Raw genomic sequence first — 222,877 nt, 5'->3', positions numbered from 1 at the left:
GCCGTAGCGGGCGGCCTTGTGGCGGTCGACGTCGATCCGCACCGTCGGCTGGCCGAGGGATTCGAACACCGACAGGTCGGTGACGCCCGGGACGGTGGCGAGCGCGGCCTTGACGGCGTTGGCGGTCTTGGTGAGCTGCGCGAGGTCGTTGCCGTAGATCTTGACCGAGTTCTCGCCCTTCACGCCCGACGCGGCCTCCTGGACGTTGTCCTCGATATACTGTGAGAAGTTGAACTCGATACCGGGGAATTCTGCCTCCAGCTTCTTGCTGAGGTCCTGGATCAGGGTCTCCTTGTCGAGGCCCTTGCGCCACTGGTCGATCGGCTTGAGCGGCGCCAGGATCTCGACGTTGAAGAAGCCGGTGGCGTCGGTGCCGTCGTTCGGGCGGCCCTGGTGCGACAGGACGGTGGTGACCTCCGGAACCTCCTGGAAGATCTTGCGCATGCGCTGGACGTAGCCGTTGCCGGCCTCCAGCGAGATCGAGGACGGCATCGTGCCGCGCACGTAGAGGTTGCCCTCCTCGAGACGCGGCAGGAACTCGAGGCCGAGATTGCGGGCCGTGAGGCCCGAGACCAGCAGCACCGCCAGCATCACGGCGACCGCCAGGATCCGGTTGCGCAGGCCGAAGCGCAGGGCCGCCTCGTGGCCGACGCGCAGCACCCGCACGATCAGGGTGTCGCGCTCCTCGAGCTTCTTCGGCAGCATCAGGGCCGAGAGCGCGGGCGAGACGGTGAAGGTCGCGAGCAGGCCGCCGAGCAGCGCGTACGCGTAGGTCTTGGCCATCGGGCCGAAGATGTGGCCCTCGACGCCGGTCATCGTGAACAGCGGCAGGAAGCCGACGATGATGATCGTCGCCGAGAAGAAGATCGCCCGGTTCACCTCGCGCCCGGCGATCGCGATCGTGCCGAGCCGCCCGGTGAGGCCGTCGGGCGGATCCTCGCCCTTCACGTGATCGGGCTCGGCGATGTGGCGGAAGACGTTCTCCACCATGATCACGGTCGCGTCGACGATCAGGCCGAAATCGATCGCGCCGAGCGACAGCAGGTTGGCCGAGTCGCCGCGCACCACCAGGATCAGGATCGCGAAGCCGAGCGCGAACGGGATCGTGGCCGCCACGATGATCGCGCTCGTGAGCGAGCCGAGGAACAGCCACTGCACCACGAACACCAGCACCACGCCGAAGACGAGGTTGTGCATCACCGTGTGGGTGGTGGTGTGGATCAGGCCCGAGCGGTCGTAGATCCGCTCGATCTTCACGTCGGGCGGCAGGATCGTGGAGCTGTTGATCTTGTCGATCTCGGCCTCGACCCGCTCCAGCGTCGGCAGGCTCTTGCCGCCGCGGGTCATGAGCACGATGCCCTCGACGATGTCGGGCTGGTTGTCGTGCCCGACGATGCCGAGGCGCGGGGCGTTCGATACGCGCACCTCCGCCACGTCCCGCACGAGCACCGGGGTGCCGTTGACGAGGCTGATCATCGTGTCGCGAATGTCGTCCATGTCGCGGATCAGGCCGATGCCGCGCACCACCGCCGATTGCTGCCCGACGTTCAGCGTCTGGCCGCCGACGTTGATCGAGGCGTTGTTCAGCGCGTTGGTCAGCTGCACCAGGGTCAGGCCCTGGGCCTGGAGGCGGTTCAGGTCGACCGCGACCTCGTACTCCTTGGCCTTGCCGCCGAAGGCCGTGACGTCGACGACGCCGGGGATCGCCTTGAACCGGCGCTGCAGCACCCAGTCCTGCAGGGTCTTCATGTCCATCGGCGAGTAGCCCGCCGGGCCGACGAGCTTGTAGCGCATGATCTCGCCCACAGGGCTCGTCGGCGAGATCTGCGGCGTGGCGCCGTTGGGCAGGGTCGGCGCCTGCGACAGGCGGTTGAGCACCCGCTGCAGCGCCTGCTCGTACGTGTACTCGTAGTTAAACTGGACCTTCACGTCCGAGAGGCCGAACAGCGAGATCGTCCGGACCACCTGGGCGTTCGGGATGCCGGCGAGCGCCACCTCCAGGGGGATGGTGATGTAGCGCTCGATCTCGTCGGCCGACTGGCCCGGATTCTGGGTGATCACGTCGACGAGCGGCGGGACCGGATCGGGGTAGGCCTCGATGTTGAGCTGCGTGTAGGCGCCGTAGCCGACGCCGAGCATCACGACGAACAGCAGCACCACCAGCACGCGCTGGCGCAGCGAGAAGGCGATCAGGGCGTTCATCGGATCCCCGCTCAGGACGCCTTGTCGCCGGTGGCCGCCCGGTCGATGAACAGGGCCCCGCGGGTGACGACCTGCTCGCCCGCGCTCAGGCCCTGGACGACCTGGGCGTTGTCGCCGTTGATCAGGCCGAGCTTGATGTCGCGCGCCTCCACGGCGCCGTCGGGCCGCGCCACCCAGACGTGGGTGCGGTCGCCCTCGTACACGATGGCGGCCACCGGCACGCTCGGGCTCGGCTCACCCTTGCCGGTGATGATCGTGTAGGTGGCGAACATCTCCGGGCGCAGTACGCGGTCCGGGTTGTCGACCTCGCTGCGCACCGCGAGGCGCCGCGTCGCGGGGTCGAGGCTGGAGGCCATGTAGTTCACCCGGGCCTTGAACACCCGCGCGCCGAAGCCCGCCACCTTCGCCTCGACCTCCTGGCCGATGCGGATCTTGGGGATCTCGCTCTCGCGGACGTTGGCCACGAGCCAGACCGTCGACAGGTCGCCGATCACGAAGACCGGGTCGCTGGAGGCCGAGAGGTACTGCCCGATGCCGACCTTGCGCTGGACGATCGTGCCGGCGATCGGCGCCCGGATCTGCGTCTCGGCGCTCATCGTGCCGTTCTTCTCGAAGGCGGCGATCTCGGCGTCCGTCTTGCCGAGCAGGCGCAGGCGGCTCCGCACCGCGTCGAGGGCGCCCTCGGCGGTCTTCAGGTCGCTCTGGGCGGCGATGACGTCGTTCTGGGCCGACTGGTAGTCCTTCAGCGCCGTCGCGCGGGCCTGGAACAGCTCCTGCTGGCGCTGCGCGATGGTCTGGTCGAGCTTCAGGAGCGCCTGCTGCTTCTGGAGGTTGTTCACGGCCGCCTGATAGTCGTTCTGCGCCTGGACCATGTCGGTGGCCTCGAGCGTCAGCAGCACGTCGCCGGCCTTCACGTCGTCGCCGGCGCGGACCAGGACCTTCGTCACCCGGCCGGCATAGGGCGAGACCACCGGGACGTTGTCGTCCTCGTTGAGGGCGATCCGTCCCTCGGCCGAGCCCTCGGGCCGGAACACGAGGTTGGCGACCGGCAGGATCTCGAAGGCGGCCCGCTGCTCCTTGGAGGGCCGGAACACCCGCTCCACCGGGCCGGCCTTATCCACATCGATGCCCGGGTCGGGGTTGCCCGGGGCGAACAGCCCGGTCACGGCCGCGACGAGGTGCGCGGCGGCCTCGCGGGTCCGGTCGGGAAACGCGATGGTGGCGCCCAGGGCGGCCGCGAGCAGGACGGCGGCGATCAGCAGGCCGGGCCACCGGCGCCCGCGCGCGGGGACGGCGACGGCCTCGTCCTGGTCCAGCGGATTTCGGGCGTCCATGCGGATGATCTTCTAGGTCCGGGCCGAGAGTCCGGGCTGGGTGACGAGAGTACGATACGTGCCCGGACGACGCCTACATCAATGCGGTCGCTGGTGCTTTTCTATGGCGCGCCGCGGGAAGATTCGGGCGGTACGGCGTGCCTAGAGCAAAGCTTGTCCGACAGGCAATCGATCCGGCGCCCCGGTCGCGAAACCGTGTGGCCCCGTCTTCCTTTGACGGGATTTGTTACAATATGACAACGCTCGCGGGTCCAGGCCCGCGCGATCCCGCACCCGTCACCGAAGAAGCCGTCATGTCCGATACGAGCAACGCTTCCGCCCCGGCCGCTCCCGGTTCCGCCGCCGGCAAGATCCCGGTCACCGTGCTCACCGGCTACCTCGGCGCGGGCAAGACCACGCTCCTCAACCGGATCCTCACCGAGAACCACGGCAAGCGCTACGCCGTGATCGTCAACGAGTTCGGCGAGATCGGCATCGACAACGACCTCGTCGTCGGCGCGGACGAGGAGGTGTTCGAGATGAACAACGGCTGCGTCTGCTGCACGGTGCGCGGCGACCTGATCCGGATCATGGACGGGCTGGTGAAGCGCCGGGGCAAGTTCGACGCGATCATCGTCGAGACGACCGGCCTCGCCGACCCGGCCCCCGTGGCACAGACCTTCTTCGTCGACCAGGATGTCGGCGAGGCCGCCCGCCTCGACGCCGTGGTGACGGTGGCCGACGCCAAGTGGCTGTCCGACCGCCTGAAGGACGCGCCGGAGGCGAAGAACCAGATCGCCTTCGCGGACGTGATCCTGCTCAACAAGAGCGACCTCGTCTCCCCGGCCGACCTCGACCGCGTCGAGGCCGAGATCCGCACGATCAACCCGCTGGCCAAGCTCCACCGCACGCAGAACTGCGCCGTGCCCCTCGACGCGGTCCTCGAGCGCAACGCCTTCGACCTCGACCGCATCCTCGACGTCGAGCCCGACTTCCTCGAGGCGGGGCACCACCACCATCACGATTCCGACATCCGCTCGATCTCGGCCAAGATCGAGGGCGCGGTCGACCCGGACAAGTTCATGCCGTGGATCTCGAACCTCACCCAGTCGCAGGGTCCGGACATCCTGCGGTGCAAGGGAATCGTGGCCTTCCCCGACGAGCCGAAGCGCTTCGTCTTCCAGGGCGTGCACATGATCCTCGACGGCGACGTGCAGGGCGACTGGGGCAAGGACGAGGAGCGGGTCTCGCGGGTGGTGTTCATCGGCCGCAACCTCGATCCGGCGGCGATCAAGGAGGGCTTCGAGGCCTGCCGCGCCTGAATGGGCGCCGCCTCCCCGGCGCCCCGCGCCGGGAAGGCGATTCTCAACGTTTCCGTGGCATCACGGACGGCGCGGGCCCGCGTAACCGGCCCGCGGAGCCCGCGTATCCATGGCCCACACCGCAGCGCCCGCAGGCCCGGTCCCGTCCGGGTCGGCGGGCGGAATCCCGCTCATCGCGGCCGTCGAGGGGCTGGGCAAGGCGCTGTTCGCGGCGTTCGTCTTCTTCGCCTGCTTCGCCTTCTCGGAGACCTCGCCCTACGACGCGGTCGCGATCCCCACGATCCTGCTCTGGCTCTGCCTCGGCGTCCGGCTGCACCGCGGGGCGGTGCCCCTGGTGGCGCTCCTGCTCCTCTACCTCGCGGGCATCGTCACCGCGCTGCTGCCCTACCTGAACGAGGAGTTCCCGGTCACCTGGACGGTGCAGCTGGTCTATCTCTCGATCACCTGCATCTTCTTCGCCATGTTCTTCGCGGACGACACGCACGCCCGGATGGAGCTGGCGCTCAAGGCCTACACGGCGAGCTGCGTGTTCTCGGCGGCGCTGGGCATCGTCGGCTACCTGCAATGGCTCGGGATCGAGGACCTGTTCTACAAGTACGACCGGGCCTCGGGCACGTTCCAGGACCCGAACGTCTTCGGCTCGTTCCTGACGCTCGGCGCGCTCTACCTGATGCACGGCCTGCTCACCGGCGGTACGCGCCGGCCGCTCGTGTCCCTCGCCGGCCTATTGATCATCGTGGCCGGGATCTTCCTGTCGTTCTCGCGCGGGTCCTGGGGCGGAAGTGCCGTCGCGGTGCTGCTGATGGTGGGATCGGTCTACGCCGGCAGCGACTCCCCGCGCCTGCGCCGCCGCATCGTGCTCCTGACCCTGGCGACCGTCGTCCTCGGCACCGTCGCGGTGATCGGGCTGCTCTCGGTCGACCACGTCCACAAGATGTTCGAGACCCGGGCGGCCCTGACCCAGGATTACGACCAGGGCGAGACCGGCCGCTTCGGCAACCAGATCCGCGGCTTCGCCATGCTGCTGGAGCGGCCGTTCGGGATGGGGCCGATGCACTGGCGGCTGATCTTCGGGCTCGAACCGCACAATTCCTACATCGGCTCCTTCGCCAACGGCGGCTGGCTCGGCGGGGCCGTGTTCATCGGCCTCGTGGTGGCGACCGGCCTCGTCGGCTTCCGGCTCCTGGCGCGGCCGTCGCCGGTCCGGGCCCACGCCCAGATCGTCTGGCCGGCGCTGCTGATGTTCTTCCTGCAGGCCGTCCAGATCGACATCGAGAAGTGGCGCCACGTCTACATGATGCTGGGCATGGTCTGGGCGCTGGAGGCCGCGCGGTTGCGCATGGGCACGCGGCCGCAGGCGGGCGCGCTTGAAACGCGGCGCTAGGCGCGGCATCGCTCGGTCGCGGCCGATCGGCACCCGGAGACGGTACGTGAGCACACAGCCGGACAACGAGCGCGACCGGCTCGCGGCCCTCGAGGCCCTGGCGATCCTCGGGACACCGCCGGAACCGCATTTCGAGGCCGTCTGTCGGACCGCCCGGCGCCTGTTCGGCGTGCGCAGCGCGTTCGTGGCCTTCCTGGGCGACACGCACCAGTGGCTGAAGACGCCCTGTGCCGGGGTGCCGACCACGATGCGGCGGGACGAGAGCTTCTGCCAGCACACGATCCGCAGCGACGCCCTCGTGGTCGTCCCCGACGCGCGGCTCGACGCGCGCTTCCGCGACCTGCCCGTGGCCGCCGCGCCGGATGGGATCCGGTTCTACGCGGGCATCGCCCTGAGCCTCCAGCCGGGCCTGCCGGTCGGAACACTCTGCCTCGCCGATCCCGAGCCCCGCTCCGACTTCTCGCCCGAGGACGCGGCCGCCTTCCGCGACCTCGCCGAAATCGTCGTGGCGCATCTGCGCCTCACGGAGGCCAACGCGCGGCGCGACCGGGAGATCGCGCAGGCGGCGATCCGCGAGGCGCTGATCCGCGAGCAGCACCGGGAGATCAATGCCCGGGCCCGCGCCCAGGAGGCGGCGAACCACCAGCTCACGATGGCCGAGCAGCTCGCCAGCGTCGGGAACTGGCGCGTGGAGCTCGCGGACGGGCAGCCGGTCTGGTCGGCGAGCCTCTACGCCATCGCGGGCCGCGACCCGGCGACGCCGCCGCCGCATCTCGACGCCTTCGCGCAGATCTACCACCCCGACGACCGCGCCCGGCTCGAGGCGATCGTCGCCGACGCGATCGCCCGCGGGGTCCGGTTCGATTTCGAGGCCCGGCTGCTGCGGCCGGACGGCGCGCTGCGCGACGTGGTCGTGCGCGGCATGGCCCGGGGGGAGGGGGCGGGCGCCGGCCTGTTCGGCGTCCTGATCGACGTGACCGAGCGCCGGCGCGCCGAGGACGAGGTTCGCCGCAGCGAGCTGCGCTACCGGGGCCTCGCCGAGGCGCTGCCGCTCCTGGTCTGGACCATGCGGGTCGGGGACGGTCAGGCGACCTACGCCAACGCGCAGTTCCAGTCCTATTACGGGCCGATCGGGCCCGAGCGCGCGGAGCGCCTCGTCCGGAACCACCCCGAGGATGCCGCCGCCATGGAGGCGGCCTGGATCCGGGCGGTCGAGACCGGCACGGGCTACAGCGGCCAGTGGCGGATCCGGCGCCAGGACGGCGTCTACCGGTGGCACAAGCTCTCGCTGATCCCGATCCGCCTCGACCCGGCAGACGGCGCGGTGGCGGAGTGGCTCGGGACCGCCCTCGACGTCGACGACATCGTCACGGCGCGGCTCGCCGTCGAGGAGGCGAGCGGCCTGCTCGACATCGCCCTCGACGCCGCGGAGGCCGGCACCTGGGACTGGGACATGCGCACGGGGCTCGCCGTCCTCAGCCCGGAGAGCGCGCGGATGCACGGCCTGCCGGAGACCGGCGGCGCCCACACGATCTCGGCCTCAGCGTGGACGGCGCTGATCGATCCGGACGACGTCTCCGATGTCTGGAACGAGATCCGGCGGGCGGTCGAGTCCGGCACCCCCTACGCGGCCGAGTTCCGGGTCGGCGCGCGCTGGCTCTACGCGCGGGGCCGGACGCTCGGCGGCGCCGACGGGCAGCCCCAGCGGATTGTCGGCCTCCACCTCGACATCACCGAGCGCAAGGCGGTCGAGGCGGCCCTGCGCACCGCCACGCGCGACGCCGAGGCGGCCCGCACCGAGGCGGAGCGCGCGAGCGCGGCCAAGAGCGAGTTCCTGGCCGCCATGAGCCACGAGATCCGCACCCCGCTGAACGGCATCCTGGGCTATGCCGAGCTGCTCCTCGACGGCGACGCGATCCAGAACGAGGACCGGCGGCGCCTCGAGCTGATCCAGAGTTCCGGCGCGGCCCTGCTCACGGTCGTCAACGACATCCTCGACTTCTCGAAGATCGAGGCCGGCGAGCTGACCCTCGACCCGGTCACCTTTCCGCTGGCGTCGACCGTCGACAGCACGGTCTCGATCGTGCGGGGCAGCGCGCTCCGCAGCGGACTCGCCATCGAGGCCCGGATCGACCCGGCCCTGCCGACTTTCGTGGTCGGCGATGCCGGGCGCCTGCGGCAGGTGCTGCTCAATCTGCTGAACAACGCCGTGAAGTTCACGCCCGAGGGCTCGGTGACGGTGACCGTCGAGCGAGAGGGCGACGGCGTCGCCCCCGACGGCCACCCCGGCGACGCGGTCCGGTTCTCCGTGGTCGATACCGGCATCGGCATCGCGCCGGCGCAGCAGGATCGGCTGTTCAAGCGGTTCAGCCAGGTCGACGGCTCGATCAGCCGGCGCTTCGGCGGCACCGGCCTCGGGCTGGCGATCTCCCGGCACCTCGTGTCGCTGATGGGCGGCGAGATCGGGGTCGAGAGCCGCGAGGGGGCGGGCTCGACCTTCTGGTTCCGGCTGGTGCTGCCCCGCGGCGAGCGGGACACCGCGGCCCCGGGCGCCGCGGCCGACGCGGGTGGGCCGTCGCGGCCGCCCCCGGCCGCGGCTCCGGCGGCCGGCGAGGTCCCGGGCGCGCCGCTGCGGCTGCTCCTCGTCGAGGACGTGCCGCTCAACCAGGAACTCGCCTGCGCGGTGCTCGAATCCCAGGGCTACGCGGTGGACGTGGCCGGGGACGGCGCCGAGGCGATCACGGCGGTCGGGTCGTCCGTCGCGGCCGGCCGGGCCTACGATCTCGTGCTGATGGACGTCCAGATGCCCCGCGTCGACGGGCTCACGGCCACGCGCCGCATCCGCGCCCTCGCGCCGCCCGCCTGCGACATCCCGATCGTCGCCATGACCGCCAACGTCCTGCCGTCGCAGATCGAGGAGCTGCGCGAGGCCGGGATGGACGACCATGTGGGCAAGCCGTTCCGGCGGGCCGACCTCTTCGCCACGATCAGCCGCTGGACGGCGCCGGGCGCGCGGCGGCCGGCGCGGGCCGAGGTGCCGCGCCGCCTGCCGCAGGTCGATTCGGCCGTGCTCGACGCGGCGGTCCTGACCGAGATGGAGGCGAGCTTCGGCACCGATCGCGTCGGGGCGCTGCTCGATCTCCTGGCGAACGAGCTGTCCGAGCGGTTCCGGCCGAGCGAGACCGACCGCCTGCAGATCGCCCACGACGCGCACGCCCTGGTGGCGGCGGCCGGGCTGCTGGGCTTCGTCGGCCTGTCGAGCCTGTGCCGGGAGGTCGAGGCCGCCGCCCACGCGGGCGCCGACCTGATGCCGCTGATCCGGCGCCTGGAGATCCAGCGGGCGACCGCGCTCCGCGCCATCCGGCAGCTGCGCGCGGCGTGAGTCCGCGCGCGGTATCGAGGACCCTTCCCGTCATCGCGGGCGGAGCGAAGTGACCCAGGGTCGGCGCGCCGCCGGTGAGCGCCGCGCTGCCCTGGATCGCCTACTCCGCTCGCAGAGACGGCGGCCCCGGAGCCGTCAGTCGGGAAGAGAGTCCCCCGGCTCCTCCGGCAGCGGGTCGCCGGTCCAGGTCGTCGCGAAGGCGGCGAGCTCCCGCGCGTCGGCGAAGGCCGCCACGGTGACCTCGCGCGCGGCCGGCTCCGCCCCCGGATAGGGGGCGAGCAGGACGCGCACCCGGGCGAGCCGGCCGCTCGGCGCCTTCTCGGCGATCCAGGCCTGCGCCTCCGGCGTGAACCGCTCCGGACCGTCCAGGGCCCGGGCGTCGGTCCGCAGCACGACCACGTAGGTGCCGAGGCTCGGATCGGCCTCCTGCACCGCCTTGACGATGTCGATCACGGGTTTTCCGCGAAGTCGTTGATCTGCACCTGGGCCTGCGCCGCGGTGAAGTTCGGGATGTCGGCGAAGATCTCCTCGCCGTGGGCGGCGACGGCCTTCTTGAAGGCGTCGACCGACTCGAAGGTCAGGAGGGCCATCACCTGGAACGGGGCGGCGCCGCCGTCCGGCGTGCCGGCGCCCTTGACGACCTTCGCGTCGTGGAGGCCGAGGGACGACCAGCGCTCGCGCACCAGCGGCATGTGGTGGCCGAGGTAGTAGCCCATGTCGAAGCTCGGGCCGGCCGGGTACATCACGCTTACCAGGATCATGGCGGTTCCTTCCTGTGTCGCGCCCGGTCGATCCGGGCGCCCGTCCTCGGGTCGTACGGCGACGGTCAGTGCAGCTTCACCCGCGGCTCGGTGCGCCGGGTCAGCGCGCGGGCCAGGGTGTCGAGGGCGGTCTTGGCCGTGCCGTGCAGCGCCCGCTCGTGCATCTTGTAGAGCGAGCGGTACATCATCCGGGCGAACAGACCGGCGATGAGCATGTTCTTGCCGCGCACGAACCCCATCAGGCTGCCCACGGTCGAGTACTCGCCCAGCGAGACCAGCGAGCCGAAATCCTTGTACCGGAACGGCTTCAGCGGCTTGCCGTCGATCTTGGCCGGGATCTGGGCGATCAGGTGGCTCGCCTGCTGGTGGGCCGCCTGCGCGCGCGGCGGCACCGGCGTGTCGGAGCCGGCCTCGACCAGGTAGGCGCAGTCGCCGATGGCGAAGATGTCGGGGTCGCGGGTGGTCTGCAGCGTCGGCGTCACCACCAGCTGGTTGGTCCGCGTCGTCTCCAGGCCGCCGATGCCCTGCAGGAAGGGCGGCGCCTTCACGCCCGCCGCCCAGACGACCAGCTCGGACGGGATGAAGGTGCCGTCGGCGAGCTGCACGCCGTCGGCGCGGACCTCGGTGACCCGCGCCTTCACGCGCACGTCGACGCCGATCTTGCTGAGGAGCTGCATCACCTCCGCCGAGAGGCGCTGCGGCACTGCCGGCAGGATCCGGTCGGCGGCCTCGACCAGGGTGATGCGGATGTCCTTGCCCGGGTCGATCTTGTCGAGCCCGGTCGAGACGACGTGGCGCAGGGTCCGGTGGAGCTCGGCGGCGAGTTCCGTCCCGGTCGCGCCCGCGCCGATCACCGTGACGTGGAGCTGGCCGGGCCGGACCGGGCCGGCCTGCGTGTGCGCCCGCAGCGAGGCGTTCACGAGGCGCTGGTGGAAGCGCACCGCCTGGTCCTGGGTGTCGAGGGCGATGGCGTGCTCGGCGACGCCCGGCGTGCCGAAATCGTTGGTGGTGGAGCCCACCGCCATCACCAGCGTGTCGTAGGGGACGGCGCGCTCGGGCGTGACCTCGCGCCCTTCCGCGTCGTAGCTCGCGGCGAGCTGGATCGTGCGCGCCTCCCGGTCGAGCCCGGTCATCCGCCCGATCCGGTAGCGGAAGCCGTGCATGTGGGCGTGGTGCAGGTAATCCACCGCGTGGTGGCCGACGTCGAGGCTGCCGGCCGCCACCTCGTGGAGCAGCGGCTTCCAGATATGCGTCCGGGCGCGGTCCACGAGGGTGACGTGCGCGCGCTTGCCGCGCCCGAGCTTGTCGCCGAGCTTCGTGACCAGCTGCAGTCCGGCGGCGCCGCCGCCGACCACCACGACGCGATGAAGGCCCGACTCGTTCTCGACGGATGCCATCGACACTCTTTCTCCTCCCGGACCGGGATCAGTCGCCGGCCTCCTTACACGGCCTGGGTTGCCGAATACCACATCGCCGGCCGCGACCCCCGGTCACGAGTGCGACGTCGCGCACCGGACGGGCGGCGCGCGGGGCCCGGTCACGCCGGCGGGGCGCCTGGCTGGCGCAGCGGGTGTGCCTCCGCGACCGCCGGCAGGGCGAGGCAGGCCTCGGCGATTCGCGCGACCGTCGGGTAGGCCGCCGTGTCGATGCCGAAGATGCCCGTCCCGACCCAGAGGCTGACGAGGCAGAGGTCGGCGTGGCTCACCGAATCGCCCTGGCAGAACCGGCCCGTCCCCGGCTCGGTGGCGAGGCGCGTCTCCAGGGTCCGGAGGCCGGTCTCGAAGGCGTTGCGCAGGAAATCCAGCATGCGCTCCCGGGGCAGGCCGTAATGCTCCATCAGGAAGGTGCGCACCCGGGGCACGTAGAGCGGGTGGGTGTCGCACGCGACCACCTGCGCCAGCGAGCGGGCCCTGGCCCGCGCCCGGGGCTCCTCGGGCAGCAGGCGGACGCCGCCGCGCGTCTCCTCCAGGTAGTCGAGGATCGCCAGCGACTGGGTGAGCGGCGGCCCGTCGCCGTCGAACAGCGCCGGCACCGCGCCCTGCGGGTTGATCTTCCGGAACGCCGGCTCGTGCTGGTCGCCCGCGTCGAGGTCGATGAAGGTCTCCTCGTAGGCGATGCCCTTCAGCTTCAGGGCGATCCGCACCCGGAAGGCCGCGGCCGAGCGCCAGTTGCCGTACATGTGCATGGGTCAGCGGTCTCCGACGGGGTCGAGCGAGCACAGCCGACTTCGCTGCGGCCCGCAAGAGGCGCGGCGGCCCCGGGGGCGACAAGCGGTCCCGTCGGGCCCATATCGGTCTCCCGCCCCGGAGAGCCCGCACGATGGCCGATCAGACCGACGCCCGCCGCTTCATCCCCCTGAACATCGCGGTCCTGACCGTCTCCGACACCCGCCGCCCAGAGGACGACCGCTCCGGCGACACCCTGACCCAGCGCCTCACCGAGGCGGGGCATGTCCTGGCGGCCCGGTCGATCGTCCCGGACGAGGTCCCGGCGATCCGCGCGCGGGTGGAGGCGTGGCTGCGCGACCCCGGCGTCGACGTGGTGATCACCACCGGCGGGACCGGCTTCACCGGCCGCGACGTCACCCCCGAGGCGCTGGAGCCGCTGTTCGAGAAGCGCATGGACGGCTTCTCGGCCGTGTTCCACCGGATCTCGTACGACAAGATCGGCACCTCGACCCTGCAGTCCCGCGCCACCGCGGGGGTCGCGCGGGCGACCTACGTGTTCGTGCTGCCGGGCTCGCCCGGCGCCTGCCGCGACGCCTGGGACGGAATCCTGGCCCAGCAGCTCGACTACCGGCACCGGCCCTGCAACTTCGTGGAGATCATGCCGCGCCTCGACGAGCACCTGCGGCGCGGCGCGAGCCTCACGGTGTGAGGCCGCGCGCTACGCGAGGTTCCCCTCCTTGCGGCGCAGGACCGAGTGCTTGCGGCCGTAGAAGAAGTACACGACGAGGCCGATCGCCATCCAGATCACCAGCCGGAGCCACGTGTCGAGGGGCAGGCCGATCATCAGGAGCAGGCAGGACAGGATGCCGAGGATCGGCACGACCGGCACGGCGGGCGCCCGGAACGGCCGCTTCATGGTGCGCTCGGCCCGCCGCAGGTAGAGCACCGAGCCGCAGACGAGGATGAAGGCGGCCAGCGTGCCGATGCTCACCATCTCGCCGAGGATGTGGATCGGCACCAGGGCCGCCACCACGGCGACCGCGGCCCCGATCATCGCCTGGCTGCGATACGGCGTCTGGTAGGTCGGGTGGACGTGGGAGAACATCTTCGGCAGCAGGCCGTCCTGCGCCATGGTGAAGAAGATCCGGCTCTGGCCGTAGAGCAGGACGAGGATCACCGTCGTCAGCCCGGTCAGCGCCCCGAGCTTGATCAGGAGCGCGAACCAGCCGATGCCGATCACGTCGACGCCCTTGGCGATCGGATCCGGGACGTTCAGGTCCTTGTAGGGCACGAGCCCGGTCAGCACGGCGGCGACGAGCACGTACAGGATCGTGCAGACCGCGAGCGAGCCCAGGATGCCGATGGGCATGTCCTTCTGGGGTCTGCGCGCCTCCTGGGCGGCGGTCGAGACCGCGTCGAAGCCGATGAAGGCGAAGAACACCACGCCCGCGCCGCGCAGGACGCCGCTGTAGCCGAAATGGCCGAAGGTCCCGTCGTTGTCCGGGATGAGCGGGCTCCAGTTCGCGGCGTTCACGTGGCCCCAGCCCAGGGCGATGAAGGCGACCACGACGGTGAGCTTCACCGCGACCATGATGTTGTTGAAGAGCGCCGATTCCTTCGTGCCCCGCATCAGCAGGATCGTGATCAGCGCCACGATCAGGACCGCCGGCAGGTTGAGCAGCGCGGTCCCGCCGCCCTCGATCGGCGTGCCCGGCGCGTTGGCGAAGTGCGCCGGGATCACGATGCCGACGCTCTTCAGGATGCTGGTCACGTAGCCCGACCAGCCGACCGCCACGGTGGCGGCGCCCATGGCGTATTCGAGGATCAGGTCCCAGCCGATCAGCCACGCGAAGAACTCGCCGAGCGTCGCGTAGGTGTAGGTGTAGCTCGATCCGGCGACCGGGATCAGCGCGGCCATCTCCGAGTAGCAGAGGCCGACGAAGGCGCAGGCGATGCCGCCGAGCACGAAGGACAGCATGATCCCCGGCCCGGCATACTGGGCCGCGGCCGTGCCGGTCAGGACGAAGATGCCGGCGCCGATGATCGCCCCGATGCCCATCGCGGTGATCGAGAGGGCGCCCAGCGACTTCGAGAGCTGCTGCTCGCCCTCGCCGCTCTCGACGATGTCCTCGACCGACTTGCGCCCCATCAGGCCCGACGAATCCATTGCACCATCCTTCCAGATCGGGGTGGCTCAGCGCGCGTCATCATGTCCGGAGACGGCGACGATCCTGCCGCGCTTTCAGAGTTGTAGAGGCGGATCGACCGACAACAACGTGTGCGGGCGCAAGATTCTTCCGAGCAAGATTCTCCCGAGCAAGATCTTTCCGGTCAGGCGCGCTCGATCCGAGCGATCAGCGGCCTGACCTTGAGGCGACCCGTGAACGCGCCCTCGGCACGCAGGGCCTCGCGCCGGACGACGTCGCCGGCCCGGGCCTGCCGGGCGCCGACGACGGTCTCCGCCCGTCTGACGAGCCGGCCGAGCCAGCGCCCGGCCGGGCGGTGCAGGCGGCCGAGCGCCGTCTCCGGCCGCGCGGTCCCGACGAAGCGGTCGAGGGTGCGGATCCAGCCCTCGGCCGGGACGTCGCCGGCCTCCAGGCACAGGATCCAGTCCCGCCGGGCCGCGGCGGCGCCCGCCGCGTAGGGATTGCCGCCCCGGTGCAGCACGAGGGTCGCGCCCGTGGCCTCCGCGACGGCCGCCACGGCCTCGCTCTCGCGGCCCGCGACGATCACCGCGTCGCCGACGAGGCCGCCGGCCACGCCGGAGACGAGCACGCTGAGCGTGTCGGCCAGGCGATCGATCGCGTCCGGATCGGCCGGTTCGGCCAGATAGGTCACGGCGGAGAGCATGAGCGCGCGCATAGACGATTCTGCGGCGCCGTAAACTGCCCCGCGGCCCGCACGCCGACGCGCCGCCGTTCGGACGGGCTGCAGAACCGCATTTGCCTGAAAAAAAGGCGCCCGTCGCCGTCTCGTTCGCTCTATGTTCTTATATGGATACGTGAGGGAGGCGAGTCGTCATGGGGGACACGCGCGACGGGACCGCATCCGGGGCCGCGCCGCGACTCGGGCCGAGCGTCGCGGAACCGGCCGCCCGGCGCGGGCGCGGCGCGACGGCCAACCCGACGGGCCGATACGAATCCGCCCGGCGCGAGGCGTTCCACGACGAGACCTGGACGGCGGACGCTCCGGCACCCCTGCGCACGCAGGTCACGCCGGAGCGGTCCGCCCGGATCATCGCGCGCAACAGCTCGCCCGACATCCCGTTCGACCGGTCGATCAACCCGTACCGGGGCTGCGAGCACGGCTGCATCTACTGCTACGCGCGCCCGACCCATGCCTGGCTCGGCCTGTCGCCAGGGCTCGACTTCGAGTCGCGGATCTTCACCAAGCCGGACGCCGCCCGGCTCCTCGCCCGCGAGATCGCCGCGCCGGGCTACAGGCCCGACACGATCGCCCTCGGCACCGCCACGGATCCCTACCAGCCGGTCGAGCGGGAGCACCGGCTCACCCGCGCGGTTCTGGAGGTGCTGCGGGAGGCCCGCCACCCCGTCAGCATCACCACCAAGTCGGACCTCGTGCTGCGCGACCTCGACCTCCTGGCCGAGATGGCGGCGGAGAACCTCGTGCTGGCGGCGATCTCGCTGCCGACGCTGGATCCGGACCTCGCCCGCCGCCTCGACCCGCGGGCGCCGCGGCCGGGCAAGCGGCTCGCGGCGATGCGGGGCCTGAGCGCGGCGGGCGTGCCCGTCATGGTCAACGTCTCGCCGATCATCCCCGGCCTGACGGACCACGAGATCGAATCGATCCTGGCCGAGGCGCGCGCGCACGGGGCGAGCCGGATCGGCCACGCGCTGCTGCGCCTCCCGCGCGAAGTCGCGGACCTCGTGGCGGACTGGTTCACCGAGCACTATCCCGAACGCAGGGCGCGGGCCTTCGCACTCCTGCGGGAAGCCCGGGGCGGGCGCGAGAACGACCCGCGCTTCGGCCACCGCTTCCGCGGGGAAGGCGCCTACGCGGCGATGATCGGCCAGCGGGTCCGGCTCGCCGGCACGCGTCTCGGTTTCGCCTTCGGGCGCATCGCGCTGAATCGCGACGCCTTCCGGAAGCCCGGCGCGCAGCTGGCGCTGTTCTGACACGCGACCGACGCGGCGGCGCGCGCGAGGCGGCGGACTTGTCCCACAGTACGGTTCAGCGAAAATTCCAGTCATTTTGGCCGGAAGCGGCGAAAAAATACATTTTCAAAGATAGAAAACGACTCAAATGTTGCTTCCAAAGTTGATTTTTAGATTTCTAAAGTGTGGGGAAAATCGCAGAACGTAAGATTGACATCTGTGTCATTGTGGTTCAAATGCCTGAGATCGCGAGGTTTACTGCGAGATTTTGACCAATTTTGATTGAGTTATCGAATTTCAGTTCTACATTGAGGGTCGTTCTGTGCGTAAGAGCGCGATTTTGTCCGGCGTCCGTGTCCGCAGATCCCGCCAATGGACGCTGTGCGCCTTGATCCGGTCGCGGGCGAGCCGCGCGCCGCGGCCCTGCTCGGTTCTGCCAGTCGCGACTGCCGTCCTTCCTTGAGACGGTAGCGTGTCGGGGTTTCGACCTCCGATGCCGACCGGGCGAACTCCCGGTCCGATGATCGGACCGGGAGTTCGCCGGTGAGCCCCCGGACTCGCCGCGCCCTCGCCGCGCCCTTCGAGCGAACCGGGCCGGCGCCGCGTCGGGGTGCCTGTCGCGTCGCTCAGCCTTTCCGTCGACCGAGGCCGACCGGCCGCCCTGCTCGAACCGGGCAGCCCGGCGGCGGGCCGCACGCCTCGACGCACCGCGAAGAGAGATCCCGACCCTCATGCTGCGTCTTCCGCGTCCGTCCATCGGCACGATCCTGTGCGCGATCCTGTTCTCACTCAGCGCCATGCTGCTGGCCGCGGGCGCCCGGACGGCGCTGGAGGCCGGGGCGCAGGAGCGGGAGAGCCGCCGCGTCGTCGCGCTCACGGAAGGCAGCCGGATCCTCCTCGAGATCCTGCTCGCCGTGCGCCTCGAGCGGGGGCGGACCCTGCAGGCGCTGATCGCCGCGGGCAGGATCCCGCCCGCCGACGCGGCCCTGATCGCCCGACAGCGCGCGACCCGGATCGATCGTCTGGAAGCGCTCCTGAGGCTGGTGCGCGCGGTCGACACCGCCGCGGTGGCGAAGACGGTCGATCCGCTCCGACGGGCGCACGAGGCCGTCACCGGCCTGACGTCGCGGATCGACGCGGCCCTCGCGGTCCCGGTCGCGGAGCGCGACGCCGCGACCGAGGGGGTCGCCGCGACCGCCTTCCGGGATCTGCTCGACGCGCTGACGGCGACCAGCGGGGCCGTCGACGTCACGATCCCGCGCCGGGACGCGGCGCTGGCCCGCGCCCTGGACATCAAGCGCGCCGCCTGGATCACGCGGGTCGCGATCGGCGGCAACATGGCGCGGGCCGAGACCGCCGTGACGCGGGGCACGGGCTGGTCCGAGGAGGAGCGCCTCGCCGAGGCCGAGGAGCGCGGCCGCGTCGCGGCGAGCTGGGCGAATCTCGTCGATCACATGGACGACACGCTGCCGCGGGCGGTCCAGGACGCCTTCGTGAGGGCGGGCGCCAGCAACTTCGAGGGCGAGGTCGCGGCGCGGCGGCAGGCCTTGCGGGCGGCCCTGAGCCGGGGCCAGCCGCCGGGCGTCGCGATCCAGGACCTGCGCGACCGCAACACGCGGGAGGTCAACACCATCGCCGACCTCGCCGAGGCGGCGCTGAACGCGATGGTCGCCCGCGCGCAGGCACTCTTCGCTGAGGCGGGGGCGACGCTGCTGCACACCGGCCTGTTCCTGGCCGCATCGGTGCTGCTCGCCGGTGCCGGCGCCGTCGTCGTCGTCCGCCGCGTGCTCGGGCCGCTCCTGGCCATGATCCAGGCGATGCGGGCGCTCGCCTCCGGCGACGTCGCCGTGGAGATCCCGGCCCGCGGGCGGCGGGACGAGATCGGCGCGATGGCGGCGGCCGTGGAGGTCTTCCGGGACAACCTCGTCCGCACCCGCGCCCTGGAGGCAGAGGCGGACGAGGCGGCGCGCGCCGCGGAGGCGCAGCGCCGGACCATGACGCACACGATGGCGCAGACCTTCGAGGCGGCGGTGGCCGGCATCGTCAGGCAGGTCTCCGCCGCCGCGGCCGAACTGCAGACCACGGCCTGGGAGATGACCACCACAGCCCAGGAGACGGCCAGCCAGTCCGATACCGTGGCCGCGGCCGCCGAGGAGGCGTCCGCCGGGGTCAGGACGGTGGCCGCCGCGGTGGAGGAACTCGGCACCTCCGTCCAGGAGATCGGGCGGCAGGTCCAGGGCTCGTCCGAGCTGGCCCGGAGCGCGGTCGGCGAGGCCGACCAGACGGCCGCCCTGGTGGCGGCGCTGAACGCGTCCGTCGCCCGGGTCGACGCCGTCGTCGAGCTGATCGCCCGCATCGCCGCGCAGACGAACCTGCTGGCGCTCAACGCCACGATCGAGGCGGCGCGGGCCGGCGAGGCCGGGCGCGGCTTCGCGGTCGTCGCAACCGAGGTCAAGGAACTGGCCGCCCAGACCGGTCGGGCCACCGACGAGGTCGGCCGGCAGATCGGCGAGATCCGGACCGTGACCGGTCAGGCGGTGCGGGCGATCGGGACGATCACCGGCCGGATCGGGGAGATCGACGCCGTGGCCGCCGCCATCGCGGCCGCGGTGGAGCAGCAGGGGGCGGCGACGCAGGAGATCGTCCGCAACGTCGCCCAGGCCAATGCCGGCACGCAGGAGGTCACCGGCAACATCGCCGGCGTGGCGCAGGCGGCCGACCGGACCGGCCGCGCGGCCGACCACGTGCTGACGGCCGCCACCGCGCTCACGCGTCAGTCGGAGGAGCTCGCCGCGGAGGTCGAGCGCTTCCTCACGGGCGTCCGGGCCGCGTGACCCGTCGCCCGGCTCAGTCGAAGCCGCGGGTGAAGCTGAGCCGGTGGTGGGGGCTGCGCCCGAGCTGCGTCAGGCCGGCGCGGTGGACGGCCGTCCCGTAGCCGACGTTGCGCTCCCAGCCGTAGCCGGGATGGCGCCGAGCGAGCCGCCGCATCAGCTGGTCCCGGAGCACCTTGGCGACGATCGACGCGGCGGCGATCTGGGGCACCAAGTGGTCGCCGCCGACGACGGCGCGGCCGGGCAAGCCCGGCAGGGCGTCGCGCCCGTCGACCAGCACGGGCGCGGCGAGGCCGAGCCGCGCCACCGCCCGCGCCATGGCGTCGAGGGTCGCGCCGCGGATGTTGATCCGGTCGATCAGGGCGCGCGACCCCGCCGCCACCGCGACCCGCGCGTGGGCGCGGATCAGGGGGGCCAGCCGGTCGCGCACGGGCTCGGGGACGCGCTTGCTGTCGTCGAGGGCCGCGAGCAGGTCGGCCGGGATCGCCGCCGGATCGAACCAGACCGCGGCCACCACCACGGGTCCGCAGAGCGCGCCGCGCCCGACCTCGTCGCAGCCGATCGCCGCCGGATACGCGGCGGCCCGGGCGGGGTCGAACGGTCCGGCGACCGGGGGGCGGGCTCTGACGGACCCGGTCGGTCGGGCGGGCGATCCGGCTGGCGGCTTGGCTGGCGGCTTGGCTGGCGGCTTGGCTGGCGGCTTGGCGGGCGGCATCGCGCCCTCCTGCCATTCCGCGCGGACGCCGTCACGCGTCAGGCGGCGTCGCGGGTGCTCCGGGCGCCGCCATGCGCCTCGACGATGTTGCCGAAGAACTGCCGCGCGCTCACGTCCCAGCCGCGGCGCAGGGCCTCGGCCCGGCACTCGGCGCGCGACAGGCGCAGGGCCGCCAGCGCGGCGACCCGCAGATCCGGGTCGAGCACGCCGACCCGCGTGCCGCCGACGACGTCGTTCGGACCCGGCACCGGGAAGGCCGCCACCGGGAGGCCGCTGGCCAGGGCCTCCAGGAGCACGATGCCGAACGTGTCGGTGAGGCTCGGGAAGACGAAGACGTCGCAGGCCGCGTAGACCGCCGAGAGGTCCGCGCCGGTGCGGGTGCCGAGGAAGTGCGCCGCCGGGGCGAGCGCCTGCAGCCGCGCGCGGTCCGGGCCGTCGCCGACCACCACCTTGGTGCCGGGCAGGTCGAGGGCGAGGAAGGCCGCGACGTTCTTCTCCACCGCCAGCCGCCCGACGTAGAGGAACAGCGGCCCCGGCAGGCCGGCGAGTTCCGCCGGCACGGGCGTCCCGGGCTCGGCCGGCCGGAACCGCTCCGTGTCCACGCCCCGGGTCCAGCGCATCAGCCTGCCGAAGCCCCGCGCCGCGAGCTCGCCCTGGAGCGAGGCGGTGCTGACCATCGTCCCGCGGGCGGCGCCGTGGAATCGGCGCAGGTACGCGTAGGACCACGCCTCCGGCACCGGGGCGCGGGCGGCGAGGTATTCCGGGAAGCGCGTGTGGTAGCTCGTCGTGAAGGGCAGGTCGTGGGCGAGGCAGTGCCGGCGCGCCGCGAGGCCCACCGGCCCCTCCGTGGCGATGTGCACGTGGCTCGGCCGCTCGGCCCGCCAGCGCGCCGCCACCCGCTCGCGCCCGGCATAGGCGAGGCGGATCTCCGGGTAGCCCGGCAGCGGCAGCGAGCGGAAATCCGCGACGGACAGCAGCGTCGTGGCGAAGCCGTGCTCCGGCGCGCGCCGGACCATCTGCTCGAGGGAGCGCACGACGCCGTTCACCTGGGGGTGCCACGCGTCGCTGGCGATCAGGAGCTTCACGGCGCCGCCCTCACGCCACCGCGCGCCGGCCCGGCAGGGGCTGCGGCACGACCTCGGCCTCCCGCGCCCGCAGGAGGCTCGGGTAGTGCAGCACCTCGATGCGGCCGTCGTAGTGCTCCACGAGCCCGGTGCAGGATTCCACCCAGTCGCCGGTGTTGAGGTAGCGCAGGTCGCCGATCGGCCGGTCCGCGGCGTGGTGGATGTGGCCGCAGATCACCCCGTCGGCGCCCTGGCGGCGGGCCTCCTCGGCCAGGATCGTCTCGAAGCGGCCGATGAAGCTCACCGCGTTCTTCACGCGCAGCTTCGCCCAGGCCGACAGCGACCAGTAGGACAGGCCGAGCCGCCGGCGCACCTTGTTGATCAGCGTGTTGAGGGAGAGCGCCAGCGTGTAGGCGCCGTCGCCCAGATGGGCGAGCCACGGCGAGTGGCGCACGACCATGTCGAACTGGTCGCCGTGGATGACGAGGTAGCGCTTGCCGTCGGCCGCCTCGTGGATCGCGGTCTCGGCGAGCTCGATGCCGCCGAAGCTCGTGCCCACGTAGTCGCGCAGGAACTCGTCGTGGTTGCCGGGCAGGTAGACGATCCGCGCGCCCTTGCGGACCTTGCGCAGGAGCTTCTGCACCACGTCGTTGTGCTCCTGCGGCCAGTACCAGCCCGAGCGCAGCTGCCAGCCGTCCACGATGTCGCCGACGAGGTAGATCGTGTCGGCGTCGTAGTCCTTCAGGAACGACAGCAGCAGGCCGGCCTGGCAGCCGCGCGTGCCGAGATGCAGGTCGGACAGGAACAGCGTCCGCACGCGGACCGGCATCTCCTCAACCTCGGCCACGGCATCCTCTCCCGGCGGCTGAACGGTGCCGGGATCCAGAGCGCGATCCGATCTCAGTTTGATGACGCGGGTTCCGACGAGGCGGAAAGACTTCGGTGTGCGGTGCCGCGAAGCCTCTCAACCGGAGTGCGGCTTCGTTGCGTCGCACAAAAAATTTTTTTGGCAAGTTCCGGAAGTTTTTCCGGTTTTCCTTTCCAGCTTCACCGCCTCATAATACCAAGAACCGGCCGCTCGGCACGAGCACGGCCGGACCTTGACAGGAAGGCGGCGAGGACGGCCCTGGAGCCGTTGGACGGGACGGCAATTCGGAGGCGACCGGCGCGCGGGGGCGCGCCGCGACGCGAGCGGCGTGAGGCCGCCTGCCGCTCCGCGGAGACCCCCCGATCACGGCAGAGGATGGCGTTCGAGGGGGTGCGGCGCGAGCCGCTCTCGACGGCGCCGGACCGACTCCCTGAGGACGCTTGGACAACCCGGCGCGGGTTCACGCCCGCGCGCAATGGACTTTTCGGAGGAAACATCATGGCCGCAACCCGGCGCCCCGGTCGCAACCACCTCTTCATCCCGGGCCCCACCAACATCCCGGAGCGCGTCCTGCGCGCCATGCACGTGCCGTCGGAGGATCACCGCTCGCCGAGCTTCCCCGAGCTGGTGAAGCCGCTCCTGCAGGACTCCAAGATGGTGTTCGGCTCGACCGCCGGGACGGTCATCCTGTTCCCGTCCTCGGGCACCGGCATCTGGGAATCGGCCCTGTCCAACACCCTCTGCCGCGGCGACACGGTGCTGACCTCGCGCTACGGCCAGTTCAGCCACCTCTGGGTCGACATGGCCCAGCGCCTCGGCCTCGACGTGGTCGTCCAGGAGGAGGAGTGGGGCACCGGCGCCGATCCGCAGAAGATCGAGGAGGCCCTGCGCGCCGACAAGGACCATAAGATCAAGGCCGTGATGGTCGTCCACAACGAGACCGCCACGGGCGTCACCAGCGACATCGGCGCGGTGCGCAAGGCGATCGACGCCGCCGGCCACCCGGCCCTGCTGTTCGTGGACGGCATCTCGTCGATCGGCTCTCTGCCGTTCGAGATGGACGCGTGGAAGGTCGACTGCGCCATCGCGGGCTCGCAGAAGGGCTTCATGCTGCCGGCCGGCCTCGGCCTGATTTGCATCAGCCCGAAGGCGCTCAAGATCGCCGAGAGCGGCACCGGCCGCAACGACCGGCTCGGCCACGCCTACTTCGCCTGGAAGGATCAGCTGGCCGCCAACGCCACCGGCTACTTCCCCTACACCCCCGTCCTGCCGCTGCTCTACGGCCTGCGCGAGGCCCTGGCGGTCGTGAAGGAAGAGGGGCTGGAGAACGTCTACCACCGCCACCACGTCCTCGCCGAGGCGACCCGCCAGGCGGTCGCGGCCTGGGGCCTCAAGCCCTGCGCCAAGGAGCCGAAGTGGAACTCCGACACGGTCACGGCGATCGTGGTGCCGGAGGGCGCCGACGCCGCCAAGGTGATCACCCACGCCTACGAGCGCTACAACCTCTCGCTCGGTGCCGGCCTGTCGAAAGTCGCCGGCAAGGTGTTCCGCATCGGCCACCTGGGCGACCTGAACGAGCTGTCGCTGCTGGGTGCCATCGCGGGCGCCGAGATGGCCATGCTCGATTGCGGCATCAAGGTCACGCCGGGCTCGGGCGTCGCCGCCGCTTCCAGCTACCTGCGCGAGAATCCGCTGCATAAGGCGTGATCTGCGCCCGCGATCGGGGCGGGACCGGGTTGCCGGGCCCGCCCCGACGCGCAAGTAAGAACAAGACTATCGAGGAAACCGCCCGTCGTACGAGAGGGGTCCTATGACCAAGAAGATCGTGTTCCTGGATCGTGAATCCCTCGATGCCAGGGTCCGACCGTTCAATTTCCCCCACGAATACGTCGAGCACGAGTCGACCTGGACGCCGGAAGAGATCGTCTCCCGCCTCCAGGGCGCGGAGATCGCGCTGATCAACAAGGTCCCGATGCGGGCCGAGACGCTGAAGCAGCTCCCCGACCTGAAGCTGATCGCGGTCGCCGCCACCGGCACCGACGTGGTCGACAAGGCCCAGGCCAAGGCCCAGGGGGTCACGGTCGTCAACATCCGCAACTACGCGTTCAACACCGTGCCGGAGCACGTGGTCGGGCTGATGTTCGCCCTGCGCCGGGCGATCGTGCCCTACGCCAACTCGGTGCGGCGCGGCGACTGGGCGAAGTCCAAGCAGTTCTGCTACTTCGACTATCCGATCTACGACATCGCCGGCTCGACGCTCGGCATCGTCGGCTACGGGGCGCTGGGCAAGTCGATCGCCAAGCGCGCCGAGGCGCTGGGCATGAAGGTCATCGCCTACGACGTGTTCCCGCAGGACGGGCTGGTCGATTTCGAGACGATCCTGACGCAGTCCGACGTGATCACGCTGCACGTGCCGCTGACCCCCGACACCAAGGGGATGATCGGCGCCGCCGAGCTCAAGAAGATGAAGAAGAGTGCCATCCTCATCAACACGGCCCGCGGCGGCCTCGTGGACGAGGCGGCCCTTCTCGAGGCGCTCAAGGACGGCACCATCGCGGGCGCCGGGTTCGACGTGGTGGCGCAGGAGCCGCCCAAGGACGGCAACATCCTGTGCGACGCCGACCTGCCGAACCTGATCGTCACGCCGCACGTCGCCTGGGCGAGCAAGGAGGCGATGCAGATTCTGGCCGACCAGCTCGTCGACAACGTCGAGGCCTTCGTGGCGGGCAAGCCGCAGAACGTGGTGGAAGCCTAAGCTCAAAATCAGCGACGGGCGTTTCCCTCCCCCTTGGGGGGAGGGGCCAGGGGTGGGGGTGGTGCAGGAGGCACCGCTCCGCGCGATTCAGCACCACCCCCACCTCCGGCTCCTCCCGCAAGGGGAGGAGAGGGGCTGCGTCCACGCACCGACCCAACCAACATCAGCGCCGGCGCCCCACGGGCGCGACGGAAAGGTCCCAAGGAAATGACGAAGAAGCTGCTGTTCCTGTTCGACACCGATGCCGTGCCGAACGTGTTCGACACGGTCGTCGGCTACGACGGCGGCGCCGACCACATCACCGGCTACGGCGGCGTGAATCCCGACAATGTCGGCGCCCTGGTCGACGGCACGATCTACACCCGCGGCGGCTCCGAGAAGAAGTCGACGGCGATCTTCGTCGGCGGCGGCAGCATGGCGGCGGGCGAGGCGCTGTTCACCGCCGTCAAGAAGCGCTTCTTCGGCCCGTTCCGGGTCTCTGTGATGCTCGATTCCAACGGCTCCAACACCACGGCCGCCGCGGGCGTCGCGCTGGTGGCCAAGGCCGCGGGCTCGCTCCAGGGCAAGAAGGCCGTCGTGCTGGCGGGCACCGGCCCGGTCGGCATGCGCTCGGCCGCTCTGCTCGCCGGCGAGGGCGCCGAGGTCACCATCGCGGGCCGCGCCCTCGACAAGACCCAGGCCGCCGCGGACCAGATCAACACGCGCTTCAAGGTCAACGTGAAGGCCGCCGCGACCCCCGACGAGGCCTCCCGCGTCGCTCTGGTGAAGGGCACGAACCTCGTGTTCACGGCCGGCGCCATCGGCGTCGAGCTGCTGCCGGAAGCCGCCTGGGCGCAGGAATCGTCGATCGAGTTCGTCGCCGACTACAACGCCCAGCCCCCGACGGGCATCGGAGGCATCGACGTGATGGACAAGGGCAAGGAGCGCAACGGCAAGCAGGCCTTCGGGGCGCTGGGCATCGGCGGCCTGAAGCTCAAGCTGCATCGGGCCTGCGTCGGCCAGCTCTTCGAGAGCACCGACAAGGTGCTCGACGCCGAGGAGATCTACGCCCTCGCCAAGACGATGGCCTGAGGAGGCGCCGGTGACCGAGACGCATCGCCCCGAGACCGACAGCATCGAGAAATTCCTGACGGAGCTGGCGAGCGCTGCCCCCACCCCCGGGGGCGGCGGCGCGGCGGCGATCTCCGGCGCCATGGGCGCGGCCCTGGTGTCGATGGTCTGCAACCTCACCATCGGCAAGAAGAAGTACGTCGAGGTCGAGGCCGAGCTGAAGGAGGTCCTGGCCAAGTCCGAGGGCCTGCGGGTCGTGCTCACCGGCATGATCGGCGAGGACGTCCAGGCCTTCGACGCCGTCATGGGCGCCTACGGCCTGCCCAAGAACACCGACGACGAGAAGGCGGCCCGCGCCGAGAAGATCCAGGCGGCGCTCAAGACCGCCTGCGACGTGCCGCTCGCCTGCTGCCGGGCCTGCCGCGCGGTGATCGACCTCGCGGCCATCACCGCCGACAAGGGCAACCTCAACGTCGTGTCGGATGCCGGCGTGGCGGTGCTCTCCGCCTATGCCGGCCTGCGCAGCGCGGCGCTGAACGTCTACGTGAACGCCAAGGGTCTCGAGGACCGCGCGTTCGCCGAGGAGCGGCTGAAGGAGCTGGAGGATCTGCTCGGCGAGGCCGGCGCACTCACCGAGAAAGTCTACGCGGTCGTCAAGGACAAGGTGAACTGAACCGGCGACTTGGGTCAGCACCGCGCGTCACAGCGTGCCCGGTCGGCCCCGTCGACGCCGCCGTCTCTGCGAGCGCAGCGAAGCAATCCAGTCGGCGCCACGATCTCAGAGGTCGCGCTGCCCTGGGTCACGTCGCTGCGCTCGCGATGACGGACAGAGCGTCCTGAACGAAGCGTTCCGGCGTACTTTGTAGCGATTCAACAGTCGAGGCCGGGTGCATCGTGCTCCCGGCCTCGCTGTTTTCCTGTATGCTGCATCGCAATATGAAATACGATCTGTGTTGCGACCGCGAAAAAGTCGCGGTCAATCAGGAGCTTAAAAAATTTGACGGGCGTAATCTTTCGACTCAACTAAAGTAGAGGGCGTCAACGGCGGCAACGAACCGCGGAGGAGGCGCCGAATGGACGTCCACGAGTATCAGGCCAAGGAGCTGCTCGCGAGCTTCGGCGTGGCCGTCCCGAAAGGCGCGATCGCCTTCAGCCCGGACCAGGCGGTCTACGCGGCCACCGAGCTCGGCGGCTCGTTCTGGGCCGTGAAGGCGCAGATCCACGCCGGCGCCCGCGGCAAGGCCGGCGGCATCAAGCTGTGCCGGACCTACAACGAGGTCCGCGACGCCGCGAAGGATCTCCTCGGCAAGCGCCTCGTCACGCACCAGACCGGCCCCGAGGGCAAGCCGGTGCAGCGGGTCTACGTCGAGACCGCCGACCCGTTCGAGCGCGAGCTCTACCTCGGCTACGTGCTGGACCGGAAGGCCGAGCGCGTGCGGGTCATCGCCAGCCAGCGCGGCGGCATGGACATCGAGGAGATCGCCGCCAAGGAGCCCGACTCGCTCATCCAGGTGGTGGTCGAGCCGGCGGTCGGCCTGCAGCAGTTCCAGGCGCGGGAGATCGCCTTCCAGCTCGGGCTCAACATCAAGCAGGTCTCGGCCGCGGTGAAGACGATCATGAACGCCTACCGGGCGTTCCGCGACTGCGACGGCACCATGCTGGAGATCAACCCGCTCGTCGTCACCAAGGACGACCGGGTGCTGGCGCTCGACGCCAAGATGAGCTTCGACGACAACGCGATGTTCCGCCGGCCGGGCATCGCCGACATGCACGACCCGTCCCAGGGCGATCCCCGCGAGGCGCAGGCCGCCGAGCACAACCTCAGCTACATCGGCCTCGAGGGCGAGATCGGCTGCATCGTCAACGGCGCGGGCCTCGCCATGGCCACCATGGACATGATCAAGCACGCGGGCGGCGAGCCGGCGAACTTTCTGGACGTCGGCGGCGGCGCGTCTCCTGAGCGGGTCGCCACGGCCTTCCGGCTCGTGCTCTCGGACCGCAACGTGAAGGCGATCCTGGTCAACATCTTCGCCGGCATCAACCGCTGCGACTGGGTCGCCGAGGGCGTCGTCCAGGCCGCCCGCGAGGTGAAGATCGACGTGCCGCTCGTGGTCCGGCTCGCCGGCACGAACGTCGAGGCCGGCAAGAAGATCCTGGCCGAGAGCGGCCTCGACCTCATCACCGCCGACACGCTGGCTGAGGCGGCCAAGAAGGCGGTCGACGCCTGCTCCGCCGCCAAGACGCAGCACTGAGAGGGGAGACCGCGCCATGAGCATCCTCATCGACGAGACCACCCCGATCATCGTCCAGGGCATCACGGGCGACAAGGGCACCTTCCACGCCAAGGAGATGCTGGATTACGGCACGAACGTCGTCGGCGGCGTCACCCCGGGCAAGGGCGGGCGCACCCATCTCGGCCTGCCGGTGTTCAACACCGTCAAGGAGGCGGTGGCGGCGACCGGCGCCACCACGTCGATCACCTTCGTGGCGCCCCCCTTCGCGGCGGACGCCATCATGGAGGCGGCCGATGCCGGCCTGCGGCTGGTCTGCTCGATCACCGACGGCATCCCGGCCCAGGACATGATGCGGGTGAAGCGCTACCTGTACCGCTACCCCAAAGAGAAGCGGACTATGGTGGTCGGCCCGAACTGCGCCGGCATCATCTCGCCCGGCAAGGCGATGCTCGGCATCATGCCCGGCCACATCTACCTTCCGGGCAATGTCGGGGTGATCTCCCGCTCCGGGACGCTGGGCTACGAGGCCGCCTCGCAACTCAAGGAACTCGGGCTCGGGATCTCGACCTCGGTGGGCATCGGCGGCGACCCGATCAACGGCTCGTCCTTCCTCGACCACCTCGCCCTGTTCGAGACCGACCCGGACACCGACGCGGTCCTGATGATCGGCGAGATCGGCGGCCCGCAGGAGGCCGAGGCCTCGGCCTGGATCCGCGAGAACATGTCGAAGCCGGTGATCGGCTTCGTGGCCGGGCTGACCGCCCCGAAGGGTCGCCGCATGGGCCATGCGGGCGCGATCATATCGGCGGCCGGCGACAGCGCCGCCGAGAAGGCCGAGATCATGCGCTCCTACGGGCTGACGGTGGCGCCGGATCCGGGCTCCTTCGGGCAGACGGTGGCCGACGTGCTGGCCCGGGCCGCGTAGCGCGGCCGGCCCGCCTTACGTCCCGGAACGCGGCGCGGGTCCTCTCTCCCGAGCGGGAGAGGGCGCGCGTCGCGCTGGGCACCGGCCGATGCGCGCCTCCCTCCCGGAGGTGACGGCGCATCGCGCTGAACATCCTCGAGAAAGACCGTGCGCCACGAGGTGGCTCCATGACCCGCACCCTTCACGCAACCCCCGGTCTCGTCGATGCCACGGCCTTCGCGCCGCCGGTGATCGTCGGCACGTCGTCGGAACAGGCGCTGGACATCCTGTTCCAGGCGCTGCTCGACGTCGCCCGCCGGCACGACCCCGACCTCGAGGCGGTCCTGCACGGGACGGCCGACATCTCGCGCTTCTCGCCGCAGATGCTGGCGCGCGCGCTGCAGGTGCAGGGCATCTGGTTCCAGCTGATCTCCATCGCCGAGCAGAACGCCGCGATGCGCCGCCGCCGGCACGTGGAGCGCACGGAGGGGCGGGCCGCGCTCGGCGGCTCCTTCGCCAAGGTTTTTTCCGACGCGCGCAAGCAGGGCGTGCCCCCTGAAAAAATCCAGGCGCTGCTGAGCGACCTGCGCATCCGCCCGACGCTCACCGCCCACCCGACCGAGGGCAAGCGGGTGACGGTGCTGGAGAAGTTCCGCCGGATCTACCTCGTCCTGCGCGAGCTGGAGATGCCGCGCTGGACCGACCGTGAGCGCAACGGGCTCATGAACGAACTGCGCGACCAGATCGAGCTGGTCTGGATGACCGGCGAGCTGCACCTGGAGAAGGCCACCGTCGAGCGCGAGGTGGCCTGGGGTCTGCACTTCTTCGACGAGACCCTGTTCGAGATGCTGCCCGAGACCCTGGAGACCCTCCACGAGGCGCTGGCCGAGACCTATCCGGGCACGGAGTTCAGGGTGCCGCCGTTCTTCCAGTTCGGCTCCTGGATCGGCGGCGACCGGGACGGCAACCCCTACGTCACGGCGGCGGTCACCCGGCAGACCCTGCACCGCAACGCGCTCGCCTCGCTCACGCGCTACCGCGACGGCGTCCGCGAGCTGGGGCGGACCCTCTCGCTCACCGAGCGCTCGCTGCCGCTGCCCGAGAGCTTCCGCGCGGAGCTCGACCGGAATCTCGCCGAGAGCGGCCAGGCCCGCGCCATCACCCGGCGCAACCCGGGCGAGCCCTATCGCCAGTACCTCTCCTGCGTCCTGCGCAAGATCGAGGCGACGATCGCCCGCAACGAGGGCGAGCACCCGTCCGGCCCCGACTACGCGAGCGCGGACGGGCTGATCGAGGACCTGCGCACCCTGGAGCGCGGCCTGACCGAGGCCAAGTGCGGGGCACTGGCGCGGGACCTCGTGCGTCCGGTCCGGCGCATGGTCGAGATCTTCCGCTTCTCGACGGTCCGCCTCGACCTGCGCGAGAACACCACCCGGACCACCGACACGCTCCACGCCCTCTGGCGCCAGCGCCACGGCGACGGCGAGCCGCCGGCCCTCGGCTCGGCCGCGTGGCGCCAGTGGCTCGACACGGAGCTCGCCCGGCCGCGCGATCCCGAGCGGTCCTTCGAGGACCTGCCCGACGCGGCCCGCGAGACGCTGGCCACCTTCGCCCTCGTCGCCGAGATGCGCGAGGCCCTCGACCGCGAGGCGTTCGGCGCCTTCGTGCTGTCGATGACCCGCTCGGTGGAGGACGTGCTCGGCGCGTACCTGCTGGCCAAGGAGGCGGGGGTGTTCCTCGACGCCGCCGGCACGGAGATCTGCCCGCTGCCGATCGTGCCCCTGTTCGAGACCATCGACGACCTGCGCGCCGCCCCGGCGATCATGCGGGCGCTGCTCAACGTGCCGGTGGTCCGCCGCTCCACCCGCTGGCAGGGCGGCGTGCAGGAGGTGATGATCGGCTACTCCGACTCCAACAAGGACGGCGGCTTCGTCGCCGCCAACTGGGAACTCTACAAGGCGCAGAGCAAGCTGACCCGGCTCGGCGAGGAGCTCGGCGTCGGGATCGCCTTCTTCCACGGGCGCGGCGGCTCGGTGAGCCGCGGCGGCGTGCCGACCCAGAAGGGCATCATGGCCCAGCCGCCGGGCTCGATCCGCGGCCGGTTCCGGACCACCGAGCAGGGCGAGGTCGTCTCGTTCAAGTACGCCAACCGCGGCACGGCCGCCTACCAGATGGAGCTGCTGGCGGCCTCGGTGTTCGAGCACGCGCTCGCCGGCGACGGCGAGCGGGCGGGCCCCGGCCACGACGACGCCCTCGAGGCGCTCGCCGGGGCCTCGCGGGCGGCCTACGTCCAGCTGCTCCAGACCGACGGCCTGGTCGATTACTTCCAGGCGGCGAGCCCGCTGGACGAGATCTCCCTTCTCAACATCGGCTCGCGTCCGGCCCGCCGCTTCGGCGCGCGCTCGCTCTCGGACCTCCGCGCGATCCCCTGGGTGTTCGCGTGGTCGCAGAACCGGCACGTGATCACCGGCTGGTACGGCGTCGGCTCGGGGCTGGCGAGCTTCATCGACGTGCGCGGCCGCGACGGCGAGGCGACCCTCAAGCGGCTGTTCAACGAGTCCCGCATCCTCCGCCTCGTCCTCGACGAGGTCGAGAAGACGCTGATGATGGTCGATCTCGACATCGCCCGCGCCTACGCGGGCCTCGTCCAGGACGCGGGCGTGCGGGACCGGATCTTCTCGATGATCGAGGCCGAGTACGCGCTCACCCGCGAGATGGTGCTGCGGGTGAGCGGCGGCACGGAGCTGGCCGAGCGCTTCCCCCTGTTCCGGGACCGCCTGAAGGGCCGGCTCCCGACGATCAACCAGGTCAGCCGCGAGCAGGTCGAGCTGCTCGCCCGCTACCGCGCGGAGACCGACGAGGACCGGCGCGAGGCGGTGAAGTCGGCCCTGCTCCTGTCCATCAACTGCATCGCGGTCGGCTTCGGGGCGACCGGATAGGGGAGGGTCCAGCGGGCTCCCTCTCCCGCGCGGGAGACGGGACCCCTGCCGCGATCCCGTACCGGGGACCCGGTCCATTCGTGCAGCCGCGCCCTGTCAGCGATCCACGCGCGCGCCATTTGCCGCCGATGAACGGGACCGCATCCCGCAACGGCATCAGAACCGTCACCAGGAGAGAGAACCCAAGATGAGCTTCACCCTGATCCAGCAGGCCAAGCCGCGCCTGCACCGCTCCGAACTCGCCGTGCCCGGCTCCAACCCGACCTTCATGGAGAAGTCGGCCTCCTCGGCGGCGGACGTGATCTTCCTCGATCTCGAGGACGCGGTCGCCCCGGACGACAAGGAGAAGGCCCGCACCAACATTATCCAGGCGCTGAACGACCTGGATTGGGGCAACAAGACCATGATGATCCGCATCAACGGTCTCGACACCCACTACATGTACCGCGACGTGGTCGACATCGTCGAAGCCTGCCCGCGGCTCGACATGGTGCTGATCCCCAAGGTCGGCGTGCCGGCCGACGTCTACGCCATCGACGTGCTGGTCACCCAGATCGAGCAGGCCAAGAAGCGCGAGAAGCAGATCGGCTTCGAGGTGCTGATCGAGACGGCCCTCGGCATGGCCAACGTCGAGGCGATCGCCCAGTCGTCGAAGCGGCTGGAGGCGATGTCCTTCGGCGTCGCCGACTACGCCGCCTCGACCCGCGCCCGATCCACCGTCATCGGCGGCGTGAACCCCGACTTCTCGGTGCTGACCGACAAGGACGAGTCCGGCAGCCGCCAGACCCACTGGCAGGACCCGTGGCTGTTCGCCCAGAACCGCATGCTGGTCGCCTGCCGCGCCTACGGCCTGCGCCCGATCGACGGACCGTTCGGCGACTTCTCGGATCCGGACGGCTACCGCTCGGCGGCCCGCCGCTGCGCGGCCCTCGGCTTCGAGGGCAAGTGGGCGATCCACCCGAGCCAGATCGAGCTCGCCAACGAGGTGTTCACGCCCTCCGAGGCCGAGGTCACCAAGGCCCGGCGCATCCTCGAGGCCATGGAAGAGGCCGCCAAGGCCGGCCGCGGCGCCGTGTCCCTGGACGGCCGCCTCATCGACATCGCCTCGATCCGCATGGCCGAGGCGCTGATCGAGAAGGCGAACGCCATGAAGGGCTGAAGACGGCTCTGACGCGGGCGGATCCCGGCCCCCTGGCCGGGATCCGCCCTCCGCACGGCGAGGAACGTCTCGTCCTTGCGAGCGCAGCGAAGCAATCGAGGGTCGCGGCTACGGCGACATGCGTGTCGCTGCCGGGTTGCCTCGCTGCGCTCGCGAGGACGGCGGCGAGGACGGCGGCGCCGCGTGGCCCGAAGTCCCGTCAGAACGGCCGATCGTCGGGCAGCCGCGCCGCTTCCATCTCGTCCGGCGTCGGGTCCCGGTGAACCACGATCCCGGTGGAGCGGTCCGCCGCGATCAGCCCGAGCCGGGCGAACCCGTCGAGCCAGCCGTCCATCGGCCAGATCCCGTGCCGGTCGTGGAAGCGCGCCGCGTTGGCGACGATGTCGCGGAAATGCTGCAGCGGCGGGTCGTAGCCCGGATGATGCTGATGGTAGGCCCGGGGGCCGCCGAGGAACAGGATCGGCACGCCGGCCCGCTCGGCCCGGAAGGCGAGGTCGGTGTCCTCCGCGCCGTAGCCCGAGAAGGTCTCGTCGAAGCCGCCGAGGCGGTCATAGGTCGCGGCCCGCACCGCGAAGGCGAGGGACCAGAACAGGCCGGGCTGCGGCGCCGGCGCCACCGTGCCGGCGGGCGGGAAGACCCGCACCGGGTGCGGCGCGCCGAGACGCGCCAGATCCGTCTCGCGCCACCCGTCCGCGACCGCGCCGGCCGGCAGGTAGCCGATCTCGCAGCAGATCAGGCCGTCCCGCTCGGCCACCGCCCGCGACAGGCCCGCGACGAGCCCCGCCGAGGGGATGCAGTCCACGTCGAGGAAGATCAGCGTGTCGGCACCGGCGGCCCGGCGCCCGGCATTGCGCGCCGCGGCGAGCGGCAGGCCGGCACGCGGGAACGGCACGCGCTCCACCGGGAAGGGCAGGGCCGGGTAGGGCGCCGCGTCGTCGCCGATCTCGACGACGACGCAGCGGTCGGGCGGGTCGCCGCGGCCGAGGCCTTCGAGCAGACGGGTCAGGTGCGCGCGCCGGCCCTTGTTGAGGGTGATGACCGCGACGCTCACGGGGCGGTTCCGGCGCGCAGGACGTCGATGCGGTACTTGTCCGTCCGCGCCTGACTCAGGACCTGTGCGAAGGGCGCCGACAGCCGGATGAAGCCCTCGGCGGCGCCGTCACCCGAGAGCGGGTAGTCGGTCTCGCCCAGCCAGTGCACCAGCACGATGTCGCCGCCGGGCGCGATCGTCGCGCCGGCCCGGCACACGAGCGCGGCGAAATCCTCCGGGGCCAGGAAGTACAGGAACTCGGAGAGGACGATCAGGTCGAAGCGCTCCTCGGGCCAGTCCGCCGGCATCGTGCCCTGCCGGATCTCGACGTGGGGGCGATCCGCGCAGCGCGCCCGGGCGTCCTCCAGGGCGGCCGGAACCAGATCCGTGGCGAGCAGACGCTCGCAGCGCTCGGACAGGGCGTGGGTGAAGACGCCGATCGAGCAGGCCGGCTCGAACGCGGCCCGGTAGCGCGCCTGCGGCAGGGCCGCCAGCGTCGCCGCGTACTTGTCGCGCTCGTAGGACGACGAGGTGAAGCGCCAGGGATCCGGGTCGCTGGCGTACATGCCGAGGAAGTAGTCTTCCGGCAGGGTCTGCGTCCGGCGGCTCATGCGGGGACCGCGACGAAGCGCTCGTAGGGGCCGCAGAGCCGGTCGATCATGGCGGGCTCGAGCCGGAAGCCCTGGGGATCGTCCGCGATCAGGTCGGTGGTCTGCGATTCGTGGGCGGCGACGGCGCGCGCCTTGGTCTCGCGATAGGCGGAGACGTCGAGGCGCAGGCCGGCGGGGCTCGGCCCGACCTCGGTCTCGGGCGGCAGGGTCCAGCCCCAGACGGGGTACTCGTAGACGCGGACCCCCGGCATCTGCGGCCGCGCGAGGGCGACGATCGCCGCGGCCGCCTTGTGGTCGCAGTGGGGATCGTGGCGCCACGTGACGAAGACCGCGCCGGCCCCGATCGCCGCGGCCGCGCGGGCGACCGCGGACGCGGCGGCCTCGGCCTCGGGGCCGTCGCTCGGGACGTGCGCGTCCGGGAGGCGCAGGAAGGTGACGGCCTCGGGCCCGAGGCCGAGGACCGCCACGGCCCGCCGGGTCTCCGCCTCGCGGAGGGCGCGCAGTTTCTCGGGCGGGTAGAGACGGGAATGCGTGTGCGACCCGCAGCCGTCGCTGACCACGACGAGATGCACGGGCCGTCCCGACGCCCGGGCGGCGGCGATCAGCCCGCCGCATCCAAGGCTCTCGTCGTCGGGATGGGGCGCGACCACCACGAGCCCCCGGCTCCCCAGGAGGGCGTCGAGGCTCGCCACGGGCAGCGCGTCGGCGGCGGCGAGGAAGGCGTCGGCGCGCATCAGCGGCCTCCGATCCGGTCGGAGGCCGACAAGACGAAGGCCAAGGGAAAGCGCCGGTCGCACCGCGACGGGCTGCTGACGGGATCGATCACGGGACGCTCCACGGACGGTGCGCGGGTTGTGGCGTCCCGGGTTGTCAGGCGCGGCGCATGAACGCGCCATGAGCGGCGCGTTCGGGCCGGCCGGCGAGTGTCAGCGATCGTTCTCGGTGGTGAGCGCGTCGGCGCGGGTGCCCTCGTCGACGCCCCGGCCCGCCGCGAGGTGGACGCCGGGCGTCGGCGCGTCGCGGAAGACCGCACCGGCGGCGCTGAGGGCGCTGCGCAGGGCCTCGACTTGGCCACTGGGCGCGTCGCTGTAGCCGCCCTCGAAATCCCGCACGAATCGCTCGTCCAGGCCGACCTTGCCGGCGAGATCGGCCTCCGACCAGCCGAGCAGCCCGCGGGCCGCCCGCGACTGCGCCGGGGTCATGGCGAGCGCCCGGGTCCCGCTCTGCGCGCCCTCGTCCGATCCTGCCAAGGTGATCCTCCTGCTTCGCATCGATTAACAACGATCGCGGTCCCGGATCGTTTCCGGGCGGTCTTCGGCCGAGCGCGACCATAATTGTGCTGAAATCCTGTCGCATCCGGCAAGGCGCAAGGATTCGGAGCGGCCCCCGCGAGGGGCCGGACCGCGCGGCCCGCGCGGCGCTTCCGGACCGGGATGACCTGCGCGCGGCGCGCGCGACATGGGGACTGGACGATGAGAGGGGTGCTGATCGCGAGCTTGGCCTGTGCCGTGCTGGCCATGGACCTGACCGCGGCGACGCAGGCGCAGGCGCAGATGGGCGGCTCGCCCACGGGCTTCGGCCGGGGCAACCGCCGGCCGGGCGGCGAGGAGGAGAAGAAGCCCCAGTACGTGCCGGGGACCAAGGCCAGCGAGAAGATGTTCCCGCTGGACTCGACCTGGACCGCCGTGAGCCTGAACGGCAAGCCGTTCACGGGCGGCGACCGGCCGAGCTTCATCATCGACAAGCAGTACCGCGCCCGCGGCTACGGCGGCTGCAACACCTTCGCGGCGACCGCCTTCCCGCTCAAGGAGCAGCACATCGCCGTCGGCCCGCTCGCGCTCACCAAGAAGAGCTGCGACAAGGGCCTCGCAGCCGCCGAGCAGGCGTTCTTCATCGCCCTGCGCACCTCGGCGGCGTGGGACATGGTCGGCTCGCAGCTCGTTCTGAAGAGCCCGAACGGCGAGCTGAAGTTCGACCGGGCCCTTTAAGGGCCGGTTCACCACGCCGAACGACGACGGCCGCCGATTCAGACGCTCTTGAGGGACGTCGGCGCTCACTCCTCCGGTATCGAGGAGGGCGCGGATGCCAGTCGGGATCGGGATCGGACGCGGGGATCCCCTGCGTCCCGCGGTGACGCGGACCGCGCGCTTCTCGGGGCCCGAGGGCTTCCATCCGGGCGCCCTCTGGCTCGCCGCGGCGGCGCCGCTCCTGGCGACCCTCCTCCTCCTCGTCCGGCTCGCGGCCTGAGGGGAAGCCTGCGCCGACCGGTCCTAGCCTCAGCGGGTGCCGGTCGCGTCCGGCGCCCGCGAGGTCTCGGAGGCGCGGTGCGTCTCGGGCGCGGCCTCCGAGCGCAGCATCACGGGCGGGAACAGGGCCGCCAGACCCGCGGCCACGCCGTACAGGACGGGGTCGGCGTTCGCTCCCGCTTCGGGCGGACGGAGATCGCTGGTCAGCTTCGTGCGCCGGCGGGCATCGCGCGCGTTCGCGAGCATCTGTCCGCGTCTCCGTTGTTCGCTTGTTCGAAACGGTCAATGCCGCGTTCCGCGTTTCGTTGCCGCGGACGTCCGATATTTCTCCCGGCCCTCGATCGCGGCCGATTCTCAGCCGCGGCGCCGGAGGATCGGCACGGACCGACCGTCCGGCAGCGGGCAGGCGGCCGGGACGACCTCGACGATCGACGCGCTCGGACAGCGCGCCCGGCAGCCCTCGGCCGCCGCGATCTGATCGCCGCCGCAGGCGTCGGCGAAGCAGAAGGTCCCGAGATCCTCGCACGTCGCCCGGAACCGGCCCAGCGCCGCCGGCCCCCGCAGGTCCGCGGCCCCGGCCCCCTGCGTCAGCAGGAGAAGCGTCAGACCGATCAGGGCCGGGAGGCGTGCCATCTCTGTCTCCGATCCGGGTCGCGACCGCTTGCGGAGCCAGCCTAGCATTGGCAGCCTGGACGCGCCGTACCATTCCCGCGACACGTGCCGCGCGTCATCTGTCGCGATCCCGGCCGCGCCGCGCGGCCGATACCACCGCTCTTCCGTGAAAGGCCGCCATGCCGCTCTACGCCCTCGACGAGCACGTCCCCGACCTCGCCGACCCGGCCCGGGTCTGGATCGCGCCCGACGCGCAGGTGATCGGCCGGGTGCATCTCGGCCTCGATGTCGGCATCTGGTTCGGCGCGGCCCTGCGCGGCGACAACGAGCCGATCCGCATCGGCGACCGCACCAACGTCCAGGAAGGCGTGATCATGCACGTCGATCCCGGCTTCCCCCTCGTGATCGGGACCGACGTCACGATCGGGCACGGCGCGATCGTGCACGGCTGCACCATCGGGGACGGCAGCCTCGTCGGCATGGGGGCGACGGTTCTGAACGGGGCCCGGATCGGCCGCGGCTGCCTCGTCGGCGCCAACGCGCTGGTCACCGAGGGCAAGGAGTTCCCGGATCACAGCCTGATCGTCGGGGCGCCGGCCAAGGCCGTGCGCACCCTCGACGAGGCCGCGATCGAGGGTCTGCGGCAGGCCGCCCTGCGCTACGTGGAGAATGCCCGGCGCTACCGGGCCGGGCTGCGCCGCATCGACGGCTGACGGCCCGGGCCGCTCCCGGGCGGGAGCGGCCGGTCAGCCCTTACTTCTTGGCCTTGCCGCGCTCGATCGCTTCCTCGATCAGCCGGTGGGCCTCCTCCTTGTCGCCCCAGCGGACGAACTTGACCCACTTGCCGGGCTCGAGATCCTTGTAGTGCTCGAAGAAGTGCTGGATCTGCTGGATCGTGATGTCGGGCAGGTCGGTGTAGTTCTCGACCCGGTCGTAGCGCTTGGTCAGGTGGCGCGAGGGCACCGCGATGATCTTCTCGTCCTCGCCGCCCTCGTCCTGCATCACCATCACGCCCACGGGACGCGCGCTGATGATCGCGCCCGGCAGCACGGCGCGGGTGTTGGCCACCAGCACGTCGCAGGGATCGCCGTCGCCCGACAGCGTGTGGGGGATGAAGCCGTAATTGCCCGGGTAGAACATCGGCGTGTACAGGAACCGGTCGACGACCAGCGCGCCGGATTCCTTGTCCATCTCGTACTTGATCGGCTCGCCGCCGAGCGGCACCTCGACGATCACGTTGACGTCGTGCGGCGGCTTCTTGCCGAGCGGGATGGCGTCGATCTTCATGGCGTGTCGCTTCCGGAATGCGGTCTCGTCCGCTTCCCGGATCTCTTAGAGGCGCCGCCTGGCAAAGCAAATCAGTCGATGGTACGGCCCGGCAACGAGCGCTGGAAAACGTTAGCCGAAGAGAAACCCGACCTTCGGGAGCGGGAGGCCCGCCACGCGGTCCAGCACCCGCGGGCCGGCGACGCCGCCGAGCCCCTCGTAGAAGGCGCTGGCGCGGGCGTTGTCCTCCAGGCTCCACACGCCGAGCCGCGCGAGGCCGTGATCCGCGAGGTCGTTGCGCACCGCCCGGAACAGGCGCCGGCCCAGGCCGACGCCCTGGTACTCCGGAAGCAGGTAGAGTTCGTCGATCTCGGCCTCGGTCCCGAGGGACCGGCTGCGCGTCCGCCCGTAGGCCGCGTAGCCGACGACGAGCTCGCCCGTCTCGACCACCGCGATCGGCCGGCCGCGGCGCAGGGCGCCCCGCCACCACGCCCGGTCCCGGGTCGAGATCAGCCGCTCCAGGGCGACGCCCGGGATGATGCCGCGATAGGCCTCGCGCCACGACGCGTCGAACACCTTGGACAAGCCGCCGAGGTCGGCCTCGCGGGCCCGGCGGATGCTCGTGGTGCGCGTGCTCATGGGCCTCGGGCCTCCCATCGTCCGACCGGCGGATAACTCGCGCGGTCCGCGCAGGTTCGATGCCGATCCGGGCGGAGTGAAGGCAAGAACGGCGCCGGATCGCGTCGGTGTGTGGTCGACCGTGTGCCGGTCGGGGGCTGGGCCCGCGAATTGCCGGGCCGCCGGGTGGCTGGTAGAGCCCGGGCTCGTTCCCTCGGCAGCCCGGCCTTGTTCAACCGCTTCCTCAAGCCCGAGACGCGCTACGCGCGCCGCATGGCCCGGATCGCCCGCTTCGAGCGGCCGATCGCCGGCCCCGGCGACCGGCTGATGGCCTGGGCCAGCATGCTGCTGATGGACCACGGCGTGTTCCGCCTCGCCTACCTCAACCGGCACCGGGTCGGCACCGGCGCCGTCTGGCGCTCGGCCCAGCCCGGTCCCCACCAACTCGCCCGCTTCCGGGCCGAGGGCGTGCGGACGATCATCTCCCTGCGCGGCGGGCGCGAGCACGGGTCCTGGCCGCTGCAGCGCGAGGCCTGCGAGCGCCACGGCCTCAAGCTCGTCGAGTTCGTGCTCCGCTCGCGGGAGGCGCCGGACCGCGCCACCATCCTCGGCGCCAAGGCGTTCTTCGCCGGCATCGAGTACCCGGCCGTGATGCACTGCAAGTCCGGCGCCGACCGGGCCGGCCTCGCCTCGGCCCTGTACCTGATCCTGCACGAGGGCCGCCCGGTGGCCGAGGCCGCCCGGCAGCTCTCCGCCCGCTACGGCCATCTCCGCTTCGCCAAGACCGGGATCCTCGACGCGTTCTTCGCCCGCTACCGCGTCGAGGGCGAGGCGAAGGGCCTCGACTTCCTGACCTGGGTCGAGACCGTCTACGATCCCGAGGCGCTCAAGCGGGATTTCCGGCCGGGCTTCTGGTCGGATCTGGCCGCCGACCGTATCCTGCGGCGGGAGTGAGGATCACTCCGCGGGCGGCCGCGCCGCCTCGCGGAACGGGTGGGCCGGGTAGGTCCCGATCACCCGCAACTCGCGCGAGAAGAAGCCGAGCTCGTCCAGCGCGCGGCGGAGGCCCGTATCCTCCGGATGGCCGTCGACCTCGGCGTAGAACTGCGTGGCGGTGAACTCGCCGTCGACCATGTAGCTCTCGAGCTTCGACATGTTGACGCCGTTGGTCGCGAAGCCGCCGAGCGCCTTGTAGAGGGCGGCCGGGATGTTGCGGACGCGGAACACGAAGCTCGTCACGCAGGGCTCGGCGCCCTGGGCGACTGGCTCGGGCTCGGGGGAGAACACCACGAACCGGGTGGTGTTGTGCGCCTCGTCCTCGACGTCGCGCTCGAGGATGTCCAGGCCGTAGACCTCGGCGGCGAGAGCGGGCGCCAGGGCCGCCCGGCTCGGATCGCCGATCTCGGCGATCTCGCGGGCTGCCCCGGCGGTGTCGCCGGCGACCACGGCCTTCAGGCCCAGCCGGCGGATGATGCGGCGGCACTGGCCCAGCGCGTGGACGTGGCTGTGGACGCTCCTCAGCGCCTCGAGCTTCGTGCCCGGCAGGACCATCAGCTGGAAGTGGATCGGCAGGAAGTGCTCGGCCACGATGTGCAGCGGCGAGATCGGGATCAGGTGGTGGATGTCGGCGACGCGGCCCGCGATCGAGTTCTCGATCGGGATCATCGCCCGCTGCGCGCGCCCCTCCGTCACCGCCGCGAAGGCGTCCTCGAAGGTCGGGCAGGGCAGCGGCGTCCAGTCCGGGTAGGCTTCCGCGCAGATGATGTGCGAGTTGGCCCCGGGCTCACCCTGGTAGGCGATGGTGCGGTCGGTCATGGCGGCGCGGATTCGTTCGTCGGGTCAGTTCAGTCGCCGGCCCTGCAGCAGGGCGCGGGCCCGTTCCAGGTCGGCGGGGGTGTCGACGCCCAGCGGCAGGTCGTCGACGATGGCGGCGTCGATGCGCATGCCGGCCTCGAGGGCCCGCAGCTGCTCCAGCTTCTCCCGCACCTCCAGCTCGCCGGGCGGCAGGGCCACGAACCGGCTGAGCGCCGTGCGCCGGTAGGCGTACAGGCCGATATGGTGCCAGAGGGGCCCGTCGCCCCAGGGCGCGCGGGCGCGGGTGAAGTAGAGGGCGCGCAGGCGCCCGGGACCGACCGCGTGGCCGACGAGCTTGACCACGTTGGGGTTGTCGGCCTCGTGCGGATCGGTGATCGGCGCGCAGAGGGTGACGATGTCGACGGTGCGGTCGGCGAGCGGCGCGACGGAGGCGCCGATGATCGCCGGGTCGATGGTCGGCAGGTCGCCCTGCACGTTGACGACCACGTCGTGGCGGCCCTCCGGATCGACGATCTCCAGGGCCTCGGCGAGGCGGTCGGAGCCCGACGGGTGGTCGGCCCGGGTCATCACCGCGAGGCCGCCCGCGGCCTCGACCGTGCGGGCGATCTCCGCCGTGTCGGTGGCGACCACCACCGGGCCGATCCCGGCCTCGACGGCGCGGCGCCAAACGTGGACGATCATGGCCTCGCCGGCGATGTCGGCCAGCGGCTTGTTCGGCAGGCGGGTCGCGGCGAGGCGCGCCGGGATCAGGACCAGGGGATCGGACATCGAGATTCGGATCCGGATGCGCGGATCGAGCGGCCGCGACGGGAGGCGGCCGGCTGCTTAACAGGCCGGCCTCCGGTTGTCGTCCCCCGGGAACGGGCCTGCGGAAACGGGCCGGGCCGCGGTGGAGAAAAGGTGCCACCCGGTGACAAGCTGGACAATTCGGTGGAACAATCCTGCGCCGGAGCGACGCGGAACGCCCCTGCGGCATTGTCAGGAGCGGCCCGGAACCGCTAAGGCAACCTCGAAATCTTCCAATGTCCGGTGTCCGAGCCCGCTCGCCCGTGTCAGGCGCGCGTTCGGCACGGCCGAGTTGCGAGAAGAGCATGAACTCGTTCGAGGTGAACAAGGTCCTGGGTGCGGTCCTCGGCGCCCTTCTGTTCGCGGCCGGATCGGGTTTCGTCGCCGAATTGATCTACCACCCGAAGCCGGCGGGCAATGCCGGCTACGACCTGCCCGAGCCGCAGCCCGAGGCCGCCGCGGCGGCGCCCGAGGCCAAGGTCGAGCCGATCGCCGTCCGCCTCGCCAGCGCCAATGCCGAGAAGGGCGAGGCCGGCACCAAGGCCTGTCACGCCTGCCACAGCTTCGAGAAGGGCGGCCCGAACAAGGTCGGCCCCGACCTGTACGGCATCGTCGAGCGGCCGAAGGGCGCGCATGCGGGCTTCGACTACTCGGCGGCCATGAAGGAGAAGGGCGGCACCTGGACCTACGCCGACCTCGACGAGTTCCTGACGAACCCGAAGGCCTACGTGAAGGGCACCAAGATGGCCTACGCGGGCATCGCGGCGCCGCAGGAGCGGGCCAACGTCATCGCCTACCTGCGGACGCTAGCCGAATCGCCGAAGCCGCTGCCGGCCGTCGAGAAGACCGACGCCGCGCCGGCGGCCGCGCCCGCCGCGGCCAAGCCCGAGGACAAGCCCGCCGCCGACAAGCCGTCCGCCGACAAGCCCGCCGCCAACAAGGCGTCCGAGGGTAAGGACAGCCCGGCCAAGCCCGCCGATACCGGCACCGCCAAGCCGGTCGAGGCGAAGTCGCCCGGCAGCCCGCGCACGACCGGCGAGTCGAGCGACCGCAACGCGCCGGCTCCCCCGGCCAGCGCCCACGACAGCGACCAGCAGGGGCAGCCCTCGAGCCTGATCCCCGCCGAGCCGACCGCGCCGACGGCGCCGGCCGCCAAGGAGCCGGCCGCGAAGGCCAATCCCGAGGCGGTCGAGCGGGCGAAGGATCTGGAGGTCGGCGGCCCGACCAAGGATCTGAACGCTCCGCTGCCGACCCCGCAGCCGCTGCCGAAGGAGTAGACGGCACGGCCGGGTGCGGGGCCGGGCACGGTCCCGCCCCTCGCGTGCCTGGCGCGTTCCGCCGGCATGGCTCCGGGCGTGGCCCTTGCTCTAAGGCGGCTGCGCCCCGGCATCCGGCCGGATCGAGAACCGCGTAGGGCCCCTTGACTGATCGAAGTCCCGCCGTGCCGGAGCGCCGGGCCCCCCTGCCGCTCCTCGTCGCCGTGACCATGACCGGGACGGTGGCGCTGCACATCTTCGTGCCGGCGCTGGCGGCGGCGGCCGTCGACCTCGGCACCAACGCCGCCGGCGCGCAGCTGACGATCACCGTCTACCTGATCGGGCTCGCGGGCGGTCAGCTCCTCTACGGGCCGCTCTCGGACCGGTACGGGCGGCGCCCGATCCTGATCGGGGGACTCGGCCTCTACCTCGCCGGCCTGCTGCTCGCGATCCCCGCGCCGAATATCGGGATCCTGCTCGTCGCCCGCGTCCTGCAGTCCCTCGGCGCCTGCGGCTCGCTGGTGATCGGCCGGGCGATGGTCCGCGACGTCTCGACCCGCGAGGACGCCGCCCGGAAGCTCGCGATCCTCACCACCGCGATGACGCTCACGCCCGCGCTGGCCCCGGCGATCGGCGGCGTGGTGAACGAGGCCTTCGGCTGGCGCGCGGTGTTCGTGGTGCTGGCCGGCCTCGTCGCCGTGCTGGGCGCGCTCGTGGTCTTCACCCTGCCCGAGACCAACCGCCACAAGGTGGCGTTGCCGGGCTTCGTCGCCGTCCTGTCCGGCTACCTGCGGCTGGTGCGGGTCCCGGTGTTCCGGGCCTACTTGGTGGCGGGGGCCTGCGGCGGCACCAGCCTGTACGCGTTCCTGGCGGTGGCGCCGTTCCTCCTCGTGGACCGGCTCGGGCGCTCCTCGCAGGAGGTGGGCTTCGACTGCCTGATCGTCGTGTTCGGCATGGTCGGCGGCGCCGTCCTGGCGAGCCGGCTCGCCGCCCGGGTGCCGATCCGCAAGGCGGCGCGGAGCGGCAACCTCCTCTGCATCGGGGCGGCGCTGTCGCTGCTGGTCGTGGACCGCACCGGCATGCTCGGCGTGGTCAGCCTGATCGTGCCGCTCTTCGTCTACGCGGTGGGCGTCGGTCTGCTCAGCCCCAACGCGGTGGCGGGGCTGATGAACGTCGACCCGCACGCCGCCGGGTCGGCCTCCAGCCTCTACGGCTTTACCCAGATGACGTTCGGGGCGCTGTTCACGGCCGCCGCCTCCGCGTGGCCGGCGACCTCGGCGACGCCGGTGGCGCTGGCGCTGCTCGCGGCCGGGCTGATCGCCGCGCTGGCGCTCCGGCGGGCCTGAACCGGGTTTCGAACGGTCGAGCGCCGGCCCTGGAGGCGCTCGCTGCTCGGCGGAGCCGTCGGCCCTCTCCGTCATCGCGAGCGCAGCGAAGCGACCCAGGGTCAGCGCGCCCTCCGTAAGTGTGGCGCTACTGGATTGCTTCGCTTCGCTCGCAATGACGGCGGCTGCGTGTGGGTTGCGCTGAGCCATTCACGCGCATGCAGAAGACCAGCCCGGTGCGGATCGAAATCACCGTCGGAGAGCTGAGGCACGCCCGTCGGGCCCCGTTTCAGGTCCTGACCGCCTCGATCGGGCCCGTCACGCCCGCACGGAACTCCTCGGCCAGTTCCAGCCACAGCAGGCGCGCCGGGTCGACCGGCCCCGGCAGGCTCAGGCGCCCGGGCGGAACCGGCGTGAACCCGAAGCGGGCGTAGTAGGGCGCGTCGCCGACGAGGATCACCAGACCGTCGCCCGCCCGCCGCGCCCCCTCGATCGCCGCGCGGGTCAGGGTGCCGCCGATGCCGCGGCCCTCGAAGCTCGGATCGACCGCCAGGGGGCCGAGCATCACGAAGGGCGTCGCCCCGGTCCGCACCGGTCCCATTCGGACCGAGCCGACGAGGAAGCTGCCGACCGAGGCGGTGATGCCGAGATCGATCCGCTCGGCCGCGCCCTCGCGGAGGCGGTACGCGGTGCGGGCGAAGCGGCCGGGGCCGAAGGCCCGGGCATGGAGGCGCTCGATGGCGGGGGCATCCTCCGGCCGCTCCGGCCGGATGACGAGGGACAGATCGGTCACGGGGTACTCGCGGGTCGGACGGGCGCCGCGTAGCAGCGCCGGGCCGGACCCGCAAACCGTCGCGCTACTCGGCGGCGGCCAGGGCGGGCCGCGCGCCGCCCTGCGTCAGCCTCAGGAAGCCCAGGGCCGCGAGCCAGATCACCGCGCCGCAGGCGGAGGCGGCGCCGAGGACCAGCGCGAAGCCGCCGCGGTCGTGCAGGAGGGCGATCGCCGGCACCACGAAGCCGCTCGCCGTGAAGCCGACGAAGTAGCGCACGCTGTAGGCGCGGGCCCGGTAGGCGGGCGGCACGTAGCGGGCGATCATCGCGTCGTTGATCACCACCTGCCCGTAGATCGCCGTCATGGCGAGGACGAGCCCGGCGAGCAGCGGCAGGCCGGTGGAGACGGCCGCGATCCCGAGCCCGAGCGGCTGCAGCACCGACAGGGCCACGAACAGGGACGGCAGGCTGTAGCGGTCGATCAGCCGGCCCATGGCGAGCTGCATCAGGGCGCCGAACAGGAAGACGCCGGTGGTGATCGAGCCGGTCAGCGCCAGGGGCAGCGCCTGCCCGACGCCCTCGTCGATCACCTTGGGCAGGCTGATCGTCGTCAGGTTGAAGGTCAGGCCGCCCGCGAAGATCGACAGGGCGAACATCGCCATGAGCGCCCACGGCCGGGTCACCGGGATCACGGCCGCGCCGCCGGCCTTCCGGCCCGCGGCGTCGCCGTCCCCCGGGACCAGGGCCACGAAGGCGGCCCCGCAGGCGAGGCAGACGAGGCCGGGAACGATGAAGGCCGCGCGCCAGCTGACCGCGGCGGCGAGCAGCGCGGTCAGGCCGGAGGCCGAGGCCGCGCCGAGATTGCCCCAGACGCCGTTGATGCCGAGATCGTGCCCGAGCCGGCGCGCATGGGTCACCAGCATGGCCGAGCCGACCGGGTGGTAGATCGCCGAGGCGAGCCCGAGGACGCAGAGCCAGAGGGCGAAGCCCAGCGGCGTCGAGGCGCTCGCGACACCCAGGCAGGACAGGCCGTAGCCGAAGAAGAACACCGCCAGCATGTTGCGCCGCCCGAACCGGTCGGCCAGCGAGCCCATCGGCAGCGAGCACAGGCCGAAGGCCACGAAGGCGCCGGTGGCGAGCCCGATCAGCTCGCCGTAGCCGAGCCCGGTCTGGGCCGCGATGGCGATGACCGCGGTCGGGTAGATCAGCAGCACGAAATGGTCGAGGGCGTGCGCGACGTTGACGAAGCGCAGGGTGCGGCGGGACAGCGTGTCCGAATCCATCGCGGCGTATCCTCCGGGACGGCATGCTGATAGCCTGACCCGATGGCGGTGTTGGGCCGGATATGTACGCGAACGGGCCAATCTCGACGGAGGCGCGCGGCGCCGCGGGGCGGTCGACCGAGGCGGCCGACTATCAGGACGTGCCCCGCCCGGTCGCGGTGATGCCCAAGACCTACGCGGCCGGGATGCACCTCGCACGGCACTTCCATCCCCGCGCGCAGCTGCTCTACGCCACGTCCGGGCTGATGATGGCGTTCGCGGAGGACGGCACCTGGGTGGTTCCCGAGGGGCACGCCCTCTGGATCCCGCCGCTTCTGCCGCACGCGGTCGCGACCCACGGGGCTGTCGCGATGTGCTCCGCCTATCTCGATCCCGCCGCGGTCCGGTCCTTCCCGGCGAGTTGCCGGGTGATCGCGGTGTCGCGGCTCCTCGCCGCCGCGCTCACCGCCCTGGCGGAGGAGCCGGTGCTCTACGCGGAGGCGGGTCGCGGCGGCCACCTCGCCGCCCTCGTGCTCGACGAGATCGGCCGGGCCCCCGCGACGCCGCTCGCTCTGCCGCTCCCCCGCGACCCGCGCCTGCGCCGCGTCTGCCTCGCGCTGATCGAGGATCCGGCCTCGGAGGCCGATCTCGACGCCTGGGCCGACCGTGCCGGCGCGAGTCGGCGCACGCTCACGCGCGGGTTCCGCGCGGAGACCGGTCTCAGCTTCGGCGACTGGCGGGCGAGAGCCCGCGTGATCCGGGCGCTGGCGCTGGCGGCCGAGGGGCGGCCGCCGCGGGCGGTCGCGGCGGCCGTGGGCTACCGGAGCGCGCAGGCGCTGCGCACGACCGTGGCGCGGGTGCTCGGCGCCGCGCGTCCGCTCCGCGGCGGGTCGGCGTGAGCGCCGCTTAGGCTGCCTGCCGGGGCTCCTCGAAGAGCTCGTCGGCCGGGCCGAAGAACTCGAACTTCACCCGCTCGGCCGGGACGCCGCGGCGCAGCAGGCCGGTGGCGAGATCCCGCAGGAACGGCTTGGGACCGCACAGGTAGTAGGTCGCGCGGTCGTGCGGCGTGTGCTCCGCGAGCCAGTCCGCCGTGATCAGGCCCTGGACGTCGTAGTGCTCACCCGGCCGGTCCGCGGCTTCGGGCTCCGCGTAGAACGTCACGAGCGTCGCGGCGCGGGCCCGCGCCGCGAGCGCCCGGGCGTGGTCGCGCAGGGCGTGGACGCGGCCGAACAGGGCGCCGTGGACGTACCAGGTCGGCCGGTCCGGGCTGTCCGCCGCGATGGTCTCGAGCATGCTGATCATCGGGGTCAGCCCGACGCCGCCGCTGACCAGCACCACGGGCGCGTCACTTTCGGTGTCGAGGCTGAAGTCGCCCGCCGGTGCGGCGACCTTCAGCACGGTGCCGGGCCGCGCGTGGTCGTGCAGCCAGTTCGAGGCGATCCCGGCCGGACGGCCCGGCGCCGCCTCGCGCTTGACGGTGATGCGGTAGGCCCGGTCGCTCGGCGCGCAGGACACCGAGTAGTTCCGCTTCAGCACACCGCGGCCCGGCAGGTCCAGGAGGAAGCCGAGATACTGGCCCGGCCGATGCCGCAGCACCGGGCCACCGTCGGCCGGCACGAGGACGAAGGAGCGGATCGTCTCGCTCTCTTGGGTCACGCTGTCGACCACGAAGTCGCGCCAGCCGTTCCAGCCGCCCGGCTTGGAGGCATGGTCGCGGTAGATCGCGGCCTCCCGGCCGATCAGCAGTTCCGCCAGGAACCAGTAGGCCTCCCCCCAGGCCGTGGCGATCTCCGGCGTGGCGGCCTCGCCGAGGACATCCCCGATCGCGCCGAGGAGGGCGTCGGCCACGTGCGGGTAGTGCTCCGGCAGGATGTTCAGGGCGACGTGCTTCTGCGCGATGCGCTCGACCGCGCCCGCCAGGACGCCGAGATTGTCGATGTTGCGGGCGTAGGCGAGCACGGCCTGGGCCAGGGCCTTCGGCTGAGAGCCGGTCTCGCCGTGATGGGACTGGTTGAAGAGGTCGCGGATCTCGGCGTTCTCGAAGAGGCGCTCGTACATGCGCTTCGTGATGGTGAGGCCGTGGGCCTCCAGGGCCGGCACGGTGGCCTTGATGAGAGCGACGGTGGCGGGGGAGAGGGGCGCGGGCATGGCACAGCTCAAAAGGTGCATACGACATGCTTCTTTTAGCGCCCCCTCGAAAAGATGCAAGTGAAATACATCTTATAGGGACGATGCCTGTTCGCCTGCCAGCGGTGGCGCCGGTCCGCAGCTGCGCGTACGGACTCGAACCGCGGCGGACATCGCATCGCCCCACGGCAGGGATCGTCTTCTGGAGTTGAGATGCGCCTGACCCGCTACACGGATTACGCGTTGCGCACGCTGATCTACGTCGGGCTCCACGAGCCCGAGCAGAGTTCGATCGCCGGGATCGCGCGCGCCTACGGCATCTCGGAGAACCACCTGACCAAGGTGGTCCACCAGCTGGGTCGGCTCGGCCTGATCCGGACGACCCGCGGCCGGGGCGGCGGCCTTCGGCTGGCGAAGCCGCCGGAGGAGATCGTCGTCGGTGCGGTGGTGCGCCAGACCGAGGACGACCTGGCGCTGGTCGAGTGTTTCGGCGGCGGCGCCTGCGCCATCACGGCCCCGTGCCGGCTCCGGCGGGTGCTGGGCGAGGCCCTGGCGGCGTTCCTCGCCGTCCTCGACCGCTACACCCTGGCGGACCTCCTCGGCGCGCCGGACGGCGACGCCATCGCGGCGCTGCTGGGCCTGGCCGGCCCCCCGCGCGACGAGCCGCCGGTGCCGGCCGGCGCCGCGAGCCTCCCGGAGGCCTGAGGATCCGCGCGCCGCGCGGTCAGGTCGCCCGCGCCGAGAAATCGATCCGCGGGTCGATCCAGACGTAGATCAGGTCGGACAGCAGGTTCACCGCGAGCCCGAGCAGCGAGAAGATGTAGAGCGTTGCGAATACCACCGGATAGTCGCGCCCGACGATCGCCCGGAACGACAGCTCGCCCAGGCCGTCGAGGGAGAAGATCGTCTCGATGAGCAGCGAGCCGGTGAAGAAGGCCGAGATGAAGGCGCCCGGAAAGCCCGCGATCACGATCAGCATCGCGTTGCGGAACACGTGCCCGTAGAGCACGCGCCGCTCGGAGAGCCCCTTCATCCGCGCGGTCAGCACGTACTGCTTGCGGATCTCGTCGAGGAACGAGTTCTTGGTCAGCAGGGTCGAGGTGGCGAAGGCGCCTATCACCAGGGCGGTCAGCGGCAGCACCATGTGCCACGCGTAATCGGTCACCTTGTGCCAGGGCGAGAAGCTCTCCCAACCCTCGCTGGTCAGGCCGCGCAGCGGGAACCACTGGTAGAACGAGCCGCCGGCGAACAGGATGATGAGCATCAGCCCGAACATGAAGCCCGGGATCGCGTAGCCGATGATCACCACGAAGGAGGTCGCGCGGTCGAAGCGCGTGCCGTCCGCCACGGCCTTGCGGATGCCGAGCGGGATCGAGATCGCGTAGGACAGCAGCGTCATCCACAGGCCCAGCGAGATCGAGACCGGCAGCCGCTCCTTGATCAGCTGGATGACCGTGACGTCGCGGAAGTAGCTGCGGCCGAAATCGAACCGGACGTAGTCCCAGAGCATCTTGGCGAAGCGCTCGGGCGCCGGCTTGTCGAAGCCGAACTGCTTCTCGAGCTTGGCGATGAATTCCGGGCTCAACCCCTGGGCGCCGCGGTAGCGGGAGCTGGCGTCGCCGCCGCCGCCCGACGGCCGGCTGGCGCCGCCGAGGTCGCCCGAGCCGCCGGTGACGCGGGACATGGCCCCGTCGCGCTGGCCCTGGAGCTGCGACAGCACCCGCTCCACCGGTCCGCCGGGGGCGAATTGCACGATGGTGAAGGTGATCAGCATGATCCCGAACAGGGTCGGGATCATCAGGCCGATGCGGCGCAGGATGTAGGCGAGCATGGCGTCAGTCCCGCCCGATCCGCTTGGCCTTGTCGGCGTCGAACCACCACGTCCCGGGGGCGCCTAGGTCGTATTTCGGCGGGGTCGCCGGGCGGCCGTACACGTCCCAGAGGGCGAGGCGATGGGTCGAGGCGTACCACATCGGCACCCAGTAGCGCCCGGCCCGCAGGACCCGGTCCAGCGCCCGGCAGGCGGTGGTCAGGTCCGCCCGCAACGTCGCGTCGGCGACGGCGGTGAGCAGCGCGTCGATCGCCGGGCTCGCGATCCCCGACAGGTTGTTGGAGCCCGCGGTCCCGGCGGAGCGGGACCCGTAGGTCTCGCGCAGCTCCGCGCCGGGGGTGAGCCCGCTGCTGTAGCGGCGCGGTGTGACGTCGAAGTCGAAATCCTTCAGCCGCGCCTGGTACTGAGAAGGGTCGACCGTGCGCAGGCTCGCCTTGATGCCGAGCAGCCCCAGGTTGCGGATGAAGGGCTGCGTGACCGCCTGGAAGACCGGATCCTCGTCGAGGAACTCGAGGGTCAGGGGCTGGCCGCCGGGCAGCAGCAGGTTGCCGCCCTGGCGGGTGCAGCCGGCCTCCCGCAGGAGCGCGTCGGCGCGCTTCAGCAGCGCCCGGTCCTGGCCGGACCCGTCGGAGACCGGCGGCGCCCAGGCCTCGCCGAACACCTCGGGCGGCAAGTCCTTGAGCGGCTCCAGCAGGGCGAGCTCCTCGGCCGAGGGCTTGCCGGTCGCCTTGAGGTCGGAATTCTCGAAGAACGAGGCCGTGCGCGCGTAGGCGCCGTACATCAGGTTGCGGTTCGACCACTCGAAATCGAAGCACAGGCCGATCGCCTCGCGCACCCGCGGGTCGCGGAACGCCGCGCGCCGGGTGTTGATCCACCAGCCCTGCGTGCCGCTCGGCCGCGCGTCCGGCACCGTCTCGCGGACGACGCGGCCCTCGGTCATCGCCGGGAAGTCGTAGCCGGTCGCCCAGACCCGGGCGGTGAACTCCTCGCGGAACGTGAAGGCACCGCTCTTGAACGCCTCGAAGGCCACGGTGCGGTCGCGGAAATACTCGTAGCGGATCGCGTCGAAGTTGTTCTGGCCGACATTCACCGGCAGCTCGGCGGCCCAGTAATCCGGGACGCGCTCCAGGCCGATGGACCGGCCCGGATCGACGGTGCCGACCCGGTAGGGACCGGAGCCGAGCGGCGCCTCCAAGGTCGAGGCCTCGAAGTCCCGGCCGGCGTAGTAGGCGGCGGAGAAGAGCGGCAGCTGCGCGACGAACAGCGGCAGGTCCCGGGCGCGGCCCGGCTCGAAGGTCACCACGAGCCGCCCGTCGCCCTCGGCCCGGGCGTCGGTCATGGGCCGGATCACCTCGGCGATCTCGGGGTGGCCCTTGTCGCGCAGGAGCTTGAGGCTGAAGGCCGCGTCCCGCGCGGTCAGCGGCGAGCCGTCGTGGAACCGCGCCTGCGGGCGCAGCGCGAAGGTGTAGGTCAGGCCGTCCGGGCTGACCGTGACGGCGCGCGCCGCCAGCCCGTAGAGGGCGTCCGGCTCGTCGAGGGCGCGGACCATCAGGCTGTCGAAGGTCAGAGGCATGCCGGCGGCCCCGTCGCCGCGCAGCACGTAGATGTTGAGCGTGTTGAAGGTGTTGAGCGACTGATTGCCGGTCGTCGCGGCGAGCTGCGCCGAGAAGCGCCCGCCGCGGGGCGCCATCGGGTTCACGTAGTCGAAATGCGCGAAGTCCGGGCCGTATTTGAGCTCGCCGAAGCTGGACAGGCCGTGGCGCTCCTGCGCGTCGGCCGCCCGGGCGGGGCGCCACGGCGGCATCGCCGCGAGCGCGCCGGCCCCGAGGACCAGCCCGCGCCGGGTCGGCATCCCGGGCGCCCCCGTCAACGGGGCGCCCCGGTCTTGGCCGCGAGCGTCTCGTCGTACCACCACGTCGTCGGGAAGCCGGAGCTGGCGTAGAGCGGCAGGATCGCCGGGTGGCCGAACCGGTTCCAGCGCAGTGTCCGCTGCTGGTCGGAGGACCATTGCGGGACGACGTAGTCGTGGGCGAGGAGCACCCGGTCCAGGGCCCGGGTCGCCGCGATCACGGTGTGCCGGTCCTTGGCGAAGATCACCGTCTCGATCAGGGCGTCGATGCCGGGATCCTTGATCCCGATCAGGTTGCGCGAGCCGGGCTTGTCGGCCGCGGCCGAGCCCCAGTACTCGCGCTGCTCGTTGCCGGGCGAGAGCGACTCGCCCCACGACGCCGTAGTGACGTCGAAGTCGAAGTTGCGGATGCGGTTCTGATACTGCGCCTGGTCGATGACCCGCAGGGTGGCGTCGATGCCGATCAGCTTCAGCTGCGCCGAGAACGGCAGGATGACCCGCTCGAAGGTGTTCTGGAACTCCACGAACTCGACGGTCAGCGGCTCGCCGGTCGCCTTGCTGACCATCTTGCCGCCGCGCAGCTCGTAGCCGGCCTCGCGCAGCAGGCCGACGGCCTCGCGGAGGTTCCTGCGCACCGCCTCGGGGCCGTCGTTGACCGGGTTGGCGTAGGGGGTGGTGAAGACCGAGGCCGGGACCTTGTCCCTGACGCTCTCGAGGATCGCCTTCTCCTCGCCCTCCGGCAGGCCCGATGACGCCAGCTCCGAGCCGAAGAAGTAGGAGTTGATTCGCTTGTACAGGCCGTAGAACAGCGCCTTGTTCATCTCCTCGTAGTTCATCGCGAGGTTGAACGCCCGGCGGACGCGCGGGTCCCTGAACTTGTCCCGGCGCGTGTTGAAGGCGAAGGCCTGCATGATGCCCATGCCGCGCTCGGGGAACGCCTCCTTGATCAGCCGGCCCTCCTTCACGGCCGGGAAATCCTCGTAGGCGGTCGCCCAATTGCGGGCGATGTTCTCGACGCGGAAATCGTAGAGGTCGCCCTTCAGCGCCTCGACCAGCACGGTGCCGTCGCGGAAATACTCGTAGCGCTCGGTGTCGAAGTTATAGCGACCGGCATTCACCGGCAGGTCCTTGCCCCAGTAATCGGGCACGCGGGTGTAGGTGGTGGTGCGGCCCGGCTCGAACTTCGCGAGGCGGTAGGGGCCCGAGCCCAGCGGCGGCTCCAGGGTCGTCTCGGTGACGCTGCGCGCCTTGCCGTTGGAATCCGTGGCGGTCCACCAGTGCTTGGGCAGGACGCGGAGCTGCCCGATCACCTGCGGCAGCTCGCGGTTGCCGGTCTCGGTGAAGGTGAAGGTCACCTCGCGCGGCCCGGTCACCTCGGCCTTGGCCACGGTCTGGTAGTAGGCGGCGTAGAACGGGCTGTTGGCCTTCAGCACGTCGAAGGACCAGACCACATCCTCGGGCGTGATCGGCTTGCCGTCGTGCCAGCGGGCGTTCTCGCGCAGCCGGTACGAGACCGAGCCGAGATCGGGGGCGATCCGCACCGCCTCGGCGAGCAGGCCGTAGGAGGTGAACGGCTCGTCCGACGACTCGGTCATCAGCGGATCGTAGATCTGCTGGATGCCGTTCTCGAGGTCGCCCTTCAGGCCGGCGACGACGATGTTGAAATTGTCGAACCCGCCCTGGGCCCCGAACCGGACCATGCCGCCCTTGGGGGCTGCCGGGTCGGCGTAGTCGAAATGCTTGAAGTCCGGGCCGTATTTCGGCTGGCCCATCAGCGTGATCGCGTGGGTCCACTGGCCGTTGGCGGCCGGCAGGGTGGCCGGCACGGCAGGCGGCGTCGACGGCATCGCGGCCGGTTCCTGCGCACGGGCCGGGGCGAGCTGGAGGCAGGCGACGAGGAGTGTCGCGGCGAGGAGGCGTCCAGTCACGGTCTGCGCTGTCACGGGCAGGCTGTCTCCGTTGGTTCGAGCCCGCGCCGGACGCGGACTCTCTCGACATGTAAGGGGTCATAGGACGCGGACCGCCGCCCGTCGACCATGCGGGAGCGCACAGGGCCGCACGGGTCCGAAGGCGCGCCCAGCCGCAAGTCCGCGTCAAACCGCCCGCCCCCGCCGACCCTCGACCAGCCACATGGCGAGCAGGGCGGCCGCCAGCGCTGCGAGCGCCGCGAGGCCGAGCGCCAGCGGGTAGACCTCGACGCCGCGGATGTTGGCGCTGTCGCTCGGCCGGAAGCCGATCCAGTCGCTGCCGGCGAGGCGGCCGCCGCGCACCAGCGCGAGGCGCGGCACCTGGATGCCGCCCGACTCGGCGACCCGGCGGACCGAGCCGCCCGACCCGTCGGCCGCGGCCTTCAGGCGCTCGGTGTCGCTAAACACGTCGGCGAGCTCGCGCGGGTTGGCCGGCCCGACGCTGACGAAGGCAACGAGGTTGCCCGACCGCAGGGTGTGCAGGCCCAGGGTCTCCGCGTCGAAGGTCGCGGTGAACAGGCCGGGCTCCTGGGACTTGAGCGTCAGCGTCGTCACCTTGCCGGTCGGGCCCGTGACGGTGACCGGCTCGGCCTGGTCCGCCATCGTCTGGCGCTCGACCCGCACCTCGCGGCCGCGCCCGGTGGTCTGGGCGCGCAGCGCCTCCTCCTCCAGGGCCGGCTCCTTCATCAGCCAGTGGCCGAGGCGGCGCAGCAGGTCGAGATAGGGGCCGCCCTCCTGGTAGCCCCGCGCCCAGAGCCAGGCGTGGTCGGACAGGAGCAGGGCGACGCGGCCCTTGTCCTCGCGCGACAGCGCGAGCAGCGGCAGACCCTCGGCCCCCGACAGGATCGGCTGGATCCCCGGCCGGGTGCGGGCCTCGACGATGCGCAGCCAGTCGCCCCAGGCGGGCGGGTTCGCGTCCGAGCCCGGCAGGGCGCGGGTCACCGGGTGGCGCTGGCCGACCTGCGTCGGCGTCGCCTTGTAGGGCTTCTCGACGACCCGGCCGTCGGGGTCGCCGGGCAGGATGCCGGCGAGCCGCGTGCGGGCGAGGCTGGCCGGTCCGGCGAATTCGGGGCCGGCGGCGATCAGCAGGGCGCCGCCCTCGCGGACGTAGCGGACGATGTTGTCGAAATAGGCCTGCGGCAGCACGCTCTGATTGGCGTAGCGGTCGAAGATGATCAGGTCGAAGTCCTTGATCTTCTGGACGAACAGCTCGCGCGTCGGGAAGGCGATCAGGGAGAGTTCCGAGATCGGCGTGCCGTCCTGCTTCTCCGGCGGCCGCAGGATGGTGAAGTGGACGAGGTCGACGTTGGCGTCCGACTTCAGGAGGTTGCGCCAGGTGCGCTCGCCCTGGTGCGGCTCGCCGGAGACGAGCAGCACCCGGAGCTTCTCGCGGATGCCCTCGATCGGCAGGACTGCCCGGTTGTTGACCGTGGTGAGCTCGCCCGGCAGCGGCTCGACCTCGATCTCCACCACGTTCGGGCCGCCGTGCTCGATGCGCAGGTTCAGGGAGAACGGCTTGTCGGTGGCGACGTCCCGCCGGCCGATCTCCTCACCGTCGCGGCGCACGGTGACGACCGCGTGGCCGGTCCCGCCGCGCTCCATGACCTCGGCGCGGATCGTCAGGTCCTTGCCGACGATGCCGAAGCGCGGCGCCTCCAGGAGCTTGATCTGCCGGTCGCGCTCGTCCGGGTGACCGGTGACGAGGACGTGGAGCGGCGCCTTGATGCCGAGCTGGGCCAGCGAGGACGGGATGTCGTGCACCACGCCGTCGGTGAGCATCACGATCCCGGCGAGGCGCTCCGGCGGGACGTCGGCCAGCGCCTGGCTCAGGGCCGTGAACAGCTTGGTGCCGTCGTCGCCGTCCTTGGAATCCGGCACGTCGATGAAGCGCGGCTCGATGTCGGTGAGCGCGCCGAACCGGCGCTGGAGCTCGGCGCGGACCGCGTCGGTCATCTGCGGCCGATCGCCGAGCTGCTGGGACCCGGACCGGTCGACCACGATGGCGGCCACGTCCTTCACGGGCTCCCGGTCCTCGCGCACCAGCGCCGGGTTGGTGAGCGCCGCCAGAACCAGGGCGAGGACGAGGACGCGCAGCAGCGCGGTGCGGCCCCGGGCCAGGACGGCGAACACCGCCAGGACGGCGACGATCGCGCCGAGGACGGCGATGGCCGGCCAGGGCAGGAGGGGCGTGAAGCTGAGGCTCAGCATGGGGCGGAGCGCTCCGAATCCGTGAGGCTGCGCCGCGCTTCGTTCCGGGCACCGCCACGCTCACGCGGCGGCGCGGGCAGGCGCGACGGGCTCCCTCTCCCGCGCGGGAGAGGGCTGGGGTAAGGGTCGGGAAGGTTCAGGCTCGAGCACGCCGTCGATGTGCCGGCAGGGAGCGCCGCGTCCGGGGAGATCTGACCCCTCACCGTGTCCCTCTCCCGCACGGGAGAGGGGACCCGCGCCCCGTCCTGCCGACGCGGCGCCGCGCGCGCGCTTCGAATCTGCAGGCATGCAGAGGAGGGAGGGAAGGCGGCCGCGCGCCGTGTGTCCGAACCCATCACTGCCCCAGCCGCTCCAGCAGCGCGGGCACGTGGACCTGGTCCGCCTTGTAGTTCCCGGTGAGCGTGTACATCACGATGTTCACGCCGCCCCGGAACGCCATCTCGCGCTGGCGCTGGTCGCCGCCCACGACCGGGTAGAGCGGCTCGCCCCGGCGCCCCACCGCCCAGGCGGCGGCGAGGTCGTTGCCGGTGATGATGATCGGGCTCACGCCGTCGCCGGCGCGGGCCGGGCGGCGCTCGGCGCCCTCGGCGGCGGGCGGCAGCGCCTCCACCCAGGTCTGGCCCGTGGCGTAGCGGCCGGGGAAGCTGTCCACGAGGTAGAAGGCCTTGGTCAGCACGTGGTCGAGGGGCACCGGCTCCAGTTCCGGCACCTCGAGCGTCGCCAGCATCTTCCGGAGATAGGCTCCTTCCGGGGTGGGCGGCCCGCCCGGCCGCGCGGTGAGCGCGTCGCGGGTGTCGAACAGGACCGTGCCACCGTTGCGCATGAACGCGTCGATCTTGCGGATCGCGACGTCCGAGGGCTGTGGCCGGTTCGGGGCGATCGGCCAGTAGATCAGCGGGTAGAAGGCCAGTTCGTCCTTCGCCGGATCGATCCCGGCCGGCTCGCCCGGCTCCAGCGCGGTGCGCGCGGCCAGCATCTGGGTCAGGCCGGTGAGGCCGGTGCGGCTCGCCTCGTCGACGGCGGCGTCGCCCGTGATCACGTAGGCGAGGCGCGTGACCAGCGCCGACTCGATGCCGTTCGGCCGGTTGGCCGGCGGCTCCTCCGCGCGGACCGGGCGCGCCGGCAGGGCGGCGAGCAGGACGAGGCCGGCGAGGGCCAGCACGGCCGGCCGGCCGCGCAGGCGGGCCGCCAGACCGCCGCGGCGCAGGAAGCCGCCGAGCCACAGCCCCGCCAGGGTGTCGAGCGCCAGCAGCAGCAGCGCCAGGGTGAACAGGCTCGGCCGCAGGTCCAGGGTCTCGGCGCCGGCGAGGGACCCGAACCGGGCGCCCTCGAGCGCGGCGGTGTCGAGGGGCTTCAGCCGGTCATCCGGTTTCAGGGCGTTCACGCTGATGCCTCCGTCCGGCGGGCCGTAGAAGCCCGGCGGATGTTCGAGGTTCGCCCGGTCGGCGTAGTCGGCCGACACCGCGGTGGCCGAGGCCGGCGGCGATCCCAGCGCGCCGAAGCCATCGAGGGTCACCCGCGGCGCGAGCACCGGGGCGGCGGCCCGCGTCGCGTCCCCCTGGACCGGCGCCGCGGCGCCGGCCAGCGCCACGACGCGCCGGAGCATGTCGATGAACAGGCCGGAGAGCGGCAGGTTCGACCACGTCGTGTCGGCGGTCACGTGGAACAGCACGATCGTGCCCTGGCCGCGCTTCTGCGCGGTGACGATCGGCGTGCCGTCCTGGAGCGACGCCCAGGTCCGGTTCGGCAGGTCGCCGTCCGGCTCGGCCAGGATCTGGCGGCGCACGCCGATATCGGCCGGCGGCGTCAGGCCCGTGAAGGGGCTCTCGGGCGGGAACGGGGCCAGGGTCTTGGGGCTGTCCCAGGAGAGCGTGCCGCCGAGCGTCCGGCCGCCCCGCCGCAGCCGCACGGGCACGAGCGGATCGTTGCCGGCGGCGAGCCGCGGGCCGGCGAAGCGCAGCAGCATCCCGCCGTCCTTCACGAAGCTCTCGATCCGCGCGGTGGTCTTCTCGTCGAGCGCGCCGACATCGGCCAGCACGAGGACCGAGACCTGATTGTCGAGGAGCTGGTTGATCGAGTCCGCCGTGCCCTTGGCGCCCCGGGGCTCCTGCACGTCCGCGAAGGGCTGGAGCGCCCGCGACAGGTAGTAGGTCGGCGCCAGGAGCGGCTGCGCCTGGTCGAGGGTGCCGCCGAACACGAGCCCGACCCGGCGGCGCTTGCCGCGCTCGTCCTGCAGCACCACGGCGCCGGCCGAGCGCTCGCCCGCGATCTCCAGCCGGCTGATGCTGTTGCGCAGCTCCACCGGCATCTCGAAGGTCGCGTCCGCCTCGGTGGCGTCGGCCCCGAAGGCGAAGTCGCGCTCGGCGAGCGGCAGGCCCTTCTGGTCGAGCGCCCGGATCACGCCCGCGTCGCGCCCGTTCGGCGCCGCCCGCAGGACGTGGGTCACGAGCTTGCCGGCGTTCTCGGTGGCGGTCAGGGCGAGGGCCGGCGGCCTGTCGGCCCGCAGCACCGTCAGGGCCGCGCCCCTGTCGCCCGCGAGGTCGGCGAGCCCCTTGGCGAAGCGCGTGTCGCCCGCGCCGGCGACGCCGTCGCTGATCCAGACGAGGCCGGCGCCCCGGTTCTTGTCGAGGAAGGTCTCGATCGTCGCGAGATGCGCGTCGCGGGCGGGGAGGATTGGGCGCGGCGCGAGGGCGCGCAGGCGCTCCAGGGCGGCGGCCGGCGTCTTCGCCTCGAAGGCCGCGGGGGCGTCGGCGAGGCCGATCACCGCGACGGGCCGTCCGTCCCGGGCGGCGCCCTCCACCGCGTCGGTGGCGACGCGCAGGCGGTCGCGCCAGTCGTGGGCGGCGGGAAAGCCGTTGTCGAGGAGCACAAGGAGCGCGCTGCGGCCGCCCCCGGCTCCGACGCCCCCGGCGTTCCAGACCGGGCCGGCGACCGCGAGGATCAGGGCGGCGGCGATCAGGAGCCGGAGGATCAGCAACCAGGGCGGCGTGCGCGCCGGGGTCTGCCGCTGCGGGATCAGGTCGGCGACGAGCTTCAGCGGCGGGAAGTTGATCCGCCGCGGGCGCGGCGGGGTCACCCGCAGCAGGAACCACAGGGCCGGCAGGCCGATCAGGGCGGCGAGCGCCAGCGGCGCCGCGAAGGTCAGACCCAGCATGGCGGCCTCACTCGGTGCCGCGGGCGGCGATCAGCGTGGCGAGCCGCAGGGCCGCCTCGCTCGCCGGCCGGTCGGTGCGGTGGATCGTCAGCGTCCAACCCTGTCCGCGGGCGATGGACGCCAGCGCGGCCCGGTGCTCGGCGATCCGGGCCCGGTAGCGCGCGCCCCAGGCGTCGGCGTCGCCGATATCGAGACTGAGGCCGCCCTCGAGATCGTGCAGGACGGCCTGGCCGGTGAACGGGAAGGTCTCCTCGATCGGGTCCGCCACCATGAGGAGGTGGCCGCGGCTGCCGCGGCCGGCGAGGCTCTGCACGGAGGCCGCGATCCGGTCGGGCTCGGTCAGGAAGTCGCCGATCAGCACCACCTCGTCGAAGCGGGCGGGGCTGGCCCGGGGCGGCAGGTCCTGGGTGAGGCCGGCCGTGTCGGCCACGAGCGCCTGGGCCAGGCGCTCGACGATCCCGCGGGAGGCGCTCGCGCGGGTCAGGCCGAGCAGGCCCACCCGCTCGCCGCCCTCCACGAAAACGTCGGCCAGGGCGAGGCCCAGGATCAGCGCGCGCTCGATCTTCGGGGCCGAGGCGAGGTCCGACACGAAGCCCATCGAGGCCGAGCGGTCGATCCACAGCCAGATATTGTGGGCCGCCTCCCATTCGCGCTCTCGGACGTAGAGCCGGTCGTCCCGGGCCGAGCGGCGCCAGTCGACGCGGGCCGCGGCCTCGCCGGTGACGAAGGGGCGGAACTGCCAGAAGCTCTCGCCCGGCCCGGCGCGGCGGCGGCCGTGGAGGCCGTGGGCCAGCAGGCTCGACACGCGGCGCGCCTCCAGGACGAGGCGGGGCATCTTGTCGGAGAGGGCGGTCGCGCCCTCGCTCTCGCGCCGGCCGGGGGTGCGCCTGCCGGCGTCGAGGGCGTTCGTCGCGACCAAAGTCAGAGCTTCTCCGCGAGCTTGGCGATCAGGCCCTCGATGGTCTCGCCGTCGGCGCGGGCGGTGTAGCTCAGCGCCATCCGGTGCTTGAGCACCGGCTCGGCGAGCGCCTTCACGTCGGCCACCGACGGCGCGACCCGGCCCTCGATCAGCGCCCGGGCGCGGGCGGCGAGCGTCAGCGCCTGGCTGGCGCGGGGGCCGGGCCCCCAGAGGAGCTTGTCCTTCACGATGGCGTCGCCGCTGTCCGGCCGGGCGGCGCGCACGAGGTCGAGGATCGCCTCGACCACGGCCTCGCCCACCGGCAGCCGGCGCACGAGGCGCTGGGCGGTGAGCAGCTGCTCGGTGGACATCACGGCCCGCGGGCGCGCCTCGTCCACGCCGGTGGTCTCGATCAGGATCCGCCGCTCGGCGGCGCGGTCGGGGTAGCCGACGTCGATCTCCAGGAGGAAGCGGTCGAGCTGCGCCTCGGGCAGGGGATAGGTGCCCTCCTGCTCGATCGGATTCTGGGTCGCCAGCACGTGGAACGGCCGGGGCAGGTCGTGGCGGGCGCCCGCCACCGAGACGTGGCCCTCCTGCATGGCCTGCAGCAGCGCCGACTGCGTGCGCGGGCTCGCCCGGTTGATCTCGTCGGCCATCAGGAGCTGGGTGAAGACCGGCCCCTGCACGAACCGGAAGGCCCGGCGGCGCTCGGCGTCCTCCTCCAGGATCTCGGTGCCGAGGATGTCGGAGGGCATCAGGTCGGGCGTGAACTGCACGCGCCGCGCGTCGAGGCCCAGCACCGTGCCCAGCGTCTCGACCAGCTTGGTCTTGGCGAGGCCCGGCAGGCCGACCAGCAGGCCGTGGCCGCCGGCCAGGATGGTCACGAGTGCGAGATCGACCACTTTCTCCTGGCCGAAGATCACCCCGTGGATCGCCTCCCGCGCCGCGCCGACGTCGGCGAGGCAGCTCTCCGCCGTCGCCACGATGCCGTCGTCCAGGGTGGTGGCCGGGCTGATCCCCTGCGTCATGCCGATATCCATCTCCTGCCCGGGCCCCGCGGGACCCGCCGGCCAATCCCGCAAGTGTGGGGCTTCAGGTGCCGGGCTGGCAAGGTCGGGATCGCCGCACGCCCGTTCGCGGCCGCGTTGGCGGCGTCCGGCGCCCTCGCCGAGACCGGAGCCGCCCGCGATGGGTCGGACGCCGATCCCGCCCCGCTCTTGGCGTGGGCGACCCGGACCTTTAGGAAGGCGCCCAAGCCGGGGCGATCCTCACCCGCGACCGCCGGACCGGCCGAACCCTCTGATGTCTCTCGCGGATCGCGGCGTGGGCAGCTTTGCGGGCTTCCCGCGTATCCGGACCTGACCATGCGCCTTCGAGATGTGTTCGTCGTCGGATCGTCGGAGAAGGCCGGCCTCGCAGGCGCGGCGCAGTCCCTCGCGCGCCCGCTGACCCGGCGCCTCAAGGGCCGCCGCCGCACCGAACCCCGCCAGGCGGACCTCGTCCGCGCGGTCAAGGAATCCGGCCTGTTCGACCCGGCCTGGTACGCGAGGCGCTACCCCGACGTGGTCGGCGAGGGGATCGATCCGGCGGTGCACTACGCGGTCCACGGCGGGCGCGAGGGGCGCTGGCCGCACCCGCTCTTCCACGGCGACCTCTACCTCGACTCCGTCCCGGGCCTCCGGGCCGAGGGCACCAACCCGCTGCTCCACTACCTCGACCGCGGCGCCGCGGCAGGCATCCGCCCCAACCCGCTGTTCGACCCGGACTGGTACGCGACGCGCTACCTCGGCGGCGCGGAGCACCGCGCCCGGGCGTTCTCCGACTTCCTGTCGCGGGGCGACACCGACCCGTCGCCTCAGTTCGACACCGCCTGGTACCTGTCCCGCTACCCGGATGCCCGCGCGGCCGGCGGCAACGCCCTCAGCCACTTCTTCGAGACCGGCCGGAAGCAGGGCTACCTGCGCAACCCGGAGGAGTTCGCCGGCCTGTCGCGGCACGTCGACCTGATCCGGCGGTCGGGGCTCTTCGACGCCGCGTTCTACCGCGAGCGCTGCCCCGAGGCCGAGACCAGCGGGCTCGAGCCCCTGGAGCACTACGTGATGGCCGGCGGCTACCGCCGCTACGCGCCCCACCCGCTGTTCGATCCCGACTGGTACGCGGCCCAGTCCGCCGCGGTGCGGGCCGACAGCCTCAACCCGCTGGTCCATTACCTAGAGCACGGCGCCGCCGAGGGCCTCGACCCGGGGCCCTGGTTCGCCACGCGCTGGTACACCGAGACCTACCTTGAAGACGACGCGGCCGGGCAGAACCCGCTGGCGCATTTCCTCGCCGACGGCGGGCGCACGACGAGCCCGTCGCCGCGCTTCGACGCGCCCTGGTACCGCGCCCGCTACCCGAAGGTCGCAGCGCTGGGCCTCAACCCGCTGATCGACTACGTCACCACCGGCCTGGAGGCGGGCCGCCTGACCCGCCGCGTCCCCGGGGCCGCGGTGCCGGAAGCCTCCGACGCGCGCCTCTCCTGCCTGAAGCGCGAGCCCCGGCGGCACGGCCGCACGGCCCTGTTCATCACCCACTGCCCCGAGGGGCGGATCCGCGGCCACGTCGAGCCCTACCTCAAGGCCTTCGCGGAGAACGGGACCGACCTCGTCCTGATCATCGCCGCCGACCAGCACAAGAACGCCGTGCCGCAGGCGATCCTGGATCTCTGCGCCTCGGTCTACCTGCGCGAGAACAGCGGCTTCGACTTCGCCGCCTGGGCGCATGTCCTCCTGGAGGACACCGACCTCCTCGATTCCGAGACGCTCTACCTCGCCAATGACAGCCTCGTCGGGCCCCTCGACCGCGACGACTTCGCCGGCCTGCTCGCGAAGATCGACGCCTTCCCGGAGGCGGTGATCGGGCTGGCCGACAATTTCTACTACAGCCACCACCTCCAGAGCTTCTTCCTGGCCCTGAAGCGGCGCTGCCTGTCCTCGTACGCGTTCAACCACTTCCTCCTGTCGGTGGCGAACTGGCCGGACAAGAACGCGGTCATCACCGAGTACGAGCTGACCTTCTCGCAGCGGATGCGGGCGGCCGGGCTCGGCATGCGCAGCCTGTTCTCGGCCCAGAACAAGCACATGTCGCTGGTCAACGACCCGCGCAACAATCGCACCCTGTTCGACTGGGAGAACATGCTCAGCCAGGGCTTCCCGTTCGTGAAGCGCTCGCTGCTGGGCGAGCACGCCGCGATCGGCGGGGCGGCGGTGCGGGAGGCGATCGCCGAGCGCGGCTTCGACCTCGACCGGCTCGACGTGACCTACACGTATCCGGGGGCCAGGATCTGGGCTGACCTGCGCCGGCCCCGGGCGCCGGAGCGGCCGCAGCGCGTCGCCTACGTCTCGCCGATGAACTACGCCAACGGCCTCGGCGTCGCGGCCCGCAGCTACGCCCGCGCTCTGCATCGGACCCCCTTCGCGCTGAACGTCCACCCGATGGAGCGGCCGTTCCACGTCCACGCCCGGGTGGCGCCGGCGTGGCAGGCCCGGACCGTCTCGGGCCCCGCCGACGTCGCGCTGGTCCATTTCAACGGCGACAGCTGGCACTCGCTGATGAGCGACCGGCAGCGGGCGATCGCCGCCGAGGCGCGGCTGAAGATCGGGCTGTTCGTCTGGGAGACCTCGCACGTGCCCGGGGGCTGGCTGCCGACCGTCGACGGCCTCGACGCGATCTGGGCGCCCACGGAGTTCTGCGCGGCGATCTTCCGGCAGATCACCGACATCCCGGTCGACGTCGTGCCCTACGTGGTCGAGAACGAAGCCGGCGAGCTGGTGAGCGCCGCCGCCAAGGCGAACCTGCGCAAGGCCTTCGCGATCGACCCGTCCAGGCGGGTGATCCTCTACGCCTTTGACGGCTCCAGCTACCTCGCCCGCAAGAATCCGCACGCGCTGATCCGGGCCTTCCGGGCGGCGGGTCTCGGGCAGGCCGGCTGGCAGCTCGTGCTCAAGACCAAGCACGTGTTCGACCTGCCCGAGGAGGGCAAGAAGCTCCTCGACCTCGTGGGCACGTCCGGCGACGTCGTGGTGATCGACCAGCCGCTCTCTCAGAACGAGCTCGGCGCGCTGTTCGATCTCTGCGCGGTCTACGCGTCGTCGCACTCCTCGGAGGGCTTCGGCCTGACGATCGCCGAGGCGATGGAGATGGGCAAGGTCGTGGTCGCCACCGATTACGGCGGCTGCCGCGACTTCCTCGACGCCACCTGCGGCTTCCCCGTGAAGGCCGAGGTCACGGCCCTCGACCAGACCTACGGCCCGTACCTGCGCGGCGCCGAGTGGGGCCAGGTGGACGAGGCGGACCTCACCCGGGCCCTCAACGACGCGGCCCGGGCGGTGACCGGCGGCGACGCGGCCCGGATCGGCGCCGCCGCCCGGGCCCGCATCCGCGAGCGGCTATCCATCGGCGCGGTGGCGCGGGCCATGGAGGCGAGCCTGACCCGCCTCCTGGCCGCCGAACGGTCCTGAATCCCCGGAGACGCGACCCGTGTTGAAGAAGAAGCCGGTCCCGGCCCCGTCGGCCTCGTGGGGCACGCTCCCGTGGCCGGACGCGATCCTGCCGCTGCCCCTCGACCCGCAGCTCCGTCCCCTCGACGAGCGCCGGCTCGCCCAGGTCGCGGCCGGCCAGTTCCCCGCCTGCCGGGCGATCTTCGTCGCGCCCGCGGCCTCCGAGCTGCGCCCCGACCTCGCGGCGCACCTGACGCGCGCGCTGGCGGAGCGGCCCGATATCGGCATCTTCTACGGCGACGACGCCGTGGTGGACGGCGCCGGTCAGGTCCGCAGTGTCCACTGCAAGCCGGCCTTCAACCCGGCCCTCCTGATGGCCGACGACTATATCGGCTTCCCGCTGCTGATCCGCGTCTCGGCCCTGGCCGGCCTGAGCCCCGATTTCGGCCTGCGCCACGGCAGCGCCGCGTGGTTCCGCTTCCTGCTCGGCGCGATCTCCGCGGGGATCGGCATCGACCGGATCCCCCAGACCCTGATCGCCTCGCCGCTGGAGCGCCCGAAGGCGACGCGCACGGCGCGCGCCCACGCCCTCGATCGCTGGTTCGAGGCCTCCGGCATGCCGCTGCGCACCGCCCCGGGGCTGACCCCGGACACGCTGGAGATCCGCCGGAGCTTCGACGCGCGGCCGGCCGTGACCCTGGTCGTGCCGACCAACCAGAGCCGCCCGAAGGACGATCAGGGCCGCGCCGTCGAGGGCGCCAAGCCCCACGTGATCAACCTGCTCGACAGTCTCGGCCGCAGCACCTACCCGGCCGACCGGATCCGCGTGCTGATCGGCGACGACGTGGCCGACGACGCGATCTACCGCGGCCGCTCCGACCGCTTCACCGTGACCCGCCTGCTGACGACCCGGGCTCCGGGCGAGCGGTTCAACTACGCGGCCAAGATGAACACGCTCTGGCGCGCGGCCGAGACCGACCTCGTCATCCTGATGAACGACGACCTCGTCGTGCGCCGGCCCGGCTGGATCGAGGCGCTCCTGACCTTCGCGCTGGACCGCGGCGTCGGCGGCGCCGGCGGCCGGCTGCTGTTCCCCACGGGCAAGATCCAGCATGCCGGCATGACCGGCGGCATCTTCGACGTGTTCGCCCACCCCTGGTACAACCGGGACGCGGCGGAGCCGACCTACGGCGACTGGGCGCTGACGCAGCGCGACTGCTCGGCGGTGACCGGGGCGCTCTTCGCCACCCGCAAGGCGGTGCTCGAGGCGGTCAACGGCTTCGACGAGGGCTTCGCCCTCGACTTCAACGACGTCGACCTGTGCCTGAAAATGCGGCAGCTCGGCTACCGCATCGTCTACACGCCCTTCGCCGAGATGGCGCACCACGAGAGCGCCTCGCGGCAGACCAGCTTCGCGCCGGGCTCGCAGATCGCCCGCTTCCTGCGCCGCTGGGGCGACGTGATCGCGGAGGATCCGGCCTACAGCCCGCAGCTGCGCATCGACACCGACGTGGTCGCCCCGCGGGCCGACGCGACGCGCTGGATCGCGGAGCGCCGGGCGGACGCCGCCTGATCGGCCGGCGCGCCCGGGTTAAGCTAAACGCGCGAAGTTCGGCGCGGCGGCCTGGAACGGGGCAGTCCGAGCCTCTACCCATCGTGGCGGATGCGCGGACGGAACTGTCCGCGCCGGGGTGGGGAGCCCAACGTGAAGAAGCCGCTCACCGCCGCCGCCCTCCTCGTCGGCCTCGCCCTGGTCGGCCTCGCGGCGGAGATCCGGCTGCACGAGCGGGGTCGTCCCGTCGCCAGCACGGCGGTCCGGTCCGGCGGCGCCGCCTTCGCCCCGGCGCCGATCCCGGCGGACTGGGTCGTCTCCGGCGACCCCGTCACCGAGGTCGCGGAGGTCTCGCAGACCCATGACGGCAGCGCGCAGGTCTACCTGTGGCGCACCACGGCCAGCACGTTCCGCTGGACCCACCACGCTGACGAGATCATCACCATCCTCGACGGCGAGGTCTTCGTCACCGACGCCGACGGCAGCCGCCACCACCTGACGCCGGGCGACGTGGCGCATTTCCCGGTCGGGTCCGTCCAGCTCTGGGAGGTGCCGAGGACGCTGCTGAAATCGGCGATCCTCAAGCACCGCAGCCCGACCCTGGTCGAGGCGTCCCTGCGGTGGCTGCGCCGGGCGCGGGCGCTCGTCGCCGGCTGAGGCGCGGGCGCCGGCGGCGTCCGCCGCGGCGAGCCGACGAGGCGTAATCTAGGTTGAATCCCGCGATCCGGTGACACGGCTTGCTAAGGCTCGGCGCGGCATCATCGGCGCTCCGACGCCGCGAACCGACCCGATGCCCCCACCCCGCAACCTGCAGCTCGACGCCGCGCGCGGTCTCGCCGTGCTGCTGGTCCTCTCCGGCCACCTGCTGCAGCCCGTCTTCTACGGCCCGTCGGGGCCCGAGCCGGGGCCGGCCCTCGCGGTCTGGCGGGTCATATACGCCTTCCACATGCCGTTCTTCTTCCTGCTCTGCGGGATGGTCGACCGGATCAAGGGCGAGGCGAGTCTCGGCGAAGCCTGCCGCTCCGCGCTGCGGCTCGTGGCGGTGGCGCTGGCGTTCGGCACCCTCGCGCTGGTCCCCCAGGCCCTCGCCGGCACCCTGTCGCCCGGTGACGCGCTGCGCGCCGCGCTCTACGGCCGCGACTTCGGCCTGGGCGTGCTCTGGTTCCTGGTCGCCCTGGGGCTGGTGCGGGTGATCGACGCCGCGGCGCGCGCGGCGACCTTCCCGGGCGGCTACTGGATCGTTCTGGGCGGCGCCCTCGCCCTGTCGTGGACCTGCAGCGCGCGGGCGTTCCCGTACTGGCAGGTCCACGCGCTCGTGGGCGCCCTGCCGTTCTACGTCGCGGGCCTGCGGCTCGGGCCACGGGCGTTCGACGTGTCGGCGCTGCTCGGCGCCTGCGGCCTCGCGGTGCTCCTGCTCTGCGCGCCGCGGAACTTCGTCCACGTCGCGACCGGGCATTACGGCGACCCGGCGCTGTTCGTCGTGACGGCGGCGGCAGGCTCGGCGTTCGCGCTGGCGGTCGCCGGCCGGCTGCGCGGGCCGCCGCGCGCCGCGGCCGGCCTGCTGGGGCGGGCGAGCTTCGAGCTCTACATCGTCAGCGGCGTCTTCCTCCTCCTGGCGCCGCACTGGCCCGCCTGGGACCGGTGGGACGGCCTGGTGCTGCTCGCCGCAATCGGCCTGCCCCTGCACCTGATCGCGGCCCGCGGGCTGCGCGGGCCGATCCGGGCCGTCCGCGCGGCCGCCGACAGTGTTGTCGACAGCGCGGTCGACGGGCTCGCCGGCCGCCAGCGTCGCGCGCGGCCGGGCTTGTCCGGGGCGGATCCTTAAGACTTGTGCGGGACGATCCGCCAGCATTCCGGCCGCAAGACCTTCGATGACAGCGCCACACGCCAGGGGCCCCGATGTTCGCTGAGCGCCCGCGCGGCGGCGTCGGCGCGTGGCCCCTCATCGCCGCCACGCTGGTCGCCACGATCGTCTGGTTGGCGGTCGCCGGGCTGCACTTCGCCTGGGACAGCGCCCTCGTCACCCTCGCGGCCTGCGGCGGACTCGAGGCCCTTGCGCGGGTCTACCGCACGCGCCGCCCCGAGCCGCGCATCGCCGCGACGCTGAGCGCGCTGGCGCAGGTCATCGCCTTCAGCGCCTGCGCGGCCGCGCTGTCGTACACGGTCGCGAGCACCGGCGGCCCACTCTGGGATTCGACCTTCGACGCCTGGGACCGGCGGCTCGGACTGGACTGGCGCGCCTACCTGGCCTTTGTGGACGGCCATCCGCGGCTCGGGCTGGCGCTCTCGCTGGCCTACCGGAGCCTGATCCTGCAGACCATGCTGGCGGTCATCCTGCTGGGCTTCAGCGGTCGGCTGCGGGCCCTGCGGGACTTCGTCCTGGCCTTCGCCCTCGCCGGCACGGTGACGGTCCTGATCTCCGCGCTGACGCCGGCCCTGGCCAACTTCGTCTTCCTGGGCCTGTCCCCGGCGGACTTCCCCAACCTGCACCCGGCCGCGTCCTACGTCCACGTTGCGGACCTGACCGGCCTGCGCGACGGCACGCTCCGGACGATCTCCCTCGACCACGTCGAGGGCATCATCACGTTCCCGAGCTTCCACGCGGCGCTGGGGGCCCTCTACATCTGGGCCTTCTGGCACCTGCGCGCGGCCCGGATCCCGGCCTTCCTCGTCAACGTCCTCCTCATCGCCGCCACGCCGATCGACGGCGGCCACTACTTCGTCGACGTGATCGCCGGGCTGGTCATCGCCGTCCTGGCGATCTGCGCCGCGCGGGCGCTCGGGCGGCGGCGGGCCGCGGACGCGCTCCGCCCCGGAGCGCGCGAGGGCGGACCCGCGCCCGGGCGGGCCTGACGCGCGCGGCCCGCGGGCGCCTCAGAGCGCCTCAGAGCGCCTCGCCCCGCATCAGCCGGGGCCGCGAGTCGCGCGCGGCCGCGGCCTCGCCGATGAAGAAGCGCTTGAGCCCCGGCAGCCTGTCCACGATCCCGAGGCCGAGGTCGCGGGCGAGCCGCAGCGGCAGGGCGTCGTTCGAGAACAGCCGGTTCAGCCCGTCGGTCGCCGCCGCCATGGCGAAGCTGTCGAAGCGCCGGGCGCGCTCGTAGGCGCGCAGCACGTCGGGGCTGCCGGGGTCGAGGCCGAGGCGCAGCGCGCCGGTCACGGATTCGGCCAGCGCCGCGGCGTCCGCGAGCCCGAGGTTGAGGCCCTGGCCGGCGATCGGGTGGATCACGTGCGCCGCGTCGCCCAGCAGGGCGAGGCGCTCGGCGCGGAAGGCGCGGGCGATGCCGAAGGCGAGGGGGTGACGGCTGGGGCCGTGCTCCAGCGCGAGCGCGCCGAGATCCAGGGTGAACCGGCGCTCGATCTCGGCGAGCACCTCGTCGGGGCCGCCGGAGAGCAGGGCCTCGGCGTCGTCCGACCGCTCGGTCCAGACGATGGAGGAGCGGTGCCCTAGGGGGCCGCCGTCCCGCAGCGGCAGGATCGCGAACGGGCCCGCGGGCAGGAAGTGCTCGAAGGCGCGGCCTTCGTGCGGCCGGGCGTGGCCGATCGTCGCCACGATCCCGACCTGCGGGTAGGACCAGCCGACCCAGCCGATCCGCGCCGCCTCGCGCAGCCGCGAGCGCGCGCCGTCGGCGGCCACCAGCAGGTCGCCCCGCAGGGTCTCGCCGGTGGTGAGCGCCGCGCGGATCGCGGCCCCCTCCGGCACCGCGCGCACGACCCCGGCGGCGACGATCGCGACCCCCGCCGCCCGGCAGGCCTCCGCGAGGGCCGCGGCGAGCGGCTCGGCCTCGATCATGTGGGCGAAGGGCTCGCCGTCGTCGCGCTCCGCGTCCGCCTCGCTGCCGAAGGTCAGGAAGACCGGCCGCACCGGGTCGGCGAGGCGGCTGTCGCTGATCACCATCTCGCCGATCGGCTCGGCCGCTTCGGCGACCCGGGCCCACAGGCCGAGGCGCTCCAGCATCCGCCGCCCGCCCGCCGCGAGGGCGTAGGCGCGGCCGCGATGCCGGGCGGGGTCGGCGGCGCCCGGATCGATCACCGTCACGGCCAGCGCCGGACCGTGGGCCTGCTTCAGGGCGAGGGCCAGGGCGAGGCTGGGCAGGCCGCCGCCGGCGATCAGGAGGCTGCGGCTGCCGGGGCGAGGCGTCTCGGCCGTCATCGGGGCGGATCTCCTAGGGGTCCCGCGCGGGACGCGTGGATTGGTTCGTCCGAAAAGCCTATGTCGCACGCGGGCAACGAACGGAAACCCCGCGGGTCATGACCGACGCCAACACCGACGCGATGACGGACGCCGTCGCCGAGCTGATCGCCATCCTCGACCTGGAGCGCCTGGAGGTCGACCTGTTCCGCGGCCAGAACCCTAAGACAGGCTGGCGGCGCGTCTTCGGCGGGCAGGTGGTGGCGCAGGCCCTGGTCGCCGCGACCCGGACGGTGCCCGACGACCGTCCCGCCCACTCCCTCCACGCCTACTTCATGCTGCCCGGCGACCCGCGCACGCCCATCGTCTACGAGGTCGAGCGGATCCGGGACGGGCGGAGCTTCACGACCCGCCGGGTCAAGGCGATCCAGCACGGGCGCGCGATCTTCGCCACGACGATCTCCTACCAGGTCGTCGAGGAGGGGCTCACGCACCAGCCGGCGATGCCGGCGGTGGCCGGGCCCGAGGGGCTCCTCGACGGCAAGGCCCTGGCGGCGGCCGGCGGCACCGGGATGCCGGAGGCGATCGCCGCCTATTTCGGCCGCGAGCGGCCGATCGCGCTGCGGCCGGTCGACCTGAACCGCTACCTGCCCGCCGGCGCGGGCGGCCGGGCGCCGGACCCGATCTTCAATGTCTGGCTGCGCGCGGCCTCGGCGCTGCCGGACGATCCGGCACTCCACCGGGCCGTGCTGGCCTACGCGTCCGACATGACCCTCCTCGACGTCTCGCTGATCCCGCACGCGCGCTCGGTGTTCGACCCGACGATCCAGGCCGCGAGCCTCGACCACGCGCTCTGGTTCCACCGGCCCGTGAAGATCGACGACTGGCTGCTCTACGCCCAGGACAGCCCCGTCGCGGGCGGCGCCCGCGGCTTCGCCCGGGGCCAGATCTTCGACCGGGCCGGCAACCTCGTGGCGTCGGTGGCCCAGGAGGGTCTGATCCGCCCGTCGCGGGATTAAAACGCGTTGCCGCGCGTGTGTTGCCGGCACGCAACGGGGCGAGATGCACGGAATTGGGCAGATTGCCTCGTCTTTGTGCGGCGGCGCGACCGGACCTGCCCGCGATCTGGCCGCGTCGGGCTAATCGATGGGCAAAATGGCGACCGGCGAAAATGTTCCCGGCCAAGCTTGTCTGGCATAGTCCTTGAATAGCGGCCTTCGACCGCGGGTCATCCCGAGCCTGCGGACGGTCCGGGTCGGCTCGTCCCGCAGGTCGGGTGACGGCAACGGTTCCCGAGGACTTCGAAGGGGGCGTCGCCCATGAAAATCGTGATGGCCATCATCAAGCCGTTCAAGCTCGAGGAGGTGCGCGACGCGCTCACCGGAATCGGCGTGCACGGCCTGACGGTGACGGAGGTGAAGGGTTATGGCCGCCAGAAGGGCCACACCGAGATCTACCGCGGCGCGGAGTACGCCGTCAGCTTCCTGCCGAAGCTGAAGATCGAGGTCGCCGTCGCCTCGGACCTGACGTCCAGCGTGATCGACGCCATCGCGGGGGCCGCGCGGACCGGCCAGATCGGCGACGGCAAGATCTTCGTGATGCCGCTGGAGAAGGCGGTGCGCATCCGGACCGGCGAGACCGACGCCGACGCCCTCTGATCCGCGGCCCGGTGCGCCCGGGCCCGCCGATCCCCAGACCTCCTGAAACACTACGGACTTGAGACCGGGAGCCACGTGCCCATGAAACTTCGTCATGCCCTCATGCTCGGCTTGGGAGGGGCGGCGATCGCCGCCCTCCTGATCGAGCCGTCCCTCGCGCAGACCCCGACACCGGAAGCCGCCTCGCCGCCGCCCTCGCCGATCCCCAACAAGGGCGACACGGCCTGGATGCTGATCTCGTCGGCCCTGGTGCTGATGATGAGCATCCCGGGCCTCGCGCTGTTCTACGGCGGCCTCGTGCGCACCAAGAACATGCTGTCGGTGCTGACCCAGGTGTTCGCGATCGTGTCGATCGTCGGCCTGCTCTGGGTGTTCTACGGCTACAGCCTCGCCTTCACCAGCGGCGGCGGCCTCAACGACTTCGTCGGCGGCCTCTCGAAGGCCTTCCTGAAGGGCGTCGACGCGAACTCGACGGTCGCGACCTTCTCGAACGGCGTCGTGATCCCGGAATACGCCTATCTGTGCTTCCAGATGACGTTCGCCATGATCACGCCCGCGCTGATCGTCGGCGCCTTCGCCGAGCGGATGAAGTTCTCCGCACTGGTGGTGTTCACGATCCTCTGGGTCACGATCATCTACTTCCCGATGGCCCACATGGTCTGGTACTGGGCCGGCCCGGACGCCGTCGGCAACGCCGCGAAGGCGCTGGCCGCCGCCACCGACGACGCCTCGAAGGCGACCGCCCAGGCGGCCCTCGACGCGGTCAACAAGGATGCCGGCTTCCTCTTCCAGAAGGGCGCCCTCGACTTCGCCGGCGGCACGGTCGTGCACATCAACGCGGGCATCGCCGGCTTCGTCGGCTGCCTGATCATGGGCAAGCGCATCGGCTACGGCCGCGACCTGCTCGCCCCGCACTCCCTGACCATGACGATGATCGGCGCCTCGCTGCTGTGGGTCGGCTGGTTCGGCTTCAATGCCGGCTCGAACCTCGAGTCCAACGGCACCGCCGCCCTCGCCATGCTCAACACCTTCGTGGCGACCTGCGGCGCCGCGGTGGCGTGGCTGTTCGCCGAGTGGGCCCTCAAGGGCAAGCCGTCCCTGCTCGGCATGCTGTCGGGCGCGGTCGCCGGCCTCGTCGCGGTCACCCCGGCCTCCGGCTTCGCCGGCCCGATGGGCTCGATCGTGCTCGGCCTCGTCGCCGGCGTGGTCTGCTTCGTGATGTGCTCCACCGTCAAGAACGCGCTCGGCTACGACGACTCGCTGGACGTCTTCGGCGTCCACTGCGTCGGCGGCATCCTGGGCGCGCTGGCGACCGGCATCCTGGTCGACCCGAACCTCGGCGGCGTCGGCATCCCCGACTACACCTCGAAGCCGGGCGAGCTCGCCGTCGGTGCCTACGACATGATGAGCCAGCTCATCGTCCAGGCGGAGGCGGTCGGCCTGACCCTGCTGTGGTCGGGCATCGGCTCGGCGATCCTCTACAAGCTCGTCGACGTGACGATCGGCCTGCGCGTCACGCAGGAGGAGGAGCGCGAGGGTCTCGACATCGCCGATCACGGCGAGCGCGCCTACAACTACTGAGACGGACGGCGCGGCCCCGCGGGGCCGCGTCTCCCGAACGAGAAAACCCCGGCTCCGCGAGGACCGGGGTTTTCTGTCGCGTCAGGCCGTCATCGCGAGCGCAGCGAAGCGGCCCAGGGCAACGCTGCGGCTGGACGTGGTGCGCTGCCCTGGATTGCTCCGCTCCGCTCGCAAGGACGATGTGGGGCGGCGATCGGGCATCGACCCCGAAGCATCTACGCCGCCCGCGTCAGCGCCGCCTTCTCCTCCGCGAAGGCCCAGTCGAGCCAGGGCGTCAGCGCTTCCAGATCCGAGGTCTCCACGGTGGCACCGCACCAGATCCGCAGGCCCGCCGGGGCGTCGCGGTAGGCGCCGATGTCGAGGGCGACGCCCTCGCGGTCGAGGCGCTCGACGATCCCCGCCGCGAAGGCCGAGACCGCCGCGTCGCCGCGGGCGAGCACGTCCGGATCGGCGATCACGAGGCAGACGCCCGTGTTCGAGTAGGTCGCGGGATCGGCGGCCAGCGGCGCGATCCAGGGCGTGCGCGCGACCCAGTCGTAAACGACCTTCGCGTTGGCGTCGGCCCGCGCGTGCAGCGCCTTCAGGCCGCCGATCCGCTCGGCCCAGTCCAGGGTGTCGAGGTAGTCCTCCACGGCCAGCATCGAGGGCGTGTTGATCGTGTCGCCCTTGAAGATGCCCTCGATCAGCTTCCCGTCCTTGGTGAGGCGGAAGATCTTCGGCAGGGGCCAGGACGGCGTGTGGCTCTCCAGCCGCGCCACGGCGCGGGGCGAGAGGATCAGCATGCCGTGCGCTGCCTCGCCGCCCATCACCTTCTGCCAGGAGAAGGTCACGACATCGAGCCTGTCCCAGGGCAGGGGTTGGGCGAAGGCCGCCGAGGTCGCGTCGCAGATCGTCAGGCCCTCGCGGTCGGCCGCGATCCAGTCGCCGTCCGGCACCTTCACGCCGGCCGCGGTGCCGTTCCAGGTGAAGACCACGTCGCTGTTCTTCGTGTCGATCGCCGCGAGGTCCGGCAGGATCCCGTAGGGCGTCTGGTGAATGCGCGGCGCGATCTTGAGCTGCTTCAGCGCGTCCGTGACCCACTCCTTGCCGAACGCCTCCCAGGCGGCGACCTCGACGGGCTTCGGCCCGAGCATCGTCCACATCGCCATCTCGACGGCGCCGGTGTCGGAGGCCGGCACGATGCCGATCCGGTAGTCGGACGGCACCTGCAGGACCGTGCGGGTCAGGTCGATCGCCCGGCCGAGCTTGGCCTTGCCGAGGGGGGAGCGGTGCGACCGGCCGAGGGCGGCGTCGGCCAGCGCGGCCGGGGTCCAGCCGGGGCGCTTGGCGCAGGGGCCGGAGGAGAAGTGGGGCACGCGCGGGCGCTGCGTGGGGTGGCTGGTCATGGCGGATCCATCCTTGCAGAGGGCCGCGCTCCCGGGGGAGGCGCGTCCCGGCTCGCGCATGCGCCGAAACCGGCCGGCTTGCAAGCGCCTGTCCCGGCGGCAGTCTTCGCGGCGCTGCCCCCGGTCGGGACAGGGCCTCGGGCGGCGGGGAACAGTCGATTAATCCCGGCCCGTTAGCCTTAATGAGGTGCCGCGTAGCGTTTGAGGTGCGCCGATGAATTTCCACAGCGCCGCGATATTGGCGGTCTGGTCCGTTCTACTCTTGGTTATTGGGGCCTTAATTCCCCGCCTCCTGCAGGCGAGCCGGACACCGCGGCTGGTGCCGCAGCCGCTGCGGCTCGACCCGCCGGATTACGACCGCGACGGCCCGGTGATCGACCTCGAGCCGGCCTGACCGGGGCCGTCCCCGGGGCGCAGGTCCGGGCGCCGCTCGGCGGTGATCCGCTCGGCCTCCGCCCGCCGCCAGCGGGCGATGGCGGCGTGGTTGCCGCCGGAGAGGACGTCCGGGATCGCGCGGCCCTCCCAATCGCGGGGGCGCGTGTAGTGCGGGTACTCGAGGAGCCCGCCCTCGAAGCTCTCCTCGACGCCGGATTCCACCTTGCCCATCACGCCGGGCAGGAGGCGCACGCAGGCGTCCAGAACCACCAGCGCGGCGATCTCGCCGCCGGACAGCACGTAGTCGCCGATCGAGACCTCCTCCAGGCCGCGCCCGGCGATCACGCGCTCGTCGACGCCCTCGAAGCGGCCGCAGACGATCAGCGCGCCCGGACCCGCCGCGAGGTCGCGCACCCGGGCCTGGGTGAGTGGCCGGCCGCGGGGCGACATCAGCAGGCGCGGGCGCGGGTCGTCGGCCCCGGTCGCGGCGTCGAGGGTCGCGGCGTCGATGGCGGCGCCGAGCACGTCGCAGCGCAGGACCATCCCGGCCCCGCCGCCGGCCGGCGTGTCGTCCACCGAGCGGTGGCGGCCGAGGCCGTGCGCGCGGATGTTGCGGGCCTCCAGGGTCCAGTCGCCCCGCGCCAGGGCGTCGCCCGACAGGGACACGCCCAGCGGGCCCGGGAACATCTCCGGGTAGAGGGTGAGGATCGTGGCCCGCCAGGGCGTGTCCGCGCGCGTCATGGCGCTTGATGGCGCGCGGGGTGCGGCACGGTCAACGGGCCCGGCACCGCCGGCGCGCCCCGCGGGTTGTCGGCCATGATCCGCGCCCTCACCCTTCTCGCCACCGCCGCCCTCGCCGGCCCGGCCCGCGCCGCCGAGCCGCTGGCGCCCGCGGGCGCGCCCGCCGCCGCCTTCCCCAGGCCCGACCGGCCCGTGGCCGAGATCGTCGCGCCGCGCTGGTCCTCGGAGGCCGAGCGCGACCGGGCCGGCGAGTTCGAGCAGGTGGCCGAGGGGATGGGCATCGCGCCCGGCGAGACGGTGGCGGATATCGGCGCCGGCAGCGGCTACTACGCGGTGCGGTTGAGCCCCCGGGTCGGGCCGCGGGGCCGCGTGCTCGCCGAGGACGTGACGCCGTCCTACCTGGCGGTCTTAGAGAAGCGGGTGAAGGCGCTCGGGAACGTCACGGTCGTGCGCGGCGAGCCGCACGACCCGCGCCTGCCCGCGGGCTCGGTGGACGCGGCGATCCTCGTCCACATGTACCACGAGATCACCCAGCCCTTCGGCCTGCTCCACAACCTCGCCGCCGCGATGCGCCCGGGCGCCCGGGTCGGGATCGTCGACGCCGACGCGATCCCGTCGCGGCACGGCACGCCGCCGGCGCTCCTGCGCTGCGAGCTCGCCGCCGCGGGCTACCGGGAGACCGGCTTCCGGCCGCTCGCGGACGGGGCCTACCTGGCAATCTTCGCGGCGCCCGCGCCGGAGGCGCGCCCGAGGCCGGAGACGATCCGGCCCTGCCGCGACGACGCGACGGCGCGGTAGAAGTGGCTCAGGATCGCCAGCGCAGCTCGCGGCGCTCCAGCGGGTTGACGAACGGGCGCCCGTCGCGGGCCGATTCCAGGGCCTCGCGCTTCAGCCGGAAATACCACTGCGAGGGCAGGTCGCCCTGGCCGAACAGCACCATGGTGGGCTTGCGGTCGAGCCCGTCCTGCGCGTGCTGGAGCACCTGCTGGTCCTGGGTCAGGAACTGCCGCATCAGCGGGCGCGCGACCGGCTTGAGCAGGTTCAGGGCCGGCATGCTCCAGTAGAGGGCGTTGGTGAGCAGCGTCCGGTCCGGCGTCAGCGGCGTCGCGAAGGTGTAGTTCGCCACCCGCTTCGCCCCCGCGCGGATGCGCTCCAGGCGCACGCCGGGCAGGCGGAACTCGATCTCGACCTCGGGGATGCCGCCGAGCAGGCGGTAGACCGGCGAACTCGTCGTGGTGGCGTGGCTCGTCATCACGAAGCCGTGCGGCACCGGCTGGAAGGTCTTCACCTTCTCGCGGAGCTGCTTCGACGGCCGGAACCACCACGAATCGTGGACGAAGGCGACGTGCCCGGGATCGACGAGGCTCAGCGTCGTCAAGTCGAAGGAGGCCTCGACCTCCAGCTCGACCACGAGGGAGCCGGCCGGCTCGAACTCCAGCGCCGGCACCTCCGGCACCGCGCCCGCGGCCGGGCCGAGATGCGGGTTGACCCAGAGGAAGCCGGCGCTCTCCCGCACGGGGAAGCGCTGCACCTGGATGCGCGAGAAGTCGGCGGCGTCGTGCTCCGACAGGGTCGGGACGTCGCGGCAGCGCCCGTCGGTGCCGAAGCGCCAGCCGTGGAACGGGCACATCAGGGTGTCGCCGTCGAAGCGGCCCTTCGACAGGGCCATGCCGCGGTGGGGGCAGCGGTCGCGCAGCGCGAAGGGCGCGCCGTCGGGGGCGCGGCCCAGGACGATCTGCTCGCCGTTCAGCGCCACGGCCCGCAGGGCCGACCGGCCGCCCGCCCTGCCGAGGCTCCGGGACTGCCCGACGCAGTACCACGCGTTGCCGAGCGGCTGGCGCATCGCGTCGGGATCGAGCGCGGCCTCGTCGGCAGGGCGCGGCGGGTTGGCGAAGGGCGCGTTCAAGGCGGTTCGGGCAGACCTCGGGGCGCCCGTCATACGCCCGGCTGCCGGGACGGGGAAGCGCCGGGCTGGGGAGGACAAACGGGCGCAGGCGCGGGGCTTCACAAGCCGGGCGCGGCCACCTACCTTCGCCTCACCCGCAACCAACGAAAGGAGGTGATCCAGTGTCTCATTGTCATCAGCCGTGTGTCTCGGCTCATCGGACCTGGACCGTCGCCTCCGGCGCGTCGCTCTAAGACGCGTCAGAGACCCGATCTCGGGACAGTTCCGCCGGACAACACGGTTCGGCAATGGAAGGGCCACCCTCTCGGGTGGCCCTTCGGCGTTTCAGGGTCCGGACATGCGGTCGGCGCCGCACAGCGCCGCTCAGCGCCGCTGGGACTGGAACAGCGGCTGGGCCAGCGCCTCGGTCCGGGCGCGCCACAGGTCGCGCTCCTCGCGCAGGGCGTCGCGCTCGCCGGCCAGGGTCAGCCGCTCGGCCCGCAGGGCGTCCCGCTCGGCGATCGCCCGGTCGCGCTCGGCGCGCAGCTCCTCGCGCTCGGCCCGGAAGCGCTCCCGCTCGCCGCGGAACTCCTCGCGCTCGACGCGGACGTCCTCCTGCTCGGCCCGGAGATCCTCCAGGGAGCCGATCTCGTCGCGGATATGCTCGCGGAGCGTCCGGATCTCGTCGGCCAGGATGGCCTGCAGCTCGTCCTGGCGCTCGGCCTCGACGCGGAGCCGGGCCTTCAGCATCAGGTTCTCGGCCATCAGCTCGGCGATGTCGGGATCCTCGGCCGCGGCCCGCGGCGCCTCGGGGGCGGGGACGACGCGGGGCGACCACGCCGTCTCCCCGCCGCGCGGCCGCTTCGCCTCGGGCAGGGTCTCCTCGGGCCGGGTATCGCCGCGGGCCTCGGCCGGCGCCTGGGCCTTCATCGCCGTCAGCCAGTCGCGGAGCGGACCGGTCGCGGGAAAGCTGCCGGACTCGGTCGGCGAGTGAGAGCGGGCGGGTTCCGACATCGGCGGGCGTCCTGATCGAATATGGCCCGAAGACAATCCCAACATGCTTAACGATCGGTAAAAGTTAACACCGATCGGCGGCCCGTTTCGGCACCGCCGCGGCGCCGGCCGGGCCGAAAAATTGACTTTCCGGCCGGCTGCCGCTACGCCCCGGCCTCCCGATCCGTAGCAGATCGACCGATGCCAAGCCGACCGGTCCCGCGAGGCCGGAGGTCAACGCCCGACAGCGCGTCCGCGCCCTCGGGCGCGATGGGCGTTGGCCGATATGCGAGGACGGGATCCGCCGGCCGAGGCACCCGCATGACGCGAGATCAAGAAGCGTTGAAGATCGAGGACGCGATCAACGAGACCTGCCCGTGGTCGGGCAAGCCGATCTCGGCGGACTCGCTGACGCTCTACAACGGCGCCGTGGTGGGCTTCTGCAACCCGGACTGCCGGGACAAGTTCGCCAAGGCCGTGCGCGGCTTCGAGGCCGCCCTCCAGGCGCGCCGCGTCGAGCGCGCCGGGCTCGAGCAGTAACGGCGGGGCGTCAGGAACATGTTCGAAGGCCTGTCCGACCGCCTCTCCGGCATCCTCTCGGGGCTCACCCGTCGCGGTGCCCTGACCGAGGCCGACGTCACCGCCGCCATGCGCGAGGTGCGTCGCGCCCTGCTGGAGGCCGACGTCGCCCTCGAGGTGGTCCGCGGCTTCACCGACCGGGTGAAGGAGAAGGCCGTCGGCGCCGTCGTGCTCAAGTCGGTGACGCCCGGCCAGATGGTCGTGAAGATCGTCAACGACGAGCTCGTGGCGATGCTCGGCACCGACGCCGAGACCGTTGATCTCAACGCCCCCGCCCCGGTGCCGATCCTGATGGTCGGCCTGCAGGGCTCGGGCAAGACCACGACCACCGCCAAGATCGCCCGGCGCCTCTCCGACCGCGAGAAGCGCAAGGTCCTGCTCGCCTCGCTCGACACCCGCCGCCCGGCCGCCATGGAGCAGCTCGCGGTGCTGGCCAAGCAGGTCGGCGTGGAGAGCCTGCCGATCATCGCCGGCCAGTCGGCGGTGCAGATCGCCAAGCGCGCCATGGACGCGGCCCGCCTCGGCGGCTTCGACGTGGTGATGCTCGACACCGCCGGCCGCACCACGGTGGACGAGGGCCTGATGGCCGAGGCCGCCGAGGTGAAGGCCGCGACGAGGCCCCACGAGGTGCTGCTCGTCGCCGACGCGCTCACCGGCCAGGACGCGGTCAACACCGCCCGCGCCTTCGACCAGCGGCTCGGCGTCACCGGCATCGTGCTGACGCGTATGGACGGCGATTCCCGCGGCGGCGCGGCGCTGTCGATGCGCGCCGTCACCGGCAAGCCGATCAAGCTCGTCGGCGTCGGCGAGAAGGTCGACGCGCTGGAGGAGTTCCACCCGGCCCGCGTCGCCAACCGCATCCTCGGCATGGGCGACATCGTCTCGCTCGTCGAGAAGGCCGCCGAGACCATCGACCACGAGCAGGCGCTCCGCACCGCGGAGAAGATGCGCAAGGGCAAGTTCGACCTCGAAGACTTGTCCATGCAGCTCGCCCAGATGGAGAAGATGGGCGGCATCGGCGGCCTGATGGGCATGCTGCCCGGGATGGGCCAGATCAAGAAGCAGGTCGAGGGCGCCAACCTCGACGAGAAGATGTTCAAGCGCCAGCGGGCGATCATCTCGTCGATGACCCCGCAGGAGCGGAAGAATCCCGACCTCCTCAAGAACAGCCGCAAGAAGCGCATCGCGGCGGGCTCGGGGGTCGACGTCTCGGAGATCAACAAGCTCCTGAAGATGCACCGGACCATGGCCGACATGATGAAGGCGATGGGCCAGGGCAAGCGCGGGATCGGGCAGGCGCTCGGCTCGATGTTCGGCCTCGGTGGCGGGATGGGCGGTGGAATGCCCGGTCTCCCGCCCGGCATGCCGGAGCCGACGCCGGAGCAGATCGCGCAGCTCGAGAAGCAGTTCGGCGGCAAGCTGCCGCCGATGCCGCCGGGACTGGGCGGGGGCGGGATGCCCAAGCTTCCCGGACTTCCGGGCCTCGGCGGCCCGAAACTGCCGGGTCTCGGTGGGTTCATGCCGGGGAAGAAGAAATGAGCGTGCTCGCGGCCCAGGCCGTCGATCCCGAACTCGCGCGCCTGCGGGACAGCATCGACAATTTCGATGCGGCGCTGATCCACCTCCTCGCCGAGCGTTTCCGCTGCACGCAGCGGGTCGGCGAGCTCAAGGCCCGAAAGGGGATCCCCCCTTCCGATCCGGACCGGGAGGCCCGTCAGGTCGCCCGGCTCCGCAAGCTCGCGGTCGAGGCCAAGCTCGACCCCGACTTCGCCGAGAAGTTTCTGGCCTTCGTGGTCAAGGAAGTCATTCGGCACCACCAGTCGATCAAGGCGGACCACGAGTCCCAGATCGAGCAACAGCGAAAGTAGTCAGACCATGGCCCTCAAGATCCGTCTCACCCGCGGCGGCGCCAAGAAGCGCCCCTACTACCGCATCGTCGTCGCCGACGCCCGCGCCCCGCGCGACGGCCGCTTCATCGACAAGGTCGGCGCCTACGACCCGATGAAGGCCAAGGACGATCCGGCCCGCATCGTGCTCGACAACGAGAAGATCCAGAGCTGGCTCGCCAAGGGCGCGCAGCCGACCGACCGCGTCCTGCGCTTCCTCGACCAGGCCGGCCTCGCCAAGCGCCCGACCCGCAACAACCCGCAGAAGGCCGAGCCGGGCGAGAAGGCCAAGGAGCGCGCCGCCAAGCGCGCCGAGAAGGCCGCCGCTCCCGCCGAGGACGCCGCCGCGTAAGGCGCACCGGTCATGGCGCGCCGCCCCGCAGGTCCCACCTCCCGCGACGGCGGCCGCCGAGGCCGCACGAGCTCGGCGATCGGCAAGATCGCGCCCGACGCGGCGACCTCGCCCAAGGCGCCGGCCCCCAAGCCGGCGCCCCGGCCCGCGCCGCCCGATCCGAACCTCGTCCTGCTGGGCGAGTTCGGGCGGGCGCACGGCCTCACCGGCGAGGTCCGGCTCAAATCCTACACCGGCGATCCGCAGGCGATCGCCGGCTACGGAACGCTCCAGACGGCCGACGGCCGGATGCTGACCCTCGCCGATGTGCGTCCCGCCCCCGGCCCGTCGCCCGACATGCTGATCGCCCGGGTCAAGGGCGTCTCGGGCCGCAGCGCCGCGGAGGCGCTCAACCGCGTCGCCCTGTACGTTCCCCGCGACCGTCTGGCCGCGCCCGAGGACGACGACGAGGTCTACGCCGCCGACCTGATCGGCGCCGCGGCGGTGGACGAGGCCGGGACCCTCGTCGGGACGATCGTGGCCGTGCCGAATTACGGCGGCGGCGACCTCCTGGAACTGCGCCCGCCGAACGGCGGCGCCACCGCGCTCCTGCCCTTCACGAAGGCCTTCGTGCCGGTCCTCGACGTGGCGCAGCGCCGCGTCACCGTGGTCGCGCCGGAGGACCTGTTCGCGGCGCCGGGTGAGAAGCCCGCCGACGATCCGGGCTAGGGACGGCGGTCGGTCCGCGCGCCGGCGGCGCGTCCGGAGTCCGGACGGCGCCCTGGCCGCGACCGCCCTCAATGCCCCCCGGCCGGCGCCCCGCCGCCGAGCTTGACGCTCTTCAGGCTCAGGGCCAGCGGGACCGCGCAGGCCGCGACGAGGCCGAGCACCCAGAACACGTCGATATAGGCCCAGTAGGCCACCTGCGTGCTGAGGACGCTCCCGATCCACGCCGTCGCCTGGTTCTGGGCCTCGATCCCGGCGTAGCCGTGCTCGGAGAAGTACTGCGTCGCCTGCCGCATGGTCTCCTGATAGGCCGGTGAGGCCGGGTTGACGCTCTCCACGAGGCGGCTCTGATGGAACTGGCTCCGGTAGGCCAGGATGTTCTGCGCCAGCGAGACGCCCATCGAGCCGCCGACGTTGCGGGCGACGTTGATCAGCGCCGAGGCCTGATCGGTCTGGTCCTTGCGGATCCCCTCGTACGAGGCCGAGGTGATCGACAGGAACACCATCGGCAGGCCGATGCCGATATAGACCCGCGACCACGCGAAGAACGCGAAGGTCGTGCTGCCGTCGATCCGCGTCAGGTCGTACATCCCCAGCGCCACGATGGTCATGCCGGTGGCGATCAGCCATTTCGGCTGGACGAAGGACGAGATCCGGCCGGTGAGGAACATCATCACCACCGTGACGATGCCGCCCGGGCCGAGGACGAGGCCCGACAGGGTGGCGGTGTAGCCGTAATATTCCTGCGTGATCTGCGGGATGAACTGCGTGGTGGCGATCAGGATCGCCCCGGTGAACATCATCACCAGGAAGCACGAGCCGAACTGCCGGTTGCCGATGAGGCGGAGGTCGACGGCCGGGTTCTCGCGGGTCAGCAGCCACGGGATCATGGCGATGAACGAGACGACCATCAGCACGCCGGACACGTTCATCAGCGTCGAGGTGCCGAACCAGTCCTTCCGCTGGCCCTCGTCGAGGATCACCTCCAGCGAGCCGAGGAACAGGGCGACCAGCACGAAGCCGACGATGTCGAAGCGGATGCCCTTGCGCACCAGGGCGCGGCGCTCCTTCTTGGCCGCGTCGCTGTCCTCGATCAGCCAGTACATCAGCCCGAGGGCGATCACGCCCACCGGCCCGTTGATCAGGAAGCACCAGTGCCAGGAGGCGTTGTCGGAGAGCCAGCCGCCCAGCGTCGGGCCGATCACCGGCGCCACCACGATGGCGACCCCGTAGAGCGCGAAGGCCTGGCCGCGCTTCGCCGGCGGGAAGGAATCGGCCAGGATCGACTGCGCGAGCGGCGCCATGCCGCCGCCGCCGAGCCCCTGCATCACCCGGAACAGCAGCAGCGATTCCAGGCTCCAGGCGAAGCCGCACAGGATCGACGAGACGGTGAACAGCGCCACCGACCACATGAAGAACGCCTTGCGGCCGTAGCGCTTGGCCAGGAAGCTCGACGCCGTGAGCGTGATCGCGTTGGCGACGAGGTAGCTCGTCACCACCCAGGCCGCCTCGTCCGGACCGACCGCGAGGCCGCCCGAGATGTAGCGCAGGGCCACGTTGGCGATGGTGGTATCGAGCACCTCCATGAAGGTCGCCAGCGCGACCACGCCGGCGATCAGCCACGGATTGTGGCCGCCCGGCGCCTTCCCGGACGCGGCCCTGCCGCCTGCCGCCTTGCCGCCTGCCGCCTTGCCCGCACCCGGCCTGCGCCCCGGCGCGGCCGCGCTCCCCCGGCCGGCCACGGCGCTCACCGCACCGTGACGGTCGGGACGATCGACATGCCCGGGCCGATCGACACGTCCGTCGGCCAGGTCTTGACCACGATCTTCACCGGGATGCGCTGGGTCACCTTCACGTAGTTGCCGGTGGCGTTCTGCGCCGGCAGCAGGCTGAAGGCCGTGCCCGAGCCCGGCTGCACCGAGGCCACCGTGCCCTGGATCTTGCGGCCGGGATACGCGTCGATCTCGATGTCGACCGGCTGGCCCGGCCGCATGTCGGTGATCTGCGTCTCCTTGAAGTTCGCCGTCACCCAGATGTCGTCGGGCACGAACATCGCCAGGGTCTGGCCGGCCTGGGCGAGCTGGCCGACGCCGCCGGTGAGCCGCACGACGCGGCCGGCCTGCACGGCGCGGACCGTCGTGTAGCCGAGGTTCAACTCGGCCTGCTCGACCTGCGCCCGGTCGCGGCCGAGCTGCGCCTGGGTCGAGGCCTTCTGGGCCTGGAGCGAGCCGACCTGCTTCTGCGCGGCGACCACGCTGGCATTGGCGCTCTGGACCGCCGCCTGCCGCTGCTGCAGCGTCGAGGTCGCCGACTGCGACTGCTGGACCGAGCCGGAGCCGCGCTCGGCGAGGTCCTTGTAGCGGGCCGCGTCCTCCTGGGCGAACTTCAGCGCCGCCTCGGCGGTGGCGACCTGCGCCTTGGACACCTCGATGTTGGCGTACTGCGCCTGGATCTGAGCGTCGATGTTCTTGATGCCGGCCTCGTCGGCGGCGACCTGCGCCTTCGCCTGATCGAGGGCGATGGCGTAGTCGCGCTGGAAGACCTGGAACAGGATCTGGCCGGCCTCGACGTGCTGGTTGTCGGTGACCGGCACGTCCACGAGGTAGCCGCCGACCTTCGGCTGGATCGAGATGCTGCGCGCGTCGACGAAGGCGTCGTCGGTGCTCTCGTAGGGGTGCATGTAGAGCAGCCAGTAGAAGAACACGCCGACGCAGAGCGCGACGACCGCAAGCCCGCCGAGCAGGAACGCGAGCGGGTGGCGCCGCAGGATGCTCGGGCGCCGCGCCTCGTCCCCGTCGTCGTCGGAATCCGCCGCGTCGTCGTCGGCCTGCCCGTCCTGCGCCTCGGGCGCGCCGTCGGCCTCGTCCGCGCCGGGCTTGCGCGCGGTCTCGCGCTCGGTCTCGAGGTCCGCGGCCGGCCCGGCGCGGTTGAGATCGAGCACGTCGCGCTCGCGCGCGACGGCCCGGCCGTCGGCCGGCCGCGGGCGCGCCTCGTCCTCGGAGAGGTGCCGCTGATCGTCGAACATGGAAAGTCGTCGCCCGATGGGCCGGCCACCCGGGGGTGACCGGGCTTGTCGCATCGCCCGCCTCAGGCAGCAAAAGCCGGCCGCAGGCCCAAGGTTCCACGCGCGGATCAGTCCGCCTAGGAACGCATGCCGCACTGCGGCGTTCTGCGCCCGGAACCTTTGCCGTTCCCGGCCTCAAGGCCCAGGAGTTCGCCATGATCAGCAGCCCATCCCCGACGCCGAACCGCCCCGGTTCCGGCCCCGCGACCACCCCCTCCGGCATCCCGCTCGTCGGCGCGGCGCGCCTCGACGCCATGAGTGCGGCCCTGGCGCGGAACTGGTGGCTCGTCGCCCTGCGCGGCGTCATCGCGGTCCTGTTCGGGGCGGTCGCGTTCATCGCGCCGGGCGCCTTCGTGCTGTCCCTGGTCCTGTTCTTCGCCGCCTACATGCTCGTCGACGGCGTCGTCGCCGTCGTCGGCGCGGTCCGGGCCGCGCAGCGCCACGAGCGCTGGGGCTTCATGCTGGTCGAGGGCCTCGTCGACATCGTGGTGGGCGTCGCCGCGGTCCTGGTGCCGGCCGCCGCCGTCTGGGCGTTCGTGCTGCTGCTCGCCGCGTGGGCGCTGATCACCGGCGGCCTGATGATCGCCGCCGCCTTCCGCCTGCACCTCCATTACGGGCGCTGGTGGCTGGGCCTCGGCGGCGCCGTGTCGATCCTCTTCGGCCTCGCGCTGCTCATCAACCCGGGCATGTCGGCCCTGGTGCTGACCTGGTGGATCGGCTCCTACACCTTCGCCTTCGGCATCCTCCTGCTGATCCTGGCCTTCAAGCTGCGCGCCCAGCACGGCGCCGTCGGTCCGGGAGCGTCGCTCGGCCGGTGAGCCGGCCGGGACCGGATCGGACCCCGTGGCCCGATCCACACGGTGGCGGCGCGATCGACGCGCCACCCGTCCCGCGACCCCGCGGCTGCGGGACACCGCGACGGATGCGGCTTAGAAGGCTCGGTCGGCCGGATCGGCCGGTCCCGGAACACGCACCACGATGACGCCCGACGCGCCGGAACGCGCCCCGGCCGACGGGCCGAAACCGCCGAAGCCGGACCCCGCCGCCGACGCCCCGGACCCGCGGCTCGCCGCCCGGGAGGCCGGGCGGGCCGCGCGCGACCTCACGCGCCATCTCCGGACCCTCCTCGCCGCGGCCGGGCTCGGCCTCGCGCGGACCGGCCGGGCCCTGTCGGCCCGCGCGGCGGAGCGCGCGTCGCGGGCGCGACGGGCACCGGCGGAGCGCCCGCCCGCCGTCGAGGAGACGGACGCGCGCGCCCTGAACCGGCGTTCCCAGCCGATCCTCGGCCGCCGGCACCCGGCCCTGCTCGCCGCAGCCCTGGTGGTCCTGCTGCCGGCCCTGGCGCTGGCGATCTACCTGTTCGCGGCCTTCGTGAGCCTGCCGCCGCTGGGCGGCGCCGTGGTCGAGACCGGCCAGCGGGCGATCACCGTCGAGGCCGACGACGGCCGGGTCTTCGCCACCCGCGGCAGCTTCCGCGGCCAGAAGCTCACCGCGGCCGACCTGCCGCCGCACCTCGCCCAGGCGATCGTGGCGATCGAGGACCGCCGCTTCTACAGCCACTGGGGCATCGACCTGCGTGGCCTCGCCCGGGCGGCGTGGCGCAATCTCCGCGGCGGCGGCGTGCGCGAGGGCGGCTCGACCATCACCCAGCAATATGTCCGCCTGACCTCCCTCAACCAGGAGAAGACGCTCTGGCGGAAGGTGCAGGAAGCCTTCCTGGCGCTGCGGGTCGAGACGACCATGAGCAAGGACGCGATCCTGCTCGGCTACCTCGACTCCGCGTATTTCGGCGCCGGCGCCTATGGGGCGGACGCGGCGGCGCGGCGCTACTTCGGCAAGCCCGCCAAGGCGCTGAACCTGCCGGAATCGGCGATGCTGGCCGGTCTGGTGCGGGCGCCCTCGCAGCTCGCCCCGACCCGCAACCTCGGCGGCGCCAAGGAGCGCGCCGACGTGGTGCTCCAGGCCATGGTCGAGACCGGCGCGATCTCGCAGGCCGAGGCCGACGCCGCGCGCAAGCAGAGCGTGACCCTGAAATCGCCCCCCGAGGCGCCGCCCGGCACCAACTACTTCCTCGACATGATCGCGGGCGACGTGAAGCGCCTCGCCGGCACCGACGGCGACATGACGGTGCGCTCGACCCTCAACCTCGACCTGCAGAGCCTCGCCGAGGGCGTCGTGGCCCGCCGCCTCGACAAGGACGGCGCCCGCCGCAAGGTCGGCCAGGCCGCCATGGTGGTGCTGTCGAAGGAGGGCGCGATCCTCGCCATGGTCGGCGGCCGCGACTACGAGGACAGCCAGTTCAACCGCGCCGTCCAGGCCAAGCGCCAGCCCGGCTCCCTGTTCAAGCTCCTCGCCTACCTGACGGCCTACGAGAAGGGCTACACGCCGGAATCCGTGATGGTCGACCGCCCGGTCCAGATCGGCGACTGGCAGCCCGAGAACGACGACGGCCGCTACCGGGGGCCCGTGCCCCTGCGGACCGCCTTCGCGCTCTCGATCAACACCGTGGCGGCCCAGCTCGGGCAGGATGTCGGCATCCCGGCGGTGATCGCCACCGCCCGCAAGCTCGGGATCCAGTCGGACCTGCCCAACGTGCCGAGCCTCGTCCTCGGCTCGGGCGCCGTGAGCCTCCTGGAGATGACCCGCGCCTACGGCTCGGTCCTGTCCGGGCGCACCCCGCTCCAGTCCTACGGCATCCAGGCGATCCGCGGAGCCGCGCCGCAGCCGCTCTACGTCCGCACCGACGCGGCCCCGGGCCCGATGCTGGCGCAGGAGCCGCGCACCATGATGCTCGACTCGCTGCAGGCGGTGGTGGAATCCGGCACCGGCCGCGCCGCGCGGGTGCCCGGCCAGATCATCGGCGGCAAGACCGGCACGAGCCAGGATTTCCGCGACGCGTGGTTCGTCGGCATGACCCCCGACCTCGTGGTCGGGATCTGGGTCGGCAACGACGACGACAGCCCGATGAACCGCATGTTCGGCGGCGAGATGCCGGCCGGGATCTTCCACGACTTCGTCCAGCGGGCCGCCGAGAAGCTCGCGAAGGGCAAGGCCCGCCCCTCGGCGGAGCGGGCCGAGCCGGCCCGGACCGCCGCCGCGCCCGCGGCCGAACCGGTCGCGGCCGGCGAGATCCGCGGCGTGCCGGAGGTGATCGATACCGGCACCCTCAACCTGCGCGGGCGGGTCGTGCGCCTCCTCGGCGTGGTCGGCGAGCGCGGCCATCTCGCCCGCCAGCTCGCCAGCTACCTGCGCCGCCGCGAGGTGGTCTGCACCGGCCTGTCCGACGGGGCCACGGCCCGCTGCCGCATCGAGGGCGACGACCTCGCCGGGCTGATCCTGGCGGCGGGCGGCGCCCGCGCCTCCGAGGACGCCCCGCCGGACCTCCTGGGCGCGGAGGAGCAGGCGCGCGCCGAGCGGGTCGGCCTGTGGGGCCGGTGAGGGCCTAGCCCGTCCCGAGCTTCGCCAGCGTCCGCGGGTCGGGGACGCCGTCGAAGTAGCGCGCCAGCGCGTCGGCGAAGACCGGCTCCTCCGGCACGGCGCGGGCGAACAGCGTCATGCTGGAGCGGAACTTCAGATCGTCGGGCGAGCCGAAGATCGCGTGGGCCGAGCGCCCGGCGACGGCGTTGACGGCCGCCGTGCAGGCGCGCAGGCGCCCGCCGAGCACCGGGTGCGCCGCGTAGGCCTGCGCCTCCGCGAGAGACCCGATGGCGTAGCGCTGCGCCATCGGGCTCGCGCCGAGCCCGGCGATCTGCGGGAAGATGAACCACATCCAGTGGCTGCGCTTGTCGCCGGCCTGCAACTCCGCCAGGGCGCGCCCGTAGACGCCCTCCTGCGCAGCGACGAAGCGGCCGAGGTCGTAGGTGTCGCTCATGCGCGGCTCCGTTGTTCCGGTCCCGCACCGTCAACCGCGCGGCGGCCGCCGGGGGTGCAGGCGCGGGGCCGGAGTGCCGCTGACGCCGCGCCGGGATTGGTGTAAGCGCCGCCCATGCTCGGAACGCTCGTCGCCTTCATGGTCGCGAACCCGGCGATGAGCCACGCCCTGACGGCGATCCCCGAGACCGCCGGAATGGCGGCCGTTCTGCTCCTGCTGCGCAGTCCCCGACCGGAAGGCGTCGCGGCGCTCGTGGTCTCGACCTACTATTACGGCCGCGAGGCCGGGCAGCGGGAACACGCCCTCAAGCACGCGGGCTGGGACGCCGTTCAGGCGCATCTCGGCGCCGAGTTCCTGTACGGCTGGTCCCTGCCGAACCTGCAGCAGTGGGTGGCGCCGACCTGCGCGGCCTGGGCAGTCGCGGCCGCGATCTATCTGGTCCGGTCGCGGATGGCGCGGGCGGCTCCGCCGGGTGCCCGGCTCAGGCGCGGGTGAACGGTCCGTCCGACGGCCCGATCTCGCTCCGGTCCCCGAGGAGCCGCCGGCCCGAGGCGATGATCTGGACCGTCTCGCGGCTGGAGCACTGGCGCCGCGCCAGGGCCTCCAGGTCGCGCAGGTAGTCGATGACGGGACCACGCTGCTTGTCGGCTCGGCCGATCACCGGCTCGACCTTGGCGGTCACGAGGCCGCCGACCGTGTCCCAGAACTCCGCCGGTCGGATCGCGGCGTCGCCCATCGCAGGCTCGTGCATCCCCGGTCTCCTCTGTGCTCGCACCGCTCTTGTCGAGCGTTTCGGCCGCCCGCGCATTCACCCATGTTGAAGACGCTCCTCCGGAGCGCGGGGCTCGCGGCATCGTCATCCGCGCGCCGGGCGATCCGGCGGGGCAGCATCCGGTGCGCCGCCCCATAATGGACCGTGCCACCGCGCGCGTTTCGGATCGACCGCAGGGAGCCCGCATGCCCGCCGACGACGTCCCAACCCGCGATGCCCGCGCACCCGAGCCCGCACGGACGCGAGCGCCCCCGGCCGGGGAGAGCCGCCTCCGCTCGATCGCCAAGGCCGTGAGCTGGCGCGTCGTCGGGAGCCTCGACACGCTGCTGCTGTCCTATCTGTTCACCGGCAGCGTGCTGGTCGCCGGATCGATCGCCTCGACCGAGACCGTGACCAAGACCGTGCTGTACTACCTCCACGAGCGCGGCTGGGGCCTGATTCCCCTCGGTCGCGCCTGAGATCCGTCCGGGAGGCCGCGTTGCCCGCCAGCTCCGCCCCGCCGCCCGGCGGCGTGACATCCTCGAGAGCCTGGATCGGAGAGAGCCGCATGCCGCAGATCACCGTCGGAGGACTCGGCCTCCGCTACCACCTCGAGGGCCCGGAGGACGCCCCGGTCGTCGCCTTCTCGAACTCGCTGGGCGCGACCCTGGAGATGTGGGACGCGCTGGTGCCCGCGCTGACGGGGCGTTACCGGACGCTGCGCTACGACACGCGCGGCCACGGCGGGTCGGAGACGCGCGACCGGCCGGTCGCGATCGCGGATCTGGCCGGCGATCTCGCGGGCCTTCTGGACGCCCTCGGCATCGGACGCGCCCATCTCGTCGGCCTCTCGCTCGGCGGGATGACCGTGCAGGCGCTGGCGAGCGCCGATCCCGGACGCGCGCTCAGCGCCACCCTGATGGCGACGGCGGCCTTCCTGCCGAGCCTGCAGAGCTGGGACGAGCGCGCCGCGACCGTGCGCGCCCAGGGGACGGCGGCCGTGGTCGAGGCGACGCTGGGGCGCTGGTTCACGCCGGGTTTCGCGGAGCGCGCCCCCGAGACGGTGCGGGCTGTCCGCGAGCGATTCCTGGCCTGCGATCCGGCCGGCTACGCGGTGTGCTGCGGGGCGATCGGGCGCATGGATCTCCGTCCGGCGCTCGGAGCCATCACCGCGCCGACCCTGGTGATCGCCGGCCGCGACGATCCCTCGACGCCCCCGGCCATGGCCGAGGAGATCTGCGGCGGCATCGCCCAGGCCGAACTCGTCGTGCTGCCCCGGGCGGCGCACCTGCTCGCCGTCGAGCGCGCCGAGGCGGTCGGCGGCTACCTGCGCGCCTTCCTCGACCGCGCCGCGCCGGGCGCGTAGGCGGGCCGCGGCGGCGCCGTCCCGTCAGTCGCCCGAGCGTTCGGGACTGCGGCCGCTTCAGTGGCAGGCGATCCCGACATCGGCGGGCGACATCTCGCGCGCCAGGCGCCGCCCGGTCCGCAGCAGCGCCTGCCCGAGCAGCGATACGGTCAGCGCGTCGCCGTCCTGCTCGGCCAGTCGATAGGCCGCGAGCAGGGCGTCGCCGAGATCGCCGAGCGTTGCCGTCGGCTCCGCGTCCGCGCGCTCCGGCCGGCTCCCGGCAATCCGGTCGCGTCCGTCCGCCGCCGCGCCGTGCGGTCCCTCGGTCAGCGCGACCGGTCTCGCGCGGCGTCTCGCGTTGCCGTCGTCCTCTGGTGAGCCGTTCCGCATCGTCTTGGTCCCTCAACCACCTCGAGGGTGCACCTACAGGTTGCGGACCGTCAACTCCCTCGGATCGCGCCCGGCGAGCGGTCGAGCGTCGCAGCCGCCGCGGCGGTCGGACTGGGTGTCGGACGTTCCGCCGGCGCGGGAGCGGCCGGAGCCCGCAGAACAATCGCCGCGATCCACAACTTTTACGTGCAGGTCCCATGGATCGGCGCGTCCGGGCGAAGGTTCAGGGTCGCCATCAACGCAGCAAGGCCCCCGCGGTCAGCGCCGCGGAGGCCTCGCTCATCCACGCTCCATCAGGAGCGCGCGGACGGTTTTACTTGATGAGGGCCAGGAGAGCCTTGCCGGCCTTGGAGTTCAGCTCCTTGGCGTCGAGGGTGCCGTCGTTGTCCGGGTCGGCCAGCTTGAAGCGCTCGCCGACGGCCGCGAGGTACTCCTTCTTGTCGAGGGTGCCGTCGCTGTCCGGATCGGCCTGCTTCACGCCGGAGGCGCTCAGGCGGCCCTTCAGCTCCTTGGCGTCGAGGGTGCCGTCGGCGTCCTTCTCGAGACGGTCGAAGGTCGCCGAGGCCACCGCCTCCACTTCCTTCATGTCGATGGTGCCGTCGTTGTCGGTGTCGATCATCTTGACGGCGCTCGCCCCGCTCATCGGCTTGGCGAAGGCGGCCGGAGCGGAGAGGCCGCACACCGCGAGGGTGACCGCCGCGAAGCCACTGATGAAACGTGAGGTCATTGCCAGATGCTCCCGAAATTTGATGCTCGATCTTCCTAGTCTCCGACTCACTGTGCCGCAAGTGCGAAATTCGACCCTGTGGGTTGCGTGCTGTCCCGGGCCGCGCTTCGGAGACGCGGCATAGAAAAAGGGGCCGGCGCGAGCCGACCCCCGAAGAGAGCGCACAATCGCCGACAGGCGATTCGCGTGGTGATTCAGTATCCGTAGCCGCGCCGCGTCACCGGGCGGTCGTCGTCGAACCGCTGGCGCCGGTAGAGACGATCCTCGTCATAGACGCGGTCGCGCCGATACTCTTCGCGGCGGAAGTCGCGATCCCGCTGGGCGCGGGAGCGCAGGTCGACGCTCGGCCCGTCGGGACCGATATCGATTCGCTGCGCCGCAGCGGGGACGACGCTCGTCAGGGAGGCGGCTAGGACGGCGCCGGCGAGCAGGGTCTTCATGGGACTCTCCTTCGTGCGTTCGGGGTCCAACCCGTCCTCGCGCCGATCGTTCCCGATGTTCTCCCGTTCTTCCCGGAGCCGACACAGATCCGGGCTGATCAGGCGAGCGTCGCCAGGTCCTGAAACCAGTGCTGCGCCTGGACGTAGTTCTTCACCCGCGACGACAGAGCGTGCGGATTGGTGTCGTGAACGACCCAGACCTGCACGGCATCGTCGACGACGATTTCGTGGATGCGCGCGAGCAGCCGGTTCTGCTCGGCCACGTCGAGGCTCGCCTTCACCTTGTCGCAGAGGGCGTCGACCTCGGGATTGCGGTAGTGGCTCCAGTTCACGCCGTTCGGCGCGATCTGCCGCGAATCGTAGAAGCGCAGGATCGCGTAGAACGGGTCGGAGGTGACGTAGGCGATGTTGCCGGCGCTGACGCCCTTGAGGCTCGGATCCGCGGCGCCCTGGCGCCACGCCGTGTAGGCCACCTCCAGCTCCACGGTCTTGAACGCCACCTGGATGCCGACCTCGGCCCAGCTCTGCTGGACGAACTCGTTGATCGGGAGCGACAGCATCTGCCCGGTGCCGCCGGTCGGGATCAGGACCGTGGCCTTCACGGGGTTCTTCACCGAGTAGCCGGCCTCCTCGACGAGCTTGCGCGCCGCCTCGACGTCGGTCCGGATCTTGAAGCCCGGCTTGCCGAACCACGGGCTCGACTCCTGGACCTGACCGACGGCGGGCTGGGCGAGGCCGCCCATCAGCTCGACGACGCCCGCGCGGTCGATGGCGAGGTTGACGGCCTTGCGCAGGCGCAGGTCGCGCCAGGGCGAGCCCTCCACCATCGACAGGTGGTAGTTCCAGACATGGGGCGTCTCGTTGCCCACGACCCGCATGCCGGCGGCCTTCAGGCGCGGCACCGCGTCGGGCGCGGGCGTCTCGATCAGGTCGACGCTGCCGGACAGGAGCGCGTTCACCCGGGCGAGGTCCTCGGGCACGCAGGCGAGGGTCAGCTTCGCGAGCTTCGGGACCCGCTTCGGGTTCCAGTAGCCGATGTTCGGCAGCAGCTCGAGGCGCACCCGCGGCACCAGCTGCCCCATCCGGAACGGCCCGGTCCCCGAGGGCTCGAAGGCGAACTTCGCCCAGTCCTTCCCGACCTTCTCGTACTGCGCCGGCGACGAGATCAGGAACCAGAGCATCTGGTAGGGAAACAGGCTGTCGGGCGTCTTGGTGACGACCTGGACGGTCTTGGCGTCGACCTTCCGGTAGCTCGCGACGCCGGGCAGGCGCGGGCGGACCTGGGACGCCTGCCGCTGGTCGAAATGCGGCGCCTCCTTGTTCAGCACCTTGTCGAAGTTCCAGATCACCGCGTCGGCATCGAAGGCCGACCCGTCGTGGAAGGCCACGCCCTCCCGCAGGTGGAAGGTCCAGACCTTGGGGTCGGCCGGGTCGGCCTCCCAGGCGGTGGCGAGGCCGGGCACCATCTTGCCCGGCCGGTCGGCGACGTCGAGTTCCCAGGCGACCAGGGGATCGTAGAGGGTCAGTCCGGTGAACTGGTAGCCGCCCGCGCCCCGGTCCGGCTGGCCGGTCGTGAGCGGCAGGTCGGTCATGGAGATGCCGTAGGTCAGGGTGCCGGGGGCCGCGCCCTGCGCGCCGGCGCGGCCCGCCGCCCCCAGCGCCGCCAGGGCGACGCCCCCGGCCATCAGGGATCGGCGTGTCGGCTTGATCGGGTTCATCGTGTCTCTCGGCTGAAGGCGCGGGCGCCGCACGGAACGGCACCCGCCCTCGGGCGCGCGGCGGCGCGGCCCGGGCCTCCACCCCATGCTGCATACAGAATGATGCACGCATCGTGCCCAATGGCCGCCGGCGTTCCCCGGACAGCCCGGGGGTCAGGCCTCCCAGACCTGGCCGGGCCTCAGGGCGACGAAGCGCTCGGCCGGGATGCCGGCCCCGCCGAGGGCCGCCGCCAGCGCCTCGGCGGGCCGCTCGACGCCCTCGTCCGTGAGCTGGAACGTGCCCCAGTGATGGCCCAGCGCCTGCTCGGCGCCGAGCAGGCCGAAGACCTTCACCGCCTCGGCCGGGTCGACGTGCTGCGCCTGCATGAACCAGCGCGGCTCGTAGGCGCCGATCGGCAGCGTCGCGAGGCGCGGCGGCCCGAACCGCGCCCGCACGTCGGAGAAGAGGGCACCGTCGCCGAAACCGGTGTCGCCGACATGGTAGTGCACGCCGCGGGGCGAGGTGATCACGAAGGCGCACCACAGCGCCATGCGCCGGTCGTTGACGCCCCGGGCCGACCAGTGGTTCGCGGGCGTCAGATGGACCTGCAGCCCGTCGCCGAGATCGACCGACTGTCCCCAGTCGCGGGTCTCGACATGCATCGTGTTGTCGTAGCCGCGCAGGATCGTGTCGTTGCCCAGCGGCGCCACGATCAGCGGCTGGTGCGCCTGCCAGAGCCGGGCGAGGCTCGGCCCGTCGAGATGGTCGTAGTGGTTGTGGGTGACCAAGATCGCGTCGATCGGCGGCAGGTCGGCGAAGGCGATGCCCGGCGGGTTGACGCGCTTCGGCCCGGCGAAGCGGACCGGGCTCGCGCGCTTGGCGAAGACCGGGTCGATCAGGATGTTCCGGCCGGCGACCTGCACGAGGTAGCTCGCGTGGCCGATCAGCACGACCCGCAGGCCCTCGACACGCTCCGGCGGCCGGTCGGCCGGGTAGGGGCTGGGGAAGCTCTTGGGCCAGGGCTCGCGCTGCCGCTTGGCCTGCCAGCGCAGCACGTCGGGGAGCGCCTTGTCGGTGGACTGACCGGGCAGGAAGAACCGCAACCCGTCGAAATGGTCGGAGGTCGGGCCGCGGTAGTACGGGTTCCGGCCGCGCCGGTGCGCGGCGTAGCCGACGCCGCCGAGTGTCATGACCGTGGCCGCACTCGCGACCGTGAGCAGGCTGCGCCGTTTCATGGGTCCGAGATGGCCGGAACCGGGGGCCGGTCAAGCACTGCCGCGGCGCGGCGGGGAGCCTCAGGGCGGTTTCGGCGCCGTCTCAGGGACGTCGCTCAGCGACGTCTGCAGGGACGCATCAGGCGGCCGGAGCGCGCCGGCTCACTCCACCATCTCGGCAGCGAGGGACAGGCGCGCCCGGTAGACCACCTTGCCGACGCCGTCGCGGACGCAGGCCACGTAATCCTGGCGCTCGACCTCCGGCAGCATGTCGCGGGCGATCGCCGACATGATCCGGGTGACCTTGGCGCGGGCCGCCGGAAGGTCCGGCAGGTCGAATCCGACCTCATCGTGGATCGGCTGGGAGCCGTCGTGCAGGTCGATGAAGTAGCGGGGCATCGGCGCCAAGCATCTCTAAGAGAAGTAGTCTGCCGACAGGATTGGTCTTGCTATGGTTAACAGTGCCTTAAAAGCCGAGCTTTGAGGCCGCTCCACGGTCGGGCGAAAGCCGCTTCCGGCCTCGCTGCGCCGCGCCCGACCCGCCCCGGCGTTTCGGGACGCCGCGGACGGCCGCGGGCCGGCGCGGGAGACTTCCTCGGCGGCCGCGGCCGGGAGAGCCGCCCATCCGGCGGATCCGGCGGCCCGATGCCGCGAGCCGGCCCGCTCAGGCGGGCCGGCGCCGCGATCCGGTTCTCACACGCCGTCCGGCGGCAGCGCCTCCGTCACCTCGACGCGGCGGTTGCCGGCCACCGGAACCGTCTCCTCGGTGGCGGCGACGTCGCTCTGAGCCGGCGCCCTGTCGAGCGCCTCGGCGACCGCCGCCACGCCCTGATAGCGGGTCAGCCGCCGGTCGATCATGCCGTCGATCCGGTCGTGCAGCTCGGACACGGTCAGGCTGCGGCGCTTGCCGCCCGTCTTCTCGGTGAACAGGCCGCGATTGGCCCGCGCCGCGGTGCGGAACTCGCGGCCGGCGACCTCGTCGGGCTTCTCGGAAGAGAGCGACAGGAAGCGCCCGGCGCTCGCGGTGCCGAGGAAATGGGCGAGGTACAGCTCGGTCGTGGTGAGCGCCCGCCCGACCCGGGCCTCGATCCGGTCACGGTCGCGCTTGATCAGCTCGGCCGCCATCAGGGCGGCGACGCGCGGGTCGTTGCGCAGGCCGAGCACCCGGGCGCGCATGCTGCCCGTCACGGTGATCGCGGCGCCCCGGCCCTTCACGGCGGCGGCTTCCTCGGCGAGCCCGTAGCGCGCGCCGTAGTCGCGGATCATCTCCAGCCAGGTGCGGGCGACGAACTGGAACAGGCCCTGCGCCGAGGAGGTCGCGGCCTTCGCCGCGGTGTCGAAGCTCGATTCCTTGTCGGCGAGCGCCATCATGTAGACGGGATCGACGCCGGCCTCGTCGGAGGCCTTGACGATCGTGTCGACCACCTTGCGCGGCACGCTGCGCTCGCCGAACTTGACCGCGTCCTGCTCCTGCGTCACCCGCGGCAGGGCCGCGAGGTCGTCCTGGATCAGGGCCGTGGTGGCGGGCTCCTGCTCCGGCAGGGGCAGGCCGTTCCAGGCATCCTTCGCCGGTGCCGGAGCCGGCGCCGGTGCCTCTGCCGATGCCGCGGGCGCCTCGGCGGGAACCGCGGGCTCGAACGCGCGTTGAGCGAGTTCCTGAGCGGCGCGCGGGCTGGTGTCGACCCGGTCGTGGGCCTGGGCGGCCGGCGCGAAGTAGGCGGGCGCGAAGGCGGCCTGCGGCAGGCCGAACCCGGCGACGAGCCCGAGGGCCAGCGTCCCGGAGATCCGGCCGAGGCCGGTGCGGCGAAGTGACCGGCGCCCTGCGTCGCGCCCGGCCCGCGGCAGCCACGCCACGGCTTCATCCTCGAAATGCCCCGTGCCGGTCAGGGTCTGCGGCACGAGTCGGTTCACGTCGTCGGCGCAACGCGCCGGCTCCGGGAAAACCCCCATCATCGGTCCTCTTCTAGATCGGTCCTTGCGTCCGCCCGGCTCTGACGGCCGGGTTTTTTCTGGAAGCGGCGGCCCTATCGACGCCGGCCGTGACCAGAATGGGACGGCCCCGTGATCCAAGCGTGGCACGGTCAAGGAAGGGTTAACCCTCCCGCTTAGGGCCCCGTTAACGCCGCCGACCGGCGGCCGACCGGCCGCGCGCGGGACGACGACGGGGCGATGTTGTCGCATTCGGGTTGGAACGGAGCACCGCCGAGCCAGTTAGGTACGGCCCCGGGGGGGTGAACTTCCGTCCCAGGACGGACCCTTCAAGACGCCACCCGCGTCCGCACAAGGACATCAGTTTCCGATGAGCATGCAGTCCGGTCGCCGCGTCGGTGTCGCCTTCGTTGGCATGGGAGGCGCCGTCGCCACCACCGCCATCGCCGGCATCGAGATGATCAAATCCGGCTCCAACCGTCTCGACGGGCTGCCGCTCGCCGGTCTCTCCGTGGCCGGCATGGCCGACTACAAGGACCTCGTCTTCGGGGGCTGGGACCTGAACGGCGACGACCTCGCCTCCGCGGCGAGCGGGCACGGCGTGCTCTCGAAGGACGACATCGAGAACGGCGCCCAGGTCCTGAAGGGCATCACGCCCTGGCCGGCGGTCGGCAGCGCGAAGTTCTGCAAGAACATCGACGGTCAGAACCGGATCGTCGCCAAGGACCACCGCGAGGCGGTCTCGGTGATTGCCAACGATCTCCGCCGCTTCCAGAAGGAGAGCAACCTCGACGACGTGGTCGTGGTGAACCTCGCCTCCACGGAGCGCTGGCCTGACCTCAGCGACCCGACCCTGAACTCGACCGCCGCCTTCGAGAAGGGCCTGGATTCGAGCGACGAGGCGATCTCGCCGGCGATGCTCTACGCCTACGCGGCGATCAAGAGCGGCATCCCCTACGCCAACTTCACCCCGAGCGTCGCCGCCGACGTCCCGGCGCTCCTCGACCTCGCCAAGGAGCTGAACGTCCCGGTGGCCGGCAAGGACGGCAAGACCGGCCAGACCATGATGAAGACGGTGCTGGCCCCCGCCTTCAAGGCGCGCGCCCTCCACGTCGACGGCTGGTTCTCGACGAACATCCTGGGCAACCGCGACGGCCTCGCCCTGAACGATCCGAACTCGCTGCAGTCGAAGCTCAACACCAAGGGCACGGTGCTCGACTCGATCCTCGGCTACCCGGTCGAGGACCACCTCGTGCACATCCACTATTACCGCCCGCGCGGCGACGACAAGGAAGCCTGGGACAACATCGACGTCACCGGCTTCATGGGCCAGCGGATGCAGATCAAGGTGAACTTCCTCTGCAAGGACTCGATCCTGGCCGCGCCGCTCGTCATCGAGATCGCCCGCGTCCTCGATCTCGCGAGCAAGCGCGGCGACGGCGGCGTGCAGGAGCAGCTCTCGACCTTCTTCAAGGCGCCGATGGTCAAGAACGGCCACGGTCCGGAGCACGCCTTCGGCAAGCAGGAGCAGATGCTCCGCGACTGGCTGGGCGTGCACTGAGGCTTCCCGCATCGACGGGCATGGTCTGAACTCGGTACGGCCCCTTCGTCGATGACGGGCCGGAACCGGCCCCCTCTCCCGCATGGGAGAGGGTCGGGGTGAGGGACCCGGTCCTCCCGGAGAGGTCGCATCCCTCACCCTGTCCCTCTCCCGCATGGGAGAGGGGACCCGCGTCCAGCCGGACGACGGGCGAGTCCGTCCCAGCCGCCTGTGAGGCCGTGAGCCTCATCCGGCCGAGAGAAGTGATGCCCCGCGAGAACCACCCGTCGCAATCCGGTGCCGCAGCGCCCGAGGCCCTGCGCGACCTTCTGGTCGAGATGAACGACCTCAAGCGCGTCCGCTCCGCGGGCCGTACGGGCTCGATCGCCGAGCGGCTGTTCGCGCAGGGGTGGGGGCTGCTGACCGGCGGCGCCGCGCCGGACGACGTCGCCCTCGACATCGCGGCCGTCACGCTGGCGGCGACGCGCCTCTGCGACCTCGACGCGGCCTTCCTGACCGCGGCGGGGCTCTCGGACGAGGCCGCCTCCGCGGTGCTGGTGGCGGGGTTCGACGCCGTCACCGGAGAGCTCGATCCGGACCTCCGCGACCGCCTGCGCGCGCGGCTCGCGCCGCGTCCGGCCGGCCGGCCCGGGCCGCTGCCGGGCTTCGTCGGCGCCCTGGCGCAGCAGCCGCGGGCGGGCGTCACCTGTCCCGGCCGCGCCCGGATCCTGCTGGAGCCGCCGGAGAACCACGCCGAGCACTGCCTGATCGTGGCGGTCTACGGCGTCTGCCTCAGCCCGTTCTACCGGGCCGATCCCGGCACCGTGTTCCTGGCCGCGATGGCCCACCACTTCCACAACGCCGCCATGCCGGATGCCGGCTTCACCGGCGAGATGCTGCTCGGCGACCATCTCGGCCCGATCATGGCCACCACCACCGCGTGGGCGCTCGCCGAGCTCGACGCGCCCCTGCGGGCCCAGGTCGAGCGCGCCCGGGCGGTGCTGCCCGACGATTCCACCGCCGAGGGCCGCGCCTTCCACGCGGCCGACTGCATCGACCGCGTCCTCCAGATCGCCCAGCACCTGCGCGGGGCCTCGACCACGATGGGGATGGTGCTCGACGAGTGGGAGCTGGTCCATGCCGGCCCGGTGAAGGGCTTCCACGATCGTGTCCTCGCCGACATGCGCATCCCTTGATCGCCGGACCCGGTCGCCCATCTGCCCGGGCGGCCCCGAGAACCATGATCCCGTTCGAACTCAGATCGCCGGACACCGGCAACCCGCTGAAGGCCGACGGCCCGCACGCCCTGCGCGACGCGGAGACCGGCGCGCGCTGGCCCGTGATCGATGGCATCCCGTACCTGCGGATCAACCGTGCGGCCCTGGTCGAGCGGGTGCTCGCCCATCTCGACGCCGGCGAGCCCGACGAGGCGCTGGCCGCGCTGCTGGTCGATCAGGATGATTGGTGGAACGGGCCGCCGGCCGATCCCGCCGGGATTATCCGCCTGATCAAGACCCGCCGCGAGGCGACCCTCCGCGAGGCGGTCGAGCTCCTCGGCTGGGGCCGCGTCGGCGACTACTTCCTGCACCGCTGGAGCGACCCGACCTTCCTGGCCGGCCTGTCGCTGCTGGAGGCGCACTGGAACGAGCCCGTCTGCGTCTTCGAGTTCGCCTGCGGCATCGGCCACTACCTGCGCGAGTTGCAGCGGCGCGGCTGCAAGGTCGCCGGCGCCGACGTGGTCTTCGCCAAGCTCTGGGTCGCGCGCCACTGGGTCGTGGCCGAGAAGGCGCAGCTCGTCTGCTTCGACGCCGGCTCGCCCCACTGGCCGATCCCGGGGGCGCCGGTCGACCTCGTCGTCTGCAACGACGCCTTCTACTTCCTCGACGACAAGGCGGCGCTCCTCGAGAACCTCCGCCAGAACGCCGGCGACGACGGCTGGCTGGCGCTGAGCCACATCCACAACCGCGACTGCCCGGGCTTCTCGGCCGGTCGCGCGGTGACGGCCGAGGAGATCGCCGAGTTCTTCCCCGACGCCCTGGTCTACGACGACGCGGAGCTGACCCGGGCGCTGGTCGAGGCGCGGGCGCCGGGCCCGCAGGACCCCGCCGCCCTGCGAAGCTGCGAGGCGTTCTCGGTGGTGTGCGGTCCCGGGATGCGCCCGGCGCCGCGCGCCCTGGTCGACGGCCTCACCCTGCCGAAGCCCGGCACCGTGCTGCGGCTCAACCCGCTCTACGTGCCCGAGGGCGGCGGTTACGTCATCCGCTGGCCCTCGGAGCGCTACGAGGCGGAGTACGCCCCCCGCGCCACGTACCCGCTGCACTCTCCGGGACCGGAGTCGCTGACCTTCGACGAAAGCCTCGATGCGTCGGAAACGCAGCGCGTGCGCGTGCGCGAGTTCGTCGACCTGCCGGAGCGGTGGTGATGGACGCGGTCGGCTGGGGCATCGTCGGCTACGGCTGGGTCGCCCGCGACTACATGGAGCCCGGCATCCGCGCGGCCGGGCACCGGCTGGTGGCGGTCAGCGATCCGAACCCGGAGAGCCGCGCGGCCGCCGAGCGGGCCGGTGCCCGCGTCCACGCCGATCTCGCCGGCCTGATCGCCGAGCCCGCGGTCGAGGCGGTCTACGTGGCGACGCCGAACCACCTGCACCGCGGCGCCGTCGAGGCGCTGGCCGCCGCCGGCAAGGCGATCCTGTGCGAGAAGCCCATGGCGGCGACGCTGGCGGATGCCGAGGCCATCGCGCACGCCGTCGAGTCGCAGAAAATCTTCTACGGCACGGCCTTCGACCAGCGGCACCACCCGGCCCACCGGATGATCCGCACGCAGATCGAGGCCGGCCGGCTCGGCACCGTGACGGCGGTGCGGATCGTCTATGCCTGCTGGCTCGGGCGCGACTGGTCGGAGGCCAGCCAGCCGAACTGGCGGATCGACGCCGCCCAGGCCGGCGGTGGCGCCCTGATGGACCTCGCCCCGCACGGGCTCGACCTCGTGGACTTCCTGCTCGGCGAGCCGATCACCACCATCGCGGCCCTGACCCAGACCAAGGCCCAGGATTACGCGGTCGACGACGGCGCCCTGCTGATCGGGCGGACCGCGGGCGGCGCACTGGCGAGCCTGCACGTCGCCTACAATTGCCCCGACGCGCTGCCCCGCCGCCGCCTGGAGGTGGTCGGCACGAAGGGTCTGCTCGTCGCCGAGAACACGATGGGCCAGACGGCCGGCGGCTCGCTGACCTTCGTCGACGGCGCCAGCGGGCGCGCGGAACCGCTCGCCTTCGACGCCGACAGCTCGCCCTTCACCGAGCAGGTGCGCGCCTTCGGCTCGGCGCTGCGCCGGCCCGAGGAGCGGGCCGCGTACGCGGCGTCCCGGGACCTTCACACGATGCGGCTCGTCGCCCGCGCCTACGGGCAGGGGTAGCGGACACAGGATACGCAGCCACGGAACCACACCCCGGCATCTCCCACCCACGCCCTCATCCTGAGGTGCCCGCGTCAGCGGGCCTCGAAGGAGGGCTCCAGGGATCGCGCGTCCGGCTGGAGCCCTCCTTCGAGGCCCCCGCTGCGCTTCGGCTCCTCGGGATGAGGGGATGAATGGGAGGGGGCACGGCGCACGGTTCGAGGAAGACGGGAACACGACGTGACCAACGCAGACGCCTTCCACGACCAGGACGACCGCGCCCGCCACGAGCGGATCAAGGCGCCGCGCCCCTACCGTTTCGGCGCCAAGCGGCCGATCGAGGGCCTGCCCGAGACCCTGCCCGACCCGGTCAGGGCCTATCTCGACGTGCTGCCGGAGGGGCGCGTCGTCGGCTTCCCGCTGGCGCCACTCGATCGCACCGGCATCCCGGTCTGGTTCGTGGCCCTGTTCCTCGACGACCCGTTCTTCGTGGGCGCGATGCCGTCTGGGATCGGCTACGGCGCCACCGACGACGAGGCGCTGATCGGCGCCGTGGCGGAGATCGCCGAGAACCTGATGCCGTCCCTCGCGGTGCTGCCCCGCGCGAAGGAGCGGGCGAGCTATACCGATCTCGTCCGCGTCTACGGCGCCAAGTCGGTCGCCGACCCGCTGACCCTGTGCCTGCCCGCCGGGTCCCCGGTCGGCCGCGACACGGTGCTCGAGTGGACGCCCGCGATCCGCCACGCCACCGGCGAGATCGTCCTGATGCCGCTCGACGTCGCCGCCACCGACTATTTCGAGCTGTCGGAGGGCTACAAGCCTTTCACCAACCTGATCACCAACGGCCTCGGCGCCGGGCCCGACGTGCCTTTCGCGCTGGGCCACGGCGTGCTGGAGCTGCTCCAGCGGGACGGCAACGGCCTACTGTTCCGGGCCCTCGACCAGGGCGTGATGCTCGACCTCGACGGCATCGGCCCGGAGAACGCCGCCATGCTGGCCCGACTGAAGGACCTGGGCATCCGGGCGCTGCCGAAATTCGCCACCGACCAGTTCGGGCTGACCAACCTCTACGTCGTCGGCTACGACGAGGACCCGGCGCGCACCCCGGCGCCGATCGCCCTCTCGGCCTGCGGCGAGGCCTGCGATCCGGACCGGGAGCGGGCCCTGCGCAAGGCGCTGCTGGAATTCCAGGCGGCCCGGGTGCGCAAGACCTTCGGGCACGGCCCGCTCGACATGGCCGCCACGGTGACGCCGCCCGGCTACGTCGACGCGTTCATCCAGAAGGCGCTGCCCAGCCTGGACCTCGAGGAGAGCCGCGCTCTCCAGGCCATGCTCGAATGGATCGAGATGCCGGCGGCCGACCTGCGCGGCGTGCTCGCCGACACGGTCTATTCCGAGCGCAGCACGAAGCGATTTACGGACTTGCCCTCCACTCGGGCCGCCGACGGCCATGCGCGGGGGAAGATCGCCTGCGACCGGCTGCTCGAAGCCGGGTTCGACGTGCTCTACGTCGACTGCACACCGCCGGGCGGCGGGGTCGGCGTCGTGAAGGCGATCGTGCCGGGGCTCGAGGTCGAGACCATGAGCTACTACCGGATCGGCGAGCGCAACACCAAGAAGCTCATCGACCGCGACCATCCGCTCATCCAGTTCGGCACCGAGAGCGAGACTTTGCGGCCGGTGCGTCTGACCCCTGAAGCCCTGGAGCGGTTCGGCGGCCAGCCGCTGTTCGACGTGGCCCTGGCCGAGCGGATCGTCGGGCGGCACTATCCGCTCTACCGCGAGCCGGAATCGCACCACGCGCCGTTCCGCCTCGCCCAGCGGAAGGGGAGGGCGGCGTGACGCTCCGGTTCGCCTACAACACCAACGGCGCGGCCAACCACCGCCTCGACGACGCGCTCCACCTGATCAAGGCGGCGGGCTACGACGGCGTGGCGCTCACCCTCGACATCCACCACCTCGACCCCTTCGCCGACACCTGGGCGGCGGAAGCCGGCCGGGTGGCGAGCCTGCTGGAGAAGCTGGAGCTGACCTGCGTCATCGAGACGGGCGCCCGCTTCCTCCTCGATCCGTCCGCCAAGCACGAGCCGACGCTGGTGACCGCCGACGCCGCGGGCCGCGCCCGGCGGGTCGGCTTCCTCAAGCGGGCGATCGAGATCGGCGCCATGCTCTCCGCCGAGGCGGTCTCGTTCTGGGCCGGCGTGCCGAAGCCGGGCGTGGATCCCGGCGAGGCCCGGCGCTGGCTGGAGGAGGGGCTGCACGAGGTCGCCTCGTTCGCCGCCGAGGCCGGTGTCGTGCCCTGCCTGGAGCCCGAGCCCGGCATGCTGATCGAGACGCTCGACGACTACGCTTCCCTCTCCGTGCCGGGCTTGAAGCTCGCCCTCGACACCGGCCACTGCCTCGTCACGGGCGAGCGCGAGCCGGCGGCCGCCGTGCGGGAATTCGCCGACCGGATCGGCACCGTGGCGATCGAGGACATGAAGCGCGGCAGCCACATCCACCTGCCGTTCGGCGAGGGCGACATGGACGTGCCGGGTGTCCTGGAGGCCCTGGAGGCGGTCGGCTTCGGCAAGCTGATCTGCGTCGAGCTGTCCCGCGAGAGCCACCGGGCCGACGTGATGATCCCGCAGGCGCTGGAGTACCTCCGCGGCTGCCGGCGCCCCGGCCCGGTCCTGGCCGGCGAGCAGGAGACGCGGCGGCAATGGCAGTGAGAGCCGAACCGCGGCGAGGCGAGGATCGGGCACGGGAGAAGGGGCGCCTCGGCGCCTCGCCCAGTCGATGCGAAGGTGCGGCGCGATGAGAATCCTCTTCCTCAGCCGCCGCTACTTCCCGGCGATATCGGGCATGAGCGTCTACGCGCAGAACCTGCTGCGCGAGCTGGTCGGCGCCGGCCACGACGTCACGATGATCTCGCAGTACCGGGGCGACGCCTTCGGCACCCGGGTCTACGGGGGCGGGCCGCCGCCGCCGGTGCCGGGCGTGCGGGTGATCGGCCTGGAGCAGCTCGGCGAGCAGGCGTCGGGCGACTTCGAGCGCGACATCGCCGCCATGGTGGACGCGATCTGCCGCGAGCACGCCCGACAACCCTTCGACATCCTGCACGCGCAATACGGTTACCCGACCGGCTGGGCGGTGCTGCTCGCCGCGCGCGAACTCGGCGTGCCGAGCGTCGTCTCGATCCAGGGCGGCGACGGCCACTGGGTCGGCTCTTGCTGCGAGACCCACCGGGTCGCCATGTGCGAGGTGCTGGCCCACGCCAACGCGCTGCTGATCGGCGGCGCCTCCTTCGTGGACGAGGTCTGCGAGCGGCTCGGGTCGGACCCCGCCCGCTTCACCATCGTGCCCGGCGCGGTCGACACCGACCGGTTCGCGCAGGGCACGCCCGACGGGCTGCCCGCGCCCCATCCGGGCCCGGTGCGGCTGTTCTACCACGGCCGGGTCGACCGCCGGAAAGGCGTGCTCGACTTCATCGAGGCCCTGGCGATCCTGCGCGCGCAGGGCACGCCGTTCGCCGCCACCATCTCGGGGATCGGGCCCGACGTGGACCCGGCCAAGGCGCTCGCCGCCGAGCGCGCCTTCTCGGAGCGGGAGATCGCCTTCACGGGCTACGCCGAGTACGCCACCGTGCCCGACCTCTACCGCCGCGCCGACGTGTTCGTCTCGCCGACCTACGCGGAGGGCTTCTCCAACACGATCCTGGAGGCGCTCGCAGCAGGGCTCGCCACCGTCTCGTGCCACGCGGTCGGCGTCTCGGACTGCCTGCGCGACGGGGAGAACGGGCTGCTGGTGAACCCGGGCGACGTCCCGGCGCTGGCCGCCGCGCTCACCCGGGTCATCGCGGACGCGGATCTGCGCCGCCGCATCGCGACGGCCGGCTTGGAGGAGTGCCGCCGCGTCTACTCGTGGCACGCGGTCGGGCGGCAGATCATGGACGTCTACGCCCGCGTGCGCGGCGAGCGGCCGGCCACCGGCTTCTCGCCGGATCTGCCCCACGATCCGACGTGTCGCTTCCGCGCCGAGCCGCACCTGCTCTGAGCGCGCGGGTTGGAACCCATCGAGACCGTCGCACCCCGGACCATGCCCACCGCGCTCGCCCTCTCCCCCCATCTCGACGACGCGGCCTTCTCGTGCGGCGGCCTCCTGGCAAGCCTCGCGCAAGCTGGCTGGCGCGTGGTGATGGCGACCCTGTTCACCGGCAGCGTCGCCGAGCCGAGGGGCTTCGCGCTCGCCTGCCAGCTCGACAAGGGTCTGGGACCGGAGGTCGACTACATGGCCCTGCGCCGGGACGAGGATGTCCGGGCTGCCGCGGCGCTCGGCATCGCGCCGCCCGTCCACCTGCCGTTCAGGGAGGCGCCGCACCGGGGCTACGGCTCGGCGCCGGAGCTCTTCGCCGACACGCGCGCCGACGACGGCGTCGCGGCCGAGCTGGCACCGGCCATCGCGGGGCTGATCGCCGCGGGGAGTCCCGATCTCCTCCTGGCTCCGCAGGCGATCGGCGGGCACGTCGATCACGTCCAGACCGTGCGGGCGCTGCGCGGCCTCGCGCCGGCGCAGCCGATCCTTTGGTGGCGCGACTTTCCCTACACGGTGCGGGAGGCCGCCCCGAAGGCGCCCCTCGCCGACCTGTTCGCCGACCTCGCCGAGCCGGCGATGCGCCTCGCCCCGGAGGCCCAGACCCGGAAGCGCGCCGCCTGCGCGGCCTATGCCAGCCAGATCGGCTTCCAGTTCGGCGGCGTGGCCGGCCTCGACGCGCGCCTCGCCCGGGAGGAGGGCACCGAGCGCTTCCGCCTGTCGGGCCGCCTCGGCCTCACGATCCCCGGCCTCGATGCCGGCTGAGCCGCGGGCGCCGAAGGCGCTGGCCGATCCGGAAGCCCTCGCGGCCCGCCGCGCCCTGATCGACAGCCCCCACATCGCACCGATCCGGGCGCTGGCGGCGCGCGTCGCGGCCGAGCGCGGCGCCCCGGTCCCGGCGCCCGACCCCCTGGACGGCGGCGTCGGCGCGCGGATGCTCCTCCTCCTCGAGACCCCCGGCCCGGCGGTCCTGCGCACCGGCTTCGTCACCCGCGACAGCGCGAACGGCACGGCCGCGAACCTGTTCCGCTTCCTCGCCGAGGCCGGGCTCAGCCGGGCCGACACGCTGATCTGGAACGCGGTCCCCTGGCTCATCCACGCCGAGGGCGCCCGCAACCGGGCGCCCCGCCGGGCGGAGGTGGCGGCGGCCGCGCCCTATCTGGCCCCGCTCCTCGACCTGCTGCCGCGCCTCGCCGTGGCGGTGCTGGCCGGCCGCTTCGCCGGCGAGGCCGCGCCCGCCCTCGCGGCGCTCCGCCCCGACCTTCCGGTGATCCGGGTGCCGCACCCGAGCCCGACCTATGTCTGCACCGCGCCGGAGGTGCCGGAGCGGATCCGGCGCGGCCTCGCGGAAGCGGCCGCGATCCTCGATCGGACCTCCGGCTGAGGATAGATCGCCCGTCACGGGCCTGCCTTCCCTGGCCTTGCGCCCCGGTTCGGCCTACATGCGGGGCAACGGGCCGCGGTCCGGGAGATTCCGGCACGGGCTGACGGCCTTCGGGCCGGGCCGCGCAGCCGGAAGGGCGGACGCCGATCGGCATGAATTTTCAGGGACAGCACCGGAGCCCGGCCGAGCCGGTCGAGCCGGTCCAGCACGATGCCGAGGCGGGCTCGAAGCGGAAGAGCCGGCGCAGCCGCTATGCCTGGATCGGCACGGCGGCCAGCATCGTGCTGTTCGCCGTCTCCCTCGGCGTCCTGTGGAAGCTCGTGCAGAGCGTCAGCTGGGCGGAGGTGCGCAGCGCCATCGCGGCGGCGACCGCCGAGCAGCTCGGGCTCGCCTTCCTGTTCGTCGGCATCAGCTACCTGTTCCTGACCGGCTACGACGCGCTGGCCCTGCGCCAGCTCAAGATCAAGGTGCCGTACCGGATCACCGCGCTCGCCTCCTTCACGAGCTACGCGGTGAGTTTCACCCTCGGCTTCCCGCTGCTCACCGCCGGGACGATCCGCTACTGGATCTACGCCCGGCAGGGGCTCTCGACGGCCAAGATCGCCGCGCTCACCGTCATCGCCGGGTTCACCTTCTGGCTCGGCATGGGCGTGGTGCTGGGCCTGAGCCTGATCATCGAGGCCGGCCAGCTCGCCGGCCTCGCCTTCACGTCGATCCGGATCAACCAGGGCGTCGGCCTCGCGGCGCTCGCCCTGGTGCTCGGCTACCTCGCCTGGGTCTCGGCCAAGAAGCGCAGCATCACCGTCAAGCAGTGGCGCCTGGAGCTGCCGGGCGCCTCGGTCTCCATCGGCCAGATGATCGTCGGGATCGGCGACGTCTGCGCGGCGGCGGCGGTGCTCTACGTCCTGCTGCCCCAGGAGACGACGCTCGGCTTCACCACCTTCCTGGCGATCTACGTGCTCGCCGCCATGCTGGGGATCGCGTCGAACGCGCCGGGCGGGATCGGGGTGTTCGAGGCGACGATCCTGCTCGCCCTGTCGAGTCTGCCGCGCAACGAGGTGCTGACCTCGCTGCTGCTGTTCCGGGCCTGCTACTACGTCGTGCCGTTCGTGACCGCCCTGGCGATGCTCGGGCTGTACGAGATCGTCAAGCGCGCGGGCGGCGCCCGCGATCCCGGGCCTCCGGAGGGCACGGCCGGCCCGTCCGGCCGGGCGTGGCACGACGAGTCCGAGCCCCGCTGATCGGCCGGCCGCGCCCGCCATGTCCGGCCGCCTGCGCAGCTCCCCCGCCTGGACCGGCGCCGCGATCGCCGCGGGCCTGCTCGGGCTCGCCACCGCCCTGGCCGGGCGGTTCGATCTCCCGCTGATCCTGATCGGCCTCGCGGCGGTCTGCCTGGGCGGCTGGCTCGGCGGGCGCGGCCGCGAGGCGCCAGTGCCGCGCCCGGCCACCACCACGCCGCGCCACGCCGTCGCCGAGGCGCTGCTCGCCCACGTGCCGGACCCGGTCATCCTGGTCGACCGGCGCACCCTGGTGCTGGAGGCCAATCCCGCCGCCCGGGCGCTCCTGCCGGCCCTCCACCAGGCCCGGCCGCTGTCCTTCGCGCTCCGCGACCCGGAGGTCCTCGACGGCATCGAGGCGGTGCTGAGTTCCGGCCTCCCGCGCCGCGTCGCGCTGTCGACCCGGGTGCCGCTGGAGCGGACCTTCGATGTCCAGATCGGCGCCCTGCCGATGCCCGACGGGTCCGGCGTCAGCGCGCTGCTGTTCCTGCGCGACCTCACCGCGGCCCGGCGCCTGGAGGCGATGCGGGTCGACTTCGTCGCCAACGCCAGCCACGAGCTGCGCACGCCGCTCGCTACCCTGATCGGCTTCATCGAGACCCTGCAGGGGCCGGCCCGCGACGACGCGCAAGCCCGGGAGCGCTTCCTGGAGATCATGCGCGTCCAGGCCCTGCGGATGACGCGGCTGATCGACGACCTGCTGTCGCTGTCGCGGATCGAGCTGCGCGAGCACGTCGCCCCCACCGCGGTGGTCGATCTTGGGGCGCTCGCCCGCCAGATGGTCGACGCCCAGGGCCCGCCCGCCGAGGCGCGGGGCGCCACGATCCGGCTGGAGGAGGGTGCGGGCCCCTACGCGGTCCCCGGCGACGCCGACGAGCTGGCGCGGGTGATCGAGAACCTGATCGAGAACGCCGTGAAGTACGGCGGCGGCCGGATCAGCGTCGGGCTCGCCCGCGAGGACGACCCGCGCCTCGGGCCCCGCGTCGTCCTGTCGGTGGCCGATGACGGGCCGGGCATCCCGCCCGAGCACATCCCGCGGCTGACGGAGCGCTTCTACCGGGTCGACGTCGCCTCGAGTCGCGCCCGCGGCGGCACCGGGCTGGGGCTCGCCATCGTCAAGCACAGCCTCAACCGCCACCGCGGCCGCCTCGCCATCGAGAGCGCGGCCGGCGAGGGGACGACCGTGCGGGTCAGCCTGCCCGAGTACGGCGCCGCGCCGCCGCAGTTCGCGGCCGATCAGGCCGGCCCGGTATAGGGGCCGATCCCGAGCCCGGCCTCGACGCGCCCGACCCAGGCGCGGATCGCCGGGTAGTCCGTGAGGTCGAAGCCCCCCTCGTGGGCCATGCGCGTGTAGGCGACGAGCGCCACGTCGGCGAGGGTCAGGATCTCGCCCGCCATGAAGGCCGAGCGCCCGAGGGTGTCCTCCATCAGCCGCAGGGCGTCGGCGCCGCGCTCCGCGAGCTTCGGGTCGAGATCCTCGGGCGCCCGCTTGAGGTAGTGGAGCTGGTAGCGGCGGACCGCGATGTAGGGCTCGTGGCTGTACTGCTCCCAGAACATCCACTGCAGCATCCGGGCGTGGGGCAGGGGCTCCGCGGGGACCAGCGCGGAGCCATCCGCGAGGTAGACGATGATCGCGTTCGATTCCGACAGCACGGTGCCGTCGGGCAGGACGACGATCGGCACGCGGCCGGCGGGGTTCAGGGCGAGGAACTCGGGCCGGCGCGTCCCGCCGCCCGGGACGTCGACGTCGCGCCAGACCGCCGGGATGCCGAGATGCGCCGCGACCCATTTGACCTTGAGGCAGTTGCCGGAACCCGGGTCGCCGTAGATCGTCAGCGGCTCGCTCATCCGTGTCCCCATCGCTCCGGTGGGCGGTGACCTTGGCCGGGCGGGCGCGATTCGACAACGGCCGCGGCCCGCATCGACCGGCCGGATCCGGAGCCTCGCCCGCGAACCCTTGACCTTCCCATCATGGGAAGCTCCATCTGACCGGGCATGGATGCTTCCAACCGGACAACCGCCATGTCGAGATCCGTCGCCCTGACCCTCCCCGTCGAGGGCATGTCCTGCGCCTCCTGCGTCGGCCGCGTCGAGCGCGCCCTCGCGGCGCTGCCAGGCGCCCGTGACGTGGCGGTGAACCTCGCCACCCACCGCGCCAGCCTCGTCCTCGACGGGGCGACGAGCCCGGGCGACGTCGCGACGGCGCTCGCGGATGCCGGCTACCCCGTCCCAGAGACGCAGAGCCTGCTGGCCGTGGACGGGATGTCCTGCGCGAGTTGCGTCGGCCGCGTCGAGCGGGCGCTCGCCGCCGTGCCGGGGGTGACCGGCGCCAGCGTCAACCTCGCCGCCGGCCGGGCCGCGATCCGCCATCCCGAGGGGGTGGTGCCGATGGACGCGCTGGTGGCGGCCGTGGAAACGGCCGGTTACGAGGCCCGGCCGGTCGAGGCCGGCCACCCGGTGGACCCCTCCGCCCGTCAGGCCGAGGAGGGGCGCGCCCTGCGGCGCGACCTGATCGTCGCCGCCCTGCTCTCGGCGCCCGTCGTGGTCCTCGACATGGGTGGCCACCTTCTGCCCGCGCTGCACGGCGGCCCCGTGACGGCCCTGGTCCAGGCCGCGCTGGCCACCCTGGTCCTCGCCGGCCCAGGGCGGCGCTTCTTCCTGCGCGGCGTCCCGGGCCTGCTGCGCGGCCATCCCGACATGAACGCCCTGGTCGCCCTCGGGGCCGGCGCCGCCTACCTGTACTCCCTGGTCTCGACCCTGGCTCCGCACCTCCTGCCGGCCGGGGCGGCGCACCTCTATTTCGAGGCGAGCGTCCTGATCGTCACGCTGATCCTGCTCGGCCGGACGCTGGAGGCCCGCGCCAAGGGGCGCACCGGCCAGGCGATCGCGCGGCTGATGGACCTGACGCCGAAGACCGCCCGGGTCATCCGCGACGGCGCGGAGACCGAGGTTCCCCTCGACGCCCTGCGCCTCGGCGACGTCGTCCGGGTGCGTCCGGGCGAGCGGGTGGCGGCGGACGGCGCCGTGGTGGCCGGTAGCAGCCACGTCGACGAGAGCATGGTGACGGGCGAGCCGGCCCCGGTGCGCAAGGGGCCGGGCGATCCCGTGGTCGGCGGGACGCTCAACGGCCGCGGCAGCCTCGACCTGCGGGTCGAGGCCGTGGGGGGCGCCACCGTGGTGGCGCAGATCGCCGCCATGGTGGAGCGCGCCCAGGGCGGCAAGCTGCCGATCCAGGCGCTGGTCGACCGCGTCACCGGTCGGTTCGTCCCGGCGGTGATCGGCATCGCCGTGGTGACCTTCCTGGCCTGGCTGGCGCTGGCGCCGGCCCCGGCGCTGGGTCCGGCCCTGGTCAACGCCGTCGCGGTGCTGATCATCGCCTGCCCCTGCGCCATGGGGCTGGCGACGCCGACCGCCATCATGGTCGGCACCGGGCGCGCGGCGGCGCGCGGCGTGCTGTTCCGCGACGGCGCGGCGCTGCAGGGCCTGCGCGACGTGCGGGTGGTGGCCCTCGACAAGACCGGCACCCTGACCGAGGGCCGCCCCCGGCTCACCGAGATCGTCCCGGCCGCCGGTGTCGCGGAGGACGCGGTGCTGGCCCTCGCCGCCGCGCTGGAGACCCGCTCCGAGCACCCGCTGGCCGGCGCCGTCGTGGCGGCGGCCCGCGAGCGCGGCCTCGACCTGCCGGAACCGGGCAGCTTCGAGGCGGTGGCGGGCTTCGGGATCGCCGGACGTGTCGCGGGCCGGGCCGTGGCCCTCGGCGCGCCGCGCTACCTGGAGCGTCTCGGCGTCGCCCTCGACCCGGATCTCGCTGCCCGGGCCGAGGCGCTGGCGGGCGCGGGGCGGAGCCCGATCCACCTCGTCCTCGACGGGCGCCACGCCGCGATCCTGGCGGTGGCCGATCCCGTGAAGCCGGGCGCCCGCGCGGCGGTCGCGGCCCTGAAGGCGCGCGGCCTCGCGGTGGCGATGGTCACGGGCGACGATCCCGTCACCGCCGCCGGCGTGGCGCGGAGCCTCGGCATCGACGCCGTGGCCGCCGGGGTGCTGCCCGGCGGGAAGGTCGAGGCGGTCCAGCGGTTCCGGGCCGCGCACGGGCCGGTGGCCTTCGTGGGCGACGGCATCAACGACGCGCCGGCGCTGGCCGAGGCCGATGTCGGACTGGCGATCGGCACCGGGACCGACATCGCCGTCGAGAGCGCCGACGTGGTGCTGATGTCGGGCGATCTGGAGGCCCTGGTCGAGGCCCTGGCGCTGTCGCGGGCGGTGATGGCCAATATCCGCCAGAACCTGTTCTGGGCCTTCGCCTACAACGCCGCGCTGATCCCGGTGGCGGCCGGCGTGCTGGTGCCGTTCGGCGGCCCGGCCCTGTCGCCGATCCTAGCCGCGGGCGCCATGGCGTTCTCGAGCGTGTTCGTCCTGGGCAACGCCCTGCGGCTGCGCCGGGCCGGCGGGCGTCCCGCGGCGGCCGAGGGGCCGGCGCTGGCCGCGAGGCCGGCATGAGCGCGGCGACCCTCACGATCGGCGAGGCGGCGCGCCGGACCGGCGTCTCGGCCAAGATGATCCGCTGGTACGAGGCGACCGGCCTGCTGCCGCCGGCCGCCCGGTCCGAATCCGGCTACCGCCACTACGGCGAGGCGGACCTGCACACGCTGCGCTTCATCCGCCGCGCCCGCGACCTCGGCTTCAGCGTGGACGCGATCGCGGATCTCCTGGCGCTCTGGCGCGACCGCGCCCGGCCGAGCGCCGGGGTGAAGGCGATCGCGCAGGAGCAGATCGCCGATCTGCGCCGCCGCATCGCCGAGATGGAGGGCATGGCCCGGACGCTGGAGCACTTGGCGGAGGCCTGCTGCGGCGACGCGCGGCCGGACTGCCCGATCCTGGACGACCTCGCCGCGGGCGACCATACACCCGCGCCGCGGCGGCGCGGGCGCGGGATCACGGGGCGGGGTGCGGCGTGAGCGGGGCGCCGCGGATACCGAGCTTGGCCGTTGACGGCGGCTCTGGCCCCGGCTTTGCTGGTCCGGCCCACCAGCCAAGGCCACGAGAGCCCCGCCCCGATGCCCGTCCTCGAACGGATCCGCGCCTTCGCCGACACGATGACGGCGTGGCGGCACGACCTGCACGCCCATCCCGAGCTGCTCTACGACGTCGACCGCACCGCCGGCTTCGTCGCCGAGACGCTGCGGTCCTTCGGCTGTGACGAGGTCGTCACCGGCATCGGTCGGACCGGGGTGGTGGGCGTCATCCGCGGCCGGGGACGCAGCTCCAACCGCGCCATCGGCCTGCGCGCCGACATGGACGCCCTGCCGATCCAGGAGGTGCGCGACCTGCCCTACCGCTCCACCGTGCCGGGCAAGATGCACGCCTGCGGCCACGACGGTCACACGACCATGCTCCTCGGCGCCGCCAAGTACCTCGCCGAGACCCGGGATTTCGACGGGGCGGCCGTGCTGATCTTCCAGCCCGCCGAGGAGGGTGGCGGCGGCGGCGAGGCGATGGTCGACGACGGAATGATGGAGCGGTTCGGGGTCGAGTCGGTCTACGGGATGCACAACATCCCCGGTATGGCCGTCGGCACCTTCGCGATCCGGCCGGGGCCGATCATGGCCTCGACCGACCGCTTCACGATCACGATCGAGGGGCGGGGCGGCCATGCGGCCCTGCCGCAGAACGCCGTCGACAGCGTGCTCGTGTCGAGCCACGTGATCATCGCCCTGCAGAGCATCGTGTCGCGCAACCTCGACCCGGTGCAGTCGGCCGTGGTCTCGGTCTGCGCGCTGGAGGCCGGCGAGGCCTTCAACGTCCTGCCGCAGACCGTCACCATGCGCGGCACCATGCGCACGCTGTCCCAGGCCGTGCGCGGCGAGATCAAGGCGCGGATCGAGACCCTGGTGGCCGAGATCGCCGGCGGCTTCGGCGCGCGGGGCGGGGTCGCGTACGGGGCGAGCTACCCGGTGACCGAGAACCATCCCGCCGAGACCGATTTCATGGCCGGCGTCGCCGAGGCGCTGGTGGGTGAGGAGAACGTCGACCGGACGGTGGCGCCGATGATGACCGCCGAGGACTTCTCCTACATGCTCGCCCGCCGTCCCGGCGCCTACATGTTCATCGGCAACGGCGACAGCGCCTCGCTCCACCACCCGCACTACGATTTCAACGACGCGGCCGCGCCGTACGGGGCTTCCCTGTGGGCGCGCCTGATCGAGACCGGGCTGCCGCGCACCGCCTGAGCGCGCCCCTAAGCACACCGTCATCGCGAGCGCAGCGAAGCGACCCAGGGCAGCGCGACATCTGTCAGCGGGGCGCCAACTGGATCGCTTCGCCGCGCTCGCGATGACGGGAGGCGATCAGCCGCCGTAGCGGGCCTTGAGCAGCGCGTAGGTCAGCCGCGCCGTCTGGACCTCGCCGCCCTCCGGCCGGCCGGGCTTGGCGGAGGGGTTCCAGCCGTAGAGGTCGAAATGGCCGTGCGCCTTCGTGCTGGGCGCGAAGCGCCGCAGGAACAGCGCCGCGGTGATCGCCCCCGCGAACGGGCCGCCCGACACGTTGTTGAGGTCGGCCACCTTGGAATCGAGCAGGCTCGCGTAGGGCGCGTGCAGCGGCATGCGCCAGACCGGGTCGATCGCCGCCCGGCCGGCCCGCGCCACTGCCTCGGCCAGCGCGTCGTCCTCCGTGAAGAAGGCCGGCAGGTCCGGCCCGAGGGCCACCCGGGCCGCGCCGGTCAGGGTCGAGAAGTCGAGGATCAGGTCGGGGGAATCCGCGTCCGCGAGGGCGAGCGCGTCGGCGAGGATCAGCCGGCCCTCCGCGTCGGTATTGCCGATCTCGACGCTGAGCCCGGCCCGGCTCGGCAGCACGTCGCCGGGGCGGAAGGCGTTGCCCGCGACCGCGTTCTCCACCGCGGGGATCAGCAGGCGCAGGCGCAGGTTCAGGCCCGCGCCCATGACCATGTCGGCGGCGGCCAGCGCCGCGGCGGCGCCGCCCATGTCCTTCTTCATCAGCAGCATCGCGGCCGACGGCTTCAGGTCGAGGCCGCCGGTGTCGAAGGCGACGCCCTTGCCGACCAGGGTCACGCGCGGCGCGTCCGCCGGCCCCCAGGTCAGGTCGATCAGCCGCGGGGCCCGGGGCGAAGCGGCGCCGACCGCGTGGATCAGCGGGTACCCCTCGGCGAGGGCCGCGCCTTCCGTGACGGCGACGGAGGCGCCGTGGCGCTCGGCCACCGCCCGGGCGGCCGCCTCGATCTCGGCGGGTCCGAGATCGTTGGCCGGCGTGTTGACGAGATCCCGGCCCAGCGCCACCGCGGCGGCGACCCGCTCCACCTCGGCCGCGTCGATGCCGGCGGGCGCCGCGAGCCGGGCCTTCGTGCCGCCGCCGGACCGGTAGCGGCCGAAGCGGTAGCTCCCCATCAGCCAGGCGAGGGCGGCCTCGGCCGGCTCGGGGGCGTTGTCCAGGCGGAAGGTCCCCTCCGGCAGCAGCCCCGGCAGCTTGCCGGCGAGGAGCCTGTCGTAGGCCGCGGCCTCCGGATCGCCGAGGCCGAACAGGACGCGCGCGAGGCCGCCGTCCGGGCCGGGCAGGAGCGCGAGGCTGCCCGCCTTCGGCTTGAAGCCGATGGCCCTGGCGAAGCTCCGCTGGGCGGGCTCCAGGCCGGACTCGACCGCCGCCCAGCCCCCGGTGGGGACCAGCGTCACCGGTACGGCCTGGGTGTCGCCGGGCAGGAGCCCGCGGGTCGTCGCCGGAATCTCGGCCTGGGTCATGTGCCTCTCGCGTGCCGCCCGGACCGGCGGCTTAACCGGTGATTAGGGTTAACGCTCTATCACCGGCCGGCCGGGAGCGTGAAGCGCGTGCCATCGCGTCCGGTCCCGATGCCGGCGGAGCGCACCATGATGACGGCCCTGTTCCGGGTCACCCGATCCCAGGCACGCCCCGGACGCCGCGCCGCCCTCGCGGCCGCCGTCGTCGCGCTGGGCCTGGCCGGCTGCAACACCCGCTCGCCCGAGACGACCGGGTCGATCGGCCCCCTCGGCGGGCCGTCCGCGGCCGCCGCGGCGCCCTCGCGGCAGGACATCGACCGGCTGGCCGAGCGCTACAACGCCGACCCCGCCGACGGGCGCACGGCGATGGCCTACGCCCGCGCCCTGCGGGCCACCGACCAGATCGGCCAGGCCTCGGCGGTGCTGCAGCAGGCCGCCCTGCGCAACCCGCGCGACCAGGCCCTGCTCGGTGCCTACGGAAAGTCGCTGGTCGAGGCGGGCCGCTTCCGCGAGGCGATCGACGTGCTCTCCAACGCCCACACGCCCGCCAATCCCGACTGGCGCATCCTGTCGGCGCAGGGCTCGGCCTCCGCCCAGCTCGGCGAGCAGGCCCGCGCCCAGGGCTTCTACGAGGCCGCCCTCAAGATCCGCCCGAACGAGCCCTCGCTCCTGTCCAATCTCGGCCTGTCCTACGCGCTGTCGCGCAACCTCGATCAGGCCGAGCAGACCCTGCGCCTCGCCGCCGACCAGCCCGGCGCCGACGCGCGGGTGCGGGCTAACCTCGCCATGGTGCTCGGCCTCAAGGGCCGCTTCGCCGATGCCGAGGCCGTCCTGCGCCGCGACATGAGCGCCGAGGAGGCGGCCACGAACGTCGCGTCCCTGCGCAGGCTCGCGGCCCAGCCGAATCGATCGAAGGCCCTGTCCGTCGCGGGCGTGCCCGGGCAAGGGTAGGGCGCTCGCGCCACGCGACTCCCGCCCTTCTGCGGGCTCGCGGACGTACGCAGCAGCACCGGCAACACCCGTGCGGCTCTCCGCTCCCGCTCGGGAGAGGGGGCCTGTCGCGCTCGGCCGCCACCGTCGATGCCCGCTGGAGATGCGCGAGTCGCGCAGGCCTCCGCGGCGCGCGCCCAGTCGCCGCCACGGTCCCCGACAGGAAAACGCACCTGTCATGACGACCCGGTAGCGGCCAGATTCGAAAAGTTCTATATCCCTCCGCGGCTGCGCCGCGCGGCATCACGGGCGTCCAAATCGCCCCCGCGCATCGTCCTGCCCGGGCACTCCCGGGGCGGCGCGCGCCCGTCGGGCGCTACACAGGCCGAACACGGATCTCGTAGCGCAGGTCTTGCCTGCGCGTGTTCGACAACCCGCAGCGAGGATAGAACCAGCCGTGCCCTCACTCGACAGCTTCAAGGCCCGCCAGACGCTCGAAGCCGGCGGCAAGACCTACACCTACTATTCCATTCCCGCGGCCGAGAAGAACGGCCTCGCCTCGGCGGCCGCGCTGCCCTTCTCCATGAAGGTGATCCTGGAGAACCTGCTCCGCTACGAGGACGATCGCTCGGTCAAGAAGGCCGACATCGAGGCCGCCGTCGGCTGGCTCGACCAGAAGGGCAAGGCCGAGGTCGAGATCGCGTTCCGCCCCTCCCGCGTGCTGATGCAGGACTTCACCGGCGTCCCGGCGGTGGTCGACCTCGCGGCCATGCGCGACGCCATGGTTGCGCTCGGCGGCGACCCGCAGAAGATCAACCCGCTGGTGCCGGTGGATCTCGTCATCGACCACTCGGTGATCGTCGACGAGTTCGGCACCCCGAAGGCGCTCGCCGACAACGTCGCCCTCGAATACGAGCGTAACGGCGAGCGCTACACCTTCCTGAAATGGGGCCAGTCCGCCTTCGACAACTTCTCGGTGGTCCCCCCGGGCACCGGCATCTGCCACCAGGTGAACCTGGAATACCTTGCCCAGACCGTCTGGACGAAGTCGGAGAACGGCGCCGACGTCGCCTATCCCGACTCGCTCGTCGGCACCGATTCGCACACCACCATGGTCAACGGCATGGCGGTGCTGGGCTGGGGCGTCGGCGGCATCGAGGCCGAGGCGGCCATGCTCGGCCAGCCGCTCTCGATGCTGATCCCCGAGGTCGTGGGCTTCAAGCTGTCGGGCAAGCTGCCCGAGGGCACCACCGCCACCGACCTCGTGCTCACCGTCACCCAGATGCTGCGCAAGAAGGGCGTGGTCGGCAAGTTCGTGGAGTTCTACGGCCCCGGCCTCGACGACATGGCGGTCGCCGACCGGGCCACGATCTCCAACATGGCCCCCGAGTACGGCGCGACCTGCGGCTTCTTCCCGGTCGACCAGAAGACCATCGACTTCCTGAAGGTCACCGGCCGCTCCGACGACCGGATCGCCCTGGTCGAGGCCTACGCCAAGGCGCAGGGCATGTGGCGCGACGCCCAGACCCCCGACCCGGTCTTCACCGACACGCTGGAACTCGACATGGGCCAAGTCCGGCCCTCGCTCGCCGGCCCGAAGCGCCCGCAGGACCGCGTGCTGCTCGACGGCGCCAAGCCCGGCTTCGCCGCCTCGATGGAGACCGAGTTCAAGAAGGCCGCCGACCTCGCGCGCCGCTACCCGGTCGAGGGCACCAACTTCGACATCGGGCACGGTGACGTGGTGATCGCCGCGATCACGAGCTGCACCAACACGTCGAACCCCTCGGTGATGATCGGCGCGGGCCTGCTCGCCCGCAACGCCGTCGCCAAGGGCCTGCGCTCCAAGCCGTGGGTGAAGACCTCGCTCGCGCCCGGATCGCAGGTGGTCGGCGAGTACCTGGAGAAGTCCGGCCTGCAGGAGCCGCTCGACGCGCTCGGCTTCAACCTCGTGGGCTTCGGCTGCACGACCTGCATCGGCAATTCCGGCCCGCTGCCGGAGGCGATCTCGAAGGCGATCAACGACAACGACGTCGTCGCCGCGGCGGTGCTCTCGGGCAACCGCAACTTCGAGGGTCGGGTGAATCCCGACGTGCGGGCGAACTACCTCGCCTCGCCGCCGCTCGTGGTCGCCTACGCGCTGGCCGGCTCGCTGCAGATCGACATCACCACGGAGCCGCTGGGCCAGGGCTCGGACGGCAAGCCCGTCTACCTCAAGGACATCTGGCCGTCCTCGGCCGAGGTCCAGCAGTTCATCGAGGAGAACATCACCTCCGCGCTGTTCAAGTCCCGCTACGCGGACGTGTTCGGCGGCGACCAGAACTGGAGGGACGTCGAGGTCACCGAGGCCGAGACCTTCGCGTGGAACCCGGGCTCCACCTACGTGCAGAACCCGCCCTACTTCGTCGGCATGGAGAAGACCCCCAAGCCCGTCGAGGACATCGAGGGTGCGCGCATCCTCGGCCTGTTCCTCGACTCGATCACCACCGACCACATCTCGCCGGCGGGCAACATCCGCGCGGCCTCGCCGGCCGGCGAGTACCTGCAGTCGCACCAAGTGCGCGTGCAGGACTTCAACCAGTACGGCACGCGGCGCGGCAACCACGAGGTGATGATGCGGGGCACCTTCGCCAACATCCGCATCAAGAACCAGATGGTGAAGGACGCCTCCGGCGGCGTGGTCGAGGGCGGGTGGACGCATTTCCAGCCGTCCGGCGAGAAGATGTTCATCTACGACGCGGCGATGAAGTACGCCGAACAGGGCACGCCGCTCGTGATCTTCGCCGGCAAGGAGTACGGCACCGGCTCGTCGCGCGACTGGGCGGCGAAGGGCACGAAGCTGCTCGGCGTCCGCGCCGTGGTGGCCGAGAGCTTCGAGCGCATTCACCGCTCGAACCTCGTCGGGATGGGCGTGGTGCCGCTGGTCTTCCAGGGCGATACGAGCTGGCAGTCGCTGGGCCTGAAGGGTGACGAGACCGTCACCATCAAGGGCCTCGCCGGCGAGCTGAAGCCCCGCCAGACGCTCACCGCGGAGATCAAGTCCGCCGACGGCTCGGTGAAGCAGGTCCCGCTGACCTGCCGCATCGATACGCTCGACGAGCTCGAGTACTTCCGCAACGGCGGCATCCTGCCCTACGTGCTGCGCTCGCTCGCGGCGTGAGCCTCCGGAGGGCAGCGTCCCCGCTGCCCGCGCGGTAATCAGGCGGCGCCCACCGGGTGCCGCCTGACTCGTTTTCGGTCGGTGCCGTCGTCCGACGCGCCACGCCGTCATCGCGAGCGCAGAGAAGTGATCCAGGGCGGCGCGACGGAGGAAGTCCTTGCGCCGGCTGGATTGCTTCGCTCCGCTCGCAAAGACGGTGGAGTCTGACAACCTCGCTCCTGTCGCCGAGCAGGTCGTTTCGCTTGCGCGCAACCTTGTTTCGCGCGCGGGCCGCCCCATAACCCGGCTCCTGAAGCCAGGATGGGACCCCGATGAAGCACCTCAGCAAGACACTCGTCGCCGCCGGCCTGACGGCCCTGCTGTCGAGTGCGGCCCTCGCCGCGCAGGTCGAGCGCGTCCGCGGGACCGTCGACAAGGCCGACGGCGGCACGGTCACGATCAAGACCGACGACGGCAAGACCGAGACCGTCGACGTGAGCGGCGCCAAATTCGCCTGGGTGGTCCCGTCGAGCCTCGACGCGATCAAGGACGGCGTCTTCATCGGCACCGCCACCAAGGGCGAGAACCCGATGACCGCCCTTGAGGTCGTCCTCTTCCCCGAGTCGATGCGCGGCACGGGCGAGGGCCATTACGGCTGGGATTCGATCACCGACCACACCGCGGGCGCCGGCGCCAAGGTGAAGAGCGCGATGACCAACGGCACGGTGAAGGCCGAGTCGTCGAACGCCCCGAAGGTGAAGAGCGCGATGACGAACGGCACCGTGAAGGCCGACAAGGCGGCCTCGGGCGGCGAGCGCACGCTGACGGTGAGCTACGGCAAGGACGGCTCCAAGGAGATCGTGGTGCCGGCCTCGGCGCCGATCGTGGCCTTCGAGCCCGCCGACAAGGCGATCCTGACCCCCGGGTCGAAGGTGTTCGCCGTGGTCGCCAAGGACGGCAGCAAGGCCGAGGGCAAGCTCGTGGCGGTCGGCAAGGACGGCCTGACCCCGCCCATGTGAGGGCGGCAGCCGCTGCGGGCGCCGGACAGACCGGCGCCCGCAGCGGCGGTCCATACGGCCTCCGGACGGCGCGTTGACGAAGAATCCGCATACAGTCGGCGCCGGACTGGATTAAAATCGACGTCTCAGCGTGTCGCGCGCTGGCACCCTGCACACAAATCGCGCATCGTCCGCCGCCGCGAGGCCCGCCAACGAGGCCGCGGCGGAGGAGTCCATCATGGGTGCTGGAGTGGCAGGCGCGATCGCGCCTGAGGGAACGCCGAGTCTGTTGTCGCGCGAGCGGATCGTCGCCAAGCCGGGCTTCAACCGGTGGCTGGTGCCGCCGGCGGCGCTGGCGATCCATCTCTGCATCGGGATGGCCTACGGCCTGTCGGTGTTCTGGCTGCCGCTGACCCGGGCGCTCTCCGTGGGCAAGCCGGCGCCCGCCGCCTGCCCCGACATGGGCGTGATGACGGCCCTGTTCACCACCACCTGCGACTGGCGGGTCAGCGACCTCGTCACGGTCTTCTCCATCGGCATCGTCGTGCTCGGTCTCTCGGCCGCCCTGTTCGGCGGCTGGCTGGAGCGGGCCGGACCGCGCAAGGCCGGCATCGCGGCGGCCCTCTGCTGGGGCGGCGGCTTCCTGATCGGCGCCTTCGGCGTCTACATCCACCAGCTCTGGCTGGTCTGGCTCGGCATGGGCCTGATCGGCGGCATCGGCCTCGGGCTCGGCTACATCTCGCCGGTCTCGACCCTGATCAAGTGGTTCCCGGACCGGCGCGGCATGGCGACCGGCATGGCGATCATGGGCTTCGGCGGCGGCGCGATGATCGGCTCGCCCCTGGCCGACAGCCTGATCAAGAGCTTCCGGACCGCCGATTCGGCCGGCGTCTGGCAGACCCTCGCGGTGATGGGCGTGGGGTACATCCTGTTCATGCTGGGCGGCGCGTTCGGCTACCGGGTGCCGCCGGCCGGCTGGCGCCCGGACGGCTGGACCAGCCCGGCCGCCAAGAACGCCATGATCGCCTCGGGGCACGTCCACCTGCGCGACGCCCACAAGACCGTCCAGTTCTGGATGATCTGGCTCGTCCTGTTCCTCAATGTGTCGGCCGGCATCGGCGTGCTGGCGCTGGCCTCGCCGATGCTCCAGGAGATCTTCGGCGGCGAGCTGATCGGCCTGCCCGGGACCGGCTTCTGGCCCTCGACGCCGGCCAGAAGGCGCAGGTCGCGGCCATCGCGGCCGGCTTCGTCGGCCTGCTCTCACTCTTCAACATCCTGGGCCGGTTCTTCTGGGCCTCGATGTCGGACCGCATCGGGCGGAAGGTCACCTACGCGATCTTCTTCGCCCTGGGCGGCCTCCTGTACGCGGCCGCGCCCTGGGCCGCCGGCATCGGCTCGCAGGCGCTGTTCGTCGCGATCTTCTGCGTGATCCTGTCCATGTACGGCGGCGGCTTCGCGACCGTGCCGGCCTATCTCGCCGACGTGTTCGGCACGCAGTTCGTAGGCGCCATCCACGGGCGCCTGCTCACCGCCTGGTCGATGGCCGGCATCGTCGGGCCCTTCGTCATCACCAAGATCCGCGAGGCGCAGGTCGCCGCGGGCGTGCAGGGGGCCGATCTCTACGGCCGGACCATGTACGTGCTGGCGAGCTTCCTGGCGGTCGGCTTCCTCTGCAACCTGCTCGTCCGGCCCCTGGCGCAACGCTGGTTCATGTCCGATTCCGAGCGGGCCTCCCTGGACGTCCGCGCCGGCGCTACGGCCTCGGGGCCGTCCGGCTCCTTCGGGATCGGCCGCGGCGGCTTCAGCGCGGGGGCCGCGCTGGCCTGGGCGGTGGTCGGCATCCCGATCGTCTGGGGCATCGGCATCACCCTGTCGAAGGCGTTCATCCTGTTCCGCTGAGCGGGCACGCTCGGTTGTGGCGGGCCCGGCGGGCCGCTAGGTTTCCGGCGCCTCGCCGTGCCGGGATGCCTTCGTCGTGATCGACAAGCTGGACTTCCTGCTCGCGCTCGCGCGCGAGCAGCATTTCGGGCACGCCGCCGAAGCCTGCGGCGTGACCCAGCAGACTCTCTCGGCCGGCGTGAAGCAGCTGGAGAACCGGTTCGGCGTGCAGCTCGTGCTGCGCGGCTCCCGCTTCCAGGGCTTCACCCCCGAGGGCGAGCGGGTCCTCGAATGGGCGCGGCGCATCGTGGCCGACGCGCGGGCCATGCACGAGGAGGTCACCGGTCTGCGCCGGGGCCTGACCGGCCATCTCCGCATCGCCGCGATCCCCACGGCGCTGCCGATGATCGTGAACCTCACGACGCCCTACCGCGAGCGGCACCCGGACGTGCGGCTGACGGTCGAATCGGCCACCTCCGCCGACATCTTCTCGCTGATCGAGAACCTGGAGGCGGATGCGGGCCTGACCTACCTCGACAACGAGCCCCTCGGGCGGGTGATCTCCGTCCCGCTCTACCGGGAGCGCTACCGCCTCGTGACGGCGATCGGCGGGCCCTTCGAGGGTCGCACCAGCGTCACCTGGGCCGAGACCAGCCGCCTGCCCCTCTGCCTGCTCACGCCGAACATGCAGAACCGACGGATCATCGACCAGCAGATCCGCGAGGCGGGTGCGGATCCCGCCGCGACCCTCGAGTCGAACTCGATGATCGTGCTGCTGACCCACGTGCGCACCCTGCGCTGGGCCTCGATCATGCCGGAGATCCTAGTCGACGCCTTGGGCCCCATGGAGGGCGTGCGCACGATCCCGATCACCGCACCCGACCTGGAGCACACGATCGGCCTCGTCGCCCCGCGGCGCGAGCCGTCCACGCCGATGGTGACGGCGCTCGTGGCTATCGCGCGGTCCCTGGCACGGACGCTCGATCCGGATCTGGCCGCGCCGGGCCCTTCCTGAGCGGTCGGCTCCGGGCGCGGGCCGGAACGCGGCGTTCCGCGAGCAAGCCGCGGGTCGCCCGGAGCGCGTACACCGGCAGCGTCAGGACGCGCCAGAGCGCGAGGATTGCCGCGGTGATGAGAATCGCCAGCAGGATCCGCTGCATCGAACCCGCCCTCCAACCGCCGAGCTGGCCGAGAACGCGGGCCGGTGATCGGCCGGCGGGTCGGGCAGCGTCCGGGACGAGCGACGGTTAACGAGTCGTGCTGGCGCCGGGCTGTCGGCCGGTCAGGTCGCGGTTCGGGAGATCCCGGCGACGCCGTGCGCGGGAACGCGCCGGGCAAGGAAAAAGCCGCCCCGTCTCCGGAGCGGCTTCCCGTGGGCGGTCAGGCCGCGAAGCGGCCCGCGGCCTTACTTGATCTTGGTTTCCTTGAAGTCGACGTGCTTGCGCGCGACCGGGTCGTACTTGCGCATCGTCAGCTTCTCGGTCTGCGTGCGGGAGTTCTTCTTGGTGACGTAGAAATAGCCCGTGTCGGCGGTGGAGACGAGCTTGATCTTGACGGTGACGGCCTTGGCCATGGCGCGGCGCTCCTGCAGGGTGCGGCATTCCGCGTGAGCGAAACGCAAATGGCCGGGAGGGCCCGGCCGAATACGGGCGGGTGAATGCCCGATCGGGCCCGGCAGGTCAAGAGCGGACGCGCCGGCGCTCCGTCGCGGCGAGCCAGCCGGCGAAGGCCAGGAACAGGGCGAACAGCGCCAGCGCGAACCCGTTCGGCGGCACGAGGTCGAGCCCGCCGCCGATCACCGGCGGCCCCAGCATCAACCCGACATTGTAGAGCACCACGAAGGCCGCGTTGGCGCCCGCGAGATCGTTCGGCGGCGTGCGGTCGCCCAGCATCGCGAGGCCGACCGTGTAGAGGGTCCCGGCGATGCCGCCCCAGACGAGGAGCAGCGCGCCGAACGCCGCCGGATGGCCGGCCGCGAGGGGGATCAGGGCCGAGCCCGCCGCCCCCGCGAGGCCCGCGCCGAGGAGCACCGCGCCCCGGTCGAGGCGGTCGGCGAGCCAGCCGAACGGGATCTGGAACAGCACGTTGCCCAGCGCGATCAGGCTGACGAGGCCGGCCGCCCCTTGCGCGTCGTAGCCGAGGCGCAGGCCGTAGAGCGGCAGGATGGCGAAGATGCCGGTCTCCACCGCCCCGTAGGCCAGGGCCGCCGCCAGGGCGCCGGGGGCGAGCCGGACGTAGCCGAGGATGCCGCGGCCGGATCCTGTCTCGATCGTCGGCGACAGCCCGCGGGCCAGGGCGATGGGCAGGCCGCCGGCGAGCATGAGGGCGGCCCCCGTCGCGTAGGGCGCCAGCCCCTCGGTCCCGACCAGGGCCAGCAGCAGCGGTCCGACCGCGAAGCCCGCCGCCAGCACGGTGGCGTAGATGCCCATCACCAGGCCGCGCCGCTCTGGCGGGGCGGCGGCGTTGATCCAGTACTCGGAGAGGACGAACAGCGCGCCGAGCGTTGCCGAGAAGACGAAGCGCAGGGGGAACCACAGGGCGATGCCCGGCAGCAGCGGGAACAGCGCGAGGCTGATCGCCCCGACGAGGAGCGCCAGGCCGAGCAGCGGGGCGACGCCGACCCGCGCGGCGAGGCGCGGCACGAACGGCACCGTGCAGATGCTGGCGATGCCCGCCACCGCGGTGTTGAGCCCGATCAGCGTGCTCGACGCGCCGCGCCGCTCCATCTCGATCGAGAGGAGCGGGATCGACAGGCTGAGGCCGATGCCGACGACGGTGACGCAGGTCACGGCCGCCGAGATCGCCGCCACGTCCTCCGAACTGATCCCCCGCCGCCCGTCCTGCAATCCGTCCGGACCGCTCACAAGGCCACCCGTTCGCGCCGCCCGTAGCGCTCGTAATGGAACGGAATCATCCGGTAGGGCGCGAAATCGGCGGCGATCTGCGCCTCCAGATCGTCGAGGATCGCGCGGGTGATGTAGGGCAGGTCGAGCTTGCGGGCGGCGTCGAGCCGGACCCAGGCGAGTTCGGTGAACTCGGCGTCGGCCTCGACCCGCCCCGGCTCCTCGGCCGCCACCATCCGGCGGTCGACGGTGAAGAAGCGCGTGTCGAAGCGGCGCACGCGCTTCGGTGGGGTGATCGCGCGGGCGACGAGGTGCAGCGCCTCGAGGTCGGGCAGGACGCCGTGCCGGGCGAAGCCCTCCCAGCCCGCCGGGACGTCCTCGGGCGCACCGTGCTCGGTCGTGCCGAGGAGCAGACCGGTCTCCTCGTAGGTCTCGCGGATCGCGGCGAGCGCCAGCGCCCGGCCGAGATGGTGCGGGGGCCGGGACACCTGCCGGGTCAGCGCCGCCTCGGCGTAGTCCGGGAGCGCCCCGGCCACCGGCATGTGGCGGTCGCCGAGCTCGATCCGGCCGCCCGGGAAGACGAACTTGCCCGGCATGAAGGCGAGGTTGGGGTTGCGCCGGCCCATCAGGACCTTCGGGCCACCCCTCCCGCGCCGGTCGATCACGATCATGGTCGCGGCGTCGCGCGGCCGCAGGCGCGCCGCGGCGGGCTTCCGCTCAGGAGCTGTGACGATCGGGGGCTCCCGCTGCGGCTCCGGCAAGGCGCGTCTCCTCAAGCCCCGGGGCGGGGCGGCTCCGCGGTAGCGTGGCGAAGCCGTGCATGCCAAGGGCGTATTGCAGCCCGACGACGGCGCCCTTCACGGGCTGGAGCAGGGCCAGCGCGAAGACGAGGGTGAAGACCGGCCACACGCCCATCTCGACCCAGAGCGGCACGTCGTAGGCGCTCTCGGTCTCCAGGATGAGGTAGCCGACGATATGGGCGACGATGAAGATCACCACGTAGGGCGGCAGGTCGTCGGCCCGGTGGTGGTGCAACTCCAGGCCGCAGACGTCGCATTCCGGCCGCACCTTGAGGAAGCGGCCGAAGATCCGGCCCTGGCCGCAATGCGGGCAGCGGCCGACGAAGCCCCGGGCCATCGCGGGGATCAGGCGGGTGCGCTCGGGAATCGCGTCGGCGGCCATGCCCTGGCTGTACACCGCCCGGGTCAGCGGCGCGAGCCGCGGTGGCGCGACCCGGTGTTGCGGATGCCGGCGGGGCGGCCGGGCGGCGCGGCCTTGAAGGGCCGCCCGCCGGACTTCTTCCCCGGCCCGGCGGACCGGGCGCCGGAGCGGGTCCGGCCCTCGCTGAGCAGCTCGAAGCGCAGCGCCCCGGCCACCGGCGCGGCCTCCACGAGCCGCACCTCGACCCGGTCGCCGAGGCGGAACGTCTCCCCGGTGCGCTCGCCGACCAGGGCGTGGCGGCCCTCCTCGTGGCGGAAATAGTCGGCGCCGAGCTGCGAGACCGGCACGAAGCCGTCCGCGCCGGTCTCGTCGAGCTTGATGAACAGGCCGGCCCGGGTGACGCCGGCGATCTGGCCCGCGAAGGTCGCGCCGACCTGGTCGGCGAGGTGGTGGGCGATGAGGCGGTCGATCGTCTCGCGCTCGGCCGCCATGGCGCGGCGCTCGGCCGCCGAGATCTGCTCGCCGATCTGCGCCAGCTCGCCGAGGGAGACGTCGCTCGCGAGCCCGTCCGAGCCGAGCCGGCAGGCGGTGATCAGCGCGCGGTGCACGATCAGGTCGGCGTAGCGCCGGATCGGCGAGGTGAAATGCGCGTAGCGGCGCAGGTTCAGGCCGAAATGCCCGAGATTCTCGGGCGCGTAGACGGCCTGGGCCTGGCTGCGCAGGATCACCTCGTTGAGGAACACCCCGTGCTCGGTTTCGGCCGCGGTGGCGAGGATCCGGTTGAACAGGGCGGGGCGCAGCGCCCCCTCCTTGGGCAGCTTGATGCCGACCGAGGCCAGGACCTCGCCGAGCGCCCGCATCTTCTCCAGGGCGGGCTCGTCGTGGACGCGGTAGATCAGGGGCTGTCGGGCCTGCTCCAGGGTCTCGGCGGCGGCGACGTTCGCCTGGATCATGAACTCCTCGATCAGCCGGTGGGCGTCGAGGCGCTCCGGCACGATCACCCGGTCGACCGCGCCCTCGGGGCTCAGGAGAACCTTGCGCTCGGGCAGGTCGAGGGCCAGCGGCCCGCGGCGGTCGCGGGCCGCGCGCATGGCCGCGTAGGCCGCCCAGAGGGGGCGGAGCGCCGTCTCCAGCAGCGGCCCGGTCGCGTCGTCCGGCCGCCCGTCGATGGCGGCCTGCGCCTGCGCGTAGGCGAGCTTGGCGCGGGAGCGCATCATCACCCGATGGAAGGCGTGGCGGCGCTTCTCGCCGTCGGCGGCGATGACCATCCGCACCGCCAGCGCCGGCCGGTCCTCGCCCTCGCGGAGCGAGCAGAGGTCGTTCGAGATCCGCTCGGGCAGCATCGGCACGACCCGGTCGGGGAAGTAGACCGAGTTGCCCCGCTCCAGCGCCTCCCGGTCGAGGCTGGAGCCCGGCCGGACATAGGCGGCCACGTCCGCGATGGCGACGGTGAGGATGAAGCCGCCGGGGTTGGCCGGGTCGGGATCGGCCTCGGCCATGACGGCGTCGTCGTGGTCCTTGGCGTCCGGCGGGTCGATGGTCACGAGCGGCCGGTCGCGCCAGTCCTCGCGGCCCTTCAGGGTGGCGGGCTTGGCGGAATCGGCCTCCGCCAGCGTCGCGTCGGCGAAGACGTGCGGGATGTTGTGGAGGTGCAGCGCGATCAGGCTCACCGCCTTCTCGGAACCGAGCGAGCCGAGCCGCTCCCGCACACGCCCCTTCGGCAGGCCGAACCGGGTCTCGCGCTCCAGCGAGACGCTGACGAGGTCGCCGTCGCGGGCCTGCCCCTCCTCGCCGGGCGGGATCAGGATCTCGCGGCCCTGCGCGCGCTTCTCGACGGGCACGATCCGGCCGCCCTGCGCGCCGGCCCGGTAGACACCGATGATCTCGGCCTTGTTCTTCCCGATGACCTTGACGACCCGGCCGGTGTAGCCGCCCTCCGCGTCGCGCTCGACCCGGATCAGGGCGCGGTCGCCGATGCCCGGGGCCGGACGGTTGCCCTTCCGGGGGCCGCGGGGCTGCGTCAGCACGATGGCGGGCGGCTTGCCGGTGCCGGTCCACTCCACCGGGACCGCCAGGAAATCGCCGTGGCGGTCGCGGGATCGGATATCGGCCAGCACGACCGGCGGCAGGTGGCCCGCCGGGGCGAGGCCGCCGCGGCCGCGGTCGAGGGCGCCGTCCTCCTCGATCTCCTTGAGGACGCGCTTGAGGTCGATCTTGGCGGCCCCCTTGATGCCGAAGGCCTTGGCGATCTCCCGCTTGCCGACGCGCTCCTTCGACTCGGCCACGAAGGCGAGGATCTGCTCACGGGTGGGGAAGGGCTGCGGAGCGGCGGGCTCGGCCGCCGGGGCGGTGGTGCGTCGTGCCAAAAGGGGGGTGCCGGAGAGTTCTGCGATAGACGGGACCCGCGTGCGGGCGCGGGACCGAGGCGTCGGTCCTGTGAGGCTAACATGGGTGGCCGGCCCGCGCGCGGCAACGCCGTGCCGGCACTCCTCAACAGGCGCGATCAGCCGGTCGAGGCGCTCTTGCGGATGCGCGCCACGGCCTGATCCACGTCGAGGTCGGGTGCGAGGAGCTCGTCCAGGGTGAAGGGGCAGGCGCGCGGCAGGGTCAGGTTCACCCGTCCCTCCAGCGGCGCGAGTTCCGGGCTCTCCGCCGCCTGGACGGCGAGCGTCCAGGCGCCGTCCATCCGCAGGCTCTCGGGCTCGGGCGGATCGCTCGCGAGGGCGGCGAGCCTGGCGCGGCCGGCCGCGCGGCAGGCGTCGCTCAGGCCGTCGTCCGAGAGGAGGGCGGCCTTGATCAGCTCGGCCAGGGCATCCCTGACCCGTTCGAGGCTCGCGTTCATGGGCATCCGTTCCGGAGATTGCGGGAGGTCGCAGGAGGTCGCGGGTGCGTGGCAAGCCGGATGCCAGCGCGCGCCGTCCCGTCGCCGATGGTCTCCCGCGATCCGCCGGGTGTAGAAGGCGCGGATGATCCCGGTCCTGACCCGCCACACCGAGGCCGTGCCGCTCTACGCCGCGGCCTGCGCCGAGCTGCGCCTGCGCGGCTTCGAGGGCGACCTGACGCTCTCGGACGCCGACCGCACGGTCTTTTCCACCGACAACTCGATCTACCAGGTGGCGCCGGGGGCCGTGGCCTTTCCGCGCACCCGCGACGACCTCGTGCGCGTCGCCAAGCTCCTCGCGGATCCGCGCTTCGCCGAGATCGTGATCCGGCCCCGGGGCGGGGCGACCGGCACCAACGGGCAGTCGCTGGGCCACGGCCTCGTGGTCGACACCTCGCGGCACATGAACCGCATCCTGGAGATCGACGTCGCGAACCGCGTCGTCCGGGTCGAGCCGGGGGTGGTGAAGGACCAGCTCAACCGGGAGCTCGCCAAGCACGGCCTGTTCTTCGCGCCGGAGCTCTCCACCTCGAACCGCGCCACGATCGGCGGGATGATCTCGACCGATGCCTGCGGGCAGGGCTCGTGCCTCTACGGCAAGACCCGGGACCACGTCCTCGCGCTGACCTGCGTGCTCACCGACGGCACGGTCTGGACCGCCGAGCCCTTGGACCCGGCCGGGCTCGACGCCGCCAAGGGCCGCGACGACCGCGTCGGCGCCATCCACCGCACCGTCGACGCCGTCGTCACCGAGAACGCCGCGCTCATCGCCGAGCGCTTCCCCAAGCTCAACCGCTGCCTCACCGGCTACGACCTCGCGCATCTGCGCGACGCGGGCGGCCGGTTCGACCTCAAGAGCGTGATCTGCGGCTCCGAGGGGACGCTGGCGCTGATCGCCGAGGCGCGGCTGAACGTGCTGCCGATCCCCAAGGCCGCCGTGCTGGTCGCGCTCTCGTACATCGACTTCGACGCGGCGCTGCGCGACGCGCAGGCGCTGCTGCCGTTCGGCGCCGCCTCCGTTGAGACGATCGACTCCACGGTCCTGGCGCTGGCCCGCAAGGACCCGATCTGGGCCGAAGTTCGGGCCTTCTTCCCCGACGATCCGGCCGGGCGGCCGGTGGACGGCATCAATCTCGTGGAGTTCGTCGGCGACGACGCCGCGACCGTGGAGGCGGCCCTCGCGCGGCTCACCGGGATGCTGGAGGCCGAGCGCGGCACCGACACGAAGCGCCTCGGCTTCACCATCGCCCGGGGCGACGCGATCGAGCGGCTCTGGACCATGCGCAAGAAGGCGGTGGGCCTGCTCGGCGCCGCCAAGGGCGACGCGCGCCCGATCCCGTTCGTGGAGGACACGGCGGTCCCGCCGGAGCGGCTCGCCGACTTCATCGCGGAGTTCCGCGCGCTCCTCGACGGCAAGGGGCTGCGCTACGGCATGTTCGGCCACGTCGATGCCGGCGTGCTGCACGTGCGGCCGGCCATCGACCTCAAGGACCCGGCGCAGAACGGCCTGATCCGCGAGGTCACGGAGGGGGTGGTCGCGCTCACCGCCAAGTACGGCGGCCTGCTCTGGGGCGAGCACGGCAAGGGCTTCCGCTCGGAATTCGTGCCGGAGACGTTCGGGCCGCTGATGCCGGCGCTGGAGGCGGTCAAGCGCGCCTTCGACCCGGACGACCGGATGAACCCGGGCAAGATCGCCTCGGCCAGGGGTGCGGGCCTGACCCGGATCGACGGCGTGCCGCGCCGGGGCGAGCGGGATCGAACCATCCCGGCGCCGGTCCGGGAGGATTTCGACGAAGCGCTCCACTGCAACGGCAACGGCGCCTGCTTCAGCTTCGACGCGGACGAGGCCATGTGCCCGTCTTGGAGAGCGACGCGGGAGCGGCGCCACTCGCCCAAGGGTCGCGCCTCGCTGATGCGCGAGTGGCTGCGCCGCGCCGCGGAGGCCGGGACCGACCCGGCCGCCGAGCTGGCGCGGCAGCCCGCCGGGTGGCTCTCCGACGTGGCGGCGACCCTGCGGAGCCGCCTCCGCGGCCGGTCCGAGGCCGACGACTTCTCCCACGCCGTCAAGGAGGCGATGGACGGCTGCCTCGCCTGCAAGTCCTGCACGGGGTCCTGCCCGATCAAGGTCGACGTGCCGACCTTCCGGGCGAAGTTCCTGGCGCTCTATCACACGCGCTACGCGCGGCCGCTGAAGGACCATCTCGTGGCGGCGCTGGAGCCGCTGCTGCCCCTGGCGGCGCGGGCGCCGCGCCTCTTCAACGCGGTCCTGGCCAATCCGCTGGCCCGGCTGATCCTGGCCCGGGCCGGGCTGGTGGCGATCCCGGCCCTGTCGCCCGTCGCGCTCGCGGCGCGGCTGGCGGAACGCGGCGTCGCCGTCGCGTCCCCGGACGCCCTGGCCCGGCTGGACCCGCGGGAGCGCGCGCGGTCCGTGCTGGTGGTGCAGGACGCCTTCACCAGCCATTTCGACGCGGAAGTCGTGGCCGACAGCTGCGACCTCCTCGCCGCCCTCGGCTTCCGGCCCTGGCTGGTGCCCTACCGGCCGAACGGCAAGCCGCTGCACGTGCACGGCTTCCTGGCGCGGTTCGCCGCCGTCGCCCGCTCGAACGCCGCGATGCTGCGCGACCTCGCCGGGCACGGCGTGCCCCTGGTCGGGATCGACCCGTCGATGACGCTGACCTACCGGTCCGAGTACGCGCAGGCGCTGGGCGGCGATCTCCCGAAGGTCCACCTCCTGCAGGAATGGCTCGCCGCCCGGCTCGACCGGATCGCGCCGGGGCAGGGCGGGCGCACGATGCGGCTGCTGCCCCACTGCACCGAGCGCACCAACGCGCCGGGCGCGGTGCGGGACTGGCAGGCCGTGTTCGCCCATCTCGGCCTGCGGCTCGAGGTGCCGGCCGCCGGCTGCTGCGGCATGGCGGGGACCTACGGTCACGAGGCGCGCCACCGCGCCACCTCCGAGGCGATCTACGGCCTGAGCTGGGCCAGCCACGTCGCCGAGGCGCCCGGCTGCACCCTGCTGGCGGACGGCTATTCCTGCCGCTCCCAGGCCAAGCTGGTCGACGGCGTGCGGCTGCGGCACCCGGCCCAGGCGCTGCTGGAGCATGTCCGCGCGTCTGAGGCGGGCGCGGCGCCCTTCCATCCCGAGCGCGCCGCGGCGGTGGCGCCGTGAGCCCCGCCGTGAGCCCCGCCGTGAGACCCGCCATGACCGTCGCCGTCGTGGGGGCCGGTGCGGTCGGCTGCTACTACGGGTTCCTCCTGGCGCGGGCCGGCCACGCGGTGACGCTGATCGGCCGTCCCGCCCTGGTCGAGGCGGTGGAGAAGGACGGTCTCGTGCTGGAGAGCGCGGCCGGGACGGCCTCCGTGCCCGTCCGGGCGACCGATACGGGGGCGGGCGTGTCGGGCGCCGACCTCGTGCTGGTCTGCGTGAAGTCGGGCGACACCGAGGCGGCGGGCGCGATGATCGCCCCCCACCTCGATCCGGCCGCCACGGTCCTCAGCCTCCAGAACGGCGTCGACAACGCCGAGCGGCTCGCCGCCGTGCTGGGCCGGCCGGTGGTGCCGGTGGCGGTCTACGTCGCCACCGCGATGGCGGGCCCCGGCCACGTCCGGCACAACGGGCGCGGCGACCTGATCCTCGGCGCGTCCGAGACGAGCGGGCACGTCGCCGCCGCGTTCGCGGCGGCCGGCATCCCGACCACCGTCTCGGAGACGGCCGTCGACGCGCTCTGGGCGAAGCTGATCATCAACTGCGCCTACAACGCCCTGTCGGCCCTGACGCAGCTGCCCTACGGCCGCCTGGTGGAGGGCGAGGGCGTGGCCGCGGTCATCGCGGACGTCGTCCAGGAATGCGCGCGCGTCGTGGAGGCCGAGGGCGTGTCCGTGTCGCCCGGCATCCTCGACGACGTGATGGCGCTCAGCACCGCCATGGCCGGACAGCGCTCGTCCACCGCCCAGGACCTGGCCCGCGGCCGGCCGAGCGAGATCGACCACCTCAACGGCACCATCGTGCGCCGGGGCGCGGCGCACGGGATCCCGACGCCAGCGAACCGGCTGCTGCACGCGCTGGTCAAGCTCGCCGAGCGGCGGGACTGAGATCGACCCCGCACCGGCACGGAGGCCGGAGGCCCGGCTCGCGACGGGCGGTCAGGCCCGAGCGGCGGCGTTGGCCTTGCGGGTCGCGGCGGCCTTCCTGGCGGAGGCGGAGCGCTCGGCGGCCGTCCGCCCGGCCGAGGCCTTGCCGCCGGACGCGCCGCCCTTGTGGGCGGCCGGGTGACCGGTGGCCTTGCCGCGGCCCGATCCGCCCGGCTTCTTGCCGCCGCCGTCGTCCTTGTTGACGGTGGCCCAGGCCCGGGCCTCCGCTTCCTTCTCCGGCACGCCGCGGGACTCGTACGACTCGGCGATGTGCTCGGCCTTGCGCTTCTGCTTGTCGGTGTATTTCGACTTGTCGCCCTGGGACATGGGCCGTCTCCCGAAGCTCAGCCCACCCCGGTCGGACCGTCGAGGATCGCGCGCACGCGGCGGACCAGCTCCGTGCGCCGGTAGGGCTTGTTCAGGAGATCAAACTCCGAGCCGCCGATATCGGTTCGCTCCAGGCTCGCCTCCGCGTAGCCCGTGGCGAGCAGCACCTTGAGCTTGGGCTGGCGGCGCCGGGCCTCGCGGGCCAGGAGCACACCGTTCATGCCCCCCGGCATGATCAGGTCGGTGAAGAGCAGATCGACCTTCCCGCTCGAATCCAGGATCTCCAGCGCCTCGCGGGCGTTGCTCGCGACCAGCGTCGTGTAGCCGAAGTCCCGCAGGATGGTGCGGGCGAGCTCGGCCACGTCCTCGCGGTCGTCGACGATCAGGATCGTCTCGGTGCCCTGGCGGTCCACGGCCCGCAGCGAGACCTTCGCGGGGGCGTTGACGTCGCCGTCGGTCGCGGGGAACGACAGGCGCACCGTTGTGCCGGACCCCACCGCCGACTCGATCTGCGCGGCGCCGCCCGACTGCTTGGCGAAGCCGTAGACCATCGACAGGCCGAGACCCGTCCCCTTGCCCTCCTCCTTGGTGGTGAAGAACGGGTCCATCACCCGGGCGAGCACGGCGGGCGGGATGCCGGTGCCGCTGTCCCTGATGGCGATGCTGACGTAGCGGCCGTCGCGCAGCGGCCCGATCTCCCGGCCGCGCGCGGCGATCTCGCTGTTCTCGGTGGAGATCCGGACGGTGCCGCCCTCCGGCATCGCGTCGCGGGCGTTGATCAGCACGTTCAGGATCGCGACCTCGGCCTGGGTCGGGTCGACGCGGCAGTTCCAGAGATCGGGCGCGAGGTCGAGTTCGACCTTCACGGCCTCGCCCACCGAGCGGGCGACCATCTCGCCCATCCCCTCGATCAGGGTGTTGAGATTGACCGCGCGGCCGTCCAGCCGCTGCTTGCGGGCGAAGGCCAGCAACTGCTGCGTCAGCGTCGTGGCGCGCTCGGCCGCCTGCCGGATGTTCTCGGTGGCGCGGCCGAGCCGCGCGCGGTCGGCGTCGGGCTTCTCCAGGCCGGCCGCCAGGATGTCGACGTAGCCGACGATCACCTGCAGCAGGTTGTTGAAATCGTGCGCGATGCCGCCGGTGAGCTGGCCGAGCGCCTCCATCTTCTGGGCCTGGCCCAGCGCCTCCTCGGCATCGCGGCGGCGCGAGACGTCGAGCTGCGAGCCGAAGTAGTACACGAGCTCGCCGTCGGCATTGTAGACCGGCGAGACGAACAGGGCGTTCCAGAAAGTCGAGCCGTTCTTGCGGTAGTTCAGGATCTCGGTGGCGAACTCGCGCTTCTCGGCGATCGCCGCGCGGACCTGCGCGACGCTCTCGCGGTCGGTGTCGGGACCCTGGAGGAAGCGGCAGTTGCGCCCGATCAGCTCTTCCGGCGTGTAGCCGGTCATCGCCAGGAACGCCCGGTTGGCGAAGATGATCGGGTTGTCGGGCTGGCGCGGATCGGTGACGATCATCGGCATCCGCGTCGTCTCGACGGCCGCGAAGAAGATGTCGCTCTTGCGGTCGGTGATGTCGCTCGGGGCGCCGTCCCGGATCGGCGGACTCGGCCCGGAGGGCGGTGTTTCTGGCGTCTCAGACATGCGAGGCGGTCGTCACCTTCCTGGCCGGGAAAGACCTCTGCGCGCGGTCGATCACGCGAGGCGTGCGCGAGACTAGCGGCCGGACGGCCGAAGTCGACCTTGTATCCCCAGCGGCGGTGTCGCGCGAAGGGCTCATGCCGCGGCCGGCCGCGCCGCCTCGGAAGGCGCGCCCACGGGGGCCGGGACGAGCCGGGGCGGCGCGGCCTCGCGGCAGGCGCCCAGCACCGCCGACAGCGCCTCGTTCAGCGACGTCACCAGGAAGTCCGCCGAGGTCGCCCGGCGCAGGCGCTCCAGGGTCGCCGGATCGCGCTCGCGCCAGAAGCCGACCAGGATGCGGACACCCGGCACCGCGGCCCGGGCCTGCCGGACGGTGAACCGGATCTGCGACAGGCTCACCGGCTCCAGGTAGGAGAAGCAGATCAGCGCGAGGCCGTCCGGGTTCTCCGGCCGCTCGCCGGCGCGGATCGCCGCCATGGACAGGATCTGCGAGGCCAGCCCGTGGCGCGCGAGGATCTGGCTCAGCATCAGCGTCGCCGCCTCGTCGAACGGGCCGCGGCTCGACACGCACAGGACCGGCGTCTCGCCGCGCCAGTTGGGCGCGAGGTCCTCGCGCTCGAGGACGATGCCGGCCACCTGCCGGTCGGGCCCGACGGCGGCGAGCGCCGCCGCGGTCTCGGTGTCGGGGCCGCGGCCGGATCCCCGCCGGGCGCGGCGCCCGACCGGCGCCGTGCCGAGGCGGTCCACCACCGTCCCGATCGCGGCACCGACCTCGGCCTGCCGTTCCCGATCCAGTGTGCCGCGGGACAGGTCCTCCTGCGCCAGCAGGAGGCCCGCGAGGGCGACCTCGTCGTAGTAGGTGACGAGGGCGCGCTCCTTCAGGAACTGCCAGCCCTGGTCGATCGCCTCGACCGGGTCGCCGGCCAGCATGCGCTGGTAGAAGATCTCGGGCGGCGACAGGGCGGGCTGATCGCCCAGCAGCACGTCGAGGTACCAGAGCCGCTCCACGTGCCGGCCGAGCACCACGAGGCAGACGGTGAGGGGCGTGGCCAGCACGAGGCCGATCGGGCCCCACAGGAACGTCCAGATCGTCGCGGCCAGGATGACGGCGACCGGCGAGAGGCCGGTCGAGTGCCCGTAGAGCAGCGGCTCGATGACGTGGCCGCAGATCGGCTCGACCACGAGGAACAGCGCCGCGGTGGCGATCACCATGCTCCAGCCGGGATCGACGGCGGCCGCGAGGATCAGCGGCAGCAGGGCGCTGATCGCCGCGCCGATATAGGGCACGAACCGCAGGATCGCGGCGAGCACGCCGAACAGGGTCGGGCTCGGCACGCCGATCAGCCAGAGGCCGATGCCGATCACCAGCCCGAAGGCGATGTTGAGGGCGAGCTGGGCCAGGAAGAACCGGCTCAGCCGGCTCGTGGCGTCGTCGATCGCCGCCGTCGTGCGCCGCAGATCGCCCGAGCCGCCGGCGAGCCGGATCGCCCGGTTCCGCAGGTCCTCGCGCTGGAGCAGGATGAAGATCGTGAAGATCAGGATCAGGCCGGTCGTCGCCAGCGGGTGCAGGATCGGGCCGGCGAAGGTCTGAAGCGTGTCGACGACGCTCGCGCGGGCGGGGGTGAGCTCGACCGTGAGCGGGTGCGTGCGCGATCCCGGCTCGCCGCGGACCTCCGCGGCCGGCGGCGGCTGCAGGGTGGCGCTGAGATCCTGCACCATGTCGACGATCCGCGAGAGCGTGCCGGTCCCGGCCGTCGCCCCGCGCAGATCCTTGATCTTCGTGCGCATCACCTGCGTGTAGCGCGGCAGGTCGGAGGCGAGCTGGGACGCCTCGCTGGCGATCAGGCTGCCGATGCCGAACAGGGCGCCGAAGACGATCACCACGACGAGCAGGACCGCCGGCGCGCGGGGCACGCGCAGCCGCCGCAGCATCCGCACCGCCGGCACGAGGACGAAGCTCAGGAGGATCGCCAGCGTCACCGGCACGAGGATCTCGCGCCCGAGGTAGAGGGCCGCCATCGTGGCGACCACGAGGAGGAGCGACGCCAGCGCCACGAAGATCGGCAGGCCCTGCCGCAGGCGCTGGGCAGTGACGGGATCCTCGCTCACGGACACGCTCCACTCACATCAGGTCTCGGGGCCGCAGATCTCGGGGCCGCAGGTCGCGCGTCCGCTGCCGGGTCAGCTCGCCTGCGCGGTCTCGCCCAGGGCGGCGCTGATCTGGCTGAGCAGCTTCGAGAAATCGACGGGCTTCGGGTGATAGTCGTCGCAGCCGGCCTGGATGGCCTTGTCGCGGTCGCCCGACATGGCGTGGGCCGTGAGCGCGATGATCGGGATCGCCCGGGTGTCGGTGCCGGATTTCAGCGTCCGGGCGACCGACCAGCCGTCGAGGACCGGCAGGTTCATGTCGAGGAGGATCACGTCGGGCTGGCCCGAGCGCGCCTGCCGGACGCCGGCCTCGCCGTCATGCGCGAGCATCACCTCGTAGCCGCGCCGCTTGAGGCGGCGCGAGAGGAAATCCCAGATCTCTTCGTGGTCCTCGACCAGCAGTATCTTCGCCATCAGAACTCGTAACCCCCGGCTCGCGTCGTGCCGGTCGGAAGCCCAACGCGCGGCAACGCACAATCGCCCAACGTTCCTGCCGCGATTCCGGTCCCTGAGGAAGTGGCGCTCCGGTCCGCGGTTGACCCGTCGGTCCGCGGGTAAGAGCGTGGACGCCAACGAATCGACAATCCTCGGACGGGGCGGAACAACCACTATGCCTGACATCGAGCTCTATCATTCGCCCAATACCCGCTCGTCGGGCGTCCGCGTGCTGCTCGAGGAACTCGGGGTCCCGTACCGGCTGCACGCGCTTAACATGCGCGCCGGCGAGCACCTCCAGGACGCCTATCGCGCCGTGAACCCGATGGCGAAGGTGCCGGCGATCCGCCACGGCGACGCCCTGGTGACCGAGCAGGCGGCCGTCTACCTCTACCTGGCCGATCTGTTCCCCGAGGCGGGGCTCGCCCCGGCACCGACCGAGCCCGACCGGGCCACCTACCTGCGCTGGATGGTGTTCTACGGCTCCTGCTTCGAGCCCGCGGTGGTCGACCGGTACCTGAAGCGGGAGCCAGGCCCGCGCGCCATGTCGGCCTACGCCGATTACGACAGCGTCATCGCCCGGGTGAAGGAGGCCCTGACGCCCGGCCCGTACCTGCTCGGCGCGCGCTTCAGCGCTGCCGACGTGCTGTGGGGCGGCGCCCTCGGCTGGACGACGGGCTTCGGCCTCGTCGCGCCCGACCCGGTGCTGGCGGCCTACGTGGAGCGCATCCGGTCCCGCCCGGCCTCGCGGAAGGTCGCGGCCGCGGACGCGCAGCTCGCCGAGGTGCACCAAGCGGCCGCGTCCGCCTGACCGCGGCCGGACTCTTGCTGGGGCTCGCGCCGGGGGCCGGCCCCGGCGCGCGGTCCGGTCTCCCGCCGCCGGCGCACACCGCGGGCGGCCCCTCGCGCGACCGGAACCCGTCGGCCCATGCGTCTGCTCGCTCCCCTCATCGCCGCGCTCCTCCTCGGTGCCCCCGCGGGCGCCGCGCGGGCCGCCGATCTCACCGGCACCCTCAGGAAGATCCACGACAGCAACAGGCTGGTCCTCGGCGTGCGCGATACCGCCACGCCGTTCAGCTACCTGGACCAGAACCAGAAGGTCGTCGGCTTCGCGGTCGACATCTGCCTGAGGATCGCCGACGCGGTGAAGCGCGAACTGAAGATGCCGGGCCTCGAGGTCGGGATGGAGTTCGTCAACTCCTCGTCCCGCATCCCGCTGATGACCAACGGCACGATCGATCTGGAGTGCGGGACGACCACCAACAACGCCGAGCGCAAGAAGCAGGTGGACTTCACCAACACGCACTTCCTGACGGCGACCCGCTTCGTGTCCCGGAAGGACCAGCACATCGCCGGCCTGGACGACCTGCGCGGCAAGACGGTCTCGTCGGTCGCCGGCTCGACCAACATCCTGATGCTGATCAAGGCCAACAACGAGCGCAAGCTCGGGATCACGGTGATCGCCGCCAAGGACGTCCCGGAAGGCTTCCTCATGGTCGAGACCGGCCGGGCCTCGGCCTTCGTCATGGACGACGTCCAGCTCAGCGTGGTCGCGGCCCAGTCCAAGGAGCCCGCCGCCTACGCGGTCAGCGACGAGACCCTGTCCAACCCGGAGCCCTACGGGATCATGCTGCGCAAGGACGACCCGGCCTTCAAGGCGGTGGTCGACCGGGCGACGGCCGATCTCTACCGGAGCCCCGAGATCACGGTGCTCTACGACCGCTGGTTCCTGAAGCCCGTGCCGCCGCGCGGCCTCAACTACAGCGTGCCGCTCTCGTCGGCCCTGCGCTGGGCGTTCGCGCACCCGACCGACAATTCGGATCCCGCGTTCTACGCGCACTGATCTGTCGCGCGGCGGGGTTCCGCTCCGGCGAGGGAGATGCGATGCCGCGGGTCTGATCCCGCCCGCGTCGCGAAGCGTGCCATGACCGACAGCACAGAGCCGGCTCTTCCGTCCAGCGCGGCCGTCGCCCCGCCGCCGGCCACGTCGATCCCGCGCCTGATCGTCGTCCTGGCCTGCGCGGGGTTCGGCAGCACCTTCGCGCTCCGCTCGGTCGAGCCCCTCGTCGGCGTGCTCGCCCGGGATCTCGCGAGCGACGCCCACACGGTGGCGCTCCTCTCCACCGCCTTCGCGCTGCCCTACGCGTTCATCCAGCCGGTGCTCGGCCCGATCGGCGACGCGCTCGGCAAGGAGCGGGTGATGAGCACCTGCCTCGCGGTGCTCGCCGTCGCGCTGACCCTGTGCAGCGTCGCGCCGGATATCGGCAGCCTGTTCGGCCTGCGCATGCTGGCGGGGGCGGCCGCGGGCGGCTGCATCCCGCTCTCGCTGGCCCTCCTGGGCGACCGCGTGCCGATGGAGAGCCGCCAGGTGGCGATCGGGCGCTTCCTCGTGGCGGTGATCCTCGGCCAGCTCTCGGGCTCGACCTTCGCGGGCCTGATCGAGGCGGCGATCGGCTGGCGCGGCGTCTTCGCGGTCACCGCCGCGGTGGCGGCCCTGGCCTGCGCGGCGACCGTCCTCGGCTTCGACCGGGCCGGCCGGGCCCCGGCCCGCCGCCCCGCCTTCGGCGAGGCGGTGACGCGCTACCGCACGATCCTGGGCAATCCCCGGGCGCGGGTGCTGTTCTCGGCGGTGTTCATCGAGGCCATCGCGATCTTCGGCGTGTTCCCGCACCTCGCCCCGCTGATCGAGGCGCGGGGGGAGGGCGGCCCGCGCGAGGCCGGGCTGGTCCTGGCGGGGTTCGCGGTCGGCGGCCTGCTCTACTCGGCCCTGGTCGGGCTGCTCGTCCGGCTGCTCGGCCTGCCGCGGATGCTGATCGGCGGCGGCCTGATCTGCGGCGCGTCGCTCACCGTGGTCGGGCTCGCGGGCTCCTGGCAGGTCGACTGCGCCGCGCTCACCGCCATGGGCCTCGGCTTCTACATGCTGCACAACACCTACCAGACGCAGGTCACCGAGGTCGCGCCCAAGGCCCGCGCCTCCGCGGTGGCGCTGCACGCCTTCTCGTTCTTCTGCGGCCAGGCGCTCGGCGTCGCGGTGATCGGGCAGGCGCTGCTCCGGTTCGGGCAGCTCGGGGCGCTGCTCGGATGCGCCGTCACCATCCTGGCGCTCGGGATCGCCACCGCCATCGCCCTGCGGCAGAAGCCGGGACCAGTCCCGTTCACCGGCTGAGCGCGCCTTTTCCCGGACGTCCGCAACGCAGTGGAAGGCGATCCGGGAACCAGCACACGAAGCGCCGCGAAAGCGGCACCGCATATCGACGCTTCGCGACGTTTCGCGCTGGATCCCGGGTCGCATTCCGCTGGTGCTCCATGCGCCCGGGAAAGGGCATGGTGCTCGGACGATTCAGAGCGGCGTCCAGCCGTTCCATGGTTTTCCGAGAGATAGTCTGAACCGCGCGAGGTCGTCCTTGCGAGCGCAGCGAAGCAATCCAGTGTCGCGCCACGCCTCCCGATGTCGCGCTGCTCTGGGTCGCTTCGCTACGCTCGCGATGACGCGGAGCAGCTCTCAGACCCGCCCCATCGCCAGCGCCTTGAGGTCGAAGCCTAGATCTTCCGCCTGGTCCGGCGTCAGCGGCGTCCCGGCCGCGAGCAGGCGGCGCGCGATCATGTGGTCACCCGCGCGGTCGACGGATTCCACCGCGCTCAGGCGCCCGTCGCGGAAGCGGAAGACCGAGAAGGCGTCGCCGGTCCCGCGGACGACGCCGGCATCGCCGGGTCCCGACAGGCCCGCGATCTGCAGCTTGTGCGGACCCTGGTCGCTCCAGAACCACGGCAGCGCTCCGTAGGCGGCGGGCTTGCCGGTGAGGCGGGCCGCGAGGCAGCGGCCCTGGTCGATGGCGTTCTGCACGGACTCGATCCGCACCGTCCCGTCCGGCGTCAGCCCGCGGGCGAAGGGGATAGGGAAGCGGGCGCAGTCGCCGATCGCCGAGATGGACGGGTCGGGCGTCGCCAGGAACGCGTCGACCCGCACGCCGTCCTCGGCCGGCAGGCCGGCCTCCGCGGCGAGTTCCCGGTTCGGCAGGACGCCGATCCCGACGAGGACCAGGTCGGCCGCGCGTTCGCTGCCGTCCGCCAGGGCGACGCCGGCGGCGCGGCCGTCCCGCCCGACGATCGCCGTCACGCCCGCCCCGAAGGCGAAGCGCACGCCCAGCGCGGCGTGGGCGCGGCGGAAGAATTCGCCCATCTCGGACGAGACCGCCCGGGCCATGGGCCGCTCGGCCGCCTCGATCACCGTCACCGGGAGGCCGCGCGCGGCCGCGACGGCGGCGAATTCGAGACCGATGAAGCCGGCTCCGATGACCACGATCGCCCGGGCCTCGGCGACCGCCGCCTTCAGGGCGTCGGCATCGGCGAGGCCGCGCAGCTGGCGCACGCCCGCGAGTTCGGCGCCCGGGACCGGCAGGGGGCGGTTGCGCGCGCCGGTGGCGAGCACGAGGTGGTCGTAGGGGAGGTCGGTGCCGTCCGAGAGCTGCAGGCGGCGCGCGTCCCGGTCGATCGCGACGGCGCGGAGCCCCGGGCGGTGCGCGATGGCGTGCTCGGCGAAGAAGCCGGGCGGGCGCAGGAACAGGCCCTCCCGGTCGGTCTTGCCGGCGAGGTAGGCTTTCGAGAGGGGCGGCCGCTGGTAGGGCAGGGCGGTCTCGTCGCCCACCAGGGTGATCGGGTCGCGGAACCCGCCCTCCCGCAGGGATGCGGCGAGCTGGAAGCCGGCCTGCCCGGCCCCGGCCACGACGACACCGGCAGCGGCGCTCACGCCTTGGCTCCGGCCAGCACCAGACCGCTCTGGGCGACGCCCGGCAGGCAGCGCGCGCCCTCCGACATCAGGTAGGACCAGACCGCGGAGGCGGCCGGACCCAGCACCTTGTCGGCGCGCCGGACCGCGTACCAGTCGCGCCGGATCGGCAGGCCCCTGACGTTGAGGAGGACGAGGCGCCCGCTCTCCAGCTCGGCCGCCACGGAATGCACCGAGAGCAGCGCGATCCCGAGCCCGGCCATCACCGCCTGCTTGATGGTCTCGTTCGACCCGGTGTCGATGTCCAGCGGCGCCCGCTTGACCAGGACGCCGCTCATGAACTCCTCGAAGACCATGCGGGTGCCCGAGCCCTCTTCTCGGAGGAAGAACGGCTGGTCCGCGAGGTCCTCGCGGTTCAGGTCGGTCCGGCCCGCCAGGGGATGGCCGGGCGGCGCGATCAGCACGATCGGGTGCGGCCCGAAGGTGGCGGCCTCGATCGGGAAGTCCCGGGGTGGGCGGCCCATCAGGGCGAAGTCGATCTCGTAGCCGCGCAGCGCCTCCACGGTCTGGCCGCGGTTGCGCACCGACAGGCTGATCTCGACGCCGGGATGCTTCTTGACGAAGCCCGCGATCACCTGCGGGGCGAAGTACTTGGCGGTGGAGACGACGCCGAGCGCCACGCGCCCGCCCTCCGCGCCGCGCAGGGTGCGCAGGCGGTCCGTGCAGGTCTCCAGCACCGTGTTGATGCTGTCGATCGCCCAGAGCATCTCGCGGCCGGCATCCGTCGGCTTGAGGCCCCCCGGCGTCCGGTCGAACAGCAGCAGCCCGGCCTCCTCCTCCAGCTGGCGGATGCGCGCGTAGAGGGCGGCCGAGGTGACGTTCAGCTCCTGCGCAGCCCGGGTCATGGTGCCGAGGCGGGCCACGGCAGCGACCGCCTGAAGCTGCTTGAGGGAGAGGTTGCGCATGGCGGACATCTCGTTTTTTTCGTCCTATGGCACAAGATCGCACAGAAATCTTGAAGGCCCCGTCGCGGGTTCCTGTCGATCCGGAGACAGAGACCGCTATCTTGGCAGCCGAGCGGCCGCTACAGAGCCGGCGCGGAACGCGCGATCCCCGCGGACGGGATCCGAGCAGGAGGAGTAGGCCGATGGCAATTTCAGCGGCGATCGGGACGCCCCTCGAGACCTGCCTGGCGCAGGCCGTGGACGCCAATCCGGCGCTGAAGGACGCCGCCGCGGTGGTCGCGGCCGTGGCGCGGTCGGCGGTGGAGATCAGCGAGCGGATTGGGCGCGGCGCGCTCGGTGGCGACCTCGCGGCGGCCGGCGATCACAACAGCGACGGCGACGTCCAGAAGGCCCTCGACGTCATCGCTCACGAGAGCGTGACCGCGGCGCTGCAGGGGGCCCCGGTCGCCGAGGTCGCCTCCGAGGAGGCCGAGGAGGTGATGCGGCTCAACCCGGACGCGCCGCTGGCCGTCGCCATCGACCCCCTCGACGGCTCCTCCAACATCGGGGTGAATATGGCCGTCGGCATGATCTTCGGCATCCGGCCGTCGATCAAGGATCCGGCGAACCCGCTGGCCTCGTTCACCACCCCCGGCTCGACGCAGATCGCCGCGGGCTTCGTCACCTACGGCCCGGCCACGGCGCTGATCCTGACGCTCGGCGACGGCACCCAGTCGTACGTGCTCGACCGCGCCGAGGGCCGGTTCAAGCTGACGAGCCCGGCCATGTCGGTGCCGGCCTCCGCCAAGGAATTCGCCATCAACGCCTCGAACGCCCGGCACTGGGACGCGCCGGTCAAGGCCTATATCGAGGATTGCCAGCGCGGCACCGAGGGGCCGCGCGACAAGGACTACAACATGCGCTGGCTCGCCTCGCTGGTGGCCGACATCCAGCGCGTGCTGACCCGCGGCGGCGTGTTCCTCTACCCGGGCGACGCCCGGAAGAACTACGCCCGCGGCCGCCTGCGGCTGCTCTACGAGGTCGCGCCCGTGGCCATGCTGGTCGAGCAGGCCGGCGGCGCGGCGACCGACGGCCAGACGCGGATCCTCGACCTCGTGGCCACCGGGATCCACGAGCGGGCGCCGCTGGTCTGCGGCTCCACCGAGGAAGTGGCGTGCGTCGCCACCTACTATGCCGGCGGCAAGCCCGATGCCGGCCGCTCGCCGCTCTTCGGCCAGCGCGGCCTGATGCGGTCATAGCCGCACCGTGAAGTCGTAAAGGCATGTCGGCGCGGCACCCCATCATCTCGGTGACCGGCTCCTCCGGGGCCGGGACCACCTCGGTGCGCAACACCTTCGAGCAGATCTTCCGCCGCGAGGACGTGCGGGCGGTCTTCATCGAGGGTGACGGCTTCCACGCCTTCGACCGCGACACGATGCGGGCGATGATGGCGAACGAGCCGACGCTGTCCCACTTCGCGCCGCGGGCCAACCTCCTGCCGGAGTTGGAGGCGGTGTTCCGCAGCTACGCCGAGTCCGGCACCGGCCGGACCCGTCACTACGCCCACGACCAGCACGACGCGCAGGCCTACGGCATCCCGGAGGGCAGCTTCTCGGACTGGGAGACGTTCCCGCCCGATTCCGACCTCCTGTTCTACGAGGGCCTGCACGGCTGCGTGGCCGACCAGGACGTCGACATCGCCCGCTATGCCGACCTGAAGATCGGCGTCGTGCCGGTGATCAACCTCGAATGGATCCAGAAGCTGCACCGGGACCGCTCGTTCCGCGGCTACTCCACCGAGGCGGTGACCGACGTGATCCTGCGGCGCATGCCCGACTACGTGCAGACCATCTGCCCGCAATTCTCGTTCACCGACATCAACTTCCAGCGGGTGCCGACGGTCGACACGTCGAACCCGTTCATCGCCCGCTGGATTCCCACCGCCGACGAATCGATGGTCGTGATCCGCTTCAAGGACCCGAAGGGGATCGACTTCTCGTATCTCGTCTCCATGATTCACGACAGTTTCATGAGCCGGGCCAACTCCATCGTGATCCCCGGCGGCAAGCTCGACCTGGCGATGCAGCTGATCCTGACGCCGATGATCATGCAACTCGTCGAGCGCCGCCGCCGGCTGGCCTGAGCTGACCCCGAAAGCCTCCCATGCTCGCACCCGTCATCGCCCCGTCGATCCTGTCCGCCGACTTCTCGAAGCTGGCCGAGGAGACCCGCGCCGTGGACGCGGCCGGGGCCGACTGGATCCATCTCGACGTGATGGACGGGCATTTCGTGCCCAACATCACCTTCGGCCCGCCGGTAGTGAAAGCGCTCCGGCCGCACACGCAGAAGTACTTCGACGTGCACCTGATGATCGCGCCGGCCGATCCGTACCTCGCGGCCTTCGCGCAGGCGGGGGCCGACGGCATCACGGTCCACGCCGAGGCCGGGCCGCACATCCACCGCTCGCTCCAGACCATCCGCGACCTCGGCAAGCGCGCCGGCGTGGCGATCAACCCGGGCACGCCGGCCGCCATGGTCGAGCCGGTGCTCGACCTCGTGGATCTCGTGCTGGTGATGACCGTCAATCCCGGCTTCGGCGGCCAGAGCTTCATCAAGGGCGCCATGGAATCGGTGGCGCGGGTGCGCGCCATGGTGGCGGGCCGGGACATCCGCATCCAGGTCGACGGCGGGATCGACCCCGAGACGGTCAAGGTCGCGAGCCGCGCCGGGGCCGACACGTTCGTGGCCGGCAACGCCGTGTTCAGCGGCGGCCCGGACGCCTACGCCGAGCGCATCGCGGCGATCCGCGAGGGCGCGGAGGGCGCCTCCGGTCGCGACCTGTCGTGCTGAGGGCGCTGATCTTCGACGTCGACGGGACCCTCGCCGAGACCGAGGACCTGCACCGGCAGGCGTTCAACCGCGCCTTCGCGGAGCTCGGCCTGCCCTGGCGGTGGGACGAGGCGCTCTACGCCGACCTGCTGGCCGTCATGGGCGGGAAGGAGCGGCTCGCCCACTACATCGACACCGAGCACCCGGCGGAAGCCGCCGCGCTCCACGCCCGCGCGCCGGAGATCCACGCCATCAAGACGCGCGCCTACGGCGACCTCGTCGCGCGGAACGGCCTGCCGCTGCGCCCCGGGATCGCCCGGCTGATCGCCGAGGCCCGGGCCGCGGGAATCCGGCTCGCGGTGGCCACCACGACGAGCCGCCCGAACGTCGACCGGCTCCTCGCCGCCAATTTCCCGCCGGACGCAGCGCCCTTCGACGTGATCGCGGCCGGCGACGAGGCGAGCCGCAAGAAGCCCGCCCCCGACGTGTTCCTGCTGGCGCTCGCCGGCCTGGAGATCCCGGCCTCCGAGGCGGTGGCCTTCGAGGATTCGGCCGCCGGCATCAGCTCGGCCCGGGCCGCCGGGCTGCCGGTCCTGGCGACCCGGAGCCGCTACACCGAGAGCCACCGGCTCGACGGCGCCTTCTCGGCCGTCTCGGATCTCGGCGAGCCGGACCGGCCGCACCGGCACCTCGCGGGCGTCGAATGGCCGGGCGGGGTCGTGGATCTGGCCTCCCTGATCCGGTGGCACGAATCCCAGGACGGTCAGAGCACGCCGGTCCAGGCGATGGGCACGAGCCGGTAGCCCGGTCCGTCCCGTTCCACGTGGCCGAGCGACGGGAAGGGGAAGTGGTAGCCAACCACGAGGGCCCTCTCGGACGCGGCCATGTCGTAGAAGCGGTGGCGCGTCGCCTGCGCCTGATCGGCGTCGTGATCGTACATCACGTGCCAGTCCGGGTGCTGCAGGAAGAAGGCCGGGATGTTGGTCACGTCGGACTGAATCAGCAGACGGTCCGCGCCCGAGGCGACCGCGAAGGCCGTGTGGCCCGGCGTGTGTCCGGGGGCGGCGAGGGCGGTGATCCCGGGCACGATCTCCTCGTCCCACGCGAAGCTGCCGATCCGGTCCTTCAGGTCGCCGAGCACCCGGCGGGTGTTGGCGAAGTAGCCCTGCGTCACCGGGTCGGCGGCGCGGGCCATGTTGGCGTCGCTCATCCAGAACGCCCAGTCGGGTGCGGCGGCCCGGATCTCGGCGTTCGGGAAGGCGAGGGAGCCGTCCGCCCGCTTGAGGCCGTTCGTGTGGTCGGGATGGAGGTGCGAGAGCAGGACGAGGTCGATGTCCTCGGGCCTGATCCCGGCCGCCGCGAGGTTCGCCGCGAGGCGGCCGACGGGCGCGCCCGGCACCGGGCCGTTGCCGGTATCGATCAGGACGAGCTTCGCGCCCGTGTTGATCAGCGTCGGGTTGAACGGCACCGTCACCTGGCCGGGGGGCATGTAGGCCGCCCGCGCGGCGCCGAGCGCCTCGTCCCGGGGAACGTTGCGCACGAAGCGGTCTGGCATCGGGAAGCTGCGTGCCCCGTCGTTGAGGATCGTGACCTCGCAGCTGCCGATACGTGTCCGGTAGAAGCCCGGCGCCTGCGCTCCGCCGAAGGGTGCGGTGGCGCGGGCGCGGCCGCCGAGACCCAGGACGGCCCCTCCGGCGAGCGCGGCCTGCACCAGATCGCGACGGTTCGTGCCCGGCATCGGATCCTCCTTGAAACCCGCGTTGGCCCGTGTCCTAGCGTCGGCCCGGCCGGCGATCGGCGCGGGCGTCCGCCCGCCCGTGCGCCTCGGTGGCGAACAGCATCGTCCCGGCCACGAGGCCGAGCGCGGCCGCGATCCCGAACTTGAGCCAGCGCGGGTCGGCCGCCGCGACGTCGCTGGTCGCGCGGGCATCGAAGCGGCCGTGGGCGCCGGGATCGGTGTCCACCGGGTCGTAGAGGTTGTCGGGTCGGTTCTTCTGCGCCTGCACGCCGGTCATCTCCCCGCGATAGCCGTGCCGGGCGAGGTAGCCGTCGATCCAGCCCGGGATCAGCATGTTTCCGATGATCGCCTTCCAGGCCGAGGCCCCGATCCACATTTCCCGGGGCGCGTCGTGCGCCGCCCGGAAGACGTGCCGGGCGATGGCCTCCGGCTGGTAGATCGGCGGCACCGGCTCGAGCTTGCGTGGCAGCCGCGAGCGCGCCCAGTCGAATTGCGGCGTGTTCACGGCCGGAAGCTGTACCATCGTCAGGCGGACTCGGCTGCGGTCGTGGAGCAACTCGCTGCGCAGGGAATCGACGAAGCCCCGCACGGCGGCCTTGGCGGCGCAGTAGCTCGCCTGGAGCGGGATCGACCGGTAGGCGAGCGCCGAGCCGACATGCACGATCGTGCCACGGTCGCGCGGGACCATGTGGCGGAGGGCCGCCAGCGTGCCGTGCACCTGCCCCAGATAGGTCACCGCGGTTGCGCGGTGGAACTCGTCCGGGCTCGTCTCCTGAACGGGCGCGTAGACCGTCACCATCGCGTTGTTGACCCAGACGTCGATGCCGCCGAACGCCTCGGCCAGCGCGTCGGCGGCCTGGGCGACGGCCTCCGCGTCGGCGACGTCGGCCGCAAAGGCCAGGGCCCGGCCGCCGGCCCGCTCGACATCGCGGATCGTGCCCCTCAGCCCCGCCGGGCCGCGCGCGATCAGCCCCACGTTCCAGCCGTGCCGAGCGAATTCGTGGGCGACAGCCCGGCCGACGCCGGCGCTCGCGCCCGTGACCATGACCGTGCTGCGTCCGTTCCGGCTCGACATCGAGTTCCCAGCTGCGCGTGAAGTCCAGCGCCAACGCCCGAGACGGCGACTTTTTCCGCGGTCACGGGATTGCGAAGCCCGCGGGGCCGTGTCGGCCCGTGTCGCGCCGACCGGCAGCGGCCGCGTTGCTTCGTCCGAAGGCGGCGGCCTATATACGGCGCGACCTCACAGCCGCGACGGCGGGGTCCCGCACGCCCGCCCGCGCCAACGAACAAAAGTCCGAACCGTCATGGCAGGCCATTCGCAGTTCAAGAACATCATGCACCGGAAGGGCCGGGTGGACGCGGTCCGCTCGAAGGTGTTCGGCAAGCTCGCCCGCGAGATCACGGTGGCGGCCAAGCTCGGCACGCCCGACCCGGCGATGAACCCGCGCCTGCGCGCCGCGATCCTGGCGGCCCGCGCCGAGAACATGCCCAAGGACAATATCGAGCGCGCCATCAAGAAGGCCGCCGGCGCCGACGGCGAGAACTACGAGGACATCCGCTACGAGGGCTACGGGCCCGGCGGCGCCGCGCTGATCGTCGAGGCACAGACCGACAACCGCAACCGCACCGCCTCGGACGTGCGCTCGGCCTTCACCAAGTCCGGCGGCAGCCTCGCCGAGACCGGGGCCGTCGCCTTCATGTTCGACCGCGTCGGCGTGATCGCCTACCCGGCCTCCGTGGCCGACGCCGACACAATGCTGGAGGCGGCGATCGAGGCCGGCGCCGACGACGTCAGCTCCGGCGAGGACGGACACGAGGTCATCTGCGCCCAGGATTCCTACGGCGAGGTCACCAAGGCCCTCGAGGCGCGCTTCGGCGAGCCCGCGCGCACGGGCCTGATCTGGAAGGCGCAGAACACCATCAACGTCGACGACGAGACCGGCGAGAAGCTCATCCGCCTCGTCGAGGTGATCGAGGACCAGGACGACGTCCAGAACGTCTACGTGAACTTCGCCCTGTCGGACGCGCTGGTGGCCAAGCTGCAGGCGTGAGGGGCACGGCCGGCGAGCCGGGAACGGACTGTCCCGGTCGCAGCCATGCCGGGCGCGCTTGCGCTCCGGATCCCGCTCGGCAATCCCGGACTGGCGAAGTCGGGGGTGGCGGCGTGTTCGCCCTCCGGAGTTCCGGGCTCGCCCGTCAGGCGCCCGCGGCCGCGAGTTCGGCCCCGAAGCGGTCCTGCGCGTAGCGCTCCACCGAGAAGGTGTCGTCGGGCAGCTGCACCATGAAGCGCTCGGCCACCTCGGTCAGCACGATGTCGGGCCGGACGCGCTCGATATACGGCCAGTCCAGCGAGGTGCTCCAGACGAAGTGCACCTCGCGGAACGTCTCGGCTAGCATGATCGTCAGCATGTACGGCATGACGTGCGAGAAGGAATCGCCGAACAAGACCAGCCGGCGCGGGTCGGTGGACTTGGCGTTCCCGTAGATCACGTGCGCGCCGACATGCAGCGTGTGCAGCAGGCCGGCCTTCTCCCGGGCCTCGACGATCGGGCTGCCGTAGGTCCGGACCGCGTCCTGCTGCATCAGGACGGTGCGCGAGCGCGCCCGCAGGGGTGGATCGAAGGCGCTCCCCAGATCGCCGTCGTGGTCGGTCTCGAAGGACGGCCGCTCTCGCAGGTCCTGCCGCGGCTCGGCGCCCAGCGCCCGGCAGATCTCCGCGTAGGCGAGATAGCAGCCGTCGGCGGACCAGTGGGTGTCGGTCCGGCAGTAGAGGTCGGCCGCGTCGCGCTGCGCCCGCATCGGCGTCACCAGATCGATGCAGGTCTGCCGCCAGCGCTTCCGCCGGCGCCAGGCCGCGTACAGCCCGACCGGACCTGGGAAGCGGCCCGCCGGGGGCTCGCTGTGGAGGAGGCGGTAGGCCGGCGACGCGCTCGGCCGGATGGTGAGCCCGTCGAGCCGGTGATCGTAGATCATCAGCTTCTCCGGAGCGACGACGTGGCGGTACAGGATCCCCTGGGCGCGCAGGCGCCGCTCCCGCGTCGTCACGAGGCTGCGCCACTGCCAGATCAGCTCGGTCGTCTCCTCCGGCCGCTCGTACTGGCCGAGCACGTCGTTCGTGCCCGTCTTCAGGAACAGCCAGCCGTCCTGGCCGACATGGATGTGATCGGGCGTGCTCGAAGCCATGGCGCACTCGTGAGGCGGGTCGCCCGTTTCGGCGGCCGCCGATGTCGAATTCGGCCGCAAGGCGCGGGATGCCGGAGCGGCGGCGGACCGGCAGAGTGCCGCACGCGTCATCCACCACCCGGCAGGCCCCGTCATGCCCCTCCTCAAGGCCCGCGCCAAGCCGCATAGTACGGCTGCCATGAGCCCCGTTCCCGCGACAGACCCCGGCGATGCCGAGCGCTGGGCCGCCCTCGCCGCCCGCGACCCGCGGGCCGACGGCACCTTCGTGTACGCGGTCCGCACCACGGGCGTGTACTGCCGCCCGAGCTGCGCCGCGCGCGCGGCGCGGCCCGAGAATGTCAGCTTCCACCGAACCTGCGCCGAGGCCGAGGCTGCCGGCTTCCGGCCGTGCCGCCGCTGCCGCCCGGACGAGCCCGCCCTCGCCGAGCGCCGGGCCGAGGCGGTCGCCCGCGCCTGCCGCCAGATCGAGACGGCGGAGACGGTTCCGTCCCTCGCCGCGCTCGCCCGCTCCGCCGGCCTGAGCGCCTACCACTTCCACCGGGTGTTCAAGGACGCCACCGGCGTGACCCCCAGAGCCTACGCGGCCGCCCACCGTGCCGCCGCCGTGGCGCGGCGGCTGCCCGGGGCCGCCTCGGTGACGGAGGCCCTGTACGAGGCCGGCTACGGCGCCGCGAGCCGGTTCTACGCGGCGGGCGCGCCGCGCCTCGGCATGGCGCCCGCCGCCTACCGGACGGGCGGCGCGGGCCTGCGCATCCGGTTCGGCATCGGCGCCTGCAGCCTCGGCGCGATCCTCGTCGCCGCCACCGAGGCGGGCGTCTGCGCGATCCTCCTCGGGGACGCGCCCGAGCCGCTCCTGCACGATCTCCAGGACCGCTTCCCCGCCGCGGAGATCGAGGGTGGCGACCCGGCCTTCGAGGGCTGGATGGCGCGGGTCATCGGGCTCGTGGAGGCGCCGGGCAGCGGCCTCGACCTGCCCCTCGACATCCGCGGGACGGCGTTCCAGCAGCGGGTCTGGACGGCGCTGCGCAAGATCCCGGTGGGATCCACCGCGACCTACGCGGAGATCGCCCGGGCGATCGGCCTGCCGACGGCGACGCGCGCGGTCGCGCAGGCCTGCGGGGCGAACCCGGTCGCGGTGGCCATCCCCTGCCACCGCGTCGTGCGCTCGGACGGTGCCCTGTCGGGCTATCGCTGGGGCGTCGCGCGCAAGCGCGCGCTGCTCGACCGGGAGGCGGAGGCCTGAAGTCCCGCGCCTCCGGCGCTCCGTGCGGTCTGCCCCAGCGCCGTTCCCTTTCGTAGTGCGACGGTCCGGAGGAAAGGTGCCTCCGGTCGAGACAGCCGCGACTTGCCCCTCTCCCGCGCGGGAGAGGGGAACCGCGCCTCGCTCAAGACGGGCTCGGCGATCGTCATTGTCCCGACGTGGCCCGTAGCGGCGCTAGCGTCGACCGCCGCCAGGGCCGCCGAAACCGCCGCCGCCGAAACCGCCCCCGCCCCCGCCCGGGCCCGGGCCGGGGCCCCCGGGCGGACCGCCGAAGCCCCCGGGGCCGCCCGGGAACGCCCCGGGGCCTGCCGGCGGCGTGCCGCCAAAGCCGCCGCGCGGCGCTCCGAATCCGCCGGTGCCCTCCGATCCGGAGACGACCGCGCCCCCCGGCCGGGTGTCGATCGCGGGGCCGCGCGGTTCGCCGATGCCGCCCAGGCCGCCCTGGCGGCCTCCGGGCTCGGCGCCGAAGCGGCCGGGCGCCTCGTCGGGGAGGTTGCGGAGGTCGAGCCGGTCGCGCTCCCGCTCGAACCGCGGGGCGTCCGGCCGCTGCGGCTCCGGCGCGATGCGGTCCTCGATCCGCAGCCGCTCCACCGTCAGGTCCCCGTCCCGCGCGATCGCCGCGGTCAGCACCGCCCGCACGCTCCCGGTGCGCGGAACCTGCGCGCCGGGGCGGCCCGCGACGGCGTAGCCCGCGCCGACGTCGAGCCTGCCGCTATCCCGGCCGATATAGGCCTCGATCGAGACCTGTTTCAGACCCGGCGGGAAGGGCAGGCCGACCTGCGCGGCGTTGGTCACGGTGAGCACACCGTTCGCCGCACGGCCCGTCACCAGGGCGCGCCGGCCCGGCGGCAGGGCGTCGGCGCCCGCGAGGCGGAGGCCGCCGATCCCGAGGCCGCCCGCGACCCGCCGCACCGGGCCGGCGACGCGGTCGGGCCCGATGTCCCGCGGCTCGATCAGGCTCGCCACGATCACGCCGTCGGGCCGGCGCAGCCCGCTCACCGCGACCCGCGCGCCCGGCTGCCACGCGCCGCCGAGACCCGTGGTCGAGACCCGCTGGCCGAGCACCACGAGCCGCCCAGGCGCGACCGATTCCACCGGCCCGACCACCTCGCTCGTGACGTCGATCCGCCCCGTGGCGAGTCCGCCGCCCTCGGGCCGCGCCACCACGTGGACGACCTGACCGATCTTCAGGTCGGCGGCCTTCGCGGCCGTGCCGTCGATATGCACCTCCACCTCGGGTGGATAGGCGATGCGCAGGTCGTTGACGACGATCGAGCCGAAGCGTCGGATCGTGCCGATCACGCCGGTGCCGCCGATGCCGCGGTCGCCCTCGCCGAGGGGCCCGCTCTTCGGCTCGTCGGTCCGCATCATGCCGGTCCCGCCGATGCCCTGATCGCGCGGGGATTCCTGCGACCGGACGGTGCCGGGCAGCACGGTCGCGGCGCCCGCGAGCAGGCGCAGGACGAACCGGCGGTTGAGCGTGGCGCGCACCGGCCGGCCTCTCACCGCTCGTCCGCTCGCCGCGCCGGCGGCGCCGCTTCGGTGTAGACGTACAGGCCGAAGTTCCAGCGATGCGTGCCGCCGGGATCGGTCTGGCAGGCGGCGTGCGCTTCCCGGTTGGCCTGCTGCAGCGCCTCCATGGCGATCTCGCGGGCGCGCGCCTCGAGCCGGGTCGCGAGGTCCTTGGACAGCCCGTCGTAGTGGACCGCCCGCTCGAGGAAGCGCGGCGCGTCTCCGAAGATGTTGGCGACGGCGGCCGCGATATGGTCGTGCAGGTTGCGGCCGAAATAGTAGAGCTGGGGCCCCTCGGCGCCGTCGCCCCTCGGTACGTAGGCGGCCTCGGCCAGCACGATCCGGTCCTGCGGATCGGTGAAGGCCAGCCCGCGATCGAGCCACTCGTCGAGGACGGCGCGCGGCCGCAGGTCCCGCGTCACGCCCGCGACCAGCGACTCGAACGAGGATGCGCCGCCCTCGGCCGTCCGCGGAAGTCTCAGGGGCTGGCCCTGCGCGTCGGTGAAGGCCGGGTCGGCGATCCAGCGGGCGATGATCCGGCTGGTGCGGGAGACGACCGCCGGGACGGCGCTGACCGGAGCACCGGCGCCCCGCAGGCGCCGAACCTCCTTGCGGTGGATGCCGGTGAGCAGGGAGACGCGGCTGTCGGTCTGCTCCTTGCCGGCGAGGGCGAAGTCGTACTCGGCGACGTTCACGTAGAGCTCGCGCAACAGGTCGGTGAGCGCCGGGAAGGTGATGCCGCGGGCGACGAGCAGGCGCACGAGGGGGCGCAGCAGCCGCGCCAGCGGCGCGTGCAGGCTGGCGCCCTCCCGCGGTGTATCGGCAGTGTCAGACATGGCTGCATCGTGACGGCTCATGCTGTGGGACACAATCCCACCGCGTGCGAAGACGCACGCCGGTCCCTCGATCTCGCGTTGACGTGGGATTTTTGCACACGTAAAACGGCTTCGTGGTCAAATTTCCCACGAAGTGCGGGGCCGGCCGATGACGATTGATACGCGAACGCTCGTGGCGAGGCCCCTGCCGCCGCTCACGCTTCCCACCGCCCAGGCGCGACGGGCAAGCCTGAATGATCCCCTTCCGCGGCTCCGACGCCTCGTCTGCGTCGTCGCCGCGCTCACACTGCCCGTCCTCGGGGTCGCCGTCGCGGAAACGGTCCACCGCGCCGGTTCACCGAGGGCGCCGCAGGCCGCCGCTCCCGCCATCCCCTCAGGCGGGGCGGCGGCACCCTCGGGCGCCGTCGGGCACCGACGCGCCGCGAGAACCGTAAGGGTCGCGGCACGCACGGGAGAGAACCGCGAGGTCCGCTCGTGATCGCCTTGTCCGGTATCGACCGCGCACGAACCGCGCCGACCTGCGGTGGAGCGGCCATTCTCGATCTCGCTCTCTGCCTGATCCTGTCCGTGACCGTCGTCGGGCTGCTCATCCTGGCCCTCTGATCCCGCGGCTCCGCCGCGCGCCGAACGAGATTTCCATGAACGCACGAACCTCCGCAGCCCTCGCGGGCGCCGCATGCGGCTGCCTGGCCCTCGCCGCCCAGGCGGCCGACCTGCCCCGCCGCGCGCCGCCGCCGCCACTGCCGTCGCTTCCGGTCTTCACCTGGACGGGCTTCTATGCCGGCGTGAATGCGGGATACGCGTTCCCGACCGGGAGCGGCGGCTTCACCGACCCGACCTACGGCACCGTCACGGGCGGCGGCCGGTCAGGCGGCTTCGCCGGCGGCGGCCAGATCGGCTACAATTACCAATTCACGCCGGGCTCCGGCGTCGTCGTCGGCGTCGAGGCCGACATCCAGGGCGCGGCCTTCGCCAAGGCGGACGCCGCCTATCTCGGCACCACGCCGTATTACAGTGTCCGACCGAGCCTCGACTATTTCGGCACGGTCCGCGCCCGGCTCGGCTACGCGTTCGACCGGGTCCTCGTCTACGGGACCGGCGGTTTCGCTTACGGCGGCGGGGCGCGCGCGACGGACGCGGGCGCCTACCCCTACACCCTGCCGTCGACCGACCGGACCGGATACGCGGCCGGCGGCGGCATCGAGTACGCCTTCACCGAGAAGCTCTCCGCCAAGGTGGAGGCGCTCTACCTCCATCTCGGCCGCGGAACGAACGCCGCCACGTACTACAACGCCAGTGTTCCGGCGTTTTATGGTGCCGGCAAACAGGACTCCGGGTTTGCGGTGGTTCGGGCCGGTGTGAATTACCGATTCTGAGCAATATTCGTTCGACGATAGCTTGACGGAGCGGTCAAGCTGGGTCGCAATGCCCTGCATTCGGCTTCGCGAATCTGTCGGCCGCGCGAGCCTGTCCACGGCCGAGGGATGTCGGTGAGGCCGGATACCGCGCGGGTGCAGCCCCGCGGGACCGCGGATTCTCTCCGACAGGATCGGCCGTGAGCATGCCCAGCTCGACCTCCCTCACGACAATGCTGCTCGCCGTCTCGCTCGCGGCCTGCACCGTCCCGGCGCGGGCGCAGGAGATCGTGCCGCCCGGGCCCGACGGGCGCGGCGCCATCCTGATCTACGGGAATTTCTGCGGCCCCGGCAGCCGCGGGCCCGGCTACCCGCCGATCGACGCGCTGGATCTCGCCTGCGCGCACCACGACGCGTGCTCGCCCGAGCCGGCCGCGGGAACGCTGCCGACCTGCGCCTGCAACGGCCGCCTCCGCGTCGAGGCGGGGCTCGTCGCCCGCGATCCAGCCGCGCCGGCCCAGACCCGCCAGACCGCGCAGTTCATCTCGGATTTCGCCGCGGCGCTGCCCTGCCAGTAGGGCGCGCCGCGGGACCGTTCAGGCCGCGTCGGCCGGGTTGGCGGCTGCCTTCGGGCCGCCCTTGGCGACGCCCACCAGGGCCGGGCGCAGCACGCGCTCGCCGATGACGTAGCCCGCCTGCACGACCTGCACGACGGTGCCGGCCGGAACCTCCGCGTTCGGCACCTCGAACATCGCCTGATGGCGGTTCGGGTCGAACTTCTGGCCCTGCGGCTCGACGATCTTCACGCCGTGGCGCTCGAGGGTCTTGCCGAGGTCGCGCTCGGTGAGCTCGATCCCGTCGATCAGCCCCTTCAGGGCGCCGTCGGCCGTGGCCTTCGCGTCGGCCGGAACGCTGTCGAGGGCGCGGCGGATGTTGTCGGCGACGTTGAGCACGTCCCGGGCGAAGTTGGTCACCGCGTAGGCGCGCGCGTCGGCGACCTCGCGCTCCGTCCGGCGGCGCAGGTTCTCCATCTCGGCGAGGGTGCGCAGCGTCCGGTCCTTGAGCTCGTCGCGCTCGGCGGTCAGCAGGGCCAGGGCCTCCGCGACCGGATCGACGGTGGCCGACTCGCTGCCCTGACCCGCGGGCGCGGGATCCTGGGCCGCGCCGGCACCGGCTTCGACCGTGGTCTGGCGCTGGTCATCCTGGGGCATGTCGTTGCTCGTCATCACGTTTCAGTCGTGGGCGGGAATCGGTGAGGGATGGTGGAATCGGCGCTGATATCTGGCCACGGAGCCGCGAAATCAACCCGTACGCTCACGCCTCGCGCGGCGGCGGCGCCGCCACCAGCGCCTCCAGACCCTCGGCCTTGAGCGTCGCGACGTCGTGGGCGAACACGTCCATCACGGCGGCCCGGATCGCGGCCTGCCGGTCGGGCTGCGTCACCCGCGTGCCGGTGAGGTCGGTGACGTAGAAGACGTCCACGGCGCGCTCGCCGAAGGTCGCCACATGCGCCGACGTGATGTTGAGCGACAGCCGGCTGAAGGCCGTGGTGAGCTCGTAGAGCAGGCCCGGCCGGTCGAGGCCGGTGATCTCCACCACGGTCTCCCGGCTCGACAGGGCGTTGTCGATGATGACGTCCGGCGGCACCGGGAAGGTTTTGGCACGGGTGCTGGTCGGCGGGTGCTTGTCGGCCACGAGGTCGGCGATCTTGATCTCGCCCTTCAGCGCCCTCTCGATCGCCGCGGTGATGCGCTTGGTCCGACGCAGCTCGTCGTCGTCCCGCTCGAAGGCGCGCGAGATGAAGATCGTGTCGAGGGCGAACCCGTCCGTGGTGGTGAAGATCTGCGCGTCGACGATGTTGCTGCCGGCCGCCGCGCAGGCGCCGGTGACGATGGCGAGCAGGCGGGGATGGTCCGGCGAGTAGACCGTGATCTCGGTCACGCCCCGGACGGGATCGAGGGCGACGTCGGTCGCGCTGGTCCGCCCGTCGCGCACGACGTCGCGCAGGAAGATCGCGTTCTTGAGCTGGCGCGTGCCGTCGACCTTGAGCCAGTAGGCCTGGCTGTGGCGGGCCGCGTAGGCGTCGAACTCCTCCGAGCCCCAGCCGGGCAGCTGTTCCCGCAGGCCCATCTGCACGAGGCGCACCCGGTCGGTGCGGGCGATCTCGGAATGGCCGCCCGAGAGGTAGACCTCGGTCTCGTCGTACAGGGTGCGGACCAGGGTGCCCTTCCAGGCGGTCCAGACGCCGGGGCCGACGGCGGTGATGTCGGCCACCGTCAGGATGGTCAGGAGCTTCAGCCGCTCCAGGCTCTGCACGCTCGCGGCGAAGCGCTCGATCGTCTTGGCATCCGAGAGGTCGCGGCTCTGCGCGGTCATCGACATCAGCAGGTGGTGCTCCACGAGCCAGCGCACCGTCTCGGTCTCGGCCTGGTTCAGGCCGAAGCGCGGGCAGAGCTTCTCGGCGATGGCGGCGCCGGCGATCGAGTGGTCCTCCGGGCGGCCCTTGGCGATGTCGTGCAGCAGGATCGCCACGTAGAGCGCGGTGCGGTTGTGGATCGAGTGCACGAGGCGCGAGACCAGCGGGTAGGTCTCCTGGGCCCGGCCCGATTCGATGTCCGCCAGCACGCCGACCGTGCGCAGCAGGTGCTCGTCCACCGTGAAGTGGTGGTACATGTTGAACTGCATCATCGCGACGATGCGGCCGAAATCCGGGATGAAGCGGCCGAGCACGCCCGCCTCGTTCATCTCGCGCAGCGCCTCCTCCGGCGCGTTCCGCGAGGTCAGGATCTCGACGAACAGCCGGTTCGCCTCGGGATCCACGCGCAGCGACGGGTTGACGAGGCGCAGGGACCGGTTGGCCAGCCGCTTGGCGTCCGGATGGATCGCGAGGTTGTGCCGGTCGGCGAGCCAGAACAGCCGGATGAGGTTGACCGGGTCGCGCTCGAAGGCGTCCTCCGCGCGCAGGTTCACCCGGCCGTGGTCGATCCAGAAATCCTCCGCCTCCATGGCGGTCGCCCGGAACCGGTCGCGGAACCGGCCGATCCAGCGGTCGAGAACCGGCGTGCGCTTGGCGTGGCGCGCCTCCAGCTCGGCGCAGACGATGGCGGTGAGATCGCCCACATCCTTGGCGATGCGGAAATAGGCCTTCATGAAGCGCTCGACGCCGGAGAGGCCGCCCCGGGCCTCGTAGCCGAAGCGCTCGGCGATCCGCGGCTGCAGACCGAAGGACAGGCGCTCCTCGGCGCGCTTCGTGGCGAAGTGCATGTGGCAGCGCACCCGCCACAGGAACTCCTCGCAGCGCTCGAACAGCGCGTACTCCTCCGGGGTGAACAGGCCGGCGCTGACGAGCTCGATCTGGTCGCGGACCCGGTAGGTGTACTTGGCGATCCAGAACAGCGTGTTGAGGTCGCGCAGGCCACCCTTGCCGTCCTTGACGTTGGGCTCGACGAGGTAGCGCGAGGTGCCGGCCTTGGAGACGCGCAGGTCGCGCTCGCGCAGCTTCGCCTCGACGAACTCGGCGGCGGACCCGACCACCAGCTCGGCGTCGAAGCGCGTCACGAGCTCCTCGTAGAGCACCCGGGTGCCGAACAGGTACCGCGCCTCCAGGAGGGCCGTCCGGATCGTCATGTCGGCCCGCGCCTCGCGCAGGCACTCCTCGACCGAGCGGGTGGCGTGGCCGACCTTCAGCTTCAGGTCCCACAGGACGTAGAGCATCCCCTCGACGACGCTCTCGGACCACGCGGTCTGCTTGTAGGGCAGCAGGAACAGCAGATCGATGTCCGATCCCGGCGCCATGGTGCCCCGGCCGTAGCCGCCGGTGGCGACCACCGCGAGCTGCTCGCCGGTCGACGGGTTGTCGTTGGGATAGAGCCGCCAGACCACGGCGTCGTGGATCGCCCGGACCACCGCGTCGGTGAGATTCGACAGGGTCTGCGCGCACAGCAGCCCGTTGCGGTCCTCGAGGAGCTGCGCCTCGGCGGCCCGGTGGCCCTCCTCGATCACCCGGCGCAGCTGCGGCACCAGCGCGGCCCGGAGCTTCGTGGGCTCGCGGGCCTCGCGGTCGAGGTTCTCGAGAACCGTATCGAGGGCGGCGACGGGATCGAACATGGTTCCCGTTAGCATGATATCCCTAAGCCGCCAGCCATGCGGCGCCCGCCGCTACTCCGCGGCCGGCAGATCGAGGGCGAGCAGCCGGGCCGTGCGGTTGCGGGTCGCCGCCCGGGGCTCGGTCTCGCTCGTCTGCCGCCGCGCGTCGGCGATGGCCGCGTGGACGCCGTCGACCGCCAGGATCAGCGCGCTGACCGTCCGCGCGTCGATGCTGCGCTCGCGGGCGTAGCAGACCACGTCCGCCACCAGCCCGTCGGTCTCGATCGCGATCGCGTCGAGTTCGGCGGCACTGGTCGCCGCGCGCACCTCGCGCATGATGTCGAGGAGCCGGTCGAGGACGAAGTCGACCCGCTCCCGGCGCTTGCGGGCGAGGCGCTGGCCGAGCCACGCGAAGCCGGAGCCGATCGTGCCGCCGAAGAAGGCGAACAGGTAGATGTAGTCCTCGTAGCGGTCGAGGAAGGTCTGCTGCTCGCGCTCGAAATAGTCGACGGCGCCGGGGTGGTTCGGCAGGCGCGCTGAGGTCGCCGCCACCGTCGTGTCGAAGTCCGGCGCCTTCATCAGCTTGGCCACCGGCGCGGTCGAGGCGAGCCGCGAGCGCCACTCGAACAGGTGCTGCGTCGCAGAGGCGACCGCGACGCGGCTCACCGTGCCGCGGGCCATCAGGCGATAGGAGGCGCCGACGGTCTTGACCTCCTCGTCGGGCCGCTTCGGGCGGCCGCCGAAGGTGCCGGCCGGGATCGTCACCGACTGCAGCTCGGGGAAGCGCTGCAGGATCGCGTCGCCATCCGGGATCGAGACGAAGCCGATCTTGCGGTCCGGCGCGCCCAGCTCGACGGCGCGGACGACCGCGGCCGCCGGCTTGGAGGCCGGGCTCGCGATCACCGCCACCGCGTCGACCCGCTTCTCGGTGAGTGCGGCCGTGACGTCGCCGACCTTCAGCGGCACCACGACCACGTGGCCGGGCTCCGCCTCGGCGGCGTGGCCGGCCTCCGGCGCGTCCTCGCCCACGATGTCCGGCACGAGGTCGTAGAAGGAGAGCAGGTTCGTGAGGAACGACAGGTCGGCGCTGTGGCGGACCACGATGCCGAGCCGCTTGCGCGCCAGGGCCGGCACGTCGTCGAGATCGGCCGCCTCCGGCGCCGCGATGACCAGCGCCTCGTCGTGCAGGATCGCCAGGGTCAGCCCGTTCTCGGGCAGGAACACGTCCGGCCGCACCACCGCGAGGTCGGCCTTGTTGCGCTGGAGTGCCAGGGCGCTGTCGCGCACGTCGCCGTAGCGCACCACCTTGAGACGGACGTCTTCCCGCGCCCGGTCGAGGGCGCCGGCATAGGCCTCGATCAGCGCGGCCTCGGGCCCGTCCTGGGGGCCGACCGCCACCGTCAGGGTGTTCGGGCGCGACAGGTAGACGATCGCGGCCGCAGCCGCGGCGAGCCCCAGGGCCACGAGGACCAGGAGCCACTCGCGCCGCATCAGTACGGCCGCCGCGCCGTGTAGCCGCAGGCGCCATCGGCCCTGCGGAGTGCCGGGCGAAGAACGGTGGTTCGGGCCATGGCCGAGCCTGTCGCGTTGCGCGCGTTCCATACCCGAGTCATGGAACGCAAACCTGTCGAGATCGTGAAGAACCGGTGAAATCTCCATTCGTTGCAGGATCCGCGCCAGAAGGTCGCGACCGCGAGATCAAGCCGCCCGGCCCCGTGAGCCCGGCCTGGCTGGAGCGTGCGGCGCTCCACTATCTGGAGCGCTACAGCGCCTCGACCGAGATGCTGCGCCGGACGCTCGCGCGCCGCGTCCAGAAGCGCGCGCGGGCCCGGGGCGAGGATCCCGAACGCTTCGCCGACCTCGTGACGGCGACCGTCGCGCGGGCGGTGTCGGCCGGCCTCGTGGACGACGCGCGCTTCGCCGACACCCGCCTCGCCACCCTGCGGCGTCGCGGCACCTCGACCCGCGGCGTCTCGGCCAAGCTCGCCGCCAAGGGGGTCCCGCGCGACGTCGTGGAGGCCGCCATGCTGGCGGAGCGCGACGCCCTGCCGGACGGGGAGGCGGACGCGATCGAGGAGCAGGCCGCCCAGGCCTACGCCAGGCGGCGACGCCTGGGACCGTATCGCCGACCGGACCAGCGGGCGACGCACCGCGACCGCGACCTCGCCGCCCTGGCCCGGGCCGGCTTCGCCTACGGCCTCGCCCGCCGTGTGGTCGACCGGGAGCCCGACGAATCCGGCGAGCCCGACGCGCCTGCGTGACGGGTGCGGCATCGCGGCCCGGGGTGAACGCCGCGCCGGCCTTGCACCTTCGGCCGCGTTGTTCATTGTCTGTTCGATGGACGAGACCCTGGCCAAGAAGCTGCGCATCCTCGCGGACGCCGCCAAGTACGACGCCTCCTGCGCCTCCTCGGCCGCGCCGAAGCGGGCGGCCGGCAAGGACGGGCTCGGGTCGACCACCGGCGCCGGGATCTGCCACGCCTACACGCCAGACGGGCGGTGCGTCTCGCTCCTCAAGATCCTGCTGACGAACTGGTGCCTGTTCGACTGCGCCTACTGCGTGAACCGGCGCTCCTCGAACGTGCGGCGGGCGAAGTTCACCGTGGAGGAGGTCGTGAACCTCACCCTGAACTTCTACCGGCGCAACTACATCGAGGGGCTGTTCCTCTCCTCCGGCATCATCAAGTCGCCCGACCACACGATGGAGCTGCTGACCGGCGTGGCGAAGTCGCTCCGGCGCGACCACGGTTTCGCCGGCTACATCCATCTCAAGTCGATCCCGGAGGCGAGCCCCTGGCTGATCGAGGAGGCCGGCCTCTACGCCGACAGGCTCTCGATCAACGTCGAGCTGCCGACCGAGGCGAGCCTGGAGCGGCTCGCGCCCGAGAAGGACGGCGCCGCGATCCAGGGGGCGATGGCGCAGATCGGCGAGCGCATCGTGCAGGCCAAGGCCGAGAAGCGCCGCTTCTCGCCGGCTGGCCACTCGACGCAGGTGATCGTCGGGGCGGACACCACCACCGACGAGGCCCTGATCCGCAAGAGCGCGCTCCTTTACGGCAGCGTCGGCCTGAAGCGGGTCTACTACTCCGCCTACAGTCCGATCCCGGACGGCTCCGCGATCCTGCCTCCGAAGCCACCGCCGCTCCAGCGCGAGCACCGGCTGTACCAGGCCGACTGGCTGCTCCGGTACTACGAATTCACCCCCGACGAGGTAGCCGACGCGTCGGAGGGCGGTATGCTCGCCCTCGACATCGACCCGAAGCTCGCCTGGGCGCTGAAGCACCGGGACAAGTTCCCGGTGGACGTGAACCGCGCCGACCGGGAATGGCTGCTGCGGGTTCCGGGGCTCGGGGCGCGGGCGGTCGACAAGATCGTCAGGGCGCGCCGCCACGCGACCTTGCGCCTTGACGACGTCGCCCGGCTGACCTCCGGCCTGAAGCGGGCGCGGCCGTTCCTCGTCGCCGCCGACCATCGGCCGGTCGGGCTCACCGACCGGCTCGACCTGCGGACGCGGCTGGTCGAGCCCGCGGCGCAGCTGAGCCTTTTCTGATGGGGGCGGGGCCCGCGCCGTTTCCGTCTGCCTCCGTGGAGAGGGGGGATGCGCGGTCGCCGCGCGCCGTCGCGCTGCGCCCCGGCGCCGATCTCGACGGTTTCCGCAAAGCCGCCCGGAGCCTCGTCGCGCAGGGCGTCCCGCCCGAGGCCGTGACGTGGTCGGTGACGGACGCGCCCGGCCTGTTCGGCAGCGACGCCCAGCCGGCGACCGGCACGCCGCTCGTCCTGCCGAAGGCCGTCGCCGGCCTGATCCCGCAGGTCATTCCCCACCGCGATCCGGAGCGCTACGGCCTGCTCTACGCGCTGATCTGGCGGGTCTGCCGCGGCGAGCGGCACCTGATGGAGGTCGGCAGCGACCCGCTGGTCCACCGCCTGCACCGGATGGCGAAGGCGATCGGGCGCGACCTCCACAAGATGCACGCCTTCCTGCGCTTCCGCCGGGCGGAGGGACCGGACGGCGAGCGCTACGTCGCGTGGTTCGAGCCGGACCACCACATCCTCGAGGCGGCGGCACCGTTCTTCGTCGACCGCTTCCGCGGGATGCGCTGGTCGATCCTGACGCCCGAGGGCTCGGCCCTCTGGGACACCGAGACCCTGACTTTCGGGCCGCCCGGCGACCGTGCCCAACTTCCGGAGGGCGACGGCTTCGAGGCCGGCTGGCAGACCTATTACGAGAGCACGTTCAACCCGGCCCGCACTAACCTGAAGGCGATGCGGGCGGAGATGCCCAAGAAGTACTGGCACAACATGCCCGAGACGGCCGCGATCCCGGCCCTGGTCCGGGCGGCGGCCGGGCGCACCGAAGCCATGATCGAGAGGGAGCCGACCTTGCCCACACGCCGCGAACCCGCCCGGGCCGTCGCCGCCATGGCCGACCAGGATCCCAAGAGCCTCGACGAGCTGAACGCGATCATCCGCCGGACCGAGCCGCTGGTGCCGGGGGCCACCCAGGCCGTGCTCGGCGAGGGGTCGGTCGGGGCGACGGTGGCCTTCGTGGGCGAGCAGCCCGGCGACCAGGAAGACCGGCAGGGCCGGCCCTTCGTCGGGCCCGCCGGCCAGCTGCTCTCCCGCGCCATGGCGGAGGCCGGGATCGACCGGGGGGCGAGCTACCTGACGAACGCGGTCAAGCACTTCAAGTTCGAGGAGCGCGGCAAGCGCCGCATCCACCAGAAGCCGACAGCCGGCGAGGTCAGCCACTACCGGTGGTGGCTCGACCGGGAGCTCGAATTCGTCGGTCCGAAGCTCGTCGTGGCGCTCGGCGCGACCGCCGTGCTGGCGCTGACCGGCAAGGCGATCCCGATCACCCGGGCGCGCGGCCCGTTCCGCTTCGACCGGCACGACAACCGATTCCAGGGCTTCATCACGGTCCACCCGTCCTACCTGCTCCGGCTGCCGGACGAGGCGAAGGCGGAGGCCTACGCGGCCTTCGTGGACGACCTGCGCCGGGTGGAGGCGCTCGGGCGCGAGCTGGCGGCCTGATCCTCCTCTGCCGCGCTTCTGCTATGCTGGCGGCTGCCGATTCCCTCCGGTCCCGCCGCCATGGACAAGCTCGCCGCCCTCGACATCCTGCGCGCCAACGAGGCGGAACTGCGCCGCCGCGGCGTGCTGCACGCGGCCTTGTTCGGTTCGGTTGCCCGGGGCGACGCGCAGGCTGACAGCGATCTCGACGTGATGATCGAGATCGACCGGGAGCGCGTGCGCGACCTTTTCACCTATGCCGGCCTGTGCCGCTTCATCGACGAACTGTTCCCGGTTCCGGTCGACGTGGCCGACCGGGAAAGCCTGAAGCCGCGCGTCCGTCAGCGGGCCGAGCACGATGCGGTTTCCGCCTTCTGAACGGGCGCTCGCCGCCTGCGAGGACATCATCGACAACGCCGATGCCGCTCAGCGCTTCGTCGCCGGCATGTCGTTCGAGGCCTTCGTGGCGGACCTGCGGACCAACTACGCGGTCGTCCGCTGCCTGGAGATCGTCTCGGAGGCGAGCCGACGGCTGACCGACGCGATGCGCGAGCGCCATCCGGATGTGCCGTGGCGCGACATCGCCTCCATCGGAAACGTCTTTCGTCACGGCTACCATGGCGTCAAGCTGGACATCGTCTGGCGGACCGTCCACGAGCGCTTGCCCGTTCTCGTCGCGGCCTGCCGCGCCGAAATCGCGCGCGCGCCCGACTCCTGATCGCCCCGAGCCGCCTGAGCCCATGACCGACTCGAAGCCCGACTCGAGCCCCGAGACCAAGCCCGTCGGACCCGGCGATCAGGTGATCCTGGTCGACGGCTCGTCCTTCATCTTCCGGGCCTATTTCCAGTCGATCAACCAGGACCAGAAGTACAATTCGCGCCCCTCCGACGGGCTGCCCACCGGCGCCGTGCGGCTGTTCTGCACCAAGATCGCGCAGTTCCTGCAGGACGGCGCCGCCGGCACCATGCCGAGCCATCTCGGGATCGTCTTCGACAAGTCGGAGGGCTCGTTCCGCAAGGAGATGTTCCCCGACTACAAGGGCCACCGCCCGGACGCGCCCGACGACCTGAAGCGCCAGATGCCGCTGATGCGCGACGCGGTGCGCGCCTTCGGCCTGCACGCGGTGGAGCTGGAGCGCTACGAGGCCGACGATCTCATCGCCACCTACACCCGCCAGGCCGAGGCGCGGGGCGCGGGCGTCATCATCGTCTCGTCCGACAAAGACCTGATGCAGCTCGTCGGGCCGCAGGTGCGGTTCTACGATTTCGAGTCGGGCGCCAAGGGCAAGCCCGGCTACCGGCCCGAGCGCAACCTCGACGTCGAGGCGATCGTCGCCAAGTGGGAGGGCCTGCAGCCGAACCAGATCGGCGACGCGCTGGCGCTCATCGGCGACACCTCCGACAACGTGCCGGGCGTGCCCGGCATCGGCCTGAAGACGGCCGCGGCGCTGATCAAGGAGTTCGGCAGCCTCGAGGCCCTGCTGGAGCGGGCGGGCGAGATCAAGCAGCCCAAGCGGCGGGAGACGCTGCTCGCCAACGTCGATCAGGCCAAGCTGTCGCGCAGGCTCGTGGCGCTGATGGAGGACGTACCGGTCCCGGTGCCGCTGGACGACCTCGGCGTGCCTCAGCCCAATCCCGAGAAGCTGGTCGGCTTCCTGAAGGCGATGGAGTTCAACACGCTGACGCGCCGCATCGCCCAGATGCTGCACGTCGATCCCGAGGCGGTGAAGCCCGATCCGCGGCTCCTGCCGGGCGCCCGGCCGCACGGCTACGGCAACGCCGCCGGCGGCAGCGACGCGGTGCCGTTCTTCGGCGATTCCGTGCCGCCGGATCCCGAGACCGCGGCCGCCGGGGCCGAGCGACCGCCGGGCGCCGCCCCGCCGGAGGGCGGCGAGATCGATCCCTTCGCCGATCTCGACCTGCCGGACGCGCCCGCCAAGCCCCGGGCGCCCGTCGAGGCGACGCCCGGCAACGTGGTGGCGGCACGGGCCGCGGAATCCGTGGCGCCGTTCGACACCGCCGCCTACGAGACGGTCTCGTCGCTGGAGCAGCTCGACGCCTGGATCGCCGAGGCCGAGGAGGCCGGCGTGATCGCGGTCGATACCGAGACCGACTCGCTCGATGCCCACAGGGCCGGCCTCGTCGGCGTCTCGCTGGCCGTCGCCACCGGCCGGGCCTGCTACATCCCGCTCGCCCACGTCCAGGCCGCCAAGGTGCAGGCGGACGCCACCGACCTGTTCGGCGAGGGCGCCGCGCCCTCCGACGTGGTCGAGCCGGTGCCGGGCCAGATCCCCCTGAAGGAGGCCGTCGCCCGGCTGAAGCCGCTCCTCGAGCACCCCGGCGTCCTGAAGGTCGGCCAGAACCTCAAGTACGACTGGGTGGTGCTCGCCCGCTACGGCATCGAGGTCGCGCCGTTCGACGACACGATGCTGATCTCGTACGTGCTCGACGCCGGCAAGGGCGGCCACGGCATGGACGAGCTGGCCCGCCGGCATCTCGGCCACCAGCCGATCACCTTCTCGGACGTGGCCGGCACCGGCCGCAACAAGGTGACGTTCGACCGCGTCGCCATCGACAAGGCCACTGCCTACGCGGCCGAGGACGCCGACGTGACCCTGCGCCTGTGGCGGATGATGAAGCCGCGCCTCGTGGCCGAGCACCGGGTCGCCGTCTACGAGACCCTGGAGCGGCCCCTGCTGCCGGTGATCGCCCGGATGGAGCAGCGCGGCATCCGCGTCGACCGGGAGATGCTGAGCCGCCTGTCCGGAGATTTCTCGCAGATCCTCGTCCGCCTGGAGGAGGAGATCCAGGAAGATGCCGGCGAGAAATTCTCCGTCGGCTCGCCGAAGCAGATCGGCGACATCCTGTTCGGGAAGATGGGTCTGCCGGGGGCCAAGAAGACGCCGTCGGGCCAGTGGGCCACGCCCGCGACCCTGCTGGAGGAGCTGGCCCAGGCGGGCCACGAGCTGCCCAAGAAGATCCTGGAATGGCGGCAGCTCTCGAAGCTGAAATCCACCTACACGGACGCGCTCCAGGCCCATGCCGACCGCGAGACGGCGCGGGTCCACACCTCGTTCTCGCTGGCGGCGACCACCACGGGGCGGCTGTCCTCCTCCGAGCCGAACCTGCAGAACATCCCGATCCGCACCGAGGAGGGTCGCCGGATCCGCCGCGCCTTCGTGGCCGCGCCCGGGAACCGGCTGATCTCGGCCGACTACTCGCAGATCGAGCTGCGGCTGCTGGCCCACATGGCCGACATCCCGGAGCTCCGGAAGGCGTTCGAGGACGGGATCGACATCCACGCGGCGACCGCCTCGGCGATGTTCGGCGTGCCGCTCAATGCGATGACCCCCGATCTGCGGCGCCGGGCGAAGACCATCAACTTCGGCATCATCTACGGCATCTCGGCCTTCGGCCTCGCCGACCGGCTCGGCATCGGCCGCGAGGAGGCCTCGGCGTTCATCAAGCAGTATTTCGAGCAGTTCCCGGGCATCCGGGACTACATCGAGACCACCAAGAAGAGCTGCCGCGACAAGGGCTACGTCACGACCCTGTTCGGCCGGGTGTGCCACTACCCGCAGATCCGCTCCAACAACCCCTCCGAGCGCGCCAGCGTCGAGCGGCAGGCGATCAACGCGCCGATCCAGGGCTCGGCCGCCGACATCATCCGGCGGGCCATGACGCGGATGGAGGCGGCCCTCGCCGCGAAGAAGCTCAGGGCGCGCATGCTGCTGCAGGTGCACGACGAGCTGGTGTTCGAGGCGGCCGAGGACGAGGTGGAGCGGACGATCCCGATCATCCGCGGCGTCATGGAGGAGGCGCCGGCGCCGGCCCTGACCCTGAAGGTGCCGCTGGTGGTCGAGGCCAACGCGGCGGGCAACTGGCAGGAGGCGCATTGACGGGTCGGACCGAGGCTCAGCCGGCCGTCTTCGCGAGCGGAGCGAGGCGATCCCGTCGGCGCCGCGCTTTCCGACGTCCCGTAGCCCTGGGTCGCTTCGCTCCGCTCGCGAGGACGGCGGCGCGCTGAGACGACGTCGTCGAACCGCGACCGGGCAGCTTGGAGATGCCGCCGAAGACGGTCATACGCCGTACGCCCATGACCTGCATCGCTCAGAGCCCGTGACCGACCCCTTCCCCTTCCTCTCCGGCGGCGGCGAGGCCGCGCGCATGATCCGCGCGCGCGACTGGTCGGGTCATCCCCTGGGGCTTCCGGAGACATGGCCGGCGGAGTTCCGCGCGGCCCTGTCGCTCGTCCTCAACTCGCCGGAATCGATGATCCTGGCCTGGGGGCCCGACCTCCACTTCTTCTTCAACGACACCTACTTCCCGCTGCTCGGCCCGCGGCTGCCCTGGGCGATGGGCGAGCGGTTCGACGTGGTCTGGGCCGATGCCTGGGATCAGGCCAAACCGATCATCGACGCCGCCATGGCGGGCCGCCCGGAGCGCTTCGTCGATCTGCCGTGGCAGCTCGACACCGACCGCGGCGCGCGCGAGACGTGGTGGACCTTCTCGTACTCGCGGGTTCTCGACGCCGAGGGCCGGGTCGCCGGCCTGTTCATCCTCACCAACGAGACCACCGGCCGGGTCCTCGCGGACGCCGCCCTCAAGGAGAGCCAGGGCCGGCTCGAGGCGGCGCTCGCGGAGCTGCGCGACCTGAACGCGACCCTGGCGCACCAGGTCGAGGAGCGCACGGCCGACCGCAACGCCCTGTGGACGCTCTCGTCCGACATGATGCTGCGCTGCCTGTTCGACGGGACGATCACCGCGGTGAACCCAGCGTGGACCGAGGTGCTGGGCTGGCGCCCGGACGAGCTGATCGGAACGAAGCTCATCGCCTTCGTCCACCCGGACGATCTCGACCGCACCGTCGAGGGCGCGCGCCAGCTCTCCGCGGGGTCGAGCCTCGCGCGCTTCGACAACCGCTACCGCCACCGGGACGGCGGCTATCGCTGGATCAGCTGGGCGGCCCGGCCCGGGGAGGGCGTCATCAACGCCGTCGGCCGCGACTTCACCGCGGAGCGCGAGCGCGCCGACGCCCTGGCCGCCGCCGAGGAGGCCCTGCGCCAGTCGCAGAAGATGGAGGCGGTCGGCCAGCTGACCGGCGGCATCGCCCACGACTTCAACAACCTGCTCGCCGGCATCTCCGGCTCGCTGGAGCTGATCCAGACCCGGCTCGGCCAGGGCCGCGTCATGGACGTCGACCGCTACATCAGCGCCGCGCAGGGGGCTTCGAAACGGGCCGCGGCGCTGACCCACCGGCTGCTCGCCTTCTCGCGTCGCCAGACCCTCGACCCGAAGCCCACCGACGTGAACCGGCTGGTGGCCGGCATGGAGGAGCTGATCCGCCGCACCGTGGGCCCCGCCGTGGTAGTCGAGGTCGTGGCGCCGCCCGGCCTCTGGCCGGCCCTGGTCGACCCGCCGCAGCTCGAGAACGCACTCCTCAACCTGTGCATCAACGCCCGGGACGCGATGCCGGAGGGCGGCCGCATCGCGATCGAGACCGCCAATGCGTGGCTCGACGAGCGCGCCGCCCGGCGCCAGGACATGCCGCCGGGCCAGTACCTGTCGCTGTGCGTCACCGACACCGGCAGCGGCATGGCGCCGGAGATCGTCGGCAAGGTGTTCGAGCCGTTCTTCACCACGAAGCCCCTGGGGCAGGGCACCGGCCTCGGCCTGTCGATGATCTACGGCTTCGCGCAGCAATCGGGCGGCCAGGTGCGGATCCACTCGGAGGTCGGCAGGGGCACGACGGTCTGCCTGTACCTGCCCCGACACCGCGGCGCGGTCGCCGAGGAGGACGCGCACGCCGCCGTCGGCGCGCCGCCGCGGGCCGCGCCGGGCGAGACCGTGCTGGTGGTCGACGACGAGCCGACCGTGCGCATGCTGGTCACCGAGGTGCTGGAGGATCTCGGCTACACGGCGATCGAGGCCGCCGACAGCGCGGCCGGCCTCAAAGTGCTGCAATCCGACGTGCGCATCGACCTGCTGGTGTCCGACATCGGATTGCCGGGGGGCATGAACGGGCGCCAGATGGCCGAGGCCGGGCGGCTCACGCGCCCGGGCCTCAAGGTCCTGTTCGTCACCGGCTACGCCGAGAGCGCGGTCTTCGGCAACGGGCCCCTCGAGGCCGGGATGCAGGTCATCACCAAGCCGTTCGTGGTGGAGGTGCTGGGCGCCCGCATCCGCGAGATGATCGGAACGGCTTGACCGCACGGTCGGTTCGGGCCTGATCGGCCGGGACACGCCGGGGAGGAGGGACGCCATGCGGGCGCTGCTGTGCACGAGGCTCGACGGGCCGGAGCATCTGGAGATCGTCGAGCGGCCCGACCCGGTGCCGGGCCCCGGGCAGGCGCTGGTGCGGATGCGGCTGGCGGCCCTGAACTTCTTCGACACGCTGATCACCGCCGGGCGCTACCAGGTGAAGCCGACCCTGCCGTTCTCGCCGGGCGGCGAGGGGGTCGGCGTGGTCGAGGCGCTGGGCGAGGGCGCCGCGGGCGTGTCCGTGGGCGAACGGGTGATCGTCCATGCCGGGCACGGCTGCTGCGCGGAGCTGATCGCCCTCGACGCCGCCCGGCTCACGCCGGTGCCGGACGCCGTGCCGGACGAGCAGGCGGCCGGGCTGACCATCACCTACGGCACCTCGCTCCACGCCCTGGCGAACCGCGCGCGCCTGCGGCCCGGCGAGTGGCTGGCGGTCCTCGGCGCCTCCGGGGGCGTCGGCCTCGCCGCCGTCGAGCTCGGCCGGCTGATGGGCGCCCGGGTGATCGCCTGCGCCTCCTCGGAGGAGAAGCTATCGGTCGCCCGCGCCCACGGCGCCGAGGCGGGCGTCGTCTACGATCCGGCGACGCTCAAGGACGAGCTGCGCCGGATCTCGGGCGGCGGGATCGACGTGGTCTACGACGCGGTCGGCGACGCCTACGCGGAGCCGGCCCTGCGGGCGCTCGGCTGGCGCGGGCGCTTCCTCGTGATCGGCTTCGCCGCCGGCGCCATCCCGCGGCTGCCGCTGAACCTGATGCTCCTCAAGGAACTCGACGTGCAGGGCGTCCACTGGGGCGCCTTCCTGGACCGGGAGCCGGAGGCGCACCGGGCCGATCAGCGCCGGCTCCTCGACTGGGTCGCCGCGGGCAGGCTCACCGCGCAGGTCCACGGCGTCTACCCGCTGGCGGAGTACCCGGAGGCCTTCGGCCTCCTGACCCGCCGCGCGGCGGTGGGCAAGGTTCTCCTGCGGCCCTGACCCGGGGCGCGGCCGCCCGCTTCAGCCCGGATCGGCGCGCGACCCGCGGCGCGGAGTCGGCGGGCGACGCGCTATGCGTTCCGCGCCGATCTGCGGCGCAGATCGCTGCCGCAGTAGAGGTTGCGGAAAAATCTGTCTTTCATCTTCATGCATCCCGACGCGACGGTGTCGTCCTCTGTGGTACCCGAGATGAGACTGCGAAGAAGTATCGTATCGAAGCTGATACTGCCCTCGATCGTCGGCTTTCTGCTGTTTCTGGCAAGCTCGGCCGTCGGCTTGATGCAGATACAGGCCATCAACGCCGCCGCCGTGGAGACCCGCGACGTCTGGGTGCGCAAGGACAACGATCTCCATACGATTCGATTCCTGATGCTGCGGTACCACACGACGACGATCCGCAAGGTGGTCGCCGTCGACGACGGTGAGAACCGGGACCTCGATGCCGAGTTCGTCGAGATGGATCGGTCCATCCCCGAGGCCTTCCAGAGCTACCGCGCGCGCGCGACGACGCCCCGGGAGCGCGCGCTCTGGGACGCGTTCGAGGGGCGGTGGAAGGTCTATCGCACCGCCCAGGAGGCGATCCTCGCCCCGCTCAGGCGCGGCGACCGGAACGCGGCCCGCGACGCCATCGCGCCCGCCCGCCCGCCGCTCGTGGCCGCCTTCGATGCCCTGGCGGATCTGGCCCAGGTCACCGCCGAGGGCACGAACGTCTCGGTCCAGCGCTCCGAGGACGCGTTCCGGACGGCGTGGTCCGTCACCGTCGCGCTCGCGGTCATCGGGTTGCTCATGACCGGCGCGGCGGTCTGGTGGGTCTGGCACCGGGTCGCCCGCCCGATCCGGTCCCTGGCCGGAACCATGGGTCGGCTCGCGGCCGACGACCTCGACGCGGCCGTCGGCGGTTCCGAGCGCGGGGACGAGATCGGCGTCATGGCGGCGTCCGTCCAGGTCTTCAAGGACGGCCTGATCCGGGCGCGCACGCTCGAGCACGACGCCGCACAGGCCCGCGCCACGGCCGAGGCGGAGCGGCGGAGCGGCATGCACCGGATCGCCGACGCCTTCGAGGGCACGGTCGGCGGCATCATCGGCACGGTCTCGGCCGCCGTCGCCGCGCTGCAGGACACGGCCTCGGCCATGAACGAGGCAGCCGCCGACACCGCCGATCGCTCCATCCGGGTGGCGAGCGCGGCCGAACGCGCCGCCAGCACCGTCAGCGTCGCGGCGGCGGCGGCCGAGGAGCTCGGCGCCTCCGTCCAGGAGATCGGCCGCCAGGTCGCGGGTTCGACGGAACTGACACAGTCGGCGGTCGCGGACGCGGAGGCGACCGCGCATCTGGTCCAAGAGCTGAACGGGGCGGCGATCCAGATCGGTCATGTCGTGACCCTGATCTCGACCATCGCCGAGCAGACGAATCTCCTCGCGCTGAACGCCACGATCGAGGCGGCGCGGGCCGGCGCGGCGGGCCGCGGCTTCGCCGTCGTGGCCGCGGAGGTGAAGGAACTGGCCGGTCAGACCGCGCGGGCAACCGACGAGATCGGCGGCCACGTCGCCCGGATCCAGTCTTCCACCGGCGACGCCGTCACGGCGATCGGACGCATCGGCGGTCGGGTCCAGGAACTCAGCGCGGTGGCGACGCGGATCGCCGGCGCCGTGGAGCAGCAGGGCGCCGCGACGCAGGAGATCGTCCGCAACGTCTCCCAGGCCGCCCAGGGGGCAGCGGACGTCACCAGCACCATCACGGGCGTCGCCGACGCGGCGAAGGGGACCGGAGCGGCGGCCGATCAGGTTCTCACGGCAGCCTCGGAGCTGTCGAACCGGTCCGGCCACCTCAGGGACGAGGTGACGCGCTTCCTCGCGACCGTCCGCGCGGCCTGAGCGCGCCGGATCGGCGCGGACGCGGATCTCCGACCGCGCGCCCGGCGCGCCGGCTCAGAGGAGCCCGCGCGCCTTGGCCAGGCCGACCAGGTCCGCCTGCGGGCGGGCGCCGATGTGCTGGATGACCTCGGCGGCCGCGAGCGTGCCCAGGCGGGCGCTGGCGACGTTGTCGAGCCCGCGGGCGTGCCCGGCCAGGAAGCCGGCCGCGAACAGGTCGCCCGCGCCGGTCGTGTCGACCACGGTCTGGACCGGGCTCGCCTCGACGGCCCGGACCTCGCCGCCCTGAACCACCAGGGCGCCGTCGGCCGAGCGCGTGACGAGGCCGAGCAGGTGCCGGCCGCGGGCGTTGCGCTCGTCGCGCAGGGCCGCCACGGCGGCCTCGGGATCCTCGGTCTCGTAGAGGCTCTGCAGCTCGGCCATGTTGGCGAACAGGATGTCGATGCTGCCGTCCCGCACGAGGCCGAGGAACTCGTCGCGGTAGCGGCCCACGCAGAACGCGTCCGAGAGGGTCAGCGCGACGGCGTTGCCCGCCTGATGGGCGAGCTGCGCGGCCTTGCGGAACGCGTCCTTGGCGGCCGGCGGATCCCACAGGTAGCCCTCGAGATAGACGACGCGGGCCGCGCTCACGAGCGCCTTGTCGACGTCGTCGGGCGACAGGCCCTGGCAGGCGCCGAGATAGGTGTTCATCGTGCGCTCGCCGTCCGGCGTCACGAGCACGAAGCACCGGGCGGTGGCCGGCCCCTCGGCGGCGGCCGGGACGGCGAAGTCGACGCCGGTCGCCTTGAGGTCGTGGCTGAACAGGCCGCCGAGCTCGTCGTTCCGGACCTTGCCGACGAAGCCGGTCTTGGCCCCGAGGAGCGCCGCGCCGACCGCGGTGTTGGCGCCCGAGCCGCCCGACACGATCGTCGCCGGTCCCATCGCCTGGAACAGCGCCTCGGCCCGCGGCTCGTCGATGAGCTGCATCGCGCCCTTGGTGACGCCCTGCGCCGACAGGAAGGCGTCGTCCGTGCGGGCGATCACGTCGACGATCGCGTTGCCGAGCACGAGGAGATCGAGGGGTGCAGTCATCCGGGCGTCCTGATTCGCGTTCGCGCCGCTGTGGCATCCGCCTCGGATCGGATCAAGCGCCGTCGTCGGCGGGCGCGAGGTCGGCGAACAGCTCCGGCACGGGCAGGCGCAGGCCGGGGGGCGTCAGGTCCAGCGTCTCCCGGATCGCGATGCGGGTCTCGATCAGGCCGCCCTGCGCGCGGCGGTGATGGATGACGAGACGCTTCACCGGATCCACGATCAGATAGTGGATGACGCTCTCCAGACCGAAGTAGCGGGTCAATTTCAGGCCCGAGTCCACCGCGCGTGTGCCCGGCGACTGAACCTCGACGACGATGACGGGATCGGTGATCTCGGTCGCATCGGGGTCAGCGCGCATCCCGCAGTAAACGAGGGCGTCGGGCTCGAAGACCGTATCCCGATCGACGCGAACACTGATGCCATCCGGCAGCGCGTAGCAGGCGCTCCCCGCTTGCTTCAGTGCGGACCGGAGCGCCAGATAGGTGGCCGCCTTGACCTCGGCATGCCGAACGCGCTCCGGCGACATCGCGAACACCTCGCCATCGACCAGCTCGAAGCGCCCCGGCTGCCCCTCGGCCCAGGCGAGAAACTCGTCGACCGTCATCCGGGATCTCGGCTGAGCGACCATGCCCGAGGTTAGCACGGATTCGGCTTGCCGGGAGCTGTGCTCCTCACGGGCCTCACCCCGCGATCTTCTCCAGCGCGACGTCCCGCGTCCGGGGCCCCAGCAGCCCGACGAGCAGGCCCGCGGCCAGCATCGCCGCCGAGATGAACAGGAACACGCCCGGCGTCCCGGCCTCCCGCAGCACGAACGCGATGACGAAGCCGGTGAAGATCGCCGAGAAGCGGCTCCAGGAATAGACGAAGCCGACCGCCCGGGCCCGGATGCCCGTGGGGAACAGCTCGGCCTGATAGGCGTGGAAGCTGTACGACATCACGTTCGAGGCCAGCGTCAGGCCGATGCCGAGCGCCACGATGACGGTGACGTCCCGCGTCTGCGCGAAGGCCAGGCCGCAGGCGATGTAGAGGAGGGCGGCGGCCACGATGACGTGCTTGCGCTCGAACCGGTCGGCGATGGCGAGGCCGATCAGGGGCCCGACCGGGGCGGCGAGCGCGATCAGCGCCGTGTAGGCGAGGCTCGACGTCACCGTGATGCCCTGGGCCACCAGGAGGGTCGGCACCCAGTTGGCGAAGCCGTAGAAGCCGACCGTCTGGAAGACGTTGAACCCCGCCATCATCAGGGCGCGGCGCCGGTAGGGCTGGACCCACATGTCGCGGAACGCGCCGCGCGGCTGCACCGGCTCCGGCGCGGCCGGTGCGGGAAGCGCGCCGCCGTGCTCGGCCGCGATCCGCGCCTCCAGCCGCCGCAGGACCGCCTCGGCCTCCGCCAGACGGCCGTGCTCGACGAGCCAGCGCGGGCTCTCCGGCAGGCCCGCCCGCATCCACCAGACCACGATCGCCGCCGAGGCGCCGATCAGCACCACCCAGCGCCACCCGTCGATGCCGAGGGGTGCCGCCGGGATCAGCAGGTAGGACAGGAACGCCACGACCGGCACGGCGGTGAAGCCGATGCCCTGGCACAGGGCGAAGGCCCGGCCCCGGATCGCCTTCGGCACCAGCTCGGACAGGTAGCTGCCGATCGTCACCATCTCCAGGCCGAGGCCGATCCCCGCGATCAGGCGCCAGAGATTGAGGCCGAAGGCGTCGCTCTGGCAGGCCATCACCACGTTGGCGGCGGTGTAGGACAGCAGCGACCACGTGAAGATCGCCCGCCGGCCGAACCGGTCGGCGAGCCAGCCGCAGGCGATGGTGCCGATGAACAGGCCGGTGAAGAGGGCCGCCACGAAGCTCGCGACGCCGCTGGCGCCGAACAGGCCCGGGGTCGTCGGCGTGAGGATCCCGGCCTTGACGAGGCCCGGCGCGACGTAGCCGGTGAACAGCAGGTCGTAGAGCTCGAAGAAGAAGCCGAGGCCGAGCAGCACCACGAGGCGCCAGACCGACGGCGTCGCCGGAAGCCGGTCGAGGCGGGCCAGGATGGCGCCGGGATCGAGACCTTCGTCGGAAGCCCGGACTGCCGTACGCGTCGCCATGCCGGTGAGCCTCGTCTCGGCGCCGCGGCGCCCCGCCGGCGCAGTGCCGCGGAAGCGTGCAGCGCGCAAGGGGGCGCGACGCGGGCCGCGCGGCGGAGCCGTCAGGCGCCGAAGACGGACCAGCCCATGCGCTGCGTCAGCCGCTCCAGGGCGATGCGGCCGAGATGGGAATTGCCCGCCGCGTCGAGGCCGGGCGACCAGACGGCGATGGACGCCTTGCCGGGCGCGATCGCCAGGATGCTGCCGCCGACCCCGCTCTTGCCCGGCAGGCCGACGCGGTAGGCGAACTCGCCCGACCCGTCGTAGTGGCCGCAGGTCAGCATGATCGCGTTGATGCGGCGCGCGCGCTCGGCCGAGACCACCGAGTGGCCGGTCGACGGGTTGACGCCGTTATGCGCCAGGAACCGGCCGGCCCGCGCGAGCTGGCGGCAGTTCATCGCGATGGCGCAGTGGTGGAAGTAGACGCCGAGCGTGTAGTCGACCGGATTGTCGAGGACGCCGAACGACTTCATGTAGTTGGCCAGCGCGGTGTTGCGGAAGCCCGTGCGCTTCTCCGAAGCCGCCACCGTCTCGTCGATGGTGATGCTGGAATCCTGGGCCAGGAACTGCATGAAGCGCAGGATCTCGCCCAGCGCCTCGCGGGGCTCGTGGCCCGAGAGGATCACGTCGGTGACCGCGATCGCGCCCGCGTTGATGAAGGGATTGCGCGGCACGCCGCGCTCCCGCTCCAGCTGCACGATGGAATTGAACGGATTGCCCGAGGGCTCGCGGCCGACCCGTTTCCAGAGGCGGTCGCCGACCATTCCGAGGGCGAGAGTGAGCGTGAACACCTTCGACACGCTCTGGATCGAGAACGGCGTCTCGCTGTCGCCGCCGGTGAAGACCTGCCCCTCGGCGTCGATCACCGCCAGGCCGAACTGGCCGGGATCGACCCGGGCGAGCTCTGGGATGTAGTCCGCGACCGCGCCCCGGTCGGGGCGCTGGGCCATCTCCTCGGAGATCTCCCGGATGACGTGGGCAAGGTCGGGCACGGTCGGGCTCGGGCGTCGCGTTGCGTCGGAACCGGGCCGGTTCGCGACGTCTCAGGCGATGCAAGGTCCGGTCCGGCCGCGCGGTGATCTAGCAGTGCCGGGCGGGCGTGGGAACCGGAGCGGCTGTGCCCGCGCGACGATCGGCCGGCGTGCGCCGGCCGCCGGGCCGTCACTCGATCCGCACCGTCATCGCGAGCGCAGCGACCCAGGGATGCGCCACGCTCGGGCATCGCGTGCCTCACTGGATTGCTTCGCTGCGCTCGCAAAGACAGCTGCGGTGCGTCCGCTCGGCGAGAAGGATCATCACGCGGCGGCGAGCGCCATCGCCATGGATTCTTTCTTCATCAGCTCCCGGAAGAAGCCGTCGAGATGGGTCAGCTTGTCGGGCGAGCCGTCCTGCGCGATGCGGCCGCCGTCGAGCACGACGATCCGGTCGAAATCCTGCAGCGTCGAGAGGCGGTGCGCAATCGCGATGACGGTCCGGCCCTTCATCAGGTTGGCGAGGGCGTGACGGATCGCCTGCTCGGATTCGGCGTCGAGCGCCGAGGTCGCCTCGTCGAGCAGCAGGATCGGCGAGTTCTTCAGGATCGCCCGGGCGATGGCGATGCGCTGGCGCTGGCCGCCCGAGAGCTTCACGCCGCGATCGCCCACGATCGTGTCGAAGCCTTCCGGCAGGGCCTTGATGAAGTCGGTGCAGTGCGCCGCCTCGGCCGCCTGCCAGACCTCCTCGTCGGTCGCCTCGGGCCGGCCGTAGCGGATGTTCTCACGCAGGGAGCGGTGGAACATCGAGACGTCCTGCGGCACGACCGTGATGGCCTCCCGCAGGGATTCCTGCGTGACGCGCTCGATGTTCTGGCCGTTGATGCGGATCGCGCCGCTCTGCACGTCGTAGAAGCGCTGGATCAGCGAGAACAGGGTCGACTTGCCGCCGCCCGACCTGCCCACGAGGCCGACGCGCTGGCCGGGCTCGATGACGAGGTCGAAGTCGGTGAAGACGGGGCGCCCGTCCGGATAGCTGAACGCGACGTGCTCGAACTCGATCTTGGCGCCCTGGCCGCTGAGCGGCTGCGCCTCCGGATGGTCCACGAGGTCGTGGGGCTGGAGCAGGGTGTGCAGCGCCTCGGAGAGGCGGGCGGTGTGCTGGGTCGCGTCGACCAGCGCCACCGCGAGGTCGCGGGTCGCGGCGAGGATGCGGATGCCGAGCGTGCAGACGAGGACCACCTGACCGTTCGTCGCCTGGCCGGCCTCCCACATCTGGATCGCCCAGTAGAGCAGGCCGAACACGGCGAGCACGGTGAGCACCGCGTGCACGATGCGCAGCTTCTCGAGGTAGAGCAGGGACGAGCGGCGGGCGCGCATCTCGGTGGCGACGGTGCCCTCGAAGCGCTGGCCCTCCCGCTTGAACGCCGAGAAGGCGCGCACGAGCGACATGTTGCCGACGAGGTCGACCATCTCGCCGTCGACGGAGGCGGCCTTGGCGGCGAAGTCGTGGTGCAGCGGCTTGCCGGCCGCGGCCATCTTGAACATCAGCACGACGACGGCGGCGAACACGCCCGCCAGGATGCCCGCCATGGTGAGGTTGACGGTGGCGATGTAGGCGATCGACCCGAAGGCCGCGACCGTCGGCGGCATCACGTTGAACACGAACATGTTCTCGACCGTGAAGATCGCGTTCGAGGTCGCCGTGATCCGCGACGCCAGGGTGCCCGGCTGGCGGTCGGAGAAGAAGGTCGGGGAGTGGCCGGTCAGGTGCCGGAACAGGTCGCGCCGGATGTCGCCCGTGATGCCCACGAAGGTGAAGGCGCCGGTCAGCGCGGCCACGCGCCAGAGCATGTTGTCGGCGGCGATGAAGGCGATCAGGACCGCCAGGGCGCCCCAGATCACGGTGTTGTCGGGGCCGGGACCCTTCGTCAGCGCGTCGACCACGCCCTTCAGGGCGTAGTCGGTGGAGACCGAGAAGCCGACGGCGCCGAGCACCGAGATCAGGATGACCAGGTGCGGCAGCCAGCGGCGCCGGAGATACCGTCCGACGAAGGCGAAGGGCCTGTCGGCGTATCGGTGCAGCTCTTCCATCGCGGTGACCATTCCGTATTCGCGCGGCTTTGGCTTACGGGCTGAGGCGGAGTGCAGCGCGGGCGCAGTCTGACCCGCAGCGGCAACGCGAGAGCGTTGCCATATGTTTCACCGGCTCGCACCTTCGTCGCGCTTTTATCCGCAGAACCTGAACGCCGCTTGAGCGGCTTGGAAACACCCAAGCGAATCCGATGCCGCGCCGGGTCAGGCCGCGCGCTCCGGCTGGCGCGTCTCCGGCATGATCAGCGCCACCAGCATGAAGGCCGCGAAGCCGACGACCGCGAGCCCCAGGAAGGCGCTGTGGCTGCCGAGATGGTCGGCCATGATGCCGGCGAGCGAGGTCGAGAGGGCCGCGCCGATGCCCATGGCGGTCCCGACCGCACCGAGGGCGAGGTTGAAGCGGCCGGTGCCGCGGGTGAGGTCCGACACGATCAGCGGTACCATCACGCCCAGCACCGAGGCCGAGATCCCGTCGAGCACCTGGATGGCGACGAGGCCGTAGGGGTTAGTCGTGTAGGCGAGCAGCAGGCCGCGGACCGGGAGGGCGCCGAAGCCGAACAGCAGCACCGGGTAGCGGCCGAAACGCTCGGCGGCCCGGCCGACCGCCGGGGCGCTGACCGCGAGGACGGCCTGCGGGACCATGATGCAGGCCGCCACCAACGCGGTCGCGGTCTCGCTCGCCCGCAGGGTCAGGACGCTGCCGACGAGGGGCAGCATCGCGGCGTTGGCGAGGAAGAACAGCACCATGCAGGCCGCGAAGCACAGGAGGCCGCGGTTGGTCAGGAGCGCGCGGATGCCGTCCTGGCCGGACGCGGGCGCCGTCGAGGCCGCCGCCGCCTGGGCCGGCTCCTTGAACACGCCCGGATCGATGTCCTGGGCGCGGATGCGCGCCAGCGCGATCACCGTCGGGATCCCGAGGGCGGCGGTGAGGTAGAAGACGGCGCCGTTCGACAGGTAGTAGCCGATGGCGCCCATGCCGGCCGCGCCGAGGGCGTTGCCGAGGGCGGCGAAGCTCGCGTTCCGGCCAAGGCGCTCGCCGGCCCGGGCGCGCCCGACCAGGCCGATGCTGATCGCCGCGATGGCCGGCGTCAGCACGCAGCTCGCGGCCGAGTGGAGCGCCATCGCCAGGAGCACGATCAGGAAGCTCGGCCAGACCGCCAGCGCGAAGGCGCTGCCGGCGATCCCGATGACCGCCACGGCGGCGGCGAAGCGCTTCGAGCGCACGACGTCGACGAAGGCGCCACCCGGCACCTGGCCGAGGAGCGCCACGAGGCTGCCCACCGTCAGGGCGAAGCCGATGTCGGACTGGGTCCACTTGGCCTGCGAGAAGTAGACCGCCAGGAACGGGCCGAACCCGGTCTGCAGGTTCGCGACGAAGAACGCGAAGGCGTCGAGGCCGTAGCGGCTCGCCGAGGAGATCGCGCGTTCGCCGTGGACCGCCGACGCTGCCGGCGCGCGCGCGGCCTCGGCCGCCTGATCCTTCAGGCGGGTCGGACGGGAACGGATGTCCTGCCGGGGCACGTCGCGCTCGCGGGGGGCGGCGGCGGTTCTGACCTTCAACCGGGCCACCGTCACTTATCCGGTGCCTTCTCCGGGGGCGGGGCGGGCGCGGGCGCGGGCACAGGCGCGGCGGGGGTCGGCGGGGTCGCGGCGGCCGGCGCCGCGGCGCCCGAGGCTGCGTTGCCGGGCGCCGGCGCGGCCGGGGCCGGGGCCGACTGCGGCGGCGTCGCGGAGCCCGCCGTCGGCGCGGCCGCCTGCTCGCCCTCGGCCGCGGGCGCGGCCGGGCTGGCGGGGCCCAGGACCACGATCGGCTCGCCGGCCTTGTATTCCGGGGAGACGCGGACCTGATTGCGGGTCAGCGCGACCGACAGCTTGCGCTCCTTCCCGCCGTCCGGCGTGAAGCGCAGGGCGCGCCAGTCCACGGCGATCTTGCGGGTTCCCACACCGAGAAAGCCGCCGAAATCGATGATGGCGGCGCGGGGATGACCCTCCTTGTCGATGATGATGTCGATGACGCGCCCGAGCTCGTCGCCGCCGGCGCTGCGCACGCTGCGGCCGAGCAGGCTCTCGTAATCCTGCGTGTCGAGGACGGTGGCGGGTGTCCCCTGCTGCTGAGCCTGGGCCGCGGAGGGCGGCGCGCCCGCGGCAGCCGGCGGGCTGGCGGGCGGGGCGGCCGGGGTCGCCGCGGGCGGTGGCGTCGGGGCCGGTACCGGGGCCGGCGTCTGGCCCGGAGTCTGGGCAGGCGTCTGGGCCGGCGGTGCGGATGGCGGCGCGGCCGGACTCTGCGGCGCGGCCTGACCGGCAGGACCCTCGCTGCCGCTCACCTGGGCCTGCGCCGCGGCCCCCGACGCCCAGAGGGCGAGCGTCACGGCCGCGATCATCCGGTTGGTTCTGAACACGCTTCGTCCTCTGAGGAAAGGCCGGGCCGCGCCGGCGTGCCGGCGCGTCCACGACCGCATTCGGCCGGTTCCGGGTCCGCCGCCGGCAGGATCCCGCCCGCGGATGGCGTCGTGCCGCAGGACCTGGGCGAAGTTATGGACCGCGGCGGCCTCGCAGCAAGGCTCGGGCCGCGCGGGGCGCCCGCACGGTCCGAGGGGGCGGCGTCATCCCCCGGCGTCCCGCGGCGCTGTCTGGTTTTCGCCGCATCCCCAGCGTAGACAACCGCGCATAAACCCACGCGAGCCGCGGATGGCACCGTGGCCACTGTCGAGGACTACACGATGTCGACCCTCACCACGTCGCGATGCGCGGCAGCGCGCGGCCTCGCGCTCGGTGCTGCCCTGTCCGGTCTCGTGGCCGGCTGTCAGGCGCTCGGCGGAGGCGGAGGCGTGATGCCGGCGACGGAGGTCGGGCTGCCGCCGTCGCTGCGCGGTTCGTTGCCGAACCGCGAGCCGCGCAACGCCGCGGTCGATGCCGACGGTCAGCCTCTCCAGACGGCGCCGACGAGGCAGCTCGCGATTCCCAAGACCGCCGGCGGCGCCACGCGGACGGCCGACAGCGGCGAGCGCCGCATCCGGCGCGAGGATCTCGACGGCGGCAACGCGGCCGTCGGCGGCAGCGGCGGCAGCGGCTCGATGGGCCCGATGCTGTCGCCGGGTGGCAGCGTCGGCCTCGGCGGGAAGTTCTGAGCCGGCACGTCCCGGGGCCCGCTCCGCAGCGGGGCGTCCGCGCGCCGCGACGCGGGATGATCCGCGCCTGACAGCCCGGGTCGACGAGCCAGGCCTAACCGGCCGCCTGGCTCGGCGCCTCCGCGAGCACGCCGGGCTCGAAATCGACCACGTAGCCGCCGAGTTCAGTGCTGTAGCTCAGCGCCTTCCAGGGCAGCGGGTGGTGGGTCTCGCCGAGCCCGAGGAAGCCTCCGAAGGCCAGAACCGCGTAGGCGACCTGTCCGGAGATCTTGTCCACCATGAAATTGTGGATAGCGCCGAGGTGGCGGCCGCTGCGGTCGTAGACGGCGGTGCCCTCGACCCTGTTGGACGCGATCAGACGCGGCGTCTCGTCGATGGCGACGCCTTCGCCGGCGGCGGGGTCGAGCTCCAGCGTGCCGGGCTTTCTCAGGGTGCGCTCGTTGGGCAGGTCCGTCGGCATGATCTCTCCCGGTTCGCGCGCGGGGTCGTGCCCGCGCGGCGGTCCCTCGGCTCACTAAGCGCGCCGGTCGGGACCGGTTCCGCCGGCGGGGCGCGGGGTCCGGACCCGCACCGAGCGCTCAGCGGTCGGGCGGCATGCCGGCGCTCGCCCGCCGCTGGTTGATCCGGTCGCGGACCGAGCGGTTCGCCAGCAGCATCTCGAAGCCGAAGGCCACGAGGGCGCACAGCGTGCACAGGATCGCCGCGCCGAACAGGCCGAACAGCAGGGTCGCGACCGTGCTGTCGCGCAGCGCGCCCACGAACAGCGTCAGCACCGAGCCGCAGGTCGCCACGCCGCCGAGCGCGGCCAGGAACACTGCGGCGTCGAGCGCGAGGGAGCGCCGGTGAAGGCGGTCCAGGCGCTGACCGAGGCGGACGCGCTCGGCGTCGCCGGCCCCCGCCAGCAATCCGGAGACGTGGTCGGCCTGGTCCGCCACGCGCGCGAGGCGGGCCCCGAAGACGTTGAGGAGCGTCGCGATGCCCGACAGCAGGAAGACGGGGCTGAGCGCCACCTGGACGACGTGGGCAGTCCCTTCCAGGCTCGCGAGGGTGATCGGGTCGGTCATGCGGTCGGGCTGATGCACCCGGCGGACCCGCGCGGCAATCCCGGGTCGCTCAGATCAGTCCGCGCCCCGGCGCGGTGCCGGAGGCCGTCGTCTCCGCGCGGATCACTAACCCGAGACCGGTGACCAGTCCGGTGGCGAGCAGGAGCGCGAGCGTGAGGGCCGGGGCGAACATGTCTGTACTTCGCGCGCAGGATTGTTAAGAGCAGGTTTCGCGCCCGGCATCGGACCGAATAATCTTCACCACGGCGTCGATCGGGCGATCCCACAGGGGATTCTCGTGCGTGCCTTGTGGATGAGGGGGCTGCAAAGGCAATTTCCCCTTGGAACGGCGGCGGCACCGCTTAGTTGCTGCTATGCTGGCTCGGCCGTGGGGCGATCATGCCCCGGCCTGCGGCCCGAGAACCGGAGGAAGTTTATGGCCACAAAGACCGAGAAGGCTGCGCCGAAGGCGGCCAAGACCACCAAGACTGCGGAGAAGGCCGCCCCGGCGAAGGCTGCGAAGCCGGCTGCCGCCAAGTCGGCCGGCACCAAGCCCAACGCTCTGCAGCAGCCGCTGAAGCCGTCGGCCGAGCTCGGCGCCATCGTCGGCACCAGCCCGCTGCCCCGCGGCGAGGTGGTCAGCAAGGTTTGGGACTACATCAAGAAGAACAATCTTCAGAACCCGCAGAACAAGCGCGAGATCGTTGCCGACGACAAGCTCAAGAAGGTCTTCGGCAAGGACAAGTGCTCCATGTTCGAGATGAACAAGCATCTCGCCGCCCACCTGAAGGCCTGATCACGACCTAGAGCCAAGTCCGGCGTCTCGTCTGGGCCGACGGCTCTAGGTGCCTCCGCGACGCTCCAGTCGGGCCGGACGACCGGCCGACATGGCGCGGCGCGCCGCGGGCGAAAGCCCGGTATCCAGAGCCGCCGGTCAACCCGGCGGGCTCGGGCGATCCGCGGAGCGGGGCGCGTCCACAGGTCCGGATCCCACGGGTCTGGATCCCGGGTTTCCTCGCGCGCTCTCGCCGGGCATCGCGGTCTCGCGCCCGCGGGTTGGTCGACCGGGCCACCGCTTCCGAGACCGGCGGGTGATGCCCGGACCGGTCCTAATCCCGGGGTCGGGCCCTGCCTGATCCTAGGCGACGCCCTGCAGGACACCGCCGTCGACCCGCAGAGCTGCGCCGGTGGTGGCGCTCGCGGCCGGGCTGCAGAGATAGGCGACGAGGTTCGCCACCTCCTCCACCCGCGCGAGGCGCCGGATCAGCGAGGAGGGCCGGTGCTCCGCGACGAACAGGCGGCCCATGGCCTCGAGGTCGGCGTCGGCCGCGCCGCCGGCCATCTGCGTCATGAACTCCGCGACGCCCTCCGACAGGGTCGGGCCGGGCAGGACGCTGTTGACCGTCACGCCGCTGCCGGCGACCGTCTGGGCGAGCCCGCGGGAGATCGCGAGCTGCGCGGTCTTGGTCATTCCGTAATGGACCATCTCGGTCGGCGTGTTGATCCCGGACTCGCTGGAGATGAAGATCACCCGGCCCCAGCCGCGCTCCGCCATGCCGGGCGTGTAGGCCCGGGACAGGCGCACGCCGCTCATCACGTTGACGTCGAAGAAGCGCTGCCAGTCGGCATCCGGGATCTCGAAGAACGGCTTCGGCTCGAAGATCCCGGTGTTGTTGACCAGGATATCCACGACCGGCAGCCCCTGGACGAGCGCGGACACGCCGTCCGCGGTCGCGACATCCCCCGGAGCCGCGAAGGCGCGGCCGGCCCGCACCTCGCCCCGCAGCTTCGCCAGCGCGGCCTCGACGCGCTCGGGCGTGCGGCCGTTGATGCCGACCTCGGCGCCGAGATCGAGGAGTTCCTTGGCGATGGCGTAGCCGATGCCGCCGGTCGAGCCGGTGACCAGGGCCTTCCGGCCGGAGAGATCGAGATCCATGGGACGCTCCTGCACGTGACTCGTCGCGTCAACGCGGTCCCGCGCCCGCGGTGGCATACGGGGTCGGTCTAGCCGCTCCGACTCCGCCGCAGGACGCTGGCGCAGCCGCCGATCACCGAGAGCGCCACCGCGCAGGAGAGCGAGATGGTGACGGCCCGCTCGGCCCCGAGCCCGTGCGTCAGGCCGAAGATCACCGCCACCAGGGCCGCGCCGAGCGACTGCCCGGTGAGCCGCGCCGTCGACTGCATCCCGCTCGCCCCGCCGGCCCGCTCGCGCGGCGCCGAGGTGACGATGACCTTGTTGTTGGGCGACTGGAACAGGCCGAAGCCGAGGCCGCACAGGGTGAGCCTCCAGACGATGTCGAGGGTGGCGGGGGCCGCGGGCAGGAGCGTCACGCTGACGAGCCCGGCGGCCATCATGGCCAGCCCGACGCCGCCGAGGATGCCGGGCGGGTAGCGGTCCGCGAGGCGGCCGGAGATCGGCGCCATCGCGGCGACCGCGATCGGCCAGGGGGTGAGCAGGAAGCCGGTCTGGGTGCTGGAGAGGTGCAGCACGTCCTGGAAGTAGAAGGGCAGCGCCACGTAGGAGACCATCTGGGCGCAGAACGAGGCGACGGACGTCGCCATCGACAGGGCGAAGGCGGGGATCCGCAGCAGGTCGACCGGCAGGAGCGGGGCGGGCAGCCGGATCTGGCGCCGCACGAACACCGCGGCGATGACCAGGGCGGCGGCGAGCTCGACGATGGCGACCCCGCGCGCCTCCGGATCGCCGAGACCGTCGATCCCGATGATCAGCAGGCCGAAGGTCAGCGCGTTGAGCACCGCGCTCGCGAGGTCGAAGGGGCGGCCGCTCGCCGGTGTGACCGGCAGGGTCCGGGACGCCACCGCCAGGGCCAGCAGGCCCACGGGGATGTTCACGAGGAACAGCCAGGGCCAGGTCGCCACCGACAGGATCGCCGCCGCCACGGTCGGGCCGGCGGCCGAGGCCACCGCCACCACCAGCGCGACGTTGGCGACCCCCTGGCCGATCATCCGGTGCGGGTAGATGAAGCGCACGAAGCCGATATTCACGCTCATGATCGCCGCGCCACCGAGGCCCTGGACGATGCGCGCCGCGATCAGCATCGGCAGGTTCGGCGCGACCGCGCAGGCGAGCGACGCGGCGACGAACAGCGCGAGCCCCGGCAGGTAGACTTTCCGGAAGCCGAAGATGTCGCCGAGGGCCGCGAACGGCAGGAGGCTCGCCGTGACGGCGACCTGGTAGGCGTTGACCACGAAGATCGCGTCGGCCGGCCGGACCGCGAGGTCCTTGGCCATGACGGGCAGCGCCACGTTGACGATGGCCCCGTCGAGGACCGCCATGGTCATGGCGAGCCCGATCGCCGCCATGGCGAGGACGCGCTCGCGCGGCGGCAGGCCGTCCTGGACGGACCCCTGCGCGGTGCCCTGAGGATGACCCGGCGGGCTGCCTGTCGGGCCGTGCGGGACCTGCGCCATGGGTGCGCGCTCCTGCGGCGTCCCGGCGGGTCCGTGACGTCGATGGCGGGGGGACATCCGGGCACGGGACGCGCCGCGGATGCTGCTCCCTGTCGCGCAGGCGGGGAGGCCCGTCGAGGGGTGCCGTGTGTCCTATGTCACGGCGCGGACGGGAGTGTTCGCCGCGGACGCCCGCGGCTCGGATCCGGCGCGTCGCGGCGCCCGATCGGGCTCAGGCCAGCATGTAGGTCAGCAGGGAGCGGAGCTGGGCCGGCTTGATCGGCTTGTGCACGAGCTCCGCGCCGGCGGCGGTGACGCGCTCCTCGACCGCGCCGGTATGGTCGGCTGTGGTGACGATGACCGGAAGCGGGTCGGTCCGCAGCGCCCGGAGATAGGCGGCCACGTCGAGGCCGCAGGCGCCGTCGTCGAGATGGTAGTCGAGCACCAGGATGTCCGGCGCCCCGGCGCCCGCCGCGACGGCGGCCTTCACGCCCGCGAGGTCGCGGAAGGTCGAGACCCTTGCATCCCAGTTCTGGAGGAGGCGCGCGAGGGCGTCGGCCGTGGAGGCGTCGTTCTCCACGACGAGGACGTGGGCCCCCGAGAGCCGGGTCGCCACCGGGGCGGGCGGCGCGGCGGCGGCCGGGACCGCGCTCAGGGGCAGCGTCAGCGACACCCGGGTGCCGTGGCCGACCCGGGAGCGCAGCCGCAGGGGATGATCGAGGGCGAGGGCCATGCGGCGGACGATCGACAGGCCGAGGCCGAGGCCCGGCTCCTCGCCGCTGCTCGGCCGGTCGCCGCCCCGGAAGAACTCGTCGAAGACGAGCTCGCATTCCTCGGCGGCGATGCCGCAGCCCGTGTCGGTCACTTCGATCCGGACGCCGCCGGACCGGCGCCGGGCCGCCAGGACGATCCCGCCGGTGCGGGTGTAGCGGACGGCGTTGGAGACGAGGTTCTGGAGGATCCGCTGAAGGAGCACCACGTCGCTGGTGACGGTCAGGTCCGGGCAGTGGACCGACAGGCGCAGGCCCTTGCGCTGCGCGAAGGGTTCGAAGCTCTCCGCGATCCCCGCCAGCAGGTCGGGCAGGAAGACGGGCTGGACCTGCGGCCGGACGATCCCGGCATCGAGCTTCGAGATGTCGAGCAGCGTCTTGATCAGGTCCTCGATGGTCTGCAGGCCCCGCTCCACCTGCCCGGCGATGGTGCGCGCCTCCGGCGGCACGTCGAGGTCGGCGAGCGCCGAGATCGAGAGGCGGGCGGCGTTGACCGGCTGCAGCAGGTCGTGGCTCGCCGCGGCCAGGAACCGCGTCTTCGAGCGGTTGGCGGTCTCGGCCTCCTCCTTGGCCGCGGCCAGCGCCTCGTTGGAGCGCTCCAGCCGGTGCATCAGCCCGGTCAGCTCCTCGGTGCGGGTGCGGACCCGGCCCTCGAGCATGATCGCCGTCTGGAACAGCGAGTAGGCGCTGCCCCGCTGGTCCATGGAGCGCTCGACATGGGACATCAGCGCGGCGTTGATCCGCTCGAGCTTCTCGATCCGCCGGTGCAGGGACGCGTCGGTCTCGAGGCCGTTCGGGTGCAGGGTCACGACGCGGCCGGGGCGGGGGCCGCGGCCGGCGCGCCCGCGGCGAGGGTCTTGCCGATGGCGATGCCCGTGAAGGTCTGGTTCAGGTGCATCGCCCGGTACTGCTCGCCGAAGGTCTCGAAGCCGACGACGTTGTAGCGGCGGTAGAGGTCGGCGATCCCGTGCCGGACCTGCCGGCTCTCGGCGTCGAGGCGGCGGAGCACGCACTCGAAGCCGATGATCAGGTCGACGCCGCCGAGCACGGCGTCGAGGCGCGCCAACTCCGCCCGGGTCGAGGCGACGATGTCGCGCGGCTCGGCGAGGGTCAGCACCACGCCCTCGTCCACCGCGCAGAAGAAGCTGAGCGAGCCGTCCTCGTTCATCCGCCGGATCGAGCGGCAGAAATACTCGCCGCCGACCTTCACGGCGAGCGGGTAGGCGGCGAAGCTCATCGGCGACAGGCCCTCGGGGTCGAGGCCGATCGCCATCGCGTATTCCCGGGCCGCCGGCTCGGCGTTGAGCTCGTGCACGGTGCGGCGCTCGCCATCCGAGGCGGTGACCACGAATTTGGTCCGCGTCGGCTCGAAATTGTCGCTCTTGAAGATCTCCACCGAGAAGTCGGTCTCGACGAGCACCAAGACCGCCGCCTTGCGGTGGATCTTCCCGCCGTGGAGCATGACGGCGTCCCGGAAGCGCAGGTCGTCGCCGGCCGAGCCGCCGACGATCGGGATGCCGTCGAGCGCCCAGGCGATCGCCGAGACCACGGTCTCCTCGGCGTTGGCGAGCCCGTCGATCAGCGACAGGGCGAAGCGGTGGCCCGTGCCGGCCGCGTCGACATCGCGGCACCGGTCCAGCGGGTCCAGGGTCCGGCGCAGCGCCCGGACCGCCGAGGCGGTCCGCTCTACGTCGAGGTGGTCGATGGCGTCGAGGACGGTCGAGACGATCCGGAACCGCTCGGCCGGGAACGCGATGACGACGAGCCCGCGGTCGAGGCCGCCGGCCGGGGCGATGCCGCCCGACATCGAGCAGCCGGCCACCGGCACGCCGGGGAACCGGGTCTCCAGGGCACGGGCCAGGATCTCGGCATCGTAATCGGCGGAGAAGAACGCGACGACCTGCGACAGGGCGGTGTCACCGACCGCGAGCGCCACCTCCGCGGCCGCGTCGGCGGCCCCGGCCGCGTCCGTCCAGGCCGTCCAGATGCCGCACAGATGGCGGCGCACTCCCGATCCTTGAGCCACGTTCCACCCCCTGCGACCCCCTCGGCAGGCTTGGCGCCCGCTCTTCAGCGTCTTGGGCGGAGTATGTCGTGCGCAATCGAGCGGTGCAACGGGGCGTGTCGACCCGGTCCGGTTCGCGCGGGAAGCCGGACCAGGGCGGCCTCACTTCATGCAGGCATCCTCGGCCTTCTCGAAGGCCGCGGGCTTGGGTTCGTGCTCGGACGGCCGGTTGCGGCCGAGCGCCCCGTCGGAGCGGGCGCGGAGATAGGTGTAAATGTCCGGCAGGTAGCAGGTGACGTTCTTGTTCTCGCCGAAGGCGGGCATCACCAACTCCTGCGAGGCGTTCACGTCCCTCTTGCCGCCCACGACGATGCCGGCAAACTGCGCGTAGTCCATGCCCTTGAGGGCGTCGACCAGCGACGGCGCGTAGGTCGATCCCAGCCCGTCGGGGCCGTGGCAGGCCATGCAGTTCGCGCTGTACCGGACGTAGCCGGACATGGTGTACCAGTCGACCATCTTGCCGCCGTCCGTGACGTGGTAGGTCGGGTTACCGTTCTTGTCGGTGTACTGACCGTCCTGGACCTTGGCCGGCTGCGTCGGCCCCTCGCTCTTCAGGTCGGTCGCGGGCGGGGCGGTGGTCGGAGCCGCGGCGGAGGCCGGCAGCATCCCCAGGGTTCCCGCTGCGAGCCCGGCCAGGACGAGGCCGGCCACTCTGTCTGCAACGCACCGCATACGTCTTCCTCCTGCCGCCCACAGGCTTCTTCTTAGTGGCGCGGTGCCGGGATAACGGCGGATGTCGTCCGAGAACACCTTGAGGCGCCTTCACGTTTTCGCGCACGGCCGGTGAGCGTCACGATGACCGGCCGAGAGTGCGCTTATCCGCGTTGCGCACAGCATTAACCTTTTGTTAATCGGCGGATTGCCGCCGGCCCGCCGGCGTGAGAGCTTTCGTTAACGAGAGCTTAACGGTTGGGTCCCGGCGATGCGGTTCGCGGTTTCCATGATGCAGGGCCTGGTCAAGGGACCCGCCTCGCGTCGGCTCTCCCGGAGCCGCCGGGCGGCCCTGGCTGCCCTCGCCGTCGCGGGGCTCGCCGCCCCGGCCCAGGCGCAGACGCTGGCGAGCCTGCCCACCGAGGCCGGCGCCCGGGTGCAGGGCGATGCCAAGCCGATCGCGGCGTGGGTGACGTTCTGCCAGAATTACGCGGCGGAGTGCGCGCTGGACCGGGGCGAGCCGGCCCGGATCAGCCTGACGCCGGCGACCTGGGCGACGATCGTGTCGGTGAACCGGCGAGTCAACAAGGCGATCGAGCCGATGACCGACCAGGACCACCTGCACGTGGCCGACCGCTGGGACCTGGCCGAGGACGGCATCGGCGACTGCGAGGACTTCCAGCTGCTCAAGCGCCACATGCTGGCCGAGGCCGGCCTGCCGCGGCGGGCGATGCGCATGACCGTGGTGATCGACGAGAAGGGCGAGGGCCACGCCGTGCTGACCCTGATCACCGACCGGGGCGATCTGGTGCTCGACAACAAGACCAGCGCGATCCTGCCCTGGCACAAGACCGGCTACGTGTTCATCAAGCGCGAGAGCCAGGACGCCGTCGCCTGGGTCTCCCTCGGCGGCGTCACCTCCCCGGTCACCACCGCAAACCGGTGAACAAGCCACGCGGCGAGCAGTGGAACCTCGGCCGCACGCGCCGTTCCTTAACGGATCGCTAACCCTGCGGCGCCACTCTGTCGTGTGACGGAGTGCCTTAACGATGCCGCGAGCCCGCCACGTGACGCCGGTCCCGCTTCTGGCTGTCGTCTTCGTCGCCGCCGCCTGCGGCACCGCCCGGGCCGCGAGCGAGACCGAAGCCCGCCACGCCGCGTGGCGCGACTGCGTCAGCCGCAACTTCCGGATCCAGGCCGCGCTGACGGACCGGGATCTCGCCGCCGACGCCGCCTTCCGGGCCTGCCGGACCGCCGAGGACGCCTATCTCGCGACCCTCGCGGCCTCGCCGCTGCTCGACGACGAGGACATCGGGCGCGCCCGGCCGCTCCTCGCCGGCCGGATGCGCGCTTGGCTGGTCGGCAACCGCGGCTGACGTCGGGGATTCCCGGCAGCGGCCATCGGGAAGAGACGTTCCCGCCAAGCGCGTGAGGTCTTCCAGCAACGCAGCGTCGCGGCGGCCTGTCCGCCTATGCCTTCAGGCGCGCCTTGATCCGCCGGGTCAGCCCGTCGCGGACGTCGCGGTAGGCGTCGAGGCGCTGCTCGCGCGAGGCGTCCTGCAGCAGCGTCGGGTCGGGGGTCGGCCAGTACTCGACATCGGCCGCGAGGGTGTGCGTCAGGTCCAGTGCCCGGTGGTGCGCCTCCGGCGCGAGGGTGATGATCAGGTCGAAGTTCAGGCCCTCCCAGTCCTCCAGCTCCTCCACGGTGCGCGGGCGGTGCCGGCTCGCGTCGATTCCGACCTCGTCGAGGGCCGCGACCATGAACGGGTCGGTGGGCTCGCCGGAGCGCACCCCGGCCGACTGCACGTAGGTGGACTTGCCGAAATAGGCGCGCGCGATCGCTTCCGCCGCTACGGAGCGCACGGCGTTGTAGTTGCACATGAACAGGACGGACTGCACCCGCCGCTTCTTCGGGGGCGCGTCGGGAAAAGGCTCGGGAGGAGGCTCGGGAGCGGGCTCAGCCATCGCCGGTCGGCGCGGAGGGCGCCTAACCCTTCCAGTGCAGCGCGAAGATCAGGGTGAACAGACGGCGCGCCGTGTCGTGGTCGAGGTCGACCTTCCCCTCGAGCCGCTGCTTGAGCGTCTCGGACGCCTCGTTGTGCAGGCCCCGCCGACCCATGTCGATCGCCTCGATCTGCGACGGCGAGGCGGTGCGGATCGCGTTGTAGTAGCTCTCGCAGATCATCTCGTAGTCGCGGATCACCCGCCGGAACGGCGTGAGCGACAGGAGGTGCGTCATCACCGGCTCACCGTCCACCGTGGTGATGGCGAAGGACAGCTTGTTCTCGACGAGTCCGAGCGTGAGTGCGTAGGGGCCCTCCCGCCCGGGGATGGTGAAGGAATTGTCCTCCAGGATGTCGAACAGGGCGATCGCCCGCTCGTGCTCCTGATCCGGATTGCCGCGGGCGATAGACCCCTCGTCCAGGCTCACCTTCGCGAGGCGGTTCGGCCCGCGCTGCTTCTCCGCCATCCCCAAAACCTCACAGGTTCAACCGGATCGCGACGGAGCGGGCATGCCCCTCCAGGCCCTCGGACCGGCCGAGGTTTATCGCCGCCGGGCCGAGCGCCCGCAAGCTCTCCGGCGTGCAGGCGAGGATCGTCGTCCGCTTCATGAAGTCGAGCACGCCCAGCCCGGACGAGAATCGGGCGGAGCGCGCGGTCGGCAGCACGTGGTTGGGGCCGCCGACATAGTCGCCGATCGCCTCCGGCGTGTGCGAGCCCAGGAAGATCGCGCCGGCATTGCGGACCTTGGCGGCGAGCGCCTCCGCGTCCTGCGTCTCGATCTCCAGGTGTTCGGGGGCGAGGCGGTCGACCAGGGGCACGGCCTCGTCGAAGGTGCGGACCCGGATGACGGCGCCGTAATCGCGCCAGCTCGCCCGGGCGATCTCCTGACGGGGCAGGGTGGTGAGGGCGCGCTCGACCGCCGCCTCGACGGCGCCGGCGAGTTCGGCGCTGTCGGTGATCAGGATCGCCTGGGCGGCCACGTCGTGCTCGGCCTGGGCCAGGAGGTCGGCGGCGATCCAGTCGGGGTTGGCGTGGCCGTCCGCCAGGATCAGCACCTCGGAGGGGCCGGCGATCATGTCGATCCCGACCTGGCCGAAGACCCGGCGCTTGGCCGCCGCCACCCAGGCGTTGCCGGGCCCGACGACCTTGGCCACGGGGGCGATCGTGGCGGTCCCGTAGGCGAGGGCCGCGACCGCCTGGGCGCCGCCCACCCGGTAGACCTCGTGGACGCCGGAGAGCTGCGCGGCAGCCAGGACCAGCGGGTTCATCTGGCCGTCCGGGGTGGGCACCACCATCACGAGGCGCGGCACCCCGGCGACGCGCGCCGGCAGCGCGTTCATCAGCACCGAGGAGGGATAGCTCGCGGTGCCGCCCGGGACGTAGAGGCCGACCGATTCCAGCGCGGTCCAGCGCCAGCCGGCCGTGACGCCGAGGGCGTCGGTGGCCCGGTGATCCGCGGGCCGCTGCGCCCGGTGGAAGCTCTCGATCCGCTCGGCGGCGAGGCGCAGGGCCTCCAGCGAGTCCGGCGGGCAGGCCGCGACGGCCGCTTCGATCTCCGCGTCCGTGACCCGCAGCTGCGCGGCGGAGAAATCGGCGCCGAGCCGGTCGAACCGCCGGGTGAAATCGACCAGCGCCTCGTCCCCGCGGGCGACGACGTCGGCGATGATGCCGCGCACCGCCTCGTCCACGTCCTCGGCGATCTCGCGCTTCACCGTGAGGAGGCGCGCGAAGGCGGCGGCAAAATTCGGATCGCTGCTGTCGAGCCGGACCATCGGGAAGCCTTCTGTCTCGCGTCAGGCCGCCGAGCCGGCGGCCGTATCGGTGTCGATGTCGTGCCCGGGACGGTTCGCCGATTCCCAGACCGGGCCGAGATCCTTCATCCGGACCTCGATGCACTCGACCTCCAGCCGTAGGGCCGCGCCGCCGGAGAAGACGAGGTCGATGTGCCCGGAGGGCGCGTCCGTCGGCTCGAAGGTGAGGGCGAGCAGGCTCATCGGCGTCGCGTCGTCCGGCTTCAGGCCGCGGCTCTTCACGCCCAGCACGCGCTCGATGTGCAGGCCGGCGAGGCGCCGGCGCGGCGGGGCGCTCGGCGTCCAGTCGAAGCGGCGCACCGCCATGAGGAAGCGGTGCTCGCCGGCGAGGAAGGTCAGGTCCTGCGGTCGCAGGATCGCGTCCTGCAGGTGGGCCGAGATCACGGTCAGGTCCTCGGTGTCGAGGGCGGCGAGCCTGAGCAGCTCCATGCAGAGGGTCCTCGGGGAATACGGGGCGCGGGTCGGGCGGCGAGGGCCGGTCCGCGGCACGGCGTAGGTAGCGGCGCGGCCCCGTTCGGGCAACGGCTGGTCTGGGGATCGCGATCCCGGCCGGGGCACAGGCTCGGGCCAGCGTCGCCGTTTAGACGCGCCGGCGGTCGAGCCGGGGCAGGGTCTCATATGGCGGCACTCACCGAGCGCGCGGTTGTGGCGGTGCTGACCGTCGGGCTGCAGGCGGCCGGACCCGCCGTCGCGCAGGTCGGTCCGGACGCGCGGCCCTACATCTACGGTCGTCCGGCGCCGGATCGGGATCTCTACGCACCGCCGCCGCCCGGCGGGCGTCCGCCGCCTCCGCCCGCGGATGACGGGTATGGCTGGCGTCCGCCCCCGCCGCCAGTCGACGATGCGTACGACAGGCGCGGCTCGCGCTGGCGCGGCGACTTCGAGCGCCGGTGGGACGACAGCGTCTGCGTGACGGCCCGCGGCACGTGCAGGGTGCGCCCGGGGCCTCCCGACGCGCCCTGCGGCTGCGAGATCCCCGGCTTCGGCTACAGGCGCGGGCAGATCGAGGACTGAGCCTCGGGCGCTGCCGCGCGCCGGCCGGCTCGGACCGAGCGCTGCCGCTCAGGCCCGGACGCGCTCGATCTGCGCGCCGCACCGGCCGAGCTTGGCCTCCAGCGCCTCGAACCCGCGGTCGAGATGGTAGACCCGGTTGATCTGGGTCTCGCCCTCGGCGGCGAGGCCCGCGATCACCAGGGAGACCGAGGCGCGCAGGTCGGTCGCCATCACGGGGGCGCCCTTCAGCCGGTCCACGCCCTCGACGATGGCGAGGTCGCCCTCCAGGCGGATCTTCGCGCCGAGGCGGGCCAGCTCCTGCACGTGCATGAACCGGTTCTCGAAGATGGTCTCGCGGATATGCGACTGGCCCTTCGCCAGCGTCATCAGCGCCATGAACTGCGCCTGGAGATCCGTGGGGAAGCCCGGGAACGGGTCGGTGGTGACGTCGACCGCCGCGATGCCGGCGCCGTTGCGGCGCACGCGGATCCCGCCCTCGACCTGCGTGATCTCCGCGCCCGTGGTCGTCAGGACGTCGAGGGCCGAGTGGAGCAGGTCGGCCCGGGTATCCTTGAGCACGACGTCGCCGCCGGCCATCGCCACCGCCATGGCGTAGGTGCCGGTCTCGATCCGGTCGGGCAGGACCTCGTGGCGGGCGCCGTTCAGGCGGGCCACGCCCTCGATCTCGATGCGCGGCGTGCCGGCGCCGCGGATCTTGGCGCCCATCTTGTTCAGGCACTCCGCGAGGTCGACCACCTCCGGCTCGCGGGCGGCGTTCTCGATCACCGTGGTCCCGTAGGCCAGGGCGGCGGCCATCAGCGCCACGTGCGTGCCGCCCACGGTCACCTTCGGGAAGGCGAACTCGGCGCCGCGCAGGCCGTTCTTGGTCCTGGCGACGACGTAACCGGCGTCGATCTCGATCTCGGCCCCGAGCTTCTCCAGCGCCATGATCAGCAGGTCTACCGGCCGGGTGCCGATGGCGCAGCCGCCGGGCAGCGAGACCTTGGCCTCGCCGAACCGGGCGAGCAGCGGCGCGATCACCCAGAAGCTCGCCCGCATGGTCGAGACCAGTTCGTAGGGCGCCGTGGTGTCGATGACGTTCGAGGCGGTGAGCCGGATCGTCTGGCCCGTCTCGGTGGTCTGACCGGGGCGCTTGCCCACGACCATGTGGTCCACGCCGTGGTTGCCGAGGATCCGCGTCAGCGCGGCGATGTCGGCGAGCCGCGGCACGTTGATCAGCTCCAGCGTCTCGCCGGTGAGCAGGCTCGCGATCATCAGCGGCAGCGCCGCGTTCTTGGCGCCCGAGATCGGGATCACGCCGTTGAGCGGCGCGCCGCCGGTGATGTGGATGCGGTCCATCGTGTGTCCTCGGGCGGCGCACCCCCGAGGGCGCGCGGCCGGCCGTGCTGATCGCGGGCGCGGCAGCGCCCAGGCTTGGCCGTGCCCTATAGACCGGATTTGTCGGAATCAGGACCGTTTCCATCCGATTCCCGCGCGCAGGACTGATCCGCGCCCGGAGAAGGTCTTCCTTCGGCCCGCCCGCGGCCCTGCGCCTTGCGGCGGCGCAGGTTCTGGCGCAGCGCGGCCTTGAGGCGCTCCGCGCGCTCGTCCCTGGAATCCGTCACGGCGCGACCCTTGGTCGCCGCAAGGTCGGGGCCGGGCGGTCCACGCCGGACGAGCCGTCTGCGGTCGGAGACATGAGCTGTTGCAGGGGGCGGGAGCCAAGTTCGGGTCGGAAGATCGTGCCGGACGCTAGCGGGTTCACGCGGGCCTCTCAACGGATGCAACGCTGCGATGTCGGAACCTTACCTTGAACCAGTTCCAGATCCGCGCGTATCTTGCGGCCCTCACGCGAAGGACTGGACCGAGGCCGGACCTCGATCGCGGGCCTGAGACGCCGCTCACGCGGCGTCGCCCGCGCGGCCGAACACGCGAAGGACGCTCGATGACCGTCACCCGGATGCCCAGCACGATGCTCGCCCAAGCGGGATCGACGCGCGCCGGATCCGGCTACGAGCGCTACTTCCGCGGGGCCCTGGATCAGCTGCACGGGGAACGGCGGTACCGGGTGTTCGCCGACATCGAGCGGATCTCGGGGCGTTTCCCGACCGCCAAGTGGCGCCAGCCGGACGGCAAGACCACCGAGATCACCGTGTGGTGCTCCAACGACTATCTCGGCATGGGCCAGCACAAGGAGGTGGTCGCCGCCATGACCGAGACCGCCGCCCGTTGCGGCGTCGGCGCCGGCGGCACCCGCAACATCGCCGGCAACACCTCGCCGCTGGTCGACCTGGAGCGCGAGCTCGCCGACCTGCACGGCAAGGAGGCCGGCCTCGTCTTCACCTCCGGCTACGTCTCGAACCAGGCCGGCATCTCGACCATCGCCAAGCTGATCCCCGACTGCCTGATTCTGTCGGACGCCTTCAACCACAACTCGATGATCGAGGGTGTGCGCCATTCCGGGTGCGCCAAGACGATCTTCCGCCACAACGACCTCGCCCACCTCGAGGAACTGCTGCGGCAGGCCGGCGACCGGCCCAAGCTGATCGTGTTCGAGTCGGTCTACTCGATGGACGGCGACGTGGCGCCGATCGGCGCGATCTGCGACCTGGCCGAGCGCTACGGCGCGATGACCTACCTCGACGAGGTCCACGCCGTCGGCCTGTACGGCCCGCGCGGCGGCGGCATCGCCGAGCGCGACGGCGTCATGCACCGGGTCGACGTGATCGAGGGGACGCTGGCTAAGGGCTTCGGCTGCGTGGGCGGCTACATCACCGCCTCGGCGGCGATCTGCGACGCGGTGCGCAGCTTCGCGCCGGGCTTCATCTTCACGACGGCGCTGCCGCCGGCGGTGGCGGCGGCGGCGCGGGCTTCGGTGCGCTACCTGAAGCGCTCGAGCGCGGAGCGCGAGGCGCACCAGCGTCAGGCGGCGGCCACGAAGGCGGCGCTGAGCGCGGCGGGGCTTCCGGTCCTGGAGACCGAGACGCACATCGTGCCGGTGATGGTCGGCGATGCCGAGCTGTGCAAGGCGGCGGCGGACCATCTCCTGGAGCACCACGCGATCTACATTCAGCCGATCAACTACCCGACGGTGCCGCGCGGGACCGAGCGGCTACGGATCACGCCGTCGCCGTTCCACGACGCGGCGCATATCGAGCGCCTCGCCGCGGCGCTGGGCGAGACCTGGCAGGCCCTGGACCTGCCCCGCGCCGGCACTGTCTTCGTCGAGGCCGCGGAGTAGGATCCGCGCCGCCGTCCCGGCCGGGCCGTGTTGCGGGCGCCCGTCTTTGCGAGCGGAGCGAAGCAACCCAGGGATGCCACATCCGCGGCCGGCCTGCTGCCCTGGATTCCTTCGCTCCGCTCGCAAAGACGGGTGCGGCGGTATGCTGAGGCCGGCCTGACCGCGCCGGCTTCGCGCTGAGGCAGCGGCCCGCAGCGCTTCCATGTCCCGTCCCCATCTCGTCTTTTCCGGCGCCGACCTGTAACGACGGCGCCAATCCTCATCCGCGAAAAGTCCGCCTATGATCTCCTCACCCCTCATGACCGTCATGGTCGATGCCGTGCGCAAGGCCGCGCGCGGCCTGCGCCGCGACTACGGCGAGGTCGAGAACCTGCAGGTCTCGCGCAAGGGTCCGGGCGACTTCGTCTCCGCGGCCGACCGCAAGGCCGAGGAGGTGCTGCGCGACGCCCTGATGAAGGCGCGTCCGGGCTACAGCCTCGTGCTCGAGGAGAACGGGATCATCGAGGGGACCGACAAGAGCCACACCTGGCACATCGATCCCCTCGACGGCACGTCGAACTTCCTGCACGGCGTGCCGCATTTCGCGGTCTCGGTCGGTCTCGAGCGCGAGGGCCAGATCGTGGCCGGCGTGATCTTCGACCCGATCAAGGACGAGCTGTTCGTCGCCGAGCGCGGCAAGGGCGCCTATCTCAACAACCGGCGCCTGCGCGTCTCCGGCCGCCAGGACATGGCGGACGCGCTGGTGGGCTACGGCACGCCCTATCTCGGTCGCGGCAGCCACCCGCGCCTCTTGCGCGAGCTCGGCGCCGTGATGGCGGTGGCCGGCGGGACCCGCCGGATGGGCTCGGCGGCCCTCGACATGGCCTACGTGGCCTGCGGCCGCCTCGACGCCTACTGGGAGCGCGACCTCCAGACCTACGACTTCGCCGCCGGCGTGATCCTGGTGCGCGAGGCGGGCGGCTTCGTGACCTCGGCGGACGGCGCGGCCGAGCCGCTGGCGCCCCGGTCGGTGGCCTGCGGCAACGAGGGGCTTCACCGGGACCTCGTCGCTATCCTCAAGAAGGTCCAGGCGGCCTGAGCCGCCACCGACTGGTCAGGCCGTCGGGCTTCTGCTTTAAGCCCGCGGTTCCCCACGGAAGGCCGAACGCATGGAAGCCCGCCGCCACGTCGCGCTGAAGGAATCGGTCCGCTCGATTCCCGATTACCCGAAGCCGGGGATCATCTTCCGCGACATCACCACGCTGCTGAGCGACCCGCGCGCCTTCCGGCGGGCGGTGGACGCCCTGGTGCATCCCTACGCCGGCGGACAGATCCACCAGGTGGCCGGCATCGAGGCCCGGGGCTTCATCCTCGGCGGGGCCATCGCCCACCAGCTCTCCTGCGGCTTCGTGCCGATCCGCAAGAAGGGCAAGCTGCCTCACAAGACTGTCTCGATGGCCTACGCCCTCGAGTACGGGACCGACGAGATCGAGATCCACGTCGACGCCGTACGGCCCGGCGACAAGGTGCTGCTGGTCGACGACTTGATCGCCACCGGCGGCACCGCGATCGCCGCCGTGAACCTGCTCCAGAAGATCGGCGCCGAGATCGTGGCCGCCTGCTTCGTCATCGACCTGCCCGAGATCGGCGGCGCGCAGCGCCTGCGCGACCTGGGCGTCGAGGTGCGCACCCTCATGCAGTTCGAGGGTCATTGAGCCCCGCGAAACGTTGACTTCGCGGGGCTCATCCGCCATAAGCCCGCCACTCGCGACGTGGCGCCCCGCATGGGCGCCCTTCGTGTTTGCAGACAACCAGGACGCGTGAAGGTCGGGTGCAGCAATAGCTGCCCGCGAGCGCGCCTCGACCTTTGAAGGCTCTGAGCCATGAAGAGAACCTACCAGCCGAGCAAGCTCGTCCGTAAGCGCCGTCACGGTTTCCGTGCGCGCATGGCCACCGCCGGCGGCCGCAAGGTCATCGCGCGCCGTCGCGCCCATGGCCGCAAGCGCCTGTCGGCCTGAGGCCTGATCCTCGCCGGCGCGGACGCTCCGACGCATCCGCGCCACGAGGCAAGTGGTATCGGCCGGGATCGAACCATCGATGGCGACGATCGAGCGGCTCAAGAAACGACCCGACTTCCTGGCGGCGGCCGAGGGGCGTCGCTTCCACACCGAGCGTATGACCGCGCAGGGGCGTCTTCGGAACCCGGACGTTTGCCCCGGCCTCCGTCTCGGCTTCACCATCACGAAGCGTGTCGGCCACGCGACGGAGCGCAATCGCATCCGCCGCCGACTCCGCGCTGCCGTGGGGTTGGTCGCGTCCGATCTGCCGAGCGAGTTCGCGGGCCTTCCAGCCGACATCGTGCTGATCGCCCGCCGCCCCGCCCTCGAAGCCTCCTTCGAGGCCCTCGCCGAGGATCTGCGCCGCGCGATTCCCGCGGTGACCCGCGCGGCCGCGCCCCGCGGGGACAGGTCACCCGGCCGATCCGGCGGTCGGCGCGCCAAGCCGGCCCCTGACACGGCCACTTCTCAGTCGTCCTCTCTCCCGCACGAAGCCGGCCGCGCCTCCGCGCAGGCGGCCCCACCCGGCGGTGCCGACATCGGCCCGTCGCAGGGGTGCGACAGAGATCCCCGAATCACAGGCGCGCGCAGGTCCCCCGTGGCCGGCGACGTTCCTGTTGCCACTCCGAACGCGTGCGGCGGTGTCCCTGATGGGCAATGACAAGACGAACATGTTCGTGGCCATCGGCCTGTCGCTGCTGGTGCTGCTCGGGTGGCAGTACTTCGTGGCCGGCCCGCGCATGGAGCAGCAGCGCCAGATCGAGGCGCAGAACAAGGCCGCGCAGCAGCAGCCCCCGGGCGTGACCCCGGACGGCGTGCCCTCGCCGTCCCCGAAGGAGGGTGGCCCGGCGGCCCCCGCGCCCGGCACGCTGCCGACCGCCCAGGGCGGCCCGGTCTCCCGCGAGGCGGCGCTGGCCCGCTCGCCGCGCGTCCGGATCGAGACCCCGGCGCTCTCCGGCTCGATCGCCCTGAAGGGCGGCCGCGTCGACGACGTCTCGCTCAGGAACTACCACGAGACCATCGACCCCAAGAGCCCCGAGATCGTGCTGTTCTCGCCGGCCGGGACCGAGACGCCCTACTACGCCGAGTTCGGCTGGGTCGGCGCCAATGCCGGTCCGTTGCCGACCAACGACACCCTCTGGACCAGCGACGGCAAGACGCTTTCGCCCGGCATGCCCGTGACCCTGACCTGGGACAACGGCGCCGGCCTCGTCTTCAAGCGGATCATCGCGGTCGACGACAAGTACATGTTCACGATCCGCGACGAGGTCGAGAACAAGGGCTCGGGCGCCATCACGCTCTACCCGTACAGCCTCGTCTCCCGCTGGGGTAAGCCGCACACCCAGGGCTACTACGTCCTGCACGAGGGCATGATCGGCTATCTCGGCAACGACGGCCTGCAGGAATTCACCTACGACAAGCTCGCCAAGGAGGGCGCCTACGGCGGTGCCAACACCAAGGGCAAGGCCTGGAGCGGCGTGACCGGCGGCTTCGTCGGCATCACCGACAAGTACTGGGCGGCGGCCGCGATCCCCGATCAGGACGCGCCCTATACCGGCGCCTTCACCGACCGGACCGACGGTGCCACCAACGTCTACCAGGCCAGCGTGCGCGGCGACGCCGTGAATCTCGCGGCGGGCGCCTCGGCGACCGCGACGCAGCGGCTGTTCGCCGGCGCCAAGGAAGTCAACGTCATCAACAACTACGAGAAGGACCTCGGCATCAAGCACTTCGATCTGATGATCGATTGGGGCTGGTTCTTCTTCATCACCAAGCCGATGTTCCGGGCGCTGGATTTCTTCTACCACCTGTTCGGCAATTTCGGCGTCTCGATCCTGGTGGTGACCTTCTGCCTGAAGCTGCTGTTCCTGCCGATCGCGAACCGGTCCTACGTCTCCATGGCCAAGATGAAGGCCGTGCAGCCGGAGATGGCCGCCATCCGCGAGCGGTACAAGGACGACCGCATGAAGCAGCAGCAGGCCACGATGGAGCTGTACAAGAAGGAGAAGATCAATCCGGTCGCCGGCTGCTGGCCGGTGCTGATCCAGATTCCGGTCTTCTTCGCGCTCTACAAGGTCCTGTTCATCACCATCGAGATGCGCCACGCGCCGTTCTTCGGCTGGATCCGCGACCTCGCGGCGCCGGATCCGACGAGCATCGTGAACCTGTTCGGCCTGCTGCCGTTCCCGGCACCCGACTTCGTGCACCTGGGCGTCTGGCCGATCATCATGGGCATCACGATGTTCGTGCAGATGAAGATGAATCCCGCGCCGCCGGACCCGGTCCAGGCGCAGATCTTCACCTTCATGCCGATCGTGTTCACCTTCATGCTGGGCTCGTTCCCCGCCGGCCTCGTGATCTACTGGGCCTGGAACAACACCCTGTCGGTGATCCAGCAATACGTCATCATGCGCCGTAACGGCGTGAAGGTGGAGCTGTGGGACAACCTCCGCACCACGTTCAAGCGCGGCGGCACCAAGGCGGCCGCCACCAAGAGCTGACGGGCGAGACGCCGTGAGCGAGACAAACGACGACGCGGCCGACCTCCTCGAGGCCGGCCGCCTTCTCTTCGCCGGCCCGGCCGACTTCTACGCGGCCGCCCAGATCCTCGACCGGCTGCCGCCCATGGAGGGCGTCGAGATCGCCTTCGCGGGGCGCTCGAATGTCGGCAAGTCGAGCCTGATCAACGCGCTCACCGGGCGCAACACCCTGGCGCGGACCTCGCACACGCCGGGGCGGACGCAGCAGCTCAACTTCTTCCGGATCGGCGAGCGCCTGTCGCTGGTCGACATGCCCGGCTACGGCTACGCCGCCGTCGAGAAGGCCAAGGTCGAGGCGTGGACCCGGCTGATTCACGCCTACCTCAAGGGCCGCGCCAACCTCGCCCGGGTGTTCATGCTGATCGACGCCCGGCACGGCTTCAAGTCGATCGACACCGACGTCCTCGACGGCCTCGACAAGGCCGCGGTGAGCTATCAGGTCGTGCTGACGAAGGGCGATTCCCTCAAGAAGGGCGAGGTCGCGAGCCGCATCGCCGGGATCGAGGCGGGGCTCGCCAAGCGGCCGGCCGCCTACCCGCAGGTGATCCTCACCTCGAGCCGGGACGATTCCGGCGTGCCGGATCTGCGCGCGGCCATCGCCAAGCTCCTGGCGGAGCGCGGCGCGTGAGACTCGCGGGTGTCGACCGCGCGCTCGCGGCGCTCGCCGCCCTGGCCGGGCTGCTCGGCGTCGCGCTGAGCGCCGCCGCGGCGCACATCCCCGGGGCGGACTCGCTGAAGACGGCGGCGCAGTTCCTGCTGTTCCACGCCCCCGCCATCCTGGCGCTGGTCGGTCTCGGGGCCGCGGGCCTCGTCCGGGCCGGTCTCGCGCGCGTCGCGGCCGGGCTGCTGGTCGCCGGCCTGATCCTGTTCTGCGGCGACCTCTCGGTGCGCGCGTGGCTTCAGCACGCGCTCTTCCCGATGGCGGCGCCCACCGGCGGCTTCGCCCTGATGGGCGGCTGGCTCGCCGGGATCCTCTGCGCGCTGGTGCCCGCGCGACGCGGGGTCTGACAGGTCCGGCCGGCGGCCCGCGGGCCAGCGTCTTCGCTCCGCTCGCGATGACGGCGCCGTCGCGCCCTAAGCTGCTCTCACCTGCAGGAACTCCAGGGCCGGCCCCTGCGCGTCCGAGAAGATCCCGGCGGTGAGCGCGCCGCCGTAGACGGCCGCGGTGTCGAGGTTGGTGCGGAACCGGCGAACCTCCGGCCGCCCGCTCCGTTGCGGCGTGTGGCCGTGGACCACGTGCCGTCCGAAATCGTGGTCGCCCTCGAGGAACGGCTCGCGGATCCAGAGGCGATCGTGCGCGTCCGAGCCGAGGGCGTCCGCGCCGGGCCGCAGGCCGGCATGCACGTACCAGTGGGCGCCGTCACCGTGCAGCGTCGGGAGCGCCTCGATCCAGTCGAGGGTGTCCCGGGGCAGGCCGGCGGGATCCCGCGCGCCGAACGAATCGAGCGTCGCCTCGCCGCCGTTGTACATCCAGTGCGCGGCCGCGCTCTCCGTCTGGAGTGCGTCGAGCAGCATCCGCTCGTGATTGCCCATCAGGCAGACGACGCGCTCGGGCTCGGCCCAGTTCAGGCGGCTCACGGTGCGGAGCACCGCGGCGCTGTCCGGGCCGCGGTCGATGTAGTCCCCGAGGAAGACTAGCCGGTGGGGACGGTCATCCGCGTGGTCGGCGATCCGCTCCAGCAGCGCGTCGAGGAGGGCGGCGCAGCCGTGGACGTCGCCGATCGCGTAGGTGAGGGGGCCGGAATCCATGCGCCATCGTCCAACGCGGTGGCGCGTTCCGCAAGGCCGCCCGGGTCGGCGCGCTACGCCGCGAGGGCGCGCATCTCCGCGATGAGGTCCGACTTGCCCTCGAAGCCGATGCCCGGCAGGTCCGGCATGGTGATGTGACCGTCCTCGACCCGCACCCCGTCGGGGAAGCCGCCGTAGGGCTGGAACAGGTCCGGGTAGCTCTCGTTGCCGCCGAGGCCCAGCCCGGCCGCGATGTTGAGCGACATCTGGTGCCCGCCATGCGGGATGCAGCGGGCGGGCGACCAGCCGAACTCGGCCAGCACGTCGAGGGTGCGCAGGTACTCCACGAGCCCGTACGACAGCGCGCAGTCGAACTGCAGCCAGTCGCGGTCGGGCCGCATGTTGCCGTAGCGCAGGAGATTGCGCGCGTCCTGGTGCGAGAACAGGTTCTCGCCGGTGGCCATCGGCCCGGGATAGTAGGGCGCGAGCGCCGCCTGGAGCGCGTAGTCGAGCGGGTCGCCCGCCTCCTCGTACCAGAACAGCGGGTACTGCCGCAGCATCCGGGCGTACGCGATGGCGGTCTCGAGATCGAAGCGGCCGTTGGCGTCCACCGCGAGACGGCCCCGTCCGTCGATCTCGGCGAGCACGGCCTCGATCCGGCGCCGGTCCTCTTCGAGCGGTGCGCCGCCGATCTTCATCTTCACGACGGTGTAGCCGCGGTCGAGATAGCCGCGCATCTCGGCGCGGAGGGCGGAATCGTCCTTGCCGGGATAGTAGTAGCCGCCGGCCGCGTAGACGAAGACCCGCGGGTCGGCGGCGACGCCCTTCCGCTCGGCGAGCATCCGGAACAGTGGCTTCCCGGCGATCTTCGCCGCCGCGTCCCAGATCGCCATGTCGAGGGTGCCCACCGCCACCGAGCGCTCGCCGTGGCCGCCGGGCTTCTCGTTGCGCATCATCGCGGCCCAGACCCGGTGCGGATCGAGGTTGTCGCCCGCATCGACGAGGAGGCTGTCCCGGTCGGCCTCTAGGATCCGGTCGCGGAAGCGCTCGCGGATAAGGCCGCCCTGGCCGTAGCGGCCGTTGGAGTTGAAGCCGTAGCCGACGACACGCCGGCCGTCGCGGACCACGTCGGTGACCACCGCGACGAGGCTCGTGGTCATCTTCGAGAAGTCGATGTAGGCGTTGCGGATCGGCGATGCGATCGGCTTGGTGACCTCGCGGACGTCGACGATGCGCATGGCTCACTCTCCCCGGTGCGTCCCGGTGCCATAGCGTCGGCGGCCCCCGGTCAGCCAATGCCGTTTCCGGAGCGCGCGATGCGCGGGCGGCATCGGCCCCGTCCTGTCGGAGAGGCGCTATGGATCTGGACTGGGTGCGGGACTTCCTCGCGCTCGCCGAGCACCGGACCTTCTCGCGGGCCGCCGAGGTCCGGCACGTGACGCAGCCGGCCTTCAGCCGACGGATCCGCGCGCTCGAGGCGTGGCTCGGGACACCCCTGTTCCTGCGGAGCGCGCAAGGGACCGGCCTCACCGCCGCGGGAGTCCGCTTCCAGCCAGACGCCGAGGAGTTGATGCGGGGCTTGGATCGGGCGCGCCGTGCGGCCCGGGCCGCCGGCGGCCGAGCGGACGCGAGCCTCGCGATCGCGGCCACGCACGCGCTGTCCTTCACGTTCTTTCCCGGCTGGATCCGCCGGCACGCACCCTTCGAGACGCTGGGCGCCCTCAACCTGATCTCGGACAGCATGGCGGCCTGCGAGGCGATCCTGCTGGCCGGCGAGGTGCAACTCCTCCTATGCCACCACCGCGCGGACCTCCTCACGCCTCTGGACGATGGCCGCTGCGAGTCGATCCGCGTCGGCGCGGACAGCCTGGTGCCGCTCTGCGCACCGACGTCCGAAGGGGCGCCGCTCTGGCCCCTGAGCGGCGCGGTCCGCTACCTCGCCTACGGCGAGGCCTCGGGGCTCGGCCGGATCCTGGCGGCGAGCGGGGCGGCGGCCGGCCACGAGCCGGCCTTCACGTCGCACCTCGCGGCGACGCTGATGACCATGGCCCAGGGGGGCGACGGTGTCGCGTGGCTCCCGGTGACGCTCGCGGAGGCGGCGATGGCCCGCGGACAGCTCGTTCGGGCAGGACAGGAGGAGCTGGACGTTCCGGTGGAGATCCGGCTGTTCCGGACGCCCGAGAGCCGAGGCGGCGCGGCCGATGCCCTGTGGCGGCGCCTGCAGGCGCCCGAGGGCGCCCGGCCGGATCAGGCCTTCGCCACCCGGGCGTAGCGGCCGTCGTAGCGACCGGCCCGGATCTGCTCCAGGACCTCCGCCTCGCGGGCCGCCTGCGCCCGCACGGCGTCGAGCAGGGCGGCCGCGTCGCCGGGCGGGAACGACACGACGCCGTCGGCGTCGCCGACCACCACGTCCCCCGGGCTCACCGTCCAGCCGCCGACGCAGACCGGCACGTTGATCGCGCCGGGGCCCGTCTTGAACGGCCCCCGCGGCGTCGCGTCGCGGGCGTAGCAGGGAAAGTCCGCGCCCGCGAACGCCGCCGTGTCGCGCACGGCGCCGTCGATCACGAAGCCGGCCACGCCCCGGCTCTCCGCGATGGCCTTCATGATGTCGCCCACTAGCGCGCGGCTCGTATCGCCGGCGCCGTCGACCACGATCACGTCGCCGGGGCGGACCTCTTCCAGAGCCTGATGGATGGCCAGGTTGTCGCCGCTCCGGACGCGGACCGTGAAGGCTGTTCCCACGAGCGCCCCGCCGCGATGGAACGGGCGCAGGCCGGCCAGGACCGGCATCCGCGCCAGGCAGTCGCTGATCGTGGCCGTCGAGACATCGCGGAAGGCCGCCAGCACGGCCGGGTCGACGGCGGGCGGCGGCGGATTGCGGGTGATGGCGGACATCGGCCTCGACGTCTCCTGGCGTCAGCGCCCCCGCGGCATCGCGGCGAATCGGCGAGGGCCGGGGGATCCTGCCCCAGGCCGCGGCCGATGTCGCGATGGAACCCCGGCCCGGTCAGTGATCGGCCGCCGGGACCGTGCCCGCGCCGCCGCCGGTCGCGAGCTTGCGACGGGCATCGGCCTGACCGCTCGTGGCACCGAAGTAGCTGGCCGAGTCGCCGAGCTGCACCGACGGCTGGCAGCCCGGCGTGCAGGACAGGGATTCCCGATCGAGACCGCGCTGCACCGTGATCGTCGAGTCCCGCGACGCCTCGACCCGGATGGTCGTCTCGGCGATCATGGCGCCGCCGTTGTCGAGGGCGATCAGGTTGGTGGAGCCGAAGCTCTTGCCGGTGAGCACGAGGACGCCGTTCTTCTGCGGCGTCACCTCGGCGATGATCGGGTTCCCGACGATGACGGTCGACGTCTTCTCCGGCAGGCGGAGCACCTTGGCGTTGTCGACGAGAACGGTCACGACGGGCAGGAGATCCGGCTGGCCGGCCGCGGCCGCGGCGCCCGTCAGCAGGACGACGAGGCCGGCGCGGCCCGTGATCGACAGGGTGCGACGCATCGGGGTTCCTCAAGACGGCGGGCGGTCGAAGAGAGCCCACCCGAGGCCCGAGGCTAGCGCGGAACCCGTGAAGGAAGCGCTAAGCAAGACCAAGTCGCGGCACTGTGCCGTATCGGTGAAACCCAACCTTCACCAAACTCGCAGCGAGACAGCCTTTTAGGTCGGTGCGGGATCGATTTAACCGATTTTCAAGGCGTAATCGGCAGTCTGTGCAGGCCGCCGATCGAGACCTGAAAATTCTTCATCGGGCATCGCGCAAGTTTTATCTCGCTCTGTGTTGATCGAAGGATCACCCTCTATGAAGACCCTGTTCACGCGTTTTGCTTCGGACGAGTCCGGCGCCACCGCGATCGAGTACGGCATGATCGCGGCCCTCATCGCCGTGGCCATCATCACCGCCCTGAAGACGGTCGGCACCAGCCTGACCAGCAAGTTCAGCCAGATCTCCGGCAACCTGAACTGATCGAGACCCGTCCGATCTGCGGCAGGTTCGAGACATCCCGCCTCTCCTCGCAACCCGGAGAGAGGCGGGGGTTCCCGGCCTGCCGGGATCGCCGTTGTTCGCGGCGGCGCTCGCCGCCCGGCACATCCGAGGTCCGGACCGGCCGGCACTCCGCCGGGGCGGACCGTATTGTGTGACGCGACAGGCTGCGACGAGATGGGCGCCGAGATGGTCGGTTCAGCGACGGCAAGCCTGGGACTGGCGGGTCTGGGCCCGGCCGGTTTCGGTCTCCTGATCCTGTTTCCCTTCCTGATGGCCTACGCGGCCGCCAGCGACCTGCTCACCATGCTGATCCCGAACCGGATCTCCCTCGCCCTCGTGGCCGGGTTCGCGCTGCTGGCCCTGACGAGCTCGATGAGCTGGACCGAGATCGGCTTCCACTGCGCCGCCGGTGCGGTCGTCCTGCTCGTCACGTTCACGCTGTTCGCCTTCGGCGTCATCGGCGGCGGCGACGCGAAGCTCGCGGCCGCCACGGCCCTGTGGCTCGGCTTCGACGGCCTCGGCGACTACCTCCTGGTGGCCTCGGTGTTCGGCGGCGCCCTGACCCTGGCGATCCTGTTCGCGCGGACGCACCCGCTGCCCGGCCGGATCGCGCGCATGCCGTTCGCACTGCACCTGCACGACGCCAAGACCGGGATCCCATACGGGATCGCGCTGGCCGCCGCCGCGCTCCTCGTCCTCCCCGAGACCGACGTCTGGACCCGGGCGCTGGCCAGCTGAGGCCGCCGCGGCGATTCAGAGACGCGGGATCTGGAGCCCCGGGCCCGGCCCAGCTAGAAGTCGCGCATGCCCCTCGCGCTGCTGCGTCGCCCCGATCCCGATCATCTTGAGGTCCAGCACGAGGGGGCCAGCCTCCGCATCGCCCTCCGTCGGCGGCCGACCGCGCGCCGCATCACGCTCCGCGTGTCCGCCGCCACCGGCGAGGCCGTGATCACCCTGCCGAGCCGCACCGCCATCAACACGGCGCAGCGCTTCGCGGCGAGCCACGCGGAGTGGATCGCCGCGCGCCTGGCACGCGTGCCGACCCGCGTGCTCTTCGAGCTCGGAGCCAGTCTGCCGCTCCGCGGTGAGCCCCACCGGATCAGCCAGCGCGGCACCCGGAGCGGTCCCGTCCGCATCGAGTCCGTCGAGGGGGAGGCGGTGCTGTCGGTGTCGTGCGACGCCGCCCACGTGGCGCGCCGGGTCCGCGACTTCCTGGCCCGCGAGGCCAGGCGCGACCTGACCGAAGCGATCGAGCGCTACGCGGCGCGGCTCGGGCAGCGGCCGGTCCGGGTCACGCTGCGCGATACCCGCAGTCGCTGGGGATCCTGCACGGCCCGCGGCGAGCTGAACTTCTCGTGGCGCCTGATCCTCGCGCCGCCGATGGTGCTCGACTATCTGGTCGCCCACGAGATGGCGCATCTGCGCGAGATGAACCACTCTCCGCGCTTCTGGGCGCTGGTGCAGGCGCTCTGCCCGAACACCGACGCTGCCGAAGAGTGGCTCAAGCGCCACGGCACCGGCCTGCATCGCTACGGCTGAGCCGACCTCAGACCCGCATCAGCCCTGCCTCACCCCTTGACGCGGAGCACCCGCTGGCGCGCCACGGCATCCGCCGGCCAGCTCGGGCGGGGATCGACCTGCCCGGGGCTGAGGGTGCGCGGCGCGACGCTGTCGCAGATCTCCCGCTGGCGGATGATCACCGGGTTGCCGAACTCGTCCCGGCGGCGGACCAGGCCGCCGTCCCTGCAGTAGCCGGCGATGGCCGCCTGACCGTTGCGGCGGCCGTACGGGTTCGCCGCCACGGGCGGATGCTCGATCACCAGCGTGTCCGAGTGGTTCAGCGAGCGTTCGATGTAGGTGGTCTCTCCGACCGGCAGGGACTGGGCTCCCGCCTGCGCGAGGGTGGCCACCAGGCAGGCGGCCGAGAGAGTGAGCGGGCGCATCACGGCGTCAAAATCCGGCGCTGGAGGAGTGTTCGAACACAATCTAGGCCGCTGAAACCGTTACGGGTAGCGCCGACGCGCAACACCGCGCCCGCATCGCTTGACAGCGCGGGGCGGACCATGGTCGGAACACGCCCGATTGTACGGCTCCCGCCGGTCCTCGGCCGGAGCGTTCCGAAGGGATCGGTGGTGCCGCTTCACGCGAGGCTCGTTCGTTTCCGGCGCGCCGCGCTGCCGGTTCTCCTCGCCCTCGTCGCGGCGGCACTGGCGCCCGCCGGGCCGGCCGCGGCTCAGGGCATGGTGCGCAAGACCTTCGACGATTGGCAGCTGCGCTGCGAGACGCCGGCCGGCGCGAAGGCCGAGCAGTGCGCCCTCGTCCAGTATCTCGCCGCCGAGGACAGGCCCAACCTGACCCTCGTGGTCATCGTCCTCAAGACCGCCGACAATCGCGGCTACCTGCTGCGGGTGGTGGCGCCGCTGGGCGTTCTCCTGCCGTCCGGCCTCGGCCTGAAGATCGACCAGACGGATATCGGCCGCGCCGGCTTCGTCCGCTGCCTCACCACCGGGTGCGTGGCCGAGGTCGTGATGGATGACGGGCTGATCCGCCAGTTCAAGAACGGCACGCAGGCCACCTTCATCGTGTTCCAGACGCCCGAGGAGGGCGTCGGCATCCCGCTGTCGATGAAGGGCTTCGCGGCCGGGTTCGACAGCCTGAAATGACGGTGCCGTTCGGGAGCCGTGCGATGATCGGACATCGGAACAGGAGCCTCACGCGGTCCCCGGACATGGCCCGGCGCCGGACCGTCGCTCTCCGGCTCGGCGGCTTTGTGCTCGCCGCGTCGCTCGCCGCCCCGGCCCCGGGCCGGGCCGAGGAGGGCAACATCTTCTCCAACCTGTTCAAGTACGGCGGCACGACGGTCCCGCCGTCGCAGCCCGAAGCCCTCGACCCGGCCTATTGCCCGACGGTCGAGGTCGCCGAGGGCGGGGCCGCCTCGCGCACGCTCGCGGGCGACACGGTGCGCACCCAGTTCTCCCTCGGCCGTCTCGCCCGCGAATGCACGCGGCGTCAGGACGGCTCGATCACCGTCAAGGTGGGCGCCGAGATCAACGTCCTGCTCGGGCCGGCGGGCGCGCCGGGCCGGTTCGATGTGCCGGTGACGTTCCAGATCCGCCACGACGGCAAGACCGTCTCGAGCCGCACCGAGCGGGCCGGCGTGATCGTCGGGCCCGGAGAGGCGCAAGGCTTCGCCACGGTCGTGGCCGACGAGCTGCAGGTTCCGGCCGCCATGACGGCCGATTACGACATCGCGGTGGGTGTCGGGACCGGCAAGGGTGCGGGCGGCAAGCCCGCCGCGAAACCGCGCCGCCGCAAACCGGCTGTCGCCGCGGCGCCACCCGGCGGAGGCGACGCTGCCCAGTGACGCCGCGGCGCGCCTCGGCGATCCGACCCCGCTGATTGCCCGGACCGGCCGCGACAGGCTCTGGCTCGGCCGGAAGACCCGGTTCCGGCTGGAATCCACGGACGATCCCGTCTTCGATCGCCGCCTCGTGCTCCCGGACCATCCCGCCGGCTGGATCGTGCTGAGCTATGCCGGCGATCCGACGAATGCGCCCCGGCGCCCGATCCTCCGCGTCCTGCGAGGGCCTGACGAGACGGTCCAGGACTTCCTCCTGCCGGGGACCGCGCAGGGGCTCGCCCACTGGCTCGGGCTGATCCCCTCGGACACTCGGGAGATCCGCCTCTCTGCCGATGCCGACTTCGCCCTGGAGCGGGTCGGCGCCCGGCGCGAGGTCGAGGTGCTCGTGCAGTGCCTCCTTCGCCGGCCCTGGCGCTGCGTCTCCGCCCTCTACGAGCGCGCCCGCGGCTCGGAACGGCGCTACCGCGACATCCTGCGCGGCGCCTGCGCGGTGACCCCGATGGCCCGGTTCCCGGCCTGGGCCGCCGCCCGGACCCGGCCCGCCCGCGTCGCGCCCTCCGCCCTGCGGATCCGCTGCGTCGTTCTCGCGCGAGCCGAGGACGCGGCGGCGCTGTCGGCCACGCGCGACGCGCTGAACGCGCAGACGCACCGCCCCGACTCGATCCAGGTCGCGTGGGCGGGGACGCCGCCCGCATCGGTCGACGGGCCGCTGTCGCATCGAACCTGGGATGGGGCTTCCGGCCTCGACGAATTTTCCGGCGAGGCGGACGCCCTGTGCCTGCTGCGCCCCGGCGACGTCCCGGAGCCGGAGGCCCTGGCGCTGCTGGCCCAGGCCCTGTCGGGAGCGGACATCGCCTACGGCGACGCGGTCGGCCCCGACGGTCGCCCGCAACTGAAGCCGGACTGGAGCCCGGACCTCGCCCTGGCGACCGGCTATCCCGGGTTTCCCCTGCTCCTGTCGCGGGCGTGGCTGGCCGCGGCCATGGCGCGCCCGGTCGGCCCGATGGCCGCGCTCGCGCCGGCCATCGCGATCGCGGCGATGACCACCGCCGCGCGGGTGGCGCATGTCCCGCGGATCCTCGCCCGCAGCGCCGGAGACGGTCTCGACCCGTCGGCCCGGGCCGCGGCCCTGGACGCGCACCGGTCCCGACAGCCGCTGTTCCGCGCCGGGATCCACGACGGTGCCGTTCGCCTCGCGTGGCCCCTGCCGGATCCGGTGCCGCTGGTGAGCGTCGTCATCCCGTCGCGCGACCGCCTCGACCTGATCACCCGCGTCTGCCGCGGGGTGCTCCACGAGACAGCCTACGCGGCGATCGAGCTGATCATCGTCGACAACGGCTCCACCGATCCAGCGGTGCTCGACCACTACGCGACCCTGCGCGGCGATCCGCGCGTCCGGATCCTCATGGACCCGCAGCCCTTCAACTTCGCCGCGATGGTCAACGCCGGCGTCGCCGCGGCGTCCGGGACGATCGTCGTCCTGCTGAACAACGACGTCGCCGTGCTGGAGCCGAGCTGGCTCGAGGCCATGGTCCGGCAGGCGTGCCGACCGGAGGTCGGCGCCGTCGGGGCGAAGCTTCTCTACGGCGACGGCACGCTGCAGCATGCCGGCGTCGTCGTCGGACTCGGCGGCCGGGCCGGCCACATCCTGCGCCGCCGGCCCGGTGACACGCCGGGCCATCTCGGCCAGCTGCGGGTGGCGCACGAGGTCTCGGCGGTGACGGCCGCCTGCCTCGCCGTCGCGCGGGAGAAGTATCTGGCGGTGGGCGGCTTCGACGCCGAGGCATTCCCGGTCGACTTCAACGACGTCGATTTCTGCCTCCGCCTCGGCGCCGCCGGCTGGAAGACGGTCTGGACGCCGGCCGCGACGCTGGCCCATCTCGAATCCGTCAGCCGCGGTCCGTCCGTCGGGGCCAAGCGCGTCCGCTTCGAGCAGGAGGCCGCCCGTTTCTCCGAGCGCTGGCGGGCCGTGATCCGGCACGATCCGTTCTACCACCCCGCCCTGTCGGTCACGACGTTCGGCGAGGATCTGGAATGACGCCGCGGTCGGATGGCGCATCGGACGGCGCGTCGGGCCACGATGCCGCGACGTATCTCGGACCGTCGCGCCGCTCCTGGCGCGCGCTGGTGGGCGCGACGCGCCAACTCCTCGCGCATCCCCGGGCGGCGGCCGCGATCCTACGCGCGCGCGTGACGGGTAAGCGCCTGCGCGCCCGGCAGGCGCTCGCCGCCCTGGTCGGGATCGACCATCGGCTCGCCCTGCCGCCCGGGATCCTCGACCGCTTCCCCCCCGCGCCGGCCGGTCCGGGAGACGCGATCCGCGTGTTCGGCGACGGGGTCCTCGTCGCCGGTGCGCCCGGCCGGATCGCCGCCGCGTTCGCGCGCGAGCCCGACCTGCAGGCGCTGTACGGCGACGCCTTGGTGCAGGAGAGACCCGGCGGCGCGGTGCTGCCGCTTCTGCCGCCGGTCTTCGACGCCGACCGGCTCGCGGCCCTCGATTATCTCGGACCCGTGCTGGCCTGCCGACGCGGCGCCCTCGAGCCCGGCGACGATCCCGGCAGTCCCGCCGAGGCCGCGTTCCGCATCGCGGAGCGCTTCGGTCCCGGCGCCATCGGCCACCTGCCGGAGATCCTGTCGGTCCGGCGCGGCGCCTCGACCGCGACGCGGGGCGGCGAAACCGGGCGCGTCCCCCACCACGCGCTGGTGCGCGATCACCTCGACCGGACAGGGCGGGAGGGCGTTGGCGTGGCCGTCGGGCTCGACGGTCTCGTGCAGGTCGAGCATCCCCTGCCGGACGAGCGGCCCCTGGCGAGCCTCATCGTGCCGACCCGCGACCGCCTGGATCTCCTGCGCCCCTGCCTCGAGAGCCTCCGAGGCTGCACCGACTGGTCGTCGACCGAGATCATCGTCTGCGACAACGACAGTCGCGAGCCCGAGACGCTGGCCTACCTGCGGGCGCTGGAGGGGGAGGGGAGGGGGCACGTCGTGCCCTGGCCCGGACCGTTCAACTTCGCCGCGATGAACAACGCCGCCGCGGCCCGCGCCCGCGGCAGGCTTCTGGTCTTCGTCAACAACGACGTCGAGGCCTTCCGGCCCGACTGGCTGTCCCGCATGGCCCGGGAGGCACTGCGCCCGGATGTGGGGGCGGTCGGTGCAAAGCTCCTCGACGGCGACGGCCGGATCCAGCACGGCGGCATCGTGCTCGGCACCGGCGGCCTCGTCACCCACGGGCACCGGCACTTTCCCGGCGATGCCCCCGGCTACCTCGGGGCCCTGCGCGTCACCCACAGGGTGTCGGCGGTGACCGCCGCGTGCTTGGCCGTCGAGGCGGCGAAGTTTCGCGCGGTCGGCGGCTTCGACGAGGCGGTCTTCGCGGTCGACTTCAACGACGTCGATCTCTGCCTGCGCCTGAACGCGGCCGGCTACCGCACGCTCCTGGTCCCCGGGGCGGTCCTCCATCACCGCGAGGCGGCGAGCCGCCGCTGGACCCGAGAGGCCCGGGCCCGCCACGCGCGCGAGATCGCGGCGCTGAGAACGCGATGGGGGTCGCTGCTGGTGCAGGACCCCCATTATCACCCGGGCTTCGACCCGGAACTCTCGACCCACGCGCGGCTGCGCGCGGGGTTTCCCGAGGCCGGACCGGCGCCCCTGCGCCGGCCGGGCGCCTGACCGGGCCTACTGCACGAGGCGCGGGCCGCCGCCCTGGACCTTCTCGTTCTCCGACATGATGCCGAGCCGCTTGGCGACCTCGGTATAGGCCTCGATCAGGCCGCCGAGATCCTTGCGGAACCGGTCCTTGTCGAGCTTGTCGGAGGACTTGATATCCCAGAGCCGGCAGGAATCCGGGGAGATCTCGTCGGCGACGACGATGCGCATCATGTCGCCTTCCCAGAGACGGCCGGTCTCCATCTTGAAATCGACCAGCCGGATGCCGACGCCGAGGAAGAGGCCCGACAGGAAATCGTTGACGCGGATCGCCAGCGCCATGATGTCGTCGATCTCCTGGGGCGTCGCCCAGCCGAAGGCGGTGATGTGCTCCTCGGAGACCATCGGATCGTTCAGCGCGTCGTTCTTGTAGTAGAACTCGATGATCGAGCGCGGCAGCTGCGTGCCTTCCTCCAGGCCGAGGCGCGTCGCCAGCGACCCGGCCGCGACGTTGCGCACCACGACCTCGAGGGGGATGATCTCGACTTCGCGGATCAGCTGCTCGCGCATGTTCAACCGGCGGATGAAGTGCGTCGGCACGCCGATGTCGTTGAGGTGCTGGAAGACGAACTCCGAGATCCGGTTGTTCAGCACACCCTTGCCGTCGATGACCTCGTGCTTCTTCGCGTTGAAGGCCGTCGCGTCGTCCTTGAAGTGCTGGATGAGCGTGCCGGGCTCCGGCCCCTCGTAGAGGACCTTCGCCTTGCCCTCGTAGATGCGACGGCGGCGATTCATAGGCGTGTACCGTGGTTTGAGGAAGTCCATGGGCCGAGGCTCCTGATGCGCGACGATGGGGAGGAATCCGCGGCGCGGCGACCGGACGCGAGGTCGGGCCGCCGGACGGCCTCTGCCCGAGGGCCCCGGCGACCGGCCGCCAAACTAGCGGAAGCGGGCTTCCAGCACAACGCGTTAGCCCGCAGGGCGGGATTGCGGAGGCCGGTCGGGACGTGCCCGGGACGACCTCCGCGACCCGTCGCGCGCGCGTCTCGCGGCCGTCGTGCGGTCGTCAATCGATCGTCTTGGACGGGTAGCGGCAGAGGTCGGCGATGAGGCAGCGCGGGCATTCGGGCTTGCGCGCCTTGCAGGTGTAGCGTCCGTGGAGAATCAGCCAGTGATGGGCGTGGAGTCGGTAGGCATCCGGCACGATCGCCTCGAGCCCGGCCTGGACCTTGTCGGTCGTCGCGCCGACGAAGAGCGGGATCCGGTTCGAGACCCTGAAAATATGGGTGTCGACGGCGATCCGCGGAACCCCGAAGGCGATGTTGAGCACCACGCTCGCGGTCTTGGCACCGACCCCGGGCAGGACCTGCAGGGCCTCCAGGCTCGCCGGGACCGCGCCGCCGTGCGTTTCCACGAGGATGCGCGAGAGGGCGACGACGTTCTTCGCCTTGGTGTTGAACAGCCCGATCGTGCGCACGAAGTCGCGGACCCGGTCCTCGCCGAGCGCCAGCATCTTCTCGGGCGTGTCGGCAATCGCGAAGAGCGGGCCGGTGGCGAGGTTGACGCCGCGGTCGGTCGCCTGGGCCGACAGCACCACCGCGACGAGGAGCGTGAACGGATTGACGTAGTGGAGCTCACCCTTGGGCTCCGGCTCCGCCGCCTGGAAGCGGCGGAAGATCTCCGCGAGGGTCGCCGCGTCGACGGCCTCGGGAGCCGTGTCCACCTGCGCGGTGACGGCCGGCCCGATCGGACCCCCGAGCCGCGCGGAGACGGCGCTCTCGGATGCTCCCTTGGACGCCCGCCCGGACGCCTTCTTGGACGCCCCCTCGGGCTTGCTCCCGGAGCCGCCCTTGCCCCGCCGCGTCGGGGCTGTCCCGGATACCGTCTCGGACGCGGTCTCATGCGGTCCCGCGGCGCCGCGACCGGCGCGATCCGTCACGGGCGGGGGAGTCTTTCTGGCGGGCATCGGCGCGTTATATGGATCGCATGGCGAGCGGCAATCCTTCCGTCCACCCGTACGGGCTCGATCCGGACACGATCGACCGGCCCGTCTTCACCGCGACGATCCGGCCGCACCAGTCGTTGAGCCGTCGCGGCTTCCGGGTGGTCATGACCGGGTGCTGCGCGGTCTCGGTCGCCGTGTCGGTCTGGGCGTGGCGCATGGGCTTCTGGCCCGTGGCCGGCTTCTTCGGCCTCGACATGCTGGCGATCTACGCGGCGCTGAAGGTGAGCTTCCGGCGCGGGCGCTCCTTCGAGGAGGTGATGATCTCGCAGATCGAGATCCTGCTCGCCCGGGTCAGCCACCGCGGTGAGCGGCGGGAGTGGCGGTTCAATCCGCTCTGGACCAAGCTCGAGACGGTCGAGGACGACGAGTACGGCCTCCAGCGCCTGACCCTGGTCTCGCGCCGGCAGCAGGCGCTGGTCGCGCGCGACGCCGGGCCGGACGAGCGGGCGCGGATAGCCCATGGGCTCAGCGCGGCGCTCGCGCAGGTGAAGAAGGGATACTGACCTGACCTCGGACCTCTCTGGCCTCCTGAGAGGGCAGGGAGGCGGCGCGGCAGCGATCGCCCGGGCCGCGCGAAAAAACAGCCCGGAGATGGAACAGGGCTGTTGACGGGCAAATTCGAGGGCTCTATACCCCGGCTCATCGGCGCCGGCCGCGGAAGTGGACCGGGCGCTGAGCCATCTTCTGACAAGCGGCGGGATTGGCCGGCGGGATTGCCGGGCGGTCTTCTGTTTGCCTCTGATGAGCCTCAGGCGACTGGGGCGCTCTTTGACAAGTTGGAATGAGGAAGGGAGACGCGGGCGGCGTTTGTCCTTGCGGCTGGGTCTTAGGACCTGGCGTGAGTAGACTTGTGCCGATCTGTTGTTCTTCTTTCTGAGCTCACCGACGGGTGTTCTGGCGCTGTGAAGCGTCTGGCACTTGGTCGATGTGAGGCTCCGTCTGAGAATACACGTGATCGGCCAGATCAATCTCTTCAACGTGAGAGTTTGATCCTGGCTCAGAGCGAACGCTGGCGGCAGGCTTAACACATGCAAGTCGAGCGGGCCCTTCGGGGTCAGCGGCGGACGGGTGAGTAACGCGTGGGAACGTGCCTTCTGGTTCGGAATAACCCTGGGAAACTAGGGCTAATACCGGATACGCCCTTTTGGGGAAAGGTTTACTGCCGGAAGATCGG

200 protein-coding genes, 1 rRNA gene and 2 pseudogenes (1 of these 203 cut by a window edge) are annotated in these 222,877 nt (G+C 72.2%); 106 read left to right on the top strand and 97 right to left on the bottom strand.

Annotated features, from left to right (window positions below):
• Positions 1-2,202: the 5' portion of an efflux RND transporter permease subunit gene (locus ACLBYB_RS17080; protein ID WP_447699472.1), read on the bottom strand. 948 nt of this gene lie to the left of the window's left edge; 2,202 of the gene's 3,150 nt are visible here — the first part of the coding sequence; it begins with the start codon at positions 2,200-2,202; the stop codon falls past the left edge of the window.
• A gap of 11 nt (positions 2,203-2,213) precedes the next feature.
• A complete protein-coding gene (locus ACLBYB_RS17075) occupies positions 2,214-3,536 on the bottom strand; it encodes an efflux RND transporter periplasmic adaptor subunit (protein ID WP_447699471.1) in 1,323 nt (440 codons plus the stop codon).
• Positions 3,537-3,829: 293 nt separating this feature from the next.
• Between ACLBYB_RS17075 and ACLBYB_RS17070 the strand changes: the two genes are divergently transcribed.
• The 3 genes from ACLBYB_RS17070 to ACLBYB_RS17060 all read left to right on the top strand — a co-directional run bounded on the left by ACLBYB_RS17070 (position 3,830) and on the right by ACLBYB_RS17060 (position 9,603).
• On the top strand, positions 3,830-4,837 hold the full coding sequence (locus ACLBYB_RS17070; RefSeq protein ID WP_427508632.1) for a CobW family GTP-binding protein: 1,008 nt from the start codon (positions 3,830-3,832) through the stop codon (positions 4,835-4,837).
• A 109-nt stretch (positions 4,838-4,946) separates the two neighbouring features.
• Positions 4,947-6,221 carry an O-antigen ligase family protein gene (locus tag ACLBYB_RS17065; protein WP_447699470.1) on the top strand — a complete coding sequence of 425 codons (1,275 nt, stop codon included), beginning with the start codon at positions 4,947-4,949 and terminating at the stop codon, positions 6,219-6,221.
• Between the two features lie 46 nt (positions 6,222-6,267).
• On the top strand, positions 6,268-9,603 hold the full coding sequence (locus tag ACLBYB_RS17060) for an ATP-binding protein (RefSeq protein ID WP_447699469.1): 3,336 nt from the start codon (positions 6,268-6,270) through the stop codon (positions 9,601-9,603).
• Positions 9,604-9,738: 135 nt separating this feature from the next.
• Here ACLBYB_RS17060 and ACLBYB_RS17055 read toward each other — a convergent pair whose 3' ends face one another.
• From ACLBYB_RS17055 to maiA, 4 genes are all read right to left on the bottom strand, one after another.
• A complete protein-coding gene (locus ACLBYB_RS17055) occupies positions 9,739-10,056 on the bottom strand; it encodes a hypothetical protein (RefSeq protein ID WP_020092669.1) in 318 nt (105 codons plus the stop codon).
• Positions 10,053-10,364, bottom strand: coding sequence for an EthD family reductase (locus ACLBYB_RS17050; protein ID WP_020092668.1), 312 nt, complete (start codon positions 10,362-10,364; stop codon positions 10,053-10,055). Before ACLBYB_RS17050 ends, ACLBYB_RS17055 begins: the two co-directional genes overlap by 4 nt.
• 65 nt (positions 10,365-10,429) lie before the next feature.
• Complete coding sequence (locus tag ACLBYB_RS17045) at positions 10,430-11,761, bottom strand: NAD(P)/FAD-dependent oxidoreductase (protein WP_091679643.1); 1,332 nt, start codon at positions 11,759-11,761, stop codon at positions 10,430-10,432.
• 140 nt (positions 11,762-11,901) lie between these two features.
• Positions 11,902-12,549: a maleylacetoacetate isomerase gene (gene maiA, locus ACLBYB_RS17040; RefSeq protein WP_091679640.1), complete on the bottom strand. Its 648-nt coding sequence runs from the start codon at positions 12,547-12,549 to the stop codon at positions 11,902-11,904.
• Positions 12,550-12,683: 134 nt separating this feature from the next.
• Between maiA and moaB the strand changes: the two genes are divergently transcribed.
• Complete coding sequence (gene moaB / locus ACLBYB_RS17035) at positions 12,684-13,241, top strand: molybdenum cofactor biosynthesis protein B (RefSeq protein ID WP_447699468.1); 558 nt, start codon at positions 12,684-12,686, stop codon at positions 13,239-13,241.
• 9 nt (positions 13,242-13,250) lie between these two features.
• Here moaB and ACLBYB_RS17030 read toward each other — a convergent pair whose 3' ends face one another.
• Both ACLBYB_RS17030 and ACLBYB_RS17025 read right to left on the bottom strand, forming a co-directional pair.
• Positions 13,251-14,699 carry an amino acid permease gene (locus ACLBYB_RS17030; RefSeq protein WP_447699467.1) on the bottom strand — a complete coding sequence of 483 codons (1,449 nt, stop codon included), beginning with the start codon at positions 14,697-14,699 and terminating at the stop codon, positions 13,251-13,253.
• A 164-nt stretch (positions 14,700-14,863) separates the two neighbouring features.
• The gene (locus tag ACLBYB_RS17025) at positions 14,864-15,394 is read right to left on the bottom strand and encodes a hypothetical protein (RefSeq protein WP_020092663.1); all 531 of its coding nucleotides are present in this window, start codon (positions 15,392-15,394) and stop codon (positions 14,864-14,866) included.
• 158 nt (positions 15,395-15,552) lie between these two features.
• Here ACLBYB_RS17025 and ACLBYB_RS17020 point away from each other — a divergent pair, with 158 nt between their 5' ends.
• Together ACLBYB_RS17020 and ACLBYB_RS17015 are read left to right on the top strand one after the other, a co-directional pair.
• Positions 15,553-16,668 (top strand): PA0069 family radical SAM protein, encoded by a 1,116-nt coding sequence (locus ACLBYB_RS17020; protein ID WP_447699466.1) that lies wholly within the window; start codon positions 15,553-15,555, stop codon positions 16,666-16,668.
• Positions 16,669-17,378: 710 nt separating this feature from the next.
• Positions 17,379-19,481, top strand: coding sequence for a methyl-accepting chemotaxis protein (locus ACLBYB_RS17015; RefSeq protein ID WP_447699465.1), 2,103 nt, complete (start codon positions 17,379-17,381; stop codon positions 19,479-19,481).
• Positions 19,482-19,494: 13 nt separating this feature from the next.
• Here ACLBYB_RS17015 and ACLBYB_RS17010 read toward each other — a convergent pair whose 3' ends face one another.
• Genes ACLBYB_RS17010 through ACLBYB_RS17000 form a run of 3 tightly spaced genes read right to left on the bottom strand, consistent with a single transcriptional unit; the run spans position 19,495 to position 22,086 of the window.
• Positions 19,495-20,193 (bottom strand): ribonuclease HII, encoded by a 699-nt coding sequence (locus ACLBYB_RS17010; protein ID WP_447699464.1) that lies wholly within the window; start codon positions 20,191-20,193, stop codon positions 19,495-19,497.
• Between the two features lie 38 nt (positions 20,194-20,231).
• Positions 20,232-21,278 carry a glycosyltransferase family 4 protein gene (locus ACLBYB_RS17005; protein ID WP_020092659.1) on the bottom strand — a complete coding sequence of 349 codons (1,047 nt, stop codon included), beginning with the start codon at positions 21,276-21,278 and terminating at the stop codon, positions 20,232-20,234.
• Positions 21,279-21,288: 10 nt separating this feature from the next.
• Entirely contained in the window at positions 21,289-22,086 is a 798-nt protein-coding gene (locus ACLBYB_RS17000) for a UDP-2,3-diacylglucosamine diphosphatase (protein WP_376738913.1), read from the bottom strand.
• A 537-nt stretch (positions 22,087-22,623) separates the two neighbouring features.
• On the opposite strand from ACLBYB_RS17000, the gene ACLBYB_RS16995 reads away from it, so the two are divergent.
• From ACLBYB_RS16995 to ACLBYB_RS16960, 8 genes are all read left to right on the top strand, one after another.
• On the top strand, positions 22,624-23,832 hold the full coding sequence (locus ACLBYB_RS16995) for an aminotransferase class V-fold PLP-dependent enzyme (RefSeq protein ID WP_091926147.1): 1,209 nt from the start codon (positions 22,624-22,626) through the stop codon (positions 23,830-23,832).
• Between the two features lie 103 nt (positions 23,833-23,935).
• A complete protein-coding gene (locus ACLBYB_RS16990; protein WP_020092656.1) occupies positions 23,936-24,880 on the top strand; it encodes a D-2-hydroxyacid dehydrogenase in 945 nt (314 codons plus the stop codon).
• A 207-nt stretch (positions 24,881-25,087) separates the two neighbouring features.
• Positions 25,088-25,951, top strand: coding sequence for an NADP-dependent methylenetetrahydromethanopterin/methylenetetrahydrofolate dehydrogenase (locus ACLBYB_RS16985; RefSeq protein ID WP_042673897.1), 864 nt, complete (start codon positions 25,088-25,090; stop codon positions 25,949-25,951).
• A 10-nt stretch (positions 25,952-25,961) separates the two neighbouring features.
• Positions 25,962-26,603 carry a methenyltetrahydrofolate cyclohydrolase gene (fchA, locus tag ACLBYB_RS16980; protein ID WP_020092654.1) on the top strand — a complete coding sequence of 214 codons (642 nt, stop codon included), beginning with the start codon at positions 25,962-25,964 and terminating at the stop codon, positions 26,601-26,603.
• A gap of 400 nt (positions 26,604-27,003) precedes the next feature.
• Positions 27,004-28,182 (top strand): malate--CoA ligase subunit beta, encoded by a 1,179-nt coding sequence (locus tag ACLBYB_RS16975; protein WP_020092653.1) that lies wholly within the window; start codon positions 27,004-27,006, stop codon positions 28,180-28,182.
• Positions 28,183-28,198: 16 nt separating this feature from the next.
• Complete coding sequence (sucD, locus tag ACLBYB_RS16970) at positions 28,199-29,089, top strand: succinate--CoA ligase subunit alpha (RefSeq protein ID WP_010687110.1); 891 nt, start codon at positions 28,199-28,201, stop codon at positions 29,087-29,089.
• A gap of 167 nt (positions 29,090-29,256) precedes the next feature.
• Positions 29,257-32,007: a phosphoenolpyruvate carboxylase gene (locus ACLBYB_RS16965; RefSeq protein WP_447699463.1), complete on the top strand. Its 2,751-nt coding sequence runs from the start codon at positions 29,257-29,259 to the stop codon at positions 32,005-32,007.
• 187 nt (positions 32,008-32,194) lie between these two features.
• Entirely contained in the window at positions 32,195-33,166 is a 972-nt protein-coding gene (locus ACLBYB_RS16960; protein WP_012320599.1) for an HpcH/HpaI aldolase/citrate lyase family protein, read from the top strand.
• A gap of 199 nt (positions 33,167-33,365) precedes the next feature.
• Here the strand turns inward: ACLBYB_RS16960 and ACLBYB_RS16955 are convergent, their stop codons facing one another.
• The 4 genes from ACLBYB_RS16955 to ACLBYB_RS16940 form a co-directional block, all read right to left on the bottom strand.
• Positions 33,366-34,217 (bottom strand): glycosyltransferase family 2 protein, encoded by an 852-nt coding sequence (locus ACLBYB_RS16955; RefSeq protein ID WP_100251384.1) that lies wholly within the window; start codon positions 34,215-34,217, stop codon positions 33,366-33,368.
• Positions 34,214-34,807 carry an SAM-dependent methyltransferase gene (locus ACLBYB_RS16950; RefSeq protein WP_100251385.1) on the bottom strand — a complete coding sequence of 198 codons (594 nt, stop codon included), beginning with the start codon at positions 34,805-34,807 and terminating at the stop codon, positions 34,214-34,216. Before ACLBYB_RS16950 ends, ACLBYB_RS16955 begins: the two co-directional genes overlap by 4 nt.
• Complete coding sequence (locus tag ACLBYB_RS16945) at positions 34,804-35,541, bottom strand: PIG-L deacetylase family protein (protein ID WP_100251386.1); 738 nt, start codon at positions 35,539-35,541, stop codon at positions 34,804-34,806. The genes ACLBYB_RS16950 and ACLBYB_RS16945 overlap by 4 nt, the downstream gene beginning before the upstream one ends.
• A 192-nt stretch (positions 35,542-35,733) precedes the next feature.
• On the bottom strand, positions 35,734-36,057 hold the full coding sequence (locus ACLBYB_RS16940; RefSeq protein WP_020092648.1) for an XRE family transcriptional regulator: 324 nt from the start codon (positions 36,055-36,057) through the stop codon (positions 35,734-35,736).
• Positions 36,058-36,279: 222 nt separating this feature from the next.
• On the opposite strand from ACLBYB_RS16940, the gene ACLBYB_RS16935 reads away from it, so the two are divergent.
• Together ACLBYB_RS16935 and ACLBYB_RS16930 are read left to right on the top strand one after the other, a co-directional pair.
• Positions 36,280-36,795, top strand: coding sequence for an META domain-containing protein (locus ACLBYB_RS16935; RefSeq protein ID WP_056525903.1), 516 nt, complete (start codon positions 36,280-36,282; stop codon positions 36,793-36,795).
• Between the two features lie 94 nt (positions 36,796-36,889).
• On the top strand, positions 36,890-37,054 hold the full coding sequence (locus tag ACLBYB_RS16930; protein WP_170862923.1) for a hypothetical protein: 165 nt from the start codon (positions 36,890-36,892) through the stop codon (positions 37,052-37,054).
• Positions 37,055-37,083: 29 nt separating this feature from the next.
• On the opposite strand, the gene ACLBYB_RS16925 is transcribed toward ACLBYB_RS16930, so the two are convergent.
• Both ACLBYB_RS16925 and ACLBYB_RS16920 read right to left on the bottom strand, forming a co-directional pair.
• Positions 37,084-37,299, bottom strand: coding sequence for a hypothetical protein (locus ACLBYB_RS16925; RefSeq protein ID WP_091679600.1), 216 nt, complete (start codon positions 37,297-37,299; stop codon positions 37,084-37,086).
• Positions 37,300-37,407: 108 nt separating this feature from the next.
• Positions 37,408-37,686, bottom strand: a complete 279-nt coding sequence (locus ACLBYB_RS16920; RefSeq protein ID WP_020092644.1) for a hypothetical protein — start codon at positions 37,684-37,686, stop codon at positions 37,408-37,410.
• A 158-nt stretch (positions 37,687-37,844) separates the two neighbouring features.
• Here ACLBYB_RS16920 and ACLBYB_RS16915 point away from each other — a divergent pair, with 158 nt between their 5' ends.
• Positions 37,845-38,378: a gamma carbonic anhydrase family protein gene (locus tag ACLBYB_RS16915; protein ID WP_020092643.1), complete on the top strand. Its 534-nt coding sequence runs from the start codon at positions 37,845-37,847 to the stop codon at positions 38,376-38,378.
• A 40-nt stretch (positions 38,379-38,418) separates the two neighbouring features.
• Here the strand turns inward: ACLBYB_RS16915 and ppa are convergent, their stop codons facing one another.
• A complete protein-coding gene (gene ppa / locus ACLBYB_RS16910; RefSeq protein ID WP_020092642.1) occupies positions 38,419-38,952 on the bottom strand; it encodes an inorganic diphosphatase in 534 nt (177 codons plus the stop codon).
• A 111-nt stretch (positions 38,953-39,063) separates the two neighbouring features.
• The gene (locus tag ACLBYB_RS16905) at positions 39,064-39,570 is read right to left on the bottom strand and encodes a GNAT family N-acetyltransferase (protein ID WP_056525909.1); all 507 of its coding nucleotides are present in this window, start codon (positions 39,568-39,570) and stop codon (positions 39,064-39,066) included.
• A 207-nt stretch (positions 39,571-39,777) separates the two neighbouring features.
• Here ACLBYB_RS16905 and ACLBYB_RS16900 point away from each other — a divergent pair, with 207 nt between their 5' ends.
• Positions 39,778-40,503, top strand: coding sequence for a tyrosine-protein phosphatase (locus ACLBYB_RS16900; RefSeq protein WP_091926161.1), 726 nt, complete (start codon positions 39,778-39,780; stop codon positions 40,501-40,503).
• A 3-nt stretch (positions 40,504-40,506) separates the two neighbouring features.
• Here ACLBYB_RS16900 and ACLBYB_RS16895 read toward each other — a convergent pair whose 3' ends face one another.
• Both ACLBYB_RS16895 and ACLBYB_RS16890 read right to left on the bottom strand, forming a co-directional pair.
• The gene (locus ACLBYB_RS16895; RefSeq protein WP_020092639.1) at positions 40,507-41,364 is read right to left on the bottom strand and encodes a prephenate dehydratase; all 858 of its coding nucleotides are present in this window, start codon (positions 41,362-41,364) and stop codon (positions 40,507-40,509) included.
• A 24-nt stretch (positions 41,365-41,388) separates the two neighbouring features.
• A complete protein-coding gene (locus ACLBYB_RS16890; RefSeq protein WP_020092638.1) occupies positions 41,389-42,132 on the bottom strand; it encodes a 3-deoxy-manno-octulosonate cytidylyltransferase in 744 nt (247 codons plus the stop codon).
• 323 nt (positions 42,133-42,455) lie between these two features.
• Between ACLBYB_RS16890 and ACLBYB_RS16885 the strand changes: the two genes are divergently transcribed.
• The gene (locus ACLBYB_RS16885) at positions 42,456-43,427 is read left to right on the top strand and encodes a c-type cytochrome (RefSeq protein WP_447699462.1); all 972 of its coding nucleotides are present in this window, start codon (positions 42,456-42,458) and stop codon (positions 43,425-43,427) included.
• 164 nt (positions 43,428-43,591) lie between these two features.
• Complete coding sequence (locus ACLBYB_RS16880; protein ID WP_447699498.1) at positions 43,592-44,752, top strand: multidrug effflux MFS transporter; 1,161 nt, start codon at positions 43,592-43,594, stop codon at positions 44,750-44,752.
• A gap of 268 nt (positions 44,753-45,020) precedes the next feature.
• On the opposite strand, the gene ACLBYB_RS16875 is transcribed toward ACLBYB_RS16880, so the two are convergent.
• Together ACLBYB_RS16875 and ACLBYB_RS16870 are read right to left on the bottom strand one after the other, a co-directional pair.
• Complete coding sequence (locus tag ACLBYB_RS16875; RefSeq protein WP_447699461.1) at positions 45,021-45,524, bottom strand: GNAT family N-acetyltransferase; 504 nt, start codon at positions 45,522-45,524, stop codon at positions 45,021-45,023.
• Positions 45,525-45,588: 64 nt separating this feature from the next.
• Positions 45,589-46,785 (bottom strand): MFS transporter, encoded by a 1,197-nt coding sequence (locus ACLBYB_RS16870; RefSeq protein ID WP_447699460.1) that lies wholly within the window; start codon positions 46,783-46,785, stop codon positions 45,589-45,591.
• A gap of 62 nt (positions 46,786-46,847) precedes the next feature.
• Between ACLBYB_RS16870 and ACLBYB_RS16865 the strand changes: the two genes are divergently transcribed.
• Positions 46,848-47,663, top strand: a complete 816-nt coding sequence (locus tag ACLBYB_RS16865) for a helix-turn-helix domain-containing protein (protein WP_447699459.1) — start codon at positions 46,848-46,850, stop codon at positions 47,661-47,663.
• Between the two features lie 7 nt (positions 47,664-47,670).
• On the opposite strand, the gene hmpA is transcribed toward ACLBYB_RS16865, so the two are convergent.
• Positions 47,671-48,912, bottom strand: coding sequence for an NO-inducible flavohemoprotein (gene hmpA, locus ACLBYB_RS16860; protein ID WP_020092632.1), 1,242 nt, complete (start codon positions 48,910-48,912; stop codon positions 47,671-47,673).
• Positions 48,913-49,104: 192 nt separating this feature from the next.
• Here hmpA and ACLBYB_RS16855 point away from each other — a divergent pair, with 192 nt between their 5' ends.
• On the top strand, positions 49,105-49,596 hold the full coding sequence (locus ACLBYB_RS16855; RefSeq protein ID WP_447699458.1) for an Rrf2 family transcriptional regulator: 492 nt from the start codon (positions 49,105-49,107) through the stop codon (positions 49,594-49,596).
• Between the two features lie 19 nt (positions 49,597-49,615).
• Here ACLBYB_RS16855 and ACLBYB_RS16850 read toward each other — a convergent pair whose 3' ends face one another.
• The 7 genes from ACLBYB_RS16850 to ACLBYB_RS16820 all read right to left on the bottom strand — a co-directional run bounded on the left by ACLBYB_RS16850 (position 49,616) and on the right by ACLBYB_RS16820 (position 61,826).
• Positions 49,616-50,722, bottom strand: a complete 1,107-nt coding sequence (locus ACLBYB_RS16850; RefSeq protein ID WP_132367173.1) for a microcin C ABC transporter permease YejB — start codon at positions 50,720-50,722, stop codon at positions 49,616-49,618.
• Between the two features lie 4 nt (positions 50,723-50,726).
• Complete coding sequence (locus tag ACLBYB_RS16845; protein WP_447699457.1) at positions 50,727-52,574, bottom strand: extracellular solute-binding protein; 1,848 nt, start codon at positions 52,572-52,574, stop codon at positions 50,727-50,729.
• A gap of 14 nt (positions 52,575-52,588) precedes the next feature.
• A complete protein-coding gene (locus ACLBYB_RS16840; protein ID WP_447699456.1) occupies positions 52,589-54,514 on the bottom strand; it encodes an extracellular solute-binding protein in 1,926 nt (641 codons plus the stop codon).
• Positions 54,515-54,664: 150 nt separating this feature from the next.
• Positions 54,665-56,746 carry a hypothetical protein gene (locus ACLBYB_RS16835; protein WP_447699455.1) on the bottom strand — a complete coding sequence of 694 codons (2,082 nt, stop codon included), beginning with the start codon at positions 56,744-56,746 and terminating at the stop codon, positions 54,665-54,667.
• 334 nt (positions 56,747-57,080) lie between these two features.
• Complete coding sequence (locus ACLBYB_RS16830; RefSeq protein WP_447699454.1) at positions 57,081-59,900, bottom strand: DUF4159 domain-containing protein; 2,820 nt, start codon at positions 59,898-59,900, stop codon at positions 57,081-57,083.
• 7 nt (positions 59,901-59,907) lie between these two features.
• Entirely contained in the window at positions 59,908-60,819 is a 912-nt protein-coding gene (locus tag ACLBYB_RS16825) for a DUF58 domain-containing protein (RefSeq protein WP_447699453.1), read from the bottom strand.
• Positions 60,820-60,821: 2 nt separating this feature from the next.
• The gene (locus ACLBYB_RS16820; protein ID WP_026604846.1) at positions 60,822-61,826 is read right to left on the bottom strand and encodes an AAA family ATPase; all 1,005 of its coding nucleotides are present in this window, start codon (positions 61,824-61,826) and stop codon (positions 60,822-60,824) included.
• Between the two features lie 336 nt (positions 61,827-62,162).
• On the opposite strand from ACLBYB_RS16820, the gene ACLBYB_RS16815 reads away from it, so the two are divergent.
• The 5 genes from ACLBYB_RS16815 (at position 62,163) to ACLBYB_RS16795 (ending at position 69,681) form a co-directional block, all read left to right on the top strand.
• Positions 62,163-65,297 (top strand): rhamnan synthesis F family protein, encoded by a 3,135-nt coding sequence (locus tag ACLBYB_RS16815; protein ID WP_447699452.1) that lies wholly within the window; start codon positions 62,163-62,165, stop codon positions 65,295-65,297.
• A gap of 19 nt (positions 65,298-65,316) precedes the next feature.
• Positions 65,317-66,849 carry a glycosyltransferase family 2 protein gene (locus ACLBYB_RS16810; RefSeq protein ID WP_447699451.1) on the top strand — a complete coding sequence of 511 codons (1,533 nt, stop codon included), beginning with the start codon at positions 65,317-65,319 and terminating at the stop codon, positions 66,847-66,849.
• 132 nt (positions 66,850-66,981) lie between these two features.
• Positions 66,982-67,485, top strand: coding sequence for a cupin domain-containing protein (locus tag ACLBYB_RS16805; protein ID WP_020092621.1), 504 nt, complete (start codon positions 66,982-66,984; stop codon positions 67,483-67,485).
• Positions 67,486-67,618: 133 nt separating this feature from the next.
• Positions 67,619-68,653 (top strand): acyltransferase family protein, encoded by a 1,035-nt coding sequence (locus ACLBYB_RS16800; protein ID WP_447699450.1) that lies wholly within the window; start codon positions 67,619-67,621, stop codon positions 68,651-68,653.
• Between the two features lie 74 nt (positions 68,654-68,727).
• Positions 68,728-69,681, top strand: coding sequence for a phosphatase PAP2 family protein (locus tag ACLBYB_RS16795; protein ID WP_447699449.1), 954 nt, complete (start codon positions 68,728-68,730; stop codon positions 69,679-69,681).
• A gap of 31 nt (positions 69,682-69,712) precedes the next feature.
• Here ACLBYB_RS16795 and ACLBYB_RS16790 read toward each other — a convergent pair whose 3' ends face one another.
• The gene (locus ACLBYB_RS16790) at positions 69,713-70,978 is read right to left on the bottom strand and encodes an FAD-dependent monooxygenase (protein ID WP_447699448.1); all 1,266 of its coding nucleotides are present in this window, start codon (positions 70,976-70,978) and stop codon (positions 69,713-69,715) included.
• Positions 70,979-71,076: 98 nt separating this feature from the next.
• Here ACLBYB_RS16790 and tesB point away from each other — a divergent pair, with 98 nt between their 5' ends.
• The 3 genes from tesB (at position 71,077) to ACLBYB_RS16775 (ending at position 74,196) form a co-directional block, all read left to right on the top strand.
• On the top strand, positions 71,077-71,976 hold the full coding sequence (gene tesB, locus ACLBYB_RS16785) for an acyl-CoA thioesterase II (protein ID WP_447699447.1): 900 nt from the start codon (positions 71,077-71,079) through the stop codon (positions 71,974-71,976).
• Between the two features lie 300 nt (positions 71,977-72,276).
• Positions 72,277-72,615, top strand: coding sequence for a P-II family nitrogen regulator (locus tag ACLBYB_RS16780; RefSeq protein ID WP_010683623.1), 339 nt, complete (start codon positions 72,277-72,279; stop codon positions 72,613-72,615).
• 81 nt (positions 72,616-72,696) lie between these two features.
• Positions 72,697-74,196, top strand: a complete 1,500-nt coding sequence (locus tag ACLBYB_RS16775; RefSeq protein WP_026604842.1) for an ammonium transporter — start codon at positions 72,697-72,699, stop codon at positions 74,194-74,196.
• Between the two features lie 215 nt (positions 74,197-74,411).
• On the opposite strand, the gene ACLBYB_RS16770 is transcribed toward ACLBYB_RS16775, so the two are convergent.
• Both ACLBYB_RS16770 and trmD read right to left on the bottom strand, forming a co-directional pair.
• Entirely contained in the window at positions 74,412-75,581 is a 1,170-nt protein-coding gene (locus ACLBYB_RS16770) for a phosphoserine transaminase (RefSeq protein WP_447699446.1), read from the bottom strand.
• A 351-nt stretch (positions 75,582-75,932) separates the two neighbouring features.
• The gene (trmD, locus tag ACLBYB_RS16765; RefSeq protein ID WP_447699445.1) at positions 75,933-76,697 is read right to left on the bottom strand and encodes a tRNA (guanosine(37)-N1)-methyltransferase TrmD; all 765 of its coding nucleotides are present in this window, start codon (positions 76,695-76,697) and stop codon (positions 75,933-75,935) included.
• A gap of 75 nt (positions 76,698-76,772) precedes the next feature.
• Between trmD and ACLBYB_RS16760 the strand changes: the two genes are divergently transcribed.
• The gene (locus ACLBYB_RS16760; RefSeq protein ID WP_447699444.1) at positions 76,773-77,495 is read left to right on the top strand and encodes a class I SAM-dependent methyltransferase; all 723 of its coding nucleotides are present in this window, start codon (positions 76,773-76,775) and stop codon (positions 77,493-77,495) included.
• Positions 77,496-77,502: 7 nt separating this feature from the next.
• On the opposite strand, the gene ACLBYB_RS16755 is transcribed toward ACLBYB_RS16760, so the two are convergent.
• Both ACLBYB_RS16755 and ACLBYB_RS16750 read right to left on the bottom strand, forming a co-directional pair.
• Positions 77,503-78,540: an aromatic ring-hydroxylating oxygenase subunit alpha gene (locus ACLBYB_RS16755; RefSeq protein WP_447699497.1), complete on the bottom strand. Its 1,038-nt coding sequence runs from the start codon at positions 78,538-78,540 to the stop codon at positions 77,503-77,505.
• A gap of 426 nt (positions 78,541-78,966) precedes the next feature.
• Positions 78,967-79,596 (bottom strand): ATPase, encoded by a 630-nt coding sequence (locus tag ACLBYB_RS16750; RefSeq protein WP_100251408.1) that lies wholly within the window; start codon positions 79,594-79,596, stop codon positions 78,967-78,969.
• A gap of 300 nt (positions 79,597-79,896) precedes the next feature.
• On the opposite strand from ACLBYB_RS16750, the gene ACLBYB_RS16745 reads away from it, so the two are divergent.
• The 5 genes from ACLBYB_RS16745 to rimM are packed head-to-tail and all read left to right on the top strand — an operon-like array spanning position 79,897 to position 83,100.
• Positions 79,897-80,115: a glutathione S-transferase gene (locus ACLBYB_RS16745; RefSeq protein ID WP_026604841.1), complete on the top strand. Its 219-nt coding sequence runs from the start codon at positions 79,897-79,899 to the stop codon at positions 80,113-80,115.
• Between the two features lie 18 nt (positions 80,116-80,133).
• On the top strand, positions 80,134-81,693 hold the full coding sequence (ffh, locus tag ACLBYB_RS16740) for a signal recognition particle protein (protein WP_042675612.1): 1,560 nt from the start codon (positions 80,134-80,136) through the stop codon (positions 81,691-81,693).
• Positions 81,690-82,022 carry a chorismate mutase gene (locus ACLBYB_RS16735; protein WP_012320554.1) on the top strand — a complete coding sequence of 111 codons (333 nt, stop codon included), beginning with the start codon at positions 81,690-81,692 and terminating at the stop codon, positions 82,020-82,022. The genes ffh and ACLBYB_RS16735 overlap by 4 nt, the downstream gene beginning before the upstream one ends.
• A gap of 7 nt (positions 82,023-82,029) precedes the next feature.
• On the top strand, positions 82,030-82,392 hold the full coding sequence (gene rpsP / locus ACLBYB_RS16730) for a 30S ribosomal protein S16 (protein WP_020092607.1): 363 nt from the start codon (positions 82,030-82,032) through the stop codon (positions 82,390-82,392).
• A gap of 12 nt (positions 82,393-82,404) precedes the next feature.
• On the top strand, positions 82,405-83,100 hold the full coding sequence (rimM, locus tag ACLBYB_RS16725) for a ribosome maturation factor RimM (RefSeq protein ID WP_447699443.1): 696 nt from the start codon (positions 82,405-82,407) through the stop codon (positions 83,098-83,100).
• Positions 83,101-83,168: 68 nt separating this feature from the next.
• Here the strand turns inward: rimM and ACLBYB_RS16720 are convergent, their stop codons facing one another.
• Together ACLBYB_RS16720 and ACLBYB_RS16715 are read right to left on the bottom strand one after the other, a co-directional pair.
• Positions 83,169-84,848, bottom strand: a complete 1,680-nt coding sequence (locus ACLBYB_RS16720; RefSeq protein WP_447699442.1) for a DHA2 family efflux MFS transporter permease subunit — start codon at positions 84,846-84,848, stop codon at positions 83,169-83,171.
• Positions 84,845-86,122: an HlyD family secretion protein gene (locus tag ACLBYB_RS16715; RefSeq protein ID WP_447699441.1), complete on the bottom strand. Its 1,278-nt coding sequence runs from the start codon at positions 86,120-86,122 to the stop codon at positions 84,845-84,847. The genes ACLBYB_RS16720 and ACLBYB_RS16715 overlap by 4 nt, the downstream gene beginning before the upstream one ends.
• A 194-nt stretch (positions 86,123-86,316) precedes the next feature.
• Here ACLBYB_RS16715 and ACLBYB_RS16710 point away from each other — a divergent pair, with 194 nt between their 5' ends.
• A complete protein-coding gene (locus tag ACLBYB_RS16710) occupies positions 86,317-86,979 on the top strand; it encodes an HdeD family acid-resistance protein (RefSeq protein ID WP_447699440.1) in 663 nt (220 codons plus the stop codon).
• A gap of 160 nt (positions 86,980-87,139) precedes the next feature.
• On the top strand, positions 87,140-89,599 hold the full coding sequence (locus tag ACLBYB_RS16705) for a PBP1A family penicillin-binding protein (RefSeq protein WP_447699439.1): 2,460 nt from the start codon (positions 87,140-87,142) through the stop codon (positions 89,597-89,599).
• Between the two features lie 4 nt (positions 89,600-89,603).
• Here ACLBYB_RS16705 and ACLBYB_RS16700 read toward each other — a convergent pair whose 3' ends face one another.
• Entirely contained in the window at positions 89,604-90,032 is a 429-nt protein-coding gene (locus ACLBYB_RS16700; RefSeq protein WP_447699438.1) for a DUF1810 domain-containing protein, read from the bottom strand.
• A 114-nt stretch (positions 90,033-90,146) separates the two neighbouring features.
• Here ACLBYB_RS16700 and ACLBYB_RS16695 point away from each other — a divergent pair, with 114 nt between their 5' ends.
• A complete protein-coding gene (locus ACLBYB_RS16695; RefSeq protein ID WP_447681644.1) occupies positions 90,147-90,527 on the top strand; it encodes a hypothetical protein in 381 nt (126 codons plus the stop codon).
• Here ACLBYB_RS16695 and ACLBYB_RS16690 read toward each other — a convergent pair.
• The gene (locus tag ACLBYB_RS16690; protein ID WP_091926206.1) at positions 90,514-90,783 is read right to left on the bottom strand and encodes a hypothetical protein; all 270 of its coding nucleotides are present in this window, start codon (positions 90,781-90,783) and stop codon (positions 90,514-90,516) included. The two genes, ACLBYB_RS16695 and ACLBYB_RS16690, sit on opposite strands and share 14 nt — an antisense overlap.
• Positions 90,784-90,989: 206 nt before the next feature.
• On the opposite strand from ACLBYB_RS16690, the gene ACLBYB_RS16685 reads away from it, so the two are divergent.
• Together ACLBYB_RS16685 and pcaD are read left to right on the top strand one after the other, a co-directional pair.
• Positions 90,990-91,262, top strand: coding sequence for a DUF2061 domain-containing protein (locus ACLBYB_RS16685; RefSeq protein WP_020092598.1), 273 nt, complete (start codon positions 90,990-90,992; stop codon positions 91,260-91,262).
• A gap of 89 nt (positions 91,263-91,351) precedes the next feature.
• Complete coding sequence (gene pcaD, locus ACLBYB_RS16680) at positions 91,352-92,149, top strand: 3-oxoadipate enol-lactonase (RefSeq protein WP_427508669.1); 798 nt, start codon at positions 91,352-91,354, stop codon at positions 92,147-92,149.
• Positions 92,150-92,206: 57 nt separating this feature from the next.
• Here pcaD and ACLBYB_RS16675 read toward each other — a convergent pair whose 3' ends face one another.
• From ACLBYB_RS16675 to ACLBYB_RS16645, 7 genes are all read right to left on the bottom strand, one after another.
• Positions 92,207-92,518, bottom strand: a complete 312-nt coding sequence (locus ACLBYB_RS16675; protein ID WP_447699437.1) for a hypothetical protein — start codon at positions 92,516-92,518, stop codon at positions 92,207-92,209.
• Positions 92,519-92,831: 313 nt separating this feature from the next.
• Positions 92,832-93,245: an EF-hand domain-containing protein gene (locus ACLBYB_RS16670; RefSeq protein WP_447699436.1), complete on the bottom strand. Its 414-nt coding sequence runs from the start codon at positions 93,243-93,245 to the stop codon at positions 92,832-92,834.
• Positions 93,246-93,439: 194 nt separating this feature from the next.
• Positions 93,440-93,685 carry a hypothetical protein gene (locus ACLBYB_RS16665; protein ID WP_447699435.1) on the bottom strand — a complete coding sequence of 82 codons (246 nt, stop codon included), beginning with the start codon at positions 93,683-93,685 and terminating at the stop codon, positions 93,440-93,442.
• A 98-nt stretch (positions 93,686-93,783) separates the two neighbouring features.
• The gene (locus ACLBYB_RS16660) at positions 93,784-95,403 is read right to left on the bottom strand and encodes an ABC transporter substrate-binding protein (RefSeq protein ID WP_447699434.1); all 1,620 of its coding nucleotides are present in this window, start codon (positions 95,401-95,403) and stop codon (positions 93,784-93,786) included.
• A gap of 153 nt (positions 95,404-95,556) precedes the next feature.
• Positions 95,557-96,618 carry an MBL fold metallo-hydrolase gene (locus tag ACLBYB_RS16655; RefSeq protein ID WP_447699433.1) on the bottom strand — a complete coding sequence of 354 codons (1,062 nt, stop codon included), beginning with the start codon at positions 96,616-96,618 and terminating at the stop codon, positions 95,557-95,559.
• 141 nt (positions 96,619-96,759) lie between these two features.
• A complete protein-coding gene (locus tag ACLBYB_RS16650; protein ID WP_020092591.1) occupies positions 96,760-96,996 on the bottom strand; it encodes a DUF6894 family protein in 237 nt (78 codons plus the stop codon).
• Positions 96,997-97,290: 294 nt separating this feature from the next.
• Positions 97,291-98,547, bottom strand: a complete 1,257-nt coding sequence (locus ACLBYB_RS16645; protein ID WP_447699496.1) for a transglycosylase SLT domain-containing protein — start codon at positions 98,545-98,547, stop codon at positions 97,291-97,293.
• Between the two features lie 349 nt (positions 98,548-98,896).
• Here ACLBYB_RS16645 and ACLBYB_RS16640 point away from each other — a divergent pair, with 349 nt between their 5' ends.
• The 11 genes from ACLBYB_RS16640 (at position 98,897) to ACLBYB_RS16590 (ending at position 111,449) form a co-directional block, all read left to right on the top strand.
• Complete coding sequence (locus tag ACLBYB_RS16640) at positions 98,897-100,087, top strand: inositol-3-phosphate synthase (protein WP_056526026.1); 1,191 nt, start codon at positions 98,897-98,899, stop codon at positions 100,085-100,087.
• A gap of 245 nt (positions 100,088-100,332) precedes the next feature.
• Positions 100,333-101,262, top strand: a complete 930-nt coding sequence (locus ACLBYB_RS16635) for a hypothetical protein (protein WP_447699432.1) — start codon at positions 100,333-100,335, stop codon at positions 101,260-101,262.
• Between the two features lie 44 nt (positions 101,263-101,306).
• Positions 101,307-102,488, top strand: coding sequence for a class I SAM-dependent methyltransferase (locus ACLBYB_RS16630; protein WP_447699431.1), 1,182 nt, complete (start codon positions 101,307-101,309; stop codon positions 102,486-102,488).
• The gene (locus ACLBYB_RS16625) at positions 102,488-103,483 is read left to right on the top strand and encodes a Gfo/Idh/MocA family protein (RefSeq protein ID WP_447699430.1); all 996 of its coding nucleotides are present in this window, start codon (positions 102,488-102,490) and stop codon (positions 103,481-103,483) included. The genes ACLBYB_RS16630 and ACLBYB_RS16625 overlap by 1 nt, the downstream gene beginning before the upstream one ends.
• A gap of 219 nt (positions 103,484-103,702) precedes the next feature.
• Complete coding sequence (locus ACLBYB_RS16620) at positions 103,703-105,304, top strand: YcaO-like family protein (RefSeq protein WP_447699429.1); 1,602 nt, start codon at positions 103,703-103,705, stop codon at positions 105,302-105,304.
• Positions 105,301-106,173, top strand: a complete 873-nt coding sequence (locus ACLBYB_RS16615; protein ID WP_447699428.1) for a sugar phosphate isomerase/epimerase family protein — start codon at positions 105,301-105,303, stop codon at positions 106,171-106,173. The genes ACLBYB_RS16620 and ACLBYB_RS16615 overlap by 4 nt, the downstream gene beginning before the upstream one ends.
• Before the next feature lie 85 nt (positions 106,174-106,258).
• Entirely contained in the window at positions 106,259-107,497 is a 1,239-nt protein-coding gene (locus tag ACLBYB_RS16610; RefSeq protein WP_091679479.1) for a glycosyltransferase family 4 protein, read from the top strand.
• A 42-nt stretch (positions 107,498-107,539) separates the two neighbouring features.
• Positions 107,540-108,298 carry a PIG-L deacetylase family protein gene (locus ACLBYB_RS16605; protein WP_447699495.1) on the top strand — a complete coding sequence of 253 codons (759 nt, stop codon included), beginning with the start codon at positions 107,540-107,542 and terminating at the stop codon, positions 108,296-108,298.
• Complete coding sequence (locus tag ACLBYB_RS16600) at positions 108,288-108,917, top strand: uracil-DNA glycosylase (RefSeq protein ID WP_020092581.1); 630 nt, start codon at positions 108,288-108,290, stop codon at positions 108,915-108,917. The genes ACLBYB_RS16605 and ACLBYB_RS16600 overlap by 11 nt, the downstream gene beginning before the upstream one ends.
• Before the next feature lie 152 nt (positions 108,918-109,069).
• Positions 109,070-110,158, top strand: a complete 1,089-nt coding sequence (locus ACLBYB_RS16595) for a lysylphosphatidylglycerol synthase domain-containing protein (protein WP_447699427.1) — start codon at positions 109,070-109,072, stop codon at positions 110,156-110,158.
• Between the two features lie 19 nt (positions 110,159-110,177).
• Positions 110,178-111,449, top strand: coding sequence for an ATP-binding protein (locus ACLBYB_RS16590; protein ID WP_447699426.1), 1,272 nt, complete (start codon positions 110,178-110,180; stop codon positions 111,447-111,449).
• Here the strand turns inward: ACLBYB_RS16590 and ACLBYB_RS16585 are convergent.
• Positions 111,431-112,042: a glutathione S-transferase family protein gene (locus ACLBYB_RS16585; protein WP_447699425.1), complete on the bottom strand. Its 612-nt coding sequence runs from the start codon at positions 112,040-112,042 to the stop codon at positions 111,431-111,433. The genes ACLBYB_RS16590 and ACLBYB_RS16585 overlap by 19 nt on opposite strands.
• A gap of 174 nt (positions 112,043-112,216) precedes the next feature.
• On the opposite strand from ACLBYB_RS16585, the gene ACLBYB_RS16580 reads away from it, so the two are divergent.
• The 3 genes from ACLBYB_RS16580 to ACLBYB_RS16570 all read left to right on the top strand — a co-directional run bounded on the left by ACLBYB_RS16580 (position 112,217) and on the right by ACLBYB_RS16570 (position 116,421).
• On the top strand, positions 112,217-114,691 hold the full coding sequence (locus ACLBYB_RS16580; protein ID WP_447699424.1) for a heavy metal translocating P-type ATPase: 2,475 nt from the start codon (positions 112,217-112,219) through the stop codon (positions 114,689-114,691).
• A complete protein-coding gene (gene cueR, locus ACLBYB_RS16575) occupies positions 114,688-115,149 on the top strand; it encodes a Cu(I)-responsive transcriptional regulator (RefSeq protein WP_091679471.1) in 462 nt (153 codons plus the stop codon). The genes ACLBYB_RS16580 and cueR overlap by 4 nt, the downstream gene beginning before the upstream one ends.
• 99 nt (positions 115,150-115,248) lie before the next feature.
• Positions 115,249-116,421, top strand: coding sequence for a M20 aminoacylase family protein (locus ACLBYB_RS16570; RefSeq protein ID WP_020092575.1), 1,173 nt, complete (start codon positions 115,249-115,251; stop codon positions 116,419-116,421).
• A gap of 117 nt (positions 116,422-116,538) precedes the next feature.
• Here ACLBYB_RS16570 and ACLBYB_RS16565 read toward each other — a convergent pair whose 3' ends face one another.
• Positions 116,539-117,939, bottom strand: a complete 1,401-nt coding sequence (locus ACLBYB_RS16565) for a leucyl aminopeptidase family protein (RefSeq protein ID WP_447699423.1) — start codon at positions 117,937-117,939, stop codon at positions 116,539-116,541.
• A gap of 129 nt (positions 117,940-118,068) precedes the next feature.
• Here ACLBYB_RS16565 and ACLBYB_RS16560 point away from each other — a divergent pair, with 129 nt between their 5' ends.
• From ACLBYB_RS16560 to ACLBYB_RS16540, 5 genes and pseudogenes are all read left to right on the top strand, one after another.
• Complete coding sequence (locus ACLBYB_RS16560; protein WP_056526184.1) at positions 118,069-118,887, top strand: hypothetical protein; 819 nt, start codon at positions 118,069-118,071, stop codon at positions 118,885-118,887.
• Positions 118,888-119,323: 436 nt separating this feature from the next.
• Complete coding sequence (gene acnA, locus ACLBYB_RS16555; protein ID WP_447699422.1) at positions 119,324-122,023, top strand: aconitate hydratase AcnA; 2,700 nt, start codon at positions 119,324-119,326, stop codon at positions 122,021-122,023.
• 311 nt (positions 122,024-122,334) lie between these two features.
• Entirely contained in the window at positions 122,335-123,021 is a 687-nt protein-coding gene (locus ACLBYB_RS16550; protein ID WP_447699421.1) for a metal ABC transporter permease, read from the top strand.
• Positions 123,022-123,238: 217 nt separating this feature from the next.
• Positions 123,239-124,899, top strand: a pseudogene (locus ACLBYB_RS16545) (OFA family MFS transporter).
• Positions 124,900-124,975: 76 nt separating this feature from the next.
• Positions 124,976-125,893 (top strand): LysR family transcriptional regulator, encoded by a 918-nt coding sequence (locus ACLBYB_RS16540; RefSeq protein ID WP_020092569.1) that lies wholly within the window; start codon positions 124,976-124,978, stop codon positions 125,891-125,893.
• A gap of 390 nt (positions 125,894-126,283) precedes the next feature.
• Here ACLBYB_RS16540 and rpmG read toward each other — a convergent pair whose 3' ends face one another.
• The 6 genes from rpmG to ACLBYB_RS16510 form a co-directional block, all read right to left on the bottom strand.
• Positions 126,284-126,451: a 50S ribosomal protein L33 gene (rpmG, locus tag ACLBYB_RS16535; RefSeq protein WP_020092568.1), complete on the bottom strand. Its 168-nt coding sequence runs from the start codon at positions 126,449-126,451 to the stop codon at positions 126,284-126,286.
• Positions 126,452-126,557: 106 nt separating this feature from the next.
• A complete protein-coding gene (locus tag ACLBYB_RS16530) occupies positions 126,558-127,742 on the bottom strand; it encodes an MFS transporter (protein ID WP_447699420.1) in 1,185 nt (394 codons plus the stop codon).
• Positions 127,739-128,482 carry an NUDIX hydrolase gene (locus ACLBYB_RS16525; RefSeq protein ID WP_447699419.1) on the bottom strand — a complete coding sequence of 248 codons (744 nt, stop codon included), beginning with the start codon at positions 128,480-128,482 and terminating at the stop codon, positions 127,739-127,741. The genes ACLBYB_RS16530 and ACLBYB_RS16525 overlap by 4 nt, the downstream gene beginning before the upstream one ends.
• Positions 128,439-128,903 (bottom strand): DUF983 domain-containing protein, encoded by a 465-nt coding sequence (locus ACLBYB_RS16520; protein WP_020092565.1) that lies wholly within the window; start codon positions 128,901-128,903, stop codon positions 128,439-128,441. The genes ACLBYB_RS16525 and ACLBYB_RS16520 overlap by 44 nt, the downstream gene beginning before the upstream one ends.
• Positions 128,904-128,926: 23 nt before the next feature.
• Positions 128,927-131,248, bottom strand: a complete 2,322-nt coding sequence (gene rnr / locus ACLBYB_RS16515; RefSeq protein WP_447699418.1) for a ribonuclease R — start codon at positions 131,246-131,248, stop codon at positions 128,927-128,929.
• 137 nt (positions 131,249-131,385) lie between these two features.
• Entirely contained in the window at positions 131,386-131,724 is a 339-nt protein-coding gene (locus tag ACLBYB_RS16510; RefSeq protein ID WP_447699417.1) for a hypothetical protein, read from the bottom strand.
• Between the two features lie 124 nt (positions 131,725-131,848).
• Between ACLBYB_RS16510 and ydiJ the strand changes: the two genes are divergently transcribed.
• Together ydiJ and ACLBYB_RS16500 are read left to right on the top strand one after the other, a co-directional pair.
• Positions 131,849-134,932 carry a D-2-hydroxyglutarate dehydrogenase YdiJ gene (ydiJ, locus tag ACLBYB_RS16505; RefSeq protein WP_447699416.1) on the top strand — a complete coding sequence of 1,028 codons (3,084 nt, stop codon included), beginning with the start codon at positions 131,849-131,851 and terminating at the stop codon, positions 134,930-134,932.
• A gap of 32 nt (positions 134,933-134,964) precedes the next feature.
• A complete protein-coding gene (locus tag ACLBYB_RS16500; protein WP_447699415.1) occupies positions 134,965-135,855 on the top strand; it encodes a ketopantoate reductase family protein in 891 nt (296 codons plus the stop codon).
• A gap of 51 nt (positions 135,856-135,906) precedes the next feature.
• On the opposite strand, the gene ACLBYB_RS16495 is transcribed toward ACLBYB_RS16500, so the two are convergent.
• The 4 genes from ACLBYB_RS16495 to ACLBYB_RS16480 form a co-directional block, all read right to left on the bottom strand.
• Positions 135,907-136,221 carry a hypothetical protein gene (locus ACLBYB_RS16495; RefSeq protein ID WP_012320505.1) on the bottom strand — a complete coding sequence of 105 codons (315 nt, stop codon included), beginning with the start codon at positions 136,219-136,221 and terminating at the stop codon, positions 135,907-135,909.
• Between the two features lie 17 nt (positions 136,222-136,238).
• Entirely contained in the window at positions 136,239-137,858 is a 1,620-nt protein-coding gene (locus ACLBYB_RS16490) for a hybrid sensor histidine kinase/response regulator (RefSeq protein WP_020092559.1), read from the bottom strand.
• A gap of 132 nt (positions 137,859-137,990) precedes the next feature.
• The gene (locus ACLBYB_RS16485; protein WP_447699414.1) at positions 137,991-139,964 is read right to left on the bottom strand and encodes an AI-2E family transporter; all 1,974 of its coding nucleotides are present in this window, start codon (positions 139,962-139,964) and stop codon (positions 137,991-137,993) included.
• Between the two features lie 72 nt (positions 139,965-140,036).
• On the bottom strand, positions 140,037-140,417 hold the full coding sequence (locus ACLBYB_RS16480) for a response regulator (RefSeq protein ID WP_020092557.1): 381 nt from the start codon (positions 140,415-140,417) through the stop codon (positions 140,037-140,039).
• A gap of 196 nt (positions 140,418-140,613) precedes the next feature.
• On the opposite strand from ACLBYB_RS16480, the gene ACLBYB_RS16475 reads away from it, so the two are divergent.
• The 3 genes from ACLBYB_RS16475 to ACLBYB_RS16465 all read left to right on the top strand — a co-directional run bounded on the left by ACLBYB_RS16475 (position 140,614) and on the right by ACLBYB_RS16465 (position 143,604).
• Positions 140,614-141,249 carry a glutathione S-transferase family protein gene (locus ACLBYB_RS16475; RefSeq protein WP_447699413.1) on the top strand — a complete coding sequence of 212 codons (636 nt, stop codon included), beginning with the start codon at positions 140,614-140,616 and terminating at the stop codon, positions 141,247-141,249.
• 117 nt (positions 141,250-141,366) lie between these two features.
• A complete protein-coding gene (locus ACLBYB_RS16470; protein WP_447699412.1) occupies positions 141,367-142,281 on the top strand; it encodes an amino acid ABC transporter substrate-binding protein in 915 nt (304 codons plus the stop codon).
• A gap of 81 nt (positions 142,282-142,362) precedes the next feature.
• A complete protein-coding gene (locus ACLBYB_RS16465; RefSeq protein ID WP_447699411.1) occupies positions 142,363-143,604 on the top strand; it encodes an MFS transporter in 1,242 nt (413 codons plus the stop codon).
• A gap of 336 nt (positions 143,605-143,940) precedes the next feature.
• On the opposite strand, the gene ACLBYB_RS16460 is transcribed toward ACLBYB_RS16465, so the two are convergent.
• On the bottom strand, positions 143,941-145,185 hold the full coding sequence (locus tag ACLBYB_RS16460; protein ID WP_447699410.1) for an NAD(P)/FAD-dependent oxidoreductase: 1,245 nt from the start codon (positions 145,183-145,185) through the stop codon (positions 143,941-143,943).
• On the bottom strand, positions 145,182-146,129 hold the full coding sequence (locus ACLBYB_RS16455; RefSeq protein WP_026604832.1) for a LysR family transcriptional regulator: 948 nt from the start codon (positions 146,127-146,129) through the stop codon (positions 145,182-145,184). The genes ACLBYB_RS16460 and ACLBYB_RS16455 overlap by 4 nt, the downstream gene beginning before the upstream one ends.
• A 182-nt stretch (positions 146,130-146,311) precedes the next feature.
• On the opposite strand from ACLBYB_RS16455, the gene ACLBYB_RS16450 reads away from it, so the two are divergent.
• The 4 genes from ACLBYB_RS16450 to ACLBYB_RS16435 are packed head-to-tail and all read left to right on the top strand — an operon-like array spanning position 146,312 to position 149,740.
• A complete protein-coding gene (locus tag ACLBYB_RS16450) occupies positions 146,312-147,367 on the top strand; it encodes a class 1 fructose-bisphosphatase (protein WP_447699409.1) in 1,056 nt (351 codons plus the stop codon).
• A 23-nt stretch (positions 147,368-147,390) separates the two neighbouring features.
• Entirely contained in the window at positions 147,391-148,251 is an 861-nt protein-coding gene (locus ACLBYB_RS16445; protein ID WP_012320495.1) for a phosphoribulokinase, read from the top strand.
• Between the two features lie 20 nt (positions 148,252-148,271).
• Positions 148,272-148,958 carry a ribulose-phosphate 3-epimerase gene (gene rpe / locus ACLBYB_RS16440; protein WP_020092550.1) on the top strand — a complete coding sequence of 229 codons (687 nt, stop codon included), beginning with the start codon at positions 148,272-148,274 and terminating at the stop codon, positions 148,956-148,958.
• A complete protein-coding gene (locus ACLBYB_RS16435) occupies positions 148,952-149,740 on the top strand; it encodes an HAD-IA family hydrolase (RefSeq protein ID WP_447699408.1) in 789 nt (262 codons plus the stop codon). The genes rpe and ACLBYB_RS16435 overlap by 7 nt, the downstream gene beginning before the upstream one ends.
• Here the strand turns inward: ACLBYB_RS16435 and ACLBYB_RS16430 are convergent.
• A complete protein-coding gene (locus tag ACLBYB_RS16430; protein ID WP_447699407.1) occupies positions 149,701-150,675 on the bottom strand; it encodes an MBL fold metallo-hydrolase in 975 nt (324 codons plus the stop codon). The genes ACLBYB_RS16435 and ACLBYB_RS16430 overlap by 40 nt on opposite strands.
• A 34-nt stretch (positions 150,676-150,709) precedes the next feature.
• Complete coding sequence (locus ACLBYB_RS16425) at positions 150,710-151,750, bottom strand: SDR family oxidoreductase (protein WP_447699406.1); 1,041 nt, start codon at positions 151,748-151,750, stop codon at positions 150,710-150,712.
• Between the two features lie 229 nt (positions 151,751-151,979).
• Here ACLBYB_RS16425 and ACLBYB_RS16420 point away from each other — a divergent pair, with 229 nt between their 5' ends.
• Positions 151,980-152,726, top strand: coding sequence for a YebC/PmpR family DNA-binding transcriptional regulator (locus tag ACLBYB_RS16420; protein WP_056526849.1), 747 nt, complete (start codon positions 151,980-151,982; stop codon positions 152,724-152,726).
• Positions 152,727-152,871: 145 nt separating this feature from the next.
• Here the strand turns inward: ACLBYB_RS16420 and ACLBYB_RS16415 are convergent, their stop codons facing one another.
• Entirely contained in the window at positions 152,872-153,858 is a 987-nt protein-coding gene (locus ACLBYB_RS16415) for an alginate O-acetyltransferase AlgX-related protein (RefSeq protein ID WP_447699405.1), read from the bottom strand.
• A gap of 178 nt (positions 153,859-154,036) precedes the next feature.
• On the opposite strand from ACLBYB_RS16415, the gene ada reads away from it, so the two are divergent.
• Complete coding sequence (ada, locus tag ACLBYB_RS16410; RefSeq protein WP_447699494.1) at positions 154,037-155,101, top strand: bifunctional DNA-binding transcriptional regulator/O6-methylguanine-DNA methyltransferase Ada; 1,065 nt, start codon at positions 154,037-154,039, stop codon at positions 155,099-155,101.
• 192 nt (positions 155,102-155,293) lie between these two features.
• Here the strand turns inward: ada and ACLBYB_RS16405 are convergent, their stop codons facing one another.
• On the bottom strand, positions 155,294-156,610 hold the full coding sequence (locus tag ACLBYB_RS16405; RefSeq protein WP_447699404.1) for a DUF5666 domain-containing protein: 1,317 nt from the start codon (positions 156,608-156,610) through the stop codon (positions 155,294-155,296).
• An 11-nt stretch (positions 156,611-156,621) separates the two neighbouring features.
• Positions 156,622-157,467: a DUF6502 family protein gene (locus ACLBYB_RS16400; RefSeq protein ID WP_447681681.1), complete on the bottom strand. Its 846-nt coding sequence runs from the start codon at positions 157,465-157,467 to the stop codon at positions 156,622-156,624.
• 474 nt (positions 157,468-157,941) lie between these two features.
• On the opposite strand from ACLBYB_RS16400, the gene ACLBYB_RS16395 reads away from it, so the two are divergent.
• From ACLBYB_RS16395 to ACLBYB_RS16385, 3 genes are all read left to right on the top strand, one after another.
• Complete coding sequence (locus ACLBYB_RS16395; protein ID WP_447699403.1) at positions 157,942-158,070, top strand: hypothetical protein; 129 nt, start codon at positions 157,942-157,944, stop codon at positions 158,068-158,070.
• Positions 158,071-158,105: 35 nt separating this feature from the next.
• A complete protein-coding gene (locus tag ACLBYB_RS16390; protein WP_447699402.1) occupies positions 158,106-158,843 on the top strand; it encodes an outer membrane protein in 738 nt (245 codons plus the stop codon).
• A 185-nt stretch (positions 158,844-159,028) separates the two neighbouring features.
• A complete protein-coding gene (locus ACLBYB_RS16385) occupies positions 159,029-159,400 on the top strand; it encodes a hypothetical protein (protein ID WP_447699493.1) in 372 nt (123 codons plus the stop codon).
• An 18-nt stretch (positions 159,401-159,418) separates the two neighbouring features.
• Here the strand turns inward: ACLBYB_RS16385 and grpE are convergent, their stop codons facing one another.
• The 3 genes from grpE to ACLBYB_RS16370 all read right to left on the bottom strand — a co-directional run bounded on the left by grpE (position 159,419) and on the right by ACLBYB_RS16370 (position 164,399).
• Positions 159,419-160,033 carry a nucleotide exchange factor GrpE gene (grpE, locus tag ACLBYB_RS16380; RefSeq protein ID WP_026604829.1) on the bottom strand — a complete coding sequence of 205 codons (615 nt, stop codon included), beginning with the start codon at positions 160,031-160,033 and terminating at the stop codon, positions 159,419-159,421.
• Between the two features lie 103 nt (positions 160,034-160,136).
• Positions 160,137-162,929 (bottom strand): [protein-PII] uridylyltransferase, encoded by a 2,793-nt coding sequence (locus tag ACLBYB_RS16375; protein ID WP_020092537.1) that lies wholly within the window; start codon positions 162,927-162,929, stop codon positions 160,137-160,139.
• Positions 162,930-162,980: 51 nt separating this feature from the next.
• A complete protein-coding gene (locus ACLBYB_RS16370) occupies positions 162,981-164,399 on the bottom strand; it encodes a TAXI family TRAP transporter solute-binding subunit (RefSeq protein WP_020092536.1) in 1,419 nt (472 codons plus the stop codon).
• 224 nt (positions 164,400-164,623) lie between these two features.
• Between ACLBYB_RS16370 and ACLBYB_RS16365 the strand changes: the two genes are divergently transcribed.
• From ACLBYB_RS16365 to ACLBYB_RS16325, 9 genes are all read left to right on the top strand, one after another.
• Positions 164,624-165,169, top strand: a complete 546-nt coding sequence (locus ACLBYB_RS16365; RefSeq protein WP_447699401.1) for a regulatory protein RecX — start codon at positions 164,624-164,626, stop codon at positions 165,167-165,169.
• Between the two features lie 76 nt (positions 165,170-165,245).
• Complete coding sequence (locus ACLBYB_RS16360) at positions 165,246-166,457, top strand: putative DNA modification/repair radical SAM protein (RefSeq protein WP_447699400.1); 1,212 nt, start codon at positions 165,246-165,248, stop codon at positions 166,455-166,457.
• Positions 166,457-167,938: a UdgX family uracil-DNA binding protein gene (locus ACLBYB_RS16355; protein WP_447699399.1), complete on the top strand. Its 1,482-nt coding sequence runs from the start codon at positions 166,457-166,459 to the stop codon at positions 167,936-167,938. The genes ACLBYB_RS16360 and ACLBYB_RS16355 overlap by 1 nt, the downstream gene beginning before the upstream one ends.
• 60 nt (positions 167,939-167,998) lie before the next feature.
• Entirely contained in the window at positions 167,999-168,295 is a 297-nt protein-coding gene (locus ACLBYB_RS16350) for a nucleotidyltransferase family protein (protein ID WP_100251448.1), read from the top strand.
• Positions 168,276-168,635 (top strand): HepT-like ribonuclease domain-containing protein, encoded by a 360-nt coding sequence (locus ACLBYB_RS16345; RefSeq protein WP_427508707.1) that lies wholly within the window; start codon positions 168,276-168,278, stop codon positions 168,633-168,635. The genes ACLBYB_RS16350 and ACLBYB_RS16345 overlap by 20 nt, the downstream gene beginning before the upstream one ends.
• A 22-nt stretch (positions 168,636-168,657) precedes the next feature.
• The gene (gene polA, locus ACLBYB_RS16340; RefSeq protein ID WP_447699398.1) at positions 168,658-171,816 is read left to right on the top strand and encodes a DNA polymerase I; all 3,159 of its coding nucleotides are present in this window, start codon (positions 168,658-168,660) and stop codon (positions 171,814-171,816) included.
• Positions 171,817-172,036: 220 nt separating this feature from the next.
• Positions 172,037-174,124 (top strand): ATP-binding protein, encoded by a 2,088-nt coding sequence (locus ACLBYB_RS16335; protein WP_447699397.1) that lies wholly within the window; start codon positions 172,037-172,039, stop codon positions 174,122-174,124.
• A gap of 55 nt (positions 174,125-174,179) precedes the next feature.
• A complete protein-coding gene (locus ACLBYB_RS16330) occupies positions 174,180-175,151 on the top strand; it encodes an NADPH:quinone oxidoreductase family protein (RefSeq protein WP_020092528.1) in 972 nt (323 codons plus the stop codon).
• 189 nt (positions 175,152-175,340) lie between these two features.
• Positions 175,341-177,023, top strand: coding sequence for a methyl-accepting chemotaxis protein (locus ACLBYB_RS16325; RefSeq protein WP_447699396.1), 1,683 nt, complete (start codon positions 175,341-175,343; stop codon positions 177,021-177,023).
• 54 nt (positions 177,024-177,077) lie between these two features.
• Here ACLBYB_RS16325 and ACLBYB_RS16320 read toward each other — a convergent pair whose 3' ends face one another.
• The 7 genes from ACLBYB_RS16320 to ACLBYB_RS16290 all read right to left on the bottom strand — a co-directional run bounded on the left by ACLBYB_RS16320 (position 177,078) and on the right by ACLBYB_RS16290 (position 185,666).
• The gene (locus ACLBYB_RS16320) at positions 177,078-178,091 is read right to left on the bottom strand and encodes an adenosine kinase (RefSeq protein WP_447699395.1); all 1,014 of its coding nucleotides are present in this window, start codon (positions 178,089-178,091) and stop codon (positions 177,078-177,080) included.
• A gap of 52 nt (positions 178,092-178,143) precedes the next feature.
• Complete coding sequence (locus ACLBYB_RS16315; RefSeq protein ID WP_447699394.1) at positions 178,144-178,695, bottom strand: Uma2 family endonuclease; 552 nt, start codon at positions 178,693-178,695, stop codon at positions 178,144-178,146.
• Between the two features lie 76 nt (positions 178,696-178,771).
• Positions 178,772-180,181, bottom strand: coding sequence for an MFS transporter (locus ACLBYB_RS16310; protein WP_447699393.1), 1,410 nt, complete (start codon positions 180,179-180,181; stop codon positions 178,772-178,774).
• A gap of 101 nt (positions 180,182-180,282) precedes the next feature.
• A complete protein-coding gene (locus ACLBYB_RS16305) occupies positions 180,283-181,212 on the bottom strand; it encodes a glutaminase (protein WP_020092523.1) in 930 nt (309 codons plus the stop codon).
• 303 nt (positions 181,213-181,515) lie between these two features.
• Positions 181,516-183,285, bottom strand: coding sequence for an ABC transporter ATP-binding protein (locus ACLBYB_RS16300; protein ID WP_026604824.1), 1,770 nt, complete (start codon positions 183,283-183,285; stop codon positions 181,516-181,518).
• Positions 183,286-183,489: 204 nt separating this feature from the next.
• Entirely contained in the window at positions 183,490-184,860 is a 1,371-nt protein-coding gene (locus ACLBYB_RS16295) for an MFS transporter (RefSeq protein WP_447699392.1), read from the bottom strand.
• Positions 184,857-185,666 carry a PRC-barrel domain-containing protein gene (locus tag ACLBYB_RS16290; RefSeq protein WP_056526906.1) on the bottom strand — a complete coding sequence of 270 codons (810 nt, stop codon included), beginning with the start codon at positions 185,664-185,666 and terminating at the stop codon, positions 184,857-184,859. Before ACLBYB_RS16290 ends, ACLBYB_RS16295 begins: the two co-directional genes overlap by 4 nt.
• Positions 185,667-186,005: 339 nt before the next feature.
• Here ACLBYB_RS16290 and ACLBYB_RS16285 point away from each other — a divergent pair, with 339 nt between their 5' ends.
• Positions 186,006-186,413 (top strand): hypothetical protein, encoded by a 408-nt coding sequence (locus tag ACLBYB_RS16285; RefSeq protein WP_026604823.1) that lies wholly within the window; start codon positions 186,006-186,008, stop codon positions 186,411-186,413.
• 97 nt (positions 186,414-186,510) lie between these two features.
• Here ACLBYB_RS16285 and ACLBYB_RS16280 read toward each other — a convergent pair.
• From ACLBYB_RS16280 to ACLBYB_RS16270, 3 genes and pseudogenes are all read right to left on the bottom strand, one after another.
• Positions 186,511-186,873 (bottom strand): annotated as a pseudogene (locus ACLBYB_RS16280) (PRC-barrel domain-containing protein); the annotation flags it as partial.
• A gap of 118 nt (positions 186,874-186,991) precedes the next feature.
• Positions 186,992-187,477, bottom strand: a complete 486-nt coding sequence (locus ACLBYB_RS16275; RefSeq protein ID WP_042669689.1) for a DUF2721 domain-containing protein — start codon at positions 187,475-187,477, stop codon at positions 186,992-186,994.
• A 49-nt stretch (positions 187,478-187,526) separates the two neighbouring features.
• The gene (locus ACLBYB_RS16270; RefSeq protein ID WP_020092516.1) at positions 187,527-187,649 is read right to left on the bottom strand and encodes a hypothetical protein; all 123 of its coding nucleotides are present in this window, start codon (positions 187,647-187,649) and stop codon (positions 187,527-187,529) included.
• Positions 187,650-187,892: 243 nt separating this feature from the next.
• Here ACLBYB_RS16270 and ACLBYB_RS16265 point away from each other — a divergent pair, with 243 nt between their 5' ends.
• A complete protein-coding gene (locus ACLBYB_RS16265) occupies positions 187,893-188,252 on the top strand; it encodes an SWIB/MDM2 domain-containing protein (RefSeq protein WP_012320460.1) in 360 nt (119 codons plus the stop codon).
• 342 nt (positions 188,253-188,594) lie between these two features.
• On the opposite strand, the gene ACLBYB_RS16260 is transcribed toward ACLBYB_RS16265, so the two are convergent.
• The 5 genes from ACLBYB_RS16260 to ACLBYB_RS16240 form a co-directional block, all read right to left on the bottom strand.
• Positions 188,595-189,392: an SDR family NAD(P)-dependent oxidoreductase gene (locus ACLBYB_RS16260; protein ID WP_447699391.1), complete on the bottom strand. Its 798-nt coding sequence runs from the start codon at positions 189,390-189,392 to the stop codon at positions 188,595-188,597.
• A gap of 68 nt (positions 189,393-189,460) precedes the next feature.
• Positions 189,461-190,888 (bottom strand): MFS transporter, encoded by a 1,428-nt coding sequence (locus ACLBYB_RS16255; protein ID WP_447699390.1) that lies wholly within the window; start codon positions 190,886-190,888, stop codon positions 189,461-189,463.
• A 211-nt stretch (positions 190,889-191,099) separates the two neighbouring features.
• A complete protein-coding gene (locus tag ACLBYB_RS16250; RefSeq protein ID WP_447699389.1) occupies positions 191,100-192,446 on the bottom strand; it encodes an ATP-binding response regulator in 1,347 nt (448 codons plus the stop codon).
• The gene (locus tag ACLBYB_RS16245) at positions 192,443-193,645 is read right to left on the bottom strand and encodes an FIST signal transduction protein (RefSeq protein ID WP_020092512.1); all 1,203 of its coding nucleotides are present in this window, start codon (positions 193,643-193,645) and stop codon (positions 192,443-192,445) included. Before ACLBYB_RS16245 ends, ACLBYB_RS16250 begins: the two co-directional genes overlap by 4 nt.
• 159 nt (positions 193,646-193,804) lie before the next feature.
• Positions 193,805-194,374, bottom strand: a complete 570-nt coding sequence (locus ACLBYB_RS16240) for a c-type cytochrome, methanol metabolism-related (protein ID WP_026604819.1) — start codon at positions 194,372-194,374, stop codon at positions 193,805-193,807.
• A gap of 250 nt (positions 194,375-194,624) precedes the next feature.
• On the opposite strand from ACLBYB_RS16240, the gene ACLBYB_RS16235 reads away from it, so the two are divergent.
• Both ACLBYB_RS16235 and ACLBYB_RS16230 read left to right on the top strand, forming a co-directional pair.
• Entirely contained in the window at positions 194,625-195,299 is a 675-nt protein-coding gene (locus ACLBYB_RS16235; RefSeq protein WP_170862927.1) for a transglutaminase-like cysteine peptidase, read from the top strand.
• A gap of 103 nt (positions 195,300-195,402) precedes the next feature.
• On the top strand, positions 195,403-195,729 hold the full coding sequence (locus ACLBYB_RS16230) for a hypothetical protein (RefSeq protein ID WP_447699388.1): 327 nt from the start codon (positions 195,403-195,405) through the stop codon (positions 195,727-195,729).
• Between the two features lie 94 nt (positions 195,730-195,823).
• Here the strand turns inward: ACLBYB_RS16230 and ACLBYB_RS16225 are convergent, their stop codons facing one another.
• The 4 genes from ACLBYB_RS16225 to ACLBYB_RS16210 are packed head-to-tail and all read right to left on the bottom strand — an operon-like array spanning position 195,824 to position 198,597.
• The gene (locus ACLBYB_RS16225; protein ID WP_056526915.1) at positions 195,824-196,318 is read right to left on the bottom strand and encodes an arsenate-mycothiol transferase ArsC; all 495 of its coding nucleotides are present in this window, start codon (positions 196,316-196,318) and stop codon (positions 195,824-195,826) included.
• 22 nt (positions 196,319-196,340) lie between these two features.
• Positions 196,341-196,823 carry a UPF0262 family protein gene (locus ACLBYB_RS16220; RefSeq protein ID WP_020092507.1) on the bottom strand — a complete coding sequence of 161 codons (483 nt, stop codon included), beginning with the start codon at positions 196,821-196,823 and terminating at the stop codon, positions 196,341-196,343.
• Positions 196,824-196,833: 10 nt separating this feature from the next.
• Positions 196,834-198,129, bottom strand: coding sequence for a histidinol dehydrogenase (hisD, locus tag ACLBYB_RS16215; protein ID WP_020092506.1), 1,296 nt, complete (start codon positions 198,127-198,129; stop codon positions 196,834-196,836).
• 21 nt (positions 198,130-198,150) lie between these two features.
• Positions 198,151-198,597 carry a DUF2948 family protein gene (locus ACLBYB_RS16210; RefSeq protein ID WP_020092505.1) on the bottom strand — a complete coding sequence of 149 codons (447 nt, stop codon included), beginning with the start codon at positions 198,595-198,597 and terminating at the stop codon, positions 198,151-198,153.
• A gap of 189 nt (positions 198,598-198,786) precedes the next feature.
• Between ACLBYB_RS16210 and ACLBYB_RS16205 the strand changes: the two genes are divergently transcribed.
• Positions 198,787-199,182 carry a hypothetical protein gene (locus tag ACLBYB_RS16205; protein WP_447699387.1) on the top strand — a complete coding sequence of 132 codons (396 nt, stop codon included), beginning with the start codon at positions 198,787-198,789 and terminating at the stop codon, positions 199,180-199,182.
• A gap of 48 nt (positions 199,183-199,230) precedes the next feature.
• Here the strand turns inward: ACLBYB_RS16205 and murA are convergent, their stop codons facing one another.
• Positions 199,231-200,520: a UDP-N-acetylglucosamine 1-carboxyvinyltransferase gene (gene murA / locus ACLBYB_RS16200; protein WP_020092503.1), complete on the bottom strand. Its 1,290-nt coding sequence runs from the start codon at positions 200,518-200,520 to the stop codon at positions 199,231-199,233.
• Between the two features lie 86 nt (positions 200,521-200,606).
• A complete protein-coding gene (locus ACLBYB_RS16195) occupies positions 200,607-200,786 on the bottom strand; it encodes a hypothetical protein (protein WP_081636463.1) in 180 nt (59 codons plus the stop codon).
• 347 nt (positions 200,787-201,133) lie between these two features.
• Here ACLBYB_RS16195 and hemA point away from each other — a divergent pair, with 347 nt between their 5' ends.
• From hemA to ACLBYB_RS16155, 8 genes are all read left to right on the top strand, one after another.
• Positions 201,134-202,402 carry a 5-aminolevulinate synthase gene (gene hemA, locus ACLBYB_RS16190; protein WP_026604818.1) on the top strand — a complete coding sequence of 423 codons (1,269 nt, stop codon included), beginning with the start codon at positions 201,134-201,136 and terminating at the stop codon, positions 202,400-202,402.
• A 280-nt stretch (positions 202,403-202,682) separates the two neighbouring features.
• A complete protein-coding gene (locus ACLBYB_RS16185) occupies positions 202,683-203,480 on the top strand; it encodes an inositol monophosphatase family protein (protein WP_026604817.1) in 798 nt (265 codons plus the stop codon).
• Between the two features lie 70 nt (positions 203,481-203,550).
• On the top strand, positions 203,551-204,096 hold the full coding sequence (locus tag ACLBYB_RS16180; RefSeq protein WP_012320444.1) for an adenine phosphoribosyltransferase: 546 nt from the start codon (positions 203,551-203,553) through the stop codon (positions 204,094-204,096).
• A gap of 168 nt (positions 204,097-204,264) precedes the next feature.
• Positions 204,265-204,399 (top strand): 50S ribosomal protein L34, encoded by a 135-nt coding sequence (gene rpmH / locus ACLBYB_RS16175; protein ID WP_007558110.1) that lies wholly within the window; start codon positions 204,265-204,267, stop codon positions 204,397-204,399.
• 79 nt (positions 204,400-204,478) lie between these two features.
• Positions 204,479-205,099: a ribonuclease P protein component gene (rnpA, locus tag ACLBYB_RS16170; RefSeq protein ID WP_447699386.1), complete on the top strand. Its 621-nt coding sequence runs from the start codon at positions 204,479-204,481 to the stop codon at positions 205,097-205,099.
• Positions 205,089-206,939, top strand: coding sequence for a membrane protein insertase YidC (gene yidC / locus ACLBYB_RS16165; RefSeq protein WP_020092499.1), 1,851 nt, complete (start codon positions 205,089-205,091; stop codon positions 206,937-206,939). Before rnpA ends, yidC begins: the two co-directional genes overlap by 11 nt.
• Before the next feature lie 13 nt (positions 206,940-206,952).
• Positions 206,953-207,606 carry a ribosome biogenesis GTP-binding protein YihA/YsxC gene (yihA, locus tag ACLBYB_RS16160; protein WP_056526930.1) on the top strand — a complete coding sequence of 218 codons (654 nt, stop codon included), beginning with the start codon at positions 206,953-206,955 and terminating at the stop codon, positions 207,604-207,606.
• Entirely contained in the window at positions 207,603-207,986 is a 384-nt protein-coding gene (locus ACLBYB_RS16155) for a DUF423 domain-containing protein (protein ID WP_132367235.1), read from the top strand. Before yihA ends, ACLBYB_RS16155 begins: the two co-directional genes overlap by 4 nt.
• Before the next feature lie 66 nt (positions 207,987-208,052).
• On the opposite strand, the gene ACLBYB_RS16150 is transcribed toward ACLBYB_RS16155, so the two are convergent.
• Positions 208,053-208,727, bottom strand: a complete 675-nt coding sequence (locus ACLBYB_RS16150; RefSeq protein WP_447699385.1) for a metallophosphoesterase family protein — start codon at positions 208,725-208,727, stop codon at positions 208,053-208,055.
• 53 nt (positions 208,728-208,780) lie between these two features.
• The gene (locus ACLBYB_RS16145) at positions 208,781-209,944 is read right to left on the bottom strand and encodes a mandelate racemase/muconate lactonizing enzyme family protein (protein ID WP_091926260.1); all 1,164 of its coding nucleotides are present in this window, start codon (positions 209,942-209,944) and stop codon (positions 208,781-208,783) included.
• 119 nt (positions 209,945-210,063) lie between these two features.
• Between ACLBYB_RS16145 and ACLBYB_RS16140 the strand changes: the two genes are divergently transcribed.
• Positions 210,064-210,978: a LysR family transcriptional regulator gene (locus ACLBYB_RS16140; protein ID WP_447699384.1), complete on the top strand. Its 915-nt coding sequence runs from the start codon at positions 210,064-210,066 to the stop codon at positions 210,976-210,978.
• On the opposite strand, the gene ACLBYB_RS16135 is transcribed toward ACLBYB_RS16140, so the two are convergent.
• Positions 210,954-211,601: an RraA family protein gene (locus ACLBYB_RS16135; RefSeq protein ID WP_020092493.1), complete on the bottom strand. Its 648-nt coding sequence runs from the start codon at positions 211,599-211,601 to the stop codon at positions 210,954-210,956. The genes ACLBYB_RS16140 and ACLBYB_RS16135 overlap by 25 nt on opposite strands.
• 112 nt (positions 211,602-211,713) lie before the next feature.
• Complete coding sequence (locus ACLBYB_RS16130; RefSeq protein WP_056526947.1) at positions 211,714-212,208, bottom strand: pilus assembly protein N-terminal domain-containing protein; 495 nt, start codon at positions 212,206-212,208, stop codon at positions 211,714-211,716.
• A 298-nt stretch (positions 212,209-212,506) separates the two neighbouring features.
• Here ACLBYB_RS16130 and ACLBYB_RS16125 point away from each other — a divergent pair, with 298 nt between their 5' ends.
• The 3 genes from ACLBYB_RS16125 to ACLBYB_RS16115 all read left to right on the top strand — a co-directional run bounded on the left by ACLBYB_RS16125 (position 212,507) and on the right by ACLBYB_RS16115 (position 214,231).
• Positions 212,507-212,671, top strand: coding sequence for a Flp family type IVb pilin (locus tag ACLBYB_RS16125; RefSeq protein WP_012320434.1), 165 nt, complete (start codon positions 212,507-212,509; stop codon positions 212,669-212,671).
• Between the two features lie 207 nt (positions 212,672-212,878).
• Positions 212,879-213,430, top strand: coding sequence for an A24 family peptidase (locus ACLBYB_RS16120; protein ID WP_042669679.1), 552 nt, complete (start codon positions 212,879-212,881; stop codon positions 213,428-213,430).
• 66 nt (positions 213,431-213,496) lie between these two features.
• The gene (locus ACLBYB_RS16115) at positions 213,497-214,231 is read left to right on the top strand and encodes a M48 family metallopeptidase (protein ID WP_447699383.1); all 735 of its coding nucleotides are present in this window, start codon (positions 213,497-213,499) and stop codon (positions 214,229-214,231) included.
• Positions 214,232-214,260: 29 nt separating this feature from the next.
• Here ACLBYB_RS16115 and ACLBYB_RS16110 read toward each other — a convergent pair whose 3' ends face one another.
• The gene (locus ACLBYB_RS16110; RefSeq protein WP_020092489.1) at positions 214,261-214,635 is read right to left on the bottom strand and encodes a hypothetical protein; all 375 of its coding nucleotides are present in this window, start codon (positions 214,633-214,635) and stop codon (positions 214,261-214,263) included.
• 186 nt (positions 214,636-214,821) lie between these two features.
• On the opposite strand from ACLBYB_RS16110, the gene ACLBYB_RS16105 reads away from it, so the two are divergent.
• Genes ACLBYB_RS16105 through ACLBYB_RS16090 form a run of 4 tightly spaced genes read left to right on the top strand, consistent with a single transcriptional unit; the run spans position 214,822 to position 219,722 of the window.
• On the top strand, positions 214,822-215,355 hold the full coding sequence (locus ACLBYB_RS16105) for an invasion associated locus B family protein (protein ID WP_012320430.1): 534 nt from the start codon (positions 214,822-214,824) through the stop codon (positions 215,353-215,355).
• 23 nt (positions 215,356-215,378) lie between these two features.
• A complete protein-coding gene (locus ACLBYB_RS16100; RefSeq protein WP_447699382.1) occupies positions 215,379-216,056 on the top strand; it encodes a hypothetical protein in 678 nt (225 codons plus the stop codon).
• Entirely contained in the window at positions 215,968-218,091 is a 2,124-nt protein-coding gene (locus ACLBYB_RS16095; RefSeq protein WP_447699381.1) for a glycosyltransferase family 2 protein, read from the top strand. The genes ACLBYB_RS16100 and ACLBYB_RS16095 overlap by 89 nt, the downstream gene beginning before the upstream one ends.
• The gene (locus tag ACLBYB_RS16090) at positions 218,088-219,722 is read left to right on the top strand and encodes a glycosyltransferase (protein ID WP_447699380.1); all 1,635 of its coding nucleotides are present in this window, start codon (positions 218,088-218,090) and stop codon (positions 219,720-219,722) included. Before ACLBYB_RS16095 ends, ACLBYB_RS16090 begins: the two co-directional genes overlap by 4 nt.
• A gap of 6 nt (positions 219,723-219,728) precedes the next feature.
• On the opposite strand, the gene purC is transcribed toward ACLBYB_RS16090, so the two are convergent.
• Positions 219,729-220,523 (bottom strand): phosphoribosylaminoimidazolesuccinocarboxamide synthase, encoded by a 795-nt coding sequence (gene purC / locus ACLBYB_RS16085; RefSeq protein WP_010684691.1) that lies wholly within the window; start codon positions 220,521-220,523, stop codon positions 219,729-219,731.
• A 241-nt stretch (positions 220,524-220,764) separates the two neighbouring features.
• Positions 220,765-221,445 (bottom strand): endonuclease III, encoded by a 681-nt coding sequence (gene nth, locus ACLBYB_RS16080; protein WP_091683567.1) that lies wholly within the window; start codon positions 221,443-221,445, stop codon positions 220,765-220,767.
• A gap of 239 nt (positions 221,446-221,684) precedes the next feature.
• Between nth and ACLBYB_RS16075 the strand changes: the two genes are divergently transcribed.
• Both ACLBYB_RS16075 and ACLBYB_RS16070 read left to right on the top strand, forming a co-directional pair.
• Entirely contained in the window at positions 221,685-222,206 is a 522-nt protein-coding gene (locus ACLBYB_RS16075) for a DUF2244 domain-containing protein (protein ID WP_091683563.1), read from the top strand.
• Between the two features lie 471 nt (positions 222,207-222,677).
• Positions 222,678-222,877: ribosomal RNA gene (locus ACLBYB_RS16070) — 16S ribosomal RNA — on the top strand; the annotation flags it as partial.

The organism is Methylobacterium sp. D54C, from assembly GCF_053345595.1.
This window is presented reverse-complemented; position numbering and strand designations above follow the sequence as displayed.

What these genes read in the sequence shown, in the direction of transcription:
- ACLBYB_RS17075 (WP_447699471.1), bottom strand. Translation starts at nt 3,536, where the DNA reads ATGGACGCCCGAAATCCGCTGGACCAGGACGAGGCCGTCGCCGTCCCC.
- ACLBYB_RS17070 (WP_427508632.1), top strand. Translation starts at nt 3,830, where the DNA reads ATGTCCGATACGAGCAACGCTTCCGCCCCGGCCGCTCCCGGTTCCGCC.
- ACLBYB_RS17065 (WP_447699470.1), top strand. Translation starts at nt 4,947, where the DNA reads ATGGCCCACACCGCAGCGCCCGCAGGCCCGGTCCCGTCCGGGTCGGCG.
- ACLBYB_RS17050 (WP_020092668.1), bottom strand. Translation starts at nt 10,364, where the DNA reads ATGATCCTGGTAAGCGTGATGTACCCGGCCGGCCCGAGCTTCGACATG.
- ACLBYB_RS17045 (WP_091679643.1), bottom strand. Translation starts at nt 11,761, where the DNA reads ATGGCATCCGTCGAGAACGAGTCGGGCCTTCATCGCGTCGTGGTGGTC.
- maiA (WP_091679640.1), bottom strand. Translation starts at nt 12,549, where the DNA reads ATGCACATGTACGGCAACTGGCGCTCGGCCGCGGCCTTCCGGGTGCGG.
- moaB (WP_447699468.1), top strand. Translation starts at nt 12,684, where the DNA reads ATGGCCGATCAGACCGACGCCCGCCGCTTCATCCCCCTGAACATCGCG.
- ACLBYB_RS17030 (WP_447699467.1), bottom strand. Translation starts at nt 14,699, where the DNA reads ATGGATTCGTCGGGCCTGATGGGGCGCAAGTCGGTCGAGGACATCGTC.
- ACLBYB_RS17025 (WP_020092663.1), bottom strand. Translation starts at nt 15,394, where the DNA reads ATGCGCGCGCTCATGCTCTCCGCCGTGACCTATCTGGCCGAACCGGCC.
- ACLBYB_RS17020 (WP_447699466.1), top strand. Translation starts at nt 15,553, where the DNA reads ATGGGGGACACGCGCGACGGGACCGCATCCGGGGCCGCGCCGCGACTC.
- ACLBYB_RS17015 (WP_447699465.1), top strand. Translation starts at nt 17,379, where the DNA reads ATGCTGCGTCTTCCGCGTCCGTCCATCGGCACGATCCTGTGCGCGATC.
- ACLBYB_RS17010 (WP_447699464.1), bottom strand. Translation starts at nt 20,193, where the DNA reads ATGCCGCCCGCCAAGCCGCCAGCCAAGCCGCCAGCCAAGCCGCCAGCC.
- ACLBYB_RS17000 (WP_376738913.1), bottom strand. Translation starts at nt 22,086, where the DNA reads ATGCCGGTCCGCGTGCGGACGCTGTTCCTGTCCGACCTGCATCTCGGC.
- ACLBYB_RS16995 (WP_091926147.1), top strand. Translation starts at nt 22,624, where the DNA reads ATGGCCGCAACCCGGCGCCCCGGTCGCAACCACCTCTTCATCCCGGGC.
- ACLBYB_RS16990 (WP_020092656.1), top strand. Translation starts at nt 23,936, where the DNA reads ATGACCAAGAAGATCGTGTTCCTGGATCGTGAATCCCTCGATGCCAGG.
- ACLBYB_RS16985 (WP_042673897.1), top strand. Translation starts at nt 25,088, where the DNA reads ATGACGAAGAAGCTGCTGTTCCTGTTCGACACCGATGCCGTGCCGAAC.
- ACLBYB_RS16975 (WP_020092653.1), top strand. Translation starts at nt 27,004, where the DNA reads ATGGACGTCCACGAGTATCAGGCCAAGGAGCTGCTCGCGAGCTTCGGC.
- sucD (WP_010687110.1), top strand. Translation starts at nt 28,199, where the DNA reads ATGAGCATCCTCATCGACGAGACCACCCCGATCATCGTCCAGGGCATC.
- ACLBYB_RS16965 (WP_447699463.1), top strand. Translation starts at nt 29,257, where the DNA reads ATGACCCGCACCCTTCACGCAACCCCCGGTCTCGTCGATGCCACGGCC.
- ACLBYB_RS16960 (WP_012320599.1), top strand. Translation starts at nt 32,195, where the DNA reads ATGAGCTTCACCCTGATCCAGCAGGCCAAGCCGCGCCTGCACCGCTCC.
- ACLBYB_RS16950 (WP_100251385.1), bottom strand. Translation starts at nt 34,807, where the DNA reads ATGAGCCGCCGGACGCAGACCCTGCCGGAAGACTACTTCCTCGGCATG.
- ACLBYB_RS16945 (WP_100251386.1), bottom strand. Translation starts at nt 35,541, where the DNA reads ATGCGCGCCGACGCCTTCCTCGCCGCCGCCGACGCGCTGCCCGTGGCG.
- ACLBYB_RS16935 (WP_056525903.1), top strand. Translation starts at nt 36,280, where the DNA reads ATGAGAGGGGTGCTGATCGCGAGCTTGGCCTGTGCCGTGCTGGCCATG.
- ACLBYB_RS16930 (WP_170862923.1), top strand. Translation starts at nt 36,890, where the DNA reads ATGCCAGTCGGGATCGGGATCGGACGCGGGGATCCCCTGCGTCCCGCG.
- ACLBYB_RS16925 (WP_091679600.1), bottom strand. Translation starts at nt 37,299, where the DNA reads ATGCTCGCGAACGCGCGCGATGCCCGCCGGCGCACGAAGCTGACCAGC.
- ACLBYB_RS16920 (WP_020092644.1), bottom strand. Translation starts at nt 37,686, where the DNA reads ATGGCACGCCTCCCGGCCCTGATCGGTCTGACGCTTCTCCTGCTGACG.
- ACLBYB_RS16915 (WP_020092643.1), top strand. Translation starts at nt 37,845, where the DNA reads ATGCCGCTCTACGCCCTCGACGAGCACGTCCCCGACCTCGCCGACCCG.
- ppa (WP_020092642.1), bottom strand. Translation starts at nt 38,952, where the DNA reads ATGAAGATCGACGCCATCCCGCTCGGCAAGAAGCCGCCGCACGACGTC.
- ACLBYB_RS16905 (WP_056525909.1), bottom strand. Translation starts at nt 39,570, where the DNA reads ATGAGCACGCGCACCACGAGCATCCGCCGGGCCCGCGAGGCCGACCTC.
- ACLBYB_RS16895 (WP_020092639.1), bottom strand. Translation starts at nt 41,364, where the DNA reads ATGACCGACCGCACCATCGCCTACCAGGGTGAGCCCGGGGCCAACTCG.
- ACLBYB_RS16890 (WP_020092638.1), bottom strand. Translation starts at nt 42,132, where the DNA reads ATGTCCGATCCCCTGGTCCTGATCCCGGCGCGCCTCGCCGCGACCCGC.
- ACLBYB_RS16885 (WP_447699462.1), top strand. Translation starts at nt 42,456, where the DNA reads ATGAACTCGTTCGAGGTGAACAAGGTCCTGGGTGCGGTCCTCGGCGCC.
- ACLBYB_RS16870 (WP_447699460.1), bottom strand. Translation starts at nt 46,785, where the DNA reads ATGGATTCGGACACGCTGTCCCGCCGCACCCTGCGCTTCGTCAACGTC.
- ACLBYB_RS16865 (WP_447699459.1), top strand. Translation starts at nt 46,848, where the DNA reads ATGTACGCGAACGGGCCAATCTCGACGGAGGCGCGCGGCGCCGCGGGG.
- hmpA (WP_020092632.1), bottom strand. Translation starts at nt 48,912, where the DNA reads ATGCCCGCGCCCCTCTCCCCCGCCACCGTCGCTCTCATCAAGGCCACC.
- ACLBYB_RS16855 (WP_447699458.1), top strand. Translation starts at nt 49,105, where the DNA reads ATGCGCCTGACCCGCTACACGGATTACGCGTTGCGCACGCTGATCTAC.
- ACLBYB_RS16850 (WP_132367173.1), bottom strand. Translation starts at nt 50,722, where the DNA reads ATGCTCGCCTACATCCTGCGCCGCATCGGCCTGATGATCCCGACCCTG.
- ACLBYB_RS16845 (WP_447699457.1), bottom strand. Translation starts at nt 52,574, where the DNA reads ATGCCGACCCGGCGCGGGCTGGTCCTCGGGGCCGGCGCGCTCGCGGCG.
- ACLBYB_RS16835 (WP_447699455.1), bottom strand. Translation starts at nt 56,746, where the DNA reads ATGCTGAGCCTCAGCTTCACGCCCCTCCTGCCCTGGCCGGCCATCGCC.
- ACLBYB_RS16830 (WP_447699454.1), bottom strand. Translation starts at nt 59,900, where the DNA reads ATGCTGGGTCTGACCTTCGCGGCGCCGCTGGCGCTCGCCGCCCTGATC.
- ACLBYB_RS16820 (WP_026604846.1), bottom strand. Translation starts at nt 61,826, where the DNA reads ATGACGCAGGGGATCAGCCCGGCCACCACCCTGGACGACGGCATCGTG.
- ACLBYB_RS16815 (WP_447699452.1), top strand. Translation starts at nt 62,163, where the DNA reads ATGCGCCTTCGAGATGTGTTCGTCGTCGGATCGTCGGAGAAGGCCGGC.
- ACLBYB_RS16800 (WP_447699450.1), top strand. Translation starts at nt 67,619, where the DNA reads ATGCCCCCACCCCGCAACCTGCAGCTCGACGCCGCGCGCGGTCTCGCC.
- ACLBYB_RS16795 (WP_447699449.1), top strand. Translation starts at nt 68,728, where the DNA reads ATGTTCGCTGAGCGCCCGCGCGGCGGCGTCGGCGCGTGGCCCCTCATC.
- ACLBYB_RS16790 (WP_447699448.1), bottom strand. Translation starts at nt 70,978, where the DNA reads ATGACGGCCGAGACGCCTCGCCCCGGCAGCCGCAGCCTCCTGATCGCC.
- tesB (WP_447699447.1), top strand. Translation starts at nt 71,077, where the DNA reads ATGACCGACGCCAACACCGACGCGATGACGGACGCCGTCGCCGAGCTG.
- ACLBYB_RS16780 (WP_010683623.1), top strand. Translation starts at nt 72,277, where the DNA reads ATGAAAATCGTGATGGCCATCATCAAGCCGTTCAAGCTCGAGGAGGTG.
- ACLBYB_RS16775 (WP_026604842.1), top strand. Translation starts at nt 72,697, where the DNA reads ATGAAACTTCGTCATGCCCTCATGCTCGGCTTGGGAGGGGCGGCGATC.
- ACLBYB_RS16770 (WP_447699446.1), bottom strand. Translation starts at nt 75,581, where the DNA reads ATGACCAGCCACCCCACGCAGCGCCCGCGCGTGCCCCACTTCTCCTCC.
- trmD (WP_447699445.1), bottom strand. Translation starts at nt 76,697, where the DNA reads ATGACGCGCGCGGACACGCCCTGGCGGGCCACGATCCTCACCCTCTAC.
- ACLBYB_RS16760 (WP_447699444.1), top strand. Translation starts at nt 76,773, where the DNA reads ATGATCCGCGCCCTCACCCTTCTCGCCACCGCCGCCCTCGCCGGCCCG.
- ACLBYB_RS16755 (WP_447699497.1), bottom strand. Translation starts at nt 78,540, where the DNA reads ATGCGCCAGCCGCTCGGCAACGCGTGGTACTGCGTCGGGCAGTCCCGG.
- ACLBYB_RS16750 (WP_100251408.1), bottom strand. Translation starts at nt 79,596, where the DNA reads ATGTCGGAACCCGCCCGCTCTCACTCGCCGACCGAGTCCGGCAGCTTT.
- ACLBYB_RS16745 (WP_026604841.1), top strand. Translation starts at nt 79,897, where the DNA reads ATGACGCGAGATCAAGAAGCGTTGAAGATCGAGGACGCGATCAACGAG.
- ffh (WP_042675612.1), top strand. Translation starts at nt 80,134, where the DNA reads ATGTTCGAAGGCCTGTCCGACCGCCTCTCCGGCATCCTCTCGGGGCTC.
- ACLBYB_RS16735 (WP_012320554.1), top strand. Translation starts at nt 81,690, where the DNA reads ATGAGCGTGCTCGCGGCCCAGGCCGTCGATCCCGAACTCGCGCGCCTG.
- rpsP (WP_020092607.1), top strand. Translation starts at nt 82,030, where the DNA reads ATGGCCCTCAAGATCCGTCTCACCCGCGGCGGCGCCAAGAAGCGCCCC.
- rimM (WP_447699443.1), top strand. Translation starts at nt 82,405, where the DNA reads ATGGCGCGCCGCCCCGCAGGTCCCACCTCCCGCGACGGCGGCCGCCGA.
- ACLBYB_RS16715 (WP_447699441.1), bottom strand. Translation starts at nt 86,122, where the DNA reads ATGTTCGACGATCAGCGGCACCTCTCCGAGGACGAGGCGCGCCCGCGG.
- ACLBYB_RS16710 (WP_447699440.1), top strand. Translation starts at nt 86,317, where the DNA reads ATGATCAGCAGCCCATCCCCGACGCCGAACCGCCCCGGTTCCGGCCCC.
- ACLBYB_RS16705 (WP_447699439.1), top strand. Translation starts at nt 87,140, where the DNA reads ATGACGCCCGACGCGCCGGAACGCGCCCCGGCCGACGGGCCGAAACCG.
- ACLBYB_RS16700 (WP_447699438.1), bottom strand. Translation starts at nt 90,032, where the DNA reads ATGAGCGACACCTACGACCTCGGCCGCTTCGTCGCTGCGCAGGAGGGC.
- ACLBYB_RS16695 (WP_447681644.1), top strand. Translation starts at nt 90,147, where the DNA reads ATGCTCGGAACGCTCGTCGCCTTCATGGTCGCGAACCCGGCGATGAGC.
- ACLBYB_RS16690 (WP_091926206.1), bottom strand. Translation starts at nt 90,783, where the DNA reads ATGCACGAGCCTGCGATGGGCGACGCCGCGATCCGACCGGCGGAGTTC.
- ACLBYB_RS16685 (WP_020092598.1), top strand. Translation starts at nt 90,990, where the DNA reads ATGCCCGCCGACGACGTCCCAACCCGCGATGCCCGCGCACCCGAGCCC.
- pcaD (WP_427508669.1), top strand. Translation starts at nt 91,352, where the DNA reads ATGCCGCAGATCACCGTCGGAGGACTCGGCCTCCGCTACCACCTCGAG.
- ACLBYB_RS16675 (WP_447699437.1), bottom strand. Translation starts at nt 92,518, where the DNA reads ATGCGGAACGGCTCACCAGAGGACGACGGCAACGCGAGACGCCGCGCG.
- ACLBYB_RS16670 (WP_447699436.1), bottom strand. Translation starts at nt 93,245, where the DNA reads ATGACCTCACGTTTCATCAGTGGCTTCGCGGCGGTCACCCTCGCGGTG.
- ACLBYB_RS16665 (WP_447699435.1), bottom strand. Translation starts at nt 93,685, where the DNA reads ATGAAGACCCTGCTCGCCGGCGCCGTCCTAGCCGCCTCCCTGACGAGC.
- ACLBYB_RS16660 (WP_447699434.1), bottom strand. Translation starts at nt 95,403, where the DNA reads ATGAACCCGATCAAGCCGACACGCCGATCCCTGATGGCCGGGGGCGTC.
- ACLBYB_RS16655 (WP_447699433.1), bottom strand. Translation starts at nt 96,618, where the DNA reads ATGAAACGGCGCAGCCTGCTCACGGTCGCGAGTGCGGCCACGGTCATG.
- ACLBYB_RS16650 (WP_020092591.1), bottom strand. Translation starts at nt 96,996, where the DNA reads ATGCCCCGCTACTTCATCGACCTGCACGACGGCTCCCAGCCGATCCAC.
- ACLBYB_RS16645 (WP_447699496.1), bottom strand. Translation starts at nt 98,547, where the DNA reads ATGGGGGTTTTCCCGGAGCCGGCGCGTTGCGCCGACGACGTGAACCGA.
- ACLBYB_RS16640 (WP_056526026.1), top strand. Translation starts at nt 98,897, where the DNA reads ATGAGCATGCAGTCCGGTCGCCGCGTCGGTGTCGCCTTCGTTGGCATG.
- ACLBYB_RS16635 (WP_447699432.1), top strand. Translation starts at nt 100,333, where the DNA reads ATGCCCCGCGAGAACCACCCGTCGCAATCCGGTGCCGCAGCGCCCGAG.
- ACLBYB_RS16630 (WP_447699431.1), top strand. Translation starts at nt 101,307, where the DNA reads ATGATCCCGTTCGAACTCAGATCGCCGGACACCGGCAACCCGCTGAAG.
- ACLBYB_RS16625 (WP_447699430.1), top strand. Translation starts at nt 102,488, where the DNA reads ATGGACGCGGTCGGCTGGGGCATCGTCGGCTACGGCTGGGTCGCCCGC.
- ACLBYB_RS16610 (WP_091679479.1), top strand. Translation starts at nt 106,259, where the DNA reads ATGAGAATCCTCTTCCTCAGCCGCCGCTACTTCCCGGCGATATCGGGC.
- ACLBYB_RS16605 (WP_447699495.1), top strand. Translation starts at nt 107,540, where the DNA reads ATGCCCACCGCGCTCGCCCTCTCCCCCCATCTCGACGACGCGGCCTTC.
- ACLBYB_RS16600 (WP_020092581.1), top strand. Translation starts at nt 108,288, where the DNA reads ATGCCGGCTGAGCCGCGGGCGCCGAAGGCGCTGGCCGATCCGGAAGCC.
- ACLBYB_RS16595 (WP_447699427.1), top strand. Translation starts at nt 109,070, where the DNA reads ATGAATTTTCAGGGACAGCACCGGAGCCCGGCCGAGCCGGTCGAGCCG.
- ACLBYB_RS16590 (WP_447699426.1), top strand. Translation starts at nt 110,178, where the DNA reads ATGTCCGGCCGCCTGCGCAGCTCCCCCGCCTGGACCGGCGCCGCGATC.
- ACLBYB_RS16585 (WP_447699425.1), bottom strand. Translation starts at nt 112,042, where the DNA reads ATGAGCGAGCCGCTGACGATCTACGGCGACCCGGGTTCCGGCAACTGC.
- ACLBYB_RS16580 (WP_447699424.1), top strand. Translation starts at nt 112,217, where the DNA reads ATGTCGAGATCCGTCGCCCTGACCCTCCCCGTCGAGGGCATGTCCTGC.
- cueR (WP_091679471.1), top strand. Translation starts at nt 114,688, where the DNA reads ATGAGCGCGGCGACCCTCACGATCGGCGAGGCGGCGCGCCGGACCGGC.
- ACLBYB_RS16570 (WP_020092575.1), top strand. Translation starts at nt 115,249, where the DNA reads ATGCCCGTCCTCGAACGGATCCGCGCCTTCGCCGACACGATGACGGCG.
- ACLBYB_RS16565 (WP_447699423.1), bottom strand. Translation starts at nt 117,939, where the DNA reads ATGACCCAGGCCGAGATTCCGGCGACGACCCGCGGGCTCCTGCCCGGC.
- ACLBYB_RS16560 (WP_056526184.1), top strand. Translation starts at nt 118,069, where the DNA reads ATGACGGCCCTGTTCCGGGTCACCCGATCCCAGGCACGCCCCGGACGC.
- ACLBYB_RS16550 (WP_447699421.1), top strand. Translation starts at nt 122,335, where the DNA reads ATGAAGCACCTCAGCAAGACACTCGTCGCCGCCGGCCTGACGGCCCTG.
- rpmG (WP_020092568.1), bottom strand. Translation starts at nt 126,451, where the DNA reads ATGGCCAAGGCCGTCACCGTCAAGATCAAGCTCGTCTCCACCGCCGAC.
- ACLBYB_RS16520 (WP_020092565.1), bottom strand. Translation starts at nt 128,903, where the DNA reads ATGGCCGCCGACGCGATTCCCGAGCGCACCCGCCTGATCCCCGCGATG.
- ACLBYB_RS16510 (WP_447699417.1), bottom strand. Translation starts at nt 131,724, where the DNA reads ATGAACGCGAGCCTCGAACGGGTCAGGGATGCCCTGGCCGAGCTGATC.
- ydiJ (WP_447699416.1), top strand. Translation starts at nt 131,849, where the DNA reads ATGATCCCGGTCCTGACCCGCCACACCGAGGCCGTGCCGCTCTACGCC.
- ACLBYB_RS16500 (WP_447699415.1), top strand. Translation starts at nt 134,965, where the DNA reads ATGACCGTCGCCGTCGTGGGGGCCGGTGCGGTCGGCTGCTACTACGGG.
- ACLBYB_RS16495 (WP_012320505.1), bottom strand. Translation starts at nt 136,221, where the DNA reads ATGTCCCAGGGCGACAAGTCGAAATACACCGACAAGCAGAAGCGCAAG.
- ACLBYB_RS16490 (WP_020092559.1), bottom strand. Translation starts at nt 137,858, where the DNA reads ATGTCTGAGACGCCAGAAACACCGCCCTCCGGGCCGAGTCCGCCGATC.
- ACLBYB_RS16480 (WP_020092557.1), bottom strand. Translation starts at nt 140,417, where the DNA reads ATGGCGAAGATACTGCTGGTCGAGGACCACGAAGAGATCTGGGATTTC.
- ACLBYB_RS16475 (WP_447699413.1), top strand. Translation starts at nt 140,614, where the DNA reads ATGCCTGACATCGAGCTCTATCATTCGCCCAATACCCGCTCGTCGGGC.
- ACLBYB_RS16470 (WP_447699412.1), top strand. Translation starts at nt 141,367, where the DNA reads ATGCGTCTGCTCGCTCCCCTCATCGCCGCGCTCCTCCTCGGTGCCCCC.
- ACLBYB_RS16465 (WP_447699411.1), top strand. Translation starts at nt 142,363, where the DNA reads ATGACCGACAGCACAGAGCCGGCTCTTCCGTCCAGCGCGGCCGTCGCC.
- ACLBYB_RS16455 (WP_026604832.1), bottom strand. Translation starts at nt 146,129, where the DNA reads ATGCGCAACCTCTCCCTCAAGCAGCTTCAGGCGGTCGCTGCCGTGGCC.
- ACLBYB_RS16450 (WP_447699409.1), top strand. Translation starts at nt 146,312, where the DNA reads ATGGCAATTTCAGCGGCGATCGGGACGCCCCTCGAGACCTGCCTGGCG.
- ACLBYB_RS16445 (WP_012320495.1), top strand. Translation starts at nt 147,391, where the DNA reads ATGTCGGCGCGGCACCCCATCATCTCGGTGACCGGCTCCTCCGGGGCC.
- rpe (WP_020092550.1), top strand. Translation starts at nt 148,272, where the DNA reads ATGCTCGCACCCGTCATCGCCCCGTCGATCCTGTCCGCCGACTTCTCG.
- ACLBYB_RS16430 (WP_447699407.1), bottom strand. Translation starts at nt 150,675, where the DNA reads ATGCCGGGCACGAACCGTCGCGATCTGGTGCAGGCCGCGCTCGCCGGA.
- ACLBYB_RS16425 (WP_447699406.1), bottom strand. Translation starts at nt 151,750, where the DNA reads ATGTCGAGCCGGAACGGACGCAGCACGGTCATGGTCACGGGCGCGAGC.
- ACLBYB_RS16420 (WP_056526849.1), top strand. Translation starts at nt 151,980, where the DNA reads ATGGCAGGCCATTCGCAGTTCAAGAACATCATGCACCGGAAGGGCCGG.
- ACLBYB_RS16415 (WP_447699405.1), bottom strand. Translation starts at nt 153,858, where the DNA reads ATGGCTTCGAGCACGCCCGATCACATCCATGTCGGCCAGGACGGCTGG.
- ada (WP_447699494.1), top strand. Translation starts at nt 154,037, where the DNA reads ATGAGCCCCGTTCCCGCGACAGACCCCGGCGATGCCGAGCGCTGGGCC.
- ACLBYB_RS16400 (WP_447681681.1), bottom strand. Translation starts at nt 157,467, where the DNA reads ATGTCTGACACTGCCGATACACCGCGGGAGGGCGCCAGCCTGCACGCG.
- ACLBYB_RS16390 (WP_447699402.1), top strand. Translation starts at nt 158,106, where the DNA reads ATGAACGCACGAACCTCCGCAGCCCTCGCGGGCGCCGCATGCGGCTGC.
- ACLBYB_RS16385 (WP_447699493.1), top strand. Translation starts at nt 159,029, where the DNA reads ATGCCCAGCTCGACCTCCCTCACGACAATGCTGCTCGCCGTCTCGCTC.
- grpE (WP_026604829.1), bottom strand. Translation starts at nt 160,033, where the DNA reads ATGCCCCAGGATGACCAGCGCCAGACCACGGTCGAAGCCGGTGCCGGC.
- ACLBYB_RS16375 (WP_020092537.1), bottom strand. Translation starts at nt 162,929, where the DNA reads ATGTTCGATCCCGTCGCCGCCCTCGATACGGTTCTCGAGAACCTCGAC.
- ACLBYB_RS16370 (WP_020092536.1), bottom strand. Translation starts at nt 164,399, where the DNA reads ATGCGGCGCGAGTGGCTCCTGGTCCTCGTGGCCCTGGGGCTCGCCGCG.
- ACLBYB_RS16360 (WP_447699400.1), top strand. Translation starts at nt 165,246, where the DNA reads ATGGACGAGACCCTGGCCAAGAAGCTGCGCATCCTCGCGGACGCCGCC.
- ACLBYB_RS16355 (WP_447699399.1), top strand. Translation starts at nt 166,457, where the DNA reads ATGGGGGCGGGGCCCGCGCCGTTTCCGTCTGCCTCCGTGGAGAGGGGG.
- ACLBYB_RS16350 (WP_100251448.1), top strand. Translation starts at nt 167,999, where the DNA reads ATGGACAAGCTCGCCGCCCTCGACATCCTGCGCGCCAACGAGGCGGAA.
- ACLBYB_RS16345 (WP_427508707.1), top strand. Translation starts at nt 168,276, where the DNA reads ATGCGGTTTCCGCCTTCTGAACGGGCGCTCGCCGCCTGCGAGGACATC.
- polA (WP_447699398.1), top strand. Translation starts at nt 168,658, where the DNA reads ATGACCGACTCGAAGCCCGACTCGAGCCCCGAGACCAAGCCCGTCGGA.
- ACLBYB_RS16330 (WP_020092528.1), top strand. Translation starts at nt 174,180, where the DNA reads ATGCGGGCGCTGCTGTGCACGAGGCTCGACGGGCCGGAGCATCTGGAG.
- ACLBYB_RS16325 (WP_447699396.1), top strand. Translation starts at nt 175,341, where the DNA reads ATGAGACTGCGAAGAAGTATCGTATCGAAGCTGATACTGCCCTCGATC.
- ACLBYB_RS16320 (WP_447699395.1), bottom strand. Translation starts at nt 178,091, where the DNA reads ATGACTGCACCCCTCGATCTCCTCGTGCTCGGCAACGCGATCGTCGAC.
- ACLBYB_RS16315 (WP_447699394.1), bottom strand. Translation starts at nt 178,695, where the DNA reads ATGACGGTCGACGAGTTTCTCGCCTGGGCCGAGGGGCAGCCGGGGCGC.
- ACLBYB_RS16310 (WP_447699393.1), bottom strand. Translation starts at nt 180,181, where the DNA reads ATGGCGACGCGTACGGCAGTCCGGGCTTCCGACGAAGGTCTCGATCCC.
- ACLBYB_RS16300 (WP_026604824.1), bottom strand. Translation starts at nt 183,285, where the DNA reads ATGGAAGAGCTGCACCGATACGCCGACAGGCCCTTCGCCTTCGTCGGA.
- ACLBYB_RS16290 (WP_056526906.1), bottom strand. Translation starts at nt 185,666, where the DNA reads ATGATCGCGGCCGTGACGCTCGCCCTCTGGGCGTCGGGGGCCGCGGCG.
- ACLBYB_RS16285 (WP_026604823.1), top strand. Translation starts at nt 186,006, where the DNA reads ATGTCGACCCTCACCACGTCGCGATGCGCGGCAGCGCGCGGCCTCGCG.
- ACLBYB_RS16275 (WP_042669689.1), bottom strand. Translation starts at nt 187,477, where the DNA reads ATGACCGACCCGATCACCCTCGCGAGCCTGGAAGGGACTGCCCACGTC.
- ACLBYB_RS16270 (WP_020092516.1), bottom strand. Translation starts at nt 187,649, where the DNA reads ATGTTCGCCCCGGCCCTCACGCTCGCGCTCCTGCTCGCCACCGGACTG.
- ACLBYB_RS16265 (WP_012320460.1), top strand. Translation starts at nt 187,893, where the DNA reads ATGGCCACAAAGACCGAGAAGGCTGCGCCGAAGGCGGCCAAGACCACC.
- ACLBYB_RS16260 (WP_447699391.1), bottom strand. Translation starts at nt 189,392, where the DNA reads ATGGATCTCGATCTCTCCGGCCGGAAGGCCCTGGTCACCGGCTCGACC.
- ACLBYB_RS16255 (WP_447699390.1), bottom strand. Translation starts at nt 190,888, where the DNA reads ATGGCGCAGGTCCCGCACGGCCCGACAGGCAGCCCGCCGGGTCATCCT.
- ACLBYB_RS16240 (WP_026604819.1), bottom strand. Translation starts at nt 194,374, where the DNA reads ATGCGGTGCGTTGCAGACAGAGTGGCCGGCCTCGTCCTGGCCGGGCTC.
- ACLBYB_RS16235 (WP_170862927.1), top strand. Translation starts at nt 194,625, where the DNA reads ATGCGGTTCGCGGTTTCCATGATGCAGGGCCTGGTCAAGGGACCCGCC.
- ACLBYB_RS16230 (WP_447699388.1), top strand. Translation starts at nt 195,403, where the DNA reads ATGCCGCGAGCCCGCCACGTGACGCCGGTCCCGCTTCTGGCTGTCGTC.
- ACLBYB_RS16225 (WP_056526915.1), bottom strand. Translation starts at nt 196,318, where the DNA reads ATGGCTGAGCCCGCTCCCGAGCCTCCTCCCGAGCCTTTTCCCGACGCG.
- ACLBYB_RS16220 (WP_020092507.1), bottom strand. Translation starts at nt 196,823, where the DNA reads ATGGCGGAGAAGCAGCGCGGGCCGAACCGCCTCGCGAAGGTGAGCCTG.
- hisD (WP_020092506.1), bottom strand. Translation starts at nt 198,129, where the DNA reads ATGGTCCGGCTCGACAGCAGCGATCCGAATTTTGCCGCCGCCTTCGCG.
- ACLBYB_RS16210 (WP_020092505.1), bottom strand. Translation starts at nt 198,597, where the DNA reads ATGGAGCTGCTCAGGCTCGCCGCCCTCGACACCGAGGACCTGACCGTG.
- ACLBYB_RS16205 (WP_447699387.1), top strand. Translation starts at nt 198,787, where the DNA reads ATGGCGGCACTCACCGAGCGCGCGGTTGTGGCGGTGCTGACCGTCGGG.
- murA (WP_020092503.1), bottom strand. Translation starts at nt 200,520, where the DNA reads ATGGACCGCATCCACATCACCGGCGGCGCGCCGCTCAACGGCGTGATC.
- hemA (WP_026604818.1), top strand. Translation starts at nt 201,134, where the DNA reads ATGCTCGCCCAAGCGGGATCGACGCGCGCCGGATCCGGCTACGAGCGC.
- ACLBYB_RS16185 (WP_026604817.1), top strand. Translation starts at nt 202,683, where the DNA reads ATGATCTCCTCACCCCTCATGACCGTCATGGTCGATGCCGTGCGCAAG.
- ACLBYB_RS16180 (WP_012320444.1), top strand. Translation starts at nt 203,551, where the DNA reads ATGGAAGCCCGCCGCCACGTCGCGCTGAAGGAATCGGTCCGCTCGATT.
- rpmH (WP_007558110.1), top strand. Translation starts at nt 204,265, where the DNA reads ATGAAGAGAACCTACCAGCCGAGCAAGCTCGTCCGTAAGCGCCGTCAC.
- rnpA (WP_447699386.1), top strand. Translation starts at nt 204,479, where the DNA reads ATGGCGACGATCGAGCGGCTCAAGAAACGACCCGACTTCCTGGCGGCG.
- yidC (WP_020092499.1), top strand. Translation starts at nt 205,089, where the DNA reads ATGGGCAATGACAAGACGAACATGTTCGTGGCCATCGGCCTGTCGCTG.
- ACLBYB_RS16150 (WP_447699385.1), bottom strand. Translation starts at nt 208,727, where the DNA reads ATGGATTCCGGCCCCCTCACCTACGCGATCGGCGACGTCCACGGCTGC.
- ACLBYB_RS16145 (WP_091926260.1), bottom strand. Translation starts at nt 209,944, where the DNA reads ATGCGCATCGTCGACGTCCGCGAGGTCACCAAGCCGATCGCATCGCCG.
- ACLBYB_RS16140 (WP_447699384.1), top strand. Translation starts at nt 210,064, where the DNA reads ATGGATCTGGACTGGGTGCGGGACTTCCTCGCGCTCGCCGAGCACCGG.
- ACLBYB_RS16135 (WP_020092493.1), bottom strand. Translation starts at nt 211,601, where the DNA reads ATGTCCGCCATCACCCGCAATCCGCCGCCGCCCGCCGTCGACCCGGCC.
- ACLBYB_RS16130 (WP_056526947.1), bottom strand. Translation starts at nt 212,208, where the DNA reads ATGCGTCGCACCCTGTCGATCACGGGCCGCGCCGGCCTCGTCGTCCTG.
- ACLBYB_RS16125 (WP_012320434.1), top strand. Translation starts at nt 212,507, where the DNA reads ATGAAGACCCTGTTCACGCGTTTTGCTTCGGACGAGTCCGGCGCCACC.
- ACLBYB_RS16120 (WP_042669679.1), top strand. Translation starts at nt 212,879, where the DNA reads ATGGTCGGTTCAGCGACGGCAAGCCTGGGACTGGCGGGTCTGGGCCCG.
- ACLBYB_RS16115 (WP_447699383.1), top strand. Translation starts at nt 213,497, where the DNA reads ATGCCCCTCGCGCTGCTGCGTCGCCCCGATCCCGATCATCTTGAGGTC.
- ACLBYB_RS16110 (WP_020092489.1), bottom strand. Translation starts at nt 214,635, where the DNA reads ATGCGCCCGCTCACTCTCTCGGCCGCCTGCCTGGTGGCCACCCTCGCG.
- ACLBYB_RS16100 (WP_447699382.1), top strand. Translation starts at nt 215,379, where the DNA reads ATGATCGGACATCGGAACAGGAGCCTCACGCGGTCCCCGGACATGGCC.
- ACLBYB_RS16090 (WP_447699380.1), top strand. Translation starts at nt 218,088, where the DNA reads ATGACGCCGCGGTCGGATGGCGCATCGGACGGCGCGTCGGGCCACGAT.
- purC (WP_010684691.1), bottom strand. Translation starts at nt 220,523, where the DNA reads ATGGACTTCCTCAAACCACGGTACACGCCTATGAATCGCCGCCGTCGC.
- ACLBYB_RS16075 (WP_091683563.1), top strand. Translation starts at nt 221,685, where the DNA reads ATGGCGAGCGGCAATCCTTCCGTCCACCCGTACGGGCTCGATCCGGAC.